The sequence below is a fragment of the Rhodococcus sp. PAE-6 genome (genome assembly GCF_025290685.1).
In the GTDB taxonomy this organism is placed as follows: Bacteria; Actinomycetota; Actinomycetes; order Mycobacteriales; family Mycobacteriaceae; genus Rhodococcus; species Rhodococcus pyridinivorans.
Map to the genome: position 1 here is coordinate 343,007 of NZ_JAOCLZ010000002.1, position 224,359 is coordinate 567,365.

A 224,359-nucleotide genomic window follows, 5' to 3' on the forward strand; every position below is an offset into this window, starting at 1 on the left:
CGGTGGGTTTGACGAGGCGTTCGAGGACGACGGTGCGCGCCGGCATGTTCACGCCCACGGCGAGGGTCTCGGTGGCGAACACGACCCGCACGAGACCGCGGGCGAACAACTCCTCGACGGTGTGACGGAAGGCCGGGATCAGACCGGCGTGGTGTGCGGCGAAACCGCGTTCGAGTCCTTCGAGCCACTCTGTGTGACCGACGGCGTCGAGATCGGCGGGCGGCAGGGCGGCGGTGTGCCGGTCGGCGACCGCGCGGATCTCGGCGACGTCGGCCGCCTCGGTGAGACGGACCGACGATTCGAGGCATTCGGCGACGGCGTCGTCGCAGCCGTTGCGGCTGAACCGGAACAAGATGGCCGGCAACAGTTGTTCGGCCTCGAGCCGGGCGACGACCTCGGGCAGGTCGGCACCGGCCGGTCCGGGTGCTCCGCGCGCGCGTCGCCGTCGTCGTCCACGGCCGGTCGCGGGGCCGGGCGCGGCCTCGACGAGCTGACGGTGGGCGATGTACCGCTCGAGGGTCTCGTCGACGGTGCCGGACGGGGACAGCAGGTCGAACAGCCGACCGCCGGCGAGCATGTGCTGGGTGAGCGGGACGGGCCGGGTCTCCTCGACGACGACCGCGAGGTCGCCGCGGACGCCGCGCAGCCAGCCGCCGAACTCCTCGGCGTTGCTGACCGTGGCCGACAGGCTGGTCAGTCGCACGTCGTCGGGGAGCGAGAGGATCGCTTCCTCCCATACCGCGCCGCGTTCGCGGTCGGCGAGATAGTGCACCTCGTCCATGACGACGTGGGTGAGTCCGTGCAGGAGCGGGGAGCCGCCGTGCAGCATGCTGCGCAGCACTTCGGTGGTCATGACGACCACGGGCGCATGGGGGTCCAGCGAGATGTCGCCGGTGAGCAGTCCGACACGGTCGTCGCCGAACCGGCGCGACAGGTCGAGATACTTCTGGTTGCTCAGCGCCTTGATGGGGGTGGTGTAGAAGCAGCGTCCGCCCGCTGCGAGCGCGAGACGGGCGGCGAATTCACCGACGACGGTCTTGCCCGCCCCGGTGGGGGCGCACACCAGCACGTCGCGGTCGTACTCGAGGGCGCGGCAGGCCTCGACCTGGAAGTCGTCGAGGGGGAAATCGAGTTCGGTCGCGAACAGCGAGAGCTGCGACCGGTCCTGCGTGCGCACATGTCCACGCTACGGGTCGGCGTGGACACGTGCGCAGCGCAGGGGCACGTCAGTCGCTCGTCACCCCTCGGGGGGTGACTCAGTCGTCGGTGACCTCGAGGGTGACGTCGATGTTGCCGCGGGTCGCGTTGGAGTACGGGCACACCTGGTGGGCCTTCTCGGTGAGCTCGAGCGCCTGCTCGCGGGGGAGGTTCGGCAGGGTCACCTCGAGGGTGACGGCGAGACCGAATCCGCCGCCGTCGGTCGGGCCGATGCCGACGCGGGCGCCGACCGCGGAGTCGCTGACGTCCGCCTTCTCCTGCCGGGCGATCATCTGCAGTGCCGAGTGGAAGCACGCGGCGTATCCGGCGGCGAAGAGCTGTTCGGGGTTGGTGCCCTTGCCGCTGCCGCCCATCTCGGTGGGGATGGACAGGTCGACGTCGAGCTTGCCGTCGCTGGTGCGGGCGTGGCCGTCGCGGCCTGCTCCGGTGGCGAGTGCTTCGGCGGTGTAGATGATGTTCACGATGTCCTGCCTTTCTTCGAGAGTGCGCCGGGTGCTTCCTGCAACGCGGCGGTCAGGCGGTGGAGCGTCTCGCGCAGCGCGACCAGTTCGTCGACGTCGAACCGGCTGTCCCGCGTCACGCAGCCGGGGATGTCCGCGGCCTCTGTCCGGAGTGCATCTCCCGCTTCGGTGAGGTGGACGACGACACGACGTTCGTCGGTCTGCTGCCGGCGTCGTTCGACGTATCCGGCGGCCTCGAGCCGTTTGAGCAGGGGGGACAGTGTGCCCGTGTCGAGATCGAGCGAGTCGCACAGATCCTGCACGCCTCGCGCATCGCGTTCCCACAGCGCCAGGAGCACCAGGTACTGCGGGTAGGTGATGCCCAGCCGATCGAGATGCGGCCGGTAGGCGGCCGTGATGGTGCGGGAGGCGCGGTAGAGCGCGAAGCACACCTGCTGGTCGAGTTCGAGTGGAGACGGCACGGGAATGAATGTAGCGCCCCGTTTTGTTGTGCACAACATTAATGGCCACAACTCGATACGTGTTCCGGATCACTTCAATGTGGGAATTGAGAGCACTCTGGGCACGTTAGTTGAGTGAGAATGGCTCAAGTTCGACAGAAAGGCTTCGGAATGCCGGCATTCTTCGGACCTGGTGGCCCCGGCCGAATCGACATCACACGTTTCATGAGCCGCGGTACCCAGGATCTCCTCGCCCACGCAGCGCGCTACGCCACCGACCGTGGTGACGCGGAACTCGACGTGCTGCACCTCCTCCGCGCGATGGCGGAGCAGGATCCCTCCCGCACGGTCATGATGCGCGCCGGAGCCGACCCCGCCGACGTCGCTGCCGCCGTCGACCAGCGGCTGCCGCAGAGCCGCCCCGGTGAGGCCGTCTCCGCACCCGCACTGACCGGTGCCGTGAAGACCGCGCTCCTCGAAGCGCACCAGCTCTCGCGTGCGCTCGGCTCCACCTACATCGACCCCGAGCACCTGTTCTTCACGCTCGCGGCCGACCAGACCCGCGCTCCCGGACGCCTGCTGGCGTCGCTGGGCGTGACGCCGCAGTCGTTGCAGACCGCGTTGCAACCCACCCCCGCAGCTCCCGTCGCCGAGGAGACCCCGACGCCGACGCTCGACAAGTTCGGCGTCGACCTCACCGAGCGGGCTCGCGGCGGCGGCATCGACCCCGTCATCGGCCGTGCCGACGAGATCGAGCAGACGATCGAGATCCTCGCCCGACGCACCAAGAACAACCCGGTGCTCGTCGGTGAGGCCGGCGTCGGCAAGACCGCCATCGTCGAAGGACTCGCCCAGCGCATCGTCGACGGCGACGTCCCGGACATCCTGCAGGACAAGCGGATCGTCCAGCTCGACCTGACGGCGATGGTCGCCGGAACCCGCTACCGGGGCGACTTCGAGGAACGCCTCACCGCGGCGCTCGACGAGATCACCGCCCAGCAGGGCAAGCTCATCGTCTTCATCGACGAGATCCACACCGTCGTCGGCGCGGGCGCCGGCAACGAGGGCGCGATGGACGCGGCGAACATCCTCAAGCCGAAGCTCGCCCGCGGTGAACTGCACGTCGTCGGTGCGACCACCCTCGACGAGTACCGCAAGCACATCGAGAAGGATCCTGCGCTCGAACGTCGTTTCCAGCCGGTCACGGTCGACGAGCCCGCCCGCGACGACGCCGTCGCGATCCTGAAGGGTCTCGCCGATCGGTACGCCGAGTTCCACAAGGTCCGGTACACCGACGAAGCGCTCGAAGCGGCCGTCGACCTGTCGATGCGGTACCTGCCCGACCGGCACCTGCCGGACAAGGCGATCGACCTCGTCGACCAGGCCGGTGCACGACTGCGCCTGCGGGTGCCGCGCACCGACGTGACCGAACTGCGTTCGCGGCTGGACGAACTCGAAGCCGAGAAGGACCGCGCGGTCGAGGCCGAACAGTACGAGGAAGCCTCGCGCATCCGCGACGAGATCCTGCGCATCCAGGCGCGGATCGATGGTGGTGAGGGCGACGGCGAGGGAACTCCCACCGTCGACCCCGAGCTGATCGCCGAGATCGTCTCGCGGGCCACCGGGGTCCCCGCCTCGCAGATGACCCGTGCCGAGAAGGAGAGGCTGCGCACTCTCGAGGACGAGCTGCACAAGCGCGTCGTCGGGCAGGACGAAGCCGTCCACGCCGTGGCACGCGCCGTGCGGCGCAGCCGCTCCGGCATGAGCGACCCGCGTCGTCCGGTGGGCAGCTTCCTGTTCCTCGGTCCCACCGGCGTCGGCAAGACCGAGCTCGCGAAGGCACTCGCCGAGGTCCTCTTCGGCGACGAGCGCACCATGCTGCGCGTCGACATGAGCGAGTTCGGCGAACGCCACACCGTGAGCCGTCTCGTCGGTGCCCCTCCCGGTTACGTCGGTTACGGCGAGGCCGGGCAGCTCACCGAACAGGTGCGTCGTCATCCCTACTCGGTGGTGCTGCTCGACGAGATCGAGAAGGCGCACCCGGACGTGTTCAACACGCTGCTGCAGGTCCTCGACGACGGTCGCCTCACCGACGGTGAGGGACGCACGGTGGACTTCACCAACACCGTCGTCATCATGACCAGCAACCTCGGTTCGGACATCATCTCGAGCCGCGGAGGCGCGCTCGGCTTCACCACCGGTGACGCCGAGGCGGCCGAGAAGCCGCTGCGCGACCGGGTCATGGGACGGCTGCGCGAATCGATGCGGCCGGAGTTCCTCAACCGCATCGACGAGATCGTGATGTTCCGCAAGCTCGACGACGACCAGCTGCACCGGATCACCGAGCTGCTGCTCGACGACAGCCGGAAGCGGCTGCAGAGCAAGGGGATCGATCTCGAGTTCACCGCCGACGCGGTGGCGTGGATCGCCCGCAACGGTCACCAGCCCGAGTTCGGTGCCCGTCCGTTGCGCCGCTCGATCTCCCGGGTGGTCGACGATCGCATCGCCGACATGCTGCTCGACGACGCGCTCGCCGAGGGCAACCGGGTCACGGCGGACGTCGTCGACGACGAACTGCTGCTCCAGGTCGGCTGACCCGCACGACGAGGAAGGGGAGAGATGCTACGGCATCTCTCCCCTTCCCGCGTTCGGGCGGTGGTCAGCGGGCGGTGAGACGACGGATCGCCTCGAGCGGCAGATGCAGCCACGAGGGACGGTGCCGTGCCTCGTAGACCACCTCGTAGACCGCCTTGTCGAGCTCGTAACCGCGCAGCAGGACGTCGGAGTTCCGCGGATCCGTGCCCGAGGCGGCCGCGTAGCCGTCGCAGAAGGCGGCACAGTTGCGTTCGGCCCACTCCCGGGCACGGAACTCCCGCTGCGACTCCACCGCCGTGCCCTGTTCGGATTCGCGGATCGAGTGGTGCGCGGCGTAGTCGAACGACCGCAGCATTCCCGCCACGTCCCGGAACGGACTGTCGGGTTTGCGGCGCTCCTCGAGGGACTTCGCGGGTTCGCCCTCGAAGTCGATGAGCAACCAGCGCTCTGGGGTGCGCAGCACCTGCCCGAGATGCAGGTCGCCGTGGATGCGGTGCACCGGAACCTGACCCAGCGCCGCGACCTCCTCGAACCGGGCCCGGACCGCGTCGGTGAGTTCGGCGAGCTCGGGGACCTCGGCCGCTGCACCCTCGAGCCGACGGATCATGCCCTCGGCCAGTTCGGCGGCGGCGCGCTCGTCGGTGCCGAGCGCGGAGCCGAGATGGGCGTGCACATCCGCCACGGCCGCACCGATGCGATGGGATTCCCCGGCGAAGTCGGTGCCCACCTCGTCGGCGCGCAGGTCTCCTTCGAGGAGCAGGTCCCGGACACTGCCGAGCGCCATCGACCAGCCGTCGGCCGAGTTCGCCGCGAAGTCCTGCACCATCGCCAGCGTGGTGCGGACCCCGTCGACCTCCGCTTCGATCCACGCGCGGATCGGGGCGATCGACCGGCATCCGTCCTCACCGAGTGCGAGCGGCAGCTCGACGTCCGGATTGATGCCGAGCGTGAGCCGACGGAACATCTTGAGCAGCAACTTCTCTCCGAGGACCACCGAGGTGTTGGACTGCTCCGCGCTCAGCGCGCGCCCACGCAGGCCCGGTTCGATGACCGCGCCCGGCACGGTGTGGAGATCCACCGGGCCGGCGGGGGTGCCGCTCGCCAGATTGCGCGAGTACCGGTCGAGGATCTCCTGATCGCGGAGGCCGTCGTAGACGTGCAGGCCGTGGTCGTGGGAGTCGTCGGGGCCGACCACGCTCCACGACTGCAGTTCCTCGGGGAGATGGGAACGGAAACCGAGGGGCACCTGATAGATCTGGTCCGCGGTCGAGTCGAACGAGACCTTCACGATCAGGTGGTCGGCCCCGAAACCGGGCTCTTCCACGAGCGGATGACGCAGGACGACACCGATCCCGGTGATGGTGTGGCCCTTGGCCGCGAACCATCGCTGGTGCGGCATCCATTCGCGCAGGTCCTCGACGAGCCGTTCGTCCGGGTAGAGCTCGTTGTTGGTCGTCACGGCTGCACCGCCGCTTCCGCTTCGCTGCTCACCGGGTGTTCGCCCGGTCCCTCCTTCGACGGATCGGGTTGCAGGGCGAACCAGAAGAATCCGTGACCGGGCAGGGTGATCATGTAACCCTCCTCCGTGATCGTCGGGAACGGGACGGACCCGGTCAGCTCCACCGGGATCCACCCGGCGAAACGCGACAGATCGAGGACGACCGCCTGCGGATAGCGCGACAGGTTGTTCACGCACAGGATGACGTCGCTGTAGTTGCGTTCCGGGCCGGGCGACATCTCGCGCAGATAGGACAGGATCGCGGGATTCGCGCTGCCGAGTTCGGTGAACGAGGCCTTGCCGAAGGCCGGATGCTGCTTGCGGACCTGGATCATGCGACGCGTCCAGTGCAGCAGCGAGTTCGTCGAGTTCATCTGCGATTCGACGTTGACCGCCTGGTACCCGTAGGTGGGATCCATGATCACCGGCAGGTACAGCCGGCCCGGGTCGGCGCGGGAGAAGCCCGCGTTGCGGTCGGGGGTCCACTGCATCGGGGTCCGCACCGCGTCGCGGTCGCCGAGCCAGATGTTGTCGCCCATGCCGATCTCGTCGCCGTAGTACAGGACGGGGGAGCCCGGCAGGCTCAGCAACAGAGCGGTGAAGAGCTCGAGCTGGTTGCGGTCGTTCTCCAGCAACGGCGCCAGACGACGGCGGATGCCGATGTTGGCGCGCATCCGCGGGTCGGTGACGTACTCGGCGTACATGTAGTCGCGTTCCTCGTCCGTCACCATCTCGAGGGTCAGCTCGTCGTGGTTGCGGAGGAAGATGCCCCACTGGGCGGTCTTCGGGATCGGCGGGGTCTGGGCGAGGATCTCCGAGATCGGGAAACGGTTCTGTCGCCGCACCGCCATGAAGATGCGCGGCATCAGCGGGAAGTGGAAGGCCATGTGGCACTCGTCGCCGATCTCGGGTTCGCCGAAGTACTCGACGACGTCGGTGGGCCACTGGTTCGCCTCCGCCAGCATTACCCGGCCGGGATATTCGGCATCCATCACCGCACGGCACTTCTTGAGGAAGGCGTGCGTCTCGGGGAGGTTCTCGCAGTTGGTCCCCTCGCGCTCGAACAGATAGGGGACCGCGTCGAGGCGGAACCCGTCGATGCCGAGATCGAGCCAGAAGCGCAGGACGTCGAGCATCGCGTCCTGTACTTCGGGGTTGTCGTAGTTCAGGTCGGGCTGGTGCGAGAAGAACCGGTGCCAGTAGTACTGCTTGCGCACCGGATCCCACGTCCAGTTGGACGTCTCGGTGTCGACGAAGATGATGCGGGCTTCCTGGTATCGGTCGTCGACATCCGACCACACGTAGAAGTCGCCGTACGGCCCGTCGGGGTCGCTCCGGGATTCCTGGAACCACGCGTGCGTGTCGGACGTGTGGTTCATGACGAGGTCGGTGATGACGCGGATACCGCGTTTGTGCGCCTCGTCGAGGAAGGTGACGAAGTCCTCGACCGTGCCGAATTCCGGTAGCACCGCCCGGAAGTCGCGGATGTCGTAGCCGCCGTCGCGGAGCGGTGAATCGTAGAAGGGCGGCAGCCAGATGCAGTCGGCGCCGAGCCATGCGATGTAGTCGAGTTTCTCGGTCAGCCCCCGTAGGTCGCCGGTGCCGTCGTTGTTCGAGTCGTTGAAAGCGCGGGCGAGAACCTCGTAGAACACCGCGGTCTTGAACCAGTCCGGGTCGACGGGCAGGCTGCGCGCATGGGCGAAGTCCTCCGCCCGGCTCTCGACGAGATGACCGTCTTCGGTGTGTTCGTATTCGGGTACTCGGTCGGACGGATCCGGCATGGCACCTCCGTGCTCGTCGCGTCGCAGGATGGACTCGCCCCAGAATGCCCCGGCGGACGGATTTCCACACCCGGACCGGACGGAACGCTATGTGAGTGCACGTGTGCGCCGATAGATTGGCGGGCATGACTGCGAACCGGCCCGAAGGGCGGGTGGCCGAGCTGTGCACCCGCATGCGTTGGTTCATCGACGACGAGGTGATTCCTCTCGAACCCGTCCTGAGCCGTCACGACGACAAGGCCGCCGAGGCGCTCGTCGGGCTGAAGGCCAGGGCGAAGGAACTCGGGCTGTGGGCCCTGGGGCATCCCGAGGAGATGGGAGGGGGCGGGGTTCCCTTCCTCGACTTCGTCTACCTCAACGAGATCATCGGCCGCTCCGAGTACGGTCAGCTCGCGGTGGGATCGGTGTCCATGCAGGACGCCCTGATGATCCAGCGGCACGGCACCGCCGAACAACGCGAGCGCTGGATCCCAGGGCTCGTCTCCGGCGACATCCTGCCCTCTGTCGGCATGACCGAGCCGGAGGTGGCGGGATCCGACCCCGTGCTCGTGCAGACCACCGCCCGGCTCGAGAACGGCGAATGGGTGATCGACGGGCACAAGTGGTTCACCACCGGCGCCGCGCAGGCCGGCTACTGCACGGTCTTCGCCCGGACCGAACCCGAGTCGACTCCGCTGCACCGCAGCATCAGCGCGATCATCGTGCCCATCGACACCCCCGGACTCGAGATCGTGCGGGCGATCCCCACGATGGGGCACGACCCGAGCGATCACTACGAGGTGCGGTACGACGGTGCGCGCGTTCCCGAGGAGAACGTGCTCGGTGAACGCGGCAACGGCTTCGTCGTCGCGCAGGACCGGCTCGGGCCGGGACGGATCTTCCACTGCATGCGGTGGCTCGGCCAGGCCCAACGGGCCTTCGAACTCATGTGTGCGCGCGCCAACTCCCGCTTCGCCCACGGATCGCTGCTCGCCGAGAAGGGTGAGATCCAGCGCTACATCGCCGAATCCGCCGCCGACATCCAGGCCGCCCGTCTGATGACGCTGGACGCCGCGCGGGTGATGGATGCGGGGGAGGACGTCCGGGTCCGGATCGGGCTCATCAAGTTCCGCGGCGCGCAGATGCTGCACGATGTCGTCGACCGTGCGATCCAGGTGTACGGGGCGCTCGGTCTCACCGCCGACACGCCGCTCGAGGGGATGTACCGGCGGGCGCGCTACGCCCGTATCTACGACGGCCCCGACGAGGTGCACCGGATGTCCACGGCACGGCGGATGCTGCGCGACCCGGAACGCGTGCCGTGGCGGTAGACCGCCGGCCGCTCGTGACCAATGCGACCTGCTCTTCGCACTAGGATTCTTCGGCACGCCGGGAGGTCGATGCAAGTATGTGGCGTGGCATCGGGGGAGGTCGGCAACAGGGAGCGGTCGAGCGGCGCACGGCCCGAAGGGTGATCTCATGGAACGCTTCGCGGTGGGTGCCGACGATGCGTTCGTCCTGCTCCGGAAGTTGTCCGAGGAACGCAACGTGCCCCTGCGACGGATCGCGGGGCACGTGGTCGACGCGGGCGGTGAGGTATCTATGCCAGTTCGGGTGGGAAGCCTCCCGTGGCCACCGGGCTCCAGCGGGTCGGGGTGATCCGGATCAGCGACTTGCCCTGATCGCGCATGGCCTGCCGGTACTCGTCCCAGTCCGAATGTTCCCCGGCGATGTTGCGGAAGTACTCGACGAGCGGTTCGACGTCGTCGTGGGCATCGATCACCTCCGCGGTTCCGTCGACCTGCACCCACGCGTCGTTCCAGTCGTCGGACAGCACGACGACACCGACCTCGGGCCGGCTGCGGGCGTTGCGGGTCTTGGCGCGCCGGGGATAGGTCGCGATCACGATGCGTCCGCGGTCGTCGACGCCGCCGGTGACGGGGGAGGCCTGCGGTGTGCCGTCGTCGCGTTGCGTCATGAGGATCATTCGGTGCCGGGGCCGGACGAAGTCCAGCAGTTCCTGCAGGCCGACTGCGGTGTTGGTGGCGATCTTGCGGGCCATTCACGTTCTCCTGTTCCGAAGGGTCACGACTCGAGGAGCGCCGCGAGTCGCGCGAGGTCCTCTTCCACCATGCGCGTGTCGCGGTCGAACTCGTCGTCGGTCAGTTCGATCTGCCGGACGGTGAGGACGACTTCGGCACCGTCCGGATGGGGGAGTACCCGCATCGGGTTGTGCACCGTCGTACCCGACGGCAGTGTCACCTCGTGGTCGAGCACCCCGTAATCGTTGGCGCCGACGAACCGCACGGTGACCTCGCCCATCGGGGAGTCCGCGACGAGGGCGTCGCCGATCCGCCGCACCTCGCTTTGTGCCAGACCGGCCGCCCACTTCGGCAGGTTGTCGGGATCCGCGGCGAACTCGTAGACCCGGCGCGGTGGGCATCGGACGACCCGAGCGACATGGCGGCTGCGGACGACGTGCGTGCTCATGCTCGCCACATTAGAAGTTCGGGAGGTCGATCGCCGCCGGAATGTGGGAGTTCCTGAAGCACAACGTCTTCGGAGCGACGGCGTTCAGCCGGTACCCGGATCGGCGCGGCCCTCTTCGTCACCTTCTCGGTACTCCTCGCCGTCTTCGTCTTCGTCTTCGTCTTCGTCTTCCTCGCCCTCGGAGCGCTACTGGAGCAGACCGGTCCGACGAGGGTCGGGGGTTATTTCGGGCTCGCCGCTGCCGCCGGCGCCTGGTACACCTCCGCTGCCGGGGTGCTGAGCACGACCTTCGGGCGTGTCGTCCTGCCCACGGGCCCACGCTGACGGGGCACCTCTTCGTTCCCGTGCGGGGGCGGTTTGACAGGCGCATCGGCCGTCCTGGTACAGTCCGTGGCTATGCAGCGTGCATATTTCTGGTTTAGCAGGCCGGCCCGGGGTGGGTCGGTCGGCGTGACCGCGCGCTGACTTCTTCACCTACGAGCCGGATCCAGACCGGCTCGTCGGAATCTCAGGTTCTCTCGGGTCGGAATCCGAACCACCGAGAACAGGAATCATCGATGAGCCCCAGCACCGGAACCGCGACCACCGGAATCTCCACGTCGAATCTCGACGAACAGCGCACCGTCAAGGTCAGCCCTCTCGTCGCACCCTCCGAGATCCGTGCCGAGTACGCACCCGACGCCGTCGTCGCAGCGACCGTCCGTTCGGGCCGCGCCGGCACCGTCGACATCCTGAACGGCACCGACGACCGTCTCGTCGTCGTGGTCGGCCCCTGCTCCGTGCACGACCCCGCCGCCGCGATGGACTACGCGCGCCGTCTGGCCGCCAAGGCCGAGGAGCTGCGCGACGACCTGCACGTCGTGATGCGTGTGTACTTCGAGAAGCCGCGCACCACGCTCGGGTGGAAGGGCCTGCTCAACGACCCGCACCTCGACGGCACCTTCGATATCAACACCGGCCTGCGCATCGGCCGCAAGCTGCTGCTCGACGTCTCCGGTCTCGGCCTGCCCGTCGGCTGCGAGTTCCTCGACCCGATCCTTCCGCAGTACTACGCCGACCTGGTCACCTACGGAGCCATCGGCGCCCGCACCGCCGCGAGTCAGGTTCACCGCCAGCTGTGCAGCGCGCTGTCCATGCCCGTCGGCATCAAGAACTCCACCGAAGGTGACGTGCAGGTCGCGGTCGACGGCACCCGTGCCGCAGCGGCCAGCCACGTCTTCCCCGGCACCGACCTCGACGGTCAGGCCGCGCTGATCGAGACCGTAGGCAACCCGGACTGCCACGTCATCCTGCGCGGTGGCAGCGCGGGACCGAACTACGACGCCGAGACCGTGGCCGACACGATGGCCCGCCTGCGCAAGGCCGGTCTGCCCGAGCGTGTCGTCATCGACGCAAGCCACGGCAACAGCCGCAAGGACCACAACAAGCAGGTCGACGTCGTCACCGATGTCGCCGAGCGCATCGAGGCCGGCGAGAAGGGCATAGTCGGACTGATGCTCGAGAGCTTCATCGAGGCGGGACGTCAGGACCTCACCCTCGGCGAGGCCGACAAGCTCGACTACGGCAAGTCGATCACCGACGCGTGCATCGACTGGGACACCACCGCCGCGCAGCTCGACCGCCTCGCGCAGGCCGTGCGCACCCGTCGCGGCTGAACAGTCTGCGGCGCGAAGGGCCGGCGGAGTCGTCAGCGATGACGAACCGCCGGCTCTCGTCGGTCCGGTAGCGTCGTTTCCATGACTACGAACAGGTTGTCGATCGTCGTGCCGGCCCACAACGAGGAGCGTTACATCGCGAAATGCCTTGCGGCGCTGCTCGCCCAGAAGTCGGAGCTCCACGAAATCCTGGTCGTTGACAACAATTCGACCGATCGCACCGCGCAGATCGTCGAAGCCATCGCCGCCGGCGAGCCCCTCGTGCGACGGGTCGTCGAGCCAAGACCGGGTGTCGCATTCGCGCGCAATGCCGGATACGACGCGGCCACAGGAGATCTCATCGGACGGATCGATGCGGACACGCGGGTTCGTCCCGATTGGGCGCACACCGTCCGCAGTTTTTTCGCCCGCGACGACACCGCCGAGGTGGGAGCGATCAGCGGACTCAGCAACTCCTACGATTCCCCCTACCGCAGGCTCAAACAGTGGTACATCGACAAACGGGTCGCGCAAGGAACATTCGGCGGGGAACGGCGGATCGACAATCTGCACGGCGCGAACATGGCGCTGCGACGCTCGGCGTGGGAGCGTGTCCGGGAGGTCGTCAGTACGGACCCGAGAATCCACGAGGATCTGGACCTGGCACTGTGTCTGCGCGAGGCGGACATCGAGATCGCCCAGCTGACCGATCTGTACGCCGACCTGTCGCCGCGTCGGGCCTACACCCCGCCCCGTGAGTACGCGGCCTATATCCAGTCGGGAATCGACACCTTCGAACTGCACGGCCGCCTGACGCCGGAGATCCTCAGGCTCATCCGTCTACAGTCACGTCTCCACGTCCTCGTGTATGCGGCATACCGGTCCTACAACCCCGACCTGGGCAGATTCACCCTCCGGCGAGCGATCTTCGGCTCCGGCGGACGTGCGATGCCGATCGACACGAAGGGCCGCACGCCGTCCCCCTGACGACGGGTGGCCGGGACGCCGCAGGACCGTCCCGGCCACCATCGTGGGATCTTCTCGCCTCAGGTCACCTCAGCGGCGTGAAATCGCGGCTGCCGAGATAGGGCGGACGCGGCCTCGAGGCGGCGAACGGCTCGACGAGCGTGTTCTCGACGCTGTTGAACACGACGAACAGATTCGAGCGCGGGAACGGCGTGATGTTCCCGTTGGAACCGTGCATGCAGTTCGAATCGAAGACCGTCGCCGACCCCGCCGGGCCGGTGAAGGTCGCGATACCGTGCTCGGCGGCCAAACGGGTGAGGGTGTCCTCGTCGGGCGAACCTGTCGGCGGAACGTGGGTGACCAGCGACTCCCGGTAGTAGTCGTCGGGCGTCTCACCGGCACACGAAACATACGTCTTGTGCGAACCCGGCATGATCATCAGACCGCCGTTGTAGCCGTAATTCTCGGTGAGGGCGATCGAGATGCTCAGAGCACGCGGCTTGGGCATGCCGTCCTCTGCGTGCCACGTCTCGAAGTCCGAATGCCAGTAGAACGGTCCACCGCGGAAGCCGGGCTTGACGTTGAGCCGCGACTGGTGGACGTACACCTCGGATCCCAACAGTTGCCGTGCGATTCCGGCGATTTCGGGCCTGCGGACGATCGCGTCCACAAGATCGCTGAGCCGGTGCACGTCGAAGACCGAGCGGACGTCGCCGCTGCCCTTTTCGCGGACCACACGGTCGTCGTCGCCGAGTTCCCGGCCGAGTCGTGAGGTCTCCTCCAGAAGGTTCCCGACGTCGTGGGCGGCGAGAAGTCCTTCGGCGGTGTGGAACCCGCGGCGGTCGTACTCGATCACGGCCTCGGCGTCGAGCGGCCCGCCGGCAGCCGAACCCCAGACGACGGGATCCTTCCTCTCGACGGACTCGCAGGCGGTGCGACCGCGGGTCGGATAGTCGTCGCGAACGGTCGTGCGCATAGCTCGTAGATCACCCTCTCGAAAGTCGATGACGGTTCGCTTCCGACGTTCCCACTGAAAATGCAGGAATGCAAGCCGGGCCCCGACATGTCCGCGTACCGACTCCTCGCCCATAACTCCTGGTCGAATCGAGTTTCGTTCCGGAACCGGCCGGGTATCCGGCGGCGTCGCGACGGTCGGCAGCCGGCGCGCGTCAGCGGTGCTCTCGGTATGCGCGAGGGGTGTTTCCGGTCCACCTCTTGAACGCACGGCGGAAAGCGCTCGGCTCGGAGAAACCGAGCCGGGACGACAGATCGTCGACCGCTTCACCGCGTCTCAGGCCCGCGATCGCGAGGTCGCGGAGGACCTCCTCGCGCAACTGCCCCAGCGACGTGCCCTCCTGGCGGAGCAGGCGTCGCAGATGGGGAGGGCTCACCGCGAGCCTGCCGGCGATGTCCTCGGCGGTCGCCGTCCGGCCGTCGATGCCCGATTCGAAGATCCGCCGCACCTGGGACGACACCGTCGACTCGTATTCACGTTCGGAGAGAATGAGATTCGGAGAATCCCGCAGGTACTCCTCGAGTGATTCCTCGGTCTGCACGAGTGGCGACTTCAGTGCAGCATTGTCGATCTCGAGCGCGGCCCGTCCCGCACCGAAGGTCACCGGCACGCCGAAGATTGCGTCGTAACTGCGGGCCAGGACGGGATCGGGTTCGGTGTACGGCAGGAACACCGACCCGAGGGGGACACGCCCACCCACCAGCCACGCGGCGAAGCGGTGCAGCAGCATGAGAAGGAAATCCACCACCACGCGGGTCTTGTCGTCCACGACCTCCGGCAGTTCCACGTCCAGGAAGGTGGTGGACGCACCCGGGGTCAGGCTCAACTGCGGCAGGGACCGGATGACATGGTTCACCTCGATCATCCGTTGCAGAGCGTGGTCGAGATCGGGTCGGTGGATGAGGGTCAGGCACATAACCCGGAAGGTGCCGCGGGGCACGGGAGCCGCTGCGATGCCGAAGAGTTCGTCGTCGGTGATCTGCCAGACCACCTGCGTGAAACGACTGACCTGGGCGGGCGTGAGCCGGGCATGGGGATGGGTGAGCACCGCGCGGCTGATGCGTGCTGCCTCGAGGGCCGGTTGCAGATCGATGCCCTCCTCGGCTCCCACCTGTACCGCTCGCGACACGAAGTCCGACGGGATGGTCGGTCGCAACATCTAGCGCGCCTCCTGCAATCCGTTCAGACGTGCCACCGCTTCGGTGAGCACCTCGTCCCGTTTGCAGAACGCGAAGCGCACCAGATGGTTCCATGACGCGGTGTCGTCCACGAAGACGCTCACCGGTACCGCGGCCACCCCGATGCGGCCCGGAAGTTCCCGGCAGAAGGCCACCGCGTCGGTCCGGCCGAGGGGTGTCAGATCGGCGCACACGAAATACGTTCCGGCGGAGTCGAGCACTTTCAGGCCGGCCTCGGAGAGTGCGTGGGACAGGAACGTTCGCTTGCGCTCGAGGTCGGCGCGCATCGACGCGATCCATTCCTGTTCGTGCGTCAACGCATGTGCGACCGCCGGTTGGAAGGGCGCCCCACCGACGAACGTCATGAACTGTTTCGCGGCGCGCACCCCGTCGATCAGCTCGCGCGGGCCCATCGCCCACCCGATCTTCCATCCGGTGACGTTGAAGGTCTTGGCGGCACTCGAGACCGTGATCGTCCGTTCGGCCATGCCGGGCAACGATGCGAGCGGGATGTGCGTGCGGCCGTCGAAGACCAGATGCTCGTACACCTCGTCGGACAGCACCAGCAGTTCGCGTTCGCAGGCGAGCTCGGCCAGGGCGGTCAGCGCTTCACGGTCGTGGACGGTGCCGGTGGGATTGTGCGGGCTGTTGACGACCAGCATCCGTGTCCGGTCGGTGACGGCGGCGCGCAGGGCGTCGACGTCGAGCACGAAACCGTTCCCGGAACGGGTCAGCGGCACGGTCCGTCGCGTCGCGCCGGCGAGCGCCACCGAGGCCGCATACGAGTCGTAGTACGGCTCCGTGAGGAGCACCTCCTCTCCGGGTTCGACGAGCCCGAGGATGGCGGCGCTGATCGCCTCGGTGGCACCGACGGTGACGAGCACCTCGGATTCGGGGTCGTGGCGCAGGCCGTACCGTGCGGCGCGGTCGGCGGCGATCGCCTCGCGCAGGACCGGCATGCCGGACCCGGGCGGGTACTGGTTGACCCCCTCGGTGATGGCGCGGCGGGCGATCTCGAGCATTGCGGGCGGGCCGTCGACGTCGGGAAATCCCTGCCCGAGGTTGATCGCGCCGTGCCGGACGGCGAGTTCGGTCATCTCGGCGAAGATCGTCGATGCGAACGGTCGTAACCGGGAGACCGTACGAACTCGTCCCGAAGTCGTCGAATCAGCCATTCCTGCAGCGTAGCGCCCGCGGTGTCACATCCGTGAGGTCTGCCTCGTCTCCATGATGTAGGCCACCTCGAACCGGCGGAGTATCCGTCGGTCGCACCGGAAGGACACCGTCATGGCACGACTCGAAGCCGTCGCTCCCGACCGCACCGGTCCGATGACCCGTGCGATGTATGCGCTCGCCCGCCGCAGGTTCGGTTCGGTCCCCGAACCCTTCGCGGTGGCCGCGCACCATCCGCGGTTGATGCGTACGAGCGGAGTCCACGAGATGCTCGCCCAACGCGCCTCCACCGTCCTGCCCGCCGCGGTCCGGGAGATCGCCGTCTACCGCGTGGCGTGGACCGTCGGATGCTCGTGGTGCATCGACTTCGGGACGATGCTGCAGCGACTGGACGGACTCGACACCGAACGACTCGCCCACATCGCCGAGTACGAGACCTCCGATCTCTACAGCGACGACGAGAAAGCCGCGATCGCCTATGCCGATGCGATGACCGGCGACGTGGCGAAGGAGGTCACCGACGAACAGGTCGCCGACCTCGAGCGTCGTTTCGGGCCGGCGGGCGTCGTCGAACTCACCTATCAGATCGCGCTCGAGAACATGCGTGCGCGCATGAACTCGGCGCTGGGAATCCACGATCAGGGATTCAGCACGGACGCCTGCCGGGTACCCTGGGCCGACGAAGCCGGGAACGCATGACGACTAGTCGAAGATGCTGTCGGGCAGGAGCACTCCGCGTCCGAGCTTCTCTGGGTTCGCGATGTCGTAGGCCGCCCAGATCCGTCCGTCCCGCACGGTCCACGCCGTCACGCGCGGAGGGAAGCCCGGCCGACCGTCCTCGGCCGGGCGACCGCGGTTCAACAGACCCATCTCGCCGTTGACGAGGACCGGTTCGAAGGCCGTCAACGCCTCGGCTCCGTAGAGCCGCAGCAGTCCGAGGATGAACCGCGCGACCTTCTCGGCTCCGACCACGACGTTCAGCGCCGTACGGGTCGTGCCGCCGGCGTCGCCGATCATGCGGGCGTCGGGATGGAGCGCGGCGACGACGGCGTCGAGGTCGGCGCCCGCGAAGGCCGCGACGAGCCGCCCGACGGCCTCCTCGTGTTCGGCCGGTGAACTCGGCGGTGGAACGGCCGAGACCGTACGGCGGGCGCGGGAGGCCAGCTGGCGGGCGGTCGGGGTGGCGACGCCGAGGATGCGGGCGATGTCGTCGAACGAGATGTCGAACGCGTCGTGGAGCACGAACGCCACGCGCTGTGCCGGTGTCAGGCTGTCGAGGACGACGAGCGCGGCCAGGCGGTTGTCCTCGTCGCGCACGATCTCGTCGAGCGGGTCCGGGGGAGCGAGGGAGCCGAGGGGCGCCACGACGGGTTCGGGCAGCCACTGGCCCACGTAGGTCTCGCGGCGCACCGCGGCCGAGCGCAGTCTGTCGAGGCACAACCGTCCTACGACTGTCGTCAGCCAGGCACGCAGGTCGCGCACCTCGGAGACATCCGCGCCCACGAGTCGCAGCCATGCGTCCTGCACGGCGTCCTCGGCGTCGGCGATGCTGCCGGTGAGGCGGTACGCCACCGACAGCAGGTGGGTGCGGTTCTCCTCGAATGTCTTCTGGGTGCTCTCGTCGAGCATGGGGACGATGCTAGACGCGATCGGCTGCGGGGCGAAGGGGTGTCGATCGCGCGTACGGATGCTGTCGGGCGCCTATTCTCGTCCTCGAACGGAAGGGGCGCCGTGGACAAATACGACATCAAGCGTGAGCACCGCGAGCTGTACTCGTGCTCGGCCGAGGATTTCGCCGAGGTGCACGCTCCCGAGTTCGACTACCTCGCCGTGGACGGCAAGGGTGATCCGAACGGTTCCGAGGAGTACGCCGATGCCGTCGAGGCCCTCTACTCGGTGGCGTACACCCTGAAGTTCACCTCCAAGAAGGAACTCGGGCGGGATTTCGTCGTCGGACCTCTCGAAGGCCTGTGGTGGAGTGAGGACATGACCACCTTCCTCACTCGGGACAAGGACTCCTGGTCGTGGCGCATGCTCATCGCGCAGCCGCCCTGGATCACCGACGACATGATGAACGACGCGATCGAGACGGCGGGCGACAAGGCCAGGGCGAAGAAGAACCCGCTCCCGTCGCTGCCGCGTGTGCGGCCGTTCCGGCTGGCGGAGGGCAGGGCGCTGCAGATCCTGCACGTCGGGCCGTACGACGACGAAGGCCCCGTCCTGCAGTGCCTGCACACGCAGGTGATGCCCGAACGAGGGGTGACGTTCGCCGGCGACCACCACGAGATCTATCTGTCCGACCCTCGCCGCACGGCCCCCGAGAAGCTGAAAACCATTCTCCGTCAACCTGTCGCAGGCATACAGGAGCAATGATGGCCGTCACCAGCGCAGGTCTGATGTTCTACCGCGTCGACGACACCGGTCTGCTCAGCGTGTGGCTCGTCCACCCCGGCGGCCCGTTCTGGAAGGGGAAGGACGAAGCGGCCTGGTCGGTGCCGAAGGGGGAGTACGGGCCGGAGGAGGACCCCCGGGAGGTCGCCCTGCGCGAGTTCACCGAGGAGTGCGGGGTCGAACCGCCGGACGTGCCGCTGTCGTTGCTCGGTCGCTACCGGCAGTCGTCCGGCAAGATCGTCAGCATCTACGCGGGAGAGACGACGGACGAGCTGGAATTCGTCGAGAGCAACACGTGCGAGGTCGAATGGCCGCCGAAGTCCGGTAAGCGGATCACGATCCCGGAGGTCGACGATGCGCGCTGGATCGTCGCGGCGGACGCCGAGACGAAACTGCACAAGGGGCAGCGGCCGGTGCTGGAAGCGCTGCGTACGCGATTGGACGAAGAAGGCCGGTACTACCGCGTCGAGCCGTAGTCCGGCAGCACCATCGGAACGAGGAACTGCCGGCGATCGAGGCGAGCGCCTCGTCGTCGTCGACCTCCGCAGCGCGTCTGTCAGTCCGCCACCGTGTCCGCTTTCAGTGAATCGATGGCGGCCTGCAGGGCGGTGGTGGCGTCATCGGCCACATCTGCGAGTCCCGGACTGTCCGCGATCTGCACCATCATCTGCGGGTTCATCGCGTCGACCACCACGGTGTCGGGGTCCTCGGGGTCGGTGCGGACCACGACGTTGCAGGGGAGCAGGAGCCCGATCTGCCGATCGACCGTCACCGCACGGTGGGCGAGCGGCGGATTGCACGCACCGAGGATCACGTAATCCTCCATGTCCTCACCGAGTTTCGCTTTCAGGGTGGCCTTCATGTCGATCTCGGTGAGAATCCCGAACCCTTGCTCGGACAGTGCTTTACGGGTGCGTTCGACCGCATCGCCGAACGATGTGCGCAGGGTGGCCGTCAGTGCGAGTGCCATGAATTTCTGCCTTCCTCTCGAAGCGCCGGTCAGGCCAGGGCGAGGAAGAGCTTCTCGAGCTCGGCCTCGGTCATCGGCTCCTTGCCCTCCTCGGCGTTGCCGCTCATGCACTCCTTCAGGCCGGTTGCCACGATCTTGAATCCGGCGCGGTCCAACGCGCGCGACACGGCTGCGAGCTGCGTGACGACGTCCTTGCAGTCGCGGCCCTGTTCGATCATCGAGATCACTCCGGCGAGCTGGCCCTGGGCTCTGCGCAACCGGTTGAGTACCAGTGCGATGCTGTCTTCGTCGCCGACCATGGAAATGTCCTTTCGTAGACCTGCCGTCAGTGTACCCCCGGGGGTATGTTGCGGGCTATTGTCGCAGGAAGACGGCATCGACGAGCACGTAGGTAGCCACCGCGAACACGAGCAATGCGAACCAGCGTTGTAGTCGACCCGTGTCGATACGGGAACCCAACCGGCTCGCGACCAGCGAGCCGACGATCGCCACCCCTGCGAAGGCGGCCGTGATCGACCAGTCGATGCTCGTGCCGCTCAGGTGCGAGACGAGTCCGGAAGCCGAGTTGGCGACGATGACCACCAGCGAGGTGCCCACCGCGACCGGCATCGTCACGCCGAGAAGCAGGACCAGGGCCGGGATGATGAGGAATCCGCCGCCGACACCGAACAGGCCGGTGAGGAAACCCACTGTCAGGCCTGCCGACGCCGAGCGCGGAACGCATCGGCGCCAGTCGATCCCGGAACCGCCCGTCGAGCACGCGGTCCCGGTGTTCCCACGCTCGGCGAGCATCCGCGCTCCCGCCACCACCATCACCACCGCGAATCCGACGAGCAGTACGCGCTCCGGGAGCAACCGTCCCACCGCGCTGCCGACGAAGGTGGCGGGCAGACCGGTGAGAGCGAAGATGCCGGCCAGCCGCCACTGGACCTGACGGGCCCGCACCTTCGGCAGCGCACCTACCGTCGAAGCTGCGCCGACGACGATCAACGAGATCGGGATGGCCTCCTCGATGCTCAGCCCCATGCCGAAGACCAGTGCCGGCACTGCGAGAATCGAGCCGCCACCGCCGAGCAGGCCCAGTAGTACGCCGATCGCGGCACCGAAACCGAATGCGAGTGTCATGGTCGTCTCCACGTCGGGCGCGCTCACTCCCGGTAGTCGGATGGAGTCGGCTGCTTCGATGCGATCAGTTGTGTGACGACGGCCTGCGCGTCGCACGCGGCGCTGCGGTTGTACGGAAGCCTGGCGAGCAGCAGGCCCATTGCGCACGTGTTCGACAGGGCCGCGAGAGCCAGCCCGCCACCGATTCCCGCCGCGAGCCACTTCAGTCTCGGGGCTGCGACGCTGCCGAGAATCGACGACAGCACGAGCGAACCGGCGACCAGCCGGACCTGGCGTTCGAGATCCCACCGTTCGAAACCGCGGTTGACGGGGAGATCGGCTGATTCCCACGCCAGAATGCCGCCGTCGAGGATGCGGATGTGGGAAAGGCCGGCTGCCCGCAAGGTCTGCTCGGCCTGCCCTGCGCGCTGTCCGGATCTGCATACCAGCACGATGCCCTCGTCGAGATGTGCGCAGAATTCGTCGCGGTGCTCCCGCAGCAGGTCGAGCGGCACGTTGTAGGAGCCGGGGATGTGCACCGACTCGAACTCGCCCGGTGTACGGACGTCGACGATGCGCACGTGGCCGGCGGCATTCAGCGATTCGCGCAGGGTGTTCGGGTCGATGGTGGTCGTCGAGGACTCGGTCATGGGTGCCTTTCGGTGGGATGGGGATCGGGAGGGGAGACGGGAACGGTCGCTGCGCGAAGGCCGTGCCTCTATCTCGATACCCCCGGGGGTACTTGACATACCCTAGGGGGTATATGACAGGCTTGTCCACAACGAGGTCGAATCGACTCATTCGGAGGAATCCATGATTCTCGAGCAGTACTACATCGAGTGCCTCTCCCACGCGTCCTACCTCATCGGCGACGAGAACACGGGAAAGGCCGTCGTGGTCGACCCCCGCCGCGACATCGACGAATATCTTTCCGACGCAGCGAAGTACGGACTGGGGATCGAAGGTGTGATCAACACCCACTTCCACGCCGACTTCGTCTCGGGTCACCTCGAACTGGGCGACGCCACAGGTGCGTGGATCGGGTTCGGTGAATCCGCCGAGACGGATTACCCGATCCGGCGGTTGCGCGACGGCGAGAAGATCTCCCTCGGTGAGGTCGAACTCGAGATCCTCTCCACCCCGGGCCACACCTGGGAATCGATATCGGTGCTGGTGCGCGAACACCCCGGCGCCGTTCCGGCCGCAGTTCTGACCGGCGACTCGCTGTTCATCGGCGACGTCGGACGCCCGGACCTGGTCAACCTCGGCGACGGCTCGACCGGCGATCTGGCCCGGGCGATGTACCGCACCGTGCACGACAAGCTTCTGACGTTGCCCGACGAGGTCGTCGTCATGCCTGCTCACGGTGCCGGTTCGTCGTGCGGAAAGAACCTGTCGAGCGAACTGACCTCGACCATCGGCGAGCAGCGCGCCACCAACCCGTCCGTGCAGCCCATGAGCGAGGACGACTTCGTCAGCCTGGTCACCGAAGGTCAGCCGGCAGCTCCGTCGTACTTCTCGGTCGACGCGGCGATGAACAAGCGGATGCACCCGCTCCTGGTGCAGGACCGCGCGATTCCCGAGTTGACGCCGGAACAGGTGAAAGACGAACTCGTCGCCGGCACACGTGTTCTCGATGCGCGTGGTGTCGACGACTTCGCCGCCGGGCACCTGCGCGGCTCGGTGAACGTCGGATTCGACGGCCGTTTCGCGGAGACGGGCGGCATGGTCGCCGAGGTCGGTGAGAGGATCGTGCTGATCACCTATCCCGGTGAAGAACAGAATGCCGCGGTGCGTCTCGCCCGCATCGGATCCGACGGTGCGGCAGGTTATCTGAACGTCGATCGCGACGGTGTCTTCCCCGCCGAACTCACCGGCCTGATCGAGACCGCCCGACGGACGACGGTCGAAGAACTCGACCGGTTGCTCTCCGACGATGCGGTCACCCTCGTCGACATCCGCAATCCCGGTGAACGCGAATCCGGTGTGATTCCCGGATCGGTTCCGATTCCGTTGGCACAGTTGCGCGCCCGTCTGGAACAGGTACCGGTCGGTAAACCGATCGTGGTGCACTGTGCAGGTGGGTGGCGTTCGAGCGTGGCGGCATCACTGCTGCGTGCGCAGGGTTTCGAGAACGTCACCGACCTGCTCGGCGGTTACAACGCCTGGGTCGCTTCCCGCCTGTCCGCCTGACCCCCATACGACAATCGATACGAGGAGATTCTCATGTGTTTTCCCGTGACGTGCCCGACCTGCGGTAGCACCGGCTGGGGAGGGTGTGGGCAGCATGTCGACGCCGTGATGGCGTCCGTTCCCGCAGCCGATCGCTGCACGTGCAGTTCCGGCAACGCGGACGGCGGACGGCGCCGGCGGAGCCTGTTCTCGCTCTTCCGCTCCTGACCCTGCTGCATCGTCCCTACTGCAACGAAGGCCGGCACAGTCGATGTGTCGGCCTTCGCCGTGCGCGGGGCAGGAATCGGCCACTTCCGATCACGCTGCGCACAATCGTTGCGATCCTGCACGCGGGTCGGGGATGCTGTCACGGTCGCAGAACTTCGAAGGGGGACGGACCGTGTCCGAGTGTCGGTTGTGTTGTCGCTGAGAGACAACCACATCTCTTGCCGCTGACGAACAGCAGCGCCCATCACCGCACCGCCGGTGCGTAGTTCGCTGTGCCCGGCATGCTCGGGCATCACATCACCGTGCCCGGCATGCTCGGGCATCACATCACCGTGCCCGCACCACGGGCCGACACGAGGACTCGAATCCTGATGCCCGCATCCGCCCTGCGCAGAAATCTGCTGCGCGTCGTCGCTGCGACTGCAGCCTTCCTCACCCTCGCCTCCGTCGCCACGGCCTGCTCGGGTTCCGAGGCCACCACCACTGCGGACGGCAAGACCGTTCTCCGCTACGAGGGCTCGGCCGGACAGGTCGGGTTCCCTGAACTCGCCGAAGCGCTCGGATACTTCGAGAACGTCGGGCTCGAATGGATCGGCGACAACGGCAACGGCCCCCAGTCGCTCCAGAACACCGCGACGAACCAGGTCGACTTCGGCGGCGCGTTCAACGGTGCCGTGATCAAGGCGCAGGCCGGCAACTCACCGCTGACCTCCGTGCTCGCCTACTACGGGTCCGACGAGCAGACCTTCAACGGCTACTTCGTCCTCGAGGACAGCCCGATCCGCACCGCGCGCGATCTGATCGGCAAGAAGGTCGGGATGAACACCCTCGGTGCTCACCACGAATTCCTGGTGCGGGAGTGGCTCGCTCAGCAGGGCCTGACCCCCGAGGAGATCGCGCAGGTAGAGCTCATCGTGGTCCCGCCCGTCAACACCGAGCAGGCTCTGCGCGAAGGACAGATCGACGTCGGGACGCTCGGCAGCGTGTTCCGCGAGACCGCGGTGGAACGGGGCGGCATCCGGCCGCTGTTCACCGACGAGTCCCTCTTCGGGTCGTTCTCCTACGGGACACTCGTGTTCCGCAACGACTTCATCGAGCGGAACCGCGATGTCGTCGCCGACCTGGTGCAGGGCACGGCCCGTGCCATCCGCTGGACCCAGGTGACCCCGCGCGACGAGGTGATTGCGAAGTTCGAGGAGATCATCGACGGTCGCGGACGCAACGAGTCGACGAGCCTCGTCGCGTACTGGCGCAGCCCCGGCGTCGCCGGCCCCGGTGGGGTGATCACCGACCAGGAGATCCGGACGTGGATCGACTGGCTCACGCGCAACGGCGAGCTCGACGAAGGGCAGATCGAACTCGACGACGTCTACACGAACGAATTCAACCCCTACGCCAACGGCACCTACGAGCCCACCAGCGGCCCGAACGGCGAACCCCTCGAGGAGGCGAAGTGAGCGAGCCCAAACTTCGGATCGACCACGTCACCAAGAAGTTCCCGGTGCGCGGCACGAACGACACCTTCACCGCGCTCGACGACATCAGTCTCGACCTCGCCGACGGGGAGTTCCTCGTCCTGGTCGGACCGAGCGGTTGCGGAAAGTCCACCCTGCTCGACCTTCTCGGTGGTCTCACCACACCGACCTCGGGGCAGATCCTGCTCGACGGCCGGCCCATCTCTGGCCCCGGCCTGGATCGTGGAATCGTTTTCCAGCAGTACGCACTGCTCCCGTGGCGCACGGCCCGTAGCAACATCGAATTCGGTCTGGAGGCGAAGGGTCTGCCCAAGCGGGAGCGTCGCGATCTCGCCGGGCACTACCTCGATCTCGTAGGCCTGCACGGATTCGGCGACCGCTACCCGCACGAGTTGTCGGGAGGCATGAAGCAGCGCGTCGCCATCGCACGCAGCCTCGCCTTCGATCCCGAAGTGTTGCTCATGGACGAGCCGTTCGCGGCACTCGACGCCCAGACCCGCGAATCCTTGCAGGACGAACTGCTCCGCATCCGGCGCGAGACCGGCAAGACGATCCTGTTCATCACCCACGGCATCGACGAAGCCGTCTATCTGGGACAGCGCGTCGCGATCCTCACATCCCGACCGGGTCGGATCAAGACCGTCGTCGACGTCGACATCGACCGGAACGTCGACGACGTCCGCTCGAGCGAAGCATTCCGGGCACTGCGGCACGACATCTGGTCGCTGCTGCACTCGGAGGTGGCCCGCGCGCACGACCTCGAACTCGCCACAGCAACGGAAGAGGCCCAGCATGTCCAGCACTAGTGCCGTTCTGACGAAGCCCGAGCTCGACGACCGCATCACACCCGCAGTCACGCCGGCCGGATCCCCGGTGCGCAGCGTCGGGCGGCGTACCGGTGCCCTGGTGTGGCGTTTCGTCAAGCCGGCCGTCGCGATCGTCGCCTTCCTGGCGCTGTGGGAGATCGCTCCCCGGGTCGGGCTCGTCGACGAGGTGTTCCTGCCGCCGTTCACCACCGTGGTCGGAGCGTTCCTCGACCTGATCGGCAACGGTCAGCTCGCCGACCATCTGGCGGCGAGCCTGTCCCGCGCGCTCGTAGGGTTCTTCGTCGCCGTCGCGATCGCGGTGCCGCTCGGGGTGGCGATCGGTTGGTACAAGCCGGTCGCGGATCTGCTGAACCCGATCCTGGAGGTCTTCCGCAACACGGCCGCCCTCGCGCTGCTCCCGGTGTTCATCCTGATCCTGGGTATCGGGGAGACCTCGAAGGTCGCGCTGGTGATCTATGCGTGCACCTTCCCGATCCTCCTCAACACCATCTCCGGTGTGCGCACGGTGGATCCGCTGCTGGTGAAGTCCGCGCGATCGCTGGGTCTTCCGGCGCACCGCCTGTTCCAGAAGGTCGTGCTGCCCGCGGCCGTGCCGACGATCTTCACCGGTGTCCGGATGGCGGCGGCATCGTCGATCCTGGTGCTCATCGCCGCCGAGATGGTCGGCGCGAAGGCCGGTCTCGGCTACCTGATCACCGCGTCGCAGCTGAACTTCCGGATCCCCGACATGTACGCGGGCATCATCGCGATCTCGCTCGTCGGGCTCGTCTTCAACGGCGTCCTCGTCGCGATCGAACGCCGCCTGTCGCGGTGGCGCGCCGACCAGTGATCCCCGCCGAACCGTCCGAGCCCCGAGTCGTGGCCGCATGACGGAGGGATTCGACCCGAAATCGCTGATCACCACGGTCTTCGTGCCGTCGGCGATCTTCGGGATCGGCCAGGGTGCCGGTGCCCCCGTCGTGGCACTGCTCGCGCGCGAACTCGGCGCGTCGGTGCCCGTGGCGGGGGTGGTCGTCGCACTCGTCGCGCTCGGCGCCGTGATCGGCGACCTGCCGGCGGGAAGCATCGTCGCGCGGTTGGGGGAGCGTCGCGCGATCCTCGCAGGTACCGCCCTGGGAACCGTCGGTGTCCTGGTCTCCCTCACGGCCTGGACACCGGCGGTTCTCGCCGCGGGCGCGGTGCTCACCGGGTTCGCCAACGCGGTGTGGGGTCTGGCGCGACAGAGCTATCTCGCCGAGGCCGTGCCGATCGAGCGACGAGCACGGGCCATGGCGGCCTTCGCCACGATGTGGCGACTCGGTTTCTTCCTCGGTCCGTTCCTCGGCGCCGGTGTCATCCACCTTGTGGGAGTTCGGGGCGGCCTCGCGGTACAGGCCGTGGGTGTGGTGCTGTCGGGCGTCCTCATGGCGCGGGCGCCGGACCCCGGGCGACGAACGGACGCCGGAACCGGCGAGCGCACGCACACCTCGCTCGGCACGATCCTGCGACGGCACCGCCGACTGCTCGGCACACTCGGCGTCGCGTCGCTGCTGATGGGTGCGGCCAGGGCATCGCGCGAAGCGGTGCTGCCGCTGTGGGCGAGTCATATCGGACTCGACGCGGCCACCGTCTCGATCGTCTTCGGGATCGGCGGTGCCGTCGACCTGCTCTGTTCGTATCCGGCCGGGCAACTGATGGACCGGTACGGGCGACGGGCCGTCGCGGTGCCGTCGCTGCTCGTGATCGGGGTGGCCTTCCTGATCCTGCCGGTCGCCGACGACCTGGCGTCTCTCGCGGCGGTCGCGGTGGTGCTCGGCATCGGCAACGGTCTGGGCAACGGGGTGATCATGACGCTCGGTGCCGACACGGCACCACCTGCGACCCGGGCAGAGTTCCTGGCGGCCTGGCGGCTCACCCACGACACCGGCATGTTCGTCGGTCCGTTCGCCGTCGGAGCCGTCGCCACCCTGTCCCTGGCCGCCGGTGCCCTGACCGTGGGCGGTCTGGCTCTGCTCGGAGCGGCCTGCATGTTCCGCTTCGTTCCGCGATACTCGCCATGGCCGCGGCGCACACTGGAACAGGTGGCGCCGGCCGAACCGGCACTGCACAACGTCACTTCGACCCTAGGACACGTATGCGTTTCGGATTGTTCGTCCCCCAAGGTTGGCGACTGGACCTCGTCGGCATCGACCCCTCCGACCAGTGGCAGGTGATGCGCGATCTCGCGCTCCGCGCCGATCGCGGACCGTGGGAATCGATCTGGGTGTACGACCACTTCCACACCGTCCCTGCGCCCACCGACGAGGCCACCCACGAGGCATGGAGCCTCGTGTCGGCTTTCGCCGCCGTCACCGAGCGTGTGCGCATCGGCCAGATGTGTACCGCCATGGCCTATCGCAACCCCGCCTATCTCGCGAAGGTCGCGGCCACCGCCGACATCATCTCCGGTGGGCGCATCGAGATGGGGATCGGTGGCGGATGGTACGAACACGAATGGCGCGCATACGGTTACGGATTCCCGTCGCCGGGTGAGCGGCTGCGCCGACTCGACGAGGGCGTGCAGATCTTCCGACAGGCGTGGACCACGGGTTCCGCGACGTTCTCAGGTAGGCATTACACCGTCGACGGAGCCATCGTCCGCCCGCTTCCGCTGCAGGAGGGCGGTATTCCGCTGTGGATCGCCGGCGGCGGCGAGAAGGTGACCTTGAAGATCGCCGCGAAGTACGCGCAGTACACCAACTTCGACGGCACACCCGCAGGGTTCGCGCGCAAGTCGGAGATCCTGCGCGAGCACTGCGCCGAGGTCGGCACCGACTTCGACGCCATCGTGCGATCGGCCAACTACAACGTGGCGATCGGCCGCACCGAAGCCGAGGTGCAGGACCGGCTCGAGGCACTGCGGGCCCGTCTCGAACCGATCGTCGGAGCGGAGAAGGCCGACGGGGCGCTCGACGCCTTCCGGGGGATGCCCGCCGTCGGCACCCCCGAGCAGATCGTCGAGAACCTCACCGCGCTGAAGAAGCAGGGGCTCGAGTACGCGATCTTCTACGTTCCCGAGGCCGCCTACGACACCTCGGGGCTGGAACTGCTCGAGAAGGAAGTGCTCCCGCACCTCGCGTGATGCCCACTGCCCCTGAGAGCTGGAGGGGCCAGCCGTTCACGGGCCGTGTGGGTCGTCGGCCGACAATCCGGCGACCCACAACGTCCCGGGGCACGCCCCCGTCACCGCAGTTCGGGCGGCAGTTCCTTGCTCGCCAGTTCGAGGCGACGCTCGTCGGTGGCATCGACCTGGTCCACCATCTTCAGCTTGTCCTTCAGCACGCGCCACTCCACCTCGGGGATCTGCGCGACCGCGTCGGCGATGACCTTCTGATCACGGGTACCCCAGGCGATCGGCATGGGGCCGACCATCTGCCACACCCCCGAGTCGTTGCGGGTCGTGCGGTCGGAAAGGACCGCGGCACACGGCACGCGCTCACCGATCGCGATCCGGTGACCCGGCACCGCCTCCACGTTGCGGGTGACCAGGGCGAAGTGCCGGCCGGACGTCTCGGGCTTGGCGATGTCGACGAGCGCGAGCAGCGTCAACCCGCGGGCACGCTCGGCGGCGACGACGGCCGGGACGAGAGGGCTGTCGCGGTAGAGCTGTTCGATGGTCCCCACCTTGCGCGGCGCCCACAGCGCCACCCACACCGACGTCGCGGCCGCGACCGCCAGCACGGCGGCGACGATGTACGCCCAGGCTTCGCCGAGCAGGAACAGACCCACCGCACCCGCGACGCACACCAGGCCGACGAATATCGCCGACCACCGCAGACGACGGACATCCGCGAGGGTCTGGTTCACGGCCTTGGCATGGGGCAGGTCCACAGGGAAGTCGAAGCGGCGCACGCCACCAGCTTATTGGAGCCCTTGGGCCGACCACTGTCGGCCTCCGGCGGCGAGCCCGACCACGACGGGCTCGAGCAGAATGCGCACAACGGCGCTTTCGCGCGCAACGGTGACTCGGTGAGGGACGTGGCCACACACTCTGCTGTAGCAGAGATCACACAACCCTCACGGCTTCGAGCCGGACCCCCACACCGAACCTCCGGTCGCGCCCGCGACCCGTGGTCGACGTGTGCCCGGACCGGCCCCGATCACGTCAGAAAGTGGGCACCGCCATGCTCGTCGTCCTCGGCTTCCTGATGGTCGCCACGTTCATGTACCTGATCATGTCGAAACGGGCCACCCCGGTCGTCGGCCTGATCCTGATCCCGGTCGCGTTCGGCCTGATCGCCGGAGCCGGCACCGACATCGGCGACATGATCGTCGACGGCGTCGAAAGTCTCGCCCCCACAGCGGCGCTGCTGTTCTTCGCGATCATCTTCTTCGGCATCATGATCGACGTCGGCCTGTTCGACCCCCTCGTGCGGCTCATCCTGCGGCTCGTGCGCGACGACCCGGCACGACTGGTGATCGGAACCGCTGTGCTGGCGATGGTCGTCTCCCTCGACGGGGACGGGTCCACGACGTTCATCATCACCACCTCCGCACTGTTGCCGCTCTACCTGAAACTGAAGGTCAGCCCGGTCGTCCTCACCGTCGTCGCGGGCCTGGCGAACGCCACGATGAACATCATCCCGTGGGGCGGGCCGACGGTCCGTGCAGCCAGCGCGCTCGGGTTGTCCCCGTCCGACGTGTTCGTCCCGATGATCCCGTCGCTCGTCGTCGGACTCGTGGTCGTGCTGGGCTTCGCTGCTCACCTGGGCTTCGTCGAACGTCGCCGTCTCGGAAAGCTCACGTGGAAGCCCGACCTGATGCCGCTCGGCGCTGGTCCGTCCGGAGTGGGTACGACGGTCGGAAAGGGCACCGATACGACCGACGGGGAGGTCGGTCGGTTGGCTGCCGGACTCGACCCCGACCGTCCGACCCTACGTCCGCGTCTGCTGCCCTTCAACGCGATCCTCACGGTGGCGCTGCTCGTCGTCCTCGGCCTCGACATCCTGCCGATCCCCGTGCTGTTCATGATCGCGGCCGGTATCGCGCTGGCCGTGAATTTCCCTCGCGTCGTCGATCAGTCCGCCGCGATCGCACGCCATTCGTCGAGCATCGTGTCGGTCGTCGCGATGGTGTTCGCCGCCGCCGTCCTGACCGGCGTGTTCCAAGGCACCGGCATGGTCGAATCGATGGCGTTGTGGCTCACCGGCGTCGTCCCCGACGCACTCGGCCCGTTCCTCGCCGTCATCACCGGCCTGCTCAGCATCCCGATGACCTTCTTCATGACCAACGACGCCTTCTACTTCGGGGTGCTCCCGGTGCTGGCGGAGACGGCAGCGCAGTACGGCATCGAACCGGTCGAGATGGCGCGCGCATCGATCACCGGACAGCCCGTCCACATGCAGAGCCCGCTGGTCCCGGCGATTCTGCTGCTGGTGACCCTCGCCGGGGTGCCACTGGCCGACCATCACCGCAAGGTGCTGTGGCGCGCCGGAGTGGTGTCGGTCGTGATGCTCGTCGTCGGGGTGGTACTCGGGCAGATTCCGTTCGGATGAGATCGGCCCCGGGCCACACTGGACGGATGGGACGAACGGGAGCGACGCCGTGAAACTTCGCACCCAGGTACTTCTGCTCCAGTCCGCGGTGGTGGCGGTGGCACTCGGCATCGGATTCACGGTGTTCGCCACCACCACCGAGGACCGAGTCACCGACGAGCACGGTCAGCGGGCGCTCGCGATCGCACGGTCGGTGTCCGCGGACCCGACCGTGCGGGACGAGGTCGCACGCTATTCGGCCGCCGACGACGGGGTGGTTTCCCCGGACAACCCGGAACTCGCATCCGGTGCGGTGCAGGAGGCCGCCGAGGCCGTCCGCACCGCCACCGGAGCGTTGTTCGTCGTGGTCACCGACGACCAGGGACTCCGGCTCGCGCATCCCGATCCGGAGCAGCTCGGCCGGAGGGTGAGCACCGACCCCACCGAGGCACTCGCCGGACGGGAGGTCGTGACCAGCGAGTCGGGCACGCTCGGCGATTCGGTCCGGGCCAAGGTGCCGGTGAGCGATCCCGTCTCGGGCAGGGTGGTCGGGGAGGTGAGCGTCGGCATCGCCACCGACCGGGTGCGCGCCGACCTGCGCAGCGACCTCGCCGATGCCGTCCTGATCGCGCTCGCAGCACTCGTGTGCGGTGCTGTCGGATCGTTGCTGCTCGCCAACCGCTGGAAGCGGCTCACTCTGGGACTCGAACCCGAGCAGCTCACCGAGCTGGTCCGCGAACAGGAGGTCGTGCTGCACGGGATCTCCGACGGGGTCGTCGGCACCGACGCCCGCGGCAACGTCACCGTCGTCAACGCCGAGGCGCGTCGTCTGCTCGATCTCGACGACGGAATCGGTCGCAGTGTCGACACCCTCGGAATGACCCCGCGGTTGCTCGACGTGCTGCGCTCCGCGGAGGGCATCCCGGTCGCGGCGACCACCGGCGACCGGGTCGTCGTCGCCGTCTCGCGGCGTGTGGTGCGCGACGGCCGGGATCTCGGCACGGTGATGTCGGTGCGGGACCGGACCGACATCGAGACGCTCACGCGCGAACTCGACGCGGTCAAGGCGATGAGTACGGCACTGCGGGCCCAACGGCACGAGTTCGCGAACCGGCTCCACCTGCTCGACGGACTGCTCCGCCGGGGGCATGCGGAGCAGGCGCTCGAGTACATCGAACAGATCCTCGGTTCGGGTCCGCTCGGTGAGCAGCTCGAGGGCATCGACGCGATCACCGACCCGTACCTGCACGCCTTCCTCGTCGCGAAGGCCGCGCATGCGCGCGAGCAGGGAGTCACGCTCGTGCTCGGCGAGAACACGTGGGCGCACGCCACCGTGCGGGCACCCGTCGACGTCACGACGGTGCTCGGCAACCTGCTCGACAACGCGATCGAGGCGGCACGCACGAGCGGGCGCGCTCCGGCCGAGGTCGAGGTGGAACTGATGGAGGACGGTGCCGACCTGCACGTGAGTGTCGCGGACACCGGCGACGGCGTCGATCCCGCGCTGCCCGACGTCTTCGCCGAGGGCGCAACGACCCGCAGCGATCCGACGGTGCCCGGTGGCCGGGGAATGGGGCTGGCGCTGGCACGGCGCATCGCGCGGCTGCACGGCGGCGACGTCGTGCTGGCGGACCGTGGCGGGCAGCGCACGCCGGAGAATCCGACCGGGGGTGCGGTCTTCCTGGCGACGCTGCCCGGGATGCTCGACGAAAGGGACACGGGATGGGCGGAACGGATCTGAAGGTCCTCGTCGTCGACGACGACTTCCGGGTCGCCGAACTCCACGCCTCCGTGGTCTCGGGTGTGGCGGGATTCGAGGTCTGCGCGGTCGCCGGGAGCATCGCGGCGGCCCGGGACGCCGTTCGGGCCGGTCCCGTCGATCTCGCCCTCGTGGACGTGTACCTACCGGACGGCTCCGGGATCGACCTGATCCGGAGCCTCGAATGCGACAGTTTCGTGCTCGGTGCCGCCGGCGAGGGCACGACGGTGCGCGCGGCACTCACCGCCGGTGCGCTGGTGTATCTGGTCAAGCCGTTCGCAAGCACCGAACTGGCCCGGCGGCTGGCGGCCTACGCGCAGTACCGCAGGGTCGTCGCGGGGGAGGAGCTCACCCAGACCGAGATCGACACGGCGCTGGCCGCACTGCGGCCGGTGTTGCCGGCCGCCCGCCCGGCACCCTCGCGTTCGATGACCGAAGAGCTCGTGATGCAGGCGCTCCGGGAATCACCGGAACCGATGTCGGCTGGGGAGGTAGCCGTGACGATCGGGGTGTCGCGCGCGACCGCACAGCGCTATCTCGCGGCGCTCGTCGCGAAGAAACGCCTGCGGATGCAGTTGCGCTACGGCACCACCGGCCGTCCCGAACAGGAATACCGGCCGCAGTGACACGAAGTCCCTGTGACGCGTCGCGCAGGGACGCTCCGCGTCAGCCGATCTGAGGTCCGAGCAGGTCGTCGGCGTCGGTGATCCGGTACGCGTAACCCTGCTCGGCGAGGAACCGCTGGCGATGCGCGGCGTATTCGGCGTCGAGGGTGTCGCGCGAGACCACGGAGTAGAAGTGGGCCTGCCCGCCGTCGTGCTTCGGACGCAGCAGCCGCCCGAGACGCTGGGCCTCCTCCTGACGCGAACCGAAGGTGCCCGACACCTGGATCGCGACCGAGGCCTCCGGCAGGTCGATGGAGAAGTTCGCGACCTTCGACACGACGAGCACCTTCAGCTCGCCCGACCGGAACCGGTCGAACAGCGCCTCGCGTTCCTTCGTCTTCGTCGAACCCTTGATGACCGGGGCGTCGAGCGCTTCACCGAGCTCGTCGAGCTGATCGATGTAGGCACCGATGATCAGTGTCGGGGCGTCCTGGTGCTGCTCGAGGATCGACTTCACGACCGGGATCTTGGTGCGCGCGGTCGAGCACAGCTTGTACCGTTCCTCGGGCTCGGCGACCGCGTACGCCATGCGCTCGGCGTCGGTGAGGGTCACGCGGACCTCCACGCAGTCGGCGGGGGCGATCCAGCCCTGGGCTTCGATGTCCTTCCACGGCGCGTCGAACCGCTTCGGGCCGATGAGCGAGAAGACGTCGCCTTCGCGTCCGTCCTCGCGCACGAGGGTCGCGGTGAGACCGAGGCGGCGGCGGGACTGCAGGTCTGCGGTCATACGGAAGACCGGCGCCGGCAGCAGGTGCACCTCGTCGTAGATCATCAGCCCCCAGTCGCGGGAGTCGAACAACTCGAGATTGCGGTATTCACCCTTCGACTTGCGGGTGATCACCTGGTAGGTGGCGATGGTGACCGGGCGGATCTCCTTCTTCTCGCCCGAGTACTCGCCGATCTCGTCCTCGGTGAGGGAGGTACGGGCGATCAGCTCGCGCTTCCACTGGCGCCCGGCGACCGTGTTCGTCACGAGGATGAGCGTCGTCGCGCCGGCCTTCGCCATCGCGGCCGCGCCGACCATCGTCTTACCGGCGCCGCACGGCAGCACCACGACACCCGAGCCGCCCGACCAGAACGAGTCGGCGGCCAGTTCCTGGTAGTCGCGCAGGTGCCAGGGGTTCGTCTCGAAGTCCAGCGAGATCGAATGGGCCTCGCCGTCGACGTACCCCGCGAGGTCCTCGGCCGGCCAGCCGATCTTCAGCAGCATCTGCTTGACGCGTCCGCGCTCGCTCGGATGCACGATCACGGTGTCGTCGTCGATGCGCGCACCGAGCATCGGGGCGATCTTCTTGTTTCTCAGGACCTCGGCGAGCACCGCCCGGTCGAGGCTGACCAGGGTCAGGCCGTGGGCGGGGTTCTTGACCAGCTGGAGGCGCCCGTAACGGCTCATGGTGTCGACGATGTCGACGAGCAGCGCCTGCGGGACGGCGAACCGGGAATGCGAGACCAGCGCGTCGACGACCTGCTCGGCGTCGTGACCGGCGGCACGGGCGTTCCACAATGCCAGCGGCGTCACCCGGTAGGTGTGGATGTGCTCGGGGGCGCGTTCGAGCTCGGCGAACGGTGCGATCGCCTGCCGCGCCTCGTTCGCCCGGTCGTGATCGACCTCGAGGAGCACGGTCTTGTCGGACTGGACGATGAGCGGTCCGTCGGCCACGAGTGCCTCCTGTGGATGGAAAGTAGAACTTTCCCATTCTCCAGGTTCGGGCCGTACCGCGCCACCACGACGGTGTACGGCCGTGCGTTCCCCCGTGGCGGGAACGCACGGCCGACCGGTTTCACGGCGTACTCACCGTGCGAGCGACTGCCGCACCTCCATCACGCACACCAGCGCCTCGGAGATACCGGACCGGTAGCCGGCGTCTTTCTCGGAGGTGGGAGGTCTCGAATCCAGTTCCGATTCGAGTCGTTCCTGGATCTTGTCCAGGGCATGCAGCGTCCGCTTCATTCCAGTACCGATTTTCTCTTTTCTCAGGCCGGCTGTTTCATCGCGCCGGCACGCTCGTCGAGAACGAACACCCGTGCACGCGCCAAGGCGGCGCGATATCCGTGCCGCTGTGCGTCGGTGCCCGTTTCCCGACCGGACAATCCACTTATCTTGTCGTACAGCGCTTCGAGCGCTGCGATTTCGAGATCCATGGCCTGCAACCGGATTCAGCTCCGCTTCCGCTTACGAATGAACTCGCCGGCTTCGGCGGCCTTCTGCCGCTTCTCCTGACGACGTTCCTTCAGGGACTTCGCTGGCTTCTTCGAATTCTTGCCCTTGTCGGCCATTGTCACTCCATCTTCGATGAACAACCACTCGACAAGACCACACCATACGTCATTTCCCGGAAAAAGCCAGTCGCTCGAATTATTCTGTGCGCCATCCGAACACGGCGCTGAAATGTTCCGTACTCCGGTGTCCGGAGTTGATTTCACCGTGCGCTGATCCCTGTCGGGAAGTTCCGCGCGGCCGATACCGTCACCGGCGATGCTGTGCAGACAGAGGACGTCCACAGCCCGGGCGGACGGGGGAGAGCGATGGGCCGGACCGTGATCGCAGGCCGCAGTGCCTCGCGTCGCGAACACCGTGCGTGTCGTGTCGTCCACCGATCGCGGTTCCGTGGCTGTCCGCACTGTCGCTGTTCTCCGTACCGTGACCGCTGATTTCGGGACTGCGGTTTCCGGGACTGCTGTCGTCGCGGTCGGGCCCGCGCTCGGGTTCCCGCTCGTCTTCCGGTGGCGCACGTCGGCGTATTCGCGCGATGTCGCGCCCCTCACCTTCGTAAGGAGTTCTCATGATCGTGTCCTCACTCGTGCGCTCTCGAAGATCGCGCGCTCCGATCGTCGTCGCGGCCGCACTGAGCGTCGTGCTCACCGGGTGCGCCGGCGGTTCGACCGGGGGATTGTCCGCCGACGCCGAAATCCCCGAGGAGATTCCACCGGGGACGTCGTTGAGCATTGCCGTCAAGCCCACCCGTATCCAGCTCGAAGCGACCGATCGTATCGACGAGTTGCCGTTCACGGTGTCGGACTGGCCCGACGTCTCGGCCGGTCCCGACGTCATCCAGGCGTTCCGCGGCGACGCCGTCGACCTCGCGGTCAATGCGGCGATTCCTCCCATCCAGGCCCGTGCCACCGGGCTCGACGCCAGGATCGTCGCCGTACGCGAGAAGGATTCGCCGCAGTACTCGCTCGCGACGGCACCCGGTACAGACATCGATTCGTTGGACGACCTGCGCGGCAGGAAGATCGCGTTGTCGCCGGGGCAGGCCCAGGGTGTCGTCGTGCTCCGGACGCTGAAGTCGGCCGGAATCGGTCTCGACGAGGTGGAATTCGTCGAACTACCGAGCACGCAGTTCCTCACGGCGCTCCAGGCGAAACAGGTCGACGTCGCACCGCTGGCGGAACCTACCCTCACGAAGTACCTGAACCAGTACGAAACCGAGGGCGCGCGAGGGGTGTTCACGCCCGAGGTCGACGCGTTGAGTGTTCTGTGGGCTCCGGTGTCCGTGCTCGAGGATCCTGCGAAGGTCGCGGCGATCAAGGAATTCATCCCGTTGTGGGCACAGGGTGACGTCTGGGCGTGGGAGAACCGGGACGAGTGGATCCGGAAGTACTACGTCGAGAGCGAGGGGGTGTCGTACGAGGACGGCAGGCGGATCGTCGAAACCGTCGGCCAGAAACCGGCATATCCCATCGACTGGGACTCCGCGATCGAATGGACGCAGGAGACCTCGGAACTGCTCGACGAGGCCGGATGGTTCGACGAGTTCGACGTCGAGCAGATCTTCGATCGCAGATTCGAAACTATTGCCGCGGAGTCGGTTCCGCAGGAGTACCGGAAGGGGTCGGATTCGTGACCGGCACACTGACACGGCCGGTGGAGGTCGGCGCCCGCCCACCGGACCCCACCGATCAGCCACCGACGGAGGGGATCAGGCCGCTCCGGCGGCTCGGTCTCCGCAAGGCCGTCCCGTTCTCGCGCATGACCGGCGTGGTTCTGCTGCTCGTCGTGTGGGCGATCGGGTCGGGTGCCGGATGGATCGACGACCGCAAGCTCTCCGCTCCCTGGACAGTGGTGACCAGCGCGGTCGAACTCGTCGCGGAAGGAACTCTGCAACAACACATCCTGGCATCGTTGAGCCGTGCCGTGCTGGGCTTCGTGATCGGATGTGTCATCGGCACCGCGCTCGCGCTCGCATCCGGCCTGACGCGCACCGGTGAAGCACTGATCGACGGCCCCGTGCAGTTCAAGCGTGCGATCCCGACGCTGGGTCTCATCCCGCTGCTGATCCTGTGGCTCGGCATCGGCGAGACCTTCAAGATCACGGTGATCGCACTCGGGACGGTCGTGACCATCTACATCCAGACGCACAACGCTCTCACGGCCCTCGAACAGCGCTACGTCGAACTCGCCGAGGTCCTCGCTCTCACTCGCGCACAGTTCGTGTGGAAGGTGGTGCTGCGAGGAGCGCTGCCCGGATTCTTCCTCGGTCTGCGCCTGGCGGTGACCGGTGCGTGGCTCACCCTGATCGTGGTCGAGAGCATCAACGCCGTGAGCGGCCTGGGCAAGATGATGTTCAACGCCCAGAACTACGGTCAGCCGGACGTCATCCTCGTCGGATTGCTCGTCTACGGCATCTTCGGTCTGGCATCCGACGCCGGTCTCCGGTTGGTCGAGCGTCGGGCGCTCGCCTGGCGGAAGACGCTGGGCGGATGAGCGCCGTACGCATCCGCGGCCTGATCCGCGGCTTCGGCGACCGGAACGTGCTCGACGGGCTCGACCTCGAGATCCCCGACGGACAGTTCGTCGCCCTGCTCGGCAGGAGCGGATCCGGGAAGTCCACCCTGCTGCGTGCGCTCGCCGGCCTCGACTACGACGTGGAGATCCGCGGCGGCGCCCTCGCGGTACCGGAGAAGGTCTCCGTCGCCTTCCAGGACTCCCGCCTGCTGCCCTGGCTGCGCGTGCTCGACAACGTCACGCTCGGGCTCGACAGGCAGGGCAGGAGCCGGGGATCCGAGATGCTGGCCGAGGTCGGCCTGGCCGGGCGCGAGGACGCCTGGCCGCTCGAACTCTCCGGCGGGGAGCAACAGCGTGTCGCGCTGGCCCGGGCCCTGGTGCGGGAGCCGCAGTTGCTGCTCGCCGACGAGCCGTTCGGCGCGCTCGACGCCCTGACCCGCATCAGGATGCACGGACTGCTCGACGATCTCGTCCGCGCGCACCGTCCCACCGTGCTGCTCGTGACTCACGACGTCGACGAGGCGATAGTGCTCGCCGACCGGATCGTCGTGCTGGACGAAGGGTGCATCGCCGTCGACTGCCACGTGGATCTCGACAAGCCCCGTTCCATCACGGATCCCGGTTTCCGGGACATCCGTGAAGACCTCCTCACCGCCCTCGGTGTCATCACGCAACTGTGACGAAAGACCTTTCACGACAGGAGAAGACATGACCGATCGTCGATTGCACTCAACGCCTTCCTCATGCCCGTCGGCCATCACGAAGCGGCCTGGCGTCTGCCGGAGAGCGACCCGAACGCGAATCTCGACATCCAGCACTACATCTCGCTCGCCCGCACCGCCGAGCGTGGCAGGTTCGATTCGGTGTTCCTCGCCGACAGCCCCGTGCTGTTCGCGAATCCCGAACGGCGTCCGAGCGGCAAGCTCGAACCCACGATCATCCTCACCGCGATCGCGACGGCCACCGAGCGGATCGGTCTCATCGGGACCGCGTCGACGACCTACAACGAGCCCTACAACCTCGCGCGTCGATTCGCATCGCTGGACTTCGTCAGCGGGGGACGGGCCGGCTGGAACATCGTCACTACCGCCGGTGACGACGCCGCTCGCAATTTCGGTCTCGACGGCGTGCCGGCGCACAAGAGCCGCTACGCGCGGGCCGCCGAGTTCGTCGAGGTGTCGACCAAGCTGTGGGACAGCTGGGAGGACGACGCGATCGTCGCCGACAAGGAGGCGGCGATCCACGCCGACTCCGCGAAGGTCCACACCTTCGAACACGAGGGAGAGTTCTTCTCGGTGGCCGGGCCGCTCAACGTGCCGCGGTCGCCGCAGGGCTATCCGCTGCTCGTGCAGGCGGGCTCGTCGGAGAACGGCAAGGACTTCGCCGCGCTGTACGCCGAGGCGATCTTCACTGCTCAGCCCACCTTCGAGGAGGGCAAGGCGTTCTACGACGACGCGAAGGATCGGGTCGGCAAGGTCGGCCGCGACCCGCGGCAGGTGCTGATCCTCCCGGGCATCGTGCCCGTCATCGGCGATACGGAGAATGAGGCACGCGAACTCGACGCCGAACTGGCCCGGCTGATCTCGCCCGAGTACGCGCGCCACCAGCTTGCCGAACGGTTCGGGTTGCGGCCGGAGCAGCTTCCGCTCGACGAGCCGCTGCCGGAGAACCTGCCGTCCGAGGACGAGATCGAGGGAGCCAAGAGCCGGTACACGCTCATCGTGCAGCTCGCGCGACGGGAGAACCTCACGGTGCGGCAGCTCATCGAACGACTCGGCGGCGGTCGCGGCCATCGAACCTTCGCGGGCACGGCCGAGCAGGTGGCCGACACGATCGAGCACTGGTTCCACAGCGGCGCGGCCGACGGCTTCAACATCATGCCCGCCGTGCTGCCGTCGGGGCTCGAGAAGTTCGTCGACGGTGTGGTGCCGATCCTGCAGGAGCGCGGTCTGTTCCGCACCGAGTACACCGAATCCACCCTGCGTGGGCACTACGGGCTCCCACGGCCGGAGAACCAGTTCACCGTCGGCGGGGCGTTCGTGGGGTTCGCGACGCAACGCTGAGCCTCTCCGCCCACGGGCCGGTGGTGGGCGGTTCCAGGCGATGCTCGATCAACCGCACCCGGGTCCGTCGTCAGTCGACCAGCGCCACCGACGTGACGCGGTGCAGGACGAAGCTGCGCACCGAGCCGGTCGCCGGGTCGAAGGCCTGCACCTGCCCGCCGCCCACCGACACCGGATCGACGATGCGGCGCGTCGCCACACCCTGAGCGTCGACGTAGCCGAGGGTGACGCTGCGCTTGCCGTGCACGGCCAGTTGCAGCAGCGCGAGCGTCGCCGCACCGCCGGACCGGCTGCCGTCACCACGTGCCGAGGCCGTCGGTGTCGCGGACTCCGCACGGTCGCCGGCGCGCAGCGTGCGCACGAGGGTGTCGAGCTGCTCGTCGCTCGGCGAGGTGGGCCCGGCATAGCGGGCCCGGGCACGCGGCATCGCGACGCGGGCACCCCGGGGCCGTAGATCCACGATCGCTCCCGATGCGTCCTCCCCGGCGGGAGCGAAACCAGCGGCGCGCAGCTCGGTGAGCACCTCGGCGAGAGGAGCCTGCGAGATCGCGACGGTCGGGGCGACCGCGCGCAGGGCGAGCGTGGCGGCGACCGGGGCGGACAGTACCTCGGTGAGCAGAGCCGGATCGTCAGCGCGGACGAAGGACGTCGCCACACCGGCCCGCAGGCGTCCGTGGCGACGCGCGACGTCGTCGATCAGGTAGGTGAGCGACTGCGGCACCGGGGTGCGCGAATGCGTCGCGAACAGGCCGTGCAGGTCGCTCGCGCCGAGCCCGGCGTCGAGCGCGCGCCGGATACTGCTCTCGCCGATCCGGTAGACGGTCGCGGCACCGGCCGATTCGACGTCGGCGACGAGCGCGATCCGCTCGCCGAGTTCGGGGACGAGCGGTCCGGGGGCGACGACCGTGAGGTCGGCCTGGACGAGCACGTAGTCGACGGGTTCGGGGAGCACCGCTGCCATCTCGGCCTCGGCGTCGCCGCCGTGCAGCAGCGCCTTGCCCGGCGACGCGAGCATTCCGTGCGCGACGAGACCGAGTGTCGTCGCCTCGCGCACGGTCTCCACGACGCTCGTCGTGTCGAAGCGACTCGCCCAGCGAGGACGACGCCACGCCGCAGCGGTACGCAGGTCGGCGACGTCCGTGCCCGCCGCCGGCACGTCGGAGAGGGCGTCGAGCAGCAACCGCCGGTCGCGGGCGGCAGTAGGGGACTTCACCTCGTCGGACAGCGCGGCGACCGGCTTGTCGTTCTGGTCGCGCCGGCCGATCAGCCAGGGCCGGCGCGGCAGATCGAGCCAGGCACCGGCGAGCACGGCCCAGCGGTAGGCGGGGGAGGACGTGAGCCACGCGTCGGTGGCGGTGGTCGGTGCCCAGTGATCGTCGTCCCCGGGTGTCGGCGGATCGGGGAGGCCCCGCGCGATCAGACCGGCACCTGCGAGGACCTCGACGACGAGCGCCGTCTCGTCGTCGTCGAGTCCGACCGCCTTCCCGATGCGATGCAGTTCGCGGACACCGAGCCCACCGGCCTTGAGGACGGGGGCGGCTTGCGCACCGAGGGTGTCGAGAACGTCTTCGCAGTGCCGCAGCAGTTCGAGGGCGGCGCCGCCGGCGGTCGCATTGACGTCGGCGGTCGATCGGGTGGGTTTCGGTGCGCGCGGGGGAGCGAGCGCCGCCGGATCGAAGGGAGCGTCGTCGCGCAGTGCCTGGCCCACCCGGTGGGGGAGTTCGACGGTCTCGTCGTCGATGCGGAAGAGCAGTCCGGCGGCGAGCAGTTTCTGCACGGGCCGGTCGGCGGGGGTGTCCGGTGCAGCGTCGCGGGTCCGACCGATCGGGGACGTACGCGACAGGGTGTCGAGGATGCTGCGCTGCTCGGGCGGAAGAGCCGCGAGGAGGTCGTCGAGCTCCTGCCGGGACGGTCCGGTGACGTCGCCGGTGCGTCCGACGCGCCACGGAACGGCGTCCACGGCGGCGGCGACGAGACGCAGTTCGTCGGTGGACCCCCACACGAGCAGCAGCGAGCGCAGGGTGGACAGGATCCGGTCGAGATTCCTCGCGCTGATGCGGCCGGAGACCTCGTCGAGCACGGCGGCGCGGGAGACGGGGGTGTCCACCGCTCCGAGACGGGCCAGCACCTCGATGATCCCGAAGGCGGCGGTGTCGAGTTCGTTGGCCGCACGGAACACCGAGGCGCGTTGCTGAGCCCGGCTCGCGAGCACGTTCATGCTCGCCGGTGGCGGCACTACGAGATCCGGACGGGCGCGCAGCGTGGCGGCCAGATCCGTGTCGCGTCGACCTGCCAGCCAGCGGGCGAGGGAGTCCGAGGCGGTGTCGGGAGCGGGCGTGGTCGGGGACATCCCCTCCAGATTAGAGACCTGCGGTAGCAGGCCCCGAACTCGCCTGCCAAAATGAGCGCATGGCTACCTCTTCGAAAAAGCATTACGTCGACCACGGATGGCCCGAGCTGGCCGACGGTGAGCACGCTGTCACCGAACTGTCGTCCACGCGTTCCGGTCCGCTCTCCCCGTACGGTGAGGACACCGTGTTCCCGTTGCCGGTCGAGGACCTGCCCTACACGCATCCGAAGACGGTGATCAACCGCTGATCCGATCGCGGATCACCGAACAGACTCTTCCGTACGGCGCCCGGTCCCTTCGTGGGGGCCGGGCGTCGTCGTGTGTGAGGGATGAACGAAGGTCGTCCGCATATGCGGAAGGGCCTCGCACCGTGAACGGTGCGAGGCCCTTCCGGGATGTTCGGGGTGTTACTGCGGGAGCACCGCGCGAACGGCGTCCAGGATGTTCGGGTCGAGCTCGACACCGGCGTCCTGGAGTGCGGTGACGCCCTGCTCGAAGCCGGCCAGGATGCCCTGGACCTCGGCGGGGACAGCGGGGGTCTCCGGAAGCTGCGGGACAGCGTTCTGGATGGCCGGCGCAGGGGTCTCGGCGGGCGCTGCGTCGACGGAGCGCTGCGTGGGCGCGCTCGACAGGCCGAGGCTCGACGAGCAGGAGGGCCATGCGCCCCAGCCCTGGCCGGCGAGGACACGCTCGGCGACGGCGATCTGCTGCTCGCGGCTGGCCTGGCTGGCCGAGGCGGCGTATTCCTGGCCGCCGTAGGCGTTCCAGGTGCTCGGCGAGAACTGCAGGCCACCGTGGTAGCCGTTGCCGGTGTTGATTCCCCAGTTGCCGCCGGACTCGCACTGTGCGAGGCGGTCCCAGTCGGAGTCGGGGGCGGCAGCGGCCGTGCCGCTGAACGCGACACCCGTGACGCCGAGGACTGCGCCCGTCAGCGCGAACTTCGCGACGGTACGACCGGTATTGGTGGGCTTGCGATGGCGTCCGCTCATGTCGGTTCCGTGTTCCTCTCCGTACGCACCTACGAGGTCAGCTGTCGGGTTCGGGCTGAAGAGGTCGCCCGGCCGTGTCGCTCCGTTGGGAGCGCCTTCGGCTTCACCCCGAGGACCGTCGCGCTTGCGTCGGCCCGGGCCTCCTGGACACCGTCCGGCTGTGGGCCGATCGGTTCCTGGGAGACCGGTGGGTCCCCCGTTTCCTGTCCCCTGTGGATCGTTCGTCGGGACTTCCGGAACCACGGGACAGGAATTTGGCGCGGCGGTTCCGGACCGGTCGAGCCAGGCGGTTCGACCGGACATGACGGTAACGGTTCCGAGGGCGAAGTGTCACCAATTGATAACGCGCCGATTCGTGTGGCGACAGACGTGTGTGGCGCGGACCAGGGAATGAAGTCCCAGGTAGTGGGGTTCGGGTACCCGAAATTTCGTTTCGAGTCCTGCTCGTTATCGGCTCGTTATGTGAGAAAGATCACATGTAACTCGGGCGGGCATCCACAGGAACGATCTCCTTCCCCAGGGGCATCAGGGAGATCGGGATCATCTTCAGGTTGGCGACGGCGAGCGGGATGCCGATGATCGTGACGGCCATGGCGAGCGCGGTGGCGATGTGGCCGAGGGCCAGCCAGATACCGGCCACCAGGATCCAGATGACGTTGCCGATCAGCGACATGGTGCCGGCCGTCGGCTTGTCGACCGTCGTCTTGCCGAACGGCCAGAGCGCGTAGATACCGATCCGGAACGACGCGATGCCGAACGGGATGGTGATGATGAGGATGCAGCAGATCAGACCTGCCGCGAAGTAGCCGAGCGCGAGCCACAGCCCGCCGAAGATCAACCAGATGATGTTGAGCAGGATCCTCATGTCCGGTCTCCGTTCCGAGCGCGCCGGCCCGAGCGCAGCGCGAAGGCGATGGCGAGGGCGAAACCCAACGGCCATGCGAGGGTCAACAGATACAGCGCGAGTCCGGGCGTGCCGTCGGTGACCGCCGGAATGAGGAAGATGGCGACGACCGCCACCACACCGACGACGAAGCAGGCGATCGCGGCCTTCAGGAGGCCGTTACGCGGGGCGGCAGACGAATCCGAAGATGAAGTACCCACGTGACCACGGTAGTCGCCGCAAGGACGGACGGTGACGTCCGGGAGCGGGAAGACGATTCGGGGGCGGACCCACCTCTGCGGGTACACTGACAGGTGTCTACGCGTCCCGCTCGACCGAGCCGGGGCGCGTTGTTTTGCATGGTAAACGGGTTGCCCCGCTGTGGGGCACAGCTTTCGAGGAGCAGGTGAGCGCGGTGCCGACCGGCAAGGTGAAGTGGTACGACGTCGAGAAGGGCTTCGGCTTCCTGTCCCAGGACGAGGGTGAGGACGTCTACGTCCGCGCCTCGGCACTGCCGGAGGGAGTGGAAGCGCTCAAGCCCGGTCAGCGCGTCGAGTTCGGTATGGCGGTGGGCCGTCGGGGTCCGCAGGCGCTGAAGGTCGAGCTCCTCGAGCAGCCCACGTTGCGGCAGGGTCGCCGCGAGGCTCCCGCCCAGCAGAAGCGCCGCGCGCCTGACGAACTGCACGGCATGGTCGAGGACATGATCAAGTTGCTCGAAGCAGCGGTCCAGCCCGATCTGCGGCGCGGGCGTTACCCCGACCGCAAGACCGGGCAGCGCATCTCCGAGGTCATGCGGGCGATCGCGCGCGAGCTCGATCACTAGGGACGAACCACGACGGGCCGTCCTCGCCGTGTGCGAGGACGGCCCGTCGTCGTATGCGGGGTCGGGACTCAGAACGTCTTGACGGCCCACACGGCGTGCGCGATCGGTTCACCGGCCTCGTCGACGACGGCCGACGGCAGCTGGATCTCCACTCCGAGCAACTGCAGCTCCGGGGAGCTCTCCACGGTGAGGGTGCGGCGTGCACCGGCCTCGAACATCGCGCCGTCGATGTAGGTCTGCCCGGTCTGCGTGTCGCCGTAGACGGTGAGGATGCGCCACGGAGCATCGGCGATCTCGTTCGGAAGCGACAGCTGCAGCGGGTAGCCGGCCGGCACGTCGAGCTGACCGATCGGGTTCTCCACGCAGTCCTCGAGATAGAGATTGCAGTGCTGCGCGGGATCGACCGTCACGGTCTTTCCCCGTGCGTACGCGGTGATGGTGGGGAGCGTGGGCTCGGCCGAATCGACCAGTTTCCACACCGTGGCGGCGACTCCCGCTACCACGACCACCAGGGCCACCAGCAGCAGCGCGAGAGTCTTCTTCGTCCGGGCCTGCAACTCAACTGTTCCAATCTTCGGTGGGGGATCCACCGGCGCGCCTCCGCCCGGCAGCCGTCTCGGTGGAGACGCGTTCGGGTCGACGGCCGCCGAATCCCGGCAGCAATGTCCCCCCACGGTATGTCAGCACCGTCTGCGCGAATCCGAGAACCAGCACGACGGAGACCACAGCGAACCCGAGCCACAGTTCGGTCGGCAACAGCACACCCATCGCTCCGCCGAACACCCAGCTGAGCTGGAGAACCGTCTCGGACCTGCCGAATCCGGACGCGATGGACTCCTCGGGAAGGTCCTGCTGGAGCGATGCGTCGAGCGAGACCTTGGCCAGCGCGCTGGCGCACGCCGCCACGAGCGCCGCCAGCGCGGCGGCCAGGACGTTGCCGGTCGCAGCGACGACGGCGGACACGACGACGACCGCGGCGGTGCACCGCACGACGATGAGAGCGGGCCGTCCGAGCGCGAGTCGCGCTCCGGTCGCGTTGCCCGCGAAGTTGCCGACCGCGGCGGCGGCACCGACACCACCGAGCATCGCGGCCTGCATGAGCGGATCCTGTCCGGTGGTGTTCTTCGCGACGAACGCCATGAACAAGGTCAGGAAGCCGGTGAGGATGCGGATCGTGCCGTTGCCCCACAGTCCGGTCACCACCGCCCGTCCCAGCGGCTGCTTCCGTTTCCCGGACTTGGTGACGATCACCTCGGTCACGGTGTCGGCGTTCAGCACCTCGGTGCGCGCGTCGGAGCGGTGGTACGACAGCGTCGCCGGCACCTCACCCTCGGTGACCTCGACCCAGGCGGGGATACGCATGCTCAGATAGGCGCCGAATGCGGTAATCCCGGCGCACAGCCACAGTGCGCCCGACGAACCGAATGCCCATGCCGCGGCCGCCGCGATCGCGCCGGCACCGATCGTGCCGCCGACCAGGCCGAAGACCGTCAACCGGGAGTTCACCCGCACCAGATCGATCTCCGGTGGCAGGACTCTGGGTGTCACCGCGGATTTGAGCACCGCGAACGATTTGCTCAGCACCATCATGCCGAGCGCCGCCGGATACAACAGCCAGCTGTCGAAGTTGAACACCAGCACTACCGCGAGCACCGTGCGCAGCGCGAAGGACGTCGCCAGCGCGACGCGACGACCGTGCTGCAACCTGTCGAGCAGCGGCCCGATGAGCGGGGCGATGATCGCGAACGGCGCGATCGTGATGAGCAGATACAGCGCGACCTTCGTCCTGTCCTCACCGGTGGCCGCCGAGAAGAACAGGGTGTTCGCGAGCGCGACGGCGATGGCCGCGTCGGAGGCGAAGTTCGCCATCGTCGCGTAGGTGAGCGCCGTCAGGCCCGACTTGTCGGCGCCGTCGGCCGTGGCCGCTCGGCGGAAGGTCGCGATGCCCTTCGAGGTGAGTTCGCGGCTGCGCAGGGCCGCGACCCGCGTCACCGTCAGTTTCCGCGGCATGCGCGGAGCGCGCGGTGAGTCGGTCTCGGACGAGGACTCCGCCCGACCGGCCGCCGACGCACCCGGCGGTCGGCGCGGATGGTCGACGGGATGCAGGGGCGGCAGGGGAGTGCGACGGCCCGAGACGCGGCGCGGAGGCGGATAGTTGCTGTACCCCGGATGCTGCGAACCCGGGACACGGCCGTCCGCTCCCTCGGGGGCGGGTCGCTCGTCCGGTTCGGTCACGTCTTCGATTCTTCCCCACGCGATAGCGGCTGTAACACAAGGGCGGCACGTGGCCCGAGTGACGCGTGCCGCGATCGGTATGCCACCCGGATCACTCCACGAAACGCACTTCGAACAGCGTCGGCCAGTACTTGCCCGTCACCAGGAACCGATCGGTCCCGGGGATCCGTGCGATGCCGTTGAGGACGTCCACATCGGCTCCCGCGGGCAGCCGATCACGCAGCGGAGCCGCGTCGACCCGGGCCTCCACACGGCCCGAGGCCGGATCGATCAGCACGATCTCGTCCGTCTGCCACACGTTCGCCCAGACCCTGCCGTCCTCGGCGCACTCGAGTTCGTTGAGCTTCGACACGGCACGTCCGTCCCGGTGCACGGTTACGCGCCCGAGTTCGTCGAAGGTGACGGGGTCGCGGAAGATCAGCTCGGCCGAGCCGTCGCTCATCACCAGACGGCCGGGTTGCGCGCACAGCCCCCAGCCCTCGCCGTCGTAGTCGACCCGGCGCTTCTCGAGCAGGGTGTCGCGATCGCGGAGGACGGCCGTGCCGTCCTTCCAGGTCAGCTGCCACACCTCGTCGCCGACCACGGTGATGCCCTCACCGAAGAGGTCGTCGAGGACGGGTTCGCGGGTGCGCTCGGTCTCGGCGAGGGTGACGGTCCCGCCGTCGAGGTCGACCTCTCGGGCCGACACCCACGAGCGCCCGGCCCGGCCGGTGCCTTCGAGTAGTTCGCCCTCGTCGATCTCGAGGCCCTGGGTGAACGCCTCCGGATCGTGGGGGTGCGTGGCGACGACTTCCACACCGAGTTCGGTGGCGGGTGGACCGGGTTCGGCGACGAGATCGTCGCCGCATCCGGCGGTGGTGACGCAGACGACCGTCGCGACCGCGGCCGAGAGGAGAAGACGGGGCACGCGCCCATCCTGCACCTCGCGTGTGAACGGTGCCTGTACGACCTTCCGCGACCCGCAGGCGCCGGAGCAGACAGGTCAGGCAGAATGGGGGTCGTGAGTGTTGCCTCTGCTTCCACTTCCCGAGGAACGAACCCCGTGGTCGATCCGGCGGTGCGTTCCGTGCTCGCCGACGCCGTCGACCTCGCTCGGGCCGCACTCGACGAACTCGGAGACGGTGGAGTCGGCGCCTATCTGGGCGTGACGCGCGAGGACGAGTGCTCGGCCACCCATCGTTTCGCCTCGGAGCTGCCGGGTTACCGCGGTTGGCAGTGGGCCGTCGTCGTGGCCGCCGCCCCGGATTCGGATCGGGTGACTGTGAGCGAACTCGTGCTCCTGCCCGGTCCCGACGCGCTCGTCGCCCCCGCGTGGGTGCCGTGGAGCGAGCGGATCCGTCCCGGCGATCTGGGTCCCGGCGACCTGCTGGCTCCCGCTCCTGACGACGTGCGCCTGGTTCCCGGCTACATGCTGTCCGGCGACCCCGAGGTCGATGAGACCGCCCTCGAGATCGGGCTGGGCCGCAAGCAGGTCATGAGTCTGGAAGGTCGCCTCGAGGCAGCGCAGCGCTGGTTCGACAGCGAATACGGTCCCGACTCGGAGATGGCGAAGGCCGCTCCGTCCTCGTGCCGCCTGTGTGGTTTCTATCTTCCGCTCGCCGGATCGCTGCGTGCGGCCTTCGGCGTCTGCGGCAACGAGTTCGCCGCCGACGGTCACGTCGTGCACGCCGAGTACGGATGCGGCGCGCATTCCGACACGACCCTGCCCACCGGCGCCGGTTCGCCGATCTACGAGGCGTTCGACGATTCGGCAGTGGAGGTCGTCGAGGTCGGACCGGCCGGCTCGGCGCCTGCGGAGTCCGCGACCACCGAGGTCGTGAGCACCGAGGTCGTGAGCACCGAGGTCGTGAGCACCGAGTCCACGCCGACCGATTCCACGGACGAGCTCGCCCCCGAGTCGTCAGCCCCCGAGTCGTCCGAGCCGTCCCCGTCCGAGTCGGAACAGACCGACTGACGTGACCCGGCCGGACCCCGCGGATCCGTTCGGGACCGCGGCGTTACGCGAAGGGATCCTCGCGGCCTGGTCGTCGTCGCCCACCCGTCTGCGCGAGGACGCGGCGACCGAGGCCGATCATGTCCGCGCGGGTTACCGCGACCGCGTGTTGACCGAGCTCGCCCAGAACGCCGCCGACGCCGCCGCGCGTGCCGATGTACCGGGTGAGCTGCGTGTCTGGTTCGCCGACGGCCGTCTCCACGTCGCGAACATCGGTGAGCCGCTCCACGAGGGCGGTGTCCACGCGCTGACCGCACTGCGCTCGTCGAACAAGACCGGCGCCGGATCCACCGTGGGGCGGTTCGGTGTCGGCTTCACGGCGGTGCTGTCGGTCTCCGACGACATCGAGGTGCGTTCGCGCACCGGTTCGCTCCACTTCTCGGCCGAGCGCACCCGCGCGGTGCTGGCCGAGCGGAACCTGCCCGAGCCGGAGTCGGGTGTCCCGGCGCTGCGCCTCGTGTGGCCGACGGAGGCCCCGCCGGCGACCGGCAGCGACACCGAGGTCGTGCTGACCCTGCGCCCCGGGGTGGACCCGGTCGCACTGCTCGACGCCTTCCGATCCGAGGCCCACGACATCCTGCTCGAACTCCCGGGCTTGCACACCGTCCTCGTCGCCGACGACGAATTCACCCGTCACCGGCGCGAACTCGACAGCGGCCTGTGGGAGGTGCGGATCGGCGATCGCACCTGGTGGGAGTTCACCGGAGCGTCGGCGCGATGGCTGGTGCCCGTCGTCGACGGGCGGGTCGACCCGGTCCGCAGCGATGTCCTGCGTGCCCCCACCCGCTCCGACGAGGAGCTGTCACTTCCCGCGATCGTCGTCGCCGACGTCGCCATGCAACCCGACCGGAGGCGCGTGCTTCCCGGAGCCCACGTCGAGAACGTCGCCCGCGGATACGCGCGGTTCGTCGCGGCTCTGCCCGCCGAGCAGCGACTCGACCTCGTGCCCCTGCCGGGTTTCGCGCGCAGCGAGGTCGACGAACGCATCCGCGAGGCGATCCTCGACGAGTTGGCTGCCGGCGCGTGGCTTCCCGCCGCCGACCGCAGCGCCGATCTGGTGCCCGACCGGGCCGTCGCACTTCCCGGTCTCACCGACGACCTCGCCGACGTCCTCGGCGAGGTGGTCCCGGGGCTCGTGATCCCCGAGTTGTGCGGGCCGCGACATGCGTCCGCGCTGTCCGCCGTCGGCGTGCACCGGCTCGGTCTCGCGCGACTGGCCGAACTGCTCTCCGGGCACGAACGCGATCCGAAGTGGTGGAACCGCCTGTACGAGGCGCTCACTCCGCTCGTCGTCGACGCGGTCGCGGCCGAGGAACTCGCATCGCTGCCGGTTCCGCTGTCGGACGGACGGACCGTGACCGGCCCGCGTACGGCCGTTCTCGCAACGCAACTGCAGGATATCGGCCCGGTGTCCATGCCGTGGGTGCGTCTCGTCCATCCCGACGCCGCGCATCCGCTGCTCGCCCGGCTCGGAGCCGGCACCGTGACGGTCGAGGACCTGCTCGCCGACCCGGCGCTCGTCGCGGCCGTCGAGGACACCGATCCCGACGACCTCCACCCGGAGGGCGACCTCCCGGCCGGTGAGCTCGCCGACGTCGTGCTGCGACTGGTGCCGCTCGTGTCGCCCGCGGCCGTGCCCCGCGAACTCGGGGCACTGCTGCTGCCCGACACCCACGGCGACCTCGTCCCCGCCGACGAACTCCTGCTTCCCGGTGCACCGCTCGCAGAAGTACTCGTCGAGGACGCGCCCTTCGGCACCGTCGACGCGTCCGTCGTCGACCGGTACGGGGCCGACGCCCTGCGGGCGATCGGTGTGGGCTGGGGATTCACGGTCCTGCGTGCGGAACTGCCGACCGGCCCCGACCACGATCTGCCCGACGAACACCTGTGGTGGGAGCGGCTCGACGACGATCCCGAGGTGCTCGTCGCGGTGCGCGACCTCGATCTCGTCGACGATCGCCGCTGGTCGCGGGCGTTGACCCTGCTGGCCGCCGAGCCCACGACGGCCGAAGCGATCGCCGACCCCGCCGGATATACGGCGTGGTATCTGCGCACCCGCGCGTCGCTCGACGGCCGGCCTCTGGGCCACTACCGGTTCGCCGACGACACCCTCTTCGAAGGTCTGCTCGATCCCTGTACCCACCCCGACGCATCGGCCTTCCGCAGCGCCCTCGCCGGAACGCGGATCGACGACATCGAACTGGCACAGACACTGCTCGACCGGCTCGCGGACGACAGCAGGTCGCCGGGGCCGGCCGCGATCGTCGCCGCGCACGACGCGCTCGCCGCGGCGTTCTCGTCGGGTGGTCTCGATCCCGAGTCGGTCACTCTGCCCGACGGGGTGCGCAGCCTGTCGGGTGTCGTCGTCGACGCAGCCGACGCTCTCGTACCCGACCGTCCGTGGTTCGCGGCCGCGATCCCACACGACCGCCTCGTCACCGGCGGCAGGGGAACCGCCCACGCGCTCGCGGACGTGCTCGACATCGCCGTGGCGTCCGCGGTGGTCGACGCCGAACCCGTCGAGCAGGGGAGGAGTTCGACGTGGGAGCGCGAACCGGCCGCGGTCCTGGCCGGAATCGTCGCCGGGGTGCCGCTTCCGCGCGGCGTACTCGCGCTGCACGACCGACTCGTCCTCCGCTGCTCCGGAGCCCTGACCGGTGAGGTCGAGGTCCCGTGGTGGGTCGACGCGGCCGGCACCGTCCACAGCACACCGATCGGCCTGGCCGCGGCACTCACCGCGCTCACGGCTCCGGACGTGAGAACCGAACCGTGACGCTCGATGCCGCGGTGCTCGACTGGATGGTGTCGCTCCGCGAGCCGTGGCTGACCACCGCGGTGACCGCACTCACCCACACGGGCGGGGGAGTCGCGACGAGCCTGATCGCCGCGGCGACGACGCTGCTGCTGGTGCGGGCCGATCGTCTGTCCGACGCCGTCCTCGTCGCCGGAGCGGTCCTCACGGGCTGGCCGTTGATGGTGTTGCTCAAGAATCTGTTCGGCCGTGTCCGGCCACCGGAACCCGAACGGCTCCTGGCCCTGCGCACCGAGTCGTTCCCGTCCGGACACGCGATGACCAGCGCAGTTCTGGCCACGGTGCTCGTCGCGGTCGTCGTGCGCACGTGGCCGCGCGGCGATCGCCGCCGGACCGCCGCGACGATCGCGCTCGCCGGTTACACCCTCGTGATCGGGCTCTCTCGCGTCTACCTCGCGGCGCACTGGTTCACCGATGTCGTCGCAGGCTGGATCTTCGGGATCACATGGGCCCTGCTGTGGGTGTGGTTGATCACTCGGGTGCGGATCCGTCGCTGACACCGCTGTGGGCTTGTCGCGGACGGCCGTGGGCGAGGGTCAGTCCAGCCCCGCCTGGGCACCCCGGTCACCGCGTCGGGCGGCGCGACGCTGCAACAGGAAGAGCGCAGTTCCCAGCAGCCCCACCACGATTCCCGCCACGCAGACCGGAAGCACATCGTCCCGGAGTTCGCCGCCCACCACCGCCACGACGACGGTCGCCACCACCCACAGACCGGTTCCCACGGCAAGCGCGGGGCGAGGGTCGGCAAGGCGTCGGATGCGGGCTGCGACGAGCTGGGCGGGTTCCACGGTTTGCAGATTAGTTCCTTCGCGCTGCAATAATCGGTTCCCGTTGCGACGCCCCGTACTCGACGAGCGGATTTGTGGACATGGCCGTAGGCACCGACTCCAAGCGAACGTCCTTCCTGGACACCTATTTCAAGATCACCGAACGCGGTTCCACCGTGTCCCGAGAGGTGCGTGGCGGCATCGTCACGTTCTTCGCGATGTCGTACATCGTGGTCCTCAACCCGCTGATCCTCGGTAGCTTCTCCGCCGAGGACGCGAGCGCGAAGATCGACGTGATGGGCAACATCCTGCCCATCAACCAGGTCGCCGCCGTCACCGCGCTGGTCGCCGGCTTCATGAGCATCGTCTTCGGTGTGGTCGCCAACTATCCGTTCGCCATCGCCGCCGGCCTCGGCATCAACAGCCTGCTGGCGGTGACCATCGCGCCGCAGGTCACCTGGCCCGAAGCGATGGGCCTGGTGGTCATCGACGGCATCATCATCGTCGTGCTGGCCCTGACCGGTTTCCGCACCGCGGTCTTCAACGCGATCCCGGCAGAACTCAAGGCCGCCATCGCTGCCGGTATCGGCGCCTTCATCGCCATGATCGGCCTCGTCGACGCCGGCTTCGTCCGCCGCATCCCCGACGCCGCCGGCACCACCGTCCCTGTCGGCCTGGGCATCGACGGCTCCATCGCGTCGTGGCCGACCTTCGTCTTCGTCGTCGGTGTGCTGCTCATGGGTGTGCTCGTCGCACGCAAGGTGCGCGGCGGACTGCTGATCGGCATCGTCGCCACGACGATCCTGTCGATGATCATCGAGGCCATCGCCGACGTCGGCCCGTCGCTGGGCACCAACCCCAAGGGCTGGAACCTCAGCACCCCCGACGCCCCCGACTCCTTCTTCGGCATCCCGAACCTGAGCCTCGTCGGCAACGTCGACCTGTTCGGCGCGTTCACCCGCATCGGCGTGATCGCCGCGACCCTGCTCGTGTTCACGCTCGTCCTCGCGAACTTCTTCGACGCCATGGGCACCATGACCGGCCTCGGCAAGGAAGCCGGCCTGGCCGACAAGAACGGCACCCTGCCCGGCATCGGCAAGGCCCTCGTCGTCGAGGGCACCGGCGCCATCGTCGGTGGTGGCGCTTCCGCCTCGTCGAACACGGTGTTCGTCGAATCGGCCTCGGGTATCGCGGAAGGAGCCCGCACGGGCCTGGCCAACGTGGTCACCGGTGTGATGTTCCTGCTCGCGATGTTCCTGACCCCGCTGTACGAGGTGGTCCCGATCGAAGCGGCCGCTCCGGCTCTCGTCGTGGTCGGTGCCCTGATGATCGGCCAGGTCCGCGACATCGACTTCTCGGTGTTCGCTGTGGCGCTGCCGGCCTTCCTGACCATCATGGTCATGCCGTTCACCTACTCGATCGCCAACGGCATCGGCGTCGGCTTCATCACCTGGGTGATCCTGCACGCCGCGAGCGGCAAAATCCGCACCATCCATCCGCTGATGTGGATCGTCGCAGTGCTGTTCGCCCTGTACTTCTCGGTCGATCCGCTCACGGAACTGCTCACCTAGGCAGCCGACGCGTGTTTCGGGCGATGTGACGTATTCTGCACGCCATGATCTCGGATACACGCGCACTCGCCGGTGACCTCTCACTCGCCGTTGTGCGTCTGACGCGTCATCTGCGGGGGAGACGCACCGATTCCCGAGTTTCTCTGACCCAGATCTCGGCAATGGCCACCCTCGCGCAGGAAGGTGCGATGACCCCGGGGGCACTGGCAGCGCGCGAACGCGTCCAACCACCCTCGATGACCAGGGTCATCGCGTCTCTGCACGAACTCGGTCTCGTCGAGCGGACGCCGCACCCGACGGACGGACGACAGATCATCGTGACGCTGTCCGAAGCCGGGAGGGAATTGCTCGCCGACGAGGCGCAGGCACGCGAAGTGTGGCTGACCGAACGGCTCGACAAACTCGATCCCGACTCGCTCGCCACGTTGCGCGACGCCGTCGGAATCCTTACGGCGCTCGTCGCTGAAGACGACTGACCGCACCGCGGTCGATGACGACCGACCGCACCGCGGTCGTGACGACCGACCGCACCGCGGTCGATGACGACTGACCGCACCGCGGTCGTGACGACCGACCGCACCGCGGTCGTGACGACCGACCCGGTGCGGGAGGGTGCAGGGCCGCTGGGAGAATGACCCGGTGGTTCACGTCATCGACATCGACGATCCTTCCGACCCCCGGGTGGACGACTTCCGCGATCTCAACTCCGCGGACCGTCGGCCCGACCTTCCCGGTGGCAAGGGTCTGGTGATCGCAGAGGGTGTGCTGGTGGTCCAGCGCATGCTCGACTCCCGGTTCGCTGCGACGAGCCTGCTCGGGGTGAGTCGGCGGCTGGACGAACTCGCCGACGACCTGCGTGACGTCGACGTGCCGTTCTACCGCACCGATGCGGCGACCATGGCGGAGGTCGTCGGCTTCCACCTCAACCGCGGGGTGCTCGCCGTCGCGCACCGGCCCGAACCGCTCTCGCTCGACGACGTCCTCGACAAGGCGACCACGGTCGCGGTGCTCGAAGGGGTCAACGACCACGAGAACGTCGGCTCGATGTTCCGCAACGCCGCCGGACTCGGCGTCGACGGTGTGCTCTTCGGGAAAGGATGCGCCGACGCTCTGTACCGGCGTGCGGTGCGCGTGTCGATGGGGCACGTCCTCCGGGTCCCCTTCGCGCACGTCGACCGGTGGCCGTACGACCTGGATCTGTTGCGCAGCAGAGGATTCCAGCTGATCTCCCTGACCCCGGACCCACGGGCGATCCCGCTCGCCGAAGCGATGACGGGGGAAAAAGTCGCGCTCCTGCTCGGCGCCGAGGGGCCGGGCCTGACCGAACATGCGATGCGGGCGACCGACGTGCGTGCCCGGATTCCCATGGCTGTCGGCACGGATTCGCTGAACGTGGCCACCGCGGCTGCGATGGCGTTCTACGAGCGGGTGCGGCTTCCGCGATGAGCCAGGCTCGCGGTCCCGCGCCCACTCCCTGGGCGACGGGGCTCACGCTGACGGCTTTATCCTTCGTCGCCACCGTCATCACCGTCGTCGCCTGCGGGCAGGTGCTCGGCCGGATCCATCCGGCCCTCGCCGTCGTCGTCAATGTCGTGACGGTCGCGGGAGTCGCGCCGACCGTGTGGTCGTGGCTCCGGGTGCAGGTACTGCGCTGGCTCGCCGCCGGTTTCCTGGCCGGTGTGCCGTTCGGCTGGCTCGCGCTGCTCGTGTCCTGAACGAGTTCTGGGTGCGATTGCCGGCGGAAAACCCCCAACCTCCATTGGAGAATTCCGACGAAGCGCACACTCGAGATGTCGGGTCATCCGGAAGGAGCATCATGTCACGCAATGTGCATGCCGAGCGGGAGGAAATGTCGGTCAAGCAGGGTCTCGCCGCGGGAACGTCGGTCGGTGCCGCAATCATCATGACCTTGATCGGTGCTCTGCAACTGTTGCAGGGAATTGCTGCGGTCGCCGAGGACGAAGTCTTCGTCGCCGGCCAGGAGTATCTGTTCACGTTCGATCTCACCACGTGGGGGTGGGTCCACATCGTTGTCGGTGTCGTGATGGTGATCGTGGGCATCGCGTTGATTTCCGGGGCGACATGGGCGCGCGTCTCCGCAATGGTCATCGCCGCGCTGTCGATCCTGGTGAATTTCATGTGGCTTCCCTACTACCCAGGGTGGGCGCTTGCGATCATCGCCCTCGATGTAGTGGTCATCTGGGCGATCGCGACCTGGAACCCCCGCGCGGTGTACTCCTGACCGACTCGAGCCGGTACCGAATCGCGCCGATTGCGCAAACCGATGTCCTCCACCCATGAACGGGCGTATGGTATATCCGGCCCTCCCCGATCAGAGGGACGGAGGTCGTCATGACTGAAGATGGACCTGCCGAAGCCCGAATCGGACAGTCGTCACGATTCGACGCCGGTATCGATGAGTGGACCGGGGGCCGCGAGTAGTGGCAGTGCCGTAGCGGCACACCGCAGGGGGAAACAGGATTCGAGATCTTCATTCTCCGGTGGTTTCATGGGGGCATCGTCCCGCCATCGGTTCGGCCGAGGAGGTTCGGCTATGGATTCATTCTGGGACTACGTGTGGTACACCGTCGTCGTATTCGCCTTCGTGGCATACCTGATCGTCCTGTTCCAAATCATCGTCGACCTCTTCCGGGATCACTCCGTGTCCGGTTGGGTCAAAGCGATGTGGGTCATCGGTCTGGTGCTCCTTCCGTACCTGACAGCGCTGGTCTACCTGATCGTTCGCGGTCGGGGAATGGCTCTGCGGGCACAACAGGCCCAGGCCGAGGCGAAGCAGGCCACCGACGAATACATCCGGACCGTGGCGGTCGGGAAATCTCCGGCTCAGCAGATTGCCGACGCCAAAGGCCTGCTCGATTCCGGCGCGATCACGCCTGCCGAGTTCGAACACCTCAAGGCTCAGGCACTCGGCACCGTCGCGCCCGGACGTGACGGCGTGCCCATCGCGTGAACCATCGTTGCGGGGAGGGCATCTGAGGCCGGTGCCCTTCCGTGGTCGGCTCGTGCGTTCGACGCGTCGCGTCGAGTAGCCGGCGGGTGAAAGTGTGAGGGTGGCGGCGCAACTCGGCGGCACCCTTGTTCCTCCGAATCGGGTCGCGGCCGTTCCTCGCGAGGACCGGCGCACGACCGGTGTTTCCTTCGTACACGAGAGGATCGTCATGTCGCACGACGTACGTCCCGACAGGGAGAGTATGAGTGTCAAACAGGGCATCGCCGCAGGTACCTCGATAGGGGCGGCGATCATCCTGGCAACGGTCGGTGTCGTCCAACTCCTCCAGGGCATCGCGGCGGTCGCCGAGGACGAAGTCTTCGTGCGGGGTGTGGAATACACCTACAAGTTCGACTTCACCACGTGGGGATGGATCCACATCGTCCTCGGCGTCGTGATGCTGGTCGCCGGTCTCGCGTTGATGAGCGGTGCCACGTGGGCTCGCGTCACGGCCATCATCATCGCCGCGTTGTCGATCATCGCGAACTTCCTGTGGTTGCCGTACTACCCGTGGTGGTCGATCCTGATCATCGCGTTGGACGCGGTCGTGATCTGGGCGATCTCGACCTGGCAGCCACGCTCCGACTACTACTGACGCGACCGTGCAAGAAAACGGCCGCAACGTCCGGGGTGATCCGGGCGCGAACGTCGCGACCGAAGTTCCCCGATCGCGGGCACGGCGGTGGGCACTGCACCTCACACTTCCCGGGTGTTGGGGTGCAGTGCTTTTCGCGTGCCTGTCGTTCACCCCGTCGTTGCTTCCGCGCGGCGGGATCCTGCAGGGGATGATCTGCGGGATCACTGCCGCGATCGGATACGGCCTCGGCGTGCTCCTCGCGTTCGTGTGGCGCGCCTTCGCCGACCGGCCTCCTCGGTCTCCCAAGGCTGCGTCGTGGTGGATCTTCGGCACCTGCGGGGCGGTCCTCTTCGCGGTCTTCTTCGGGCTCGGCCAGTACTGGCAGCACGAGATCCGTACTCTGATGGGGGTTTCCGAGTACAACCTGGCACTTGCGGTTCTCTCCCCGCTCGTCGCGGTCGTGATGTTCGCTGTGCTGCTGGCGATCGGACGTGGTATCCGCGCCCTGTATCACTGGGCGGCACGGACACTCGACCGGTGGATCGGGCAGCGGGCCGCGAACGTCGTGGGGTGGGTTCTCGTCGCGGGACTCGTGTACGCGATCGTCTCCGGAGTGCTCCTCGCCGGCTTCATCGACGCCGCCAATGCGGCGTTCTCGGCGCGGGACACGAGAACCGAGGAAGGTGTGCAGCAACCGACGACCGCACTCCGCTCCGGTGGACCGGATTCGGTCGTTCCGTGGGATTCTCTCGGGTGGCAGGGGCGGATCTTCGTCGGGCAGGGGCCGACCACCGAACAACTCGGTGAGTTCACCGAAGGTCCTGCCCTCGAACCGATCCGGATCTACGCCGGCCTGGCATCGGCGGACGACACCGAGGATCGCGCGTCCCTCGCTGTCGAGGACCTCACCCGGGCAGGAGGATTCGAGCGGAGCAACCTGGTCGTCGTGACGACGACGGGGAGCGGCTGGGTGGACCCGGCCCTGGTGGACTCCGTCGAGTACCTCACCGGCGGCGACGTCGCGACGGTCGCGATCCAGTACTCCTATCTGCCCTCGTGGATCTCCTATCTCGTCGATCAGTCGAAGGCGCGGGAAGCCGGACGCGACCTGTTCGACGCCGTCTACGACGTCTGGTCGAAGCTTCCCCAGGACGCCCGCCCCCGACTGCTCGTGGCTGGGGAGAGCCTCGGTTCGTTCGGCGGGGAGACCGCCTTCAGCGGCGAGTACGACCTGCGCAATCGCACGTCGGGCACGGTCTTCGCCGGACCTCCGAACTTCAACGTCCTCTTCCGGGAGTTCAGCGATCGCCGGGAGGCCGGCAGCCCCGAGATCGAACCGGTCTTCCGGGACGGCCGCACGGTGCGGTTCACGAACGACCCACAGGCGGAGATCCCGCCGACGGACGAGCCGTGGGAGGGGAGTCGGGTGCTGTATCTGATGCACCCGTCGGACCCGATCGTCTGGTGGAGTCCGCACCTGATCACGAGTGAGCCGGACTGGATCGGCGAAGCCCCCGGCCGCGACGTGCTCGAGGACATGGTGTGGATCCCGTTCGTGACCTTCTGGCAGGTCACGGCCGATCTGCCCTTCTCCACGGGTGTCCCGGCCGGGCACGGCCACAAGTACAGCACCGAGTACGTCGACGCCTGGGCTCTCGTCCTGCAATCCCCGGAGATCACACCCGACGACATCGACGAGGTGAAATTCATTGTCGGAGCAGAGGAGTGACGAGTCCGACCGGGAGCGTCGCTCGACGGCACGTCAGTGCGCCGCGAGTCGCCGCCACCAGGAGGTCTTCGGTGCGGGGACGGAGATCTGCGGGACCGGGGTGCGCAGCGTGAAACTCCAGGTGTCGATGTTCCGCGGGTCGAGTTCGTCGTCGCGGCGCCCGACATAGCGGAACCCGAGCCACGCCCCGTGGGCCTCCTCGACGAGCTTGCGAGGGTGGAAGGGCAGGGACTCCGGGGGAGGGGGTACGTTCGGCGGCCAGCGGAGCGGATGCTCGCCCGCCCAGAACGGCCGCTCCCATACGAACGGGATTCCCTGGTCCTCGAAGAACTCGACGGTGTTCGCTCCGAAGCCGCGGCGCAGCCGGCCGCACTCCCACACGGCGAACGATCCCCACGCACCGGCCGGATCGGATGCCAGCAGGCACGTGCGTTCGGCGGCGGGCGTGCGCAACCACATCGTGGGCAGCTCCGAGGGGTGGCGTAGTGCGAATCGGGGGCTCGACACCACCGTCACACCGGGATAGCTACCGACCCGGAACTGTTCGGCGTCATCGTCCTCGCCGGTGCCCCCGGCGTCGGCGAGCGGTACCCGCGCGCCGGGATCGACCTGGAACTCCGGGAACAGACGCGACAGAAGTGCTCGCGCCGCATCGCGGTCCGGAGAGAACTCGCGCAGCACCGCTACGGGATCGGGTGCGTCGACGTACCAGAGCGTCGACACCGTCGCCGACATCGTCGACGACTTCCTCAGACGCGTCCGTTACTGCGCACACCGAGCAGCACGTCGTCCCACGAGGGGAGCGCGGGCTTGCCGCGCTTGTCCTTCGCGGGAGCCTGCGACGCGCGCGATGCATCGGCGTCGTCGGGCACCGTGACGGCGACGGTGGTCTCCTCGTCGGCGACCGGCTCCGGAGCCGGTTCGTCGGAAGCGGGAGCCTCCAGCGCGATCGGGGCGTGACGGTCGGCGTTCTCCACCTCAGTGGAATCGTCGACGTCGCGCGCCGAGTAGACCGGGGTCAGGTAGCGCAGGGGACGGCCGCAATCGGGATCGACGAGATCGGCGGCAATGTCGTCGAGCGCGGTGATCGTGCCGCCGTGAGCGTCGGGCTGGTAGCGCCAGTGCGCGCGGTTCGTGGAACGACCGGCGTGCCACCGCAACTGCGCGACCCAGAAGCCCTCGTCGTCGCGCCAGGCGTCCCACTCGGCTTCGTCGAGGCTGTGCCCGCGAGCACGGAAGGCCTGCGTGACGATCTCGTGGAGGGTCTCGACGGCGGGACCGTCGGGGCGGACGGGATGGCCCTTCTTGGCCATGTCGGCGGCCCGGGACCGCTCGAGCAGGACGGGATAGGCGAACCGTTCGACCTTGGCGACCGGGACGCCGGCCTCGTCGGCCACCTGTTCGACCGAGGCGCCGCCGCGGATGCGGGCCTGGATCTCGCGAGGGCGGAGCTGGCTGGTCGTCTCGATCTGGATCTGGCCGAGACGGGCCAGATCTCCGCGAGCGGCCGCGCGCAGGGTGTCGTCGACGGGAATGCGGAACTTGTCCCCCGTCGTGGGATCGGCGAGCACCACATGCTTAGCATCGGGCTCGAGACCGACCACTCGAAGCTCTCGCACCTTGACCTCCTCGCGCCGATCGCGATTGACCCGCCCGACTGTAACCGACCTGGATATTTTTCGTGGCCGGACACGCCGCGCCACGCCGAGCGACATCGCAAGAAATCCGACGCGGCGCGTTATCGTCCAGGGTTCGCCGAAATGTCTCGATGCGAGGTCGAGACTATGACGACAACGGGGCCGGATCCGACATCGGACCCGGCCCCGCTGTGCGGCGTACTCAGAGCTGGGAGACGACCCAGTCGATGCACTTGGTCAGCTGCGTGACGTCCTCGGGATCGATGGCCGGGAACATACCGATGCGCAGCTGGTTGCGGCCGAGCTTGCGGTACGGCTCGGTGTCGACGATGCCGTTGGCCCGCAGGATCTTCGCGACTTTCGCCGCGTCGACGGAGTCGGCGAAGTCCACGGTGCCGACGACCTGCGAACGCAGCGACGGATCGGCGACGAACGGCGTCGCGTACTCGGAGGCTTCGGCCCACTCGTACAGGCGCGAGGACGAATCCTTCGTGCGCGCCACGGCCCAGTCGAGACCGCCGTTGCCGTTGAGCCACTCGATCTGGTTGGCGAACATCAGCAGGGTGGCCAGTGCCGGGGTGTTGTAGGTCTGGTCCTTGCTGCTGTTGTCGACGGCGATCGGCAGCGACAGGAACTCGGGGGTGAAGCGACCCGACTCCTTGATCTCGGCGACACGCTCGAGCGCGGCCGGGCTCATCAGCGCGATCCACAGGCCACCGTCGGCGGCGAAGCACTTCTGCGGGGCGAAGTAGTACACGTCGGTGTCGGAGATGTTCACCGGCAGGCCGCCGGCACCCGAGGTCGCGTCGATCGCGATCAGGGTGTTGTCGGAACCGGCGGGACGCTGCACCGGAACCGCGACACCCGTGGAGGTCTCGTTGTGCGCCCAGCCGATGAGGTCGGCCGACGCGTCGGCGACGATCTCCGGAGCCGAGCCCGGCTCCGAACCCACGACGATCGGATCGCCGATGAACGGGTTCTTCTTCGCGACCGTCGCGAACTTCGACGAGAACTCGCCGTAGGTGAAGTGCTGCGAGCGCTCCCGGATCAGACCGAAGGCCGCAGCGTCCCAGAAGGCGGTGGTGCCGCCGTTGCCGAGGACGACCTCGTAGCCCTCGGGCAGGGAGAACAGGTCGCGCAGACCCGAGCGGACACGGGCGACGACGTCCTTGACCGGCTTCTGCCGGTGGCTGGTGCCGAACACCGAAGCGCCGACATCGACCAGCGACTGCAGCTGCTCGGGACGAACCTTGGACGGGCCGCAGCCGAAGCGGCCGTCTGCGGGCTTGAGGTCGGCGGGAATGATCGGTGACGCGTCTGCCATCGGAATGCGTGTCCTAAGAGTCGAGGGACATGGTGCACAGGCAGTCTAGACCGCCCCCTCGGAGCCTCCGCCGGGCGCTGGTCGGCCCGGCCGAGGAAGAGGCATCAGCGATGCGTGATCGAATCCCAGCCCGTGACCTCGGAGGCAGGGCGCGGATCGGGGCCGGTGTAGATCGCCGCGGGACGCACGAGCTTGCCCAGACGCTTCTGCTCGAGGATGTGGGCGCACCAGCCGGCGGTCCGTCCGCAGGTGAACATCGCGGGCATCATCGCGGCGGGGACCTCGGCGAAATCGAGGATCACCGCAGCCCAGAACTCGACGTTGGTCTCGATCGCCCGGTCGGGACGACGCTCGCGCAGCTCGGTGAGGGCGGCCTGCTCGAGCGCGGCCGCCGCCTCGAAGCGCGGAGCGTCGAGTCGCTTCGCGGTGCTGCGCAGCACCCGGGCGCGGGGGTCCTCGGCGCGGTAGACGCGGTGACCGAAGCCCATGAGCTTCTCCTTGCGGTCGAGGATGCCCTTGACCAGACCGCGCGGATCGCCGGTGCGTTCGGTCTCCTCGATCATCGGCAGCACGCGGGCCGGGGCACCGCCGTGCAGCGGGCCGGACATCGCGCCGACCGCGCCGGAAAGCGAGGCGGCCGCGTCCGCGCCGGTCGAGGCGATGACCCGGGCAGTGAACGTCGAGGCGTTCATGCCGTGCTCGGCCGCCGAGACCCAGTAGGCGTCGATCGCCTCGACGTGCTTGGGATCCGGGTCGCCCTTCCACCGCACCATGAAGCGCTCGGTGACGGTGCTCGCCTCGTCGATGCGCTGCTGCGGCACGGCGGGCTGGTAGATGCCGCGGGCGGACTGCGCCACATAGGACAGGGCCATCACCGCGGCGCGGGCGAGATTGTCGCGGGCCGTGGCGTCGTCGATGTCGAGCAGCGGACGGAAGCCCCAGATGGGTGCGAGCATCGCCAGACCGGCCTGGACGTCGACACGCACGTCGCCGGTGTGGATCGGCAGGGGGAACGGCTCGGCCGGGTACAGGCCGCGACCGAACTCGCCGTCGACGAGCAGGGCCCACACGTCGCCGAAGGTCACTCCCTTCTCGACGAGCTCTTCGATGTCGACGCCGCGATAGCGCAGTGCGCCACCGTCCTTGTCGGGCTCGGCGATGTCGCTCGTGAAGGCGACCACGCCTTCGAGTCCTGCGACGAAATCCTCGGGAACTGACGCGCGCGCTGCCATGACGGTTGGGCTCTCCTCGTTCGAGCACGGCCCGGTCCGAGCCGCGCTGCCGGTGGAATGAGGTCACCGTCAGGTGTGATCGGCGCCCCACTCGGGTCGTCGTGAAAACTGTAGCGCCCGTGGTCCGAGCGTCGCTGCCCGGATGCCGGGAGTACCGTCGTCGTTCGTGCCGTCCGATTTCCCGTTGCCGCGCCCCGAGGGTGACGACCTCGCGCGTATGCGTGTCGACTACAGCCCGTCCGGGCCGACCGACGAGTCCTCGGCCGACCGCGATCTCACCCCCGGCGATGTCGCCGAGGGCTGGCTTCCGCTGGTGCGTACGTGGTTTGCGAACGCGGTCGCCACCGCGGTGCCCGAGCCGAACGCGATGGTGCTCGCGACCGTCGACGAGCGCGGCCACCCGGCGACCCGCACCGTGCTGTGCAAGAAGATCGACGCCGACGGCCTGACCTTCTTCACCAACTTCGAGTCCGACAAGGGCCGCCATCTGGCCGGGCACCCCTATGCGTCGGCGACCTTCCTCTGGCTACCGGTCTACCGGCAGGTGACCGTCCGCGGACCGGTCGTGCGCGTGCCAGACGAGGAGACCCTCGCGTACTGGCAGACGCGGCCACGCGGATCCCGCCTGGGCGCATGGGCGTCGCAGCAGTCGCGTCCCGTGGCCGAACGCGCCGATCTCGAGCACGCCCTCGTCGAGGCCGCCGAGCGCTACGAGGTCGACGACGACATCCCGGTGCCGCCGTTCTGGGGTGGATTCCGCATCGTGCCCGAGTCCGTCGAGTTCTGGCAGGGCCGGCCCAACCGGTTGCACAACCGGATCCGGACCCGCCTGGTGGACGGTCGCTGGATCGCCGAGCGTCTGCAACCGTGAGGCGCCTGCTCGCCGACACCACACCGCTGCGCAACAAGGACTACGCCCGGCTGTGGTGGGCCGGGATCGTCACCGTCATCGGTGCGCAGATGGCGGTCGTCGCCGTACCCCAGCAGATCTACGAGATCACCCGGAACTCCGCTTATGTGGGGTTGACCGGCGTGTTCGGGCTCGTGCCGCTCGTGGTGTTCGGCCTGTGGGGTGGAGCGCTCGCCGATGCGATGGACCGCCGGAAACTGCTCATCGTCACCTCCACCGGTCTCGGTGTCACGTCGCTGTTGTTGTGGGCGCAGGCCGCGATCGGTCTGAACAACGTGTGGGTACTGCTCTGTCTCTTCTCGGTGCAGCAGGCGTTCTTCGCCGTCAACCAGCCCACCCGGGCGGCGGTGATCCCGCGGTTGCTGCCGGTCGGGCAGATCGCGGCGGCCACCTCGCTGAACATGACGGTCGTGCAGTTCGGGGCGATCGCCGGTCCGTTGTTCGCCGGCGCTCTCATTCCCGTCGTGGGTCTGTCCACCCTCTACCTGCTGGACGCGATCTTCCTGCTCGCCACGCTGTGGGCGGTGGTCCGACTCCCGGCGATTCCGCCGCTCGGTGAGGTCACCAAGGCCGGATTGCGCGCGGTCTTCGACGGTTTCCGGTACCTGTCGGGCCAGAAGATCCTGCTGGCGTCGTTCGTCGTCGACATCGTCGCCATGGTGTTCGGGATGCCGCGCGCCCTGTTCCCGCAGATCGCCCACGAGTCGTTCGGCGATCCGGCGCAGGGCGGCTTCGCCCTCGGTCTGCTGTTCGCGGCCATGTCGGTCGGCGCGGTGATCGGCGGCGTCTTCTCCGGATGGCTGCCGCGGGTGCAGCGCCAGGGTCTCGCCGTGATCGTGTGCATCGTCCTGTGGGGCGTGGCGATGGTCGGCTTCGGTGTCGCGGTGTGGTGGGCCGAGCCCGACGGCAGCGGTCTGCTGCTGTGGGTCGCCCTGTTCTTCCTGGCGTTCGGCGGGGCGGTCGACATGGTGTCCGCGGCCTTCCGCTCGACGATGCTGCAGACCGTCGCCACCGACGAGATGCGTGGCCGCTTGCAGGGCGTGTTCATCGTCGTCGTCGCGGGCGGACCGCGCATCGGCGACGTGCTCCACGGCGCCGCCGCAGCGGCCGCAGGCACGGCCGTCGCGGCTGCCGGTGGCGGCGTCCTCGTCATCGTCGGCACGCTCGTGTGCGTCGTCGCCTTCCCGGCCTTCGTCCGGTACCGGGTCACCCGCACCCTCGATTGAGGGTGCGGGTAGCGCGGATCAGTAACGCAGGAGCGCTGCGATCCCGTCGGCGGGGCTCAGACGCTCGTCGATCCGCACCAGGCGGTCGGCTCCCGTCACCGCCGCTGCGACCGGCAGGGCTTCGTCCGCCCGGCACACCCGTTCGTTCTCCGATCCCATCGCCGAGAGCGCGTCGGAGTCCTGGGCGACGACGGACGGATCGTCCCCGACCAGTACGGTCGCGTCCCCGAGATCGCCGATGATCAACGACTCGACCCGACGTTCGCGCAGGGCCGCGGTGACCTCGGCCAGACCCTCGACGGCCAGCCCCGTGCCGGCCCCGGCGCGGAACCGTTCGGCGGCCTCGTCCATCTCGGCGAGCCGCTGCTGGGCGAGCCCTTCGTCGAGGGCGGCCCGGGTCTGCGCAGGATCGGACCCCTCCGCGCGAGAACCGGTCTCCACCTGCACCGCCACGTCCGCCGTGCGGGAAACGAGAGCATCGGCCAGGTCGTTCCGGGAGCGGACCTCACCGATCAGGAAGACCGGGTCCGTGCCGTACTCGTCGGCGAGTTCGGTGACACGCTCCGCCACTTTCGCGATGTTCCGCCGGCGCTGCTCCTCCACCGCAGGTTCCGGATCGCCGTAACCGGGAGTCTGTGCCCCGGAGGCCTTGTGCACGGGGTGGTCGTCTCCTTCGACCGTCTCCTCGTGCACGACGGCGCCGTTGCGGTCGTGAACCGTCAGATCTGCGCCCACGTGGTCGACCCTGACCACGAGATGCGGACGTCCTCGGCTGCCGTGTTCGACGAGCGGAATCAGGTAGGGACCGTCCGACCATCGCACCTCGGTCTGCAGCGGAGGGCGGACCAACCGCTCGTCGACCCATACGCGGTCTGCGTTCGCCACCACCGCGCGGCCGCTCGTCCCGACCGGTGTGGGCCCCTCGGTCACCGCGTGTTCGACGTGAGCGCGCACCTCCTCGGACACCCCCAGTTCCTCGAGCTTCTCGGAGATCGCGCGCCAGGTGAGTTCGGCGACCTTCGCAGCATCCTCGGTCGTGTGCGTGTCCTCGAAGTACACCGAGGCGAACGGACCGGCAGCGGAAGCGAGTTCCTGGAATCGATCGGCCTTCACTGTTGCTCCTTCGTCGTCGATTCACTGTTCCTGTTTCGGGTGCCCGACCCGGTGCGCGGGCAAACGACGACGGCGACGGAGCATCACGTCTCGGGCGGGAACGCTGTCACACCTCGGGCGGGAACGCTGTCACACCTCGGGCGGGAACGCTCGGGGATCGGCGAGCGGCGCCCGTAGTTCGGTGACGGCGATGCGCGCGGCCTCACCGATCGCTGCATCGACGACCGGCAGTACGGGATCCGCGCGGGCGGCGCGGGTGAACACCGCGACGGCGATCGGATACTCGCCGGGGAACTCGACGACCGCCACCTCGTTGCGGATGATGCCGATCGTGCCGGTCTTGCCGGCGATCGCGACCCCGCGATGCGGGAAGCCCGACGCGATGCGGTGCGGCCAGACCTGGGCGCGCATCACCTGCTGCGCGAAGGCGGTGCTCTCGGGCGAGAGCACCGAGCCCGACCACACGGCCTCGAGCAGCCGGGTCATCTCCTCCGGGATGGTCGCGCTCGTGTAGGCCGGGTCGTACGCCGAGACCGTCCAGGCCGCATCGATGTCGGTGAGCGCCCGGAACGCCTCGACGGTGGTGCGGGTGTCCGTCTCCTCGACGAGGCGCTGATAGACGTCCGCCGTGCCACCGATGATCCGGGTCCGCGTGAGTCCGAGGCGCGCGAGGAGTTTCTCGACGGTGGTCGTGCCGATCTCGCCGAGCAGCACATCGGCCGCCGCGTTGTCGGACACCGTCATCATCGATGCGGCCACGTCGCGTCGGCTCATCGTCACCGGATCCCGGAAGCTCGCGATCCCGGTCGGGCCGGGGGTGCAGTCCGACGGCACGATCCGCAGCTGCCCGGATGCGTCGAGTCGGCCGGCGTCCACCTCCGCGCAGAACGCGAGGAACAGCGGAAGCTTGTACACCGACGCGAGGACCACGCGTTCGTCCCCGCGCACCGACAGCGTCGCCGCACGTGGATCCGAACACCGGCGGGCGTGCAGCCATCCCGTGCACCCGGCATCCGCGAACACCGCGCGGATCCGGTCGACCGCCGTGTCTCGCCGTTCCCCGCCTTTCACCGGACGCGTTCCTTGAACAGCACGCGGTCGAGGGCGTCGACGTGCGCACCGACGTCGGCGTCGGCACGTCGCACGATGCGCACCCGCAGGGCCAGCGCGGACGGAGCCCAGTCCAGCCAGGCCACGCCGGGCACCGAGCCGGGCGGTGAGGTCGACATCCCGAAGTGGGTACCGGCGGCCACGGCGGCGAGCACCGCGCGGTCGTCCGCCGCCGGGGTGGTCTCGACATCGAGTCCGCGTTCGCGCAGCAGATCCTGCGCCGCGTCGAAGGCCGCCGGGTTCCCCGTCCGCGGCGGCGCGGCGAACGTCAGGTCGGAGAGCATCGGCAGACGGGGCCGGTCGGAGCGGGCGCTGCGGTGGTCGGCCGGCACGACCAGCCATCGCCGGAGTTTGACCACCGGGCCGGCCTCGAGTCCTTCGGTCAGAGCCGGATGCTCGACGACGGCGAGATCGCACATGCCCGAGCGGACGGCGTCGACGAGTTCGACCGTGCTCGCGGAACGCGTCGCCACCGTCGCCTCACCGCGTCTGCTCAGAACGGTGACGCACAGGGTGACCAGGCGATCGGGTAGTACGCGGGTGGCACCCCAGTGCAGAAGACCCCGGGCGCGGGCGACGCGCCCGGCCTCGGCGAGGAAACGATCGGCGTCGTCGACGAGGAGACGAGCGCGGGGGAGCAGCTCCGCTCCGGCGGGCGTGAGGACCGCTCCCTGCCTGGTGCGATGCACGAGTTCGGAACCGAGATGCTGCTCGAGTTTCCGAAGTCCTTGTGACAGAGGAGGTTGCGTCATGTCGAGCACCGCCGCGGCCCGGCCGAAGTGTCCTTCCTCCGCGACGGTGACGAAGAACCGGAGGTGGCGGATCAGGTCCATGGCAGGGGATTCAATCAGCACGGGCGGACGATTCACCGACCCGGCGTGTCGCGCGGCCGGATCCCGTCCGTCGTCCCCGCCTCCAACAGCGGCGATAGTTCTTCCGACTCGTGCGGACGGCGGGTGGGTATTGGCGGGGCGACTCCCGTCGGTGGTGTCCTGTCGGCATGACTTCCACCGATTCACTTCTCCGGAAAAGATTGTCGCGCAGGGGTTTTCTCCACTCCACCCTCGCCCTGTCCTCCGTCGCCGCCGCGGCGGCCTGCGGGTCGCCGGACGGTCCGGTCGCCAGGGGGCCGTCGACGACGGCCGATTCGGTACCCGGCACACATCTGCTCGCCGCCGGTGTCGACGAGCGTCTCCGGGAGATCGAGGACCGCTACGCCGTGCGGCTCGGTGTGGTCGCGCAGTCGCCGGTGACCGGGCGCGTCCACACCTATCGGGCCGACGAACGGTTCGCGATCTGTTCTCCGTTCAAGGTTTACGCCGCCGCCGCGATCCTGCGACTCGAGGCGGAAGGATCCCTCCGTCTCGACGAGACCCTCCCGATCGACCCGGAGGACATCGTCGTCAATTCGCCGGTGACCTCGGAACATCAGGGGCGCGTACTGCCGATCGACCGGCTGTGCGAGGCCGCGCTCACCCGCAGCGACAACACTGCCGGAAACCTGATGCTCCAACGGATCGGCGGACCCGGGGCCGTCACCGCCTTCGCCCGTTCCGTCGGGGACGAGACCACCCGGCTCGACCGCTGGGAACCCGAACTCAACGAGGCGGCACGGGGCGACGAGCGCGACACCACCACCGCTGCCGGACTCGCTCGCGGCTTCCGGGAGGTGCTCCTCGGCGCGGGGTTGCCCGCGCCGCAACAGCGGACACTGCTCGGCTGGATGCGCGCCACCACCACCTCGGACACCCGGATCCGCGGGGGATTGCCGCCGGGATGGACGTCGGCGGACAAGACGGGCGGGGGTAATCATGGGACGGTGAACGACGCCGGGGTGGTGTGGTCGCCGGACGGGCAACCGCTGCTGCTGGCGATCCTGTCGGACTCGACCACCGGCGACCCCGACGCACCCCTCGAGGGCGCGCCCGTCGCGGAGACCACCGCCGTGCTGGTCGACGCACTCTTCGCCGTGCCGTGAGTACAGTGGCCGGCGTGGGGCGCCGGATACGCGCAGATCCCCGCGTAACGACCTTGGTGAGACCCGGGTAGTATTGCCGCAGGTTATCGGCGTGTGCCGGCCTTGCGGCGCAGTCGCGGAGGGTGCGGGCGAGCGTTCGGAACCCACATGGACGACATACCGATCGGGGACTTTCGGCGGACCCTGCCGCAGCGCATACCCCGCGCTACGGCTAGGTTCTACGTGAATGTCCGGAAGTTTCTCGTAGGTCTGAGCTTGAGAGGGATCCTTCGTGCCCGCTGAGAATGACACCAACCCCACCCTCAGCTACCCCGGTGGCGAACACACGATGTCGATCGCCAAGGCGACGGAAGGCAATGACGGTATCGAGCTGGGCAAGCTCCTCGCGGCGACCGGGTACACCACCCTCGACCCGGGTTTCGTCAACACCGCCTCCACGAAGTCGGCGATCACGTACATCGACGGCGAGAAGGGCATTCTGCGGTACCGCGGATACCCGATCGAGCAGCTCGCCGAGAAGTCGACGTTCATCGAGGTCAGCTACCTGCTGATCTACGGTGAGCTGCCGACTGCGGAGCAGCTCGAGGTCTTCACCGACAAGATCCGCCGCCACACCCTCCTGCACGAGGATCTCAAGCGGTTCTTCGACGGCTTCCCGCGCAACGCGCACCCGATGCCCGTCGTGTCGAGCGCGGTCAACGCCCTGTCGGCGTACTACCCCGACTCCCTCGATCCGGACGACTCCGAGCAGGTCGAGCTGTCGACGATCCGTCTGCTCGCCAAGCTGCCGACCATCGCGGCCTACGCCTACAAGAAGTCGGTCGGTCAGCCCTTCCTCTACCCCGACAACTCGCTGTCGCTGGTCGAGAACTTCCTGCGCATGACCTTCGGCTTCCCGGCCGAGCCCTACGAGATCGATCCCGAGATCGCTCAGGCGCTCGACATGCTGCTCATCCTGCACGCCGATCACGAGCAGAACTGCTCGACGTCGACGGTGCGCCTCGTCGGTTCCTCGGACGCCAATCTCTTCACGTCCATCTCGGGCGGCATCAACGCACTGTGGGGCCCGCTGCACGGCGGCGCCAACCAGGCCGTGCTCGAGATGCTCGACGGCATCCACAAGTCCGACGGCGACGTCAAGGACTTCGTCCGCAAGGTCAAGAACAAGGAAGACGGCGTGAAGCTCATGGGCTTCGGGCACCGCGTCTACCGCAACTACGACCCGCGGGCCGCGATCGTCAAGAAGACCGCCGACCGCATCCTCAAGAAGCTCGGTGCGGGCGACGAACTGCTCGAGATCGCCATGAAGCTCGAAGAGGCCGCCCTCACGGACGACTACTTCATCGAGCGCAAGCTGTACCCGAACGTCGACTTCTACACGGGCCTGATCTACCGTGCGATGGGCTTCCCGGACCGCATGTTCACCGTGCTGTTCGCCCTGGGTCGCCTGCCCGGCTGGATCGCGCACTGGCGTGAGATGCACTCGGACCCGACCCTGAAGATCGGCCGTCCGCGTCAGATCTACACCGGTTACACCGAGCGCCCGTACACGTCCCTCGAGGAGCGCTGAACCCTCGGAGCGACCGGAAAGATCGACCGAATCCCGACGAGGAGACACGCATGACAAAGCCTGAAATCGAGTTCCAGGAGGGTCCCGCCCCCACCCAGTTGGTCATCAAGGACCTGGTGGTCGGCGAAGGTGCCGAAGCGGAGCCCGGATCGAAGGTCGAAGTCCACTACGTCGGGGTCGAGTTCGATACCGGTGAAGAGTTCGACTCGTCGTGGAGCCGTGGTGAGTCCATCACCTTCCCGCTGTCCGGTCTGATCGCCGGCTGGCAGGAGGGCATCCCGGGTATGAAGGTCGGCGGCCGTCGCCAGCTGACCATCCCGCCGGAGCTCGCCTACGGTCCCGCCGGGTCGGGCCACCGCCTGTCGGGCAAGACGCTCGTGTTCATCATCGACCTGCTCGCCGTGCAGGTGCCGCCGGAGGTTCCGACGGTCGAGCCGGCGACCGGCCCGGCGCCCGCCGATCTCGTCATCGAGGACATCACCATCGGTGACGGCGACGAAGCGCAGCCCGGCGGCGTGGTCGACGTGCACTACCACGGCGTGGAGTACGACACCAACGATGTGTTCGACTCGTCGTTCGCTCGCGGCGACTCCGTCCGCTTCCCGCTCGGACGACTGATCCCGGGCTGGCAGGAAGGCATTCCGGGCATGCGCGTCGGTGGACGCCGCAAGCTCACGGTGCCCCCGCAGCTCGCGTACGGACCGGCCGGTTCCGGGCATCCGCTCGGAGGCAAGACGCTGGTCTTCGTAATCGATCTGCTCGGCGTCGGATAGCCGGACCCGCAACGACATCCGAGGCCCGCAACACCGGTGAGACCACCGGGGTTGCGGGCCTCGTCTTCGTTCAGCTACGGGGCGCCCCGAGCATCGACAATGCGAGGCCGACGTAGTTGCGGGCCAGATCGTCGACGTCCACGCGGCCGGGCCGGTACCAGCGGGCGACGTCGATCCCCAGCGACAGGATCGCCAGTGCTGCGGTGGGCACGTCGCCGACCCGGAACGCGCCGATGTCGACCCCCGAGGAGATGACCTCACGGACCACCGCGTCGGTGCGCCTGCGGATCTCCGCGATCTCGCGGTAGTGCTCCTCCGACAGCGCATGCAGTTCGTACTGCGCGACCCGGCAGGTGGTGTGGTGCACGGCGTGGATCCGCACGAAACGGTCGACGATGGCGCGGATCCGCTCGATCGGGTCGGTGGAACTCGTGGCGGCGCTCTCGACCTCCTCGAGGACGTGGAGGTGCCCGTTGCGGCCGGCCTCGAAGAGCACGGCCTCCTTGGACGGGAAGTGCACATAGAGCGCTGCGGGGCTCAATCCTGCGCCGACGGAGATGTCTCGGGTGGTGGTCGCGTGGTAGCCGCGGCGTGCGAAGGACTCCACCGCGGAGGCGACCAGCCGGCGCGCGACCTCGGATCCACCGCTCGGGAGCGCTGCGACAAGAGAGGCGTCGGGGGTCTGCTCGGGTGTGTCGGTCACGGGGTCCGTCCTGCGGGTCGCGGAGAAGGCGTCGTTGACATCATGCACCGTCGTTGGTCTACTGAGTGAGCGCTTAGTTCGTTCTGCTGAGTTCGTTCCTGCTGAGTTCGCTCCTGCTACGGCCGATATCCGAGTCGCCCGAAAGGATCCTCGATGCCTTCTCCAGTCCTGTCCCGCCGCGACCTGGACTTCCTCCTGTACGACTGGCTCGACATCGAGTCCCTCACCGCTCGCGACCGCTTCGCCGAGCATTCACGGGAGACCTTCGACGCCGTACTCGACCTGAGCGCCGACATCGCCACCAAGCACTTCGCTACCCACAACAAGAAGGGCGACGCTCAGGAGCCTCGCATCGGCGAGGACGGTCGCGTCGAGATCATCCCCGAGGTCAAGGACGCGCTCGACCTGTTCTGCAAGGCGGGACTACTCGCCGGCGGGTTCGACGAGGAGCACGGCGGCATGCAACTGCCGGTCGCCGTGCAACGTGCCTCGATGGCGTGGTTCCAGGCCGCGAACGCCGGCACCTCGGCGTATCCCTTCCTCACCGCAGCCAACGCGAACCTGCTGGTCACCCACGGCAGCGACGAGCAGATCGAGACGTTCGTGCCGCCGATGCTCGAGGGCCGCTTCTTCGGCACCATGTGCCTGTCCGAACCGCAGGCCGGTTCGTCGCTCGCCGACATCACCACCAGGGCCGTGCCCGCCGCCGACGGCACCTACCGGCTGACCGGCACCAAGATGTGGATCTCCGGCGGCGACCACGAACTCACCGAGAACATCGTCCACCTCGTCCTCGCCAAGATCCCCGGCGGGCCGGACGGGGTGAAGGGCATCTCGCTGTTCATCGTCCCGAAATTCCTCGTCGAGGCCGACGGCACGCTCGGCGAACGCAACGACGTCGCGCTCGTCGGCCTCAACCACAAGATGGGCAACCGCGGCACCACCAACACCCTGCTCAACTTCGGCGAGGGCGTCCACACCCCCGGCGGCGAGGCCGGTGCGGTCGGCTACCTGCTCGGTGAGCCGCACGAGGGCCTGTCGTACATGTTCCACATGATGAACGAGGCCCGGATCGGCGTCGGCTTCCTCGCCACCTCCCTCGGCTACGCCGGGTACCTGCAGTCGCTCGACTACGCCCGTACCCGCACGCAGGGCCGGCCGCTCGGCGCCAAGGATCCGGCCTCGCCGCAGGTGCCGCTCGTCGAACACGCCGATGTGCGACGAATGTTGTTGGCGCAGAAGTCCTATGTCGAAGGAGCTCTCGCGCTGGGGTTGTACTGCTCGAAGCTCGTCGACGTGCAGCGCACCGCCGAGAGCGACGACGAGCGCACCCGCGCCGGTCTGCTGCTGGACCTGCTCACACCCATCGCGAAGTCCTGGCCGTCGCAGTGGTGCCTCGAAGCCAACAGCCTCGCGATCCAGGTGCTCGGCGGCTACGGCTACACCCGCGAGTTCGACGTCGAGCAGTTCTACCGCGACAACCGACTCAACCCCATTCACGAAGGCACGCACGGCATCCAGGGCCTCGACCTACTCGGCCGCAAGGTGATCATGCAGGGCGGTGCCGCTCTCGCGCTGCTCGGCGAAGCGGTGGGCGAGACGATCGCGCGGGCGACGCAGGCCGGGGGCGACGCCGCCGCCTACGCCCAGCAGTTGGGCGCGGCGGTGGCGCGCGTCGCGGAGACGACCGCGACGCTGTGGTCCACCGGCGATCCCGCTGTGGCCCTGGCCAACTCGTCGGTCTACCTCGAAGCCGTCGGGCACGTGGTGGTGGCATGGATGTGGCTCGAGCAGCTTCTCGCGGTGGGCGACCGCGAGGGCGACTTCTTCGACGGGAAGCGCGCCGCCGCACGGTATTTCTTCCGTTTCGAACTGCCCAGGACCGGTCCGCAGTTCGATCTGCTCGCAAGCCTCGACCGCACGACCCTCGACGTGTCACCGTCGGTTCTGTAACGACACCTTCCAGGTGACCGTCACCGACCCGCCGACCGGTAGCGCATGCCACCGGTCGGCGTAGTCGTCGAAGGTGTCGACGATCCGGTCGACCACCGGGGTGACATCGTGCGCGGACACATATGCCGGAAGGCTCGACGCCAGGCCGCGGCGCGCCTCCCAGACGGGAACGGCGATGCGCGCCAGTGTCTCCGACCTGATCATGTCGGCCTCCGCGCGCGGCGGCATCGCATGCTTCTTCGAGCGCCGACGCCGACCCGCTCTGGTCCGCTCCGCATTGTCGACGGGCCAGAACATGCCGTTGTCGCCCGCGGCCAACTGCCCGAAGACACCGAGTTCGATACCCGCCTCGTTCTCGACCAGCAGGTGCACGAGGTCGTGGGGGAGATAGGGGTGACCGCCCGGGCCGTTGCGCGGAGCGAGCTCCGGACCGATGTCGCGGTGCACCGCGATCTCGTACCCGATCCCGGGACCCTTCGTGAAGACGACGCGCATGTTCGTCACGTTAGGCCCCGCGGGTGGAAGATCGCATCCGATTTTCAGGCGGATGCGCGCTCGACGAGCAACGACAGGGCGTGACGCACCGTCCTCGCGAGCACGTCCTGGGGATCACCGTCGAAGCGCTGCTCCTCGCTGCGGGTGCCGTCCGGACCGGTCGTCGCGAAGCACACCGTGCCCGGCGGGCGGCCGTCCTGCGGGTCGGGCCCACCGGCTCCGCTCACGGCGACGACGATGTCCGCGCCCAGGAGGCGGGAGGTGCTCTCCGCCATCGTGCGGGCCGCGCTCTCGGACACGACGGGGCCCTCCGGAACCTCGAGCAGGCCGTACTTGACCTCGCGCGAGTACGCGACGATGCCGCCGCGGAACCAGTCGGAGCTGCCCTTCGCGGCACCCAGGCGGGCTGCGAGCGTGCCCGCGGTGAGCGACTCCGCGCAGCCGAGCGTCAGCTCCTTGTCGGAGGCGAGCTGTGCCAGCTGCTCGATCAACTCGTCGGAGGTGTCCGTCCCCTCCACCACGTCGTCATCGGCCATGCGTGTCTCCTTCCAGAGCATCGGGTCGCACCCAGCGGGTGAGCAGGGTGCCGTCGTCGTCGCACACCAGGTGCGCACGTTGCAGGGGTGTCAGAGCGGCCGTCGGCGAATGCGCGATACGCGCGGCGCTGCCGGCGGCCAGGACCGGAGCCCAGGTCAGGCACAGCTCGTCGACGACGCCGTCCTCGATCATGCGGCCGAACAGATTCGGTCCGCCCTCGCACAGCACCCGGAGCCATCCCGCCTCGCCGATCGCCGCGAGCAGGGAGGGGCCGTCGATCACTGCGTCGGCGATGACGCGGACGTCGCCTCCGGCGGCCTCCACCGCGCGCCGGGCGGTCTCGGGGGCCCGTGCGGTCGTGAAGACCACGGGCGGGATCGTCGTGTCGGTGAACAGACGCAGGTCGGGCGGCAGGTCGCACGAGGCGGTCACCACCGCGACCGGCGGTATCGGAGCGAGTCCGGCCTCCTCGCGGCGCACGCGCAGGGCCTCGCTGGTCCTCGCGCCGCCGTAGTTCTCGGCCCGCACGGTGCCTGCGCCCACGAGGATCACATCGGCGAGTTCGCGCAGCAGCCCGAAGACCTTCTTGTCGGCGGGCGAGCCGAGGGCGCCCGATCGTCCCTCGACCGCCACGGCTCCGTCGAGGGAGGACACGAAGTTGATCCGCATCCACGGCCGGGACAGGTCGTCGGGATAGGCGTAGAGAGCGCGCAGCGCCGTGTCGTCCACGTGCTGCGTCGCATCGGTGCCGTCGAGTCGTCGCATGACGCCGATCAGACCACTCCCGCCCGCCGGATGCACGTCACGCGCCGTGCCCGGCGTCGAGATCACCCACGGACTTGAAGGTCATGAGGCGGTCCAGGTCGCCACGGAGCTCACCGCGTTCGGGTTCGAGGAGGAAACCGCCGTGGTCGCCGGTCGTGAAGGTCTCGAGGATCCGGCCGACGAACCACGCGCGCGGGCCGTCCAGCACGGGTAGTGCGTGGGGTCCCTCGTGCCACGAGCAGCGGTCGAACTTGTCGATGTCGTCGCCGGTGTGCTCGCCGAACAGCGCTGCCAGTTCGCGGTCTGCCGGGGTCAGGACGTGCACGGCGAGGTGCTTCGCCTTCGACGCCACCCGGTAGGTCCGGTTCTTGTTCGACAGCGCCACCAGGAAGCGGGCCGGATCGATCGCGGACTGGGTCGCGAAACCGATCAGGCAACCGCTGCGTTCCTCGCCGTCGAATGCGGTGACGATGAACATCGGGTAGTCGAGCTGCGAGGCGATGTCCGCGAAACCGTCGGCGAATCCTTCGAGTGGGGTGTCGGCCATGAGCGGAATCGTACGGCCGTCACACCGATGCGGCGGTGGTTCGGCCGCGGTGCGGCTGTGAGTTTGGTCGGTGTGCGAGGTGGGGTACCCGCCGCAGTATGGACGCCGAGCACAGAGGTGATGGATCGTCGGGTGCCACCCTCGCCCCCGATGACCCGCGCAAACCCGACTCACCGACCGATCTGTCCACGCCGTCGTGGAAATATGTGCTGCGCAGGACGATTCGGGAGTTCAGTCGGGACCAGTGCACCGATCTCGCAGCCGCACTGACGTACTACGCCGTCCTGTCGCTGTTCCCTGCGCTGCTCGTCGTGGTCTCGTTGCTCGGCGTGTTCGGCCAGGGACAGACGACGGTCGACACCGTGCTCGGCATGGTCGAGGACCTCGGCCCGTCCTCCGCCGTCGACACCCTGCGAGGGCCGATCGAACAGCTCGTGTCCGCACCGACAGCCGGATTCGCCCTGATCGTCGGTATTCTCGGCGCGCTGTGGTCGGCCTCGGGATATGTCGGCGCCTTCGGCCGCGCCATGAACCGGATCTACGAGATCGAAGAGGGCCGGCCCGTCTGGAAGCTGCGTCCGCTGATGCTGCTGATCACCGCTGTGGCCCTGGTGGCCGCCGGGACGACCGCCCTGATGCTTGTGATCAGCGGCCCGGTCGCACGCACGATCGGCGACGTCATCGGCCTCGGCGACACCGCCGTGACGGTGTGGAACATCGTCAAGTGGCCCGTGATGCTTGCGCTGGTGGTCATGATCGTCGCGGTGCTGTACTACGCGACGCCCAACGTGTCCCAGCCGAAGTTCCGCTGGGTCAGCCTCGGATCGCTCATCGCGATCGTCGTGTGGATCGTGGCTTCGGTGGCATTCGCCTTCTATGTCTCGAATTTCGGCAGCTACAACAAGACCTACGGCTCACTCGCCGGTGCGGTGATCTTCCTGTTGTGGTTGTGGATCACCAATCTGGCCTTGTTGTTCGGTGCCGAGTTCGACGCCGAGATGGAACGTGGCCGCCAGCTGCAGGCCGGTATGCCTGCCGAGAAGACATTGCAACTGCCCGAACGTGATTCGCGCGCGAGCGAGAAGAACGCCGCCAAGCTGGAGGAACTCGTCGAGCACGGGCGGAAGCTGCGCGAAGCCCACAGCGCCGACGGCTCCTCCGGAGAGGCGGCCGACCCCGTGGGCCCTACCGGGCCCACGACGGAAAGGAATCCGCGATGACGACACCCGGCAATGCGCGCCCCGTAGCCGAGCAACCGAAGAACCTGTCCACTGTCGAACTCACCGAGCGGCTCACCGAACAGGTCTCGACCCTGGTGCGGACCGAGGTCTCGCACGCGCTCGAGGAAGTCAAGTCCAAAGGCACCCGCATCGGTGTGGGCGTGGGGATCTCGGGTGCGGGAGCGATCCTGTTGTTCCTCGGTCTGGCGACCCTGATCGCGACGGCCGTACTCGGCCTCGCCACCGCCGTCGAACCGTGGCTCGCGGCCCTCATCGTCGCGCTCGTGGTGCTCGCGGTCGGTGGCATCCTCGCCGCGGTCGGTGCCTCGAAGGCGAAGAACGCCGCACCGCCCGTGCCGGAACGCACGGTCGCCAGTGTCCGCGCCGACATCGACGCCGCGAAGGGAGCAACGAAGTGACCGCATCCGACAACGGTGGTCGTCCGGACGAGGTGGCCGACATCGAACGTCAACGGGCCGAACTCGCCGCGACCGTCGGCGAACTCACCGACAGACTCGACGTGCCCACCCGGGTCAAGCAGTCCGCGGCCGAACGGGCCCAGGAGGTCCGCAACCGGCCCGATCTGATCGCGGTGGCCGGCGGGGTCATCGCGGCCGTGCTCGTGCTGGTGCTTGTGAGACGCAGACGGAAGAAGTGACGTAGGCGTACTCGAGCGGACGGATACTCGTGTTCTGCACCGAGTATCCGTCCGCTGCTGTGTGCAGGCTCAGCGGGGCGTGCCGTCAGCCGCCGAGCTGTTCCTTCAGCGCGTCGAGCACGGCCGGGTCCTCGATCGTCGACGGCACGGTGTACTCCTCGTGGTCGGCAATCTGCCGCATGGTCTTGCGGAGGATCTTGCCGGAGCGCGTCTTCGGCAGGGCCTGGACCACGGTCACGTCGCGGAAGGTCGCGACCGCACCGATCTGGTCGCGGACCATCGTGACGAGTTCCTGACGCAGGGTCTCGGGCTCGATCTCCACACCGGCCTTGAGCACCACGTAACCCGAGGGGCGCTGGCCCTTCAATTCGTCGCGGATGCCCACCACGGCGCATTCGGCGACAGCGGGATGCGAGGCCACCACGGCCTCCATGCTGCCGGTCGAGAGCCGGTGCCCGGCAACGTTGATCACGTCGTCGGACCGGCCGAGGACGAAGACGTAGCCGTCCTCGTCGACATAGCCCGAGTCGCCGGTGAGGTAGTAACCGGGGAAGGTGTCGAGGTACGACCGACGGTACCGGTCGTCGTCCTGCCACAGGCCGGCCAGTGTGCCCGGCGGCAACGGCAGGCGGATGACGATGTTGCCCTCGGTGTTCGGATCGACGGGCTTGCCCTCTCCGTCGACGATCTCGACCCGGTAGCCCGGCACGGGGACGGTGGGGGAGCCGGCCTTGAGCGGCATCGCCTCGAGGCCGCGCAGATTCGCCGCGATCGCCCAGCCCGTCTCGGTCTGCCACCAGTGGTCGACCACCGGGCGGTCGAGCACCTTCGTCGCCCAGTGGTAGGTGTCGGGGTCGAGGCGCTCACCGGCGGCGAAGAGCGTCTGCAGCGAGTCGATGGGGTACTTCTTCAGTTCCTCGGCGTTCGGATCCGCCTTGCGCACAGCGCGAATCGCCGTGGGAGCGGTGAACAGTGCCTTGACGCCGTTCTCGGCGATGATCCGCCAGAACGCACCCGCATCGGGGGTGCCGACGGGCTTTCCCTCGTACATCACCGTCGTTGCTCCGACCAGCAGCGGGCCGTAGACGATGTAGGAGTGGCCGACCACCCAGCCCACATCGGACGCGGTCCACCACACGTCGCCCGGATCGATGTCGTAGATGTTGCGCATCGACCACGTCAGGGCCACGGCGTGCCCACCGTTGTCGCGGACCACGCCCTTGGGCTTCCCGGTGGTGCCGGAGGTGTAGAGGATGTAGAGCGGGTCGGTCGCCGCGACCGTCACGGGCTCCGCAGGGGACGCGTCGGCGCACAGCTCGTCCCAGTCGAACCACGCCGCCGAGGACGTCTGGTAGTCGGCCGCCGATCCGGGGATCTGCTCGCGGTTCTTCACGATCACGGTGTGCGGCGGGGTCGGCGACAGGCCGATCGCCTGCTCGACGATCGGCAGGTACTCGACGGTGCGGCCGGGTTCGAGACCACCGGAGGCGGTGACGAGCACGACCGGCGTGGCGTCGTCGATGCGGGTCGCGAGTTCCTTCGCGGCGAACCCGCCGAACACCACCGAGTGCACCGCCCCGATGCGGGCGCAGGCGAGCATCGCGATGGCGGCCTCGGGGATCATCGGCATGTAGACGATGACGCGGTCGCCGGCGGCGACACCCTGGTCGCGCAGCACACCGGCGAACTTCGCGACCTCGTCGAGCAGTTCGGCGTAGGTGTAGGTGCGCTTGGCCGGAACCATCGCCGAATCCCAGATCAGGGCCGGGCGGTCGCCGTTGCCGGCGTCCACGTGCCGGTCGAGTGCGTTGACGCTGGTGTTCAGGGTGCCGTCCGGGAACCACTTGTACGACGGTGCCGCCGAGTCGTCGAGAGCTCGCGTCGGCGCGCTCTCCCACTCGACCGCGCGGGCGGCCTCGAGCCAGAATCCCTCCGGATCCTCGGTGCTCCGACGGAACGCCTCCTCGTACGAGCCCATCGTTCGTGTCCTTCCTCGACGGCGGTTGTGGCCCGAACCACTCTATGTGACCTGCAAGGGGGTGGCTGCAGGTCTGCGTCGGACGGACACGACCAGGCGACGAACGGACGAAGTGCCTACCCTGAGCCGCATGACCTCGATCGCGGAAGACCTGCTGCTCCTGCTTCTGGACGACGAATCGGGAAAGCCTCTCGTCGACGGAGTGAAACTGCCCCGCGTTCTCGCGGGTGCGGTGCTCCTCGAACTCGCCCTCGACGACGTGGTGGCGGTCGACACCGAGGGGGAGCAGGTGAAGAAGGGGCGGATCGCGATACGCACCGAGGCACGACCCGCCGATCCGATCCTTGCCGAGGCAGTCGAGCGTCTCGGCTCGGGCAGGCCGCTGAAGCCGACGTCGGCCATCGAGAAACTGCAGAAGGACCTGCAGGAGAAGCTTCTCGCGCGGGTCGTCGAGCAGGGCTGGGTCTCGGAGGAGCGCGGGAGGATCCTCGGCGTGTTCCCGACGAAGAAGTGGCCCACGATCGATTCCACCCACGAGCAGCGCGTCCGCGACCTGATCCGCGCGGCGTTGATCGACGGCCTGACCCCGGAGCCGCGCACCACGGCGCTGATCGCGCTGCTGTCGGCGGCGGATGCGGCGCCGAAGGTGTTCCCGGACGCCGACAAGCGGGCAGTGAAGAAACGAGCGAAGGAGATCGCGCAGGGCGAGTGGGCGGCCGAGGCGGTGCGCGACGCCGTCGCATCCGTCAACGCGGCCATGATGGCCGCCGTCGCGGCCGGCGGGGCGGTGGCGGGTTCGAGCTGATCCGGATCGCGCCGGGTCAGGAGTGCACGCCGAGCTTGCGGTACCGCTCGATCCGTCGCCGGTAGCGGTCCTCCGCGGGCTCGTCGGTGAGGATCGCGAGTTCGCGGGCGACCGCAGCACCGACCCGCTTGACGAACGAGACGGGTTCCTCGGTGGCATCGGGGTGCTCGGGGACGATCGCGTCGACGACACCGTTGCGCAGCAGGTCGCGGGAGCGGATCCCCTGATCCTGCGCCATGGCCGGTGCGTGGGTGGTGTCGCGGTGCACGATCGCACTCGCGCCTTCGGGCGGGAGCGGGGCGAGCCAGCCGTGCTGCGCGCACAACACGCGGTCTGCGGGCAGCAGGGCGAGCGCGCCGCCTCCGGTTCCCTGACCGAGCAGCACCGACACCGTCGGGGTGGGCAGAGTGACGAGATCGGCGAGGCAGCGGGCGATCTCGGGTGCGAGCCCGCGTTCCTCTGCCTCCTTCGACAGCGACGCGCCGAGGGTGTCGATGACGAGCACGAGCGGCAGGCGCAGTTCGTCGGCGAGACGCATCGCGCGGCGGGCCTCGCGCAGTGCTCCCGGCCCCATCGTGCGTTCGGGTGACTGTCCCGCACGGTCCTGGCCGAACATCACACACGACACGCCGCGGAACCGGGCGAGGGAGAGCAGGACGGTGCGATCGGATTCGCCCTCACCGGTCCCGGACAGGGGGACCTGCGCGGAGGCGGCGTGACGCAGCAACTGCCGGATACCGGGCCGTTCGGGCCGTCGGCTGAGCATTACCGAATGCCAGGCCGGGATGTCGGGCACGTCGTCGACGGTGGTGATCGCCGGACTCGACGTCACCTCGGGCCGGTTGCCCTCGACGAGTACGCGCAGCAGCCGGTGCACGACCTGACGCACACCGCCGAGGGGCACGACCCCGTCGATCACGCCCTTGCGGTACAGGTTCTCCGCGGTCTGGACGTCCTCGGGGAAGTTCTCCTGGTAGAGCGCCTTGTAGACGCGCGGACCGAGGAACCCGACGAGCGCGCCCGGTTCGGCGGCAGTGACGTGCCCGAGCGACCCCCACGACGCGAACACCCCGCCCGTCGTCGGATTGCGCAGGTACACGAGATAACCGAGATGTGCGGCCTTGTGCGCAGCGACGGCGGCGGCGATCTTCACCATCTGCACGAAGGCGAGGGTGCCCTCCTGCATGCGGGTGCCACCCGAGGTGGGCGACGCGAGCAGGGGCAGTCCCTCGGCGGTCGCGCGTTCGACGGCGGTGACGATGCGTTCGGCGGCGGCGACACCGATCGAGCCTGCGAGGAAGGAGAATTCGCACACGATCAGAGCGACCCGGCGGCCGTGGACGGTGCCCGAACCGGTGAGCACGGATTCGTCGACCCCGGACTTATCGGCGGCCCTGTCCAGATCGGCGAGGTACTTCTCGCCGGCCCCGACATCGATCGGCGGAACGTCCCAGGAGACGAAGCTTCCCGGGTCGAGCACCTTGTCGATGAACTCCTGCGCCGAGATCCTGCTACCGGCCACGTCGCCTCCACCTGTCCTCGTCCGTCGCGGTCAACCTATACCGGCGCGAACGAGGGGGAGGACATGTGCGTGTTCTTGCGACACACCGCATATATCCTCCCCCTCGTTGTGGGATCGGCTATCGGCCGAGCGCTTCCTTCCACGTGACCGTCCGGCCGATGCGCAGGATCGACCGCTGGTAGATGCGCGCGGCAATCACACTGAGCACCGCGATCGCGGCGACCATCAGCACGATGGTGCCGACGATCTGCACCGGGGTGGCAACTCCCGCGGCGATGCGCAGCGGCATGAGGATCGCGGAGAACGGCGGGATCCAGCTCAGCGTGGTGCTCCATCCGGCCTCGGGGTCGTCGACCGACGAGAACGCCGCGAAGAACATCGCGAGGATCAGCATCACCAGCGGACCCGAGGTGGAATTGACGTCCTCCTGCCGCGACACCATCGACCCTGCCGCCGCGTAGAGGACGGCGAAGAACGCGAAGCCGAGGACGAACCAGCCGAGGGTGCCGGCGAGCACGCCGAGGGCGGTGCCGGTGATCGTGAGGGTGTCGGTGGCGAGCGCCGTGCCGACACCGACCGCGCCGTAGGCGGTGAGTTGCAGGAGCCCGACCGCGCCGATGCCGAGGATCTTGCCCCACAGCAGTTGCAGTGGACGCAGCGTGGACAGCAGCAGTTCGACGACACGCGAGGACTTCTCCTCGACGACACCCATCGCGACGTACATGCCGAACATCAGGATCTGCATGTACAGCAGGATCACCGCGATGATCGAGAGGATGATGCGTTGTCCCTGTTCGGGGTCCGGCGGGTCGAGGGCGTCGACGGTCACGGTCGCCGCCGAGACGTCGGCCGCGACCGCGGCGGGATCGACGCCGCGGTCGGTCAGCGCGGCGACCTGGGCCTGCTGCACGACAGCGGCCTCGACGACCGCGCGGACGTCGGTGTCGAGTTCCGATTCGGTGATCGCTGTGACGGATGCGCCGTCGCCGGGGACGAGCGCGACGTCGAGATCGCCGGAGGACACCTGCTCGCGGGCGGTGGCGGCGTCGGGAACGTCGGAGACCTCGAGCGGAGTGCCGACGGTCTCACCGAGCGACTCGATCGTCGTCTGCAGCGCGGGCGCCCCCACGACTCCGACGGTGGGCCGGTCGTCGTCGCCGCCGGACAGGATCGAGGTGGCGACGATGCCGACGACGATCGCGACGAGGATGATCGCGTTGCTGATCAGGAAGCTCTTCTTCTGAACCTGCGTGACGAACTCGCGCGACGCGACGAGACCGACCGCGCGGGCGTTGCTCAACGGGGCGCTCATGCGGAAACCACCTCTCGGAACAGCTCGGTCAGGGATGGGCGTCGGAGCGAGAACTCGTGGACCGGGCCGGTGGCCAGGGCCGCCTTGAGGATCAGCTGGTCGTCGGCGCCGGGGGTGACGGTGAGCACGGTGCGCTCGTCCTCGTCCTCGTACTCGGCGTGCGTGACGCCCGGCAGACCGTGCGCCCAGCCTCGGGGTGCCTGCGGCGCGTGGACGACGAGGAGCGCGTCGCCCTTGGACCGCAGGTCGTCGACGGTGCCCACGGCGCGCATCCGACCTGCGCCGATGATGCCCACGCGGTCGCACAGGCGCTGGACGAGGTCGAGCTGGTGGCTCGAGAACACCACCGGCACGCCATCTTTCGCCTTCTCGAGCAGGACGTCGCTCATGACGTCGACGGCTACCGGGTCGAGGCCGGAGAACGGCTCGTCGAGGACGAGGACCTTCGGGTCGTGCACGAGAGCCGCGGCGAGCTGCACGCGCTGCTGGTTGCCGAGCGACAGGGCGTCGACGGTGTCGCCGAGACGTTCTGCGATGCCGAGCCGTTCGGTCCACCGTTGCACCGCCTCCGACGCCTCCGACTTCGAAAGGCCGTGCAGCCGAGCGAGATAGGACAGTTGCTTGCCGACCTTCATCTTCGGATACAGGCCGCGTTCCTCGGGCATGTACCCGATGTTGCGGCGCATCTCGAGGTCGACCGGCTTCCCGTCGATGCGGACCTCGCCGGAGTCGGCGGCCAGGACGCCGAGGGTGATCCGCATGGTGGTGGTCTTGCCGGCGCCGTTGCTGCCGACGAATCCGAACAGCTCGCCGGGGCGGACTTCGAAACTCACGCCGTCGAGGGCGACCGTGTCGCCGTAGCGCTTCGAGAGATTGTCGATCGTCAGTGTCACAGCAGGTCCTCCGGATCGTCGTCGGGGCGGGTCCAGGCGAGCAGAACGGCGGGCAGGCAACCGCTGAACAGTATCGAGGCGAGAGCGAATCCGCCTGCGGAATAGGCGAGTGCCCGATGGTCGATCGAGTCGATCGCCGGGCTCCACAGCAACGCGAAGATCGGGATCATCAGCAGGCCCTGCGCCACGGACAGACCGATCGAGCGGGCGCTGTTGCGCTCGGCGATCTCGCGTTCATCGAGGGCGCGACGGGGTGCATCGGACTGCCTTCCCGACACGATCTGCAGACACGTCCAAGTGGGCAGGAACACCAGCGTCACCGGCAGCCAGGCGATCGCCGCCGCCATTGTGAAGTACGACGCGATCGACGCGACGAACATCAGCGCGATCAGCACCATGACGGCGACGGCGAGGATGCGGCGGCGACGGCGGGTACGCCAGTTCGGCATCCACCCCCTGGTGATCTCCTCGTTCTTCAGGAACCTGCGGGTGCGGTACTCCTCGTAGCGATCGAGCAGGGATTCTGTGGTCATCTCAGGCCTCCTTCCGGGGCTTGTACAGCTCGGTCGACAACGGCGTGAACTCGGTACGGGAGAAGACGGCTTCGACCGGTAGTCCGAAGACATCGCAGATGCGGAAGGCGAGATCGAGGCTCGGATAGTGGTCGCCGCGTTCGAGTGCTCCGACGGTCTGCGGGTTCACATCGATGAGCGCGGCCAGTTGTGCGCGGCTCATGCCACGCTCCGCGCGCAGGACGCGGATGCGGTTGTAGATGGGGAGAGCTTCCCCACGACGTACCGGACTCATAGAACAAAGTGTTGTGAAAACCCAACGCTTTGTCAATGGGTGAGGATGGATCGATATGTCGTAGTGTTGTCAGTCGTCGTCGGCGAAACCGCGGAGACGGTCGAGTTCGCGGCGTTCCTTCTTCGTCGGACGGCCCGCCCCGCGGTCGCGGCGGGGGAGCGCCGCGAGGATCTCCTTCGGTGGAGGCGGGGGACTGTGATCGATGTAGGCGGTCGCGGCGATCGGTGCACCCACGCGCTTGTTCACGAGCTGGGTGACCTCGACGATCTTCTCCGTTCCGTGCGCGCGTACGCGGACCTCGGCTCCGATCGTCACCGGCGTCGACGGCTTGGCCGTCACACCGTCGACGCGGACGTGCCCGGCGCGGCACGCGCTCGCCGCGGCGGACCGGGTCTTGAACAGCCGGACCGACCACGTCCAGCTGTCCACGCGCACGCTTCCACCCATCTACATCAACTCCTCGCTCAGCTTCCCGTCGTCGAGCATCCATCGACGTGTCGTCCGTGTGGTCTCCAGCATGCGGCGATCGTGCGTGATCAGCAGTAGGGTTCCCTCGAAACTGTCGACGGCCTGCTCGAGTTGCTCGATCGCCGGCAGATCCAGGTGGTTGGTGGGTTCGTCGAGCACCAGCAGATTGACGCCGCGTGCCTGAAGCAGTGCGAGTCCCGCGCGGGTGCGTTCGCCCGGCGACAGAGACGACGCCGTCCGCAGGACGTGGTGCCCTTTGAGGGCGAACTTCGCCAGCAGGGTCCGCACGTCGGCGTCCGGCCAGTCGGGCACGTTGCGCCCGAACGCCTCGACCAGCGGTTCGTCCCCCTCGAACAGGCTGCGGGCCTGATCGATCTCGCCGACGAGAACACCCGACCCCAGCGACGCGCGACCGGTATCCGGTTCGATCGTGCCGAGCAGCAACCGGAGCAGCGTAGACTTCCCGGCGCCGTTCGGGCCGGTGACGACGATGCGGTCGCCCCACTCGACCTGCGTGGTGATCGGCCCGAGGACGAAGTCGCCCCGCTGGACGACGGCCTCGCCGAGGGTCGCGACCACCGTGCCGCTGCGCGGGGCGGCGGCGATGCACATGCGCAGTTCCCATTCCTTGCGCGGCTCCTCGACGACGTCGAGCCGCTCGATGCGCCGCTGCGTCTGACGCGCCTTCGCCGCCTGCTTCTCGGTGGCCTCCGCGCGGTGCTTGCGTCCGATCTTGTCGTTGTCCTTGGACTTGCGGCGCGCGTTGCGGACGCCGTGTTCGAGCCAGTTGCGTTGCATCCGGGCGCGTTCCTCGAGCTGCGACTTGGTGTCGGCGAACTCCTCGTACTGTTCGCGCGCGTGTCGGCGCGCCACCTCGCGCTCGACGAGATACGCCTCGTACCCGCCCTCGTAGACCGAGATCTGCTGCTGCACGGGATCGAGTTCGACGATGCCCGTCACCGTGCGCGCGAGGAATTCGCGGTCGTGGCTGACGACCACCAATGCCGTGCGTGTCTCGTCCACGAAGCGTTCGAGTCGTTCGAGGCCGGCCAGATCCAGGTCGTTCGTCGGTTCGTCGAGCAGGAGCACGTCGTAGCGCGACAGCAGCAGTGCCGCCAGCCCGGCGCGGGCGGCCTGGCCACCGGAGAGCGCCGTCATCGGAGCGTCGAGGCCCGCTTCCAGGCCGAGGTCGTCGATCACCTTCTCGGCGCGCTCGGCGAGGTCGGCCCCGCCGAGCGCCAGCCACCGTTCGAGCGCCGGGGTGTACTCGTCCTCGTCGGAGTCGCCGAGTCGCTCGGCAGTGGCGTTCATGACGTGTTCTGCCGCCGCGACACCCGTGCGACGTGCGAGGAAACCGAGGATCGTCTCGCCCGGCACCCGTTCGGGTTCCTGGGCGAGATAGCCGATGGTGGCGTCGGGCGGGCTGAGGACCACCGAGCCGGTGACATCGGCGTCACCGATCCCTGCGAGGGTCGTGAGCAGCGTCGATTTCCCGGCGCCGTTGGCCCCCACGAGGCCGATCACATCGCCGGGTGCGACGGTGAGATCGAGTCCGTCGAACAGGACACGTTCCCCGCGGGAGGCCGACAGGCCGTTGATACGAAGTGTTGCGCTCACGCTCCGAGTATCCCGGGTGCGACGAATCCGAGGTCCGGCGCGGGTCGGTACCGGCCACGAGCGGCCCCTCAGCCACCGCACTCCGCGGGCACGATCCCATCGTCGCCCACCGGGACGGCGTCGAGTGGATTGTCGATCTCGTCGCGCCGCGTCCGGGCCGCGACGATCACGATCACCGCGGCGACGGCCGGCACCAACCCGGCGATCGCGAAGGTCGGCGCGAGCCCGACCGTGAGGGCCAGCGGCCCGGCCACGGCCATGGACAGCGGCATGAACACGATCGAGACGAAGAAGTCGAGACTCGAGACCCGACCGAGCAGGTGCGCGGGCACCCGCCGTTGCAGCAGCGTTCCCCACACGACGGATCCGGCGTTGAACAGCGCGCCGACGACGAACACCGCGGCGATCATGATCGGTACCGACCCGGAGACCCCGATGACGGCGAGGGGGACGCAGCCCAGCCCCCACATCAGAAGCGGGACGGTGAGATAGCGCCTCGGCAGCCGCAGCGACGCCACGAGCATCGACCCGACTGCCCCACCGACACCGAAACCGGCCATCACCATCGCGTGCTGCAACGGCCCGCCCCCGGTCGCCTCGCGGATCGCGAACGGGATCAGCACCTCGATCGGTCCCAGCACGCAGAAGACCGCGACGGACCCGAACAGGAGCGTTCCGAGCAACCACCGCGTGCGCACGGTGAACCGCACACCCTCCGCGAGGTCGTCGAGCACGGAACGGAATCCGCTCGACCCTCCGGTCCGCGTGTCGTCGCAGCGGACCACGGTCGGGTGCATCGCGAGGATGCACAATGCCCCGACCACCTCGAGGAGCGCGACGGTGCACATGGCGACGGCGGGGGACGAGGCCGCCACGACGGCGCTCGCCGCCGCCGGACCGGCCGCCTGCACGAGCGTCGGCCGGAGCACACCCTCGACACCGTTGGCGGCGAGCAGGTCCTGCGGCGGGACGATGGACGGCAACAGTGCCGAATAGGCCGGGAACTGGACACCGTTGGCGAGCCCGAGTGCGAAACCCACGACGGTGAGATGCCAGAAGGCGATCGATCCGTTCACGGCGAGCGCAGCCGTCACCGCGACCAGCACCGCCCGGACGATGTACGTCGCGAGGAGCAGGGTGCGCTGCGGGATCCGATCGGCGAGCACACCCCCGAGAAGTGCGACGAGGAGCATGCCCACGGCAGGCCCCACTGCGACCGAGGACAGTTCGGCCGGACCGCCACCCATCTCGACGACCTGCCACACCACCGCGATGAGCCAGGTGCCCACGGACAGCAGTCCCGCGGCGAGCGCCAGGATCAGCAGGCGGTACTGCGGATGAGCGAACGGCCGCACGGGTCCGCGCGCCAGGCGCGGACGCCGGTGCGTCGGTGATGCGGTGTGGTTGCTCATCGCGTTCCCCCGGTCGTCGGACGGTCCGATGAGATCTTGCGACCTCGAGGCGACTCGAGGTCAAGTGTCTTCGCCCCCCGGGTGACCGATCAACCGATTTTTCCGTGAGCGTCGCCGTCAGCGTGCGGGTCCGACTTCGAGAACGATGTCTGCGGAACGCCTTTCGTCGTTCTCGGTGGTCCACTCGATCGACACGACGTCGCCGGGACGGTGACGGAGCAGACGTTCCTCGAGTTCTCCGGTCGACGAGACGCGCTCCCCGTCGAACGACACCACGACGTCGCCGGCGTCGAGACCGGCGTGATAGGCGGGACTGTCGTAGGACACCCACAGCACCTCGGCCCCGAGATCCTGCCCGTCCTTGCGGGCGGTGGTGACGCTCGCGCCCAGCCGGGGCGTCGGGCCCACGTGCACCGACCCTTCGCTCACTCCCGTCCGCACCTGCTCGACGACGGTGATCGCCTCGGTGATGGGCACGGCGTACGCCTCGGGGGTCGTATCGGGCGAGGTGTCGATGTTCCGCTGCACCGCACCCGCGGTGTTGATCCCCACGACCGTTCCGTACTCGTCGACGAGCGGCCCGCCGGAATCACCCGGCCGGATCGGGGCATCGGTGCGGATCATCCCGGTGAGGCGGTGACGTGAACCGTCCGTGGCGTCGCGCACCACCACATTGCGGTCGAACTCGACGATGGTGCCGGGGGTCGCCACGACGACCCCACCGCCCTGGGAATTGCCGAAGGCCGTGACCCGGCTGCCCACCGGCGGCAGGTCCTCGGCGATCGCGGCGGCCGGAAGATCGCTCGCGGTGCCGAGCCGCAGGACGGCGAGATCGCGCTCGCGGTCGTAGCCGAGGACCTCCGCGTCGTAGATCAGACCGTCCGCGCCGCTCACCGCGCTGATATCGGTGGCTCCGCTCACCACATGATGGTTCGTGACGACCGTGCCGTCTGGGGTGATCACGATCCCGGTGCCCGTCATGCCCGTCCATCCCGCGCTCGCGTCGATCGTCACGACGACCGGCAGGGTGCGCGCGGTGAGTTCGTCGGCGGTCAGCGGTGTCGGGGAAGGAGCGACCGGCGCCGGCGGTGGGGGAGGGAGTGCGACGTCGACCAGGGCCGGTGCCGATGCGACGAGACTGGCGGTGGTCGCGAGCGCGACCAGCAGCACCGATCCACCCCGCCCGCTCACTGCTGCGGCACCTCGCCGGTGAGATGGTCGACCAGTTCCCGGGCCGCGGCGCGACCGGCGCGGTTCGCTCCGATCGTGGACGCCGACGGGCCGTAGCCGACGAGGTGGATGCGCGGATCCTTCGCGACGCGGGTCGCGAGCCGGCCGTCCATCGTGATGCCGCCACCGGCGTTGCGCAACGACAGCGGTGCGAGATGGTCGAGGGAACTCCGGAATCCGGTGCACCACAGGATGACATCGACGTCGAGTGTCCGGCCGTCGCTCCAGCGGACGCCGGTCTCGGTGATCTCGGAGAACATCGGGGACCGCTCCAGCGCGCCGCGTTCGCGCGCGGCCCGAAGCGGCGGGGTGAGCGGGAGCGCGGTGACGGAGACGACCGATCCGGGTGGCAGTCCGCGTCGTACCCGATCCTCCACGAGAGCGACGGCGGCGTGACCGCGCTCGGCCGTGAAAGGTTCCTCGCTCCAAGCAGGTTCGCGTCGCGTCACCCAGGTGGTCTCGGTGACGCGGGAGATCTCGTCGAGGAGCTGGACCGCGGAGATGCCGCCACCGACGACGAGCACGTGCTGCCCGGTGAACTCCTCGGCCGTTCGGTAGTCCTTGGTGTGCAGCTGCCGTCCGGTGAACCGCGCGGCGCCGGGATACCAGGGGACGAAGGGGCGCTCCCAGGTGCCGGTCGCGTTGATGATGCCGCGTGCCGCGTAGACGGCCGATTCGGTCTCGACCCGCAGTCGCTCGCCGCGGTCGCACACGACCCGCACGGTGGTGGGGCGGTGGACGGGAAGGTCGAACTCCTTCTCGTAGGCGGCGTAGTACTGCGGTACCGCAGAGGCTGCCGGAACCTCGCCCGCGGAGGTGTCGACGACGTCCGCGAACGCGAGGCCGGGCAGGTCGTGGACGCCGTTGACGGTGCTCAGTGTCAGTGATGGCCAGCGGTCCTGCCATGCCCCGCCGGGGCCGAACGAGCGGTCGAGGACGACGAATCCTGTTTCGGGTGCGACTCCGAAGCGGGTGAGGAAGTAGGCGGTCGACAGGCCGGCCTGCCCGGCGCCGATCACGACGATGTCGACCGGCGCCGCATCGGCGGTCTGTACCTCGGCCGCATCGAGTGCCTCGTCGGCGAGCATCGCGAGCCTCCCTCTCGGATCGTTGTCCTTCATCATGCCGCGATCGCGGCCGGTGCGCGGAGGGAACGCTGTCCGCAGCCGTAGAAATGTGATATCACTTTAATATCGCTTTGATCCTGGGAGGTAGGAACATGGATGTCGTGCAGTCGCCCGTGACCGTCGAGCGGCCGGGTGCCTCGTTCAACGGCTGGTCGGTGCTGATCGCCGCTCTGGTCGCAATCGCCGTCGGCGCCGGTCTGATCGGCTGGGGAGCAGTGGATGTCACCGTTCCGCTGATCGTCGCCGGCGCCGTCATCGTGGTGCTCGCCCTCGTGTCGCTCGCCGGACTCGTCCTCGTCGAACCGAACGAGGCCCGTGTCCTCCAACTCCTCGGCAGCTCGTACACCGGCACCCTGCGCGAACCCGGTCTGCGCTGGATGAACCCGCTCAACACCCGCCGCAAGATCTCCACCCGCATCCGCAACCACGAGACGGGCAGAGCCAAGGTCAACGACGCCGACGGCAACCCCATCGAGATCTCGGCGGTCATCGTGTGGCAGGTCGAGGACACCGCGCGCGCCGTCTTCGACGTCGACGACTTCGAGGAGTTCGTCGCCGTGCAAACCGAGGCCGCGGTCCGCCACATCGCCGGTTCGTACCCATACGACGCTGCGCCGGAAGTGATGTCGCTGCGTCAGAATGCCGACGAGATCACCACCAAGCTCTCGGCCGAGGTCCACGACCGCGTGCAGTCCGCCGGTATCCGCGTCATCGAGACCCGCATCAACCAGCTCGCCTACGCACCCGAGATCGCCCAGGCGATGCTGCGACGTCAGCAGGCCGGCGCTGTCATCGCCGCCCGCGAACAGATCGTCAAAGGTGCCGTCTCGATGGTCGGCACCGCCCTGGCCCGCCTCGAGGCCGAACACACCGTCGAACTCGACGAGGAACGCAAGGCCGCGATGGTCTCGAATCTCCTCGTCGTGTTGTGTGGAGACCAGAGTGCTCAGCCCGTCCTCAACACGGGATCGCTGTACCAGTAGGGATCATGCGGCATGGTCGAACGTAAGAAGGTGCTGCTGCGCCTCGACCCGGCAGTCCACGACGCGCTCGCGCGGTGGGCTGCCGACGAGTTGCGCAGCACCAACGCCCAGATCGAGTTCCTGCTCCGGCGGGCCCTCACCGAGGCCGGCCGGATGCCGCGCGAGGTGGGGCGCATACGCGGACCGGGCCGTCCGCGTGCCGATGCCCACGACGAGGAGTGAGCAGACATGGCCGGCACGGCACGACGGGGAGGCACCACCGACGAGACGGGTCGCTACGCGGTGCTCTATCCCGCGCTCGCCGAGGCGGCCCACCGCGTAGGCGCGACCGCGATCGGTCTGATCGACGTGGGACGCCCCGCTGCGCTGAACCTGTGCGTCGACCGCGTGGGCATCACCTACAGCGACGGGGTGTTCCTGGGCGACCCGGATTCTCCTGTGCAGGAGAGTTGTTCGATCGTCCACGGCGGGGCGGTTCCCGACCGGACGATGCCTCCGGTGGTCAGGCGCGTCGCCGTGACACGGCACCGCCCCGACGTCGAGGACGCCCTGCTCGCCGAGGACCCACCCGTCCGGTTCTACGGCGACGTCGTGGAACTGCTGTCCGAGGCGATCGCGGCGGTACCCGAGGATGCCCTGGTCGTCGTGACGACTACCAGGGCTCTGTCACGTCTGCCGATCCCGCGGCGCCCGTCGTTCGTCGACCGCCTTCGTGAGGCGGCCACGGGACGAACGGTCGCGTGGGTGTCGGCCGAGGGTGTAGGTGTCGCGCCGTCGGTCCCGACGCTCGGTGATCGTCCGGCCTCCGGCCACAGCATCGTCGGCATCGCGTTGTACGAGGGCGCCGAGCATCGGGTGGACGCGGTGGCGCGCTGCTGGTCGCGAGGCCGAATTCTCGACTGGTTCCACTGATCTCGATTCCACTGTTTTGGTGGTTCCACCCCCGCTCGGCGGGGTCGGATCCACCGAAATCGGATCAGGCGGCGAAGGTCGGTAGCAGGGTTCGCGTGATGCGAGCGGGCCAGTCCTCGTCCACCTCGCCGCGACGCGCCTGCTCGGCGAAGTAGGCTCCGACCACGCAGTCCAGGAAGGTCTCCACATCGAGATCGGCGCAGACGGTTCCGTCGTCGCAGTGGCGTCGGATGGCCTCGGCGAGCATCTGCCGGTGGCGCATCAACAGAGATCGCATCAGCTCGGTGAACCACGGTTCCTGTTCGGTGACGAGCGCCGCGAGCCCACCGAGCCCGATGCCCTCGTCGACGGAGAGACGGGACTGCTCCACCACCCACCGCAGGAGCTCTTCGGCCGTGGCCTCCGGTTCCGGGGGTGCCGATCGGGTGAGGGGTTCCATCACCGCCTCAGCATCTCGCTGCGATCCCGGTACCGGCGGTAGATCGTCGTCCGGGCCATGCCGGCGACGTTCGCGACCGCTTCGATCGTGACGGCCTTCGGCCCCTTCGTGCGCAACAGCAGGAGCACCGTGTCGGCGATCCGCTGTTCGGGTGAGGGTGTCGTCGCGGCGTCCATCGGCCTTCGGCCTCTTCTTTCGGGTGTCGGGTCGGCCGCTCTGGCGAGCATCTTCGCGCCGTGGTCGTTGGTCGATCCGGCGCCTCGCCCACACTCGCGGGGAGGGTGGAATGATGCGGGGTGTTCGGTGACGAAGGGATGGGGCGACACATGATCGGGATCAGCCGCGACGGCGACGTCGTGACCGTGGAACTGCAACGCGAAGAGCGTCGTAACGCGCTCAACACGCAGCTGTGCGTGGAGATCCGCGAAGCGGTGGACAAGGCCGTGGCGGACGACGCGCGTGTCGTGGTGATCACCGGGCGGGGCACGAGCTTCTGCGCCGGGGCCGATCTCTCCGGCGACGTCTACGCCGAAGGGTTCACCGACAGCCTCGCCGAGATGCTGTGCACCATCGTCGAGGCTCCGATCCCGGTGATCGCGGCCGTCAACGGCCCGGCCATCGGTGCCGGCACCCAACTGACGCTCGCGGCGGATCTGAGGGTCGTGGCGCCCACTGCACGATTCTCGGTTCCTGCTGCGCGCCTGGGCATCTCGGTGGATCGATGGACGGTCCGGCGACTCGCCTCGCTCATCGGCGGCGGGCCGGCACGCGCAGTCTTCCTCGCCGCCGAACCCGTCCACGCCGAGGAAGCCCTCGCGCGTGGACTCGCCAATCGCATCGGCGACCTCGCCGACGCGCAGGCATGGGCGCACGAGATCGCGAAGCTCGCGCCGCTGTCGCTGAACGCGATGAAGTTGTTCCTCAACGACGACGGCACCCGCGACGAGGCCACGCCCGAGCAGACCGCCGCACTCGCCGCGGCGTGGCTCAGCGAGGACGCCCAGGAGGCCAGGCTCGCTCGTGCCGAGCGCCGCGACCCGACCTTCCGCGGACGATGAACATCCGGTCCGCCGTCTCGGCAGCGCTCGCCGGAGCAGGCACGCTGTGGGTCGCGCGCGCCGTGAACGGCCTGCCCGGTTCCATCGGCGCCTCGGTCTCCGACATCCGTCCCTACGCCGCCGCGTCGCCCCGCTACCGCGACGGTCGTTTCCACAACACCGACCCTGCGTCCGTGCTCGGCGCCGAGGCGGCGGGCGGTTTCGCGAAAGACCTGCTCACCCGCGGGTCGCGGGGGAGACCTCGCACCGAGGTGCCGTTGTCGACCTATCTCGCGCCGGTCGACGCGGCGGAACTCGCCGTGACGTGGTTCGGGCACTCGACCGCCCTCGTCGAGGTCGACGGCTACCGGGTGCTGTGCGACCCGGTGTGGAGCGAGCGCGTGTCACCCTCACCGACTGTCGGCCCGGCACGTCTGCATCCGGCGCCGGTCGAACTGCAGACCCTGCCGCGCCTCGACACGGTGGTGATCTCGCACGACCACTACGACCATCTCGACCGATTCACGGTCGAGAGCCTCGCCGTGCTGCAGCCGACCGTCCGGTTCGTCGTGCCGCTCGGGGTGGGCGCGCACCTGCGCCGCTGGCGGATCGCCGAGGAACGCATCGTCGAACTCGACTGGGACGAACACGTCGAGGTGGACGGCCTGCGCATCACGTGCACCGAGGCCCGGCACTTCTCCGGGCGCGGCCTGCAGCGCAACATCACGTTGTGGTCGTCGTGGGTGTTCACCGGGCCGACGCGCCGGGTGTTCTTCGGCGGCGACAGCGGGTATACCCCGCGGTTCGCCGACGTCGGCGAGGCCTACGGCCCGTTCGACCTGACATTGCTGCCCGTGGGCGCCTACGACAAGCGATGGCCCGACGTGCACATGAACCCCGAGGAGGCGGTGCGCACGCATCTCGACCTCGGTGGCGTCGACCGTCACGACAGTCTGTTGGTCCCCGTGCACTGGGGAACCTTCGACCTCGCCTTCCACGCCTGGTCGGAGCCCATCACCCGGCTGCTGCCCGCCGCGCGGGAGTCGGAGGTGACCACCGCGGTGCCGATGCCGGGTCAGCGGATCGACGTGTCGAAGTCCGATGCGTCGAAGTCCGTCGCGGTCGATCCGTGGTGGCTCACGTCGAGCTGATCCCCCTGCCACGGCACCGGTTGTTCGCTTTCGTGCCCTAATCTGGTTCGTCATGGCAGTAGAAGAGCCCACGACGGTGGTGGGAACGGGCGAGGCACCGGTCCTCGCATCCGACCATGCAGCCACGGGGCTGTCCACCGAGCAGGTCGCCGAGCGTGTGGCACGTGGCCTCACCAACGATGTCCCCGACCGCGCGTCCCGATCGGTCAAGGACATCGTCCGGGCCAACGTGTTCACCCGGATCAACGCGATCCTCGGGGTGCTGCTGCTGATCGTGCTGGCCACCGGCTCGATCATCGACGGCATGTTCGGTCTGCTGATCATCGCGAACAGCGGCATCGGCATCATCCAGGAGGTGCGTGCCAAGCGCACCCTCGACAAGCTGGCCATCGTCAGCCAGACGAAACCCGTCGTGCGCCGGGACGGCATCGCCGCACCGATCGCTCCGCGCGAGGTGGTGCTCGACGACATCATCGAGCTCGGCCCCGGCGACCAGCTGGTCGTCGACGGCGAGGTGGTCGAGGCCCAGGGTCTCGAACTCGACGAGTCGCTGCTGACGGGTGAGTCGGATGCCGTGCACAAGGTGCCCGGCTCGACGGTGATGTCGGGCAGCTTCGTCGCCTCCGGCTCCGGCTCCTACCGTGCGACGAAGGTCGGCCGCGACGCCTACGCGGCGCGACTCGCGGAAGAGGCGAGCAAGTTCACGCTCGTGAAGTCGGAGCTGAACGCGGGCATCAACAAGATCCTGCGTTTCATCACCTACCTGATGATCCCCGCAGGTCTGCTCATCATCTACAACCAGCTCTTCTCCAGCGGCGAGTCGCTCGGCCCCGCGCTGAGCGGCATGGTCGCCGCCCTCGTGCCGATGGTGCCCGAGGGTCTCGTGCTCATGACGTCCATCGCGTTCGCGGTCGGAGTCGTCCGCCTCGGACGTCGTCAGTGCCTCGTGCAGGAGCTGCCGGCGATCGAAGGCCTCGCGCGCGTCGACGTGGTGTGTGCCGACAAGACCGGCACGCTCACCGAGAACGGCATGCGCCTGTCCGATCTCGAGTCCCTCGACGGCAGCGGCCTCGACGAGGCCCGCGCCGCCCTGGCCGCGCTCGCGGCCGACGACCCGCGTCCGAACGCCAGCGTCCTCGCGATCGCCGAGGCGTTCCCCACCGCCCCCGGCTGGGGCGAGCCGACGGCGGTCGCGCCGTTCTCGTCGGCGAAGAAGTGGAGCGGCCAGTCGTACGGCACCCACGGCAACTGGCTGCTCGGCGCACCCGACGTGCTGCTCGACCCCGGCACCGAGGCGGCGCGACGCGCCGAGGAACTCGGCTCGAGCGGGCTGCGGGTGCTGCTCCTCGCATGCAGCGACCGCCCGGTCGACGACGAACTCGCCCCCGGCACGGTCACGCCCGTCGCGCTCGTCGTCCTCGAACAGCGGGTGCGCCCGGACGCGAAGCCGACCCTCGAGTACTTCGCCGGCCAGCAGGTCGACGTCAAGGTCATCTCCGGCGACAACGCGATCGCCGTCGGTGCGGTCGCCTCGTCGCTCGGCCTGCCGGGTAGCGCGTCTCCCATCGACGCGCGTTCCCTGCCGGAGGGCGAGAACGAACTCGCCGACGTCGTCGAAGGCTCGACGACCTTCGGCCGGGTCCGTCCCGATCAGAAGCGCTCGATGGTCGGCGCGCTGCAGTCGCGCGGTCACACCGTCGCGATGACCGGCGACGGCGTCAACGACGTGCTCGCCCTCAAGGACGCCGACATCGGAGTCGCGATGGGGTCGGGCAGTCCCGCGACCCGCGCGGTCGCACAGATCGTCCTTCTCGACAACAAGTTCGCGACGCTGCCCTACGTGGTGGCCGAGGGTCGCCGGGTCATCGGCAACATCGAACGCGTCTCCAACCTGTTCCTCACCAAGACGGTGTACTCGGTGCTGCTCGCCTTCCTGGTGGGCGTGTCGGGTGTGCTGTCGCAGGTGTTCGACTTCGAGCCGTTGCCCTATCCGTTCCTGCCCCGGCACGTGACGATCGCGGCGTGGTTCACCATCGGCATCCCCGCCTTCCTGCTGTCGCTGGCACCGAACAACGAGCGGGCACGCTCGGGCTTCGTCTCCCGCGTGATGCGACTGGCGATCCCCTCGGGCGTGGTCGTCGGTGTGGCGACCTTCGTCTGTTACGTGCTCGTCTACGGCGGCCCGGAGCAGACCGAGCAGCAGAAGATCCAGGCCGGCACCTCGGCCCTGATCACCCTGCTGATCATCGCGCTGTGGGTGCTCGCCGTGGTCGCCCGCCCGTACCAGTGGTGGAAGATCGTGCTGCTCGCCGGTTCGGTGCTCGGTTACGTGATCCTGTTCTCCGTGCCGTTCACCCGGGAGTTCTTCGCGCTCGATCCGTCGAACGTCGCGTACTCGACGATCGCGGTGACGTGTGGGCTGATCGGAGTCGTCCTCGTCGAGGCCCTGTGGTGGGTGTCGGGACGTCTCCACGGGGAGCATCGCCGCCTGTTCGCCGCCTCCGGCGATCTGCTCCCGGGCGTACACTGACCCGCAGCGCACGGATCGGTGCGCCCGAACCTCACAGCGATCCGACGAGGGAAGGACCGAACGATGGGTTTCATGGATTCGGTGAAGGGCCTTGTGAACAAGGGCAAGGACTACGCCTCGAAGAACCCCGACAAGGCCGATCAGTTCATCGAGAAGGTCGGAGACCAGGTGGACGGACGTACCGGCGGGAAGTACACCCAGCACGTCGACAAGGCGCAGGACGCCGCCCGTCAGCATCTGGGTACCACCGACAATCCCGCACCGGGCGCGCAGCCCGGACCCGGCGGGGAGCCCGGTCCGGAGGGTGGTCCCGGACCCGAAGCGCAACCGGGTCCGCGTCAGCCCTGATCGAGGCAGGGGCGGCAGCCCCGTTCACGGCAGGTATGGCAGTACGGCGTCGCCGAAGGTGTCGATGAACGGGCGCTGATCCGGCCCCACATGGTGCAGATAGATCTCGTCGAAACCGAGTTCGGCGAATTCGCACAAGCGGTCGACGTGTTCGGCGGGATCGTCGGACACGATCACCGCGCCCTCGAGGGCGCCGTCGTCGAGTTCGGCGGCGTGGGACTCGAATTCCTCGGGCGTGGCGAGTTCTGCCATGAGTTCCGGCGGTAGGGCGTTCGTCGCCCACTGTTCCCGCGCGATCTCCCGAGCGCGCTCCCGCGTGGGCGCCCAACTCAGATGGACCTGCAGCACGGTCCGTCCGTGTCCGCCTCCGTCGCGGTAGGCGCCGAGGATCCGCCGCAGGTCCTCGAGCGGGGCGTTCACGGTGACGAGACCGTCGACCCGGTCGGCGAAACGACCGGCCGTCTCGGGAGTCAGTGCGGGCAGCAGAATGTCGGGAGGAGTCTCCGGCCGGTCCCAGACCCGTCCGCGGTCGACCTTCACGGCGCCGTCGTGGTCGACGACTTCGCCCGCGTGCAGGCGTCGCACGATGTCGAGGTTCTCGCCGAGGAGTTGCTGCCGGTCCGCCTTGGGCGGCCAGGCGACTCCGGACATGCGTTCGTTGCAGTGCTCGCCGCTGCCGAGTGCGAACCAGAAGCGCTGCGGGAACATCGATGCCAGAGTGGCGGTGGCCTGGGCGGTGACGACGGGGTGGTAGCGGAAGCCGGTCGCGGTGACGACACCGAAACGTAGGTCCGTGGTGGCCAGGGCCGCTCCGAGCCACGACCACGCGAACCCCGAGTGTCCCTGGCGGTGCGACCACGGTTCGATGTGGTCCGAGCACATGGCCGCCTCGAAGCCGGCCGCTTCTGCGAGCCGGACGTCCTCGAGCAGGCGGGATGGGGACGCCTGTTCGTGCGAGGCGTGAAAACCTATCAGCGTCATACCTGTCCGCTCCTCCGGTCGATCGGCGATCAGTACTTCTCGATAAGGGTCAGTGCAGCCGTCATGAGTGCGAGATGGCTCAGTCCCTGGGGGAGATTGCCGAGGAAGGTGCCGTCCTCGGCGATCATCTCCGAATACAGGCCCACGTCGTTGGCGAGCGGTACGAGTTCGCCCATCAGTTCGGTGGCTTCGTCGGTCCGTCCCGCCTCGGCCAGCGCCGCGACCATCCAGAACGCGCAGGCGACGAACGTCCCTTCCTCCTTGTCGGCGCCGCTGAACCGGTAGAGCAACGGCCCGCGACCGAGTTCCCGTCGCAGGGCGTCGCAGGTGGCCTGCATGCGCGGCCCCCGGTCGTACCCGCCGACGGCTCCGAGCAGGACGGACGCGTCCAGTCGATCGGTGCCGGGATAGGCGATGTAACAACCCAGTTTGTCCGACCAGCAGTTCTCCTCGATCCAGTCGCGGATGAGATCGCGTTCGCGCCGCCAGCGATCCGCCGTCCCCGGGATCTGCCCGACCTCGGCGAGATGGACGGCGCGGTCGAGCGCGTGCCAGCAGCTCATCTTCGAGTTCGTGTAGTGCTCGCGTTCGAGCAGCTCCCAAATGCCGTGATCCGCCTGCTGCCAGACATCGCAGGTGTGGTCGGCGATGCGGGCGAGCAGACGCGCGGTCGCGTTGTCGAGCACGTAACCCTCACTGCTGTAGAGGGTCACGATCTCGAACAGGTCGCCGTAGATTCCGAGCTGCAATTGGCCTGCGGCCCGGTTCCCCTCGACCACCGGGCCGATGCCGCGCCAACCCGGAACGTCCAGTCGCCGTTCGTCGTCGGGCGTTCCGCCGTCGAGCCGGGTGAACACCTCCGCGTCGGCACCCTGATCGCGCACCACGCGGAGCAACCAGCTCATCGCGGCGTGCACCTCCTCGCGATCGCCGAGACGGATCAGCGCGTGCAGGGTGTAGGCGGCGTCGCGCACCCAGGCGAAACGGTAGTCCCAGTTCTTCTCGCCGTCCGGGCTCTCCGGAACGGACGTCGTCGCCGCTGCGGCGATCGCACCCGACCGGTTCTGCAACAGTTTCAGTGCGAGCGCGCTCCGGATCACCGCATCGGCCCACGGCCCGTCGTAGTGCAGGAGCGACGACCACTGCTTCCACCGGTCGACGGTGCGGTCGATGTTGGCGTCGATCGCGTCGGCGTCGGGCAACGGCAGGGGTTCGTTCTCCGTCGACAGCACGGCGATCAGGTGCCGGGATCCGGCCCAGGTGACGAAGCCGCCGCCGATCGAGCGGTGCTCGATCACCGGTTCGCCGGTGCCGGACGTGCGCACTCCGATGCTCACGGTCCCCACCCGCAGGACGGGTCCGTGTTCGGTCCGGTCGCACCAGGGCTGGTACCGGCCCAGTCCGGTGCCGGGGGCAACCGTCCAGCGCATCGAGACCTCGCCGTCCAGGCCTTCGACGCGGCGGGCGAGCTCACCCCAGGGCAACCGCCCGGCGACACCCGTGTCGATCGAATCGGTCACCCGGACCCGGCCGTGTGCGGTGGTGAAGACGGTGCTCAGCACGTTCGTGCCCGGCACGTATGCGCGTTCGACGGTGAACTCGTCGACCGGCTGCAACTCGATGGAACCGCCCGCCGGTGCGTCGAGCAGTCGTGCGAAGACCGGGTGCGAATCGAGGAGCGGTACCGGATACCAGTCCACCGACCCGTCCTCGGCGACGAGGGCGACGGTGTCACCGTCACCCAGCGCGGCATAGGTGCGCAGGTCCGCATAGCCGTCGTCGTCGCGGGCTGGGATCACACGCACTCCTCGCTGGGCCGGGTACACGGCGGTCGATCGGTTGCATACCCCGGCCGGATCGGTGCAAACGACCTGCAGGTTCGCGACGGCCGGCCGCCGGCTGTGTCACCATCACACCGTGAACCGGACACCTGGCACGGTGCCGTCGCGATGAACGGCGCGTGGATCCTGCTGGTCGTCATCGCCGGGATCGCGGTGACCGCCGTCGCGTCGCGACGCGACCTGCAGGCCCCGCTCGTGCTCGTCACCGTCGGCGCACTGGTGTCGTTCGCGCCGGGTCTGCCGCGGCTCGAACTGGATCCGGACATCATCCTCGGGGTCGTCCTGCCGCCGCTGCTGTATTCGTCGGCCCTGCGGTTCTCGGTTCCCACCTTCCGGCAGTACCTGCCGTCGATCCTGCGGCTCGGCATCTACACCGTGCTCGTCACGGCGTTCGTCGTGGCGTGGACGGCGTCCGCGATGATGGCGACGCTGACCTTCGGTGCGGCGCTCGCTCTCGGCGCGGTCGTCGCACCGACCGACGCGGTCAGTGCCGTCGCCGTGGGACAGCGACTCGGACTGCCGAAACGGGTCATCGCGGTGCTGACCGGGGAAGGTCTGGTCAACGACGCCACCGCCCTGACCCTGTTCACCGTGGCGATCTCGGCCGTCACCGGCACACACATCCTCGCCGACTCCCCGTTCCTGTTCTTCCTCTACGAGGTCGCGGGCGGGATCGCCGTCGGCCTGGTGCTCGCGTACGCCGTCCACCTGATCCGCGCCCGGATGTACGACTCGCCTCTCGAGACCGTGCTCGGCCTGGTGCTGCCGTTCGCGGCCTATCTCGCCGCCGAGGAGATCCACGCCTCGGGAGTGCTCGCCGTCGTCGCCGCCGGACTGTTCATCGGGCACCGTGCCACCGAGGTCTCGGTGAGCACGCGACTGCAGGAACGCGCGGTGTGGAAGAGCGTCGACGTGGTGCTCGAGACTTTCGTCTTCGCCTACATGGGCCTGCAACTGCGGTTCGTCCTCGACGAGGTCCGCGACAGCGGTGCCGACCTGCGCCTCGCGTTGCTCGGTGCAGTGGTGATCCTGCTCGTCGTCATGATCGTGCGACCCGCATGGGGTCTGCTGCACTGGGGGCGACGCGCGCTCGTGCGGCGCGCCGGATCCGAACGCCTCGGCCGCGACCAACTGAACTTCCGGGAACATGTCGTGGTGTCGTGGGCGGGCATGCGTGGGGTCGTCACCCTCGCCGCAGCCGGTGGGGTGCCCGTGGTGATCGCATCGGGTGCTGCCTTCCCCGGCCGCGAGATGATCCAGATCTCCGCGCTGGTCGTCGCCATCGGCACACTCCTCATCCAGGGCGCGACGATGCCGTGGCTCATCCGCAGACTCGACGTCACCGACCCCTACGAGCGGCTGCGGACCGAGGAACAGATGACCGTGGCCCGCAGGATCTCGGCCGAGTCGAGCGACCGGGTTCTCACCGAACTCGCCGCGCATCCACCTGACGGCGTGGACCCGGAGATCTACGACAGACTTCTGGCCAAGGCACGCAAGTCACTCCGATCCCGGCAGGAGGCGGAGACCGTCGAGGACACCGCGGAGGACGCCGGAACACGACTGGCCGCGTTGTTCGACGACATCCGGCGGGCATCCCTGCAGGCGCGACGCCAGGCCCTCATCGACGCTCGCGATCGGGGTGAACTCGACGACGAGATCCTCCGCGACGTGCTCGAGAGCCTGGACATCGACGAAGCGGCGGTGGAGGAGCGCATCCGCCGCCGTCGTTGGGACGACAGTGCACAACGGTAGGACGAGACAGTGCACAACGGTAGGACGAGACAGTGCACAACGGTAGGACGACAGTGCACAACGGTGGGACAACCGGGCGCAACGGTAGACTTTCCGCAAGTGAACACCCCGCACGGCCCGGAACAGGTGCCGCACGATCCCCGCACCGACGTCTCCGTTCGGTTCGCTCTCCGGTCACCTGCTCGTCTGAAGACCGAACTTCTGGCCGGCCTGGTCGTGGCGCTCGCCCTGATCCCGGAAGCCATCGCCTTCTCCGTGATCGCCGGCGTCGACCCCCGGGTCGGGCTGTTCGCCTCGGTGACCATGGCCATCACCATCGCGATCGTCGGGGGACGGCCCGCGATGATCTCGGCGGCGACCGCGGCCGTGGCACTCGTGATCGCCCCGGTGTCCGAGCAGTACGGGGTGGACCATCTCATCGCGACGGTGATCCTCGGCGGCGTCTTCCAGGTGCTGCTCAGCTTCCTCGGCGTCGCCAAGCTCATGCGGTTCGTGCCGCGCAGCGTCATGGTCGGCTTCGTCAACTCGCTCGCGATCCTCGTCTTCGTCGCCCAGATCCCGCACCTCGTGGACGTGCCGTGGATGGTCTACCCGCTGGTGGCGGCAGGTCTGCTGGTGCTGGTGTTCCTCCCGAAGATCACCGAGGACGTGCCGGCTCCGCTCGTCACGATCGTGCTCCTCACCGCCGTGACCGTGGCCTTCTCGCTGAACGTGCCGGACGTCGCGGACCAGGGTGAACTGCCCGAGAGCCTGCCCACCCTCCTCTTCCCGGACGTGCCGCTGACCTTCGAGACCCTCCGGATCCTCGCGCCGTATGCGCTCGCGATGGCCCTCGTCGGCCTCATGGAATCGCTGATGACGGCCAAACTCGTCGACGACATCACCGACACCCGGTCGGACAAGACCCGCGAGGGCTGGGGCCAGGGCGTCGCCAACATCGTGACCGGATTCTTCGGTGGCATGGGCGGCTGCGCCGTCGTCGGCCAAACCATGATGAACGTCAAGGTCTCCGGGGCACGGACCCGTCTGTCCACCCTGGCGGCCGGCGTGTTCCTGCTGATCCTCGTGGTCGCGCTCGGCGACATCGTCGGTCTGGTTCCGATGGCCGCCCTCGTCGCCGTGATGATCATGGTGTCGATCGCGACGGTCGACTGGCACAGCGTCCACCCGCGGACGCTGCGGTTGATGCCGCTCAGCGAGACCGTCGTCATGGTCGTCACCGTCGTGGCCACGGTGAGCACCGGCAACCTCGCGATCGGGGTGTCGCTCGGAGTGCTCACCGCGATGGTGCTGTTCGCCCGCCGGGTCGCGCACATGACCACGGTCGAGAGGACCCTCACGAGCGACGACACGTGCACCTACCGGGTCACGGGGGAACTGTTCTGGGCGTCGAGCAACGATCTCGTCTTCCAGTTCGACTACATCGGCGACCCGGAGAACGTCGTCGTCGACCTCACCGCCGCCGACATCTGGGACGCGTCCACCGTCGCGACCTTCGATGCGATCCAGCAGAAGTACGCGGCCAAAGGCAAGACGGTCACCATCGTCGGACTGGACGGCGCGAGCCTAGAACGCCTCCGCCGGTTGTCCGGCCGACTCGGTGGGGAGAACTGACCGCGCATCCCGGGAGCAGACTGCCGTTGTCGAGGCGCAACTCGACGGCGATCGATTCGACGTAACGTGAGCGCATGATCGCGATCGAGCTCGCCGCGGTGGTACTGCTCCTGGTGCTGGTCGTGGTCTCGGTGGTGCTGTGGACCCGGCGGGTGGTCACCACACCCGCCGAACGCGCGGTCCACGCGACCCTGCACACGGCGTCCCTCGCGGCGCGCCCCCTGCGCGCCGGGCTCGACGCGTCGTCCGCGAAGGAGGCCGCTCCGCACCTGCGGATGCTGCTGGCCGAAGCGCGCGCGGTGGCGCTGCTGGACGAGAACGGCGCCCTGCTCGCCTGGGACGGCCCGTTCGACGAACTGACGGACGCGATGATCACCGCCGCGGGCCGTGCCGTCGCCGACAAGCGTCGCGTGCTCGTCGGGCACCACGACCTGCGACGAGACCACGGCGACCTCGCGGCCCGCGCACTGATCGCCCAGCCGCTCGTCGTGGAGGACATGGGTGTGGCGGGGGTGCTCGGCGTCGTGACGACCGTCGAACCCGGCCCGGCGCTGCTCGGCGCGATCACCGAGGTGGCGCGGTACGCGTGCAGTCAGATCGAGCTGGCCGAACTCGATGCCTCCCGCGCCCGGCTCGACCGCGCGGAGGTCCGCGCGCTGCGCGCCCAGATCAGTCCGCACTTCATCTACAACGCGCTCAACACGGTGGCGTCGTTCGTCCGGACCGACCCGGACCGGGCCCGCGAACTGCTGCTGGATTTCGCCGACTTCACCCGCTACTCGTTCCGCGCGGCCGGTGAGTACACCCTGCTCGCCGACGAACTGCGCAACATCGACCGGTACCTGACGCTCGAACGTGCCCGCTTCGGCAACGCCCTCGAGGTGCGCCTGCAGATCGCGCCCGAGGTGCTCAACGTGACGCTGCCCTTCCTCGCTCTGCAGCCGCTCGTCGAGAACGCCGTGCGACACGGGATCGCGGGCAAGGAAACTCGCACGGGCACGATCACCATCACCGCGGCGGACGAGGGCACCGACTGCGTCATCAGCGTCGAGGACGACGGGATCGGCATGGACCCGGACCTGCTGCGATCGGGCACGCTCGACGCGATCGCCGAGAGCGAGCACGGCAGCGGTGTCCGCGAGTCCGCGCACGTGGGTCTCGCCAACGTCGACGACCGGCTGCGTGCGGCTTTCGGTAACGACTACGGCCTCGTCGTCGAGACCGCGCCGGGGGCCGGCACCCGGGTGAGCATGCGCGTGCCGAAGTTCAGGGCGGGTATCCGGCCGTGAGGAACACCGGGCATGGCACGATGGATTCGCCGTGAACGAGATCACAGACAACCTGACCGTGCTGGCGGTCGACGACGAACCGCCCGCCCTCGACGAGCTGGCCTACCTGCTGCGCGCGCAGGAGGAGATCGGCGTCGTCCACACCGCGGGAGACGCGACGACCGCTCTGCGCGTGCTGCGCGACGGAGGCATCGACGCGGTTTTCCTCGACATCAACATGCCCGGACTCGACGGGCTGGAACTCGCAGGCATCCTGCGCAATTTCGCGGTGTCCCCGGCCGTGGTGTTCGTGACCGCGCACGACGATCGCGCGGTCTCGGCGTTCGACCTCGGCGCCGTCGATTACGTCCTCAAGCCGCTGCGGGAGGAACGACTCGCCGAAGCGGTCCGGCGGATCGCCGAACGCAGCCGACCCGCGGCGCAGGCCGCATCCGACACCGGCCAGAGCGACGACGTGATCCCGGTCGAGCTCGGCGGTGTCACCACGCTCGTGCCGCGCTCGTCGGTCCACTGGGTCGAAGCCGAGGGCGACTACGCGCGACTGCACACCGCGACCGGTTCGCACCTGGTGCGGATCCCGATATCGACGCTCGAGAGCCGCTGGGCCGATGCCGGCTTCCTGCGCGTGCACCGCTCCTTTCTCGTGGCGCTGCCGCTCGTCACCGGTATCCGCAGTGTGGGTTCGGGTCTCGTCGTGTGCCTGCGCAGCGACAGCAACTCCCCGCCCGTCGAACTGCCGGTCAGCCGCCGGCACACGCGGGAACTCAAGGACCGGCTCATCCGCGGTCCGATGCAGTCGTGGACGTCGCGATGAGCACCACCGGCGGATCGCCCCCGCAGCGGCAGCGTGTAGTCCTCGCCGAACGGCGCGGGGCGCGCATGGTCCGCACCCGGGTCGAGGTGCAGCAACAGACCGAGGTGGGCGACGCGATGGTCCGCGGGCTGGTCCGGGCACAGCTCGGGCTCGCCCTGCGGGTCGCGCTGTTCACCGTGTGCCTGCTGGGCGCCATTCCGGTGCTGTTCCATGTCGCTCCCGGTCTCGCCGTGGTGACGGTCCTCGGGATCCGCCTGCCGTGGGTGTTGCTCGGTGTGGTCGGTTATCCGATCCTGCTCGGTATCGCGTGGGTGTATCTGCGCCTCGCCGAACGCAACGAGCAGGATTTCACCGACCTCACCGACGATTGACGACCCCGTGAGCGGATCGATTCCCGTCGTCACCGTCGTCGGTCTCGTCGCCGCGGCGATCGCCACCGTCGCGATCGGTGTGTACGGCGTGCGGATGGCGCGCACCACCTCGGACTTCCTCGTCGCCTCCCGCAGCGTCGGGCCACGCTGGAACGCCGCAGCCATCTCCGGTGAATACCTCTCGGCGGCATCCTTTCTCGGGGTGGCCGGGCTCGTCGCGAAGTTCGGTGCCGATGCCCTGTGGTATCCCGTCGGTTTCACAGCCGGCTATCTGGGTCTGCTGCTGTTCGTCGCTGCGCCGCTGCGACGTTCGGGTGCCTACACCGTCCCGGACTTCGCGGAGTTCCGGCTGGGGGAGAAGTGGCTGCGCACGCTGTCGATGATGGTCGTGGCGATCATCTGCATCCTGTATCTGGTGCCGCAGTTCCAGGGCGCGGGACTCACGCTCAACATCCTTCTGGGAGTGCCCGACTGGGTGGGCGTCGCCGTGGTCGGGGTGATCGTCGTGGCCAACGTGGTCGGCGGTGGGATGCGCTCGATCACGTTCGTGCAGGCCTTCCAGTACTGGCTCAAGCTCACCGCGGTCGCCCTGCCCGCACTGGTCCTCACGTTGCACTTCGTCGGCGACCACCGGGCCGTCGACGAACCCGTGCCGCCCACCGTCGCGGAGATCACGACCGTCGACGTGACGATCGACGTGGTCGTGCAGGTCGCCGAGCCGTTGCCGGTCGTGGTGACCGGGGAGATCGACGGCCGATCGGTCGCAGGTGACTTCGAACTCGAGCCGGGAGAGCACGTCCTCGGGGCAAGCACCGAACTCGTCCTCGATGCCGGTTCTCCGGTGCCGGTGGTGGCCGGTGCGCCGACCGACAACGACAGCTGGGCGTCGCCGGGGGCCGGATTGGGGGCGAGCAGCGAACATCCGTTGTTCCAGGTCTACTCGCTGATGCTTGCGACCTTCCTCGGAACCATGGGTCTGCCGCACGTGCTGGTGCGCTTCTACACGAACCCGGACGGTCGCGCGGCGCGCATGACGTCCTTTGCCGTGATCGGGCTGCTCGGGCTGTTCTATCTGTTCCCGACGCTGCTCGGAGTGTTCGCGCGCCTGTACGTCCCACAGTTGCTCATCACGGGACGGTCGGACGCCGCGGTGCTCTTGCTGCCGGGATCGGTGCTGTCCGGCTGGGGAGGGCAGTTGCTCGCGGCCCTCGTAGCCTCGGGCGCGATCGCGGCCTTCCTGTCGACCTCCTCCGGGTTGCTGGTCAGTGTCGCGGGCGTGCTGTCCACGGACGTGCTGCGCGGACGGGTGCGCGACTTCCGGATCGCCGCGGTGCTCGCGGGCGTGGTGCCGCTCGTGCTGGCGCTGTCGGTGACCTCGCTCGACCTGTCGCGTTCGGTGGGGCAGGTCTTCGCGATCGCTGCGTCGACGCTGTGTCCGCTGCTGGTCCTGGGGATCTGGTGGCGTGGCCTCACCGCGATCGGTGCCGCGGCAGGGATGGTCGTCGGTGGTCTCGTTGCGGGGGGCGCCGCCCTGGCCACCGTGCTGCTGCCGATCGATCCGTCGGTGGCCGCAGGGTGGCCGACGGTGCTCTCTGCCTATCCTGCGGCGTTGAGCGTGCCGCTGGCGTTCGTCACGATGATCGCGGTGAGCGTGCTGACGCGTCGCCGGATCCCGCGCGACGTCGGCAGGACCTTCTCTCGCATGCACGTGCCCGAGCGGCTCGGCATGGGCCGCGACCGCGAACTCGGAGCGTTCGGCGACCGGGGGCGGGGACCCGGGGAGAGGCGCCGTTCGTCGCGGTGACGTGACCGTTCGTCGCACGAGGACACCCCTCGTCGTTCCATCTCTTGCATCCTCTGTTCGTGTGACAGCCGTCTCATTAGCGTTGTGATCATCCTCACCTCACACGACGACCAAGGAGTCGGTAGTGACCACAGCACCACTCAGCGAGAGTGGCGTACCCCAGCAGCGACGGATACCGACGCCGCAGGAGTTCGTCACGATGCAGGAGAGCCCGGAGTTCCAGGAACTGCGCAGCCGTCTGCGCCGTTTCGTGTTCCCGGTGACGGCGTTCTTCCTGGCCTGGTACGCCCTGTACGTCCTGCTCGCCACCTACGCGGACGAGTTCATGGCGACGAAGGTCATCGGCAACATCAACGTCGGGCTGATCCTGGGTCTCGGCCAGTTCGTCACGACCTTCGTGATCACCGCCGTCTACGTGAAGTTCGCCGGCCGTGAGCTGGATCCGCGTTCCGCCGCGATCCGCGAGGAACTGGAAGGACCGCAGCAGTGACCGTTCTCGCGCAGAGTGGGGCCGACGTCGGTAACCCGATCCTCAACATCGCCATCTTCGTCGCGTTCGTCGTCGTGACGATGGGCCTGGTCATCAAGGCCAGCCGCACGACGAAGAAGGCCTCCGACTTCTACACCGGCGGTGGCCAGTTCTCCGGGCCGCAGAACGGCTTCGCCATCGCCGGCGATTACCTGTCGGCCGCGTCGTTCCTCGGTATCGCCGGTGCGATCGCCGTCTACGGATACGACGGCTTCCTGTACTCGATCGGCTTCCTCGTCGCATGGCTCGTCGCCCTACTGCTCGTCGCCGAACTGCTCCGCAACACCGGCCGGTTCACGATGGCCGACGTGCTGAGCTTCCGGCTCAAGGAACGCCCCGTCCGCATGGCGGCGGCGCTCTCGACCCTCGCGGTGTCGCTGTTCTATCTGCTCGCACAGATGGCCGGCGCCGGCGGACTCGTCGCGCTGCTGCTCGACATCGAGGGCAAGGCCGGCCAGGCGATCGTCGTCGCGGTCGTCGGTGTGCTCATGATCGTGTACGTGCTCATCGGCGGCATGAAGGGCACGACCTACGTGCAGATGGTCAAGGCCGTGCTGCTCGTCGCCGGGGCGGGCCTGATGTTCGTGCTCGTCCTGTTCGCGGTGCGGGGCAACTTCTCGCAGCTGCTCGCCGACGCTCAGGCGATGGTGTCGAGCTCGTCGAACGAGGCCGTCGCGCAGCGTGACGTGCTCGCTCCCGGTGCCAAGTACGGCATCAGCAACATGACGCAGATCGACTTCCTCTCGCTCGGTCTCGCGCTGGTCCTCGGCACCGCGGGCCTGCCGCACGTGCTGATGCGCTTCTACACCGTGCCGACCGCCAAGGAAGCACGTCGTTCGGTCACCTGGGCCATCGCCCTCATCGGCGCCTTCTACCTGTTCACCCTGGTGCTCGGTTACGGTGCCGCGAAGATGGTCGGCCCCGACGCGATCCTCGGCGCTCCCGGCAAGGAGAACTCTGCGGCTCCGTTGCTGGCCTTCGAACTCGGCGGCACTCTGTTCCTGGCGATCATCTCGGCCGTCGCCTTCGCCACGATCCTCGCGGTCGTCGCCGGCCTGGCCATCACCGCCTCGGCATCCTTCGCCCACGACATCTACGCCAGTGTCATCAAGCGTGGCAACGCCACCGAGGACGAGCAGGTGCGGGTCTCGCGGATCACGGTCGTCGTGATCGGTCTGGTGGCGATCGTCCTCGGTATCCTCGCCATGGGACAGAACATCGCCTTCCTGGTGGCCCTGGCCTTCGCGGTCGCCGCCTCGGCGAACCTGCCCACCCTGCTGTACTCGCTGTTCTGGCGGAAGTTCAACACGACCGGCGCCCTGTTCAGCATCTACGGCGGTCTGATCAGCTGCCTCGTGCTCATCGTGTTCTCCCCGGCGGTGTCCGGTGCACCCTCGGCGATGTTCCCGAACGTGGACTTCTCCTGGTTCCCTCTGTCGAACCCGGGCATCGTGTCCATCCCGCTCGCGTTCGCGCTCGGCATCGTCGGCACCTACGTCGGACGCCGCAAGCAGGAGGACCGGTACAAGCAGGCGGAGATGGAGGTCCGCTCGCTCACCGGCGTCGGTGTGGAGAAGGCCGTCTCCCACTGATCCTCTGCGCCGCGTGGCCCGCTCCCGAGCCGGGGGCGGGCCACCGTCGTGTCGGGGCGCCCCGCCGGCGGAACGGACCGTCTACTGTTGCGGACCATGGCGAAACTCGAAGTGTCCACCGACCTTCCGCTCGACCCGCACACAGCGTGGGAGCACGCCTCCCGCCTCGAGTCGTTCGGGGAGTGGCTGAGCATCCACGACGGGTGGCGCAGCGACCTGCCGGACACCCTCGCCGAGGGCACCACCCTGCAGTCGGTGGTATCCGTCAAGGGCATGCGCAACCGCGTCACGTGGACCATCGTCGAGCTGGACGCGCCGCACCACGTGGTGTTGAAGGGGACCGGCAAGGGAGGTACGAAGTTCTCCATGCGACTCGCCGTTGCAGCTCGCGGGGACGGTTCGACGCTGTCGATGAAGATCGACCTCGGCGGTGCGCCCCTGTTCGGTCCGATCGGATCGGGGTTGCGCGCGTCCTGCACGGCGACCTGCAGTCGTCGTTCGACACCTTCGCGCGCCGTTACGGCGGGAACTGACGCCTCTGGACACGTCCCCGGGAAAGGCGTAGACCCGTAAGGACAACCGCGGCCCGCCCGCGGATCGGATCCGTCGCCGAGTGCTCGGTACTCGACGCGAATGCGAGGTCGACGCCCATGTCCGAGGATCACGACCCGGGTAGCGGCGGGCATGCCGCCGAATCGCGGTGGTGGGCGTGGGCGGCCTGTCTCGCCGTGACCGCGGCGATCGTGGTGCCGCTCGCGGAGGCGGGTCTGCGTGGCGTCGTCGCACTGCTGCTGGTCGCGGTGGTCGGCGTAGCCCTGGCCGTTGCCGGGGCCTACTGGTTCCTCACCCACCGGGGCGTGATCCGCGGGGCAGCTCTGGCCATGACCGTCCTCGCGCCGGTGGTCGTGATCGTCGTCTTCGCGGCGTCGGGTCACCTGTGGGTTGCGATCGTGTCGGTGCTGCTCGTCGCGGTGGCGGTCGCGTGTGGGCGCCGCGCTCTACGACATGCTCGACCGGCGCCGCAGCCGGTCTTTCCGGCCGTACCCGTTCGGCATCCCTTCTTCGTCATGAATCCACGCTCCGGCGGCGGCAAGGTCGTCCGTTTCGATCTGCAGCGCAAAGCCGAGGAACTCGGGGCTGAAGTGGCGTTGTTGAGTGGACCGCAGCAACTCGATGTCACCGAACTGGCGGAGAAGGCCGTCGAGCGCGGGGCGGACCTGCTCGGTGTTGCGGGTGGCGACGGAACCCAGGCTCTGGTCGCGGCGGTCGCAGCAGAACATCGACTTCCGTTCGTGGTGATCAGCGCCGGAACCCGCAACCATTTCGCTCTCGACCTCGGACTGGATCGGGAGGATCCCGCCGCGGGTCTGGACGCCCTCCGTGACGGGGTCGAACTGCGCGTCGATCTCGGCCGGATCAACGGGTGGCCGTTCGTCAACAATGCGTCCTTCGGTGTCTACGCGGAGGTGGTCCGGAGTCCGCAGTACCGTGCCGACAAGACGGCGACGGTGCTGCAGATGCTGCCCGATCTGCTCGGTGAGCAGGGTAGGCCGGGCCTGCGGGCGCACATCGACACCGAGACCGTCGAGGGACCTCAGGCGGTGTTGGTCAGCAACGGTCCGTACGCCTTCGACGACCTGGCAGGAATGGGCCGACGGCCCCGCCTGGACAGCGGCCGGCTCGGTGTCGTCGCGATCTCGGTCTCGAACGCACGCCAGGCGGTCGGCCTGTTCCGCCGCACCCACGACCGAGGACTGTTGCAGCGCACGGCGACAGAAGTGGTAGTCCATGCGGACGTACCGGAAATTCCGGTCGGAGTCGACGGCGAGTCGGTGATGCTGTCGACACCGGTACGATGCACGATCTCCACCGGAGCGCTACGAGTTCGTGTTCCCCGCAACCGTCCGGGAGTGCGTGTGCCACCCCCGCACCTCGATTCCGCCCGATTGCGGAAGATATTGTGGCCGAATTGAACTCTTCGGATCTCACATTCCGGCGTATCCCACGACTTCAATGGAGGGATGTGCAGATGGATGGCGTATACCGGTGATCCCGTCCTGATGGACGACCTGCTCTTCCGGCCGGTGCACTCCCTGATCGACCAGAGCCTGCATTCCAAGATGGGCGCAACTACCACGAACGGGGACGGCTTCGGCATCGGCTGGTACGGAGAAGGCCCGAGACCGGCATTGTTCAAGTGCATCGAACCCGCCTGGAACGAGAGCAACCTCCGCGAGCTCGCCACGCAGATCCGTACGCCGTTGATGTTCGCGCATGTCCGCGCCTCGACGGGAACTCCGGTGCAGCGCACCAATTGCCACCCCTTCCGCTACGACAACAGGTTGTGGATGCACAACGGGGCGGTGCACGGATTCCACCTCATGAAACGGGACCTGGCGATGGCCGTAGATCCGGGTCTCTACGACGCGATCCGGGGATCGACGGATTCCGAGATGCTGTTCTACCTCGCGCTCACCTTCGGCCTCGCCGACGACCCGTTCACCGGCGTGGCGAAGGCCGTCGGTTTCGTGGAGGACATCGGAGCACGCATGGGCATCGAGAATCCCATGCAGGGAACGATCGCCACCACCGACGGCAGCTGCGTCTGGGTGTTCCGGTATTCGACGGGGCGGAAGACACGCTCGTTGTTCTACTCGGCCGACATCAAGGCGATACGGGCGCAGCATCCCGAAGTGGAAGTGCTGTACAAGCTGGGGGACGACACCCGCTTCGTGGTGTCCGAACCCCTTCGGGATCTCGAAGGGGCTTGGCTGGAGGTTCCCGAGTCGAGCGCGGGTGTCGTTCGGGGGAGCGATCAGGAGTTCCGGCCGTTCGCGCCGATCTCGCCCGTGCGCTCGATGTGATCACGACGAATTCCCCGCTACAGACGTCGCTCCCGCCGAGTGCGGCAACGATCAGGTCGTCGGTTGGTTCCCAGGGTTGCGCGCGGGCCTGATCACCAGTTCCAGAGCGAGCAGTGCCAGTACCGCACCCAGCACGATGAGCGTGACCACGAGTCCGGTGGGATAACGCCAGAACATCACGAGCAGTGCGGCCGCTCCGATGATGACCGATCGGATGGCGGTGCGGGCGCGGAAAGCGGTTTTCTCGAAGGGATTCGGCGAACGGGGCTGTCGCAGTCGCTGAACGGCATCGAGGCTGCGGCCGAGCCCACGCCGAACGGTCCGGGCGGAGGACGAGCCACTGGTGAGGTAGGCACCGAGAGCGATCACCAGTCCGAGCACCGCGACCGCCCGAAGGCTGGTCCGCAGCGGCATCAGCACGGCATCGATGATGGCTGCTGCCGCCTCCGGCGACAGGACGTCGGGCGGGACATCGTCGAGATACATCGACCGGACGATGATGAGCGCGACCGCCAGAACGAACATTCCTACGACCAGTGCGAGGCCGACGAAGGCGAGTGCGCGTAGGCGACGGCCCGGCGGCGCGACAGCGACTGCGCCGGCGGGAGCGGCGAGAGTGATCCAGGGCAGCACATCCGAAACGTTGTCGAGAGTGTTCACCGCCCGCTGCGCCCGGACCAGTTCCGGTGATCGGAACAGGACCAACTGCTTGTCGACACTCGGGATCTTCTCGGCGAACGTGAAACCGCGGTCGAGAAGACGTCCCTTCACGTTGTCGATCACCGTGCCGAGCGAGATGCTCACCGTGCCCGAATCGTCGACCGTCACCGACGACGGTCCGACGTTCCCGGTCACGACCGCGACCAATGCGTTGTGGGCGGCGCGGTGGGCCTGGATCCACAGATCCTCGAACTGCTCGCTCTGCACGAGCGACAACACCGTCTCGTTGACGAAGTTTCGTGCCTGCCCGGTGATCACCGGTGCCAGTCCCTCGACGGCGCGGTCGACGCGCGGCGCGTTCTCCGTGGCCGGAACGGCATCGGTGAGAGCAACGAGAGCGTCGGTCGTCAGTCCTTCGACGTCGACGCGCGTGAAGATCTCGTCGGTAACGGAATTCGCGATCTGTGTCTGGACGGCGGGATTCGAGCCCAGTGGGGCGACGGTGGTCACGTACCGGTCGGTGTCGAGGATCTCGCTGCGCACGAACCGTGCGGTGACCGAGAGGACGGCCAGAACCGCGACCAGCACGGTGAGCAGCGCAACCGCAGCCCAGCGCCATCCGTGTCTCGCCGGGCCGCGGCTCGGGAACGGGCTCGACCCCGACAGCGGCTCGCTCCCGAAGCGTGGCGACCTCCGCACGCGACCGGTCGAGTTCGGCGCGTTCGTCGTCGTCCAGCCGGCCCGGTCGGGGCTCTTCACCGCCCGCGCCGATGTTCGTGGTCATCCCGGCATCGCCCCCTTTCGGGGCCGGATCCAGTATGCGCCGCTGCGGATCGCTCGGACAGGAATTCGAACCGTATTCGCTTCAGAAGTGGCCGTCGGGCGGTCATACTCGACGGGAGGGGGATCTGTTCTCGACGACACCGACGGAAGTCGGCTCCCGGCTTCCGTGAACGATCTTTCATCGAAACGAGGCTCCAGGTGACCGATTCGGATATAGACGAGATGGGCCCGGTCGACTACCTCGTCATCGAATTCCCTGCCGACCGACCACCGAACGGCTCTGCGCTACCGCTGCTGCTCGACCTCGTCGAGCAAGGCATCATCCGGGTGCTCGATCTCGCGTTCGTCCGCAAGGACACCGACGGTTCGGTCACCGGGATCGACATCTCCGAGGTCGGACTCGAAGGAGAAGTCGACGTGACGTTGTTCGCGGAGGCGTCGTCGGGCCTGCTCGGCGACACCGATTTCGACGAAGCGGGGGCTGCGCTCGAACCCGGCTGCTCGGCGGCCGTACTCGTCTACGAGAACACCTGGGCTGCTCCGCTGGCGCGGGCACTGCGTCGCAACGGTGCCGAACTCGTCGCGTCCGGGCGTATCCCGGTCCAGAGCATCCTGGCTTCGCTGGAGAAGCTCGACGTCGAAATGTGAGTCGAGCGAACGAAATACAGGAGGAGATCGACATGCCAGGACTACTCCGCGGGGTGGCTCGCACCGCAGTCGTAGCCGGGACGGCGACGGCAGTCTCCAACCGCGTCTCCCGTCGGCAGGGAGAGCGATGGGCATCGCAGGGGCAGGCCGTCTACGGTCGTCCGGCGCAGTACGCGCCCGAACCCGAACCCGTGCCCACGCCTCCTCCGGCCGCCCCACCTCCGGGTGGAACGGACCGCATCGCCGCGCTGAAGGACCTCGCCGAACTGAAGGCACAGGGCGTGCTCACCGAGGTCGAGTTCGAGAGGGAGAAGGCGCGAATTCTCGGATCCTGAAATACGAGTGCGGCATCCGGTGCGAGTGGCTACGACCGTTCCGACGCGACGATCGATGCGATGGGACCGGGCTCGTGGACGACTGGAGGTGCACGGTACACCGGATCGGCGAGCCGGCCGACCGTCTGGCGAGGCTGTCGTTGGTGCTCGCGGACGAACTCACCTCGGCGGAAGTACAGGATCGTGCGCGTGCGCTCGCCCGTGAGCTCTTCGGGCACGACGTGGACGTCGGGGAGGTCGAGCCGGAGAACTGGTCGTCCCAGTGGCCACCGTCCACCCGGTCACCGTCGACTCGGCCGCCGTCGACATGATGCCGTACCGAGGACGCACTGCATCGGTTGACGGAGAGCATGTTTCGTCCGGTACGTCTCCGACTTTCCTTTCCGATGCAGTCGTCACCGTGCTCCGGATGCGGAAGGCGCTGCACTCGAGCTCGAGGGAACGAGTGCGGACGCAACGAGTCCGACGAGCCCGATGTACGCCAGCACGATCATCGCGGCCGCATACGAACGGTCCGGGGTGGCGAGGCCGACGACGAGGACGGTACCTGCCACGACGGTGCCCAGGGACGAACCCAGATTGGACACGCAGCGCGACAGGCCCGAGATCTCACCCTGCTGTTCCTCCGGGAACGCCGACTGCACGACGTTGACGGAGGGAGTGAGCATCGCACCCAGTCCGACGCCGATGAGGAGCAACAGACCCGGGGCGAACGCCCATGCGCTGGTCCATGCACGCACCAGCAGGAGCAGAACCACGATGCCGGCGAGGGTGACGACGAAGCCGCTCATGATGAGGGAGCGCTGTGAATGCCGGGCGGCCAACCGTTCGGCCAGCAGCGAGGAACTGAGGATGGCCGGCGGTGGCGGCGGTGAAGATGACGCCGGTCTCGATCGCGTTGTAGCCGCGGACCACTTGCAGGAATGCCGAGACGACGAACGCGACACCCATCAGCAGCAGCCACTGGATGTTCTGGGTGACGAGCGCGAGATTCGACGTGCGATTGCGGAACAGGCCGGTCGACAGCAATGGCACTCTGCCGGACCGTTCGAAACGTCGTACGTGCAGGAGGGATTCGGGCTCGACGCTTCGCTCGAGCGGTGGAAGCGGGCCCGCGACGAGATCCACCACGAGATCTGCGAACGTGGATACGACCCCGTCCGCGGCACGTTCACGCAGTTCTACGGCTCCACGGAACTCGACGCCAGCGTGCTGCTCATACCGCTCGTCGGTTTCCTCCCGCCGACCGACGACCGGGTCACCTCCACGATCGACGCGATCCGGAACGAACTCGGTCGCGACGGCTTCGTGTCCCGGTATTCCACGACGGATACCGACCACGGGCTTCCCAGAGACGAAGGGCAGTTCCTGGCCTGCTCGCCGAGGACTACGACGTGCAGGCGGGACGACAGGTCGGTAATTTCCCTCAGGCGTTCAGCCGCCTCACTCTCGTCGGCGCGGCCTGCGCGATCACTGTGGCCGAATGGGCGCACGCCGTGGATCCGGTCGACGGAGCTCCGGCCGTCTGATCCCACTCCATCGGAATGTCGTGTTTCCGTGAGATCTTCGCTCGCAGCCGTGCGTACTGCATGTATCCAGGGGGTACGTGCAACCCGGATGCGCCCCGTGTTCGTCGGTGTCTGTACATCGAACGAACTACGTTGATGCGCTTGGAAATCGGTAGAAATCGTACGAATGTCACCGATTCGGCGGGGGTACTTCCCCGGACCCGCCGAGCACGTTTCAATGACAGGTGCAGAGGGGCTCTCGGGAGCGCAGGGGATACGCTTCCGCGTCGCTGCTCCGTCGGGACAACGCGAACGGTGGCAGGGGAGCGACAATGGAACATGGTGTTGTGCTGTGGTTCGACGCCGGTCTGGGTCACGGGTTCATCCGTGACGACGACGGTACGGAGATCCTGGTGCACTACTCACAGATAGATGGGAGCGGCTACCGCTTCCTGACCGGGGGTCAACGGGTCCGATTCGAGATCGGTTACGGGATCTTCGGACGACAGGCGGTCAACGTGCAGGTGTGCTGACATACGGGACGCTCGGATGGTGTGTGATCGAGTAATGGACACGCGGGCGAACGAGAGGGCGGAGGAGACCCACATTCATGCTGCGACTCCGACCGAGGAGCAGGTGTGGGCCTTCCGAGCCGCAATCGAGCGGGCCACGGGCGTGCTGATGGAGCGGTACGGACTCGATGCCGAGCAGGCGAAGGAGACGTTGCTCCAGGCCTCCCGTCACGCCGCCGTGTCGATGGCGCAGTTCGCGGAGGACGTGCTCACTTCGGGTCGAGCAGGTGAACCCCCCGAGATCCGAGTGGTGCTGGACGCCGCGTCCGCGCCTTCCGGTCTACGGAAGGCCGTCGCCTTCATCGAGTCCGAAGCGGCTCGTCCCATCAGGTTGGCGGACATCGTGGCTGCTGCGGGGGTCGGAGCCCGAGCTCTGCAGTACGACTTCGTGCGCCACCTCCATACGACGCCCACCCGATACCTTCGTTCGGTGCGTCTCGAGCGGGCTCATCGGGAGTTGCAGGCCGCCGACCCACAATGTGAGACGGTCGCGTCGATCGCTACGCGGTGGGGCTTCTCGTCGCCCGGACGATTCGCGACGCAGTACCGGTCCGTCTATGGCAGATCCCCTCGCATGACCCGGTCGGACGCGCGGTGGTCCGATCGAACTACTGCCGATCCTGCAGAAAACGAATAGACTGTACCGAAAGCGAACGATGTGTTCGCTGTCGACGCTGCCGGCGGGGCGCGAGACTTCCGACGCAGGGGGTTGGATCTGTCGACCTGCCCCGCCGGCAGTACTCCGAGTGCCCACATTCGGCCCTGGTGATGACATTTCGGCGTATGCTCGGAACATCGGTGATCGCCTGTCACCCCCTGCACGGACGATCACCGCCGCCGGGTGGATTCGAGGTAGGCCACCCAGGCGATGCCGAACCCTGTCGCCCATTCCCCCTGCTCGGGTGGCAGGGTTTCGGTGCTGTCAGTACGTTATATGTTGGAATCCGGCTCCGGGTCCTGTGATCTCCCGGGCTCCTCGTCGACGTCGTTTCCCGAGGCTTCCGCATCGACCTCGTCGTTCGCGCCGGGAGAATCGACTTCCCCCGAAGCGTGAGAATCGACGCCTTCAGGATCGTCCTTCCCGTGTACTCCGTTTCCTTCGGGAAGAGACACGGGGAGTTCGGCCGAATACGGTGCACGCGGTGGGGCGATCTCGTCGAGACGTTCGTTGATCGCATGGGCGATCAGATCGTGCTGCAGACAGGGAAGCGGCAACAATCCGTTCAGATACGCCTCGATCTCGACCCTTCCCACTTCGCCCCCGAGGGTGAAGTAGCGCAGCCACAACTCCTCCACACCCAGTCCGGCGACACGGAGCGCAGCGAGGAATCTGTGACGGTGTTCCCCGTCGGGGAGAAAGTGCATTGCGACCTCAAACTGTTTCGTTGTAGGTCGACGCGACTATCTCCGCTGCCACCTCCCGTACGGTGATGCGCCGCTGTGTAGACAATTCGAGCAATCGCTGCACAGCACGATCGGCATCGATGTTCTCGCGCAGCATCACGATTCCTTTGGCAGTAGCGATCAGGTCCCGGTCGCGCAGGGCCCGAAGCAACCGCTCGTTGAGTGCTTCGGCTTCGGTCAGAGTGTGCATGTTCGCCAGCAGGATCGCGGCCTGCTCGGCGAAGCGGCCGAGGATGTCCTCACTGTCTGCCGTATAGACACGCGGGCGTGTGGAATAAACCTTCAGTGCGCCCATGATCTCGCCCGCGTACTGCAGGGGAACGCTCAGCGACGACGACATTCCCATCTCTGCAGCCCACCTGGGCCATTCCGGCCAGCGCTGCTCCTCTCGGAAGTCGTCCACGCGCACCGGCACGCCGTCACGGATCGCCGCCAGACAGGGACCGTCACCGAGCTCGTACTGCAACGCGTCGAGACGTTCGACCATCTTTCCGGTCGCGGCGGAAGTGGACCGGTTGCTCTCGTCGTCGACGAGAGTGATTCCCGAGCCGTCCGTGTCGGGCAGTGTGTCCTTCGCCAGCGAGGTGATCAGCTCGAGCACGGTGGCCACGGTCTGTTCGGACAGCAACACTCCGGCCATGCGGGCGAACACCGCGGCCCATGCCTCGGGAGTCGGATCATGCGACTCCGTCATATCCCACCTCCCGCCCGAACGCACCCTCGTGCATCTTCCGATTCCTCGACGCTACCCGCTCCCGAGCATCGACGTTCGTGGACGTACCATCCCGACCGCTCGGTGCGACATCCCACCGGAACGTGCCCGGATTGGCAGAATCCGGAGTATGCCGACCCGGACGATCGATGGTCACCGCATCACCCTGACCAACCTCGACAAGGTGCTGTATCCGAGCACCGGGACGACGAAGGGCGAGGTCGTCGAGTACTACGAAGCCGTCGCCGAGGCGATGCTTCCCCACATCGTCGGCCGAGCAGCGACCCGTAATCGGTGGCCGAACGGTGTCGGCGAACAGTCCTTCTTCGAGAAGAACCTCCCCGACCACGCACCGGCCTGGCTCGACCGTCGCACCCTGCATCACAAGGACCGGCGGGTCACCTACCCGCTGTTCGATTCCGCCGCCGGGCTCGTCTGGCTCGGGCAACAGGCAGCCCTCGAACTCCACGTGCACCAGTGGCGTTTCGACGGAGAGAAGGCCGGACCCGCGACCCGCATCGTCTTCGACCTCGACCCGGGGCCCGGCGTGGGCCTGGCCGAGTGTGCGGAGGTCGCGCGCCACGTGCGCGACACCGTCGCCGAACTCGGGTGGTCGGCCTATCCGGTCACCAGCGGCAGCAAGGGCATCCACCTGTACGTCCCGCTCGATCGGATGCTGTCGTCGTCGGGGGCGTCGAAGGTCGCGAAGCAGGTCGCGCGCAATCTCGAGACCACCCTTCCCGACCTGGTGACCGCGACGATGGCGAAATCGGCGCGCGAGGGCAAGGTCTTCGTCGACTGGAGCCAGAACAACAGTTCCAAGACGACGGTCGCGCCGTACTCGCTGCGCGGTCGCGACGAGCCGTGGGTGGCGGCGCCGCGCAGCTGGGACGAACTCGACGACCCCGACCTCGCGCAACTGCAGTTCCGGGAGGTCCTCGCCCGCATCGAGGAGTTCGGGGACCTGCTCGCCGGTCTCGACCCGCCCCTCGGCAAGGCTGTGTCCGGAGACAAGGCCGTGTCCGGAGACAAGGTCGTGTCCGGAGACAAGGCCGGGTCCGGCGGCAAGACCGTGTCCGGCGGAGACGCCCTGGACACCTACCGCGGCAAGCGCGACGCGTCGCGCACCCCGGAACCGGTACCCGACCGCGTCCCCGACGACGGCCCCGGCAACAGGTTCGTCATCCAGGAGCACCACGCGCGTCGCCTGCACTACGACCTGAGGCTCGAACGCGACGGTGTGCTGGCGTCGTGGGCCGTACCGAAGAACCTGCCGGACACCTCGGGGCGCAACAATCTCGCGGTACGGACCGAGGACCACCCGATCGAGTACCTGACCTTCCACGGGACGATCCCGAAGGGCGAATACGGCGCCGGCAGCATGACCGTGTGGGACACCGGCACCTACGAGACCGAGAAGTGGCGGGACGACGAGGTGATCGTGCGGTTCCACGGCGACCGGATCGAGGGACGGTACGCGCTGATCCGCACCGAGAAGAACCAGTGGCTGGCGCACCGCATGAAGGACCAGTCGTCGCCGAGCACCGAGTCGTCCGATGCCGATCCGGCCTCCCTCGTCGGATCGTCGGGGTCCAAGTCCTTCCCGCGCGATCTCGCGCCCATGCTCGCGACCTCCGGTGACGTCTCGGGTCTCGACGCCGAAGACTGGGCGTTCGAAGGCAAATGGGACGGATACCGCGCCATCGCGGAGATCGAGGACGGCACCGTCAGGCTCCGCAGCCGATCCGGTCGCGATGTCACCGGCGACTACCGGAAGCTCGTCGAACTCGCGACGATCCTCGACGGTCACCGGGCGGTGCTCGACGGGGAGATCGTCGCCGTCGACCGCTCCGGGGTGACGAGCTTCTCGATGCTGCAGCGGGGCGTGAACTACGAGTACCGCGTGTTCGACGTGCTGTATCTCGACGGGGTGTCGCTGCTGCGCAAGACCTACGACGATCGCCGACGGGTCCTCGAGGCGCTCGCCGCTGCCACGGACGGACTGATCGTCCCGGATCTGCTCTCGGGTGACGGCTCGAAGGCTCTCGCGCGCAGCCGCGCGAAGAACTGGGAGGGCGTGGTCGCCAAACGCCGGGACTCCGTGTATCTGCCGGGCAAGCGCGGCGCCGGATGGATCAAATCGAAGAACTGGCTCACCCAGACCGTCGTGCTCGGCGGATACCGCCGTGGCAACGGCAACCGTGCCTCGACCTTCGGCTCCCTGCTGCTCGGCGTCTACGACGACGACGGTGAGTTCGTGTACGTCGGCAAGGTCGGCACCGGTTTCGACGACGAGACGCTCCTGTCGGTGGCGAAGGCTGTGAAAGGGCACACGAGCCGCACGAACCCGTTCGCGAACGAAGTGCCGGCCGCCGAACGCCGCGATGCGGTGTGGTTGCGGCCCGAACTCGTGGGGGAGGTGCGGTTCGGAGGATGGACGGAAGGAGACCGGGTGCGGCACGCGAGCTGGCGTGGTCTGCGCGACGATGTGGACGCGTCGAGTGTGGTGCGAGAAGAGGAAACAGGCGCTGACTGCTAACGTTCGTTCGAAGTCGGGTGATCGGGCATTAGGGGAGGCATCAATGGCCGAGGGCTCGCGTGGCGTCGTCCGTCGGATCGGTTTGGTCGAGGATCACGAGTCGGTCGCGCTCGGGTTCGCAGCGATGCTCGCCGATCAACCCGATCTCGAGCTCGCAGGTACCGCCACCACCGTCTCGGGTCTGCTCGAGCAGGTCACCGACCTCGACCTCGCCGTTCTCGACCTGCGCCTGTCCGACGGATCCTCCCCGAAGAGCAACGTCGAGCAGCTGCGCGCGGCGGGCCTCGAGACCCTGGTCTTCACCGGCGCCGAGAACCCGTATCTGCTGCGTTCGGCCGCCCGCGCCGGTGTGCTCGGGGTGGTGCGGAAATCCGAGCCCGCGGCCGTGGTGATCGAGGCGATCCGCGTGGCCGCCGCCGGAGGGCAGGTCGCCAGCACCGAGTGGGCCGCGGCGATCGACGGTGATCCCGAACTCGACGATGTCGGCCTGAGTCCGCGACAGCTCGAAGTGCTCGAACTGTATGCGTCGGGGGAGAAGCTCGACCGGGTCGCCCGGCTGACGGGTCTCGCTCCGCAGACCGTCAACGACTACCTGCAGCGGATCCGCCAGAAGTACGCGGAGGCAGGTCGTCCCGCACCCACGAAGACGGATCTGTACAAACGTGCCGTCGAGGACGGGTGGCTGCCGATGCCCGAACGGTCGGATGTCCGCCGTCGCTGACGAGCCGGCCGGGGACACCGGGGAGAAGTCGCACGATCGCAGCACGGCGGCTGCCGACCGACTTCTCCGGATGTTCGCGCGATTCGTCGCGATCGGATATCTCTGCTACTTCGCGTTGCTCGTGCCGGAGATCCTCGAAGTGTCGGCACTCGTCGCGTGGTGGTGGACTCCCACCGCGGCCGTCCTCATGTTCGGATCCGGGGTCGCGCTCGGCTTCGCCTCGTTCCGCGGCACGGTGTGGATGCAGCGGACCGCGACCGTCAATGCGCTCGCCTACGTCGTGATGGTCGCATTGTGGTTCGTGGCGTGGAACGGGACGCAGATCCCGCAGGACCAGTCGTTGTGGTTCACCGCCTTTCCCGGCCTCGCGTCGCTCGCGGCGGCGGTCGCGTGGAGACCCCGGCGGGCGTTCGTCCACATGATCCTCGTGGTTCTGCTCGCGCAGTGCGCGAATCACCTCGCCCGCGACGCCCCCTTCGGATACTTCCTGGCACCCGACCTGGCGTTCGCGTTCGTCTTCTGCACGGTCTTCCTCGCGGCCGCGGTGGTGGGACTCGGCACCGGCCGCACCCTCGACGAGACCATCGCTGCCACCCAGGCCACGGCGGCCGCCGCGGCCGCAGCGGAAGCACGGAACGCCGAGCGCGCACGGTTCGATGCCCTGGTCCACGACCGCGTGATGTCCACCCTGCTGGCGGTGTCACGCAACGCACCCCGAGAGTCGCTCGTCGAGCAGGCCGAACGAGCGGTCGCCGAACTCGACGAGTTGCGGCGCGGCACCGATCGGGAGTCGGCGCTCGACGCCGCCGCGGTCGTGGCGCGGCTCCGATCGGCGGCGACCGAGGCCGACGAGGATGTCGTCTTCACCGGCCGTGTCGCCCCGGGATCCGGCGACGTTGCGTTCCCACCCGAACCCGCGCGCGCGACCGCCGCTGCCCTCGCTGAGGCGGTACGCAACAGCGTGCGGCATGCCGGAAAGGACGCGTCCCGCACGGTCGAGGTCGACGTGGCACCGAGATGGATCTCCGTGCAGGTCGTGGACGACGGCAGAGGCTTCGAACCCGAGGCCGTCGACCCGCACCGGCTCGGTCTGGAAGTGAGCATCCGAGGACGTATGCGCCGGGTGTCCGGGGGCCGGGCGGTCGTGCAGTCCGCGCCGGGGGCCGGGACCCGGGTGTTGTTGTACTGGCGGGATCCGGCCGCATGAACACTGCGAACTCGACCGTCTCCGATCTGCTGCGGATGCACAGCAGGCCCGCGCGGGCCTTCGCCGTCCTGTACGCGGTGACCTGCGTGGTGCTCGCCCTGAACACCGCGCCCCATGCGGAGGTCCGCTGGCCCCTCGCGATCGCCGTGATCGTGTGTGTGGCCGCCGCCTACGCGCTCGTCGCAGTCGAGGGGGACCCACTACCGGTGCGACCCGCACTGGCGATGACGTTCTCGGGCGCGATCGCGTCGGCGTCGGTGCTGTGGGTGGTGCCCGCCGATCCGGCGCCGCACCCCATCGAGTTGTGGCCGTTCGGGATGTCCACGACGATCCTCGTGTTCATGTGCGTGCGGGGACGCACGGCGTACGCCTGGTGCGGGATGCTCCTCATGCTCGTCGTCGCCGCGCTGTGGTCGCATCTCACGGGCCCCGGGATGGGCTACGGGCTCGGCCTGACGATCACGAGTGCGGGACCGGTGCTCATGGGCACCGTCTGCGCCTACACGATCCGCCCGCTCGCGCGGTCGATCTACCTGCTGCGCGCCCGGTCGATGCAGCGGATCGCGGCGGAGTCCGCGGCTGCCGCGGCTCTGGAGGAACGTGACGTCCGCCTCGGAAGCCTCGACGCGTCGGCGCGTCCGTTGCTCGAGCGGATCGTCTCGGGCGAACCCCTCGACGAGAACGAACGGATCGAGTGCGGACTCGTCGAGGCACGACTGCGCGACGGTCTGCGTGCTCCCGTACTCCAGGTACCCGAGGTCGACCGGGCCGCCGCTACGGCCCGCCGGCGCGGCGTCGAGATCGTCATGCTCGACGACCACGCCATGGACTCGGCATCTCCCGAGGTTCGGCGCGCCGTCTACCGGGAGGTGGTGGACGCGCTCGATTCGGTGAGAGAAGGGTCGGTGACCGTGCGTGTGTTGCCGCCGGCCCGCGCGGCGATGGTGACGATGCTCGTGAAGGGCGAGGATGTGCGCCGAATCGAGATCGGACACGACGGCCGGCGCACCGGTAATTAGGCGAAACACCGATGCCCATATTTTCTTGGGCAGAGAAAAATCTGTCTGGGTAGTTGTCGGTTTCAACCGTTAAGTTGTAGGCACTCGAAACGGAGTTCGTCGGGGGACTCGGTTCGATCCCATGTATTCATCTCGGTAGGGACGCGCTATGACGACGATGCTCGAACATTCCCCGGCACAGAAGCCTGCGCCTCAGAAGCCCGCACTCTCGGCTCGCGAGATCGAGATCCTGCGGGCCTGGCTGCTCTGCGAGTCCAAGTCCGAGGCGGCTGCGAGCCTGTTCGTCACCGCAGCCACGGTCAGCACCCACATCGTCCGCATCCGTGAGAAGTACGCCCGTGTCGGGCGTACGGCGACCACGAAGACGGCACTGCTCGCCCGCGCTCTGCAGGACGGTGTGGTCTCCATCGACGAGTTGTGACCCGTCGGCCTGCCACCGCACGGGGTGGACACACGACGGATCCGATGAGCGCGGCCGACCGGATCCACCGGGTCTTCGGCCGGTTCATCAGTGCGGGCTATGTGTTCTACCTGCTGTTCGTCGTCCCCACAGCGGTGTCGCAGGCCCACCTCACGGCATGGTGGTGGTTGCCGACGGCACTGCTAGCGATCTTCGGCACCGGGATCGCGCTCGGGGTGGCAACCTTCCTGAGCGATGTCCGGTGGGTCGGACGACTCGCAGCCGCCAACGCCGTCGCCTTCCTGGTCGCGGCGGTCCTGTGGTTCCCGGCCTGGACGGGTGAGGTTTCCACGAACACGGCCTGGCAGGCGCTCTTCCCCGGAGTGGCAGGACTGTCCGCGGCGGCAGCGTGGCGGCCGCGGACGGCGCTCGCCTACCTCACGGTGGTGGTGCTCGTCGTGCAGACCACCAACTATCTGCTGGTGAACACCACGACGGGATACCGCTTCGTCCCGGAACTCGCGTTCGCGCTCATGTTCTGCGGGGTCTTCGCCGCCGCGGCGATCGTCGCCTTCCGCACGGGCGACGTCCTCGACTCCACCGTCGCGGCCACGGAGAAATCCGTCGTCGCAGCAGCGGCGGCCGCGGCCAGGACGGTCGAACGCGAGCGGTTCGACGCACTCGTCCACGACCGGGTGATGTCCACTCTGCTCGCCTCGGGTCGCGGCGCATCCGACGGTCCCGTCGCGGCCCAGGCCCGTCGTGCGCTGGAGATGTTCGACTCCCTGCGGCGCGGCGACGACACCGAGAGCAGCTTCGACGCCGACCGAGTGGCAGCCCAGTTCCGCTCGGCAGCCTCCGAGGTCGACGAGGACGTCGAGTTCACGACCACGACGAGCGCCGATGCCGGACCGCACTACCCGGCCGACGTGATCAGGGCGGTCGGAGCCGCACTGGCCGAGACCGTGCGGAACAGTGTCCGCCACGCCGGCCCGGGCACACAGCGGGCCGTGCACGTCGACCTCGGGCCCGGATCGGTCCGGGTGGTCGTCCGCGACGACGGCCACGGATTCGACCCCGCCCAGATCGACCCCTACCGGATGGGCATCCGCGCGAGCATCCACGGACGCATGCGCGGCATGGCCGGGGGCGACTCGGAGATCACCTCGGGTCCCGCGGGCACGACGGTGACGCTGCACTGGTGCGATCCGGCCGAGCGTCGCGCGCCGTGACCGCCGAACCCACCCGCGACGTGCGCGACCTGCTGGGGATGCGCACCACGGCCGCACGTGCGCTCGTGAGCCTCTACGCCCTGGTCTGCCTCGTGCTGGCGGCGTTCGGGGCCGAGCACACGTCCGCGAGCTGGCCTCCCGCCCTCGCCGTGCTCGTGTGCACGTTCGCGGCGTTCACCCTCATCACCGTTCCGGGCGACCCGCTGCCGATGCCGGCGACGATCCTGCTTGCCGCCACCGGGACGGTCTCGTCGGCGCTCGTGTTCTCGGTGCTGCCGGTGCCGTCTCCGGGAGGCATCGCGACCTGGCCGCTCGGGATGTCCACGGTCGTCTTCACCTTCATGTGCGTGCGCGGTCGCACCTTCGCGGCGTGGATCGGGTTGGCCTGCATGATCGCGACCGCGACCTTCTGGACCTACGCCACCGGACAGGGGATCGGCTCCGGCCTGTCGCTGTCGCTCGTCAACGCCGCCCCGGTCCTCATGTCCACCTTCTTCGCCTTCACCCTGCGACCTCTCGCCGGATCCATCTACCTGCTGCGTGCGATGTCGTTGCAGCGCAGCGCAGAACAGGCGGCCTCGGCTGCAGCGCTCGAGGAGCGCGACGCGCAGCTCGACCGGCTCGACTCCCTGGCCCGGCCCCTGCTCGAACGCATCGCGACCGGGGAGATGCTCGACGCGGGGGAGCGACGCGCCGGTGTGCTGCTCGAAGCACGTCTGCGGGACGGGCTTCGAGCACCGGCCCTGCAGGATCCGCAGGTCGTCGAGGCGGCCGACGCCGCGCGCCGACGAGGCGTGGACGTGGTGATGCTCGACGATCACGGCCTGGACGGGGTGCCCCCGGACGAACAGGCCCGCCTCCGCCGCGCGGTCGCCGACGAACTCGACTCGGTCTCACACGGTTCCGTCACGGTGCGGGTCCTGCCTCCGGGACGCCGGGCCCTCGTGACGATCCTCGTGCGGGGGGACTCCGTGCGCCGCATCGAGCTGGGCAAGGCGTCGCAGGGTTAGAGTCACACCTCGTGACCGTGCTGAAGTCGTTGCTGCTGTTCGCCGTTGCCGCCCTGTTCGAGATCGGCGGTGCGTGGCTGGTGTGGCAGGGCGTGCGTGAGCACCGCGGCTGGATCTGGATGGGCCTGGGCGTGATCGCTCTCGGCGCTTACGGTTTCGTCGCCACGCTCCAGCCCGACGCGAACTTCGGTCGCATCCTCGCGGCGTACGGCGGTGTGTTCGTGGCGGGTTCCCTGGTGTGGGGCATGGTGATGGACGGCTTCCGGCCGGATCGGTGGGATGTCGCGGGCGCGCTCGTGTGCCTTGCCGGCGTTGCCATCATCATGTATTCACCCAGGTGACGACGCATCCGGCACCACCTCGGTGACGAGGCATACGGCACAACTCGGCCGGATGCCTCGTCCGGGCGTCACGGCACCACGACGCTGCCGACTGCGGGGGTCGAGTTGCACAGCGGTCCACTGCCGAGATTCACCGAACCGAAGACCGTCGCCACGACCTCGCCCGGACCGGTGTCGACCAGGGTCGACAGGTTCGGGTACGTACCGACCAGATCGACGATTCCGGTGCGGCCGTTGTTGCGGTTGAGCCATGCGACGCTGACCTGCCCCGCTGCCGGGACCGGCCACAGGGCCTCCCGTGTGGAGAACAGGACGTGGCCGCCGGGGATGCCCTCGTCCGGTCCGGGTTGCGCCGTGACCGAGGTGAACGACGCCAGGCTGCCCTGGTTGATGCAGCCGATGGTGATCGCCGTGCCCAGAGGCTGAGGGGGTGCAGCGGTGGCCACACCGGTGAATGCGATTGCGGCGGCGACGGGTGCCGCCAGGGCGAGAACTCGACGTGGAATTCGCAGTGCAGGCATGGTGCTGCTCCTCGGAAAGGGAAGGTCACGTCCGGGAGCCGACCGCAGCGAGGAATACCGCGGCGCGTCCCGCGCACCGATGACGTGCGTGAGTCTATCGAGACACCGAAGACCCAGGAGCGGTTTCGGTCTCGATCCGATACAGCTCGGAAGCATTGCGGCGCAGTACCGCGTCGGAGAGCTCGTCGCCGAACACGTCCTCGACGAGGGTGATGTCGCTGTCCCGGAACGGTCGCGGTGCGCGGGTCGACGGCAGGTCGGTGCCGAACACGAGTGCCCCGGGATTCACATCGGCAACGGCGCGAAGCGCGTCGGCCACCGGGAGATCGACGCGCCCGAACCCTGTTGCCTTCACGTGGATACCGCTCTCCACCAGCCGCAACAGTGACGGCAAGCCGTCCTGCGACAGTCCCAGGTGGTCGACGGAGACGGCGGGTAGTGCCGCGATCGTGGTGTGCAGCTCGGCCAGATCGCGCGAATCGATGTACAACTCGGCGTGCCAGCCGACGAGATCGCGGACCCGCCGGGCGAGCCGGTCGAGGTCGGACAGCGTGGCCGATCCGCCACGGCGGACGTTGAATCGCACGGCCCGCACTCCCGCCGCGTCGAGCCGGGTGATCTCGTCGTCCGAGGCGGTGGCCGGAAGTTGTACGACGCCGACGAAAGTGGGCCCGAGCCGGTCGAGCGCATCGAGGAGATAGCCGTGGTCGAAAGCCTGGAACGACCCTGACACCACCGCGCCACCGGTGACACCCAGATGCGCGACCCGCGCGAGATAGTCGTCGACGGTGAACGGTTCGGGCAGATAGCCGTCGTTCTCGACGAGGGGGAAACGCGGATCGATGATGTGCAGGTGGGCGTCGAACATCTCCCCACGATAGGAAGCCCGGTCCGAGCGGAACAGGGTTCGGATCAGCGGGAGTTCACTCGCGGCGGCGATGCGCGGTGTGACGGCGGAGGAGGGATTCGGCCAGTTCCGCCACGAGGTTCCGTGCCTCGGGTGGCCCGACGATCTCGATGTGCTCACCGAACTGCAGCAGTTGCCGCACACCGTCGATCGAGTCGTAGGCCACCGTGAGCCGCGAGACGTCCGGTCGCGGCCCTGCGGTGCTCCCGCGCAGGCGGGCACCGAGGATGCGCCGGGCGAGATCGAGGCGGTTCGCCGCGAGATCGGCGGTGACGACGACGTCCTCGCGTCGTTCGAGTGCGTCGCCGAGTTCGCGTGCCAGGGCGGGCAGGGTGCGGCCGGGGGACAGGCGGCGCGGCCGGTCGAGCACTGTCCACGCACTCAGGCGGGTCAGTGCGAACAGTCGTGGTCGCCCCTCGTCGTCCGCCACGAGATACCAACGGCCGGCGCGGGAGAGCACACCGTAGGGATCGACGACGATCTCGCGTTCGCCGCGGTGCCCGCTCGACCGGTACGTGATGGCGAGTTGCCGTCCGCGCCGCAGGTCGCGGGTGAGTGCCGCAACGTCGGCCCGGTCCTCGGTGGCGAACCATCCCCGGTTGTCGACGGTGACCACCTCGGTCAGTGGCAGCAGGTCGTTCTCGCGTGCGGTGGCGGGCGTGCGCCGGGCACGTGCGGTGAGTTTGTGGACGGCGTCCCGGGCGGCGGCGTCGACACCGAGTTGCCGGGCCCGGCCCATGTCGACACCCAGGGCGCGCAGGACGTCCACCTCGGACGCGTTGAGCCGGTTCAGGTCGGTCTGCCGGCCGGGGAGCATCACGATGCCGCCGTATCTGCCGCGTTCGGCGACCACCGGAAGGTCCGCAGCAGCAAGCGTTTCCACATCGCGTAGCACGGTGCGCTCGGAGACGCCGAACTCCTCCGCGAGTTCGGCGGCCGTGACCCGTCTGCGGGCCTGCAGGACGACGAGCATGCTCAGCAACCGCTGCGGCCGGTTCATCGAATGGCGGATCTCCTTTCGAAAACACGACAGGAACTGTCGGGTTTCGGTGTCACGGTAGTTCCCGAAGCCCTTCACATCCACACATGATCCGAGGAGATGTCGATGACCGTGTCGTCGCCCAACCTGTTCCTGATCTACGTGACCGACGTCGAACGCGCGACCCGCTTCTACAGCGACCTGTTCGACATGACCCCGCAGATGACGACCCCGCGCTACGTCCCCTTCGAAGTGGCGCCGGGAGTGCTGTTCGCACTGTGGTCGGGTCGCGCGGAGACCGTGGACGCGAACACGCCGCGGTTCTCCGAGGTGGGCCTGATGGTGCCGGGCTCGACCGCCGCCGTCGATGCGATCCACGACGAGTGGGCCGGTAAGGGGGTGACGGTCGTGGAGGCGCCCCACGACGAGGTGTTCGGGCGGACGTTCGTGGTCTCGGACCCGGACGGGAACCTCATCCGCGTCTCCCCGCTGGACTGAGTCCCCGCTCGACCGACCGGCCTACGACGCCTCGCGCATCGTGAGCCCACCGAGTTCGACCGTGTACGTCTGCGACGCCTCGTCCCACCACACGGAGTAGGTGGTGGGGTAGAGGCCCTCGCGCTGGTACGCCTCGGGCAGACGGAGTTCCTCGTGGTGCGCCGGCCGCGTCGCGAGCCACTCCCGGCTCAGCATGGGTTCGATGAACGCCTGCCGTCCGTCCCACGTGCCGTAGAGCACGGTCTCGGTGAGGTGGTGTCCCGCCGCCGGATCGTGCTCCGCCTCGGTGGTGTCCACCCAGTGCAGTCCCATGCCCGCGACGGTCGACGTCAGCGGATCCCCGGACGGTGCGTACCCCTCCGGCACGTAACGCGGGTCGGGCACGCGGGCCGCGGCCGGGATGTAGCCGGGGGCGAAGGGATGGATCGACTCCACCGTGGGCCGATCCAGGAGATAGAAGTGGACGTCGAAGTGCGGGACGTCGAAGCCGTGCTGGGGGTCGTGGCCGTGCGAGTTCCAGTCGACGGTGACGTGGTCGAACGCGGTGGCGGACGCCTCCTCGGGCAACTCGAGCACGTACGCCTCGGTGACCGGCAGCAGCGCACTGGGCAGGTCGTCGAGTGCGGCCGCGTCGAGTCGCACCCCGATGGTGGCCGGCGTGCCCTCCTCGTCGACGGTGACGTACGTGCGGGCGTTGCCCGCCCCGACGGGATGAGCGGGTCCTTCGACCAGGCCGGAGACGCCCCCGGCGACCGCGGGTGCAGGAGTGACGAACAATCCGAGGACCGCCGCCGAGACGATCACGGCGAGATGTCGGGCACGAGGCCGAATGTCCATGTGGGGTCCTCGAATTCCGTCGTCGTCGAGCGGCGTCGTTGTGGATGCTAACTGTCGCGCGGACGGTGGATGGCTGACTAGATCGAACCGTGATGCGTGGGCAGGACGATGCCTGTGCTGTTCGAGGGAGTGGGTCCGCCAGTGCTTGCGGATGCGAGCGGAACCCGATGTGTGCCCCCGGCAGGATTCGAACCTGCGACACCCGCTTTAGGAGAGCGGTGCTCTATCCCCTGAGCTACGGAGGCGTCCGGCCGGGCGGAGCCGACCTTGGCGCGTTGTGAGTGTAGCCGCCGGGCATGCGCCGTAACCAAGCGCCCGCTCCCGAGGCTCTCGAGGTGGCGCGTATGACCTGCAGGTTCCCGCCGATTGAGATCAAGGAAAGGTAACACTGGCCTTTCCCTATACCGTTTTGTTACCTTGGGTCGCCAGGTGCGGCCGGGGATACCCGGTCGAAGTCGGGACGAAACAAGGGACATACTGTGGGACGCCATCAGCGCACGCGCGAAGACGCAGCATTCGACCTCGAGACGATTGGCGCGCCCTTCTCCGGCAAGGGCCGTCACCGCGTCGAGCCCACCGGTACGTCCGCTCCGGTCAAGGCCGCCACCGTCGCCGCTGCCACGGGTGCCTTCTTCGCTGTCGGCTCGCAGATCGGCGCCGGCACCGCTGCCGCGCATCCCGGCCACGACCACGTCCAGGCCGAGGCCCCCGCGCCCAGCCTGCCCTTCGAGCTCCCCGCGGGCCTGCTGCCCGAGGGTGTCGAGATCCCGGCCATCCCCGGCATCACCACCCCGGCCGAGCAGGGCGCACCCGAGCTTCCGGCCGAGGTCACCGGCTTCCTCGATCAGTTCTCGGGTCCCAGCTGGCTCGACCAGCTCAACCCGGCTTCTCCCTCCGCCGTCCAGCCCGTCTCCGGCACCCTCACCTCCGACTGGGGTCCGCGCTGGGGCGCCCACCACGGCGGCATCGACATCGCCGCTCCGATCGGCACGCCCATCAAGTCCGCGGCCAACGGCACGGTCCTCGACGCCGGACCGGCTTCCGGCTTCGGCCAGTGGGTCCGCGTCCTCAACGACGACGGCACCACCGCCGTCTACGGTCACGTGAGCACCTACCAGGTCTCGGCCGGTCAGCGTGTCAACGCCGGCCAGCAGATTGCCACCGTCGGCAACGAGGGCTGGTCCACCGGACCGCACCTGCACTTCGAGGTCTGGGACACCGAAGGAACCAAGATCAACCCCAACGCGTGGCTGAGCGATCGCGGCGTCGTCACCGACTGGGGCGGCTACCGCGCCGTCTGATCCCACCGCAGTGTTCGATCCCACCCGACGGCGCGCCGTCGATCCCACCGCAGTGTTCGATCCCACCCGACGGCACGCCGTCGATCCCACCGCCAGCATGAGCGCGCGCTAGGCTTGGCTCGACAGACCGCGCGCCGACCCGGGGGTTCCATTGGGAGCTGAGATATCCGCTCGTTCGTTCACCGGGGAAGACCGGCGGATGTTCCGGAGCAAGGTTCGCGACTGCATGAAGGCGCTCGAGCGGATGCTTCGAGAGGACGTCTTCGTCGACGTGCACTCGTCACCCGAACCGCATCTCGGCATGGAGATCGAGTTCAACCTCGTCCGCGACGACATGTCGCCCGCGATGTCGAACCTCGAGGTACTCCAGGCGATCGACGATCACGCGGTCTTCCAGACCGAACTCGGCCAGTTCAACGTCGAGATGAACGTCGAGCCACGACGTCTCACCGGCGACGAACCCTTCGAACTCGAAGAGTCGCTGCGGTCGTCGCTGCGGCGCGCCGACGAGCGGATGCACCTGCACGACGCGCAGCTGGTCATGATCGGCATGCTGCCCACGCTCGAACTCGACGATCTCGAACGGGGCCGGATCACCGCCAATCCCCGCTACGAAGCGCTCAACGAGCAGATCTTCGCGGCGCGCGGCGAGGACATCGAACTCGATCTCGACGGTGTGCCGTTGCCCGGCACTGATGTCGTGGAAACCCTTCGTGCAGACATGAATTCGGTGGTCCCCGAGGCTGCCTGCACGTCCCTGCAGCTGCACCTGCGGATCGCCCCCGAAGATTTCGCGACGCACTGGAACGCCGCCCAGTGCCTGGCCGGAGCGCAGGTCGCGCTCGCGGCGAACTCGCCCTTCCTCGCCGGCAAGGCGCTGTGGCACGAGAGCCGGATCCCGTTGTTCGCGCAGGCCACCGACACACGCCCGCTCGAACTGCGGAACCAGGGCGTCCGTCCCCGCGTGTGGTTCGGTGAGCGATGGATCGACTCCGTCCTCGACCTGTTCGAGGAGAACTCCCGCTACTTCACAGCGCTCCTGCCGGAGGTCTCGGACGTCGATCCGATGTCCGAACTCGACGCCGGGCAGGTTCCCGAACTGCGCGAACTGCAGATGCACAATGGCACCATCTACCGGTGGAACCGGCCCGTCTACGACATCAGCGACGGCCATCCGCACCTGCGCGTCGAGAACCGTGTGCTCCCGGCAGGACCGACCGTCCTCGACACCATGGCCAACGCCGCCTTCTACTACGGGACGCTGCGCGCCCTCACCGACGCCGACGAGCCGCTCTGGCGCGACCTCAGCTTCGACGCCGCCGAGCGGAACCTCGTGCTCGGTGCGAAGTTCGGTCTCGACGCGAAGCTGTACTGGCCGCGCACCGGATGGGTCGGCGCCGACGAACTCGTGCTGCGGTGCCTGTTGCCGCTTGCGCACCAGGGCCTCGAGGCATACGGACTGTCGGCGGCGGTCCGCGACCGCTATCTCGGCATCGTCGAGGGGCGTGCACTGACTCGGCAGACCGGGGCGGCGTGGCAACGACGGCAGGTGGCCCGACGCGAGGCTGCCGGCGAGAACCGTCGCACCGCCCTGCTCGGGATGATGAAGGACTACGTGCAGAACATGGCCTCGGGTACTCCCGCTCACGAGTGGGAGTGACGGCCCTACAGTTGCAGGGTCCGCGTCACGGCCACCGTCGGCTGGACGACGACGCGATCCGCGGGTGGCTCGAAGCCGGCTACTTCGCCGAGATCGTCACCGAGATCGGCGACGCGGACGCCTAGGCGGCTCTCGAGCATGCTCAACGTCAGCTCGACCTCGATCCCGTCGGCGCCGGGAGCCCAGAACAGGAAACCGAAGTCGTCGGACGGTTCGGCGCGGAAGCCGTCCACCGTCGCGCCGTGGACGTGGGCGGTGGTGTTGTCGATCCACAACCCGACAGCCTGGGCGTTCCTCGGTGAGCTCAACCGCAGTCGTATCTTCCGGGCGCTTCCGCCGGTCGTGTCCTCGAGGATCTCGACCTCGGGCGCCTCGAGGTCGGCGACCGGAGCGGGCCCGTGGTACATCGGCCGGTACTCCCGCCACGGGAAGGCGGTGGGGAGCGATTCGGGACCGGTGGTGAGCAGCCCTTCGCTCCAGTCGGATCTCGGGCCGTCCGGCGATCCCCACACCGCGGCACCCCGATCGGCGTCGAGCGAGTACCAAAGGTATTCCTGCCGGGGATCGGTCGCCCCGTCCCGGTTGAAGTAGCCGGCGAGCAGCGTGCCCACCACGACGATCGCGATCGTGCCGGTCGCGGAGACGACGAGCCCGCGGGTGGTCGACGCGAACGGCTCGCACAGCGGGAGTACCGCGGCGAACGTGAATGCGACGAACAGACCGGCCACCGGTGCCCCGTAGAGGAGTCCGGCGTCGAACGACACCAACACGGCGGGCAGGCCGAAGATCAGCGACCCGAGCGCGCCCAGCGTGATCGCGACGAGCGGCCACACCGTGTCGCGTTGCGGAAGGAGCAGCGCCACCAGCAGACCCAGCGCCGCCGGCAGGATGAGTACGAGCATTGTCAGAGGCACACCGGCGAAGGGGATGCCGGCGAGCGCGAGCAGCGCGACGAGCGTGAACGCTCCGCACGTGAGCGCGGCGGCCGGACGGCCGCGACCCCACCACGATCGCGCGACCAGCAGGACGCCGAGGGCCGCGACGACCGCCGCGAACTGGAAGACACCCGGCCGGTAGGGCTCGTCGGCGACCGGCGCGGCCATGCCCGGATCGACGGTCTGCACGATCCACCACGGCAGCCACGCCGCGCCCGCCGCGAGCACGGCGGCGAGCAGGGCCACGGCCACGGCCGCGCCGACCTGCCAGGCAGACGTCTCGCCGCGGCGCACCTGCAGTACGACGATCGCCCCCACGATTCCGGCCAGCGTGATCGCCCCGACGATCTCGGCCCAGCGCGGAATGTGGAGAAGTCCCCAGGGCGCGGTCGTCACGACCTGGTCGCCGCCGTCGTCGACGGTCGTGAGATCGGATCCGGCGAGCGTGCGGGCGGTCGTGAGGGAGGTGTCGCCCATGTGTTGCAGCGACGTCCGGCTGAGACGGTCGGGGGTGTCGAGAGGGCTGTGGTAGTACGCCGAGCCCGCGGAGATCGCGGTGTCGAGGGCGTGGTGGCCGTGTTCGGCGAAGCGTCGGAAATCGGTGTCGTTCGGCAGTGCCTCGAAGATCAGTTCGGTGAGGGAGTCGGCGTTCGCTCCCGGCGCTCCCGCAAGGCTGTCGATCAGGACGCCGTTCGGTGAGGTGATCCGGAAGGTCGTCGGAGTACCGGCGTTTCCGCGCGCCTCGTGGTTGAGCACGACGACGGGACCGGCCCGCACCGACTCCGTGCCCACGAACCGGTGGGCGCCGAGCAGACCGTTCTCCTCACCGTCGGTGAGCAGGACGACGACGTCGTTCCGCGAGGGAGGACCGGACTCGATGGCACGGGCGACCTCGAGGACCGTGCCGACGCCGATCCCGTCGTCGCTCGCGCCGGGGGAGCCCCGGACCGTGTCGTAGTGCGCGGCGAGCACGACGGTGCCGGTGGGATCGGTACCGGCTCGGGTCGCCACGATGTTCTGCACGCGGGCGCCGCGCTGGGTCGCCTCACCGGACCGCGCCATCCATCCCACGCCGGAGTCGACGCGGGTGGACCACCCGAGATCCTCGAGGACGGCGACGAGATGGTCGCGGGCGGCGGCGTGGGCGGTCGACCCGGGCGGTCGTGGGCCGGTGGCGATCGCGTCGATGTGTTCACCGGCGCGGGCGGCGCTGAAGACGTCGGCGGGTGCATCGGTTCCGAGCGGCTCGTCGGACCCGGGGAACAGCGCAACGAGGCCCGCCATGAGAAGGACTCCGATCAGCGCGAGGACACTGCTACCCAGTGCCTGGAATCGGCTACGCGGGGACGGGGCCGGGTGGCGAACAGCCGCGGCGGAGTCCATGGGTGCAGCCTAGCCGCGAATGCAGCGGTGCCCCGGCAGACTCGGCCGGGGCACCGCGATCGGATCGGGTCGGATCAGGAGGCAGGCGCCCAGCTGTCGGGTCCGAACACCTCGTAGTGGATGTTCTCGGCCGGGACGTTGCGCTCGATCAGGGCCTCGCGCAGCGAGAGCATGAACGGCAGCGGGCCGCACAGGTAGGCCTGGGTCTTCGGATCGAGCGGCAGATCGGAGATGTCGGCACGTCCGACGCGGACCGTCTCGAGCGGCCGGCGGTTGCCGAGGTCCTCGTACCAGCGGTACAGCTGGGCCGACGGGATCTTCTCGGCGAGCGTCTCGAGCTCGCGGCGGTGGGCGTGGCTCGCGACCGAGCGGTCGGCGTGCAGGACCGCGACGGGACGCTCGTCGCCGACGCCGGCGAGATGATCGAGCATGCCGATCATCGGGGTGCATCCGATGCCGGCGGACGCCAACAGGATCGGGGTGTCGTCCTCGGTGAGTACGAGATCGCCGAAGGGAGTGGTGACTTCCAGCTCGTCGCCCTCGAAGACGTTGTTGTACAGGAAGTTCGACACCTCACCGGCGGGAAGCACGGTGCCGTCGGGTGCGGTGGTCTCCAGGACCCGCTTGACGGTGATACGCCAGTCGCCCTTCGCGGGTGCGCTCGACAGGCTGTACTGACGGATCTGGCGGGCGCCGTCGGGGAGGCGGACGCCGACCGAGAGATACTGGCCCGGACGGAAGGTGGGCAGCGGGGAACCGTCGAGCGAGGTGAGCACGAACGAGACGGTGTCGGCGGACTGGTGGACGCGGTCGGCGACGCGGACGGTGCGCCAGACGTCGCCGGCCTCGACACCTGCGGCCCGGTACAGATCGGCCTCCATCGAGATGAGGGTATTGGCCATCAGCCAGTACAGCTCGTCCCACGCCTTCGCGACTTCCGGAGTCACTGCCTCTCCGAGGATTTCGACGATCGCCTCGAAGAGGTGCTTGTGGACGATCCAGTACTCGTCGGGCTTGATGCCGAGCGAGGCGTGCTTGTGGGCGATGCGGGACAGGATCGCCTCGACACGGGCGGGATCGGGATCGAGCTGGAGCGTCGCGAAGGCCGCGATCGATCCGGCGAGTGCCTTCTGCTGCTCACCCTGCTTCTGGTTGCCGCGGTTGAACAGATCGCGTTCGAGCTCGGGATGGGCGGCGAACATCTTGCTATAGAACAACGGGGTGATGTCGCCGATGGCGGCTCCCACCGCCGGGAGGGTCGCGGCGATGACGTCCTTGGATTCGGGTGAGAGCGGCATGGTGTGTCTCCTCGTGTGTGTCGTGACGGGCTGCACCGGCAGCCTCGCCGTGGGTCAGCGGCCGGTGGGTGGTTCGAGGGTGAGCAGGACCGGACCGGCGTCAGGGGTCGCCAGGTCGGCGATCGTGACGTCGTCGAGAGCGGCGTAGAAGGCGTCCTGTGCGGTACGCAGCTTCGAGCGCAGGTTGCAGCCGTGACGCAGGGGGCACGGCTTCGCTCCTTCGCACTCGACGACTTCTTCTTCACCTTCGAGGGCTCGGGTGAGCCATCCGAGGCTCGCCGTGCGGCCGAGTTCGGTGATGGTCAGGCCTCCGCCGCGTCCGCGGCGGGTGGCCACCACCCCGAGCTCGCCGAGTCGGGCGACGACCTTCGTCGTATGTGCGTACGACAGATCGAGCTGGTTTGCAATCGTTCTGGTACCGGGCATACTCCCCGCCGGGCCGGCGACGAGATGCATCACAACTCTCAGTCCGAGATCGGTGAACCGGGTGAGTTGCATGGCCCTACGCTAGTAAATTCGCATTCGCGATGACAATTTTATGTGACGCACATCGCTGTCGATGGAATGCATTGCCACCGAAGGAATCCCGATGTGATGACCAAAGTCCGTATCCGGACGTACCGGATCCGACTAGCCTCACGGACGTGAAACCTCTCGGTGAAGCACCCCGCGACCACAACCACATAACCGTCGGTGCCGACGGTTCCCCGGCCTCCGAGCGGGCGGTGAGGTGGGCTGCCGCCACCGCGGCCGGCCGGAAGATCCCACTGCATCTCGTCCACGCGGTGGACTTCGCACCCTCGGGTTGGGCGAAACTTCCCTTCTTCCGCCCCTCGCAGGTCTTCGAATGGAGCGAGGCCGAGGCTCAGGCACTCCTGAAGGAGGCTGCAGAGACCGCCGAGGCGGTGGCGCCGGACCTCGAGATCACCGCCGAGCTCGCCCTCACCGGAAGCGCCAAGTGGCTCGTCGAACTGTCCCGCACGTCGCGCATGATCGTCCTCGGGGCCACCGGCAGCACCAAGATGGGGGAGGCCTTCCTCGGTTCCACCCCGGTCTCCGTCGCCGGTCATGCCGAATGCCCGGTCGTCGTGGTGCGGGGACCGGAAGGGCCCGTCCCCGACGAGCGACCCGTCGTCGTCGGCATGGACGGCAGCCCCGCGAGCCGCCAAGCGGTCGATCTGGCGTTCGAGGAGGCATCCTGGCGCAGGGTCGACCTCGTCGCCGTCCACGTCTGGAGCGACCTGAAAGTCGGGGAGATCGACGAGTCGCCCCTCGACTTCGATCCCCGCGCGTTCGAGGAGTACGAGCACTCCCTGCTGTCCGAGTGCCTCGCGGGCTACGGCGAGCGCTATCCGGACGTGACGGTCCATCGGAAGGTCTACGTCGACGGCCCCCGCGCCCATCTGCAGTCCTGGAGCGAGAAAGCCCAGCTCGTCGTGGTAGGGACTCGCGGCAGGGGAGGCTTCAAGGGGATGGTGCTCGGTTCTACCGGAAACGCGCTCATGCGCGAGGCGCGCTGCCCGGTGATGGTGGTGCGACCGGTCACCTCCTGACGGCGGTAGTGTGCGGGGCACATGGACGATCGCGCCCCCGAACGGGGGTGTGCAGCAGGGACGAAGGTGGCGCATGCGCATCGGGATGGGACTGAACTACAGCGGAGGTTTCGCGGAGACCGCGGCGGAGGTGGCCGACCTGGAGAAGGCCGGCCTCGACATCGTGTTCGTACCCGAGGCCTATTCGTTCGATGCGGTGAGTCAGCTCGGCTATCTGGCGGCGAAGACCTCCCGGGTCGAACTCGCCTCCGGCATCCTCCAGTTGTTCACCCGGACACCGACGCTCACCGCCATGACGGCGGCCGGTCTGGACTTCGTCTCCGACGGCCGATTCGTGCTCGGTGTCGGCGCGTCGGGCCCTCAGGTCATCGAAGGTTTCCACGGCGTTCCCTACAACGCGCCGCTGGGTCGCACCCGCGAGATCGTCGACATCTGCCGGCAGGTGTGGCGCCGCGAGAAGGTGGACCACCAGGGCAAGTACTACCAGATCCCGCTGCCCGAAGACCGCGGCACCGGACTCGGCAAGCCGCTGAAGATCATCAACAAGCCTGTGCGCGAACGTATCCCGATCATCATCGCGTCGCTCGGCCCGAAGAACGTCGAGATGACCGCCGAGATCGCCGAGGGCTGGCAGCCGCTGTTCTATTACCCGGAGAAGGCCGCCGACGTGTGGGGCGAATCGATCGCGAAGGGCAAGGCCAAGCGCGATCCCGCACTCGGCGACCTGCAGATCTACGCGCAGACCCCGCTCGCCATCGGCGACGACGTCGACCACATGCTCGACTGGGTCCGGCCCATGGTCGCGCTGTACGTCGGCGGCATGGGTGCCAAGGGCAAGAACTTCTACAACGACCTCGCGATCCGCTACGGCTACGCGAAGGAAGCCGAGACCATCCAGGAGCTCTACCTGGCCGGCAAGAAGGAGGAGGCGGCCGCGGCGGTGCCCGTCGAACTGCTCCGCTCGATCTCCCTGATCGGTTCGGAGGGCTTCGTGCGGGAGCGAGTCGCTGCCTTCGCGGAGGCCGGGGTCACCACCCTCAACGTCACCCCCTTCGCGGCCGACACCGCAGGTCGTGTGCGACTGATCGAACAGCTGCGGCAGATCTGCGGCTGACCCACCGAGAAAGGTTCCGCGTGCGATGACCGAGAACAAGCCGATCGTCGTGGCCGTCGACGGATCCGACGCGTCCACGACCGCGGTGCACTGGGCGGCACGGACGGCTGCGATCCGCGGCCTGCCGTTGCGCATCGTCACCGTCGTGCACATCCCCGCCTTCTATTACTCCGAGCCCTACCTCGCGCAGAGCTTCCACGAGGAGATGAAGGCGACGGCCCGCGACCGGCTCGACAACGCGGCCGTGCTCGCCCGGCAGATCATCGACGAGAACCGTCACGGGAACGTCGAGATCACCACCGAACAGCTCGAAGGCAAGGTCGTTCCCACGCTCATCGCGCAGGCCGAGCACGCCGACCGGCTCGTCGTCGGCTCGCGCGGCCTCGGCGAGGTGAAGGGCCTGCTCGCCGGTTCGGTCTCCACGGCGGTCGTCTCGCACGCGATGGCGCCCGTCGTCGTGGTGCGGGGCCGCACCTTCGACGGTGCGCCGCCGACAAAGGGGCCCGTCGTCGTCGGTGTCGACGGCTCGGTCTCGTGTCGCGACGCGGTGGAGGTCGCGTTCGAGGAGGCATCCGCACGCGGCGCGACGCTCGTCGCGGTGAACGTGTGGAGCGACGTGAGCGTCCAGCCCTCGCTCGGCGCCGTCCCGGAGGACCCGCACTGGAGCCGGATCCAGACCGGTGAGGAGATCGTGCTCGCCGAACGTCTCGCCGGATACCAGGAGCGGTACCCGGACGTCACCGTCGAACGTGTCGTCGCCCGCGACCGGCCGGTGCGGGTGCTCAGCGAGTACGCAGAGACCGCACAGCTTCTCGTGGTCGGAACCCGCGGACGTGGCGGATTCAAGGGACTGCTGCTCGGATCCACGAGCAACGCGCTGATCCAGACCGCGGACTGCCCGGTCCTCGTCGTCCGATCGAAGGAGACCGAGGACTGATCTCGGACGAGGGAGCGATGCGGGGCGTCACCCGAAGTCGTCGACGCCCCGCTCGCGCAGTTCCCTCCACGCGTCGGCCGGATGCACGCCGCGGCTGATCGCGCCGTTCTCGATGAGCACCCCGAGCATCTGCGAGAGTACGAACGCGACGTCCTCGACGCGCCCGCACTCGTAACGGGCGGACAGCCACCCGGAGACGTTGCCGGCCTTGGCGGCCTGCGCCATGTCCAGGGCCGTGCGGAACAACTCGCGGGTCGGATCGTCGATCGGATCCTCGGTCGGTGCGCTCATCGTCACCTCGATCTCTCTTCTCGTCAGAAACCCACGCGCAGGATCACCAGCGGCACGACCGGCAGGTCGAGCATCTCGGCCAGGCGCGAACCGGCGTCCTCGACCCGCAGCGGATGCGTCACGACCGACGCCGACAATCGCGCATCGATGGCCGCGAGCCAGCACCGCTCCACCGCCGCGCCCACCCGGACCAGATCCGCCGGCGAGGTGGACGGGGCGGAGAACAGCAGCACCGATTCGCGCGCGATCGCCGCCGCCAGCGCATCGACGTCGGGGATCCCCGACGTGACCATGGCCTCGCCGGCCGCGCCGTGTTCGTCGAGGGTCGCGCTCCAGGTGGTGACCACCTCGGCGTTGCCGCGCGGCTGCCAGTGGGAGGTCCACGAGAACATCTCCCGCTGGTAGTGCGGGTGACGCCGGCGGGCCTCCGCCGCATAGGCGAGCACCTGCGCCAGGGCGACGGCCTCGTCGGCGGCGAGCAGACGCACGTCGACGTCGGGTATCTCCACGGCCGCGGCGACGACGTCGGCGAGCGTCGCCGTCGGCACCGGGATGTCGGTGAACGATTCGCGATGGCTGCGCCGATGCGAGATGGCGGCGTACAACCGCAGGTCGCGGCTGCTCGGGGTACCCGAGCCGAGCGTCTCGATCCGGGCGATGAGCTCCGGACGTTGCGGATCGGGCAGCACGGAGGTGCGCGATCGGTTGCCGAGGACCCGGATCGCGAGCTCGAGATTCGCGAGGGCCGTGCCACACGAGATCAACCGGTCGACGCGCAGCGGGTCCGGTCCCGGCTCGGCGAACTCGAGGCGTTCCTCCAGTTCGGCGCTGTGATCGGGCAGTCGCAGATTCCACGGTTGCGTGTCGTGTACCGAGGGTGCCTCCACCACCGCACGCGCAATGATCTCGGTGTCACCGAGCGACCAGGTTCCGGCATCGACAGTCACGACATCCTCCGCGTCGGCTCGTTCGTCCCCACATGTCCACCTCTGCTCCTCCAGCGTCTCCCGGGCGGTGCCCGCGGGGCAGGGGGAGAAGGTCCCCAGATGGGTGTCGAACGGCCCCGAGGACGTGGGTATCGCGGTACACCTGGGACAATGACGGGACAGCATGTCAACGAAAGGTGCCCGAGATGACCCGCGTGTTCCTCGTCGACGATCACGAGATCGTGCGGCGCGGCCTGGTGGATCTGCTGAGCAGCGTGCCCGACTTCACCGTCGTCGGTGAGGCCGCCTCGGTGGGGGAGGCCCTGGCCCGTGTGCCCGAGAGCGGTGCCGACGTCGCGGTGCTCGACGTGCGGCTTCCCGACGGCAACGGTGTCGAACTGTGCCGCGAGCTGCGTACCCGCATGCCGGGTCTGCGCGCCCTGATGCTCACCTCCTACGCCGACGACGAGGCGCTCCTCGACGCGATCATGGCGGGTGCCTCGGGGTTCGTGCTCAAGCAGATCCTCGGCACCGACCTCGTCTCGGCGATCCGCACCGTCGGCGAGGGAGGCTCGTTGCTGGACAGCCGCGCCACCGCCGCCCTCATGGAGCGGATCCGGGCGTCGCGCACGGCCGATCCGCTGGCCGAGCTGTCGGAGCAGGAACGCGCCGTCTTCGAACTCATCGGTGAGGGCCTGACCAACCGGGAAATCGCCGAACGGCTGTTCCTCGCGGAGAAGACCGTGAAGAACTACGTCTCGCGGCTGCTGGCGAAGCTCGGCATGCAGCGCCGCACGCAGGCCGCGGTGCTCGCCACCGAGCTGCGCAACGAGCGCGGCAAGCCGACGTCCTAGTCCGATGCGGGCGGGACCCGTTCCGTCAGAGCGGGACCGCCCACAGCACCCGGGTGCCGCGCGGGTGGGCCGGACCGATCTCGCACGACCCGCCGCACTGCACGGCGCGCCGCTCGAGGTTCGCCAGCCCGCTGCGGCGAGGCATGTCGGGCAGACCCGTGCCGTCGTCGAGGATCTCGATCCGGAAGTCGTCCTGAACCGAGACCGACACCGAGATGTTGTCGGACTGGGAATGGCGCAGCGCGTTGCTCAGCCCTTCGCGGAGCACGGCTTCCGCGTGTGGGTGGATGCGCATCGGCACCAGCGTGTCGATGGGTCCGACGAACTGCACGTTGGGCGCCACCGAGGAGTGGATGCTCAGGTCGCCCACCACGTCCAGCAGTCTCCGGCGCAGGCTGTTCGACGCCGCCGCGCCGGTGGTGTGCAGATCGAAGATGGTCGTGCGGATCTCGCGCACCGTCCGGTCGAGCTGTTCGATCGCGTGGCGGATCACCTCCACGATGCGTTCGTTGTTCGCTCCGTCCGCGGTCGCGCTCTGCAAGCTCATTCCCGTGGCGAACAGGCGCTGGATGACGTTGTCGTGCAGGTCCTGTGCGATGCGATCGCGATCGGCCAGCACGTCGAGCAACCGCTTCTTGCGTTGCTGTTCGGCGAATTCGAGGGCCACGGCCGCGAGGTTCGCCATGGATTCGAAGCGGGCCACGTCCTCGTCGTCCCACGGTTCGGTACCGGCCTCGCGGGTCGCGACGAGCACACCCGTGACCGTCGACGTCGCCGACAGCGGCAGCACCACCGCGTGTCCTTCGTCGCCCTGCTCCATCGGTGGCAGTCCCTCGAGGGTATCGAGGTGCATCGGCTGCCTGCTCTTGAGCGCTTTCAGCACAGGCGATCCGGTGAGATCGAAACGCTTGTCCTTCCCGCACGGCGCCGCGGGGGACGCGGCCTGCAGGCGGCCGTGGTGGCCGTCGACGAGCATCACATAGGCGCCCGCACACCGGGCGAGTTCGCGGACCTGGCCGGTGAGCATCGACAGCGTCTCGTCCACCGACCCGCCCATCAAAAGCCGGGAGTTGATGGATGCCATTGCGGTAAGCCATCTCTCGCGGTCGAGGGAGCCCTCGAACAGGCGCGCGTTCTCGACGGCCACACCGGCGGACATCGCGAGCACCTTGAGGATCACCTCGTCCTCTTCGGTGAACTCGGGTGCGCCCAGTTTCTCGGTGAGGTAGATGCTGCCGAAAACCTTGCCGCGCACCATGATCGGAGTTCCGAGGAAGCTCTTCATGGGCGGATGGTTGGGCGGGAAACCGATGGAGGCGGAATGCTTCGACAGGTCGCCGAGACGGACCGGCCGGGGATCGTTGATGAGCAGACCGAGGATGCCCCGGCCCTCGGGCAGATGGCCCATCACCTCGCGCTGCGTCGGATTGATCCCGACGTACACGAACTCCGACAGGCCACCGTCGGCGGCGCGCACGCCGAGCGCGCCGTAGCGGGCGTCGAGAAGGGCGGTCGCAGCGGAGACGATGCGCTGGAGCATGGAGTCGAGTTCGAGACCCGATCCCACGACGAGCACCGCTTCGAGCAGTCCGCGCAGGGTCGTCGGGGCGTCGACGGAATCGTCGAGCCGGTCGCGGAGCTCGGCGAGCAGCGTGTCGATGGCGACGTCGGTGGGTTCGATCATGACTTCTTCTCTTCCAGCAGGTGCAGCGCCGCGGACACGGCGGATTCCGAAGGATCCGTCTTCGCGCGGCTCAGGTCGTGTGCGGCCCCGGTGACCTCGATGACAGTCGTGGCCGCGGGCAGGAGATCGAGTGCCTCCCGCAGTTCGTCGAAGGTACCGAAGGGGTCGCGGTCGCCGTGGACGAACACCGTGGGCACCGAGATCTTCGGCAGGTGCTCGGTGCGCAGCTTCTCCGGCTTGCCCGGGGGATGGAGGGGATAGGACAGCAGGACGAGGGCGTCGGCGATGCCGGGTTCGTCGGCCGCGAGCATCGACGTCTGCCGGCCGCCGTAGGAGACGCCGCCGAGCAGTAAGGACCCGGACACGCGGTCGCGCAGCTCCGCGGCCGCGGCGGACACACCCTCGCGGTCCTCCGCGGCGCGGGACGGCTGCGGGGGTCCCTTGGGCTTGCGACGGCGAAACGGCAGGTCGTAGCGCAGGGCGAGGAAGCCGGCATCGGCGAACCGGGAGCACATCAGCTGCAGGATCCGGGCGTCGCAGTTGCCGCTGGCGCCGTGCGTCAACGCGACGGCACCCCGCGGATTGCCCTCGGGAAGATGCAGGTGACCGGCCACGGTGCCGGTGTCCAGCGGTTCGACATTCACACCGATACGGTAACCGCCGCGTCGGCGACGGCACCGGTGACGAAGCCGTAGACGCTCTTGTGGAGGACGTCGATCGCCAGCTCGGAACGGGGCCACGTTTGCGGGGGTGCTCCCACGCCGGTCGCGTTCTCGAGGATCTGGTCGTTGGTCAGACGGACGACGGTGAACTTCGACGATGCGAGCGGCCCCCGCAGGCCCACCTCGGCCATGACCGAACGCAGGACGCCGAGGGCGATATCCTGCCCGAAGTGCATCGCCCAGTTCAGGGCGGTCGAGTGCTGTCCGGCCGATTCCGAGGCGCCCGTCAACCGTGCAAGTACGCGGCCCGGCACGTGGGAGTTCGGTCGCCCGGTGACGGCCTGCTCGATCTTCTCCCCGACGGTCATGGCGGCCACGCCGGCCGCACCGGCGACCAGGCCTTCCCACAGTGCGTTTCTCAGCACGGTCGCTCGGGTACCCGCCGCAGGATCGGAACAACCCGTATTCCCTGACGGAGTCCTTCGGACGACAGGGTGAAGGAGCGATGACCGGAGCGACACGACCCGGAGACACACGCGGCGGAATCTCGGTGCGGCACTCCGCGATCAGCGGTGCCCTCCTCGGCGCGGCGCTCATGGCTGCGATCGACGAGATCGTCTTCCACCAGATTCTCGGCTGGCACCATTTCTACGATCGCTCCACACCCGCGGTCGGTCTCGCCTCCGACGGCCTGCTGCACACGGCCGAGTTGCTCGTTCTCGTAGCGGGATTCGCGTTGCTCGCGGATGTGCGCCGCAGGCATGCCCTGGCGGTACGACACTTCTGGGCCGCGCTGCTCATGGGAGCCGGTGCATTCCAGTTGTTCGACGGGCTGGTGAACCACAAGGTGTTCCGCGTTCACCAGATCCGCTACGACGTCGACGTGTGGCCCTACGACCTGGCCTGGATCGCAGGGGCTCTCGTCTTCCTCGTCGCCGGTGCGCTCCTGTGGTGGTCGGCGCGGCGGAGCGTGCGCACCACCGGGCTCTCGGACGAATAGGAGCCCTCGGTGCACGATCATCCGACGCACACGGGACCGGGAGCACTCGCACTCGTCGTCCTGCTGGTGGCGGTTCTGGGGGTCGCGCTGTACATCGGGGCGGCCGTGCGGTTGCGTCGACGTGGCGACGCGTGGCCGTGGTGGCGTGACGCGAGTGTCGCCGCGGGCGCCGGTGCTGTCGCTGCCGCGGCAGTGCTTCCTCTGCCCGGTGGTCCGTTCACCGCGCACATGGCCGGACATCTGCTCGTCGGGATGGTCGGACCCCTGCTGATCGTGCTGGGGCGGCCGGTGACGCTGCTGCTGAGGACCGTCCCGGTGGGAGGTGCACGCGCGGGTCTGCTCACCGTGCTGCATTCGCGACCGGCCGCACTGCTCACGGCGCCGGCGGTCGCGGCCGTGCTGGACATGGGTGGGCTGTGGGTGCTCTACCGGACGCCGCTGTTCGCTGCGATGCACGACGACACGCTCGTCGCGACCGTGGTCCACGTGCACGTCTTCGCCGCCGGGATGCTGTTCACCGTCGCGATCTGCCGCCTCGATCCGCTCCGCCGCCGATACGGTCTCCCGCATCTCGCGGTGGTGTTGCTCGTGGCCGGCGCGGTCCATGCGGTGCTGGCGAAGACGCTGTACGCGCAGTCACCTCCCGGCACGATGTTCGCCGCGTCCGATCTGCAGGCGGGTGCCCAGCTGATGTACTACGGCGGCGACGCGGTCGGTGTGGCCCTGGCCGTAGTGCTCGCCGTCCGCTGGTACGGCGAGATGGGGCGTGCCCGCGCGCGGGCGGTCACGGTCGGTCGCGCTCGACCGGCCGCGTGAGCCGGACCCACATGCGGTGCAGCATCGCGGCGAACACCACGACCCAGGCCGCCACCGCGACCCACAATTCGGCGGCACCGATCGCCCCGACCAGCGGCAGATCGTCGGCGCGACCCAGATACATCCCCGCGACCGCGTACATGCCGAGCGGGAAGACGATCGACCACAGGGACGAGTCGTAGGTCAGCGGCACCCGATGGACGCGGTGACGCCACCAACCGGCCGCGACGAGAGGCGGCAACAGCCACGTCGCGAAGGCCCAGATGACGACGGCGAGGCCCGCGATCAGTCCGCGGGTCGCGTCCACCATCGGGGCGTCGTCCATCTCGACGATGCGTGAGCCCGCCACGACGATGATCGAGCACGCTCCCATCGACACCCAGTACGGTGCGGTCAGATCGGTGGGACGCAGCGGGTACTGCAACATCCGCGCCGCGACGAAGATGCCCGCCGCCGCGTACAGGAACAGGCCCACACCCCAGGTGAACACCGCGACGGCGGCGAGGAGTCGGTCCAGTTCCCGGTAGACGGGCTGGAGCGTGGCCGCGGCGATGGCCACCGATTCGCTGGCGACGACCCAGATGAACCACGTCCCGTTGGCCTTCGCGAGGACGGGACGCTCCGCCGTGCCGAGCACGGCGGTCCATGGGACGACATATCCCAGTACCAGCCAGGTCGCCGCCGCGCCGGCGAGCAGCACCGCCGCGGTGGAATGCCGGCCGTCCATCATCAGCCGTACGCCGAGCACGTTGCTGCCCGCGACGAAGGTGAAGAAGCCGAACGCCCGTCCGGAATCGGCGAGATCGGCGCGGACCTCGTCGCGGAACGCGAGGAACCGCCACACCGACATGGCCACGAGCGTCGCGTATCCGATCACGGACACGATCAGCAGCGCGGCCGATGCGAAGTGGAAACCCCGGAGATGGAGGCCGATGGAGACGATGCCGCCGGCCATGACGAAGGCGAAGTAACCCGGTGCGAGGGTGCGGACTTCTTCGCGGAGACGGGGACGGGCCTGCACGGCGCGCACGCTACTTCAGCAGGCGGGACATCCGCCGGTCGGCGAGGACCTTCCCTCCGGTCTGGCAGGTGGGGCAGTACTGGAACGAACGGTCGGTGTAGGAGACCTCGCGGACGGTGTCGCCGCACACCGGGCACGGCTCGTCGGTACGCCCGTGCACGCGCAGCCCCGACCGTTTCTCTCCCTTGAGGCGCGCCGCGTCCTGCCCGACCGAGCGGGTGACGGCGTCGGTGAGCACCGACCGCATCGCCCCGTACAGCGCGGTCACCTCGTCGTCGGTGAGCTTGCCGGCGGTCGCGAACGGCGACTGCTGCGCGACGTGCAGGATCTCGTCGGAGTAGGCGTTGCCGATGCCCGCGAGAACCTTCTGGTCGGTGAGCAGCGTCTTGAGACGCGACGTGCTGTCGGTCAGGAGCTCGGCGAACTCGTCGCGGGTGAGGGCGAGCGCGTCGGGGCCGAGACGGGCGATGCCCGGCACCTGCTGCGGATCGTCGACGACCCAGACCGCGAGGCGCTTCTTCGTGCCGGCCTCGGTGAGATCGAAGGCCGGTGTCGTCGCGTCGGGGGCGAACAGGTGCACGCGGAGGGCGAGCGGACCGCGACCGAGTTTCGGGGGAGTCTGCGACGGTTCGTCGAGCCAGCGCAACCAGCCGCCGCGCGACAGGTGCGTGATCAGATGCAGCCCGGAGCACTCGATCGCGAGGAACTTGCCGAAGCGCGCCGCTCCGGCGATGTCGCGTCCCTGCAGTGCCGTGATCGGCGGGTCGGCCGTCTGCAGCACGCTCAGCGCCGCGACGTCGATGCGTCCGACGACGCTGCCGACCGCGTGCTCGCGCAGGAACACCGCAAGTGCTTCCACCTCGGGGAGCTCGGGCATGGGAACAGGCTACGGTCGCCGGGCCGTTCGCGGGTGGCGACGGACACCATCACGTCACCGATAGACTGCGCTCGTGACTGTGTCGACGCCCTACGAAGACCTGCTGCGCCTGATCCTCGAGACCGGCGCGGAGAAGGCCGACCGTACCGGAACCGGCACGCGGAGCCTGTTCGGCCACCAGATGCGCTTCGATCTGTCCGAGGGCTTCCCGCTGATCACCACGAAGAAGGTGCACCTGAAGTCCATCGTCTACGAACTGCTGTGGTTCCTGCGCGGCGACTCCAACGTCAAGTGGCTGCAGGAGCACGGCGTGACGATCTGGGACGAGTGGGCCGCACCCGACGGCGATCTCGGCCCGGTCTACGGCGTGCAGTGGCGCTCGTGGCCGACCCCCGACGGGCAGCACATCGACCAGATCAGCCAGGTGATCGAGACCCTCCGCAGCAACCCCGACTCGCGGCGCATCCTCGTCTCGGCGTGGAACGTGGCCGAGCTCGACCGGATGGCACTGATGCCGTGCCACGCCTTCTTCCAGTTCTACGTGGCCGACGGCAAGCTCAGCTGCCAGCTCTACCAGCGCAGCGCCGACATGTTCCTCGGCGTGCCGTTCAACATCGCCAGCTACGCGCTGCTCACCCACATGGTCGCGCAGCAGACCGGACTCGAGCCGGGAGAGTTCATCTGGACCGGCGGCGACTGCCACATCTACTCGAACCATATCGAGCAGGTCACCGAACAGCTCACCCGCGAGCCGTATCCCTACCCGACGCTGAAGCTGCACCCGCGCGACTCGATCTTCGACTACCGCTACGAGGACGTCGAGGTCGTCGGCTACCGGCACCACCCGGCGATCAAGGCGCCGGTGGCCGTCTGATGGGGGATGTCACCCTCGTCTGGGCTCAGGCACGCGGCGGTGTGATCGGCCGGGAGAACACCATCCCATGGCACATCCCCGAGGACATGGCGTTCTTCAAGGACGCCACGATGGGCAAGCCGGTGATCATGGGCCGGCTCACCTGGGACTCGCTCCCGGTCGGATTCCGGCCGCTGCCGGGACGCCGGAACATCGTCGTCACCCGAAACGTCGAGTGGTCGGCCGAGGACGCCGAGACCGCGATGAGCCTCGAGGACGCGTTGACGCTCGCCGGTGAGGACGAGGTCGTCGTGATGGGCGGGGGTCAGATCTACGCGCAGGCGATGCCGTTCGCGACTCGGCTGCTCGTGACCGAGGTCGACCTCGACGTCGTAGGAGATGCGACCGCACCTCCGATCGGGCCCGAGTGGGTGGCGGAACCCGGGGAATGGATGACGTCCACCAAGGGAATCAGGTTCCGCTGGATCCGGTACGCGCGAAGCTGAGTTCTCGCGGCGGCATCTGAGCGATACTGCGGTACATGGACAAGCTCTCGTTGACCGCCCTGGCACGGCAGCAGCTCAAACTCGCAGCTACGTCCAGCAGCGGACGCAGCTCCCAGACGGTTTTCGGTGGGCATACCAAGCACCTGCGGCAGACCGTCGTCGCGTTGCTCGCCGGCCACGAACTCGGCGAGCACGACAGCCCCGGCGAGGCGACCCTGCAGGTGCTGTCGGGTCAGCTCCAGCTCGTCGCCGGCAACGACGTGTGGAAGGGTTCGGCGGGCGACATGATCATCATCCCGCCGGCCCGGCACAGCGTCAGCGCCATCGAGGACGTCGCCTTCCTGCTCACCGTCGCCAAGTAGCGTTGCTCACTGCACGCGCCGAGTAGCGACGCTCATTGCGCGCGTCGAGAAGCGGCGCTTACTGAACAGGTGCCGGAGCGGCGTACCCGCGGTAGCCCTCCCACGCGAGGCGGCGCTCGCGACGCGGATCGTGCTCGATGCGCGTGACCTCGTCGAAAATCACTGTCGCGCGGTCCTTCTCGTCGTAGGGTGGCCACGACGGCAGTGGTTCACCGTGCCGGGCCACGTTCAGCCACTGGCGCTGCATCGCCCCGGCGGCCGTCCGCAGGCCGCGTCGCCCACCGAGTGCCGTGAGCGCCCGGCCGAGCGGTTCGTCGGTCTGGTCGAAGACCGCGAGCAACTCCACCGCGTGCGTCGCATCGAAGCCCGTCCAGCGCAGCACTCGCGGCGCGAGATCGAAGCGGTACATGAAGGTCGGCGCGAAACGCGAATGTGCCTGCGCGAACTGCACGGACGGATACCAGAAGGTGAGGTCGCCGCCGAGATCGATCGCGGCACGCTCGTCCGGATATCCCGGATAGATCCCCGTGATGCGATCCTTCGCCTCGGGATCGGTCGCGGCGAACAGTGCGTCGATCCGCCGAGGGTTCGTCGGCAGCGCGTCGAGGAACTTCGGGAACAGTGCACCTTCGCGGTCGTTCGTCCCGAGCACGAGCGGAACGGGATGCGCCGCGCCCGTCTCGTACGCCTCGAGCGGTTGGAGCGGAACGAAATCGCCGTCGACGACCGGGCCGAAGGGATGCAGACCGGGAGTCGCGCGCAGTACCTGCGCCCTGAGGCGCGATCCCACCCGCCCGAGTTCGACGGGGGAGGTGTCGAGCAGCGCCTGCGCGGCGGTATCCGGGTCGGCACCGAGCAGTTCGACGAACTTCCGGCCCCATTCGGCCGAGCGGTCGGAGGTGACGACGAGATTCGGCGCCGGGCTCTGTGCGATCGCGGCGGAGAACAGTCCGCGCGCGGCGGGCGTCGCGAGCAGGGTCGTCACCGAGGTGCCGCCGGCGGACTCGCCGAAGATCGTCACGTTGTCGGGGTCGCCGCCGAAGGCCGCGATGTTGCGCTGGACCCATTCGAGTGCCGCCACCTGGTCGCGCAGACCGAGATTGGAATCGAATCGGACCGAATCGGTGGAGAAGGACCCGAAGTCGAGATAGCCGAGCGCTCCGAGGCGGTAGTTGATCGACACGTAGACTACGTCGCCGCGTCGGACCAGCGACTCGCCGCCGTAGACCGACAGGGCACTCGTGCCGAGGGTGAAGGCGCCGCCGTGGATGAACACCATGACCGGTCGCGGCGCATGGACCCGACCGGCGGGGGCGAGCACGTTGAGGGTCAGACAGTCCTCGTCGGGACGCACTCGCACCCCGCGACGACCGGTCTCGGCGTAGCGCGGACGCTGCGGGGCGGCGTTTCCGAACTGCGTCGCATCGCGCACTCCCGTCCAGGGCTCGACCGGTTGCGGCGCCCGCAGCCGCAGCGGGCCCACCGGGGGAGCGGCGTAGGGAATGCCGCGCCAGGCGAGGAGGTCGCCGAGCCGGGTGCCGCGGACGGTTCCGTCGGCGAATGTGACGTGGGTCTCGGGCGTCATGCTCCGCACTGTACGTGACGGGGCGTCACGGTAGCCGCCGTGTCCACCGTCGACGTCACCAGAAGTGGGGCTCGAGGCCTCGGCCCGCGAGCTCTGCCCGTACGTAGGTGCGCAGCGTCGCGGTGTCGGGGAAGCGCTCCTCGTCGAGGGCGACGAACGCGAGTGTGTACCGCTCGTCGGTGTGGCAGGCGTAGACCGACAGGCGGGTCGTGGTGCGGGCCGGCCGGGTGTCGAGTCCCGGGTGCATAGCGCGCATCGCGATCCCGGTGGTGCGGTACGGGCCCAGCGTGGTGAGCTCGCGGGGCACCGCGCCGATGTTGGAACACAACAGGTCCCGCTCACCGGCACCGCGCGCGACGCGGGCGGCGATCCGGTCGGGGAGGAGTTGCAGGATCTCGGCCGGCATGTTGTGCGGCGCGCCCTCCCGCGGCTGCGAATAGGCGTGCGCGGCGCGGGCCCGGATGGAGGCGAGCGTGTCGCCGTCGTCGACGGTGATCCCCACCATCGACACGCCGTTGGAGACGGTTCCCTCCTTCCGGTCGTCGACCGGAACGGAGATGCGCACGGGGAACGGGATGCGGGCGCGCCGGGCGACACCGGCGGACACGGCGAGCAGCAGGGCGTTCGGGCTGCCGTCCTCCGCGGCCGCGACGGCCTTCCACTGCGCCGCGTCGACGTCGACGAGCGCGGTGCGCGGTCGCGAGTGCACCGTCTGCGGCGCGGGCGGTTTCTCCGTGCGAGGTGTGTACTTCACGCGGCGCAGCCCGCTGCCGACCTTCCGGAACAACTGCATCGCATCGCGTAGGTCGGATTGGCGACCGGGGTCGGGTCGTCGCGGCCGGTCGGCGAGCGCGTCGGCGACCGCGCGGACGAATCCCCGCGCGTCGGTCAGGACGTGCGAGCACACGATCGACAGTGCGGTGCCGCCGCTCGTGAGTCGGGTCGCGGCGACCGCCCAGCCGGGACCGAGCTCGGGATCGACGTCCACGTTCGCGTGCTCGTCGGCCCAGGCGAGGAGCTCGTCGTCGGGGATGGGGGTCGCGGGATAGCGCAGTGGATGGACGTGCGTGTTGGGTTCGAAGCGGGGGCGTGCACCGGGAACCCGGGGACGGACCACACGGCGACCGAGCGGGCCTTCGGACAGCACGTCGTGCAGGGACAGCAACAGGGTCGCGTCCACGGTCTCGTCGGTGCGCCACAGACCCTGCATCACCGACGGCAGGCCGGTTCCTTTGTGGCGGTGGAGGAACATCTCGTCCACGACGCTCAGGCGATTCACAATCCCGACCGTAGCGCCGACCGTTGACCGAAGCACTGAACCGAGGTTCAATCCTTGGTGTGGCGTACCGGCGGACACCCGCAGTGCAGGAGCGACTCGACGCGCAGCGCGAGGCGATCGCCGCTGCCGCCGTGACTCTGCTCAGCGAACGCGGATACAGCGGACTGTCCGTCTCGGCGGTCGCCGAACGGGCCGGCGTCGCCACCGGCAGCGTCTACCGGCACTACGTCGACAAGTCCGATCTCATGGTGCGGATCTTCCGGGAACTGTGCGAGCGGGAGGTCGAGGCCGTGACGTCCGCGGCCGCAACCGGATCCGGTGCCGACCGGGTGACCGCGGTGGTCGACACCTTCTCCCGCCGTGCGCTGCGCAATCCCACCCTCGCCTACGCCCTGCTCGCCGAACCGGTCGACGCCGCGGTCGACGCCGAACGACTCGTGTTGCGCCGCGCCTTCGCAGCGGCCTTCGCGAACGCCGTGCGCCACGGCGTCGAGACCGGTGAATTCCCCGAACAGGACGTCGAGCTCACCGCCGCGGCGCTCGTCGGGGCTGTCGGTGAGGTGCTCACCGGTCGCCTCCCCGGCGCGGCCGACGGTCGCCTTCGAGACAGTGCGGCCGACGGTCGCCTTCGAGACAGTGCGGCCGACGGTCGCCTTCGAGACAGCGCGGCCGGATCCACCGTCCCCGACCTCGTCGTCCTCGTACTGCGAGCGGCGGGGCATCTGCCTTCCGGAACGACTCAGGAGTGAAGCCGTGAATTTCCCCGCCACCCACGAAGTGTTCAACCAGGTACCGGACCTCGAGCCCTACGGGGCCGCCGACGACCCCGCCCTCCTCGAAGGACTGCGCCGCGAAGGGGCGAGTTGGGCCGAGGACGAGGTCCGCGAACTCGGCGCCCTCGCCGGCACCGCCCGTGCCCAGGACTGGGGGCGGCTCGTCAACGAGTATCCGCCCGTGCTGCACACCCACGACCGCTACGGCCACCGCGTCGACGAGGTCGAGTTCCATCCGCACTGGCACGACCTGATGACCGTCGCCGTCGAGAACGGCCTGCACGCGGCACCCTGGCGCGACCCGCGTCCCGGCGCGCACGTTGCCCGTGCCGCGAAGTTCTACGTGTGGGGCCATACCGATGCCGGGCACATGTGCCCGATCTCGATGACCTACGCCGCGATCCCGGCGCTGCGCCACAACGCCGAACTCGCCGAGCGCTACGAGCCGCTGCTGGCCGCGCCGCACTACGACTTCGGGCTGCGCGAACCCTCCACGAAACGTGGCCTGATCGCCGGGATGTCGATGACCGAGAAGCAGGGCGGTTCCGACGTCCGCGCCAACACCACCACCGCGACCCCCAACGCCGACGGTTCGTACACGATCGTCGGGCACAAGTGGTTCACGTCCGCGCCGATGTCCGACCTGTTCCTCACGCTCGCGCAGACCGAGCACGGACCGTCGTGCTTCCTGCTCCCGCGCGTCCTGCCCGACGGCACCCGCAACGCCATCCGCATCCAGCGGCTGAAGGACAAGCTCGGCAACAAGTCGAACGCCTCCTCCGAGATCGAGTACGAGAACGCGATCGGCTGGCTCGTCGGCCCGGAAGGTCGCGGCATCAACACCATCATCGAGATGGTGAACATGACGCGACTCGACTGTGTCATCGGCTCGGCCGTGAACATGCGGATCGCGACGTTGCGCGCGGTTCACCATGCCCGTCACCGGAAGGCGTTCGGCGCGTTGCTCGTCGACCAGCCGCTCATGCGCAACGTCCTCTCCGATCTCGTCGTCGAGTCCGATGCCGCGACGACGATGATGATGCGTCTGGCCGGGGCCACCGACCGCGCCGCCGGGGACGAGCAGGAGGCCGCCCTGCGCCGCATCGCGCTGGCCGTCACCAAGTACTGGGTGTGCAAGCGGGCACCCGCGGTCGCCGCCGAAGCCCTCGAATGCCTCGGCGGCAACGGCTACGCCGAGGAATCGGGCATGCCGCGGCTCTATCGCGAGTCGCCGCTCATGTCGATCTGGGAAGGATCCGGCAACGTCGCGGCACTCGACGCGCTGCGTGCAATGGCGCGGCAACCCGACACCGTCGAGGCGTTCTTCACCGAGGTCAGGCTTGCGGAAGGTGCCGATCCGCGGCTCGATTCGGCCATCGCTCGGATCGGCAAGGAACTCGCCGACCTCGAGGACGCCGAGTACCGGGCACGGCGGGTCGTGGAGCTCATGGCCCTGGCCCTGCAGGGCGCGCAGCTCGTCCGGCACGGACATCCCGCCGTCGCGGAGGCGTTCTGCCGCAGTCGGCTCGACGACGACTGGGGCATCGCGATGGGCACACTGCCGACCGGCGTGGACACCGCCGCGATCCTCGACCGGGTCTGACGAGGGCGGGTCCGATCCTGCGGCGCTGTCACCCGTCTCAGGTCGAGGGCATACTGGAGTACGTCCTGCGAGGAATCGACTACGGGTGGAGCCCGTCATGATCGGCAGCAACGAATGGTGGGAGTGGGGTCGGCAGATCGCACTCGCGGTGACCGAGCCGCATGCACTGCACCGTGCCCGCATGATCGTGCGCGGCGTCGTCGCCGAATCCGAGGCGGTGAGCGACAGCCGCCGGGGCGACGCCGAGATCCACTCCGTCAACCTCGCGCAGGGCACTCCGGTCACGATGAGCCCCCGACTGGCATCGATGGTGCGGTCGGCGCTGTGGGCGGCCCGCATGACGGGCGGGACCATCACCCCGGTCGACTCCGACGACGCCTCCGTCGATGCCGGAGCCATCCCGCCGATCCATCCCATCCCCACCTACCGCGACGTGCAGATCGACGGAGACATCGTGCTCGCTCCTTTCGGGGTGAGTCTCGAACTCGGCGCGACGGCCGTGGCCGACACCGTCGACTACTCCGCGGCGCTCGTCGCGAATCTGCTCGAATGCGGGGCGCTCGTGCGCATCGGCGACGTGATGGCCACCGCGGGGCACGCGCCTGCCGGGGGATGGCAGGTGCCGCTCCCGGACCGGGGCTCGGTCGAACTGCCTGCCGGATCGGCGATGGCGTCGCACACCAGCGACGTCGTCGACCCCGAGCGGTGGCGTCTCGTCAGCGTCATCGCTCCCGACGCGGTGTGGGCTCATGCGGCCGCGGCGACGGCGTTGCAGCGGGGCATCGGAGCCCTGTCGTGGCTCGAACAGTACGACCTGCCGGCGCGTCTCGTCGACACGCACGGACGGGTCCGGACCACCACGGCCTGGTCCGATCCGAAGGCTGCTTGATCTCTCGAGCAGGATGCGGTCAGGCTCCGTCGCGCAGGGTGCGGTAGACCTCGATCAGGTGGTCGGTGGACGCGTCGCCGGTGTCGGGGATCTCGTCGCCGGCGAGCACCGTCTGCAGGGCGGTGGCCTGGGTCTTGCCGAGTTCGACGCCCCACTGGTCGAACGAGTCGATCCCCCACACGACGCCTTGGACGAAGGTCTGATGTTCGTAGAAGGCGATGATCTGCCCGACCACCGACGGGGTCAGTTCCGGGGCGAGGATCGTCGTCGACGGCCGATCCCCGGGCATCACCTTGTGCGCCACCAACGCCTCGTCGACGCCGTCGGCACGGACCTCGTCGGCATCACGCCCGAAGGCCAACACTTTGGCCTGGGCGAACATGTTCGCCAGCAACAACACCTGCATGCTGGTCTGCCCGTCGCGGGCGGGCAGGTCGTCGCCGCTACGGGCCAGGCCGAGGAAGTCGACGGGGACGATCTCGGTGCCCTGGTGCAGCAGCTGGAAGAAGGCGTGCTGACCGTTGGTGCCGGGCTCACCCCAGAACACCTCCCCGGTCGGACACACCACCGGTGTGCCGTCGGCGCGCACGGATTTGCCGTTCGATTCCATGGTCAGCTGCTGCAGATAGGCCGGCAGCCGCGCCAGATCCTGCGCATAGGGCACCACCGCGCGCGACCGATAACCGAGGATGCTCGCATTCCACACCCCGATCACCCCCGCCAGCAACGGTGCGTTCTGTGCCGGGGCGGTGGTGGCGAAGTGGGTGTCGATGGTGTGCATGCCGGTGAGGAACTCGGCGAACCGCTCGCGTCCGATGGCGCACATCACCGCCAGCCCGATCGCCGAGCCGACCGAATAACGGCCGCCGACCCAGTCCCAGAACTCGAACATGTTCGCCGGGTCGATACCGAACTCGACCACCCGCTCGGTGTGCGTCGACACCGCGACGAAATGCTTCGCCACGGCGTCTTCACCGAGGGCGTCGACGAGCCAGCGGCGGGCGGCGGTGGCGTTGGAGAGGGTTTCGAGGGTGGAAAACGTCTTCGACGCGACGATGAACACGGTCGTCGCCGGGTCCAGGTCGGCCAGCGCCGCGGTCAGATCGGCGGGGTCGACGTTGGAGACGAACCGCGTCGCCGGCCCGTCGTGGAAGCGCCGCAGTGCGCGGGTGACCATCGCCGGGCCGAGATCGGAGCCGCCGATGCCGATGTTGACCACCGTGGTGATCTGCTGCCCGGTGGCGCCGCGCCAGTCGCCGCTGCGGAGGCGGTCGGTGAACTCGCCCATCCGGTCGAGCACGGCATGGACATCGGCGACGACATCGACCCCGTCGACGATCAACTGCGCATCGCGGGGCAGACGCAGGGCGGTGTGCAGCACCGCCCGATCCTCGGTGACGTTGATGTGCGCACCCGAGAGCATCGCCTCCCGAGCCGCGGCGATCCCCGCGGTGTCGGCGAGCTCGAGCAGGGCCTGCACGACCGGGGTGTCGAGGCGTTGCTTGCTGAAATCGATCACCAGATCCCCGGCAGGGACCGTCAACGCCGAGACCCTGTCGGGTTCGGTGGTGAACAACTGCCGCAGCGACACCGATTCGAGCCGGTCGCGATGGTCTTCCAGAGCTTTCCACGGTGCCGTTGCGGTTACGTCGCTCATGTCGTCGACAGTAGTGCGCCCCGACACGGTGCGCCCGGTGTGCAACTGGGCCCCGGTGTGTGACGAAGAGATCCCTCGGTTTCCCACAGCGAGCGACCGCGACGCGCATGATGGGGCATATGGATGCTGCAGAACTGATTCGGTCCGTCCCCACCGACCTGTTCCTCGGCGGTGAGTGGGTGGCGGCCGAGAACGGAGCCACCTTCGGAGTCCACGATCCCGCGACCGGCGACGAACTCACCCGTGTCGCCGATGCCGCGCCCGGTGATGCCTTGCGGGCCCTCGACGCGGCCGTCGCAGCCGGTCCGGAATGGGCTGCGACCCCGCCGCGAGAACGCGCCGAACTGTTGCGGACGGTGTGGCGGAAGATCACCGAACGCGCCGACGACTTCGCGCTGCTCATGACACTCGAGATGGGTAAGGCACTACCGGAGAGCCGATCGGAGGTGACCTACGGCGCCGAATTTCTGCGATGGTTCTCCGAGGAGGCGGTCCGCATCGCCGGTCGCTACACGCCCGCCCCTGCCGGCACCGGTCGCGTTCTCGTGACGAAACAACCCGTCGGTCCCTGCCTGGCCATCACACCGTGGAACTTCCCGCTCGCGATGGGAACCCGCAAGATCGGTCCCGCCCTCGCGGCGGGATGCACGATCATCGTCAAGCCCGCGTCCGAGACGCCCCTCACGATCCAGCTGCTCGCGCAGCTCTTCGACGAGGCAGGACTACCCAAGGGTGTCCTGTCGGTGCTCCCGTCCTCACATGCCGGTGAGGTCACCGGGCCGCTCCTCGAGGATCCCCGGCTGCGCAAGCTCACCTTCACCGGCTCCACCGAGGTCGGGCGCATGCTCGCCGAGAAGGCCGGTCGTTCGCTGCTGCGCACCTCGCTCGAGCTCGGAGGCAACGCGCCGTTCGTCGTCTTCGAGGACGCCGACCTCGACGCCGCGGTCGAGGGCGCGGTGGCAGCCAAGCTGCGCAACGGGGGAGAGGCCTGCACGGCCGCGAACCGCTTCCACGTCCACAACTCGGTGCGCGACGCCTTCGTCGCCAAGCTCACCGAACGCATGGCGTCGTACAAGCTCGGGCCGGGAACGGACCCCGACGCGACGCTGGGCCCCCTGGTCAACGAGAACCAGAAGAAGACCGTGATCGAACTCGTGCAGGACGCGGTGTCGGCGGGTGCCTCGGTGCGCCTGGGCGGTGAACCCGCGGACGGACCGGGATGGTTCTACCCGGCCACCGTGCTCGACGACGTGCCGAAGCAGGCCCGCATCCTGCAGGAAGAGGTCTTCGGGCCGGTCGCGGCCGTCACCGGCTTCGACACCGAGGAGGAAGCCCTCGCGGCGGCGAACGACACCCGCTACGGGCTCGCTGCCTACATCTTCACGCGCGACCTCGACCGGGCCCTGCGCGTGTCGCATGCGCTCGAAACGGGCATCGTCGGTGTGAACCGCGGTGTCGTCTCGGATGTCGCGGCCCCCTTCGGCGGAATCAAGGATTCCGGGCTGGGACGCGAGGGCGGTACCGAAGGCATCGAGGAATTCCTCGAAACCAAGTACATCGCCCTGCAGTAGGGAACTCGGCGATGGCCGGGACGACCTCGCCGTCAGTGACGCGGACGGCCTCGCCGTCAGTGGCCCAGGCGGCCACGCCCGAGGCGGAGCAGCAGCATCGCCAGGGTGTGGCCTTCCTGGCCCAACTCGCTGAACCGCTCGAGGACCTTCATCTCGCGGCTGTGCACGAGACGGGTACCGCCGGACGCCATGCGGGTACGCCCGATCATGCGGGAGACCTCGGTGCGGCGCTTGACCGCGGCCAGGATCTCGGCGTCGAGACGATCGATCTCCTTGCGGAGCTCCTCGATCTCGGCCTCGGTGGGCACTGCGGTGTCGTCGGTCGCGGCCGGTGTTCCGGCGTTCGCCTGGTCCGGCTCGCCGGAAAGGGAAGAATCGATGTGCGTGCTCATGTCGTCTCCTCGCATCTGCTCTGAAGGATCGCCCGTATGGGAGCGGCTGTTACCGGTATCGGGTCGGGCCGGCAGTCGGGAATCGACAGCGACAACCGGAACTCGATCCGAGCCTGCAAAGGACAGAAGACATGGTCTCCAGTTTGCCACTCACCATGTAGGCCCTGCCACTCGGCTTGATCGACTGTGCGGTCCGGATCCGTTGTCCGAACGGTCCGGTAGTTTGGTGAAACGATGAACACTCCCGTCGCGCTCGCAAACTCCCGCCCCGGATCCGATGCTCTTCTCGAAGGGCTCAATCCGCAGCAGCGGGAAGCGGTCACGCACGAAGGAGCCCCGCTGCTGATCGTCGCGGGCGCGGGCTCCGGCAAGACTGCGGTGCTCACGCGTCGCATCGCCTATCTGCTGGCCGAGCGCGGCGTCGTCCCTGGTCAGGTGCTCGCCATCACGTTCACCAACAAGGCCGCCGCCGAGATGCGCGAGCGGGTGGCGGCTCTGGTGGGGCCGCGCGCGAATGCGATGTGGGTCTCGACCTTCCACTCGAGCTGCGTCCGGATCCTGCGCGCGCAGGCGGGTCTGCTGCAGGGCATGAATTCGAATTTCACGATCTACGACGCCGACGATTCCCGTCGTCTGCTCACGATGATCGCGAAGGATCTCGAACTCGACAGCAAGAAGTACTCCGCCCGGCTGCTGTCCACACAGATCTCGAACCTGAAGAACGAACTGATCGGGCCGGAAGAAGCCGCCCACGAGGCGGAGACCGATTCGGCGGCCACCGAACTCACCCGCGTCGTCGCTCGGGTCTACGCGCACTACCAGCAGCGCCTGCGCACGGCGAACGCCTTCGACTTCGACGACCTCATCGGCGAGACGGTGGCGCTGCTGCAGGCTCATCCGCAGGTCGCCGAGTACTACCGGCGCCGGTTCCGTCACGTCCTGGTCGACGAGTACCAGGACACCAACCACGCGCAGTACGTGCTGGTGCGCACCCTCGTGGGCGATCCGGAGGAGGAATCCGCCGTCCCCCCGAGCGAACTGTGCGTGGTGGGCGACGCCGACCAGTCGATCTACGCCTTCCGCGGCGCCACGATCCGCAACATCGAGGAGTTCGAGCGCGACTATCCGCAGGCGCGCACGATCCTGCTCGAACAGAATTACCGCTCCACCCAGAACATCTTGTCGGCAGCCAATTCCGTCATCTCCAAGAACACGGGTCGCCGCGAGAAGCGGCTGTGGACCGATTCGGGTGAGGGCGAACTCATCACCGGCTACGTCGCCGACAACGAGCACGACGAGGCGCGGTTCGTCGCCGCCGAGATCGACCGGCTCGTCGACGGCGGCGACACCACCTACTCCGACATCGCGGTGTTCTACCGCACCAACAATGCCTCCCGCGCGTTCGAGGACGTCTTCATCCGGCACGGTGTGCCCTACAAGGTCGTCGGCGGTGTGCGGTTCTACGAGCGCAAGGAGGTGCGCGACGTCGTTGCGTACCTGAAGGTGCTCGACAACCCCGACGACACGGTGAGCCTGCGCCGCATCCTCAACACCCCTCGCCGCGGTATCGGCGATCGTGCCGAGGCGTGCGTGGCGGTGCACGCCGAGCGGCTCGGTGTGAGCTTCGGGCAGGCCCTCGCCGACGCCGCGGCCGGCAAGGTCGCGCTGCTGAACACGCGGGCGCAGAAGGCGATCGCCGGTTTCGTCGAGATGATGGACGGCCTGCGGGCGATGCTCGTCGCGAGCGACGCCGACGGCAACGACATGGTGGACATCGGCGACGTCGTCGAGGCGATCCTCGATCGCACCGGATACAGCGCCGAGTTGTCGGCGAGCGACGACCCGCAGGACGGCGCCCGTCTCGACAACCTCCACGAACTCGTCAGCGTGGCAAGGGAATTCAGTGCCGACGTCCGTAACGCGGCCGGGATTGTCGACGACGAACGTGAAGAGGGGGATCCCGAACCGGGATCGCTCGCGGCGTTCCTCGAGAAGGTCTCGCTCGTCGCCGACGCCGACCAGATCCCGGAGAACGAGGCCGGTGTGGTCACGCTGATGACGTTGCACACCGCGAAGGGCCTCGAGTTCCCGGTTGTGTTCGTCACCGGTTGGGAGGACGGCCAGTTCCCGCACATGCGTGCCCTCGGCGATCCGGCCGAGCTGTCCGAGGAACGGCGACTCGCGTATGTCGGCATCACGCGCGCCCGGCGTCGTCTCTACCTCACGCGGGCCGTACTGCGTTCGTCCTGGGGGCAGCCGCTCACCAATCCGGAATCTCGTTTCCTGCAAGAGATTCCGCAGCACCTCATCGACTGGCGACGCCTCGAGCCCACGCCCGCCCGTGGTCAGGCGATCGGCTCGGGCACCGGTTCACGGTTCGGTGCGGGCGAGCGGCGCGGATCCTCGGGAACACCGAGTTTCGGTGCGGCGCGCGGACGCAACAACCACTTGGTGCTCGACGTCGGCGACCGCGTCAGCCACGACAAGTACGGTCTCGGAACGGTTCTCGAAACTCGGGGCTCGGGCCCCACGGCCACCGTCGTGATCGACTTCGGCAGTGCCGGCAAGGTGCGGTTGATGCTCGTCGGCGGTGTGCCGATGATCAAACTGTGATGCCCTGAAAGCCTGTGTCAGGCGCGGATTCGCACGAAAGAACGGGTCCGCACCGAAGCGGGAAAGAGGGCGGAACGGGACGCACGCCGAACGTACGGCGGCGAGGTCGGTCAGTCGCGCTGGATGCCGAGGGCGATACCCCGGGTGGCGAGCCACGGGACGGGATCGATCTTGTCGACGCCGTTGAGGTGCACCTCGAAGTGCAGGTGCGGGCCGGTGGAGAAGCCGCGGTTGCCCATGGTGGCGATCTGGTCGCCGGCCATGACGTGTTGACCCACGGTCACCAGGGACTGGTCGATGTGCCCGTACACGGTGATGGTGCCGTCGGCGTGGAGGAGGCGGACCCACATGCCGAAGCCGGAAGCCGGGCCGGAATCGATGACCTCACCGTCGGCGACCGCGAGGATCGGGGTGCCGATGGGGCCTGCGATGTCGACGCCGGCGTGGAGGGTGCCCCAGCGTGCGCCGAAGTTCGAGGTGAACGACCCCGCGGCGGGGAGGACGAACAGCGGGCGACGGGCCGCGGCCTCGCGCGCAGCGCGTTCCTCGCTGAATCGCTGGCCCTTGGCCAGGAGATTCGAGAACTGCGACAGGTCGTTCGGGTCGGCGATGTTGAGCACCTGCGGGGCCTGCGACGGCTCGGCGTCGGCGCTCGGCGCGAACTGCGCGGCCTGCGGCACTGCGGTGGCCGTGATGATCGAGGAATCGGCTTCGCCGGCGGCGAGAGCGACCTCGGAGTGCTCGGTGTTCTGTCCCGGACCACCATTGGCTGCGGCCTGGCCCGCGGCGACCACGGCGCCTGCGGCGACCGCGAAGACTGCGGCGCGGCCCTTGAGGGCAGTGGGGGGAGTGGGAAGTCGATGGGCTCCACCGCGGGATGCGGGAGCGGTGACGTCGGTGCTCTCGTCGCGACGATCCTGCGCGAAGCGGTCGTCGCGGACGGCGTGGCCGAAGGAGTCGGAGTAGTAGGTGGGCTCGGAACCGGGGCCGGTGTTACGGAAGTCCATCGTGGCGGCTTCCCAGGCATTCCAGTCTTCGGGTGCCGATTCGGGACGGCGGGTTCGGCTCTCGGCACTCGGGTTACCAGAGCGCATCGCCATCCTCCGTTCGTGACCTCATCGTTACTTCGACCAGGCGACGGTAACGAAGTGATCGCGGGGGTGGCAAGCCGTAGTTCGTCCGGCGGACGTTATGTGAGTGGCATCACAGTGCAAACCGGGGCAAATTGGGACATGCCCCAGCGGCCGGAGTTCCAAACACTGTTTTCCGACACGTCACGAGCCTGTTGCATCGCGGCAGCGTGGGATCCGGTGTCGGGGAGCGAGTGGGTACCTGTCATTCTGAACCGAGTGCTCCGCTCGAACGTGGCGCCCGCCACGTCCCGGGAGGGGAACTGCGAAGTCGTTCCCGGACCTACGCGCGCGTGACCTGTGCCACATGGGACTGCCGCGCGTGATCCGCGGCCCGGCCGAGAAACTAGAGTCCGAAACGACCCGCTCGATACCCCGGAGCGGGCGTGAACGCAGACGAGACGGTGAGCAGATGGATCTCTTCGAATATCAGGCGAAGGAACTCTTCGCCAAGCATGACGTGCCGACGTCGGCCGGCCGTGTTACCGACACTGTCGCCGGTGCCCGCGAGATCGCGGAGGAAATCGGCAAGCCGGTCATGGTCAAGGCCCAGGTCAAGGTCGGCGGCCGCGGCAAGGCCGGTGGCGTGAAGTACGCCGCCACCGCAGACGACGCGCAGACCCACGCCGAGAACATCCTCGGGCTCGACATCAAGGGTCACATCGTCAAGAAGCTCCTGGTCGCCGAGGCCAGCGACATCGCGGAGGAGTACTACATCTCCTTCCTGCTCGACCGCACCAACCGCACCTACCTGGCCATGTGCTCGGTCGAGGGCGGCATGGAGATCGAAGAGGTCGCCGCCACCAAGCCGGAGCGCCTCGCCAAGGTCCCCGTCGACGCCGTCAAGGGTGTCGACCTCGCGTTCGCGCGCGAGATTGCCGAGAAGGGCCACCTGCCCGCCGAGGTCCTCGACGCCGCAGCCGTGACCATCCAGAAGCTGTGGGAGGTCTTCGTCAAGGAAGACGCTCTTCTCGTGGAGGTCAACCCCCTCGTCCGTACCCCGGACGACCAGATCCTCGCCCTCGACGGCAAGGTCACCCTGGATGCGAACGCCGACTTCCGTCAGCCCGGCCACGCCGAGTTCGAGGACAAGGACGCCACGGATCCCCTCGAGCTCAAGGCCAAGGAGAACGACCTCAACTACGTCAAGCTCGACGGCGAGGTCGGAATCATCGGTAACGGCGCCGGCCTGGTCATGTCGACCCTCGACGTCGTCGCCTACGCAGGCGAGAAGCACGGCGGCGTCAAGCCCGCCAACTTCCTCGATATCGGTGGCGGCGCCTCCGCGGCCGTCATGGCTGCCGGTCTCGACGTCATCCTGAACGACGCTCAGGTCAAGAGCGTGTTCGTCAACGTCTTCGGTGGCATCACCGCGTGCGACGCCGTTGCGAACGGCATCGTCAAGGCCCTCGAGATCCTCGGCGACGAGGCCAACAAGCCGCTGGTCGTCCGCCTCGACGGTAACAACGTCGACGAGGGTCGCCGCATCCTCGCCGAGGCCAACCACCCGCTGGTCACGGTCGTCGCCACCATGGACGAGGCTGCCGACAAGGCGGCCGAACTCGCCTTCGCAGCGAAGTAAAGGGACACACAGAACAATGGCAATCTTCCTTACCAAGGATTCCAAGGTCATCGTCCAGGGCATCACCGGCGGCGAGGGCACCAAGCACACCGCGCTCATGCTCAAGGCCGGCACCCAGGTCGTCGGCGGCGTGAACGCCCGCAAGGCCGGCACGACGGTCTCGCACACCGACAAGGACGGCAACCCGGTCGAGCTCCCCGTCTTCGGCTCCGTCGCCGAGGCCATGAAGGAGACCGGCGCCGACGTCTCGATCGCGTTCGTTCCCCCGGCCTTCTCGAAGGACGCCATCGTCGAGGCCATCGACGCGGAGATCCCGCTGCTCGTGGTCATCACCGAGGGCATCCCGGTGCAGGACTCCGCCTACGCTTGGGCGTACAACGTCCAGAAGGGCAACAAGACCCGCATCATCGGCCCCAACTGCCCCGGCATCATCACCCCGGGTGAGGCGCTCGTCGGCATCACCCCGGCGAACATCGCCGGCAAGGGTCCGGTCGGCCTCGTCTCGAAGTCGGGCACCCTGACCTACCAGATGATGTTCGAGCTGCGTGAGTACGGCTTCTCGACCGCCATCGGCATCGGCGGCGACCCGGTCATCGGCACCACCCACATCGACGCCATCGAGGCGTTCGAGAAGGACCCGGAGACCAAGGTCATCGTCATGATCGGCGAGATCGGCGGCGACGCCGAGGAGCGCGCGGCCGATTACATCAAGGCCAACGTGACCAAGCCCGTCGTCGGCTACGTCGCAGGCTTCACCGCTCCCGAGGGCAAGACCATGGGCCACGCCGGCGCCATCGTCTCGGGCTCCTCGGGCACCGCTCAGGCCAAGAAGGACGCTCTCGAGGCGGCCGGCGTGAAGGTCGGCAAGACGCCGTCCGAGACCGCTGCGCTCGCTCGCGAGATCCTGCAGTCGCTCTGAAACAGCGTCGCCTTCCGTGCGCGCCTTCCGGTGGCGTTCCGCCATCGGAAGGCGCGCACGCGCCGTTTCAGGAGTCGATCCAGTCGACTCCCGCGGGTTCGAGTTCGCCCGCCCCGGACGTCAGTGACGCCACCCAGCCCTCCAGTTCGCTCCGCTCGCGCCCCGCGACGGTGAGGACCACCCGGTCCGCATAGGCCACGTCGAGCACCGCGACCCCGCGCCCGCGCAGTTCCGCCTCCACGCGACCCGCTTCGCCGTGATCGATCGCGAGGGTGAACTTCTCCTGCTGCCTGCGCTCGACGATGGGCGCCTCGTCCAAGGCCGTCGCGACCGCACCCGAGTACGCGCGCACCAGCCCGCCCGCGCCGAGCTTGATCCCTCCGAACCATCGGGTCACCACCACCGCGACGTTCACCAGATCCCGGTGGTGCAGGACCTGCAGCATCGGGATGCCGGCCGTGCCGCCCGGCTCCCCGTCGTCGCTCGACCGCTCGGCACGCGCCGACGGGTCGTCACCCACCACGAATGCCCAGCAGTGATGTCGGGCATCGGGATACAGTCGGCGTTGTTCGTCGACGAAGGCGAGCGCGGCGTCGGCCGTGTCGACACGACGAACCGCGGCGAGGAAACGCGAGTGCTTCACCTCCGTCTCGACCACGACGTCGGGGCCCGGGGCGAGAGTGTGCGGCATGGACCCCATTCTCTCGGGTAGTCCCTAGGCTGTTGACTGCAGGACGAGTGACCGACACACACCGATCGACGGCAGGAGAATCGATGACATTCCCCGCAGGCGCATCCGCCCAGAGCAAGGTGGTGCCGTTGTTGCTGCCACTCGCGGTGGCCGTGCTCGGTGCAGTGAACTTCCTCCTCGGCCTCACGCCCTTCGTGAACATCACCTTCGGCTCGCAGGTGGCGCTCACGTCCTTCGATTTCGGCTTCGCCGTCGTGCCGCTGGCCTTCCTGCTCTTCGGCGGTGTGAGCGCGGCACTGTCGCTGCTCCCCGGCCAGGACCTGCGTGCGGTGGCCGTCGCGGCGTCGGGCGTCGGTTTCGTGACATCCCTGTTCCAGCTCTTCCATCTGCCCGAGGACACCGGGATCGCGTGGGGCGGCGTGACGATCCTCGTCCTCGGTTTCCTGCAGTTCGCGCTGGCGCTCGTCGCATTGCTGTTCGGCCTCGGCATCCTCGTGTCCGGCCGGTCGGGTGAGCGGAGTTCCTTCGGGTCGCCGCAGAGCGCCGGGCAGTACCAGGGATTCGGGCCCGGTGCGGGAACCGGTGAGCCCCAGGGCTCCGGTTCGCCGCAGGGTTACGGCCCGCAGGGATACGGCCAGCCCTACGGCTCGCAGCAGGGAGCCGTCGGCGGGCAGTCCCAGTTCGGTGCGCCGCATCCCGGACACCAGGCGTATCCCGGACAGCAGACGTCGGGGGAGTACTCCGGCGCGCAGCAGTATTCGGGGTCGCAGCAGTACGGCGGGTCCCAGCAGTATCCGGGCGCCCAGCAGTACGGCGGGCAGCAGTACAGCGGAGCCCAGCAGTTCCCCGGTTCCCAGCAGTTCCCGGGCGCTCAGCAGTTCCCGGGCGCTCAGCAGTACGGCGGGGGAGCACAGTATTCCGGTGCCCAGCAGTACGGCGCCGGCCAGCAGTACACGGGTGCGCAGCCGACCCAGCAGTACCCGGTCCAGGAACCGCACGGCGCTCAGGACTCGACGGACCACACCGACACCCGGGCGGACGGCACAGCCACCCGGGCGGAGGGCACAGCCACCCGGGCGGACGGCACAGTGTCCGATGACGACACGACGGGCACGGAACGTCGCGAGGAGACCGGGACCACTGCGACCGGCGACCAGGACGCCACGCAGGCCTTCCGCGCACCGGACGACCAGCGGTGATCGGCGCGCCTGACACCACGATCGCCGTGTCGGTGACACTCTCGAACCGATGACTTCGACGCTCGGCCGGTCCACCCGGCACGTTCCAACCGACGACGACAGCCTGGACCCGGAGCGGTTTCGCATCCTGCTCGGCACCGCCGCCCGCGTTCCGGCGGTGACGCTCGCCGTCGTGGCCACCATCGTGGTGACGACGATGGTCGTCGCCAACAGCGACCTCACCGGCATCTACGCCGCGATCGCCGGCACGTGGCTCGCACTGCACCAGGTGACGCTCACGATCGACGGCACGTCGCTCGGTGTGCTGCCGCTGCTGCCCACCGCGGTCCTGGTGTGGCAGGCGGCGCGCGGGTGCGCGTCCGCGGCCGACGCGCTCGTCGAGAACAGTGGGTACGCCCTCGACCGTCAGGATGTCTCGCGCATCACCGTCGCCGTCCTCGCCGGCCCGCTACTGGTGACCGCGGCGTCGCTGATCGTGTTGCAGGATGCGGCGAGCGTGCTGCCGGTGACGCCTCCGAATGCAGCTGCCGCGCTCGCGTGGGTCACCGGCATCTACCTGGTCGCGGCTCTCATCGGTATCGGCTCCCGTGTGTGGAAGCCGCTGGTGCGCTACTACTCGGCTCCCGATTGGCTCGTGCTCGCCTTCCGTCCGGCACTGCGGGTGCTGCTGGGGATGTTCGCCCTCGGTGGGGTGGCGGTCGTCGCCGGACTGTTGTGGTCGTGGAACGTCGTCGGTGAACTGCTCGCGCGCGGGGATCACTGGACCGGCGTGCTGGGGCTGACGGTGATGTCGATCCTGTACCTGCCCAACGTCATCATCGGTGCCGCGGCCGTTCTGGCGGGCAGCACCGTGCACTTCGGCGACATCCACCTGAGCCTGTTCGAGGCGACGGGCGGTGACCTCCCGGCGCTGCCGGTGCTCGCGGCGGTCCCCTCGGGTCCGGCCGCAGCGTTCTGGCCGGTGCTGCTGGCCGTTCCGGCGACGGTCGGTGCGCTGCTCGGACGTTTCGCCGCGCAGCGAACCCTGCAGGCGAAGGCCGACGGTGCCCCGGTGGGCAGCGCCGACGCTTCATGGACGGTGCTCGCTGCCGCAGCGGGCGCCGGACTCGTCACGGCGCTGGCGACCTGGGTCGCGGGCGGCCCGCTCGGCGTCTTCGGCACGGTCGGCGCCAACTGGTGGCTCGCCGGCATCCTCGTCTTCGCCTGGTCGGGCCTGCTCGGCATCATCACGGCGCAGCTGCTCGTGTGGCGCGAAGGACGATTGGCCGCGGTGGCACTGCGCGCCGACACGGAGGTGGACGAGGAGACCTCGGAGGATGCGGCGGACGCGGCCGAGGCCGACAACGCCGCTGATGCAGGAGCCGACGGAGAACTCGAGGCGGCCGAGAGCGAGACCTCGGCACTCGAAGCTCCTGTGGCAGAGGACACCACCGCCGCCGAGCGCGAGGTGGCAGAAGTCGACGAGGACGAAGCCGCCGCAGTCGACGAGGACGAGGCTGCCGAGGACGACGCGGAGAGCCTCGAAGAGGATGCGGACGCCGACGACGTCATCGACGCCGAGGTGGTCGAGGTCGTCGCCGAGGATGACGCCGAGGACGACGACGAGCCCGACAAGGAGGTCGCGAACGAGGCCGAGAAGGGCGCCGACTAGGCTCTCCTACGGCCGGTCGATCGGCCGACCCGCCTCGACTTCACAGGAGTGGACCCTGACTGCCTCGCGTGACCAGCTGCCGCCCACCGCGCCGGCGAGGCTCGTCGTCCTCGCTTCGGGCACGGGCAGCCTCTTGCGTTCGCTGCTCGACGCCACCCGGACCGACGGATATCCCGCGACAGTCGTCGCTGTCGGTGTCGACCGCGAATGCCCCGCCGAAGGGCACGCCGCCGACGAGGGGATCCCCTCGTTCCGCGTCGCGTTGCGCGACTTCGAGGACCGTACCGCGTGGGACCGCGCGCTGACCGACGCGGTCGCCGCCCACGAACCCGACCTCGTGGTGTCCGCAGGCTTCATGAAGATCCTGGGTTCGGCGTTCCTGGAACGGTTCGCCGGCCGCATCATCAACACTCATCCCGCGCTGCTGCCGTCGTTCCCCGGCGCGCACGCCGTCGCCGACGCCCTGGCCTACGGCGTCAAGGTCACCGGTTCGACGGTGCATCTCGTCGACGGGGGAGTCGACACCGGACCGATCCTCGCGCAGGAAGCCGTGCAGGTGCTCGACGACGACGACGAGGACACCCTGCACGAGCGCATCAAGGTTGTGGAGCGGCGGCTGCTGGCCGAGATGGTCGCCGCCGTCGCCACCCGTGGAGTTGTTTCCGATGGACGAAAGGCCGTGATCCCCGGTGACCGAACGTAAGACTGTGCGCCGCGCGCTGGTCAGCGTGTACGACAAGAGCGGGCTGGTGGAGCTGGCGACAGGGCTCCACGCGGCAGGTGTCGAGCTGGTCTCGACCGGCTCCACGGCCAAGACCATCGCCGACGCAGGCGTGCCGGTGACGAAGGTCGAGGAACTGACCGGCTTCCCCGAGTGCCTCGAGGGCCGGGTGAAGACCCTGCACCCGCGCGTGCACGCCGGCATCCTCGCCGACACCCGCAAGCAGGACCACCTCGATCAGATCGCCGATCTGGGCATCGAGGCGTTCGAACTCGTCGTCGTGAACCTCTACCCGTTCACGCAGACGGTCGCCTCGGGTGCGAGCCCCGACGAGTGCGTCGAGCAGATCGACATCGGTGGCCCGTCGATGGTGCGTGCCGCGGCGAAGAACCACCCGTCGGTCGCGGTCGTCGTCGACCCGGCCGCCTACGGTGACGTGCTCGCCGCCGTCGAGGGTGGCGGTTTCACCCTCGAGCAGCGAAAGCGTCTTGCCGCGCAGGCGTTCCAGCACACCGCCGCCTACGACGTCGCGGTGGCGAGCTGGATGAACAGCGGTTACGCGGCGCCCGAGGGCGACGAGTCGCAGTTCCCGGCGTGGACCGGCGCTACCTGGACCCGCGCGAATGTCCTTCGCTACGGCGAGAACCCGCACCAGGCCGCGGCCCTGTACGTGAACGAGGCCGGTGAGCCGGGGCTCGCGCAGGCCGAGCAGTTCCACGGCAAGGAGATGTCCTACAACAACTACCAGGACGCCGACGCCGCCTGGCGCGCCGCGCACGACCACAGCGAGCCGTGCGTCGCGATCATCAAGCACGCCAATCCGTGTGGCATCGCGATCGCCGACGACATCGCCACCGCGCACCGCAACGCGCACGAGTGCGATCCGGTCTCGGCCTTCGGTGGCGTCATCGCCGCCAACCGTGAGGTGAGCGTCGAGATGGCGGAGCAGGTCGCCGAGATCTTCACCGAGGTGATCATCGCCCCGTCGTACGCCGACGGGGCTGTCGACGTGCTCTCCCGCAAGAAGAACATCCGCATCCTGCGCGCCGATTCGCCGAAGTCGGCTCCGGTCGAGATCCGTCAGATCTCCGGCGGGCTGCTCCTGCAGGAGCGCGACGTGCTCACCGCGGACGGCGACTCCACCACCAACTGGCAGCTCGCGTGCGGCGAGGCAGCCGACGAGGCCACGCTGCGCGATCTCGAATTCGCCTGGCGCGCATGCCGTGCAGTGAAGTCCAACGCGATCCTGCTGGCCTCGGGCGGCGCGACCGTCGGTGTCGGCATGGGTCAGGTCAACCGCGTCGACTCGGCGCGACTCGCCGTCACCCGTGCGGGTGATCGTGTCGCCGGGTCGGTGGCCGCGTCGGATGCCTTCTTCCCGTTCGCCGACGGTCTGCAGGTGCTGACCGAGGCCGGCGTGAAGGCGATCGTGCAGCCGGGTGGCTCGGTGCGCGACAACGAGGTCATCGAGGCCGCTCGCGAGGCCGGCGTGACGCTGTACCTCACCGGCGCGCGGCACTTCGCGCACTAGTCACGAACACACACGCGCGGCACCCACGCGCATCGTCGCTCAGGCGGCGTGCGCGTGGGTGCCGTTGTCGTGTGCGGTGGGTTCGACGGTGCGCTTGCCGCGCCCCTCGGAGATGACGAGCTTGGCAGCGCCGCGGTCGAGCAGCTCGCGGATGAGATCCGCGGAGGCGGCGCCGCTCTCGGTACCGCCGACCCGGCTCAGGTCGATGGTGATGGCGTGACCGGTGAGGTCGTCGGGCAGTTCGGTCGACACGGTGCCGCCGGATTCGATTCTCAGTTTCATGGTGTTTCTCCTGTCGAGGTGATCTTGTACGGGTCGCGGTCGGGGATAGAGAAAGGGCACCCGGGGCGTATGTGCCCCGAGTGCCCGAGAACGAGTCGTCGTGTGACTTCTATTCTCGGGATCGCTCCGCCGCGAAGTGGAAGAAGAAGTGAGAAAACGGTACGGAACAACCGGCTACGTACATGTGCTTGTATCGCATCGGACCGTACCTTTCTCATGTGAACCAGTTGGTTAACGGATGACCATACACGAACAACGCGGAATGGACATTTGTTATTTCCGCGTCGTCCGTGCGTGGAGGTGGGCCGATCAGCCCCTCAGCTTGTCGAGCCACGCCTCGAAACCGGACGTGAACTCGTCGGAGAAGGGCAGGTCGGCGACGTAGTCGGCGCCCGTCGACTGCTGGTCGCCGATGTCCTTGAGCACGTGGTTGGTGTGCGTCATGCGCAGCGACGTCAGACGGGTGTGGACGAGTGCCGCGTCGAGCGCGTCGACGTCCTCGACCCGCACCTGGATGTCCTTGGACGAGACCGCGGTGAGCACCGGCAGGTCGCCGGCGACCTGTGCGGCGAGCATCCGCGGATCGAGCGCGTCCTCCTCGGCGAGTGCCTTCGCGTTGGTGGGGACGAGCCCGGCGTTGCGCAGCGGCTCGGGGAGAGTGTCGCTGAGGGTGCCGTCGGCGCGGAGCGACTCGACCGCGCCGGTGAGCGCGACCCGCAGTTCGTCGGCGATCTGGACGGGAAGTTGTCCCGCGGCGACGACGGCGTCGAGCTGTGCGTCGATCTGGGCGGTCAGCAGGTCGAGCAGGCGCACGGCGAGCGGTTCGAGCAGGCCGAGTCCGGCGATCGAGTCGTTGTCCTGGGCGAGCGACAGCGCGATCAGCGCGCCCTCGCTGTGCCCGACGACGTAGAGCCGCTTCGGGTCGACCCCGCGCTGCGAACCGAGGAAGGCGAGCGCGTCGGCGGCGCCGTCGATGAATGTCGAGAAACCGAGATCGGCGACGTCCTCGACGCTGTACGGGCCGAGCGCGGTCACACCGCTGCCGAGCTTGTCGTAGCGCAGACTCGCGAATCCCTTGCGTTCGAGCACGTCGGCGAGATGCCGCAGGGTGCCGATCGATCCGGGGAGCAGTGCGCTGTCGCCGTTGCGGTCGGTGGGACCGCTGCCGGCGAGCAGCAGCACGGCGGGCACCGGACCCCTCATGGAGACGGGTACCCGCAGGCTGCCGTGCAGGGTCACGTCGCCGCTGGAAAAGGTGATCTCGGTGTCCGACATGTCATGTGTCTATCAGAAGTCGCCGGACCGGCCCGTGTCGAGGGCGCCGCGGTGTGGCGTCGGTTTCGTGCGTGACGAACGGGCCCGGCGTACCCGACGGTAGCCCCGTACGCCGAGCCATCCGAACAGCGCCAGCAGCGGGACGACGAGCAGGGGAGCGAGCAGCGCGATCAGCGACGTGACGAACGAGGCGACGCTCTCGACGATCGACAGCACCGGGTTGCCGAAACCGGCGGTGGTCGCGGTACTCGCGACCCGCGTGCCCGTCTGCGCCGTGCTCACCGCCAGGGCGGTCGGGGCGCCGATGACGATGCCCGCGAGTGCCGCCATCGCGGGATCGAGACTCGCGAAGGCCGCCCACGCCGCAAGCGCACCCGCGACCGGCCGGGTCACCGTGCCGAGGGCGGACAGTGCGTTGTCCACGAGCGGCACGAGGTCGGCGACGACCTCCACGGCGGTGGCGATCGTCAGGGCGACGAGCGCCGAGGTGGACCCGAGCCACTGCATCGATTCGTTGAGGACGACCCCGAAGAGTTCGAAGTGGACCGCGGCCGACAGGAGCAGCAGCGGCAGGAAGGTGCGCAGCCCGGTGGCGGCCGCGAGCCCCAGCCCGAGCAGGGCCGCCAGGATCCAGGTGTCCATGCGGCGAGTGTAGGCGGACCGGTCGCGGGATCGCGGATGCCGAAACGGCGGTTCGGTCGTACCTTGGGTGAGGTGACGTCACCCACACCGCGCCCCTCCACGGTCGGCGAGCTCCGCGCCTCCGGCCACGTGCAACGGTCCGTCAAGGACGAGATCCGGCACAACCTGCTCGCTGCGCTGCGCGACGGTACCGATCCGTGGCCCGGCATCCTCGGTTTCGAGGACACCGTCGTCCCGCAGCTCGAACGCGCCCTCATCGCCGGTCACGACGTGGTCCTGCTCGGCGAACGCGGTCAGGGCAAGACCCGCCTGCTACGTACCCTGCCGCTGCTGCTCGACGAATGGACCCCGGTCATCGCCGGTTCGGAGCTCGGCGAGCATCCCTACGAGCCCATCACCCCGGCGTCGATCCGCCGGGCCGCCGAACTCGGCGACGACCTGCCCGTCGCGTGGCGGCACCGCAGCGAGCGGTACGCCGAGAAGCTCGCGACGCCCGACACTTCGGTTGCCGACCTCGTCGGCGACGTCGACCCCGTGAAGGTCGCCGAGGGCCGCAGCCTCGGTGATCCGGAGACGATCCACTTCGGTCTCGTGCCCCGCGCGCACCGCGGCATCGTCGCCGTCAACGAACTGCCCGACCTGGCCGAACGCATCCAGGTGTCGCTGCTCAACGTCATGGAGGAACGCGACATCCAGGTGCGCGGTTACACGTTGCGCCTGCCCCTCGACGTGTTGCTCGTGGCGAGTGCGAACCCCGAGGACTACACGAATCGCGGCCGCATCATCACTCCGCTCAAGGACCGCTTCGGAGCGGAGATCCGCACGCACTACCCGACGCGACTCGAGGACGAGATCGCCGTCATCGAGCAGGAGGCGCATCTGCAGGCCCGCGTCCCCGACTATCTGCTCGAGATCCTGGCACGGTTCACCCGGCTGCTGCGCGAATCGACGTCCGTCGACCAGCGTTCGGGTGTCTCTGCACGGTTCGCCGTCGCCGGCGCCGAGACCGTCTCGGCCGCGGCCCTGCATCGCGGTGCGGTCCTCGGCGAGGACGATCCGGTCGCGCGTCCCGTCGATCTCGGCACCGTCGTGGAGGTGCTCCGAGGCAAGGTCGAGTTCGAATCCGGCGAGGAGGGAAGGGAATTCGAGATCCTCGATCATCTCCTCCGGCGCGCGACGGCCGAAACGGCCCGCTCGCGACTCGCGGGCGTCGATCTCGGGCCGCTCGTCTCCGCCGTCGAGCAGGGCGAGCCGGTGGTCACCGGTGAGCGGATCACCGCGAAGGTGCTGCTCGACGAACTCCCCGAACTGCCTGTGCTCGATGCCGTCGCCGAACGGCTCGGTGCCACCGACACCGGAAGTCGCGCTGCGGCAGTGGAACTCGCCCTCGAAGGTCTGTATCTGGCACGGCGCATCGCCAAGGACACCGGCGACGACGGCTCGGCGGTGTACTCCCGATGAGCAGGTCCGCCCGCTACGGTCCGTATACCGGGGGCGATCCGCTCGCCCCACCGGTGGACCTGCGCGACGCGCTCGCCGCGATCGGCGACGACGTCATGGCCGGCGCCTCACCCAAGCGCGCCCTGCGGGAGTTGCTGCGCCGCGGGCAGGACGGCATGCGGGGTCTCGACAAGCTTGCCGCGCAGGCGAATCGGCGTCGACGGCAGCTGCTCGACCGCACCAACCTCGACGGCACCCTCCAGGAGGTGCGCGAGCTTCTCGATCGCGCCGTGCTCGAGGAACGCAAAGAACTGGCCAGGGCCCTCGACGACGACGCGCGGTTCGCCGAGATGCGGATCGAGGAACTGCCGCCGTCGACGGCGCAGGCCGTGCAGGAACTCGCCGACTACGACTGGCGCAGCGCGCAGGCCCGACAGGATTACGAGAAGATCCGCGACCTGCTCGGCCGGGAGATGCTCGACCAGCGCTTCTCCGGGATGAAGCAGGCGCTCGAGGGGGCCACCGACGAGGACCGGCAACGCATCTCGGAGATGCTCGAGGACCTCAACGACCTGCTCGACAAGCACTCCCACGGTGAGGACACCGAGGAGGACTTCGAGCAGTTCATGGCCCAGCACGGCGAGTTCTTCCCGGAGAACCCGCAGAACGTCGAGGAACTGCTCGACTCCCTCGCACAGCGGGCCGCGGCGGCGCAGCGGCTGCGCAACTCCCTCACCCCCGAGCAGCGCGACGAACTCGACGCTCTCGCACAGCAGGCGTTCGGATCCCCGGATCTGATGAGCCAGCTCGACCGTCTCGACGGCCACCTGCGGGCCGCGCGTCCCGGCGAGGACTGGACCGGCTCCGAGCAGGTGCGCGGCGAACAGGGCATGGGTCTCGGCGAGGCCACCTCGGCGCTGCAGGAGTTGTCCGAACTCGACCAGCTCGCCGAGCAGCTGTCGCAGCAGTACGCCGGGGCGTCCCTCGACGACATCGACCTCGACGCGCTCGCCCGTCATCTCGGACCCGAGGCCGCGGCCGATGCACGCACCCTCGCCGAACTCGAGAAAGAACTGCAGCGACAGGGCTTCTTCGACCGTGGTGCCGACGGGCAGTGGCGACTGTCGCCCAAGGCCATGCGCCGGCTCGGCGAAGCGGCGCTGCGCGACGTCGTCAACCGCATCTCGTCGCGCACCGGGCAACGCGAGTCGCGGCGGGTGGGTGTGCTCGGCGAACCGACCGGCGCGTCGAAAGCATGGGAGTTCGGCGACACCGAACCGTGGGACGTCGTACGGACCCTCACCAACGCGACCCTGCGCAGTCCCGGTCTGCCGGTGCGGATGTCGGTGCAGGACGTCGAGGTGATCGAGACCGAGCAGCGGACGCAGGCGGCGGTCGCGCTGCTCGTCGACACGTCGTTCTCGATGGTCATGGACGGTCGCTGGGTGCCGATGAAACGCACGGCCCTCGCGCTCAACCATCTCGTGTCCACGCGCTTCCGCGGGGATGCGTTGCAGCTCATCGCGTTCGGCCGGCACGCCCGGGTGGTGTCGGCGCCCGAACTCGCCGGGCTCGACGGCGTCTACGAGCAGGGCACCAATCTGCACCACGCCCTGATGCTCGCGGGTCGTCACCTGCGTCGACATCCCAACGCGCAGCCGGTGGTCTTCGTCGTCACCGACGGTGAACCCACCGCTCACCTCGAACCGGACGGCTTCGCGGCCTTCGACTACCCGCCGAGCGCACGCACTCTGGGGCTGACGGTGCGCGAACTCGACCACATCGCGCGGCTCGGCGCCCAGGTCACGATCTTCCGGCTCGGCAGCGATCCGGGGCTCGCGCGGGTCGTCGACGTGCTGGCGCGTCGCGTCGGGGGACGAGTGGTCGCGCCCGATGTCGACGGTCTCGGGGCGGCGGTCGTCGCCGACTACGTGCGGGCCCGTCGGCGGTCGTAGGAACTCGGCGCGAGGCGCCCCGGGAACTCAGTGGCGCACCGACCGCCACGTGGTCGTCGCTGCGGCGGACAGCAGGGCGGCGGTCACCCAGAAAATCGACGCGACACCGGCGGCCCCGGCGATCGCGCCGGCCACCATGGGCACCGCGACCTGCCCGAGACGGTTGCCGGTCAATCGCACCGCCAGCGCCGACGCGCGGTCGGCCGGTGCGACGAGTTCGACCACCCACGTCATCGTCAGGGGTTGGCCGACGCCCCAGAACATTCCGCACACGGCGAGCAACGCGCCGATGACCCAGGGATTCGGCACGAGCGGCAGCAGCGCGACCGGCACGATGGTCCCGGCGGTCGCGGAGACGAGCAGCCACCTGCGCGGAATCCGGCGCAACGCCCACGGCAGCAGAGCACGCGAGACGATCGACGTCACGGTGCGGGCGGTGAGCAGGATCGACACCAGGAGCACACCGAACCCGAACTGCTCACCGAGCAACGGCAGGTAGGCCACGACCAGGTCGACCGAGGCGAGGACCACCAGGCTCGACAGCATTGCGGGCTTCATGCCCTTCGTCGCGAGCATCGACAGGATCGACTGCGGCGCGCCGTCCTCCGCGGTGCGACCGGAGCCGGGCGGCTCGTGGAGCCCCAGCACCAGCGGCAGGGAGAGCAGCGAAAACACCGTCATGACCAGCAACGCCCCAGTGGTCTCGACGGAGCCGTTGCCGTCGCCGGTGGTCGCGGCGATCACGCCGGCGACGGGCACACCGACGGCCTGACCGACCGACACACCCAGCGTGAGACCGGCGAAGCCGCGATCCAGTTGCCCCGGCGGCGACAGGATCGACACGAATGCCTGCCCCGACACCGTGACGAGCAACTGTCCGAGACCGAGCACGACGTTGCCGGCGGCGAGCACGAACAATCCCGAACTGAGAGCGATCAACCCGGCACCGACCGTGGTGACGACGATGCCCGAACGCAGAATGGCGGTCGTGTGCCCGCGGTCCACGACACGTCCCATCCGCACCGCCGCGATCAGCGGAACGATGGCGTAGAGCGCGGTGACGGCACCGATGGTCGTCGCGTCACCGCCCAGCGCGAGGATCCGGTAGGAGACCAGGACACGGATCGACTGGAATGCCGCGTGCAACAGGGCCGTGGACAAGCACAGATACAGCAGCCAGTGACGCGGAGGATGCGGCATATGTCAGGCGCCGGCGGTCACGACCCGGTCGCCGAGTGGCGACTGCAAGGAGACCTCGAGGGCGCCGACGACGGCGACCATGATGCACATGCGGTCCTGCATCTCCGGCAGCGTGCCGCCGAGGAGCGTCACCGTCACCGTGTCGTCCGTTTCGGTGACGGTCGCGTCGACGCCGAAGCACTCGGGGGTGCCCGTCTCGAAGTGCAGGGCGATCCGGTCGTCGCTCACTCGCGACCACGACAGGATCGTCAGCGGATGCGCATCGACGATGTCGGGTCGCGCCGAGAACGCCGTCGCCCCTGCCGGAACCGGTTCCTCGGGCAGCGCGGGGACGTCCGGTGTACCCGAACTCGATCCGCAGGCCGCGATGAGCAGGCACATCGCGAGGACGGTGATTCCCCGGCAAGCACGGACGACGGAACGCATGGTTCCCACGGTATTCCCGTGTCGCGTGTTCATCACGCCAGCAGGGCGGCGGTCACGCCGATCGCAGGGATGGAGGCGAGGGTGGTGACGAGGGCGGCGTCGCGGGCGAGCACCGTGCCGCGACCGTAAGCGCTCGCGTAGACGAACACGTTCTGCGCGGTGGGTAGCGCGGCGACCACCACGACGGCGAACAGCGCATGGCCGTCGAGGCCGAACACGAAACGCCCCATCAGATACGCGAGCACCGGCTGGGCGAGGATCTTGAGCACCGAGGCGAGCGCGATGTCGCGGCGCGGGCTCGTCCCCTTCTCGAGCACCCGGACGCCCTGCAGCGACAATCCGAACGCGAGCAGCGCACCGGGCACCGACGCGCCGCCGAGCAGATGGAACGGCTGCAGCAACGCCTCGGGAGGCGTCCACTCGCTGATCGCGATGGCGAGTCCGGCCGCGGCGGCCAGGACGATGGGGTTCTTGAACGGCGCGAGCAGGGTGTCGAGGAGCGAGACCCCGGCGCGCATCGTCGACAGGTCGAGCATCGTCAGCGCGATGGGGGAGAGCACGACGATCTGGAACAACAACAGGGGCGCGACGAACGACGCGTCGCCGAGCACGAAGACCGCAATGGGGATGCCGAGGTTCGCGGAGTTGACGTAGCCGGCGCACAGCGCGCCGATGGTCGCCTCGGGAACCGCACGTCGCAGCCAGAGCTTCGCGACGACGAAGTGCACGATCGCGACGGCGAACGCCGTGGCCGCTGCGATGTAGAGATTGGGCGAGAAGATCACCGACAGGTCGGACGTCGCGAGCACGTCGAACAGCAGCGCGGGGGTGGCGACGAAGAAGACGAGCCGGCTGAGCACCGTCTGCGCCTCGTGCCCGAGGGTGCCCAGGCGCCCCAGCGTGAAGCCGATGGCGATGATCACGAAGATGACACTGAACCCCGCGATCACACCCGACACGGTTGCCTAGTCTAAGGACCCCGGAGTGTCGTCCCGCCATCGGACCGCAGCGAGCGTCGAGACCGGTGTTATTTGTGATTCTCGGCCGATCTTCGAAAACAACACCGGTCTCGGGTGCACATACGACGACGCCGCCCCTCCCGATGGGGAGAGGCGGCGTCGGAAGCTACGACCTACTTGCTGCTGACGTAGGGGAGCAAGGCCATCTCACGGGCGTTCTTCACCGCGACGGCCACCTGACGCTGCTGCTGCGGGGTCAGGCCCGTGACGCGACGGCTGCGGATCTTGCCGCGGTCGGAGATGAAGGTGCGGAGCAGATTGACGTCCTTGTAGTCGACGTACTCGATCTTCGCCGCGAAGAGGGGGTTCTTCTTGGGCTTGCGTCCCTCTACGGCACGCGACTTCTTCGACGGTCCTCGCTTGACTGCCATATCTCGCTCCTCACCAGCTCGACTTGTGGACGCCGGGTAGTTCCCCGCGGTGGGCGAGTTCACGCACACGCACTCGTGAGAGCCCGAACTTTCGCAGGTGGCCGCGCGGGCGGCCGTCCGCAGCGTCTCGATTGCGCAATCGTACCGGACTGGCGTCGCGGGGTAGACGCTGCAGTGCCCGCTGGGCTTCGTTGCGCTCTTCGGGCGAGGACGACGGTCGGCGCACGACCTCCTTCAGTTCCTCGCGGCGCTCGGCGTACCGGGCCACGATCGCCTTCCGTTGCTCGTTGCGTGCGATCTTCGATTTCTTCGCCACGACTACTTCTCCTCGCGGAAGTCGACGTGTCTGCGCAGCACGGGGTCGTACTTGCGCAGGACGAGACGGTCGGGATCGTTCCGGCGGTTCTTCCGGGTGACGTAGGTGTAGCCGGTCCCGGCGGTCGAGCGAAGCTTGACGACGGGACGGATCTCGCTGCGTGCTGCCATCAGAACTTCTCCCCGCGGGCACGCAGACGGGCGACAACGCTCTCGATGCCGTCGCGGTCGACGATCTTGATGCCCTTGGTGGACAGGTTCAGCGCGACCCGGCGTCCGAGCGAGGGTACGAAATAGGTTCTGCGCTGGATGTTCGGGTTCCACCGCCGGCTGGTGCGGACATGGGAGTGCGATACGGATCTCCCGAAACCGGGTCGCCGTCCGGTGAGTTGGCACGTGGCCGACACGTCGGCTCCTTTCGTAGGTAACGACAATCATTTTCGACAAAGTGCGCCGCCAACTGTACGCTTCGACATCGTTAATGACAATCGTTATCGAAAGGAATGCTGTGGACATCAGGACGCCGCTCGTCATCGTCTGCGGATGGCGCGGACGGACTGCGCAGGCCGCGCGGTCACTACTGCGTCCGGGCACCGCGGTCGTCCACCATGACCTGTCCGGTCTCGACCAGGGCGTACTCCGCCGCTCCGTGCTCACCGTCGAGGATGAACGCACCGAGATCCTCGAACTCGCGCACGGGTGCGTCTCCTGCACACTGCGCGAGGATCTGCTGCCGCTTCTGCGCCGCATGCGCGACTACAGCAGCGTCGACCGGATCGTGCTGCACCTCGACCCGCAACTCGAACCCGAGGCATTGTGCTGGGCAGTCGAACATGTCGTGGTGAGCGGGATCGTCGGTCGTGTCGACGGACCCGCGTCCCTCGATGTCCGGGTGGACGGCGTCGTGACCTGCCTCGACGCCGCAACCTGGCTTGAGGACGCGACGGGCGACGACGAACTGAACGAGCGTGTCGACGACGACCGCACCCTGGCGCAGGTCGTCGTCGGCCAGGTCGAGTTCGCCGATGCGCTGGTGGTGCTCCCCGGAGCGGACGGCTGGCAGCAGGCGCGCCTGCACGCGGTGCTCACCCGACTCGCCCCGGACGCGCCGATCGCGTGGGCGGGGGAACCGGACGTCGAGCGGCTCCTCCGGGAGATACCCGCCACCGCCCGTCGGGGGGCGATCGACGGAGCGCACTCGCCTCTCCTACGAGGTCAACCGCCTCTCGACGACGACTGCGGAATCCGCCTCGTCGAGTTCTCCGCCGACCGGCCGTTCCATCCGGAACGTCTCCACCACGCGATCGACGTGCTGCTCGACGGCGTCGTGCGCGCCCGCGGGCGACTGTGGGTCGCCACCCAACCCGACAATGCGCTGCTCGTCGAATCAGCCGGTGGAGGACTGCGGGTCGCTCACGCGGGGCCATGGCTCGCGTCGATGGCTCCCGATCAGCAGCGCGAGATCCCGGCGGAACGCCGCGCGATGGCGTCGCTGCGCTGGGACGAACGCTACGGCGACCGGGACACGAGCATCGTCGTCCTCGTCCACGACGCCGACTCGGAACTCATCGACCGCACGCTGCGCGCGGCGGTCGTGACAGACGACGAGTTCGCCCGCCCCGATCTGTGGCCGACCTGGCGCGACCCCTTCGGCCGATTCCACGAAGACCCTTGTGACGACCTCCCGGCAGACCGCCGCGACAACGAGAGAGAAGGACACCGATGAAATCAGGCCTGCATCCCGACTACCACCCCGTGGTCTTCCAGGACGCCAACACCGGCGCCACCTTCCTGACCCGCTCCACCGCGACATCCGAACGCACGACCGTCTGGTCGGACGGCCTTACCTACCCGCTGATCGTCGTCGACGTCACGAGCGACTCGCATCCGTTCTGGACGGGCGCCGCCCGCCTGCTCGACACCGCCGGTCGCGTCGAGAAGTTCGAACGCAAGTACGGCCGGCGCCGACCCTGATCCCGCACGTCCCGACATCGAAGGAGAACGACATGGCAGTCCCCAAACGCAGGAAGTCCCGCTCCAACACCCGTCACCGCCGGTCGCAGTGGACGGCGAAGGTCCCCGATCTCGTGCCGATCACGGTCGACGGAACGACCGTGAAGGTGCCCCGCAGGCTCGTCGAGGCCGTGCACAGGGGTGAGGTCGACCCGCGGACCGACTGAGTCGTAGAGCCCGCCGGCCACCGCGGGTTCTCAGCGCGCTCTCAGTAGGCGCAGGCCACAATGGTGATCATGCGCATTCTGGTGGTCGACGACGACCGTGCAGTGCGGGAGTCGCTGCGCCGGTCACTGAGCTTCAACGGATACACGGTCGACCTCGCGACGGACGGGCAGGACGCCCTCGAACAGGTCGCGACGTCGCGTCCGGATGCGATGGTGCTCGACGTCATGATGCCGCGCGTCGACGGCCTCGAAGTGTGCCGCCGGCTCCGCAGCACCGGCGACGACCTGCCGATCCTCGTCCTCACGGCGCGCGACTCCGTCTCGGAGCGGGTCGCGGGTCTCGACGCGGGGGCCGACGACTACCTGCCGAAACCGTTCGCGCTCGAGGAACTGCTCGCGCGACTGCGGGCGCTGCTGCGTCGTGCCGCGCCCGACCCGGACTCGTCCGCCGACGAGGTGCTGCGGTTCGCCGACCTCAGCCTCGACCCTGCGACCCGCGAGGTCACTCGCGGCGACCGGCCGATCAGCCTCACCCGCACCGAGTTCTCCCTGATGGAGATGCTCATGGCAAACCCGAGGAGGGTCCTCACGCGCAGCCGCATCCTCGAGGAGGTGTGGGGTTACGACTTCCCGACCTCCGGCAACGCCCTCGAGGTCTACGTGGGGTATCTGCGACGCAAGACCGAGGCCGGTGGGGAACCGCGCCTGATCCACACGGTGCGCGGCGTCGGGTACGTGCTGCGCGAGACCCCGCCGTGAGCGACCTGATGCGACCACCTCTTCTCCTGACCCGCTCGGTGCCGCTGCGCATCCGCGTCACGCTTCTCGCGGCCGGCGCAGTGGCGCTCGCCGTCGCCGTCACCTCCATCGCGGCCTACGCCGTGGTCTCGCGGGCGTTGTACTCGGAGGTCGACACCCAGTTGCGGGCGCGGGCCGCCGCGCTCGTCGAGTCGAGCACCCTCATCACCTACGACCCGCGCTACATCGGTGGGGCCCAGCTCTACAGCTCCGACATCAGCGTTGCCCTGATCTACCCGGATCTCGGCAGGTACGTGCCGCCGGGCTCGTCGGTGCCCATCGGCGAACCCGAACTGGCGGTGGCCGAGGGCGACCGGGAGTCGTCGCTGCGCACCGTCGCCCAGCAGCGCGTACTGGCCCAGCGCATGCCCGACGGCAGCACGGTCGTGATCGCGCAGCGACTGCGTCCCACCGTCGAGATCCTCAACCGCCTGGCGAGTGTGCTGTTCATCGTCGGCGGGTGCGGGGTGGTGCTCGCCGCCGCCGTCGGCGCGACCGTCGGCCGCACCGGTCTGCGTCCCGTCGCCCGGCTCACCGCCGCCGCCGAGCGGGTCGCGCGCACCGACGACCTGCGGCCCATCCGGGTGACCGGGCACGACGAGCTCGCCCGCCTCACCGAGAGCTTCAACATGATGCTGCGTGCGCTCGCCGAGTCGCGAGAACGGCAGAGCCGGCTGGTCGCCGACGCCGGCCACGAACTGAAGACACCGCTGACCTCGCTGCGCACCAACATGGAACTGCTCATCGCCGCGAGCCGTCCCGGTGCACCGAGCCTGCCCGACGAGGACATGGCCGAGCTGCGGGCCGACGTCATCGGCCAGATCGAGGAGTTGTCGACGCTCGTCGGCGATCTCGTCGACCTCGCTCGTGAGGATGCACCGGAGACGGTCTTCGAGGTCGTCGACGTCGCCGAGGTGGTGGACCGCAGTCTCGAACGTGCGCGTCGACGGCGTACCGACATCGAGTTCCGGGCCACCACCGAGCAGTGGTTCGTCTTCGGCGACCAGGCCGGGCTCACCCGCGCCGTGGTCAACGTCCTCGACAATGCGGCCAAGTGGAGCCCGGCGGGGGAAGACGTCGTCGTGAACATGCGGCAGATCGCCAGCGGTCTGATGGAGCTGACCGTCGACGACGCCGGCCCGGGGATCCCGGAGGAGGAACGCGAACTGGTGTTCGAACGGTTCTACCGGGCGACGACCGCGCGGTCGATGCCGGGATCCGGTCTGGGACTGGCCATCGTGCGACAGATGGTCACGAAGCACGGCGGGACGATCGCCGTCGAACGGTCGGATCGGGGCGGCGCGCTGATCCGCATCGTGCTGCCCGGCACACCGGCCCTCGACGGAGAGACACACCCCACCGAGATCGAATGAATTCGACAGCAGAATCGCGGGTACTTCTGAGGCGACTCTCAGCTGCCCGGTCCATGCTGGACGAAGAAGCGCGGAGGTGCTCGACGCACCCCGCATCATCGGCCACCGCACGCCGACGTCGACCCGTATGCGTCCGGTGGCCCCGGCGGACGAAGGTGAAGTGACGAATGAGTGAGGACCCCACCCGCGGCGCGGGAGCACCGCAACCGCAACCCCATCCGTACGGCCCCGGCGGATACACCGGCCCCTACCCGCACACACCCCAGCAGTCGGCACCTCCGCCACCGACCGCAGGATCCGGCCGGGTGCCGGGTCGCTCCGCCCTCGCCGTGGGGGCCATCGCGCTCGCGCTGGTGAGCGGCGGCATCGGTGGCGCGGTCGGCGCGTGGTCGGTGCGCGATTCGTCCGGACCGGTCGTCAACTCCCTCGACGCTCCGAAGCCCGAGACCCAGTCGGTCGCCGCTGCCCCCGAGGGCAGCGTGCAGGCCGTCGCCGACAAGGTCGTGCCGAGCGTCGTGCGGATCGAGGTCGCAGGACGCACCGGCGCGGGTGAAGGGTCGGGCGTGGTCCTGTCGTCGGACGGATTGATCCTCACCAACAACCACGTCGTGGCGGGTGGAGGTCAGGGGGCGCAACTGACGGTCTTCTTCTCGGACGGGTCCACCGCGCCGGCGACGGTCGTCGGTGCGGATGCGGTGTCGGACATCGCTGTCATCCGGACCGAAGGGCGCACCGATCTCACTCCCATCGAACTCGGTAGTTCGGAGAATCTCGCGGTAGGCCAGGAGGTCGTGGCCGTCGGGTCACCGCTCGGACTGCAGAGCACCGTGACGGCGGGCATCGTGTCCGCACTCAACCGGCCCGTGTCCACGAGCGGGGACAACGCCAATCAGGCGTCGGTCATCGACGCGATCCAGACCGACGCGGCGATCAACCCCGGCAACTCCGGCGGTGCGCTGGTCGACATGGAAGGCCGCCTCGTCGGCATCAACACCGCGATCGCCACGGCCGGCGGACAGTCGGGTTCGATCGGCCTCGGTTTCGCGATCCCCGTCGAACAGGCCCGGCGTGTCGCGCAGGAACTCGTCGACACGGGTAAGGCGACGCACGCGATCATCGGTGTCCAGGTTCCGTCCCGGGACGACGCCTACGGTGCGCGCGTCGTGGAGGTCGTGCCCGACGGGCCGGCCGACCGAGCCGGAATCCCCGACAACGCGATCATCGTCCGGGTCGACGATCGGGTCGTGACCGACGGCGACTCGCTCATCGCCGCGATCCGCTCCCGCGCGCCGGGGGACACCGTGAAGATCACCTACAAGACGCCCGACGGCAACGAGACCACAGTCGACGTGGTGACTGCGTCGGATTCGGCCGGACGATGAGGAACGACATGGACATAGCTCACATTCCGGTACAAGAGCCGCATGCTTTCGAGCCGCAAACTACCGTGGACCTCATGGAACTCGAAGCTCCCAGAAAAGGCCGCGCACTCGTCGTCGTCGTCGACGATCGCGTCTCCCACGGCGACAGTCCGGACTCCGCGGGTCCGCTCGTCACGGAGCTTCTCGTCGAAGGTGGCTTCGCTGTCGACGGTGTCGTGACGGTCGCTGCCGACGAGGTCGAGATCCGAAATGCACTCAATACCGCAGTGATCGGCGGCGTCGACCTGGTGATCTCCGTCGGTGGCACCGGTGTCACCCCGCGCGATGTGACTCCCGACGCGACCGAGGACGTACTCGATCATGAGATCCGCGGCATCGCCGAGGCGCTGCGTTCGTCGGGCCTGGCGTCGGGCGCCGTCGACGCCGGCCTCTCCCGCGGTCTCGTGGGAGTCTCCGGATCGACGCTCGTGGTGAACCTCGCGTCGTCGCGTCCCGCCATCCGCGACGGGATGGCGACGTTGTTGCCTCTCGCTGCACACGTCATCGAAGAGTTGTCCTGGATGGAGGAGTGACGACGCCGTGTCCGACGACCGTGATCCCTCGCACGACGAGGTGACCGGCGAGCAGCAGCAGAGCCGTGCCCGGATCGACCGGGCACGGCTGGCGCGCATCTTCGGGGATGTACTTCCCGAGACGACACGCGACGAACGGGGCGAGAACGACTCCGGCGGTGGCGACTCGGATGAATGGCTGTGCAGGCAGGTGCCTCCGCACCATTCCGGTGGGTGATCTGTATCACTGATGTCGAGTTGCGCTCAACCGGATTACAACCCGTTGTCGACCGCAACGAAACGTCGCCGCAACGGTCCGTTCATCTCCATCTGGCCCGCGCGATCTTTTGGATCTGTGTTTCCAGTCACAGAAGGCATTTCGTCCTGCACTCCGGGTGCACTAAATATGTGGCTTCTACCTGCGCCGATGTGGCGGTGGGCGGGTCATGTACGTGTAATCCCGGGTTGCATATTCCACCCCGAAAAGTGTCCGATTTGCCCGCTTCGGTGAATCGCTGGGCGCGTGGCCTGCACCGCGCCTATACCGGAGCGTTACGAAAGCTAGGCGTTGCTCCAGGAATGGTCACGGTCTAATCTCCCTCTCAGGTTCAAACCGGTCGAGCCCAGGCTTCACGGCCTGGGCTCGGTCACGAATCGGTAAAGCAAAACCGTGCGGACGATGGACGTACCGACACACCGACGGGTGATCCGCCGGTGTGTTCGCTGTGGACAGCGGCCCGCGGGCGACAGGGCGACCACTTGTTGTCGGACGCGGTGCGCAACCCGGCACGCAGAGAACGGATGAGGCATTCATGAAGATTCAGACGCGACGTGGCTTCCGGGCCACCCGCAACGCCACGGTGGCAGCAGCTGCTGTGGCCGGTCTGGTTCTCGGATCGGCCGGCGCCGCAGGTGCCGAGGTCAACGACCAGAACCGGATCGTCTCCAACGGCCACGAGGTCATCGTCACGCAGGAGGACACCTTCATCAACGGTGTGCCCCCGATCGGCGGCAGCCCGCTGAGCCGTGAGTGGTTCCACAACGGCCGCGGCATCGCGAACATCGTCGGCCCCGAGGCGGCGGACTTCGAGGGTTCGACCTTCCAGTTCGGCTACCAGGTCGCGTGGTCGGCCGCCATCGACGGTTCAATTGGGTTTAACTGGACCAGTCCCGACGCGTCTCTGAAATCTGCGGAGAAGCTGGTACCTCAGTACAAGATGATCCCGAATCGCTCCGAGCAGGACGGCGAGTACGTGGACGCTAACGGCAAGGTCGTCAAGAAGGGCGATTTGGTCGACTACGACGGAAACAAGATCGAAGACGCTTCGAAGGCGGTGCCGAAGAAGGACGCCGAAGGCAAGGAGTTGTACACGCCTACGGGTGAATCCAGCCCGGAGGTTGTGGACACGTTGACGGTCAAAAGCATCCTTCCCCAATTGACTGCGGGTATCGAACTGACACCTGCTCCTGGCATCGAGGAACTTGTTGTCGCCGAGGGGCAGTTCGACGGCGACTACAAGGAAGTCCAGATCGCCAACGTCCACGGTGCCGCCACCGGCGTGGTCGGTCCTGTCTCCGTCCGCCCGTTCGTCCGTGTGATCACCGAGAACGGCGACAACGTCACCACCTACGGTCAGGTCTGGACCCTCTAGTCCTGCTCCGCGCCATCCCGCAAGAAATCCCCACCACCACAAACGGAGTAATCATGGGAATCAAGTCGCGTGGCTTCAAGGCCGCTCGTAACGCCACCGTCGCCGGTGCCGCCGTCCTCGGTCTGGTGCTCGGTGCCTCGGGCGCCGCTTCGGCCGAGGTCAACGACCAGAACCGCATCGTCTCCGACGGCCTCGAGGTCGTCGTGACCCAGGAGGACACCTTCATCCAGGGTGTTCCGGCCCTCGGTGGCAGCCCGTTCAACCGCGAGTTCTTCCACAACGGCCGCGGCACCGTGAACCTCCTCGGCGAGGACGCAGCCGACGCCGAGGGCACCACCTTCCAGTTCGGCTACCAGTTCGCGTGGGCCGGCAGCATCGACGGCGCCATCGGCGTCACCTACTCCACCCCGGGTCTCGAGCTGAGCATCAGCGACTCGGTCGAAGCCACTGTCACCGACATCCTCCCGCAGGCCTACGCCGAGCTCGAGCTGACCCCGGCTCCGGGCATCGAGGAGCTCGTCGTCGCCGAGGGCGAGTTCGACGGTGATTTCAAGACCGTTCAGTTCTCCAACGTCCACGGCACGGCCTCCGGCGTCCTCGGCGCCGTCCAGGTCCGTCCGTTCGTCCGCGCCATCACGGCCAACGGCGACAACGTCACCACCTACGGTGCTCCCTGGACCGTCTAAGTAGACGTCCGGCTCAGGCCGAACACAGCACGACAAGACCGGGCTCGCTCGAATCTCGAGCGGGCCCGGTCTTTTCGTCGTCGACCACCTACTCGATGCCCGGGTTGGGTTTGGCGTGAGCGCCCTGAGTAGCCTGGCCGGCCTGTGCCTCGAGGATGTCGCGGATCTGGATGAGCAGGTCCTCGGCGCTGGCCTGCTTGTCCTCCGGTTCGGTGACGAACTTCTTCTTCGCCGCGTTGGCGGGGACGATGAGCACGAAGTACACGACCGCGGCGATGATGATGAAGTTGATGATCGCGGAGATCACCGCGCCGATGTTCACGAAGGTCTCCGGGTTGCCGCTCACGATCTCGAAGCCCCAGCCCATCTCGTTGTCGCCGCCCACCGCGCTGATGAGCGGCTCGATGATGTTCGCGGTGAAGGCGGTGACGATAGCGGTGAATGCCGCACCGACCACGACCGCGACGGCGAGATCGAGGACGTTGCCCCTGAGTATGAAGTCCTTGAAGCCCTTCAGCATGGTGTGCTCCTTTTCGCGGCCTGTCCGCCGGAGCCGCGCACATGAGGTAGGTCACACGGACGTTCACACGATAAACCGCGAGGTCGGTTCCGGGTGGCGATTGCGCTGGGGAAACGAGCGGATGCTCAGTGCAGTGTGACGGTCAGAGCGCTGACGAGTGACGCCGCCGCGACCGCCGTGGCAGGTTCGGGCTCCAGCGCGACCAGCACGACCCGCTCGTTCCGATCCCGCGCCGGCCTGTCGGATTCGGCCAGCACCACCACCGCACCCCGGGCGAGGACGTGCGCACCGGGTAGGAGGCCGTCGGGGCTGTCCGCGACAGTGAGGACGTCGACGCGGTCGCCCTCACGGAGCAGTTCGCTCACCCCGGCATCGGCGAGCCGGATGGGCACTACGCGGGCCTCGGTGGAGCCGGTGGCGACTGCGGCGAGACGAGGACCGAGAAGGCGGGTGTCCACGAGGGGTTCACCGGCCGGCACAGGGCCGGCGAGAGTGTGGCCCACGGCGTCGTCGACGTCGTGCAGGGTCCCGGCGACCACAATGGACCGATCGCGCTCCACGTGCGCGACATCGTCGGCCGTGAGGGTGTGCCCGGGCGCGAGATCGTGAGCCGCGACGACGACACCCACACGATCGGTGTCGGGGTCACCGCGCAGCGCGAGGATCACCGCGAGGACGGCAAGGAGTCCGGCCGCGATCCGGCGCGCCCGGACGATGCGCGACCAGCCGGGGCGGAGGAGTTCGACGAACCGGTCGGGGAGGGTGGGCTGCAGCGAGGCACCCGCAGAGGAGCGCGAGTGGTGCGGATGCGCGCGCGCACGCTGGAGGAACGAGAAAGGGCCGACGGGCATGCCCCGAACCTAGAAGGTGGGGATGCCCTGTCGGCCCCGATGAGTCCTCGGAAGCGGCGGTCTGTGGATGACTCGACCACCTGTGGACAAAGAAAGTCCCGGAAAGTCAGCTCGCGGCGGCAGCGGGTGCAGAAGAGGCGCTGCTCGACGACGAACTGCTCGACGACGAACTGCTCGACGACGAACTGCTCGACGACGAGCTGGTGTCGCTCGACGAGGAGCTGCTCGAGTTCGTCGCCGCGGATTCGCTCGCGGTGCTGCCGCTGCGGGAGTCGGTGCGGTAGAAGCCGCTGCCCTTGAACACGATGCCGACCGAGTTGAAGAGCTTGCGCAGCTTGCCCTCGCACTGCGGGCATTCGGTCAGGGAGTCGTCACTGAAGGACTGCACGATGTCGAACTTGTTGTCGCAGGCCGTGCAGGCATATGAGTAGGTGGGCACCGGTTGATCCTCCGCCAGTTCGTCGAACCGCAGTATTCGTCGTACTGCAGTTTTGGCACTCTACCGCCGACAGTGCCAACAGCGCTAGGGAGTGTGTTGTTCCGCACGGTCGCCGCTACCGAGCCGGACCAGCCCTTTCCCGGGTGTCAGCGCCCATCCCATACGGATGTCGTGGGGGTCCTCGGGGAGTTCGTCGACGAGCTCTTCATCGCGGACCACCGCGATGATCACGGCCTCGGGTGAGGCGAGGTGCAAGGTGCGGTCGTAGAAGCCGGCGCCGCGGCCGAGCCGCACGCCCCGCGCGTCCACCGCCAGGGCCGGGACGAGCACCGTGTGAGCCTTCGCCACCGCCTCGGGCGGGAGGATCTCACCACCCGGCTCGCGCAGCCCGAAATCCGCCGCCATCAGCGTCTTCTCGCCCATGTAGCGGGCCCATGACAACGGTTCGCCGGTGCGCGTGACCGGGACGAGCACCGTCGTTCCGGCCTCGGTCAGAGCGTCGAGGAGCGCGATCGATCCGGGCTCCGAACCCACGGGCACATATGCGCACACCATCGACCCCACCGGGGCCAGCGTCGAGGCCACCGTGGCGAGCGCGGTGTCCTCGATTCTGCGCCTCGCAGCACTCAGCTCGCGCCGAGCTGTAAGAATGCGGTCACGCCAGACCGCTTTCGGGGGTGGGGGCATGTCTGCGCCTTACGATCGCCGAACCACCGTCCTCGGTGGCCGAAGTTTAGGGTGGGAGTCTATGACGAACAGTACGACCGGAGGCACGCGGCATTTCAAGACCGCGGTTGTCCCCGCAGCAGGTATGGGGACGCGGTTCCTTCCCGCAACCAAGACGGTTCCGAAGGAACTCCTGCCGGTGGTCGACACGCCCGGCATCGAGCTCGTGGCGGGTGAAGCCGCGGAGTCGGGCGCCGAACGCCTTCTCATCGTGACGGCGCCGGGCAAGGACGGCGTGGTCGCGCACTTCGTCGAGGACCTCGTCCTCGAGTCCAAGCTCGAGGAGAAGGGCAAGTACGAGCTCCTCGCCAAGGTCCGCAAGGCCCAGGGGCTGCTCGAGGTCGAGTCCGTGGTCCAGGAGAAGCCGCTCGGCCTCGGTCACGCCGTGGCGTGCGCCGAAGAGGCGCTCGATCCCGACGAGGACGCGATCGCCGTGCTGCTGCCCGACGACCTCGTGCTGCCGGTCGGCGTGCTCGAGACGATGCAGCGCGTCCGCGCCAAGCGTGGCGGTTCTGTGCTGTGCGCGATCGACGTGCCCAAGGAACAGGCCAGCGCGTACGGCGTCTTCGACGTCGAGGTCGTGCCGGACGCCGCCAACCCCGACGTGCTCAAGGTACTCGGCATGGTCGAGAAGCCGGCCGTGGAGGACGCACCGTCGACCTTCGCCGCCGCCGGCCGATACCTGCTCGACCGGGCGATCTTCGACGCACTGCGTCGCATCGAGCCCGGAGCCGGGGGAGAGTTGCAGCTCACCGACGCGATCGCCCTGCTCATCTCCGAGGGCCACCCCGTTCACGTGGTGGTGCACCGCGGCACCCGACACGACCTCGGAAATCCCGGGGGCTATCTGCGCGCTGCGGTTGACTCGGCGTTGAACACGGAAGAGTACGGGCCTTCGCTGCGCGAGTGGCTCATCGAGCGCTTGAAGCGCTGACTGCAGGACGGGCTGGAGGACGAGAAGCGGTATGCGGTCGGTTGAGGATCAGCAGGCCAGGGTCACGGCGGCGGCAGTCGCACCCCGGCCGGTCCGGGTGGCCATTTCCGAGGCGCAGGGTCTGCTGTGCGCGGAGGAAGTGGTCACCGAGCGACCCCTACCCGGATTCGACCAGGCGGCGATCGATGGCTACGCCGTGCGCAGCGTCGACCTCCAAGCCCCGGCCGAGACCGACGGCGGGTCCGCGCCCGCCGAGGTGACGCTGCCGGTCGTGGGCGAGGTGCGTGCCGGTTCGCGTCAGCCGATCCGCCTCCAGCCCCGTCAGGCGGTGCGCGTCGACACCGGTGCGCCGCTGCCGACGCTCGCCGACGCGGTGCTGCCGCTCGACAACACCGACGGCGGTGCCGCGCGCATCAAGGTGCTCGAACCGGTGCGGTCCGGCGACTACGTGCGCCGCACCGGCGACGACGTCCAGCCCGGCGACATCGCAGTGCGGGCCGGGACGATCATCGGGGCCGCCCAGGTAGGTCTGCTCGCCGCGGTCGGCCGCGACAAGGTGCTCGTCCATCCGCGCCCGCGACTGTCGGTCATCTCCGTCGGCGGCGAACTCGTCGACGTCGACCGCACCCCGGGGCCGGGACAGGTCTACGACGTCAACTCCTACGCGCTGGCCGCGGCCGCGCGTGACGCCGGAGCCGACGTCAACCGGGTCGGGATCGCCAGTACCGACCCGAAGCGGCTGCGCGAGGTCGTCGAGGGTCAGCTGATCCGCGCCGAGATCGTCGTGATCGCCGGGGCCGTGGGCGGCGGCGCGCTCGAGGAGGTCCGCGAGGCGCTGTCCGATCTCGGCGAGATGGGCGTCGAGCGGATCGCGATGCATCCGGGCTCGGTCCAGGGCTTCGGACGTCTCGGCCGCGACGAGGTGCCGACCTTCCTGCTGCCCGCCAATCCGGTGAGCGCGCTCGTCGTCTTCGAGGTGATGGTCCGGCCGCTGATCCGCATCGCGCTCGGCCGTCGCCAGCCGATGCGCCGCGTGGTCTCGGCACGCACGGTCGCCCCCATCACCTCGATCCCCGATCGCAAGGGTTTCCTGCGCGGCCAGCTCATGCGCGACGAAACGACGGGCGACTATCTCGTGCAGGCGCTCGGCGGCGCCGCGGGTTCGTCGTCGCATCTGCTCGCCACCCTCGCCGAGGCGAACTGTCTCGTCATCGTCGATCCCGAGGTCTCCGAAATCCGCACGGGAGACCCGGTGGACGTGGCGTTCCTCGGGCAGCGTGGTTGATGTCCCGTCATCCCGGCTGGCCGGCGGAGCTCGGGCCGCTGCGGGTGGCAGGGGGCGTGGTGACCGTCCGATCGATCCGACTGCGCGACGCCGCGGCGTGGAGCCGTCTGCGTCTGCGAGATCGCGCGCATCTCGAGCCGTGGGAGCCGACCGGTGAGGCGCCGTGGGACATGCGGCACCACATCTCGGTGTGGCCGGGGCTCTACCGGAGTCTGCGCTCGGAGGCCCACAAGGGCCTGATGCTGCCGATGGCCATCGAGCTGGACGGCAGATTCTGCGGGCAGCTGACGGTGGGCAACATCGTGCGCGGAGCGTTGCGCTCGGCCTGGATCGGCTATTGGGTGGAGAAGGAGGTCAACGGCCTCGGTGTCGCGACCGCCGCCGTCGCCCTGGGCCTCGACCACTGCTTCGGCCCGGTCGGGCTGCACCGCGTCGAGGCCACCGTGCGCCCGGAGAACGAGGCCAGTCGCGCGGTGCTGCGCAAGGTCGGCTTCCGCGAGGAAGGTCTGCTGAAGCGCTACCTCGACGTCCAGGGCCGGTTCCGCGACCATCTGCTGGTCGCGATGACGGTCGAGGAGGTGCCGGGCTCGGTCTCGGATCGCCTCGTCCGTGCCGGTCGCGCGACCTGGTCCTGATCGCTTTCCGTCTCGAGTCGGGTTCGTCCGCTATGTAACGCAGGTTACTCGCAACTCGAGTAACAATCCCCAGCGCGTGTGGGATCTCTGTGATTAGAGTGAAGAAAGTGTCAATTGGTTTCGCGTGACTCGAGTGACGTCTGTTGTCGATCGAGTCGGCGTTTCTGTACAGGTAAACGCGGTGATGCCGTTAGCCTCATGTAGGTCGGTGGCGTCGACGGGCTGGTAGGGCGACGACTGGAGGGAGGACCACCGGATGCCGAACTCGCTTCTGTGGATCGGGCTCGTTGCCGTGTGGTTGTTCGTTCTGGTTCCCATGCTGGTCACGAAGCGTCCTCGAATCCGGCAGACGACCGACGCCGCGCTCGCAACTCGAGTTCTGCACCGCGGAGACGACGAGCCGATCACCCCTCGAGGGCCGGCCGCCGGGCACCGCAGCGATCCTCATTGGCGTCCGAGTCGTGACCGCACGCACCGCACCCCCGCGGAGGACCGCATGAACACTGAACTCGACGACAGGCCGGAGATCGATTCCGACGAGGCCGACGTCCACCACGAAGCAGCACCCGATCGTGAGCCCGTGCGCGCACACGCACCGCAACGCCGGGGCCGCGGCGGATTCGACCCGCACGCCGATGCGGTCGCCAGCGCCGCACGATACGAATTCCGGCAGCGGGCCGTCCTCGGCCTGCTGATCGCCGCGATCATGACCTCGGCGCTCGCCCTGATCGTCTCGTCGGTCATGTGGTGGCTCGCCGGTCTCGCGGCCGTGGCCCTCGTCGCCTATCTGTTCTACCTGCGGCGCCAGGTGCATCTCGAGCAGGAGATCCGGCGGCGTCGCCTCGCGCGACTGCAACGGTCCCGCGCGGGGGCCCGCGGCGGCCACGACGACGTTCCGCAGCGCCTGCGTCGCCCGGGGGCCGTGGTCCTCGAGGTCGACGACGAGGATCCGGAGTTCGAGCACCTCGATCGCTACGAGGACGACTACGGCATCGACCACGGCTACGACGTCCGAGCGAGCGACGGCGACGACGAGTCCGGCGACTACGTCGTTCCCCGCGCAGTGGGGGAATGATCGTCCTGCGACGCTTACGGCGGGGCCCGCACCGAATCTGTGCGGGCCCCGACCCGGCTTCGGAGCAGGCCGTGAAATCGCCCGTCACCTGCGCCGACACTCCGATTTCGTGATGGACGGGGTGGTTTGCTAGAGTTTGCGAGTCGGTTCCCTCGGAACCTACGGGGCTGTGGCGCAGTTGGTAGCGCGCTTCGTTCGCATCGAAGAGGTCAGGGGTTCGATTCCCCTCAGCTCCACCCCTGAAAGCCCCGCCCTCGGCGGGGCTTTCGTCGTATGCAGGGCCATTCGCTGGCGGGTCCACGCCGAACCCGGCAGACTGTGTGGCATGGACCACAGGATGAGTGACGACGAGTTGCGTCGGGCGATCCGGGTACTGCGCGAGCGCGCCGACCTCGCGCGCAGCGAGAATCGCCACGACGATGTCGAGATGATCGAGCGCACGATTCGGCAATACCAGGAGGAGATGGCCCAGCGGCTCTGAGTTTCCATCCGCCGGAGCCCAACACTCCGGCTCACAGGTCGCTTCGCTCGGACACACAAGTCGCTTCGCTCGGACACACAAGTCGCTTCGCTCGGACACACAAGTCGCTTCGCTCCGGCGCATCCGGTTCGTCCGTGGCGCGCCGGAGCGTCGAGTCGTCACGGCGAGGCTAGGGTGTCGCCATGGCGATCACCGACCTGCGCGGAACCAAATTCCTTGTGACCGGCGCGGCCAGCGGAATCGGCCGCGCCCTGGCCCATGCGGCCTCCGATCGCGGGGCCCGGCTGGTGCTCACCGACCTGCAGGAGGAGGCCCTCGACGAGGTCGTCCGCAGCGTTCGTGAACGCGGCGGCACCGTGCTGCACTCGGCCGCCCTCGACATCTCCGACTACGAGGCCGTCACCGCCTTCGCCCGCGACGTGCACGAGGCGTGCGGGTCGCTCGACATCGTCGCCAACGTCGCCGGAGTGTCGGTGTGGGGCACCGTCGACCGGCTGCAGCACGAGCACTGGAAGCTCATGGTGGACGTCAACCTCATGGGGCCCATCCACGTCATCGAGAACTTCGTGCCGGCCATGATCGAGGCCGGTCGCGGCGGGCACATCGTCAACGTCTCCTCGGCCGCCGGGCTGCTCGCCCTGCCGTGGCACGCCGCCTACAGCGCAAGCAAGTTCGGTCTGCGGGGAGTGTCGGAGGTGCTGCGGTTCGACCTCAAGCGCGACGGCATCGGTGTCTCGCTGGTCGTCCCGGGGGCCGTGCGTACACCGCTCGTCGACACCGTGCAGATCGTCGGCGTCGACCGTGATCGTCCCGAGGTCCGCAAACTCACCCAACGGTTCGTCCGCCACGCCGCGACTCCCGAGAAGGTGGCCGAGCGCATCGTCACCGGCATCCTGAAGAACCGCTTCATGGTCTACACGTCCTTCGACACCCGGTTCGGTTACTGGTGGGCGCGTAAGTTCGCGCCGCCCTACAACCTTGTCATGCAGGCCGCCAACGACTACTTCCGTCGCGTCGTCGGCACCAAATGAAATTCGGCGCGACATGATTCAGTGGATCCGACACCGCTCGGCGGGGCCGGAACCACCTGAATCATTCCGGCGCGCGGTGCAGCTCGGCGTGCAGATGATGCGTCAGAGGGGTGTCGGCGTGGGCCATCCAGAAGTCGTAGACCAGCACGTCGCCGTCGACCTCGAAACGCCGCCGGACCTCGTGTACGGGCTTGGCGTCGGGTGAGCGCTCCAGGGTGAGGGTGGTGAAGTCCAGCACGCCGCCCTCCGGCCGGGCCCGCTGGATCTCGACGAACCCGGTGGGCTGCGAGACGAGCAGTTCGACGTCGTCGCCGCTGCGGCGCAGGTAGCCGTTCTCGGTGTGCAACGGGCGTCCCTCCGTGCGGTGCCGCGTACGGCTGACGTACATCAGGAAGGGCTTTCCGGGAATGGTGGCGAACTCGATCGTCTCGTCGTACGCGAAGTCGTCGATGGTGCGGTAGTGGCCGTCGCCACCTCCGGTCCAGCGCCCGGCGAACGGTGCCAGGCACCCGAGCGGGTCGTCGGCCATGAAATCTCCCTCGTGTTCTCGGTGTGTTCTTCGCAATCGTTGCCGCCGTACTCGACGCGCCTGACCCGGATGCCGCCGTCCTGCGCGATACCGTGAGCATATGAGTCATCGCTGGGGTGTCGAGTCCGAAGTCGGTGAACTCCGCGCCGTGATGCTGCACCGGCCCGGTGCCGAACTCGAACGCCTCACGCCCCGCAACAACGACCAGCTGCTCTTCGACGCCCTGCCGTGGGTGGCGCGCGCCCAGGAGGAACACGACGCCTTCGTCGAGCTGCTGCGCAGCCGCGGGGTGGAGGTGTTCCTGCTGGCCGACCTGCTCACCGAGACACTCGAGGCCAGTGGCGCCGCGCGGGTGCAAAGCGTGTCGTCGGCCGTCGACGCACAGCGTCTCGGTTATGCGCTCGCGGAGGAGCTGACGGGCCATCTGCGTGCCCTGCCCGCTGCCGAGCTCGCCCGGATCCTCATCGCGGGCATGACCTTCGACGAACTGCCCGCGGTGGGCAACGGCGCTGCCCCGTCCCTCGTGCGGCTGATGCACCACGGTTCCGATTTCGCGATCGCACCGCTGCCGAACCTGCTCTTCACGCGCGATTCGTCCTTCTGGATCGGCTCGCGCGTGGCGATCCCCAATCTGGCGCTGCCCGCGCGCCGGCGCGAGACCAGCCTCACCGACCTCATCTACGCCTTTCACCCGCAATTCCTCCACGTGCGACGCGCGTACGAATCGCACACCGCGCCCGTCGAGGGTGGCGACGTGTTGCTCCTCGCGCCCGGCGTCGTCGCCGTGGGGGTGGGGGAGAGGACGAGTCCGGCCGGTGCGGAAGCGTTGGCGCGCAGTGTCTTCGATGACGAGCTCGCGCACACCGTGTTGGCGGTCCCGATCGAGCAGCGCCGGGCGTCGATGCACCTCGACACCGTGTGCACGATGGTCGACGTCGACGCGGTGGTGATGTACCCGGCGATCCGGGACAGCCTCCAGGCGTTCGCCATCCACCGCGAGAACGGCGCGGTGCAGATCTCGGGGCCGCGCCCCTTCCTCGAGGCCGCCGCCGACGCGATGGGGATCGAGAAACTGCGTGTCATCGACACCGGTCTGGATTCCGTTGTCGCCGAGCGTGAGCAGTGGGACGACGGGAACAACACGCTGGCCGTGGCGCCCGGCGTCGTCGTCGCCTACGAACGCAATGTCGAGACGAACACCCGCCTCGAGGATTCGGGGATCGAGGTACTGCGGATCGCCGGGTCGGAACTCGGTTCCGGCCGCGGCGGTCCACGATGCATGTCGTGCCCGCTCTCGCGGGCGGTCCTGTAACTCCTCGTCAGAGGATCTCGCGCACCTTGTCGACCGGACGCGCGAGCACGGTGCCCTTGTCGGTGACGACCAGCGGACGCTCGATGAGGATCGGATTCGCGACCATCGCATCGAGCAGTTCGTCCTCGGACACCTCGGCCAGGTTCAGCTCCTTGTAGAGCGATTCCTTCTTCCGGATCGCTCGACTCGGTGTGAGACCTGCCGCATCGAGCAGCGCCTGCAGTTCGTCTCGGGAGGGCGGAGTCTCGAGATATTTGATGACCGTGGGTTCGAGTCCGTTCTCCTTCAGCAACGCCAAAGTGTTGCGTGACGTGCTGCAGCGCGGGTTGTGATAGATCGTCGCCGTGATTGCCATGGCCCGATTCTGCCCCGGCGCAATCCGTAACCCACTGCCACCCGCCGCCGTGTTGCCCGATTCGTCCCTGTTGAAGCCGGTGGGCAGCGTTACTACGATCTCCGCGCACTGAAGTTTTTCGAATTCTCACCAGAAAAGGCACGGAGCACGATGCTCAAAGGTTTCAAGGATTTCCTGCTGCGCGGAAATGTCGTCGAACTCGCCGTCGCAGTGGTCGTCGGCGCAGCGTTCACGTCCATCGTCACGGCGTTCACCGATCACATCGTGAACCCGCTGGTCGCTGCCGTGGGTGGCGACAATGAGATGGGCTTCGGCTTCCGCCTGCTCTCGTCGAACGACGCGACCTTCGTCAACCTGGGCGCCGTCATCTCCGCGGCGATCAACTTCTTGATCATCGCGGCCGTCGTCTACTTCGTGCTCATCGTGCCGGTCAACGCGGCCAAGGCCCGCTTCGCGCCGGAGAAGGAGCCCGAGGACGAGCCGCTGAGCGAGACCGATCTGCTCATCCAGATCCGCGACCTGCTCGAGACCGGGAGTTACAATCACGCCCCTGCCGAGGTGCCCTCGGCCGAAGCGCCCGTCAAGGTCACCGAGCGCTGATAACCTGCGAGAATGCTCGACCTCGCCATCGATCCAGACTCGCCTGTCCCGCCGTTCGAGCAACTGCGGCGACGCATCGTCGACCTGGTCCACGATGGTGAGCTGATCGCTGGTACCAAGCTGCCCACCGTCCGGGGCCTCGCCGACACCCTCGGCATCGCTCCGAACACGGTCGCCAAGACCTACCGGGAACTCGAGAAGGTGGGTGTGCTCGAGGCCCGGGGGCGGGCGGGGACGTTCGTCGCCGACACGGGCGATCCCACCCGCACGCGGGCCCAGCGATCCACCAACGAGTACGTCACCGAGGTGAGGGCACTCGGGATGTCCGACGAGGAGATCCTCGAGTTCGTCTCGGCCGCCCTGCGCGCGGGTTGACTTGCCGATCTTCGGGTTCGTGCAGAGAATGCACGGCGCGTCCGGAATGTGATGATTTTCTCGGGTTCGACGATTCCGCTCCGCAGGCGCCCGAAACTTGCAAGGTTTGTTCGCATGAATGTCCCTGGTGATCGGCCCGGGTCCGAGGAGATCGACGAGGTCTCGGGCGCCCGTGCTTCTGAAGTAGCCGCGTCCGCGGCGCATCCGCCGCAGACCGACAAAGTGGTCTTCGGAGTCGCTGCCGCGCTGGTCGCGGCGATCGTGGTGTGGGGCCTGGCCGCCACCGACAATTTCGGGACCGTTACCGGGAACATCCTCGACTGGATCGTCGTCGAGTTCGGTTGGTTGTTCGTGCTCACGGCGAGCGGATTCGTATTCTTCGCGCTCTGGCTGGCGGTGAGCCGATACGGCCGCATTCCGCTCGGCAAGGACGACGAGAAGCCGGAGTTCCGCACCGTCAGCTGGATCTCGATGATGTTCGCCGCCGGCATGGGCATCGGCTTGATGTTCTTCGGTGTCGCCGAACCGCTCTCGCACTTCGTCGAGCCGCCACCGGGCAGCACCGGCGGCACCGGCGTCGCGATGGCGACCTCGATGTTCCACTGGAGCCTGCATCCCTGGGCGATCTACGCCGTGGTGGGTCTGGCCATCGCCTACGGCACCTTCCGCAGGGGTCGCAAGCAGCTCATCAGCTCGGCGTTCATCCCGCTGCTGGGACGCCGGGCCGAAGGTCCGCTCGGCAAGGTCATCGACATCCTCGCCCTGTTCGCGACCCTGTTCGGCACCGCGGCGTCGCTCGGCCTGGGCGCGCTGCAGATCGGCTCGGGCTTCGAGGTCACCGGCTGGCTCGAGACGGCCGGAGTGATGCTGCTCGTCGCGATCGTCGCACTGCTCACGCTCGCGTTCATCGCCTCCGCGGTCACGGGTGTCGCCAAGGGCATCCAATATCTGTCGAACATCAACATGGTGCTCGCCGCGATCCTGGCGATCTTCGTGTTCGTGCTCGGACCCACCGTCTTCATCCTCAACCTCGTGCCCACCACCCTCGGTGCCTACGCCGCGGAGTTCGCCCGCATGTCGGCGCGCACGGCCGCCTCCAACGAGGCCGCAGGTGAGTGGCTGTCGAGCTGGACGATCTTCTACTGGGCGTGGTGGGTCTCGTGGGCGCCCTTCGTCGGCATGTTCCTCGCCCGCATCAGCCGCGGGCGCACCATCCGCGAGTTCATCGTCGGTGTCATCCTCGTCCCGAGCCTCGTCAGCCTCATCTGGTTCTCGGTGTTCGGCGGCGCCGGTATCGGACAGCAGCTGGACGGCCTGGACATCGCGGGTGCCGACAGCGTCGAAGGACAGCTGTTCGGGGTGCTCGGCAACCTCCCGCTCACCGGCATCGCCACGGTCGTCGCGATGCTCCTCATCGCCATCTTCTTCATCTCCGGAGCGGACTCCGCGTCGATGGTGATGGGCAGCCTCAGTCAACGCGGCACCCTCGCGCCGAATCGCGGCGTCGTGGTCTTCTGGGGCGGACTCACCGGCGGTGTCGCGGCCCTGCTGCTGTGGAGCGGCGGCGAGGAAGCCCTCAACGCCCTGCAGACGATGACGATCATCGCGGCAGCTCCCTTCCTCCTCGTGATGATCGGTCTGTGCGTGTCGCTGTACCGGGATCTGCAGCGCGACCCCCTGATCACGGGCGGGCGCAGGAAACGGACACTGCGCAAGGTCGAATGACCGAGCGGTCCCACATCGAGGACGTCGAGTTCCTGCTCGACGTCCTCGATGCGCGTCCGGGCACGTCCGTCCTCGCGATCGAAGCCGGGCCCGCCTCCGCCGTGGTCGCCGAGAACGTCGGTCCCCACGGCCGCGTGCGCGTGGCACCCTCGGTGACCCGCGCCCACGAGTTCGCGCAGTGGGAGAAGTTCGACCGCATCTACGCACTCGACATCCCCGACCTCCGCGAGGACACCGCCGCCGCGGCCGCCCTCGCGCCGCTGCTGACCGACGACGGACAACTGTGGGTGATCGACGGGGCAGGACCGGGGGAGGACACCGGAACCGTCTCGATGACCGTGAGCACCGTTCTCGCACGCGCAGGATTCGCGATCGTCGACATCCTCGAACGCGGATCGCGAGTCGCGGTGTGGGCGGCGGTCGGACGACGGCATCACGGGTGACACACGACGCCGCGTGCCTGCGGTGAGTTGTCGCCCACCCCGAGTACGGTGTCGCCTGCCCGGCAGTTGCTCTTCGAGAGGAGTGCGCGTGACCGACACCGACCGATTCGACGAGGCCCTCGACCGCGATTGGTCCCGTTACGCCTCGCAACTGGCCCGGCGCATCTCCGAACTCGCCGGACCCGACGCCTTCGAACTGCACGCCGAGACCGCCTCGGGGCCCGCGGCCTGCGTGCGGGTGCTCGCGAGCGCCGGGGGACACGCCACGATCGAGGTCACCGGATCCGAGCCGGTCACCAGGCCCGTGTCCGAGGCCGACACGCTCGCCCGGCACATCGTGTCGGTGCTGCGCGGTCGCGGGAAGGTGCCGCATCCGGCCTTCTTGCAGGCACACCCGCCCTCAGCCCTCGGCGACCTCCGCGAACGCGTGAGCGATGCGCTCGCGCACGCCCTCGGCCGCCCTGTGCCGGTCGACGCCGATGGCGACTTCGTCGTCGTCCTCGACTCCCATGTGGTCTTCGTCGTGATCGACGACGACGGCAGCATCCGGCTGTGGGCACCGCTGCTGCACGCGATCCCCGAGGACGACACCCCGGGAGCCGCGCCCACCGGCGGTCGCACCCACGCGCTCGCCGAGCTCACCGAACTGAACCGGACGTGGCCGCACATCAAGGTGGTGCTCGTCGAGGACCGGCTTGTCGCCACCGTCGACCTGCTCGGCGATCCGTTCGTGCCCCGCCACCTGTCCGAGCTGCTCCAACGACTCAAAGTCTTCCTCACGGTCGTCGACGAGCGATTCGCGCGCCGCTTCGACGGCATCCGCTACGGCTCCGACAGGGACCGCGACGTCGAGCTGGCCGAGGGCAGCGTGCTCGACGAACCCAACTGAGCTCTCCTCGGGACGAGCGACTGCGCTCCGCTCAGCGCCAGCTGGGGAGCCACAGCTGGTCGTTCCAGTGCTCCGGGGTGATCGGCAGCGCCGTGAGAATCGGCCACAACCACACGAAGTTCGCGATGACGAGCCCGACATACAGGCACACCACGAGCAGCCCGGTCGTCCGTCGTTCCGTCGAGGCATGCGGCGACCCGAGGATGTCGCCGAGCACCAGCGCGACACCCATCACCAGGAACGGCGCCATCGGCACCGCGTAGAAGTAGTACATCTGCCGGTCGAGGCTCGCGAACCACGGGAGGATCCCCGCGCCGTATCCGGTGAGCACCGCGGCCCACCGCCAGTCGCGGCGGACGAGCAGCTGCCACAGTCCCCATCCGAGCACCGGCACCGACACCCACCACAGCGCCGGCGTTCCGATCAACATCACGGCCTTGACGCACTGCTCGGCGTCGCATCCGCTGATCCGCTCGCCGTCGGCGAAGTAGTACAGCATCGGCCGCAGGCCCATCGGCCACGTCCACGGCTTCGACTCCCAGGGATGCTGGTTGCCGGCCGAGTTCGTCAGGCCGGAGTGGAACTCCAGGACGCTCGCGCTGTAGTACCAGAGTGACCGCAGCGCGTCGGGCACGAACGAGAACATCCCGTCGTGGCCGATCCGCGAGCCGACCGCGTGACGGTAGACGCCGGTCTCGCTCGTGAACCACGCCCAGTAGGTCGACAGGTACACCCCGAGCGGGACGAGCACGAGGGCGTACAACGCCGGACCGATGTCGCGCAGGGCCGTCCCGATCCACGGTCGCTGCACCCGGTACGCGCGACGCGTCGCGAGGTCGAAGGCCACGGACATCAGCCCGAAGAACGCGATGAAGTACAGACCCGACCACTTGGTGCCCACCGCGAGACCCAGCAGGATGCCCGCACCGAAGCGCCACCAGCGCACCCCGAAACGCGGACCCCACACACTGTCGAGGACACGGCCCTCGGCGTGCACCTTCGCCATGCGGGAACGCACATCGTCGCGATCGACGATCAGGCATCCGAACGCCGCGACGACGAAGACCGCCTGGAAGATGTCGAGCATGCCGAGGCGGGACGACACGAAGGTCACCCCGTCGACGACGAGCAGCAGACCGGCGATCGCGCCGAGCATCGTCGAGCGGGTCAGCCGCCGCACGATCCGCACGACCAGCAGGACGAGCACGACGCCGGCCGCAGCGGCCGAGAAACGCCAACCCCACGCGGTGTATCCGAACAGTGCCTCGCCGAGCGCGATCATCTGTTTGCCGACGGGCGGATGCACGACGAGCCCGTAGCCGGGATTGTCCTCGATCCAGCCGCCGGTGAGCACCTGCCAGCCCTGCGGTGCGTAGTGCTTCTCGTCGAACACCGGTGTCTTCGCATCGGTGGGGTAGTTGAGCATCGTGAACCGCGTGATCGCGGCGAGCGCCGTGACGAAGGCGGTGACGATCCAGCCGCGCGCCCGATCTCCCGGAAGGGGCTCGGGTCCGGGCACCAACGGGCCGGGACCGATGAGGCGACGATCCTGCGCTGCCGACGGACCACGGCCGGGGGCCTGTGAAGGGCTGCGGTCCGTCACGGTCACGTTCCGATCGTAGGCTGAGCCGTATGCAGGCAGCCAAACCGGTCCACGGCGCGAATCCGGGAGAGGGCCGGCTCGTGCTGGCCGCCACTCCGATGGGAGATATCGGTGACGCCTCGGCGCGTCTCCGCGACGCTCTCGGCACCGCCGACGTCATCGCCGCCGAGGACACCCGGCGCACCAAGGCACTCGCCGCGGCGCTCGGCGTCACCATCACCGGGCGGGTCGTGAGTTTCTACGATCAGGTCGAGGTGTCGCGACTGCCGGGCCTGATCACCGACATCGAGGAGGGCCGCACCGTCCTGCTCGTCACCGACGCGGGCATGCCGTCGGTGAGCGATCCCGGCTATCGGCTCGTCGCGGCGTGCGTCGAGGCCGGTCTGCCGGTGACCTGCCTGCCCGGTCCGTCCGCCGTGACCACCGCCCTCGCCCTGTCGGGCCTGCCGGTCGAGCGGTTCTGCTTCGACGGGTTCCCACCCCGCAAGCCGGGCCAGCGACGCGCGTATTTCGGCACGCTCGTCCAGGAGCCTCGCGCCGTGGTGTTCTTCGAGGCACCGCACCGGCTCGCGGCCTGTCTGGCCGACGCCGTCGACGTGCTCGGCGGTGACCGTCGCGCCGCCGTCTGCCGCGAACTCACCAAGACCTACGAGGAAGTGCGCCGCGGCACGCTCGCCGAACTCGCCGAGTGGGCCGTCGAGGGCGCGCGCGGTGAGATCACCGTGGTGCTCGAAGGGGCGGTTGCCGTGGCCACCGACCCCGTCGACCTCGTCGACGAGGTGGAACGGAAGGTCGAGGACGGGATGCGGCTGAAGGACGCCTGCGCCGTCGTCGCCGAAGCGGCGTCGACGTCGTCCGGTGCGACGGTCTCGAAGCGCGAACTGTACGACGCGGTGCTGGAAGCGCGTCGCGACTGACGCGGTGCTGGAAGCGCGTCGCGACTGCCGCGGCCTGCCGCCCACCGATCGAGAAGAACGCATATCGGACGCGCCGCGGGGTCCGGGGACACTGCGTGCCACGGAAGCCTAGACTCTGCCGGGTCCCGAGCGCAGACGTCACCGGCACCGGCCGGTCGGACGCTGTCGGGGACTTCGGACGATCAGGAGGACGCGGATGGATTCGGTGAACGATTTCCTCGTCGAGGTGGGCGGGGTGGTGTGGGGGCCGTACCTGCTCATCCCGCTGCTGTTGGGCACGGGCCTCGTGCTCACGATTCGGCTGAAGGGCATCCAGTTCCGCAAGCTGTGGCCCGCACTGCGGCTGGGTCTGATCACCCGCCACGACGAAGGCGCCACCGAAGGCGACATATCCCAGTACCAGGCACTGACCACCGCGCTCGCCGCGACGGTGGGCGTGGGCAACATCGCCGGTGTCGGCACCGCGATCTACTTCGGTGGGCCCGGCGCGCTGTTCTGGATGTGGGTCACCGGCCTGGTCGGCATGGCCAGCAAGTACTCCGAGGCGTTCCTCGGCGTGAAGTACCGCACGACCGACGCCAAGGGTGAGCAGAGCGGTGGTCCGCAGTACTACCTCGCCCGCGCCATCCCCAACAAGGCCGGTCTCGTCCTGAGTCTGCTGTTCGCGGTGTTCGCCGTGCTCGCCAGCTTCGGCATCGGCAACATGACCCAGGCCAACACCGTCGCTACCCAGCTCGACGGCACCTTCGGTGTGCCGACCTGGCTCAGTGGCATCGTGATGACCGTGCTCGCCGCGGCAGTCCTGCTCGGCGGCATCAAGTCCATCGGCAGGGTCACCGCCGGCTTCGTGCCCGCGATGATCCTCCTCTACGTCGGCGCCGGCATCATCGTCCTCGCGGTCAACTTCACGCAGATCCCCGATGCCTTCGCGCTCATCTTCACCGATGCTTTCACCGGCACGGCGGCCACCGGTGGCTTCATCGGATCGGTCTTCATGATCGCTCTGCGTTACGGCGTGGCGCGCGGCATCTTCTCGAACGAGTCGGGCATGGGCAGCGCGGCAATCGCCGCCGCGGCCGCCCAGACCACCCACCCGGTGCGTCAGGGCCTGGTGTCGATGACCCAGACGTTCATCGACACGATCATCGTCGTCACCTTCACCGGTCTGGTCATCGTCACGACCGGAGCCTGGGAGTCCGGCGAGCAGGGCGCCGCGATGACATCGGCCGGCTTCGCCGACGGCCTCGGTGGGGACTGGGGTCACTGGATCGTTGCCATCTCGGTCGTCTTCTTCGCCTTCTCGACGATCCTCGGCTGGTCGTACTACGGCGAGCGGTGCGTCGAGCGTCTCGTCGGTCGCCGCGGCGTGGTGCCCTACCGCGCGATCTTCGTGATCGTGGTGTTCATCGGTGCCACCACCCAGCTCGAGGTGGTCTGGAACTTCTCGGACGTGATGAACGGCCTCATGGCCCTGCCGAACCTGATCGGTCTGCTGGTGCTGTCGGGACTGATCGCGCGGGAGACGAAGGCCTACCTGGATCGCGATCCGTATCTGTTGAACGGCCCCGTCGCGACGGACGATCCCGACGTCGTGAAGTAGGCCGGGGATACGCGAAGAGCCCCGCGTGATGCGGGGCCGAACGTATGTGGAGCATGCCTCCACGCCGACCCGGAACTACCCCTCGTCAGTCCCTATCGGCGTGGAGGCCCCCGCCCCACACTGCAAGGCCGAACCTTGCGTGGTCACCACTCTTCCCCGTCTTTGATGGGGACGAAGAATACCGACCGGCGCGGAACCGGTATCATCCCTGCTCAGACGTGGTGAGGAATTTTTCCGCAGCGGATGTTTGCAGGCGGGGAACGGGAGCACGAAGGGCGCGGAACGGATGTCAGAGACCGGCGGAAAGCCTGGTTCGGCGCAGCGTCAGTTCTTCGCCGACCAGTTGCGCATGCTGTTCGCCGCAGCCGGTCGTCCCGCCCTCAAGAAGGTCGTCTCGGATGCCGCGACCGTCGCCCGGGCGGTGGGCAGCGACCGGACCGTCTCCGTACAGCGGGTCAGCGACTGGCGCAGCGGCAACCGGATGCCGGCCAACTTCGAGTCGGTGCATCCGGTGCTCGTGGTCCTCATCCGCGCGGCGCGGGAGCTCAACGCCGAACCGCCGGCCCCCGGTCTGTACTCCCTGAAGCAGTGGGAGAACTGGTGGAAGGCCGCGCGCGGCCAGGCGAACGCTCCGCGCACCAAGGAATCGGCATCGGTATCGGTGCCGCCCGGGATCCGCCCTTACAAGGGACTCGCCTCCTACCGTCAGAACGACGCCCGGTTGTTCTTCGGGCGCGCCCAGAGTGTGCGGACCCTCGCCGACGTGGTGACGGCCTCCCACGGGCAGGGCCCGGTCGTGGTGACCGGTGCCTCCGGCGTCGGCAAGTCCTCGCTCGTACAGGCCGGTCTCATTCCCCAGCTGTGTTCCGCGCCGGACTGCCACCCGGTGGTCCTCACCCCCGGCACCGACCCGGTGGCACGACTCGTCGACGCGCTCCCCGAACTGACCGACGTCGGCGACCCCGCCGACCACACCGCCGTCCACGCGGCCCTGCGTGCCGCGACCTCCCGTACGTCGTCGTCCTTGCTGCTGATCGTCGTCGACCAGATCGAGGAACTGTTCACCCAGTGCAGCGACGTCGCTCTGCGCACCGAGTTCCTCACCCTGATCGAGACGGCGTCGACCGGTTCGGACGGCGACGCGCCCGCACTCGTCGTCGCGACGATGAGGTCGGACTTCTACGACCAGGCAGTGGCCACTCCCGTGCTCGCCCGGGCCCTCGAACGGCGGACCAAGACCGTCCAGCCCCTCGACCGCGACGATCTCGTCGAGGTCATCACCGCGCCCGCCAAACTCGTGGGTGTCCGCCTCGAACCAGGTCTCGTCGACCTCATCCTCCACGACCTCACCGGACTGGCCGACGGTGAGATCAGCGGCACCGAGCTTCCCCTGCTGTCCCACCTGCTCGACTCCCTGTGGGACAAGCGCAGCGGGGGCACGCTCACCGTCGCCGCCTACCGCGCGACCGGCGGGGTCCGCGGATCCGTCGCCGCCGGCGCCGAACGAGCGTGGGAGAGTCTCGCCGACGATTCCGACCGTGCCCGTGCCCGCTCGATGCTCGTCCACCTGGTGTACGTCACCACGACCGGCACGGACGTCAAGATCGCGCGGTCGCTGAACGAACTGCTCGCGGTCGGCGGGGAGGATCGCGACGCGTCGAAGCGCGTCCTCGACCATTTCGTGTCGGCACGTGTGCTCGTCGTCGACGCCGACTATGTCGAACTCATCCACGATGCGGTGATCGACGCGTGGCCCCGACTCAAGTCCTGGATCCAGCAGGACCGCGCCGGTGCCGCCCTGCGACAGCAGATCGAGGCCGACGCGTCGACCTGGCTCGGCTCCGGACGCAACCGCGAGCTGCTCTACCAGCGCGGACGCATGGACGTCGTGTCCGAGCAGAATCCGCACCTCGCCATGGCGGGCACTCCCGAGGGCCGGCGCGGGCCGGTCGCGCTCAGCCCCACCGCGGTGGCCTTCCTCGACGCCTCCCGCCGGCAGATCGCCCGCGAGACCCGGACCCGGCGGGTCGGCATCACCGCGATGGCGCTGTCCACGATCATCGCGTTCGTTATGACCGGACTGGCCTGGGACGCGAAGAGCCGGGCCGAGACGGCACGGAGCACCGCGCAGTTCCAGCAGATCGTCGCGCTGTCCGACTCCCTGCGGGACAAGGACTCCACGATCTCGGCGAACCTGGCGCTCGTCGCGGCCGAACTCCAGCCCGACAGCCCGGTCGCGTACTCGAGGCTCATCGCCAGCCAGGCCGTGCCCCTCGCCTACACACTGAGCGGACACACCGGGCCGGTCTACGGCGTCGTCGTCTCCCCCGACGGGGCCACCCTCGCGTCGGCGAGCGATGACGGCACCGTCCGCCTGTGGGCACTCGACGGCGACGAACCGTCCGCCGTGGGCGAGCCGTTGCGGTTGTCGTCGAAGTACATGGCGTCCGTCTCGTTCAGCCCCGACGGCCGTTTCCTCGCGATCGGGGCAGGTGACGGCGGTGTGTGGATCTACGACGCGTCCGATCGTGCCGCGCCGCGCGTGGTGCTCGACCGGCAGGTCTACGCCGACGGCGCCGTGCACAACGTGCGGTACTCACCCAACGGGCGGGTGCTCGCCGTGCCCTACGACGACGGGCACGTCGCACTCGTCGACACCTCGGATCCCGGATCGGGCCGGTTCCCCGTCACCTTGGTCGACGAGCACGACGGTGGTGTGCGGACGGTGGCCTTCCGTCCCGGTGGGCAGGTCCTCGCCACGTCGAGCGACGACCGCACCGTCCGGCTATGGGACGTGAGCACGCCCTCGCGGCCGGTGCCGCTCGGTGAGCCGCTCACCGGTTTCGGCGACGTGGCCCATTCGGTGAGCTTCAACGGCGACGGCACGATCCTCGCGGCGAGCAGCGACGACGGTGTGCTGCACCTGTTCGACACCACCGATCCGCGCGCGGCCCGCCCGCTGGGGGTGCCGACGAACGCCCACACCGGCGGTGTCTGGAACATCGCGTTCCTCCCCGACGGACGCACACTGGCGAGCGCGTCCTGGGACGGCACCGCGAAACTGTGGGACGTCGACCCGTCGACACGAACCCTCGACGAGATCGGCCCGCCGCTGACCGGGCACGGAGGCGGTGTCCCGACGCTCGCGGTGAGCCCGACCGGGACCACCGTCGTCACCGGCGGACAGGATTCCAACGTCCGGGTGTGGACGATGCCGCAGACCCGGATGGCGGTCGCCGACGGAGCGCTGACCAGGCCGGCGATCGATCGTGCCGGAGCCCTCGTCGCGACCGGCAGCTACGGACCGGATGTCACGCTCTGGCGGGTCGGTCAGGGCGGCGACTGGAACCGCGCCGGTGGGATCGCGTTGCCGCGCCCGCTCGGCGGTGCGTACGTGTGCGCGCTCTCGCCCTCGGGCACGATCCTGGCCACGGCACCGACCTCCGGCGGCAGCGTGCAATTGTGGGACGTGCGCGATCCGGCAACACCGAAGCCGTTCGGCGATCCGGTGCCGCTCGACACGAGGTTCACCTCCGCCCTGGCGTTCGGACCCGACGGCACGACCCTCGTGACCGGCGCCGACGACTCCACGGTGCAGTTGTGGGACATCGCGGATCCCGCCGAACCGGTGCCGTGGGGCCAGCCGCTGACGGGACCGAAGAATCTCGTGCGCAGTGCTGCCATCAGCCCCGACGGCCGAAGTCTCGTGGTCACGAGCGCCGACAGCGAGATCTACGCCTGGAACGTGACCGATCCGCGCTCCCCGACACGGGTGAACGTCTCCGACGGGCACGCAACCGGCGTGAACACCGTGGCCTTCGACGGGTCGAGCGACGTGCTGGTGACCGGCGGGGACGACCACGACGTGGTGGTCTGGGACCGCACCGAGTCCGGTGACTTCGTCGCCCGCGAGACCCGGTTGAGCGGCCACACCGGCACGGTCTACTCCGTCTCCATCACCCTCGACGGCACCCGCGCGGTCAGCGGCAGCGACGACGGCACTGTCCGTCTGTGGGACGTCGCCGACCCGGGCGGCATGCACGAGATCGGTGGCCCGGTCACCGACATGGGAACGGGACGATGGCAGGTGACCTTCGCGCCCGACAGCACCATCGTCGCCGCCGGTGGCGACGGTCTGCTCCGCACATGGGGGCTCGACGCCGATGCCGTCGTAGCCCGCATCTGCCGTTCCACCTCGGTGCGACTCGAAGAGGTCCTCGACCGTTACGAGTTGCCGTCGCCTCCCGACGAGGTGTGCTGAACGGCTGCCCGCGCGTCGCCGAGCGCGAGGATGCTGGCAGCCTTGTCGAGGCATTCCTGCCATTCCGCGTCGGGATCGGAGTCGATGGTGATGCCGCCTCCCACACCGAGTGCGCACACGCCATTGCCGCTGTCGTCGTGCCCGAACTCGACGGTGCGGATCGCGACGTTCAGTTCGGTGCCGGCGATCGGACTCGACATGCCGACGGTGCCGCAGTAGACACCTCGCGCGGAACCCTCCCACCTGGTGAGCAGCGTCCGGGCGCGGAGTTTCGGGCAGCCCGTCACCGATGCGGGCGGGAACGCCGCGTCGAGCACAGCGGCGACCGTCACACCCGGTCGCCGCTCCGCCGCGACGGTGGACACCAGATGCCACACGCCGGGTGCGGGACGCACGGTCAGAAGATCCTCGACCCGCACCGAACCGGTCTCGGCGACGCGGCCGAGATCGTTGCGGACGAGATCGACGATCATCACGTTCTCGGCGACGTCCTTGACCGATGCCCGTAGCCCGGCGGGGTCGGCGGAGAGGGGGAGGGTGCCCTTGATCGGACTCGACCGCAGCGTGTCGCCGTGGAGGGAGACGAACAGTTCGGGCGAGAGCGACGCGACCGCACCCCACGATCCCTGCAGGTAGGCGGCGCGCGGAGGGTCAGTCCGGGAGATCCCGTCGGCGAAGAACGCCAGCGGATCGCCGTCCCATCTGCCCGTGAACCGCGTGCACACGCACGCCTGGTACACCTCGCCGGCGCGGATCGCGTCGAGACAGTGTTCGACGCCGCGGCGGTGCTCGTCGCGAGGCGGTGGTGTCCAGTCGATGTGCCAGTCCGTGGCGTTCGTCGACTCTGTGGCGTTCGTCGGCGGGGCGGCGGTCGACGGTGAATCGAGGACTGCCGCGGCGAGATCGTCGGGGCAGGGTGCGGTACCGAGGGTCTCGTACCACCAGCACCCGTCGGCGTCGAGACGCAGGACAGTGTCGGTCCACCCGCTCGCGGCGAGGGGCAGCGCGGGTCGGTCCGGGATGCGATCCGGGTAGGCGAGATAACCGATGCGCCCGCCTCCGATGAGCGGCCGGTCGTCACTGCGCTGGAAGCGCCGATCGGCACCGCCGGGCCCGGGAGCGTCCGCGGGGAGGGAGAAGACCTCTGCCGGTGGGACGGATTCGACGGACACGGACGGGACGAGCACGGCCGCCGCCCCGAACCATTCACCCGACAGTGCCGCCGGGGCGGGGATCGCGAGGATCCTGGCGCGTTCTGCGAGTGCACCGAGCACGCGATCGACGGTGCCGCCGCGGCCGAGTCGTTCCATCCGCATGGCGTCAGCTTGTCATGTCTGGTCGGAAGCATCGGGACGAGCCCGGAGATGCGTTAGCTTGTCGGGATTGCGGACCACGTAAACGCCGGTGATCAGGTGGTCGTCGATCTCGAGGTGCAGCACCATGTCGAGGACACCTGCCGAGTAGACGAGGAAACCGGGCATCGAGTTCACCACGGCCGGCTCGATGGTCATGTCGGGCAGCGGATGCCGGACCAGTCCGAGGAACAGGCCGGCGACCTTCGCGGAGCCGAAGACCGGAACTCGGGCCGCAGTGACCTTGCCGCCACCGTCGGCGAGGTACCGCACGTCGGGAGCCAGCAGCGACAGCAGTCCGTCGAGGTCGCCGGTGGTGGCCGCGGTGAGGAACGCCGCGACCACCCGGTCGGTCTCGTCGCCCGCGGGAGTGAAGCGTCGCTGCCGGGCATGGACGTGCTCGCGGGCGCGGTGCGCGATCTGCCGGACGGCACTCTCGGTACGGTCGACCGTCTCGGCGATGCGCCCGTACTCGAAACCGAACACCTCGCGCATCACGAAAACCGCGCGTTCGACGGGCGTCAATGTCTCGAGCACCAACAGCATCGCGGTCGACACCGACTCGGCGAGTTCGACCTCGGCGGCTGCGTCGGGGGCGGTGAGCATCGGCTCGGGCAACCACGGCCCGACGTAGTCCTCCCGGCGGCGTTGCGCCGAGCGCAGCGAGTTCAGCGCCTGACGCGTCACGATCTGCGCCGCGTAGGCCCGCGGATTGTCGACGCTGCCGGTGTCGGTGCGGGCCCAGCGGATGTAACTCTCCTGCAGGACGTCCTCGCTGTCGGCGACACTGCCGGTGATCTCGTAGGCGATCGAGAACAGCAGTCCCCGATGCTCGGTGAAGACGTCGTCGCCGGTCATACGTGAGCCTTCTCGCGTGCGGCGGTGTCCGGTCCGCGTCGGGACGGCAGGGCACGTCCGCGCGCCTGGAGTTGCATGGTGTGGATGGTCCCACGAACGACGGCTTCCTTCACCGGTGCTGCGAGCCGACCGCGCAGGGCCCACCTCGACGGGGTGTCGTCGCGTGCCGACAACTGCACGACGCCGCGATCGCGGCCGAGAGAGATGCAGGTCGTGACGAAACCGAGCGAGAGCGGTGCCGGCTCGCGTCCCTGCAACAACTGCCACACCGTGTCGGCGCCGTGGATGCCGAGCGGCATCGCCGCCTGGCAGCTCATGCGCAGGTGGTCGTTGCCGTCCACCACCACTGCGTCGCCCACGCCGACGACCGGCATGCCGTCACCCACGCCGACGATCGGCGAGCCGTCGACCGCCTGCAGGGTGTCGCGCACCCGGAGACGACCGTCGTCGTCGACCGGCAGGCCGCTGCGACGGGCCAGGTCGGGCACGGAGAAACCGGCCGTGCGGACCACGAGGGTCGCGGGGATCTCGGAGCCGTCGTCGAGGACGACCGAGCCGTCGTCGATGCGGGCGACCCGCGTTCCCGACCGGACCTGAACGCCCAGTTCGTCGAGCCGGTGGCGGATGTAACGCTGCGTGTTCACAGGAAGGGCCGCTCCCGGATCGCCGACGAGGACGAGGGTGTGCCGCGGATGCGACTGTGCGAGTTCGGTGACGGTCTCGAGACCGGTGAGCCCGCCACCGATCACGACGACGGAGGCGTGATCGTCCGCCTCGAGGAGCGCGTCGCGCAGGGCAGTGGCGGAGTCGAGGTCGGCGACGGAGAACGCCTTCTCCGCACCGGGGATCGCGCCGGAGCCCGTGGTGCTGCCGACGGCGTAGACCACCGCGTCGCATGGCAGGACCGTGCCGTCGGCGAGGGACACCGCGTAGGGCTCGATCCGTACGGCCGTGCCGACGTGCAGCGTCACCCGCGGGTGCAGGAGATCGGACAGTTCGTGTGTGGCGGTTCCGGATCCGGCCGCCACCTGGTGGAGCCGGACGCGTTCGACGAAGACCGGTCGCGGGTTCACGACGGTGACCGCCACCTCGGGGTGTTCGGCGAGCAAGCGGTTCGCAGCCATCACTCCGGCGTAGCCCGCCCCTACGACCACCACATGGAATTGCGTCGTCATCGCTCTGTTCCCTTCGCTTGTCGGAAGTGGTGTCACCGATAGGACACCGCTCGTGGCAGGGATGTGACACGGCGCCACCGCGAATTCCTGTGACGCCCGTCTCCTGCTGTCGACCTCGTCGGTGATCGATCCGGTCAGCGACCGACCGTGCGGAATTCCGTTGTCAGCGAGGCAGTCTCGGCCGCATCCCGACCGGCGTGGAAGCCGTCGGCGTCGACCCCGCGGCTACGCGAGTCGCGGGTGACGGGGAACAACCGCCGGAACTCGGTGTCGACGGCGTCGGAGCGTCTGGCGAGGATGGGTGCGAGTTTCGTGATGGGCATCTGCGCGTCGGCGGCGGCGTGGGCGGTGGCCCGGACGTCCGCCTCGCGGAGACGTTCGCCGATCCGGTGCGCGTAGCCGGTGAGGAAGGCGCGGCGGAAGGAGGTCGCGGACGATCCGCGCCGCCCCGCCGTTCCGGCCGCCTGCACGGCCCGTCCGGCCTGCACGAGCAGCGAGGTGTACAGCATCTCGGCCTGCTGCAGGTCGGTGGCGGTACCGACGATCGTCGCGATCTGCACCCGGGTGAACCACACCGTGCGCACGCGGTTCGCGTCGCCGATGGCGGTGAGGAGCAGGACCTTCTCGCGGATGTACGGGCTGTCGAGGTGGATGCGCCGGCCGACGACCGGGTCTGTGCCGGAGTCGGGTCCGGCCAGCAGCGCCGCACCCACGGCGTGACGCGAGACGAGTTCCTGCGCCTTCGCGGTGAGCGCTTCGGCCTCGTCGGGGAAGTCGGTGGACTCGGCCTTCGACAGCAGTGCCCGGATGCGTTCGAGGATCCGGGTGTCGGGCGGGGCGGGCGCAGACGGGTCGCCGGACCGGACGGACGGCCATCGCGACGGCGGGGGTGTGAGGATCGCGAAGGACGGCAGGTACTTCCAGGTGAAGGCGAGCCCTTCGATCTCGAAGCGGGTGACGTCGGGGAACGCGCGGAACAGACCGTCGGCCAGGGTCGGGGCTCCGGCGGCGTGGGCCGGACGCGGGTGCCGGCGGGTGATCTCGTCGAGCTGCCGTACCCACTCGACGGGGGCGCGTTCGGCCGCGCGCCGGATCTGCGCGTCGAACAGCATCGTGGCCGCCGTCAGTGCGACATCGGAGGGACCACTCGAGCGGGCCGTCACGTGGAGCACGTCGGCGGGCTGCCATCCCCGCTCGTAGGCACCGCCCAGCTCGGCGAGCAGGGAGTGCTCGTTCAGGCCATCGGATCGAACATGTGTTCTATCGCTGCGCATGCGCCGCAGTGTGGCGCACGGCACCGACAGGTTTGCGCGGCGACGGAGAACACGCAGGTGAAAGCTCTCCGTCGCCGGATCGGACGCTCAGTCCTCGTCGACGTAGCGCGGGAACACCGGTGCCGGGGCGGGCAGGGTCGTGCCCGGAGCCAGGCGGGTCGCGACGGCGTCGAACTGCCGTGCCTCGGGTGTCTGACCGAGGAGATCGAGGATGTTCGCGGCGGCATCGGGCATCACCGGCTGGACGAGCAGACCCACGATCCGAACGACCTCGAGCGTGACGTACAGGACCGTCGCCATCCGCTCGGGATCGGTCTTGCGCAGCACCCACGGCTGCTGCGCCGAGAAGTAACGGTTGGTCTCGCCGAGGACGTGCCAGATCGCTTCGAGACCGAGGTGCAGGGCCTGCGCGTCGAACTCGGCGCGCACCTTCGCGAGCAGCGCGTCGGCCTGGGCGAGCATCGCCTCGTCGTCGGCGGTGAACTCGCCCGGCGTGGGCACGGTGCCCTCGAGATTCTTCGCGACCATCGTCAGGGAGCGCTGCGCGAGGTTGCCGAGGTCGTTGGCGAGATCGGCGTTGATGCGGGTGACGATCGCCTCGTGGCTGTAGCTGCCGTCCTGGCCGTAGGAGATCTCGCGGAGCAGGAAGAAGCGCAGCTGGTCGAGGCCGTACCGGTCGACCATCTCGAGCGGGTCGACGACGTTGCCGACCGACTTCGACATCTTCTCGCCCTTGTTGAACAGGAAGCCGTGGACGAAGACCCGCTTCGGCAGTTCGAGCCCCGCCGACATGAGGAAGGCCGGCCAGTAGACGGTGTGGAACCGCGTGATGTCCTTGCCGATGATGTGCAGGTCGGCGGGCCAGTAGCGGCGGTAGGACTCCGATTCGGTGTCGGGGAAGCCGGCGCCGGTGAGGTAGTTGGTCAGCGCGTCGACCCACACGTACATGACGTGATCGGGGTGATCGGGGACCGGCACACCCCAGTCGAAGGTGGTGCGGGAGATCGACAGGTCCTTCAGGCCGCCGGAGACGAAGCTGACGATCTCGTTGCGGCGGGTGGCCGGGGCGATGAAGTCGGGCTGCTTCTCGTAGAGCTCGAGCAGCTTGTCCTGATAAGCCGACAGCCGGAAGAAGTAGGTGGACTCCTCGGTCCACTCCACGGGGGTGCCGGTGTCGGTGGAGATCCGCGAGCCGTCTTCGAGCAGGGTGGTCTCGCCGTCGGTGTAGAACGCCTCGTCGCGGACCGAGTACCACCCCGCGTAGGTGTCGAGGTAGATGTCGCCCGAGTCGACCATGCGCTGCCAGATCGCCTTGCTCGCCTCGAGGTGATCGGCGTCCGTGGTGCGGATGAACCGGTCGTACGAGATGTTCAGCCGCTTGTCCATGGCCTCGAACACGTCCGAGTTGCGGGACGCGAGTTCGGTGACCGGGATGCCTTCCTTCGCGGCGGTCTGCTGCATCTTCAGGCCGTGCTCGTCGGTGCCGGTCAGGAAGCGCACGTCGAAGCCGTCGAGACGCTTGAACCGCGCGATCGCGTCGGTCGAGATGTACTCGTAGGCGTGCCCGATGTGCGGGGCGCCGTTCGGGTACGCGATCGCGGTCGTGACGTAGAACGGCGGGCGGGTGGGATCGCCGGCAGCCGGGCGGGAGGAATCAGGCGCAGTCATGGTGGCCAGTAGTTTATAGGGCGTGAGCGCAGCCCGTCCCGCCCCCGAAGCCCCGCAGCCGTTGAGTCCCCTCGTCGACGCCCACACGCACCTCGACGCGTGCGGTGCCGAGGACGCCGCGACGACCTCCGCGATCGTCGATCGTGCCGCCGCGGTGGGGGTCGGACGCATCGTCACCGTCGCCGACGATCTCGAGGCGGCGCGTTTCGCCGTGCGGGCTGCGCACTGGGACGACCGCGTCCACGCGGCCGTCGCCATCCATCCCACCCGCGCGAACAGTCTCGACGACGCTACCCGCGCCGAGATCGAGAAACTCGCCGCCGACCCGCGCTGCGTCGCGGTAGGGGAGACCGGCCTCGACCTCTACTGGCCCGGCAAGCTCGACGGGTGCGCCGAACCGGCCGAGCAGGAGGAGGGCTTCCGCTGGCACATCGACCTCGCGAAGCGACTCGGCAAGCCGCTGATGATCCACAACCGCGAGGCCGACGCCGACCTGCTGCGTGTCCTGCACGACGAGGGCGCACCCGAGAAGGTGATCTTCCACTGCTTCTCGTCGGATGCCGACATGGCCCGCCGCTGCGTCGACGCCGGATACCTGCTGAGCTTCTCGGGCACCGTGAGTTTCAAGAACGCGAAGGCCCTGCGTGAAGCGGCGCCGCTCGTGCCCCGTGAGTTGGTGCTGGTGGAGACCGACGCGCCGTTCCTGACCCCGCATCCCTTCCGGGGCGCGCCGAACGAGTCGTACTGCCTGCCGTACACCGTGCGCGCGCTCGCCGAGGTGCGGGGCGAGGACGCCGAGGAACTGGCGGCGGCCACCACCGCGAACGCCGAGCGGGTGTACGGACTTTCGTAAAGGGCACGCGCGTCCCCACTCCCGTCGTGAGAATACGGGCATGCGCTCCTTCGTCTACAACTCTCATCCGGTACGTGTGATCTTCGGCCCCGGTACCGCCTCGCGGGTCGCGGACGAAGTACGTCGACTCGATCGTTCCCGCGTTTTGCTGCTCGCCGGCGAGCACGTGCGGCACCAGGCGGAACTGGTCGAGAAGTATCTCGGCGATCTGCAGGTCGCGCGTTTCGACGGCGCGGTGATGCACACGCCGGTCGAGGTGACCGAACGGGTCCTCGGCCGGGTCACCGAGCACGACGTCGATGCGGTCGTCGTGGTGGGTGGCGGCTCCACCACAGGACTGGCCAAGGCACTGGCACTCCGCACGGGGATCGATCAGGTGATCCTCCCGACGACCTACGCCGGGTCGGAGGTGACGCCCGTTCTCGGTGAGACCGCCGACGGGGTGAAGACCACGCGTTCGTCGCCCGACATCCTTCCCGAGACCGTGATCTACGACGTCGAGTTCACCACCTCGATGCCCATTCCGTTGGCGGTGACCAGCGCGATCAACGCGATGGCCCACGCGGTCGAGGCCCT

Annotated in this window: 228 protein-coding genes, 2 tRNA genes, 3 pseudogenes and 1 riboswitch (2 of these 234 cut by a window edge); of the genes and pseudogenes, 131 read left to right on the top strand and 102 right to left on the bottom strand. The window is 68.4% G+C overall.

Annotated features, from left to right (window positions below):
* The 3 genes from NVV99_RS06140 to NVV99_RS06150 all read right to left on the bottom strand — a co-directional run.
* On the bottom strand, positions 1-1,177 hold the 5' portion of the coding sequence (locus NVV99_RS06140; protein ID WP_024103051.1) for an RNA helicase. It extends 1,124 nt beyond the left edge of the window; only the first 1,177 of its 2,301 coding nucleotides appear in the window; the start codon lies at positions 1,175-1,177; its stop codon lies off the left edge, out of view.
* Positions 1,178-1,256: 79 nt separating this feature from the next.
* On the bottom strand, positions 1,257-1,679 hold the full coding sequence (locus NVV99_RS06145; protein WP_024103052.1) for an organic hydroperoxide resistance protein: 423 nt from the start codon (positions 1,677-1,679) through the stop codon (positions 1,257-1,259).
* On the bottom strand, positions 1,676-2,140 hold the full coding sequence (locus NVV99_RS06150) for a MarR family winged helix-turn-helix transcriptional regulator (RefSeq protein WP_024103053.1): 465 nt from the start codon (positions 2,138-2,140) through the stop codon (positions 1,676-1,678). Before NVV99_RS06150 ends, NVV99_RS06145 begins: the two co-directional genes overlap by 4 nt.
* A gap of 150 nt (positions 2,141-2,290) precedes the next feature.
* Between NVV99_RS06150 and NVV99_RS06155 the strand changes: the two genes are divergently transcribed.
* Positions 2,291-4,714, top strand: a complete 2,424-nt coding sequence (locus NVV99_RS06155) for an ATP-dependent Clp protease ATP-binding subunit (protein ID WP_024103054.1) — start codon at positions 2,291-2,293, stop codon at positions 4,712-4,714.
* A gap of 64 nt (positions 4,715-4,778) precedes the next feature.
* Here NVV99_RS06155 and NVV99_RS06160 read toward each other — a convergent pair whose 3' ends face one another.
* Complete coding sequence (locus NVV99_RS06160; RefSeq protein ID WP_242411759.1) at positions 4,779-6,113, bottom strand: phosphotransferase; 1,335 nt, start codon at positions 6,111-6,113, stop codon at positions 4,779-4,781.
* Between the two features lie 56 nt (positions 6,114-6,169).
* On the bottom strand, positions 6,170-7,993 hold the full coding sequence (gene treS / locus NVV99_RS06165) for a maltose alpha-D-glucosyltransferase (protein WP_024103056.1): 1,824 nt from the start codon (positions 7,991-7,993) through the stop codon (positions 6,170-6,172).
* Between the two features lie 125 nt (positions 7,994-8,118).
* Between treS and NVV99_RS06170 the strand changes: the two genes are divergently transcribed.
* Both NVV99_RS06170 and NVV99_RS06175 read left to right on the top strand, forming a co-directional pair.
* Positions 8,119-9,303, top strand: a complete 1,185-nt coding sequence (locus NVV99_RS06170; protein ID WP_024103057.1) for an acyl-CoA dehydrogenase family protein — start codon at positions 8,119-8,121, stop codon at positions 9,301-9,303.
* A 148-nt stretch (positions 9,304-9,451) separates the two neighbouring features.
* On the top strand, positions 9,452-9,631 hold the full coding sequence (locus tag NVV99_RS06175; protein WP_228044897.1) for an ANTAR domain-containing protein: 180 nt from the start codon (positions 9,452-9,454) through the stop codon (positions 9,629-9,631).
* On the opposite strand, the gene NVV99_RS06180 is transcribed toward NVV99_RS06175, so the two are convergent.
* Entirely contained in the window at positions 9,573-10,034 is a 462-nt protein-coding gene (locus NVV99_RS06180) for a PPOX class F420-dependent oxidoreductase (protein ID WP_024103058.1), read from the bottom strand. The genes NVV99_RS06175 and NVV99_RS06180 overlap by 59 nt on opposite strands.
* A 23-nt stretch (positions 10,035-10,057) precedes the next feature.
* A complete protein-coding gene (locus NVV99_RS06185; protein ID WP_024103059.1) occupies positions 10,058-10,462 on the bottom strand; it encodes an SRPBCC family protein in 405 nt (134 codons plus the stop codon).
* A gap of 99 nt (positions 10,463-10,561) precedes the next feature.
* Here NVV99_RS06185 and NVV99_RS27250 point away from each other — a divergent pair, with 99 nt between their 5' ends.
* The 3 genes from NVV99_RS27250 to NVV99_RS06195 all read left to right on the top strand — a co-directional run bounded on the left by NVV99_RS27250 (position 10,562) and on the right by NVV99_RS06195 (position 13,083).
* On the top strand, positions 10,562-10,786 hold the full coding sequence (locus NVV99_RS27250; RefSeq protein WP_080678596.1) for a GPR1/FUN34/YaaH family transporter: 225 nt from the start codon (positions 10,562-10,564) through the stop codon (positions 10,784-10,786).
* Positions 10,787-11,019: 233 nt separating this feature from the next.
* Entirely contained in the window at positions 11,020-12,117 is a 1,098-nt protein-coding gene (locus tag NVV99_RS06190; RefSeq protein ID WP_006551720.1) for a 3-deoxy-7-phosphoheptulonate synthase, read from the top strand.
* Positions 12,118-12,198: 81 nt separating this feature from the next.
* Positions 12,199-13,083 (top strand): glycosyltransferase family 2 protein, encoded by an 885-nt coding sequence (locus NVV99_RS06195; RefSeq protein WP_024103060.1) that lies wholly within the window; start codon positions 12,199-12,201, stop codon positions 13,081-13,083.
* A gap of 64 nt (positions 13,084-13,147) precedes the next feature.
* Here NVV99_RS06195 and thpD read toward each other — a convergent pair whose 3' ends face one another.
* The 3 genes from thpD to NVV99_RS06210 all read right to left on the bottom strand — a co-directional run bounded on the left by thpD (position 13,148) and on the right by NVV99_RS06210 (position 16,430).
* On the bottom strand, positions 13,148-14,038 hold the full coding sequence (thpD, locus tag NVV99_RS06200; RefSeq protein WP_024103061.1) for an ectoine hydroxylase: 891 nt from the start codon (positions 14,036-14,038) through the stop codon (positions 13,148-13,150).
* A gap of 193 nt (positions 14,039-14,231) precedes the next feature.
* Positions 14,232-15,236 carry an AraC family transcriptional regulator gene (locus NVV99_RS06205; protein WP_006551717.1) on the bottom strand — a complete coding sequence of 335 codons (1,005 nt, stop codon included), beginning with the start codon at positions 15,234-15,236 and terminating at the stop codon, positions 14,232-14,234.
* Positions 15,237-16,430 (bottom strand): pyridoxal phosphate-dependent aminotransferase, encoded by a 1,194-nt coding sequence (locus NVV99_RS06210; RefSeq protein ID WP_024103062.1) that lies wholly within the window; start codon positions 16,428-16,430, stop codon positions 15,237-15,239.
* A 112-nt stretch (positions 16,431-16,542) separates the two neighbouring features.
* Here NVV99_RS06210 and NVV99_RS06215 point away from each other — a divergent pair, with 112 nt between their 5' ends.
* On the top strand, positions 16,543-17,127 hold the full coding sequence (locus tag NVV99_RS06215) for a carboxymuconolactone decarboxylase family protein (RefSeq protein WP_006551714.1): 585 nt from the start codon (positions 16,543-16,545) through the stop codon (positions 17,125-17,127).
* A gap of 3 nt (positions 17,128-17,130) precedes the next feature.
* Here the strand turns inward: NVV99_RS06215 and NVV99_RS06220 are convergent, their stop codons facing one another.
* Positions 17,131-18,057, bottom strand: coding sequence for a sigma-70 family RNA polymerase sigma factor (locus tag NVV99_RS06220; RefSeq protein ID WP_024103063.1), 927 nt, complete (start codon positions 18,055-18,057; stop codon positions 17,131-17,133).
* Between the two features lie 102 nt (positions 18,058-18,159).
* Between NVV99_RS06220 and NVV99_RS06225 the strand changes: the two genes are divergently transcribed.
* Both NVV99_RS06225 and NVV99_RS06230 read left to right on the top strand, forming a co-directional pair.
* On the top strand, positions 18,160-18,801 hold the full coding sequence (locus NVV99_RS06225; protein WP_006551712.1) for a GyrI-like domain-containing protein: 642 nt from the start codon (positions 18,160-18,162) through the stop codon (positions 18,799-18,801).
* Complete coding sequence (locus NVV99_RS06230; protein WP_024103064.1) at positions 18,801-19,295, top strand: NUDIX domain-containing protein; 495 nt, start codon at positions 18,801-18,803, stop codon at positions 19,293-19,295. Before NVV99_RS06225 ends, NVV99_RS06230 begins: the two co-directional genes overlap by 1 nt.
* 80 nt (positions 19,296-19,375) lie before the next feature.
* On the opposite strand, the gene NVV99_RS06235 is transcribed toward NVV99_RS06230, so the two are convergent.
* From NVV99_RS06235 to NVV99_RS06250, 4 genes are read right to left on the bottom strand one after another with little or no spacing between them, the layout of a single operon-like run.
* Positions 19,376-19,789: a DUF302 domain-containing protein gene (locus NVV99_RS06235; protein WP_024103065.1), complete on the bottom strand. Its 414-nt coding sequence runs from the start codon at positions 19,787-19,789 to the stop codon at positions 19,376-19,378.
* Positions 19,790-19,818: 29 nt separating this feature from the next.
* Entirely contained in the window at positions 19,819-20,088 is a 270-nt protein-coding gene (locus NVV99_RS06240; RefSeq protein ID WP_024103066.1) for a metal-sensitive transcriptional regulator, read from the bottom strand.
* A 55-nt stretch (positions 20,089-20,143) separates the two neighbouring features.
* Positions 20,144-20,914 (bottom strand): sulfite exporter TauE/SafE family protein, encoded by a 771-nt coding sequence (locus NVV99_RS06245; protein WP_260782768.1) that lies wholly within the window; start codon positions 20,912-20,914, stop codon positions 20,144-20,146.
* 23 nt (positions 20,915-20,937) lie between these two features.
* Positions 20,938-21,543: a rhodanese-like domain-containing protein gene (locus NVV99_RS06250; RefSeq protein ID WP_024103068.1), complete on the bottom strand. Its 606-nt coding sequence runs from the start codon at positions 21,541-21,543 to the stop codon at positions 20,938-20,940.
* A 163-nt stretch (positions 21,544-21,706) separates the two neighbouring features.
* On the opposite strand from NVV99_RS06250, the gene NVV99_RS06255 reads away from it, so the two are divergent.
* The 6 genes from NVV99_RS06255 to NVV99_RS06280 all read left to right on the top strand — a co-directional run bounded on the left by NVV99_RS06255 (position 21,707) and on the right by NVV99_RS06280 (position 28,695).
* Positions 21,707-23,086: a rhodanese-like domain-containing protein gene (locus NVV99_RS06255; protein WP_024103069.1), complete on the top strand. Its 1,380-nt coding sequence runs from the start codon at positions 21,707-21,709 to the stop codon at positions 23,084-23,086.
* A 578-nt stretch (positions 23,087-23,664) separates the two neighbouring features.
* Entirely contained in the window at positions 23,665-24,750 is a 1,086-nt protein-coding gene (locus NVV99_RS06260) for an ABC transporter substrate-binding protein (RefSeq protein ID WP_024103070.1), read from the top strand.
* The gene (locus NVV99_RS06265) at positions 24,747-25,574 is read left to right on the top strand and encodes an ABC transporter ATP-binding protein (RefSeq protein WP_024103071.1); all 828 of its coding nucleotides are present in this window, start codon (positions 24,747-24,749) and stop codon (positions 25,572-25,574) included. Before NVV99_RS06260 ends, NVV99_RS06265 begins: the two co-directional genes overlap by 4 nt.
* Positions 25,561-26,424, top strand: coding sequence for an ABC transporter permease (locus tag NVV99_RS06270; protein WP_024103072.1), 864 nt, complete (start codon positions 25,561-25,563; stop codon positions 26,422-26,424). The genes NVV99_RS06265 and NVV99_RS06270 overlap by 14 nt, the downstream gene beginning before the upstream one ends.
* Before the next feature lie 37 nt (positions 26,425-26,461).
* Entirely contained in the window at positions 26,462-27,787 is a 1,326-nt protein-coding gene (locus tag NVV99_RS06275) for an MFS transporter (RefSeq protein WP_024103073.1), read from the top strand.
* Positions 27,709-28,695 (top strand): LLM class F420-dependent oxidoreductase, encoded by a 987-nt coding sequence (locus tag NVV99_RS06280; RefSeq protein WP_024103074.1) that lies wholly within the window; start codon positions 27,709-27,711, stop codon positions 28,693-28,695. The genes NVV99_RS06275 and NVV99_RS06280 overlap by 79 nt, the downstream gene beginning before the upstream one ends.
* Positions 28,696-28,796: 101 nt before the next feature.
* Here NVV99_RS06280 and NVV99_RS06285 read toward each other — a convergent pair whose 3' ends face one another.
* Complete coding sequence (locus NVV99_RS06285) at positions 28,797-29,465, bottom strand: DUF3239 domain-containing protein (protein ID WP_024103075.1); 669 nt, start codon at positions 29,463-29,465, stop codon at positions 28,797-28,799.
* A gap of 272 nt (positions 29,466-29,737) precedes the next feature.
* On the opposite strand from NVV99_RS06285, the gene NVV99_RS06290 reads away from it, so the two are divergent.
* From NVV99_RS06290 to NVV99_RS06300, 3 genes are read left to right on the top strand one after another with little or no spacing between them, the layout of a single operon-like run.
* Positions 29,738-31,108 carry a CitMHS family transporter gene (locus tag NVV99_RS06290; protein WP_024103076.1) on the top strand — a complete coding sequence of 457 codons (1,371 nt, stop codon included), beginning with the start codon at positions 29,738-29,740 and terminating at the stop codon, positions 31,106-31,108.
* Between the two features lie 49 nt (positions 31,109-31,157).
* Positions 31,158-32,828, top strand: coding sequence for a sensor histidine kinase (locus tag NVV99_RS06295; protein ID WP_024103077.1), 1,671 nt, complete (start codon positions 31,158-31,160; stop codon positions 32,826-32,828).
* Positions 32,810-33,472, top strand: a complete 663-nt coding sequence (locus NVV99_RS06300) for a response regulator (protein WP_006551688.1) — start codon at positions 32,810-32,812, stop codon at positions 33,470-33,472. Before NVV99_RS06295 ends, NVV99_RS06300 begins: the two co-directional genes overlap by 19 nt.
* A gap of 40 nt (positions 33,473-33,512) precedes the next feature.
* Here the strand turns inward: NVV99_RS06300 and NVV99_RS06305 are convergent, their stop codons facing one another.
* The 4 genes from NVV99_RS06305 to NVV99_RS06320 form a co-directional block, all read right to left on the bottom strand.
* Complete coding sequence (locus tag NVV99_RS06305; RefSeq protein ID WP_006551687.1) at positions 33,513-35,171, bottom strand: DNA repair helicase XPB; 1,659 nt, start codon at positions 35,169-35,171, stop codon at positions 33,513-33,515.
* A 132-nt stretch (positions 35,172-35,303) separates the two neighbouring features.
* Complete coding sequence (locus tag NVV99_RS06310; protein ID WP_019289943.1) at positions 35,304-35,462, bottom strand: hypothetical protein; 159 nt, start codon at positions 35,460-35,462, stop codon at positions 35,304-35,306.
* A gap of 23 nt (positions 35,463-35,485) precedes the next feature.
* Complete coding sequence (locus NVV99_RS06315; protein WP_183079270.1) at positions 35,486-35,662, bottom strand: hypothetical protein; 177 nt, start codon at positions 35,660-35,662, stop codon at positions 35,486-35,488.
* A gap of 6 nt (positions 35,663-35,668) precedes the next feature.
* Entirely contained in the window at positions 35,669-36,106 is a 438-nt protein-coding gene (locus NVV99_RS06320; protein ID WP_144376970.1) for a hypothetical protein, read from the bottom strand.
* 188 nt (positions 36,107-36,294) lie between these two features.
* Here NVV99_RS06320 and NVV99_RS06325 point away from each other — a divergent pair, with 188 nt between their 5' ends.
* Genes NVV99_RS06325 through NVV99_RS06340 form a run of 4 tightly spaced genes read left to right on the top strand, consistent with a single transcriptional unit; the run spans position 36,295 to position 40,303 of the window.
* Complete coding sequence (locus tag NVV99_RS06325) at positions 36,295-37,359, top strand: ABC transporter substrate-binding protein (protein ID WP_024103078.1); 1,065 nt, start codon at positions 36,295-36,297, stop codon at positions 37,357-37,359.
* Positions 37,356-38,219 (top strand): ABC transporter permease, encoded by an 864-nt coding sequence (locus NVV99_RS06330; protein WP_024103079.1) that lies wholly within the window; start codon positions 37,356-37,358, stop codon positions 38,217-38,219. The genes NVV99_RS06325 and NVV99_RS06330 overlap by 4 nt, the downstream gene beginning before the upstream one ends.
* Positions 38,195-38,920 (top strand): ABC transporter ATP-binding protein, encoded by a 726-nt coding sequence (locus NVV99_RS06335; RefSeq protein ID WP_024103080.1) that lies wholly within the window; start codon positions 38,195-38,197, stop codon positions 38,918-38,920. The genes NVV99_RS06330 and NVV99_RS06335 overlap by 25 nt, the downstream gene beginning before the upstream one ends.
* Before the next feature lie 42 nt (positions 38,921-38,962).
* On the top strand, positions 38,963-40,303 hold the full coding sequence (locus NVV99_RS06340; RefSeq protein ID WP_024103081.1) for an LLM class flavin-dependent oxidoreductase: 1,341 nt from the start codon (positions 38,963-38,965) through the stop codon (positions 40,301-40,303).
* Between the two features lie 70 nt (positions 40,304-40,373).
* Here the strand turns inward: NVV99_RS06340 and NVV99_RS06345 are convergent, their stop codons facing one another.
* Entirely contained in the window at positions 40,374-42,653 is a 2,280-nt protein-coding gene (locus NVV99_RS06345) for a helicase-associated domain-containing protein (RefSeq protein ID WP_024103082.1), read from the bottom strand.
* Between the two features lie 59 nt (positions 42,654-42,712).
* Between NVV99_RS06345 and NVV99_RS06350 the strand changes: the two genes are divergently transcribed.
* Positions 42,713-42,901 carry a hypothetical protein gene (locus NVV99_RS06350; RefSeq protein ID WP_006551681.1) on the top strand — a complete coding sequence of 63 codons (189 nt, stop codon included), beginning with the start codon at positions 42,713-42,715 and terminating at the stop codon, positions 42,899-42,901.
* Positions 42,902-43,060: 159 nt separating this feature from the next.
* On the opposite strand, the gene NVV99_RS06355 is transcribed toward NVV99_RS06350, so the two are convergent.
* From NVV99_RS06355 to NVV99_RS06365, 3 genes are all read right to left on the bottom strand, one after another.
* Positions 43,061-43,642 (bottom strand): transglycosylase family protein, encoded by a 582-nt coding sequence (locus NVV99_RS06355; protein WP_006551680.1) that lies wholly within the window; start codon positions 43,640-43,642, stop codon positions 43,061-43,063.
* A gap of 10 nt (positions 43,643-43,652) precedes the next feature.
* A riboswitch (cyclic di-AMP (ydaO/yuaA leader) is annotated at positions 43,653-43,787 on the bottom strand.
* A gap of 327 nt (positions 43,788-44,114) precedes the next feature.
* Positions 44,115-44,507, bottom strand: a complete 393-nt coding sequence (locus NVV99_RS06360) for a YccF domain-containing protein (protein ID WP_024103083.1) — start codon at positions 44,505-44,507, stop codon at positions 44,115-44,117.
* Entirely contained in the window at positions 44,504-44,746 is a 243-nt protein-coding gene (locus NVV99_RS06365) for a hypothetical protein (protein WP_024103084.1), read from the bottom strand. The genes NVV99_RS06360 and NVV99_RS06365 overlap by 4 nt, the downstream gene beginning before the upstream one ends.
* Before the next feature lie 194 nt (positions 44,747-44,940).
* On the opposite strand from NVV99_RS06365, the gene NVV99_RS06370 reads away from it, so the two are divergent.
* Positions 44,941-45,348: a cold-shock protein gene (locus NVV99_RS06370; RefSeq protein WP_006551677.1), complete on the top strand. Its 408-nt coding sequence runs from the start codon at positions 44,941-44,943 to the stop codon at positions 45,346-45,348.
* Positions 45,349-45,416: 68 nt separating this feature from the next.
* On the opposite strand, the gene NVV99_RS06375 is transcribed toward NVV99_RS06370, so the two are convergent.
* The 3 genes from NVV99_RS06375 to NVV99_RS06385 all read right to left on the bottom strand — a co-directional run bounded on the left by NVV99_RS06375 (position 45,417) and on the right by NVV99_RS06385 (position 48,490).
* Positions 45,417-45,905: a DUF2771 domain-containing protein gene (locus NVV99_RS06375; RefSeq protein WP_006551676.1), complete on the bottom strand. Its 489-nt coding sequence runs from the start codon at positions 45,903-45,905 to the stop codon at positions 45,417-45,419.
* A gap of 1 nt (position 45,906) precedes the next feature.
* On the bottom strand, positions 45,907-47,583 hold the full coding sequence (locus tag NVV99_RS06380; protein WP_006551675.1) for an MFS transporter: 1,677 nt from the start codon (positions 47,581-47,583) through the stop codon (positions 45,907-45,909).
* Positions 47,584-47,674: 91 nt separating this feature from the next.
* The gene (locus tag NVV99_RS06385; RefSeq protein ID WP_006551674.1) at positions 47,675-48,490 is read right to left on the bottom strand and encodes a glutaminyl-peptide cyclotransferase; all 816 of its coding nucleotides are present in this window, start codon (positions 48,488-48,490) and stop codon (positions 47,675-47,677) included.
* A gap of 135 nt (positions 48,491-48,625) precedes the next feature.
* Between NVV99_RS06385 and NVV99_RS06390 the strand changes: the two genes are divergently transcribed.
* The 3 genes from NVV99_RS06390 to NVV99_RS06400 are packed head-to-tail and all read left to right on the top strand — an operon-like array spanning position 48,626 to position 52,885.
* Positions 48,626-49,537, top strand: a complete 912-nt coding sequence (locus tag NVV99_RS06390; RefSeq protein WP_024103085.1) for a DUF3027 domain-containing protein — start codon at positions 48,626-48,628, stop codon at positions 49,535-49,537.
* Between the two features lies 1 nt (position 49,538).
* Positions 49,539-52,349, top strand: a complete 2,811-nt coding sequence (locus tag NVV99_RS06395; RefSeq protein WP_024103086.1) for a sacsin N-terminal ATP-binding-like domain-containing protein — start codon at positions 49,539-49,541, stop codon at positions 52,347-52,349.
* On the top strand, positions 52,346-52,885 hold the full coding sequence (locus NVV99_RS06400) for a phosphatase PAP2 family protein (RefSeq protein WP_019289931.1): 540 nt from the start codon (positions 52,346-52,348) through the stop codon (positions 52,883-52,885). Before NVV99_RS06395 ends, NVV99_RS06400 begins: the two co-directional genes overlap by 4 nt.
* Before the next feature lie 39 nt (positions 52,886-52,924).
* Here NVV99_RS06400 and NVV99_RS06405 read toward each other — a convergent pair whose 3' ends face one another.
* Positions 52,925-53,176 (bottom strand): DUF2530 domain-containing protein, encoded by a 252-nt coding sequence (locus tag NVV99_RS06405; RefSeq protein ID WP_006551670.1) that lies wholly within the window; start codon positions 53,174-53,176, stop codon positions 52,925-52,927.
* An 80-nt stretch (positions 53,177-53,256) separates the two neighbouring features.
* On the opposite strand from NVV99_RS06405, the gene NVV99_RS06410 reads away from it, so the two are divergent.
* The 8 genes from NVV99_RS06410 to NVV99_RS06445 all read left to right on the top strand — a co-directional run bounded on the left by NVV99_RS06410 (position 53,257) and on the right by NVV99_RS06445 (position 60,042).
* Complete coding sequence (locus NVV99_RS06410; protein WP_033096781.1) at positions 53,257-54,726, top strand: NCS2 family permease; 1,470 nt, start codon at positions 53,257-53,259, stop codon at positions 54,724-54,726.
* Positions 54,727-54,770: 44 nt separating this feature from the next.
* Positions 54,771-55,202, top strand: coding sequence for a MarR family winged helix-turn-helix transcriptional regulator (locus NVV99_RS06415; RefSeq protein WP_006551668.1), 432 nt, complete (start codon positions 54,771-54,773; stop codon positions 55,200-55,202).
* Positions 55,203-55,365: 163 nt separating this feature from the next.
* Positions 55,366-56,172, top strand: a complete 807-nt coding sequence (locus NVV99_RS06420; RefSeq protein ID WP_024103089.1) for an RNA methyltransferase — start codon at positions 55,366-55,368, stop codon at positions 56,170-56,172.
* Positions 56,169-56,441 (top strand): DUF2537 domain-containing protein, encoded by a 273-nt coding sequence (locus NVV99_RS06425; RefSeq protein ID WP_019289927.1) that lies wholly within the window; start codon positions 56,169-56,171, stop codon positions 56,439-56,441. Before NVV99_RS06420 ends, NVV99_RS06425 begins: the two co-directional genes overlap by 4 nt.
* 101 nt (positions 56,442-56,542) lie before the next feature.
* A complete protein-coding gene (locus NVV99_RS06430; protein WP_019289926.1) occupies positions 56,543-56,968 on the top strand; it encodes a hypothetical protein in 426 nt (141 codons plus the stop codon).
* A 312-nt stretch (positions 56,969-57,280) separates the two neighbouring features.
* Positions 57,281-57,697, top strand: a complete 417-nt coding sequence (locus NVV99_RS06435) for an SHOCT domain-containing protein (protein WP_024103090.1) — start codon at positions 57,281-57,283, stop codon at positions 57,695-57,697.
* 208 nt (positions 57,698-57,905) lie between these two features.
* Entirely contained in the window at positions 57,906-58,331 is a 426-nt protein-coding gene (locus NVV99_RS06440; protein WP_024103091.1) for a hypothetical protein, read from the top strand.
* A 127-nt stretch (positions 58,332-58,458) separates the two neighbouring features.
* Positions 58,459-60,042 carry an alpha/beta-hydrolase family protein gene (locus tag NVV99_RS06445; RefSeq protein WP_041803552.1) on the top strand — a complete coding sequence of 528 codons (1,584 nt, stop codon included), beginning with the start codon at positions 58,459-58,461 and terminating at the stop codon, positions 60,040-60,042.
* Positions 60,043-60,075: 33 nt separating this feature from the next.
* On the opposite strand, the gene NVV99_RS06450 is transcribed toward NVV99_RS06445, so the two are convergent.
* The 4 genes from NVV99_RS06450 to NVV99_RS06465 form a co-directional block, all read right to left on the bottom strand.
* Positions 60,076-60,777: a hypothetical protein gene (locus NVV99_RS06450; protein ID WP_024103093.1), complete on the bottom strand. Its 702-nt coding sequence runs from the start codon at positions 60,775-60,777 to the stop codon at positions 60,076-60,078.
* A gap of 14 nt (positions 60,778-60,791) precedes the next feature.
* Positions 60,792-61,661: a septation protein SepH gene (gene sepH, locus NVV99_RS06455; protein WP_024103094.1), complete on the bottom strand. Its 870-nt coding sequence runs from the start codon at positions 61,659-61,661 to the stop codon at positions 60,792-60,794.
* 220 nt (positions 61,662-61,881) lie between these two features.
* Complete coding sequence (serC, locus tag NVV99_RS06460; RefSeq protein ID WP_006551659.1) at positions 61,882-63,003, bottom strand: phosphoserine transaminase; 1,122 nt, start codon at positions 63,001-63,003, stop codon at positions 61,882-61,884.
* Positions 63,004-63,107: 104 nt separating this feature from the next.
* Complete coding sequence (locus NVV99_RS06465) at positions 63,108-64,235, bottom strand: citrate synthase 2 (RefSeq protein WP_006551658.1); 1,128 nt, start codon at positions 64,233-64,235, stop codon at positions 63,108-63,110.
* Positions 64,236-64,419: 184 nt separating this feature from the next.
* On the opposite strand from NVV99_RS06465, the gene pdxH reads away from it, so the two are divergent.
* Entirely contained in the window at positions 64,420-65,106 is a 687-nt protein-coding gene (gene pdxH / locus NVV99_RS06470; RefSeq protein ID WP_197481817.1) for a pyridoxamine 5'-phosphate oxidase, read from the top strand.
* Positions 65,103-66,371 carry an MFS transporter gene (locus NVV99_RS06475; protein ID WP_024103096.1) on the top strand — a complete coding sequence of 423 codons (1,269 nt, stop codon included), beginning with the start codon at positions 65,103-65,105 and terminating at the stop codon, positions 66,369-66,371. Before pdxH ends, NVV99_RS06475 begins: the two co-directional genes overlap by 4 nt.
* A gap of 18 nt (positions 66,372-66,389) precedes the next feature.
* On the opposite strand, the gene NVV99_RS06480 is transcribed toward NVV99_RS06475, so the two are convergent.
* The 3 genes from NVV99_RS06480 to NVV99_RS06490 form a co-directional block, all read right to left on the bottom strand.
* Positions 66,390-67,484: a hypothetical protein gene (locus tag NVV99_RS06480; protein WP_041803553.1), complete on the bottom strand. Its 1,095-nt coding sequence runs from the start codon at positions 67,482-67,484 to the stop codon at positions 66,390-66,392.
* A gap of 129 nt (positions 67,485-67,613) precedes the next feature.
* Positions 67,614-68,555 carry a serine hydrolase gene (locus tag NVV99_RS06485; RefSeq protein ID WP_024103097.1) on the bottom strand — a complete coding sequence of 314 codons (942 nt, stop codon included), beginning with the start codon at positions 68,553-68,555 and terminating at the stop codon, positions 67,614-67,616.
* Positions 68,552-69,427, bottom strand: a complete 876-nt coding sequence (locus tag NVV99_RS06490) for a LysR family transcriptional regulator (RefSeq protein WP_006551653.1) — start codon at positions 69,425-69,427, stop codon at positions 68,552-68,554. Before NVV99_RS06490 ends, NVV99_RS06485 begins: the two co-directional genes overlap by 4 nt.
* Before the next feature lie 167 nt (positions 69,428-69,594).
* Between NVV99_RS06490 and bla the strand changes: the two genes are divergently transcribed.
* The 4 genes and pseudogenes from bla (at position 69,595) to NVV99_RS06510 (ending at position 72,915) form a co-directional block, all read left to right on the top strand.
* A complete protein-coding gene (gene bla, locus NVV99_RS06495) occupies positions 69,595-70,572 on the top strand; it encodes a class A beta-lactamase (RefSeq protein ID WP_242411684.1) in 978 nt (325 codons plus the stop codon).
* 271 nt (positions 70,573-70,843) lie between these two features.
* Positions 70,844-72,142 (top strand): citrate synthase, encoded by a 1,299-nt coding sequence (locus NVV99_RS06500; protein ID WP_006551650.1) that lies wholly within the window; start codon positions 70,844-70,846, stop codon positions 72,140-72,142.
* A gap of 50 nt (positions 72,143-72,192) precedes the next feature.
* A pseudogene (locus NVV99_RS06505) lies at positions 72,193-72,543 on the top strand (FKBP-type peptidyl-prolyl cis-trans isomerase); the annotation flags it as partial.
* 6 nt (positions 72,544-72,549) lie between these two features.
* Positions 72,550-72,915, top strand: coding sequence for an FKBP-type peptidyl-prolyl cis-trans isomerase (locus tag NVV99_RS06510; protein WP_039958015.1), 366 nt, complete (start codon positions 72,550-72,552; stop codon positions 72,913-72,915).
* Between the two features lie 70 nt (positions 72,916-72,985).
* Here the strand turns inward: NVV99_RS06510 and NVV99_RS06515 are convergent, their stop codons facing one another.
* Entirely contained in the window at positions 72,986-73,666 is a 681-nt protein-coding gene (locus tag NVV99_RS06515) for a TetR/AcrR family transcriptional regulator (protein WP_024103099.1), read from the bottom strand.
* 105 nt (positions 73,667-73,771) lie between these two features.
* Between NVV99_RS06515 and NVV99_RS06520 the strand changes: the two genes are divergently transcribed.
* Positions 73,772-75,571 (top strand): acyl-CoA dehydrogenase, encoded by a 1,800-nt coding sequence (locus tag NVV99_RS06520; RefSeq protein WP_019289914.1) that lies wholly within the window; start codon positions 73,772-73,774, stop codon positions 75,569-75,571.
* Here the strand turns inward: NVV99_RS06520 and NVV99_RS06525 are convergent.
* From NVV99_RS06525 to NVV99_RS06540, 4 genes are read right to left on the bottom strand one after another with little or no spacing between them, the layout of a single operon-like run.
* The gene (locus NVV99_RS06525; RefSeq protein ID WP_024103100.1) at positions 75,554-76,066 is read right to left on the bottom strand and encodes a hypothetical protein; all 513 of its coding nucleotides are present in this window, start codon (positions 76,064-76,066) and stop codon (positions 75,554-75,556) included. The two genes, NVV99_RS06520 and NVV99_RS06525, sit on opposite strands and share 18 nt — an antisense overlap.
* A 44-nt stretch (positions 76,067-76,110) precedes the next feature.
* Positions 76,111-76,602, bottom strand: coding sequence for a CinA family protein (locus NVV99_RS06530; RefSeq protein WP_006551643.1), 492 nt, complete (start codon positions 76,600-76,602; stop codon positions 76,111-76,113).
* Positions 76,592-77,368: a pyrimidine reductase family protein gene (locus NVV99_RS06535; RefSeq protein ID WP_024103101.1), complete on the bottom strand. Its 777-nt coding sequence runs from the start codon at positions 77,366-77,368 to the stop codon at positions 76,592-76,594. The genes NVV99_RS06530 and NVV99_RS06535 overlap by 11 nt, the downstream gene beginning before the upstream one ends.
* 37 nt (positions 77,369-77,405) lie before the next feature.
* A complete protein-coding gene (locus NVV99_RS06540; protein WP_024103102.1) occupies positions 77,406-77,915 on the bottom strand; it encodes a flavin reductase family protein in 510 nt (169 codons plus the stop codon).
* 98 nt (positions 77,916-78,013) lie between these two features.
* On the opposite strand from NVV99_RS06540, the gene NVV99_RS06545 reads away from it, so the two are divergent.
* The 3 genes from NVV99_RS06545 to NVV99_RS06555 are packed head-to-tail and all read left to right on the top strand — an operon-like array spanning position 78,014 to position 79,793.
* The gene (locus NVV99_RS06545) at positions 78,014-79,135 is read left to right on the top strand and encodes a YihY/virulence factor BrkB family protein (RefSeq protein WP_024103103.1); all 1,122 of its coding nucleotides are present in this window, start codon (positions 78,014-78,016) and stop codon (positions 79,133-79,135) included.
* Positions 79,132-79,554: a phage holin family protein gene (locus NVV99_RS06550; RefSeq protein WP_006551639.1), complete on the top strand. Its 423-nt coding sequence runs from the start codon at positions 79,132-79,134 to the stop codon at positions 79,552-79,554. The genes NVV99_RS06545 and NVV99_RS06550 overlap by 4 nt, the downstream gene beginning before the upstream one ends.
* Positions 79,551-79,793: a DUF3618 domain-containing protein gene (locus NVV99_RS06555; RefSeq protein ID WP_006551638.1), complete on the top strand. Its 243-nt coding sequence runs from the start codon at positions 79,551-79,553 to the stop codon at positions 79,791-79,793. Before NVV99_RS06550 ends, NVV99_RS06555 begins: the two co-directional genes overlap by 4 nt.
* An 85-nt stretch (positions 79,794-79,878) precedes the next feature.
* On the opposite strand, the gene NVV99_RS06560 is transcribed toward NVV99_RS06555, so the two are convergent.
* Entirely contained in the window at positions 79,879-81,771 is a 1,893-nt protein-coding gene (locus tag NVV99_RS06560; RefSeq protein ID WP_016694977.1) for a propionyl-CoA synthetase, read from the bottom strand.
* Positions 81,772-81,901: 130 nt separating this feature from the next.
* Here NVV99_RS06560 and NVV99_RS06565 point away from each other — a divergent pair, with 130 nt between their 5' ends.
* The gene (locus NVV99_RS06565; protein WP_024103105.1) at positions 81,902-82,576 is read left to right on the top strand and encodes a GPP34 family phosphoprotein; all 675 of its coding nucleotides are present in this window, start codon (positions 81,902-81,904) and stop codon (positions 82,574-82,576) included.
* A 16-nt stretch (positions 82,577-82,592) separates the two neighbouring features.
* Here the strand turns inward: NVV99_RS06565 and NVV99_RS06570 are convergent, their stop codons facing one another.
* The 10 genes from NVV99_RS06570 to NVV99_RS06615 all read right to left on the bottom strand — a co-directional run bounded on the left by NVV99_RS06570 (position 82,593) and on the right by NVV99_RS06615 (position 92,925).
* Positions 82,593-84,098 (bottom strand): carboxyl transferase domain-containing protein, encoded by a 1,506-nt coding sequence (locus NVV99_RS06570; RefSeq protein ID WP_024103106.1) that lies wholly within the window; start codon positions 84,096-84,098, stop codon positions 82,593-82,595.
* A gap of 118 nt (positions 84,099-84,216) precedes the next feature.
* Entirely contained in the window at positions 84,217-85,410 is a 1,194-nt protein-coding gene (locus NVV99_RS06575) for an ABC transporter permease (RefSeq protein ID WP_024103107.1), read from the bottom strand.
* The gene (locus NVV99_RS06580; protein WP_024103108.1) at positions 85,407-86,303 is read right to left on the bottom strand and encodes an ABC transporter ATP-binding protein; all 897 of its coding nucleotides are present in this window, start codon (positions 86,301-86,303) and stop codon (positions 85,407-85,409) included. The genes NVV99_RS06575 and NVV99_RS06580 overlap by 4 nt, the downstream gene beginning before the upstream one ends.
* Complete coding sequence (locus tag NVV99_RS06585; protein WP_024103109.1) at positions 86,300-86,836, bottom strand: hypothetical protein; 537 nt, start codon at positions 86,834-86,836, stop codon at positions 86,300-86,302. The genes NVV99_RS06580 and NVV99_RS06585 overlap by 4 nt, the downstream gene beginning before the upstream one ends.
* Before the next feature lies 1 nt (position 86,837).
* The gene (locus NVV99_RS06590) at positions 86,838-87,110 is read right to left on the bottom strand and encodes a helix-turn-helix transcriptional regulator (RefSeq protein ID WP_033096769.1); all 273 of its coding nucleotides are present in this window, start codon (positions 87,108-87,110) and stop codon (positions 86,838-86,840) included.
* 69 nt (positions 87,111-87,179) lie between these two features.
* On the bottom strand, positions 87,180-87,557 hold the full coding sequence (locus NVV99_RS06595) for an RNA-binding S4 domain-containing protein (protein ID WP_006551630.1): 378 nt from the start codon (positions 87,555-87,557) through the stop codon (positions 87,180-87,182).
* Positions 87,558-89,195, bottom strand: coding sequence for an ABC-F family ATP-binding cassette domain-containing protein (locus NVV99_RS06600; RefSeq protein ID WP_024103110.1), 1,638 nt, complete (start codon positions 89,193-89,195; stop codon positions 87,558-87,560). It abuts the gene before it with no gap.
* A gap of 68 nt (positions 89,196-89,263) precedes the next feature.
* A complete protein-coding gene (locus tag NVV99_RS06605) occupies positions 89,264-90,607 on the bottom strand; it encodes an MFS transporter (protein ID WP_024103111.1) in 1,344 nt (447 codons plus the stop codon).
* Between the two features lie 117 nt (positions 90,608-90,724).
* Positions 90,725-91,798 (bottom strand): S1C family serine protease, encoded by a 1,074-nt coding sequence (locus NVV99_RS06610; RefSeq protein WP_033096767.1) that lies wholly within the window; start codon positions 91,796-91,798, stop codon positions 90,725-90,727.
* Positions 91,795-92,925, bottom strand: a complete 1,131-nt coding sequence (locus NVV99_RS06615; RefSeq protein ID WP_024103112.1) for an NAD(P)-binding domain-containing protein — start codon at positions 92,923-92,925, stop codon at positions 91,795-91,797. Before NVV99_RS06615 ends, NVV99_RS06610 begins: the two co-directional genes overlap by 4 nt.
* Before the next feature lie 131 nt (positions 92,926-93,056).
* Between NVV99_RS06615 and NVV99_RS06620 the strand changes: the two genes are divergently transcribed.
* The 3 genes from NVV99_RS06620 to NVV99_RS06630 are packed head-to-tail and all read left to right on the top strand — an operon-like array spanning position 93,057 to position 94,859.
* Positions 93,057-93,947: an SPFH domain-containing protein gene (locus NVV99_RS06620; RefSeq protein WP_024103113.1), complete on the top strand. Its 891-nt coding sequence runs from the start codon at positions 93,057-93,059 to the stop codon at positions 93,945-93,947.
* Positions 93,948-93,959: 12 nt separating this feature from the next.
* Positions 93,960-94,169: a hypothetical protein gene (locus NVV99_RS06625; RefSeq protein WP_006551624.1), complete on the top strand. Its 210-nt coding sequence runs from the start codon at positions 93,960-93,962 to the stop codon at positions 94,167-94,169.
* A gap of 6 nt (positions 94,170-94,175) precedes the next feature.
* On the top strand, positions 94,176-94,859 hold the full coding sequence (locus tag NVV99_RS06630; RefSeq protein ID WP_006551623.1) for a DUF2332 family protein: 684 nt from the start codon (positions 94,176-94,178) through the stop codon (positions 94,857-94,859).
* A gap of 64 nt (positions 94,860-94,923) precedes the next feature.
* On the opposite strand, the gene NVV99_RS06635 is transcribed toward NVV99_RS06630, so the two are convergent.
* Positions 94,924-95,301 carry a TetR/AcrR family transcriptional regulator C-terminal ligand-binding domain-containing protein gene (locus NVV99_RS06635; RefSeq protein WP_242411685.1) on the bottom strand — a complete coding sequence of 126 codons (378 nt, stop codon included), beginning with the start codon at positions 95,299-95,301 and terminating at the stop codon, positions 94,924-94,926.
* The gene (locus NVV99_RS06640; protein ID WP_232333440.1) at positions 95,298-95,474 is read right to left on the bottom strand and encodes a TetR/AcrR family transcriptional regulator; all 177 of its coding nucleotides are present in this window, start codon (positions 95,472-95,474) and stop codon (positions 95,298-95,300) included. The genes NVV99_RS06635 and NVV99_RS06640 overlap by 4 nt, the downstream gene beginning before the upstream one ends.
* Positions 95,475-95,624: 150 nt before the next feature.
* On the opposite strand from NVV99_RS06640, the gene NVV99_RS06645 reads away from it, so the two are divergent.
* The 4 genes from NVV99_RS06645 (at position 95,625) to NVV99_RS06660 (ending at position 100,364) form a co-directional block, all read left to right on the top strand.
* Positions 95,625-96,356 carry an enoyl-CoA hydratase gene (locus tag NVV99_RS06645; RefSeq protein ID WP_024103114.1) on the top strand — a complete coding sequence of 244 codons (732 nt, stop codon included), beginning with the start codon at positions 95,625-95,627 and terminating at the stop codon, positions 96,354-96,356.
* Positions 96,353-97,486 (top strand): MBL fold metallo-hydrolase, encoded by a 1,134-nt coding sequence (locus NVV99_RS06650; RefSeq protein ID WP_024103115.1) that lies wholly within the window; start codon positions 96,353-96,355, stop codon positions 97,484-97,486. The genes NVV99_RS06645 and NVV99_RS06650 overlap by 4 nt, the downstream gene beginning before the upstream one ends.
* 52 nt (positions 97,487-97,538) lie before the next feature.
* Positions 97,539-100,016, top strand: coding sequence for an HAD-IC family P-type ATPase (locus NVV99_RS06655; protein ID WP_024103116.1), 2,478 nt, complete (start codon positions 97,539-97,541; stop codon positions 100,014-100,016).
* A gap of 63 nt (positions 100,017-100,079) precedes the next feature.
* Positions 100,080-100,364, top strand: a complete 285-nt coding sequence (locus NVV99_RS06660; protein ID WP_006551618.1) for an antitoxin — start codon at positions 100,080-100,082, stop codon at positions 100,362-100,364.
* A 24-nt stretch (positions 100,365-100,388) separates the two neighbouring features.
* On the opposite strand, the gene NVV99_RS06665 is transcribed toward NVV99_RS06660, so the two are convergent.
* Both NVV99_RS06665 and NVV99_RS06670 read right to left on the bottom strand, forming a co-directional pair.
* Positions 100,389-101,345 (bottom strand): TIGR03885 family FMN-dependent LLM class oxidoreductase, encoded by a 957-nt coding sequence (locus NVV99_RS06665; RefSeq protein ID WP_024103117.1) that lies wholly within the window; start codon positions 101,343-101,345, stop codon positions 100,389-100,391.
* A 29-nt stretch (positions 101,346-101,374) separates the two neighbouring features.
* The gene (locus tag NVV99_RS06670) at positions 101,375-103,144 is read right to left on the bottom strand and encodes a glycoside hydrolase family 15 protein (protein ID WP_242411686.1); all 1,770 of its coding nucleotides are present in this window, start codon (positions 103,142-103,144) and stop codon (positions 101,375-101,377) included.
* A gap of 150 nt (positions 103,145-103,294) precedes the next feature.
* Here NVV99_RS06670 and NVV99_RS06675 point away from each other — a divergent pair, with 150 nt between their 5' ends.
* The 11 genes and pseudogenes from NVV99_RS06675 to NVV99_RS06725 all read left to right on the top strand — a co-directional run bounded on the left by NVV99_RS06675 (position 103,295) and on the right by NVV99_RS06725 (position 115,818).
* Positions 103,295-104,941 (top strand): Na+/H+ antiporter, encoded by a 1,647-nt coding sequence (locus NVV99_RS06675; RefSeq protein ID WP_024103119.1) that lies wholly within the window; start codon positions 103,295-103,297, stop codon positions 104,939-104,941.
* A 99-nt stretch (positions 104,942-105,040) separates the two neighbouring features.
* Positions 105,041-106,555 (top strand): SulP family inorganic anion transporter, encoded by a 1,515-nt coding sequence (locus NVV99_RS06680; protein ID WP_024103120.1) that lies wholly within the window; start codon positions 105,041-105,043, stop codon positions 106,553-106,555.
* Between the two features lie 74 nt (positions 106,556-106,629).
* Positions 106,630-107,844: a sensor histidine kinase gene (locus NVV99_RS06685; protein WP_024103121.1), complete on the top strand. Its 1,215-nt coding sequence runs from the start codon at positions 106,630-106,632 to the stop codon at positions 107,842-107,844.
* Between the two features lie 31 nt (positions 107,845-107,875).
* On the top strand, positions 107,876-108,658 hold the full coding sequence (locus NVV99_RS06690) for a LytTR family DNA-binding domain-containing protein (RefSeq protein ID WP_006551612.1): 783 nt from the start codon (positions 107,876-107,878) through the stop codon (positions 108,656-108,658).
* Positions 108,655-109,029 (top strand): hypothetical protein, encoded by a 375-nt coding sequence (locus tag NVV99_RS06695; protein ID WP_024103122.1) that lies wholly within the window; start codon positions 108,655-108,657, stop codon positions 109,027-109,029. The genes NVV99_RS06690 and NVV99_RS06695 overlap by 4 nt, the downstream gene beginning before the upstream one ends.
* Positions 109,030-109,036: 7 nt before the next feature.
* Positions 109,037-110,833, top strand: coding sequence for a cation acetate symporter (locus NVV99_RS06700; protein ID WP_024103123.1), 1,797 nt, complete (start codon positions 109,037-109,039; stop codon positions 110,831-110,833).
* Between the two features lie 124 nt (positions 110,834-110,957).
* Positions 110,958-111,323, top strand: coding sequence for a DUF485 domain-containing protein (locus NVV99_RS06705; RefSeq protein ID WP_019289889.1), 366 nt, complete (start codon positions 110,958-110,960; stop codon positions 111,321-111,323).
* Positions 111,320-112,954 (top strand): cation acetate symporter, encoded by a 1,635-nt coding sequence (locus tag NVV99_RS06710; protein ID WP_019289888.1) that lies wholly within the window; start codon positions 111,320-111,322, stop codon positions 112,952-112,954. Before NVV99_RS06705 ends, NVV99_RS06710 begins: the two co-directional genes overlap by 4 nt.
* Positions 112,955-113,050: 96 nt before the next feature.
* Positions 113,051-113,487, top strand: a pseudogene (locus tag NVV99_RS06715) (SRPBCC family protein).
* Positions 113,488-113,604: 117 nt separating this feature from the next.
* Positions 113,605-114,927 carry a diacylglycerol kinase family protein gene (locus NVV99_RS06720; RefSeq protein ID WP_041803555.1) on the top strand — a complete coding sequence of 441 codons (1,323 nt, stop codon included), beginning with the start codon at positions 113,605-113,607 and terminating at the stop codon, positions 114,925-114,927.
* Positions 114,928-114,987: 60 nt separating this feature from the next.
* A complete protein-coding gene (locus NVV99_RS06725; RefSeq protein WP_041803556.1) occupies positions 114,988-115,818 on the top strand; it encodes a class II glutamine amidotransferase in 831 nt (276 codons plus the stop codon).
* 51 nt (positions 115,819-115,869) lie between these two features.
* On the opposite strand, the pseudogene NVV99_RS06730 reads toward NVV99_RS06725, so the two are convergent.
* Positions 115,870-117,262 (bottom strand): annotated as a pseudogene (locus tag NVV99_RS06730) (hypothetical protein).
* Positions 117,263-117,459: 197 nt separating this feature from the next.
* Here NVV99_RS06730 and NVV99_RS06735 point away from each other — a divergent pair.
* From NVV99_RS06735 to NVV99_RS06745, 3 genes are all read left to right on the top strand, one after another.
* Positions 117,460-117,909, top strand: coding sequence for a DUF6325 family protein (locus NVV99_RS06735; RefSeq protein ID WP_024103124.1), 450 nt, complete (start codon positions 117,460-117,462; stop codon positions 117,907-117,909).
* A gap of 32 nt (positions 117,910-117,941) precedes the next feature.
* A complete protein-coding gene (locus NVV99_RS06740; RefSeq protein ID WP_024103125.1) occupies positions 117,942-118,244 on the top strand; it encodes an SHOCT domain-containing protein in 303 nt (100 codons plus the stop codon).
* A 74-nt stretch (positions 118,245-118,318) separates the two neighbouring features.
* Positions 118,319-118,555: a hypothetical protein gene (locus tag NVV99_RS06745; protein WP_080678540.1), complete on the top strand. Its 237-nt coding sequence runs from the start codon at positions 118,319-118,321 to the stop codon at positions 118,553-118,555.
* A gap of 84 nt (positions 118,556-118,639) precedes the next feature.
* On the opposite strand, the gene NVV99_RS06750 is transcribed toward NVV99_RS06745, so the two are convergent.
* Positions 118,640-119,035, bottom strand: coding sequence for a hypothetical protein (locus NVV99_RS06750; RefSeq protein WP_024103127.1), 396 nt, complete (start codon positions 119,033-119,035; stop codon positions 118,640-118,642).
* Between NVV99_RS06750 and NVV99_RS06755 the strand changes: the two genes are divergently transcribed.
* The 3 genes from NVV99_RS06755 to NVV99_RS06765 all read left to right on the top strand — a co-directional run bounded on the left by NVV99_RS06755 (position 119,016) and on the right by NVV99_RS06765 (position 120,961).
* On the top strand, positions 119,016-119,909 hold the full coding sequence (locus NVV99_RS06755) for a glycoside hydrolase family 15 protein (protein WP_260782769.1): 894 nt from the start codon (positions 119,016-119,018) through the stop codon (positions 119,907-119,909). The two genes, NVV99_RS06750 and NVV99_RS06755, sit on opposite strands and share 20 nt — an antisense overlap.
* Positions 119,910-120,084: 175 nt before the next feature.
* Entirely contained in the window at positions 120,085-120,285 is a 201-nt protein-coding gene (locus tag NVV99_RS06760; RefSeq protein ID WP_016695737.1) for a cold-shock protein, read from the top strand.
* 103 nt (positions 120,286-120,388) lie between these two features.
* On the top strand, positions 120,389-120,961 hold the full coding sequence (locus tag NVV99_RS06765; RefSeq protein ID WP_242411687.1) for a helix-turn-helix domain-containing protein: 573 nt from the start codon (positions 120,389-120,391) through the stop codon (positions 120,959-120,961).
* A gap of 293 nt (positions 120,962-121,254) precedes the next feature.
* Here the strand turns inward: NVV99_RS06765 and NVV99_RS06770 are convergent, their stop codons facing one another.
* Positions 121,255-121,689, bottom strand: a complete 435-nt coding sequence (locus tag NVV99_RS06770) for a hypothetical protein (RefSeq protein WP_024103130.1) — start codon at positions 121,687-121,689, stop codon at positions 121,255-121,257.
* 7 nt (positions 121,690-121,696) lie between these two features.
* Positions 121,697-122,422, bottom strand: a complete 726-nt coding sequence (locus NVV99_RS06775) for a GAF and ANTAR domain-containing protein (RefSeq protein ID WP_024103131.1) — start codon at positions 122,420-122,422, stop codon at positions 121,697-121,699.
* A gap of 148 nt (positions 122,423-122,570) precedes the next feature.
* On the opposite strand from NVV99_RS06775, the gene NVV99_RS06780 reads away from it, so the two are divergent.
* From NVV99_RS06780 to NVV99_RS06815, 8 genes are all read left to right on the top strand, one after another.
* A complete protein-coding gene (locus tag NVV99_RS06780; protein ID WP_024103132.1) occupies positions 122,571-124,979 on the top strand; it encodes an ATP-dependent DNA ligase in 2,409 nt (802 codons plus the stop codon).
* A gap of 43 nt (positions 124,980-125,022) precedes the next feature.
* The gene (locus tag NVV99_RS06785) at positions 125,023-125,700 is read left to right on the top strand and encodes a response regulator transcription factor (protein ID WP_006551596.1); all 678 of its coding nucleotides are present in this window, start codon (positions 125,023-125,025) and stop codon (positions 125,698-125,700) included.
* Positions 125,684-126,907 (top strand): sensor histidine kinase, encoded by a 1,224-nt coding sequence (locus tag NVV99_RS06790; protein WP_024103133.1) that lies wholly within the window; start codon positions 125,684-125,686, stop codon positions 126,905-126,907. Before NVV99_RS06785 ends, NVV99_RS06790 begins: the two co-directional genes overlap by 17 nt.
* Positions 126,904-127,926 carry a hypothetical protein gene (locus tag NVV99_RS06795; RefSeq protein WP_024103134.1) on the top strand — a complete coding sequence of 341 codons (1,023 nt, stop codon included), beginning with the start codon at positions 126,904-126,906 and terminating at the stop codon, positions 127,924-127,926. Before NVV99_RS06790 ends, NVV99_RS06795 begins: the two co-directional genes overlap by 4 nt.
* A 148-nt stretch (positions 127,927-128,074) precedes the next feature.
* Positions 128,075-128,347 (top strand): LuxR C-terminal-related transcriptional regulator, encoded by a 273-nt coding sequence (locus NVV99_RS06800; RefSeq protein ID WP_016692216.1) that lies wholly within the window; start codon positions 128,075-128,077, stop codon positions 128,345-128,347.
* A gap of 44 nt (positions 128,348-128,391) precedes the next feature.
* Positions 128,392-129,558 (top strand): sensor histidine kinase, encoded by a 1,167-nt coding sequence (locus NVV99_RS06805; protein WP_242411688.1) that lies wholly within the window; start codon positions 128,392-128,394, stop codon positions 129,556-129,558.
* Positions 129,555-130,568 carry a hypothetical protein gene (locus NVV99_RS06810; RefSeq protein WP_041803989.1) on the top strand — a complete coding sequence of 338 codons (1,014 nt, stop codon included), beginning with the start codon at positions 129,555-129,557 and terminating at the stop codon, positions 130,566-130,568. The genes NVV99_RS06805 and NVV99_RS06810 overlap by 4 nt, the downstream gene beginning before the upstream one ends.
* Before the next feature lie 11 nt (positions 130,569-130,579).
* Positions 130,580-130,909, top strand: a complete 330-nt coding sequence (locus tag NVV99_RS06815) for a YnfA family protein (protein WP_006551592.1) — start codon at positions 130,580-130,582, stop codon at positions 130,907-130,909.
* Positions 130,910-130,977: 68 nt separating this feature from the next.
* On the opposite strand, the gene NVV99_RS06820 is transcribed toward NVV99_RS06815, so the two are convergent.
* The 3 genes from NVV99_RS06820 to NVV99_RS06830 all read right to left on the bottom strand — a co-directional run bounded on the left by NVV99_RS06820 (position 130,978) and on the right by NVV99_RS06830 (position 133,337).
* Positions 130,978-131,430, bottom strand: coding sequence for a hypothetical protein (locus NVV99_RS06820; RefSeq protein WP_024103137.1), 453 nt, complete (start codon positions 131,428-131,430; stop codon positions 130,978-130,980).
* 94 nt (positions 131,431-131,524) lie between these two features.
* Positions 131,525-132,298 carry an amidohydrolase family protein gene (locus tag NVV99_RS06825; protein ID WP_024103138.1) on the bottom strand — a complete coding sequence of 258 codons (774 nt, stop codon included), beginning with the start codon at positions 132,296-132,298 and terminating at the stop codon, positions 131,525-131,527.
* 55 nt (positions 132,299-132,353) lie between these two features.
* Positions 132,354-133,337 (bottom strand): YafY family protein, encoded by a 984-nt coding sequence (locus NVV99_RS06830; RefSeq protein ID WP_041803991.1) that lies wholly within the window; start codon positions 133,335-133,337, stop codon positions 132,354-132,356.
* Between the two features lie 105 nt (positions 133,338-133,442).
* Between NVV99_RS06830 and NVV99_RS06835 the strand changes: the two genes are divergently transcribed.
* Positions 133,443-133,814 carry a VOC family protein gene (locus NVV99_RS06835; protein ID WP_242411689.1) on the top strand — a complete coding sequence of 124 codons (372 nt, stop codon included), beginning with the start codon at positions 133,443-133,445 and terminating at the stop codon, positions 133,812-133,814.
* A 21-nt stretch (positions 133,815-133,835) separates the two neighbouring features.
* Here NVV99_RS06835 and NVV99_RS06840 read toward each other — a convergent pair whose 3' ends face one another.
* Positions 133,836-134,651, bottom strand: coding sequence for a DUF5602 domain-containing protein (locus tag NVV99_RS06840; protein ID WP_024103141.1), 816 nt, complete (start codon positions 134,649-134,651; stop codon positions 133,836-133,838).
* A gap of 172 nt (positions 134,652-134,823) precedes the next feature.
* Positions 134,824-134,896 (bottom strand) — tRNA-Arg (locus NVV99_RS06845).
* Positions 134,897-135,130: 234 nt separating this feature from the next.
* Between NVV99_RS06845 and NVV99_RS06850 the strand changes: the two genes are divergently transcribed.
* A complete protein-coding gene (locus NVV99_RS06850) occupies positions 135,131-135,952 on the top strand; it encodes a M23 family metallopeptidase (RefSeq protein ID WP_024103142.1) in 822 nt (273 codons plus the stop codon).
* A gap of 151 nt (positions 135,953-136,103) precedes the next feature.
* Entirely contained in the window at positions 136,104-137,612 is a 1,509-nt protein-coding gene (locus NVV99_RS06855) for a glutamate-cysteine ligase family protein (RefSeq protein WP_024103144.1), read from the top strand.
* Between the two features lie 5 nt (positions 137,613-137,617).
* Here NVV99_RS06855 and NVV99_RS06860 read toward each other — a convergent pair whose 3' ends face one another.
* From NVV99_RS06860 to NVV99_RS06875, 3 genes are all read right to left on the bottom strand, one after another.
* Positions 137,618-139,930, bottom strand: coding sequence for a M28 family peptidase (locus tag NVV99_RS06860; RefSeq protein ID WP_041803557.1), 2,313 nt, complete (start codon positions 139,928-139,930; stop codon positions 137,618-137,620).
* A gap of 74 nt (positions 139,931-140,004) precedes the next feature.
* Complete coding sequence (locus tag NVV99_RS06870) at positions 140,005-141,228, bottom strand: globin domain-containing protein (protein ID WP_019289865.1); 1,224 nt, start codon at positions 141,226-141,228, stop codon at positions 140,005-140,007.
* Positions 141,229-141,282: 54 nt separating this feature from the next.
* Entirely contained in the window at positions 141,283-141,726 is a 444-nt protein-coding gene (locus NVV99_RS06875; RefSeq protein ID WP_024103147.1) for an Rrf2 family transcriptional regulator, read from the bottom strand.
* Between the two features lie 146 nt (positions 141,727-141,872).
* On the opposite strand from NVV99_RS06875, the gene NVV99_RS06880 reads away from it, so the two are divergent.
* The 3 genes from NVV99_RS06880 (at position 141,873) to NVV99_RS06890 (ending at position 144,832) form a co-directional block, all read left to right on the top strand.
* Positions 141,873-142,781: a universal stress protein gene (locus tag NVV99_RS06880; protein ID WP_260782770.1), complete on the top strand. Its 909-nt coding sequence runs from the start codon at positions 141,873-141,875 to the stop codon at positions 142,779-142,781.
* Between the two features lie 73 nt (positions 142,782-142,854).
* Positions 142,855-143,895, top strand: a complete 1,041-nt coding sequence (locus NVV99_RS06885) for an LLM class F420-dependent oxidoreductase (protein ID WP_006551568.1) — start codon at positions 142,855-142,857, stop codon at positions 143,893-143,895.
* Between the two features lie 25 nt (positions 143,896-143,920).
* Complete coding sequence (locus NVV99_RS06890; protein WP_024103149.1) at positions 143,921-144,832, top strand: universal stress protein; 912 nt, start codon at positions 143,921-143,923, stop codon at positions 144,830-144,832.
* Between the two features lie 27 nt (positions 144,833-144,859).
* Here the strand turns inward: NVV99_RS06890 and NVV99_RS06895 are convergent, their stop codons facing one another.
* Positions 144,860-145,129: a hypothetical protein gene (locus NVV99_RS06895; protein ID WP_006551566.1), complete on the bottom strand. Its 270-nt coding sequence runs from the start codon at positions 145,127-145,129 to the stop codon at positions 144,860-144,862.
* A 17-nt stretch (positions 145,130-145,146) separates the two neighbouring features.
* Positions 145,147-146,070, bottom strand: coding sequence for a nitroreductase family protein (locus tag NVV99_RS06900; protein ID WP_024103151.1), 924 nt, complete (start codon positions 146,068-146,070; stop codon positions 145,147-145,149).
* Between the two features lie 185 nt (positions 146,071-146,255).
* On the opposite strand from NVV99_RS06900, the gene NVV99_RS06905 reads away from it, so the two are divergent.
* Entirely contained in the window at positions 146,256-146,903 is a 648-nt protein-coding gene (locus tag NVV99_RS06905) for a response regulator transcription factor (protein WP_024103152.1), read from the top strand.
* A 25-nt stretch (positions 146,904-146,928) separates the two neighbouring features.
* On the opposite strand, the gene NVV99_RS06910 is transcribed toward NVV99_RS06905, so the two are convergent.
* The 3 genes from NVV99_RS06910 to NVV99_RS06920 are packed head-to-tail and all read right to left on the bottom strand — an operon-like array spanning position 146,929 to position 149,674.
* The gene (locus tag NVV99_RS06910) at positions 146,929-148,587 is read right to left on the bottom strand and encodes a GAF domain-containing sensor histidine kinase (RefSeq protein WP_064256939.1); all 1,659 of its coding nucleotides are present in this window, start codon (positions 148,585-148,587) and stop codon (positions 146,929-146,931) included.
* On the bottom strand, positions 148,584-149,231 hold the full coding sequence (locus tag NVV99_RS06915; protein ID WP_024103154.1) for an alpha/beta family hydrolase: 648 nt from the start codon (positions 149,229-149,231) through the stop codon (positions 148,584-148,586). Before NVV99_RS06915 ends, NVV99_RS06910 begins: the two co-directional genes overlap by 4 nt.
* Positions 149,228-149,674: a hypothetical protein gene (locus NVV99_RS06920; protein ID WP_024103155.1), complete on the bottom strand. Its 447-nt coding sequence runs from the start codon at positions 149,672-149,674 to the stop codon at positions 149,228-149,230. Before NVV99_RS06920 ends, NVV99_RS06915 begins: the two co-directional genes overlap by 4 nt.
* Before the next feature lie 80 nt (positions 149,675-149,754).
* Between NVV99_RS06920 and NVV99_RS06925 the strand changes: the two genes are divergently transcribed.
* Complete coding sequence (locus NVV99_RS06925) at positions 149,755-150,249, top strand: DUF2243 domain-containing protein (RefSeq protein WP_024103156.1); 495 nt, start codon at positions 149,755-149,757, stop codon at positions 150,247-150,249.
* A 9-nt stretch (positions 150,250-150,258) separates the two neighbouring features.
* The gene (locus NVV99_RS06930; RefSeq protein ID WP_260782771.1) at positions 150,259-151,065 is read left to right on the top strand and encodes a cytochrome c oxidase assembly protein; all 807 of its coding nucleotides are present in this window, start codon (positions 150,259-150,261) and stop codon (positions 151,063-151,065) included.
* Here NVV99_RS06930 and NVV99_RS06935 read toward each other — a convergent pair.
* Together NVV99_RS06935 and NVV99_RS06940 are read right to left on the bottom strand one after the other, a co-directional pair.
* Positions 151,034-152,095 carry a tellurite resistance/C4-dicarboxylate transporter family protein gene (locus tag NVV99_RS06935; protein ID WP_260782772.1) on the bottom strand — a complete coding sequence of 354 codons (1,062 nt, stop codon included), beginning with the start codon at positions 152,093-152,095 and terminating at the stop codon, positions 151,034-151,036. The genes NVV99_RS06930 and NVV99_RS06935 overlap by 32 nt on opposite strands.
* Position 152,096: 1 nt before the next feature.
* On the bottom strand, positions 152,097-152,963 hold the full coding sequence (locus tag NVV99_RS06940; protein WP_260782773.1) for an Fpg/Nei family DNA glycosylase: 867 nt from the start codon (positions 152,961-152,963) through the stop codon (positions 152,097-152,099).
* 73 nt (positions 152,964-153,036) lie between these two features.
* Between NVV99_RS06940 and NVV99_RS06945 the strand changes: the two genes are divergently transcribed.
* Genes NVV99_RS06945 through NVV99_RS06955 form a run of 3 tightly spaced genes read left to right on the top strand, consistent with a single transcriptional unit; the run spans position 153,037 to position 154,684 of the window.
* Positions 153,037-153,837: a thymidylate synthase gene (locus NVV99_RS06945; RefSeq protein ID WP_160873843.1), complete on the top strand. Its 801-nt coding sequence runs from the start codon at positions 153,037-153,039 to the stop codon at positions 153,835-153,837.
* Positions 153,837-154,322, top strand: coding sequence for a dihydrofolate reductase (locus NVV99_RS06950; RefSeq protein WP_064257676.1), 486 nt, complete (start codon positions 153,837-153,839; stop codon positions 154,320-154,322). The genes NVV99_RS06945 and NVV99_RS06950 overlap by 1 nt, the downstream gene beginning before the upstream one ends.
* Positions 154,323-154,357: 35 nt before the next feature.
* Entirely contained in the window at positions 154,358-154,684 is a 327-nt protein-coding gene (locus NVV99_RS06955; protein WP_024103161.1) for a cupin domain-containing protein, read from the top strand.
* Positions 154,685-154,742: 58 nt separating this feature from the next.
* On the opposite strand, the gene NVV99_RS06960 is transcribed toward NVV99_RS06955, so the two are convergent.
* Together NVV99_RS06960 and NVV99_RS06965 are read right to left on the bottom strand one after the other, a co-directional pair.
* Positions 154,743-156,269: a carboxylesterase/lipase family protein gene (locus tag NVV99_RS06960; RefSeq protein WP_260782774.1), complete on the bottom strand. Its 1,527-nt coding sequence runs from the start codon at positions 156,267-156,269 to the stop codon at positions 154,743-154,745.
* Positions 156,270-156,324: 55 nt separating this feature from the next.
* Entirely contained in the window at positions 156,325-157,548 is a 1,224-nt protein-coding gene (locus NVV99_RS06965; protein WP_255027856.1) for a hypothetical protein, read from the bottom strand.
* A 59-nt stretch (positions 157,549-157,607) separates the two neighbouring features.
* Between NVV99_RS06965 and NVV99_RS06970 the strand changes: the two genes are divergently transcribed.
* The 3 genes from NVV99_RS06970 (at position 157,608) to NVV99_RS06980 (ending at position 160,813) form a co-directional block, all read left to right on the top strand.
* Entirely contained in the window at positions 157,608-158,297 is a 690-nt protein-coding gene (locus NVV99_RS06970) for a TetR/AcrR family transcriptional regulator (RefSeq protein WP_248689632.1), read from the top strand.
* Between the two features lie 4 nt (positions 158,298-158,301).
* Positions 158,302-159,924 carry an acyl-CoA dehydrogenase family protein gene (locus tag NVV99_RS06975; protein WP_024103165.1) on the top strand — a complete coding sequence of 541 codons (1,623 nt, stop codon included), beginning with the start codon at positions 158,302-158,304 and terminating at the stop codon, positions 159,922-159,924.
* 97 nt (positions 159,925-160,021) lie between these two features.
* On the top strand, positions 160,022-160,813 hold the full coding sequence (locus NVV99_RS06980; protein ID WP_024103166.1) for an FAD:protein FMN transferase: 792 nt from the start codon (positions 160,022-160,024) through the stop codon (positions 160,811-160,813).
* 19 nt (positions 160,814-160,832) lie between these two features.
* Here NVV99_RS06980 and pgi read toward each other — a convergent pair whose 3' ends face one another.
* Complete coding sequence (gene pgi / locus NVV99_RS06985) at positions 160,833-162,470, bottom strand: glucose-6-phosphate isomerase (protein ID WP_024103167.1); 1,638 nt, start codon at positions 162,468-162,470, stop codon at positions 160,833-160,835.
* A 119-nt stretch (positions 162,471-162,589) separates the two neighbouring features.
* Here pgi and NVV99_RS06990 point away from each other — a divergent pair, with 119 nt between their 5' ends.
* Positions 162,590-164,041 (top strand): NAD-dependent succinate-semialdehyde dehydrogenase, encoded by a 1,452-nt coding sequence (locus tag NVV99_RS06990; RefSeq protein WP_006553757.1) that lies wholly within the window; start codon positions 162,590-162,592, stop codon positions 164,039-164,041.
* 56 nt (positions 164,042-164,097) lie between these two features.
* Here the strand turns inward: NVV99_RS06990 and NVV99_RS06995 are convergent, their stop codons facing one another.
* Complete coding sequence (locus NVV99_RS06995; protein ID WP_006553758.1) at positions 164,098-164,433, bottom strand: chorismate mutase; 336 nt, start codon at positions 164,431-164,433, stop codon at positions 164,098-164,100.
* A gap of 234 nt (positions 164,434-164,667) precedes the next feature.
* Here NVV99_RS06995 and pcrA point away from each other — a divergent pair, with 234 nt between their 5' ends.
* Positions 164,668-167,046: a DNA helicase PcrA gene (gene pcrA / locus NVV99_RS07000; RefSeq protein ID WP_024103168.1), complete on the top strand. Its 2,379-nt coding sequence runs from the start codon at positions 164,668-164,670 to the stop codon at positions 167,044-167,046.
* Positions 167,047-167,156: 110 nt separating this feature from the next.
* Here pcrA and NVV99_RS07005 read toward each other — a convergent pair whose 3' ends face one another.
* On the bottom strand, positions 167,157-168,140 hold the full coding sequence (locus tag NVV99_RS07005; protein WP_071936318.1) for a M23 family metallopeptidase: 984 nt from the start codon (positions 168,138-168,140) through the stop codon (positions 167,157-167,159).
* A 448-nt stretch (positions 168,141-168,588) separates the two neighbouring features.
* Between NVV99_RS07005 and sucC the strand changes: the two genes are divergently transcribed.
* Positions 168,589-169,758 (top strand): ADP-forming succinate--CoA ligase subunit beta, encoded by a 1,170-nt coding sequence (gene sucC / locus NVV99_RS07010; protein WP_006553761.1) that lies wholly within the window; start codon positions 168,589-168,591, stop codon positions 169,756-169,758.
* Positions 169,759-169,774: 16 nt separating this feature from the next.
* On the top strand, positions 169,775-170,677 hold the full coding sequence (sucD, locus tag NVV99_RS07015) for a succinate--CoA ligase subunit alpha (protein WP_006553762.1): 903 nt from the start codon (positions 169,775-169,777) through the stop codon (positions 170,675-170,677).
* Positions 170,678-170,744: 67 nt separating this feature from the next.
* Here sucD and NVV99_RS07020 read toward each other — a convergent pair whose 3' ends face one another.
* On the bottom strand, positions 170,745-171,368 hold the full coding sequence (locus tag NVV99_RS07020; RefSeq protein WP_024103169.1) for a YigZ family protein: 624 nt from the start codon (positions 171,366-171,368) through the stop codon (positions 170,745-170,747).
* Between the two features lie 83 nt (positions 171,369-171,451).
* On the opposite strand from NVV99_RS07020, the gene NVV99_RS07025 reads away from it, so the two are divergent.
* The 4 genes from NVV99_RS07025 to purH are packed head-to-tail and all read left to right on the top strand — an operon-like array spanning position 171,452 to position 176,470.
* Positions 171,452-172,567, top strand: coding sequence for a DUF5336 domain-containing protein (locus NVV99_RS07025; RefSeq protein ID WP_024103170.1), 1,116 nt, complete (start codon positions 171,452-171,454; stop codon positions 172,565-172,567).
* Positions 172,568-172,616: 49 nt separating this feature from the next.
* Positions 172,617-174,218 (top strand): DUF6350 family protein, encoded by a 1,602-nt coding sequence (locus NVV99_RS07030; RefSeq protein WP_260782775.1) that lies wholly within the window; start codon positions 172,617-172,619, stop codon positions 174,216-174,218.
* Positions 174,219-174,273: 55 nt separating this feature from the next.
* Positions 174,274-174,921 carry a phosphoribosylglycinamide formyltransferase gene (gene purN, locus NVV99_RS07035; protein ID WP_024103172.1) on the top strand — a complete coding sequence of 216 codons (648 nt, stop codon included), beginning with the start codon at positions 174,274-174,276 and terminating at the stop codon, positions 174,919-174,921.
* On the top strand, positions 174,908-176,470 hold the full coding sequence (gene purH, locus NVV99_RS07040) for a bifunctional phosphoribosylaminoimidazolecarboxamide formyltransferase/IMP cyclohydrolase (RefSeq protein ID WP_094980888.1): 1,563 nt from the start codon (positions 174,908-174,910) through the stop codon (positions 176,468-176,470). Before purN ends, purH begins: the two co-directional genes overlap by 14 nt.
* A 39-nt stretch (positions 176,471-176,509) precedes the next feature.
* Here the strand turns inward: purH and NVV99_RS07045 are convergent, their stop codons facing one another.
* The 3 genes from NVV99_RS07045 to NVV99_RS07055 all read right to left on the bottom strand — a co-directional run bounded on the left by NVV99_RS07045 (position 176,510) and on the right by NVV99_RS07055 (position 178,669).
* Positions 176,510-176,752, bottom strand: coding sequence for a hypothetical protein (locus tag NVV99_RS07045; RefSeq protein ID WP_006553768.1), 243 nt, complete (start codon positions 176,750-176,752; stop codon positions 176,510-176,512).
* A gap of 309 nt (positions 176,753-177,061) precedes the next feature.
* Complete coding sequence (locus NVV99_RS07050; protein ID WP_260782776.1) at positions 177,062-178,027, bottom strand: alpha/beta hydrolase; 966 nt, start codon at positions 178,025-178,027, stop codon at positions 177,062-177,064.
* Between the two features lie 12 nt (positions 178,028-178,039).
* Positions 178,040-178,669, bottom strand: a complete 630-nt coding sequence (locus tag NVV99_RS07055; protein ID WP_006553770.1) for a DUF4126 domain-containing protein — start codon at positions 178,667-178,669, stop codon at positions 178,040-178,042.
* A 72-nt stretch (positions 178,670-178,741) separates the two neighbouring features.
* Here NVV99_RS07055 and NVV99_RS07060 point away from each other — a divergent pair, with 72 nt between their 5' ends.
* Positions 178,742-180,130: an ATP-binding protein gene (locus NVV99_RS07060; RefSeq protein WP_024103175.1), complete on the top strand. Its 1,389-nt coding sequence runs from the start codon at positions 178,742-178,744 to the stop codon at positions 180,128-180,130.
* Positions 180,127-182,064 carry a VWA domain-containing protein gene (locus tag NVV99_RS07065; protein WP_024103176.1) on the top strand — a complete coding sequence of 646 codons (1,938 nt, stop codon included), beginning with the start codon at positions 180,127-180,129 and terminating at the stop codon, positions 182,062-182,064. The genes NVV99_RS07060 and NVV99_RS07065 overlap by 4 nt, the downstream gene beginning before the upstream one ends.
* A gap of 27 nt (positions 182,065-182,091) precedes the next feature.
* Here the strand turns inward: NVV99_RS07065 and NVV99_RS07070 are convergent, their stop codons facing one another.
* The 7 genes from NVV99_RS07070 to rpmB all read right to left on the bottom strand — a co-directional run bounded on the left by NVV99_RS07070 (position 182,092) and on the right by rpmB (position 185,802).
* The gene (locus NVV99_RS07070) at positions 182,092-183,264 is read right to left on the bottom strand and encodes an MFS transporter (protein ID WP_024103177.1); all 1,173 of its coding nucleotides are present in this window, start codon (positions 183,262-183,264) and stop codon (positions 182,092-182,094) included.
* Positions 183,265-183,267: 3 nt separating this feature from the next.
* Positions 183,268-183,690 (bottom strand): hypothetical protein, encoded by a 423-nt coding sequence (locus NVV99_RS07075; protein ID WP_019288797.1) that lies wholly within the window; start codon positions 183,688-183,690, stop codon positions 183,268-183,270.
* A 32-nt stretch (positions 183,691-183,722) separates the two neighbouring features.
* Positions 183,723-184,649, bottom strand: coding sequence for an AEC family transporter (locus NVV99_RS07080; RefSeq protein WP_024103179.1), 927 nt, complete (start codon positions 184,647-184,649; stop codon positions 183,723-183,725).
* Positions 184,650-184,822: 173 nt separating this feature from the next.
* Positions 184,823-185,080, bottom strand: coding sequence for a 30S ribosomal protein S18 (rpsR, locus tag NVV99_RS07085; protein ID WP_006553776.1), 258 nt, complete (start codon positions 185,078-185,080; stop codon positions 184,823-184,825).
* A 10-nt stretch (positions 185,081-185,090) separates the two neighbouring features.
* Entirely contained in the window at positions 185,091-185,396 is a 306-nt protein-coding gene (rpsN, locus tag NVV99_RS07090; protein WP_024103180.1) for a 30S ribosomal protein S14, read from the bottom strand.
* 2 nt (positions 185,397-185,398) lie between these two features.
* Positions 185,399-185,566 carry a 50S ribosomal protein L33 gene (gene rpmG, locus NVV99_RS07095; protein ID WP_006553778.1) on the bottom strand — a complete coding sequence of 56 codons (168 nt, stop codon included), beginning with the start codon at positions 185,564-185,566 and terminating at the stop codon, positions 185,399-185,401.
* On the bottom strand, positions 185,566-185,802 hold the full coding sequence (gene rpmB / locus NVV99_RS07100) for a 50S ribosomal protein L28 (protein WP_006553779.1): 237 nt from the start codon (positions 185,800-185,802) through the stop codon (positions 185,566-185,568). Before rpmB ends, rpmG begins: the two co-directional genes overlap by 1 nt.
* Before the next feature lie 101 nt (positions 185,803-185,903).
* On the opposite strand from rpmB, the gene NVV99_RS07105 reads away from it, so the two are divergent.
* The 10 genes from NVV99_RS07105 to NVV99_RS07150 all read left to right on the top strand — a co-directional run bounded on the left by NVV99_RS07105 (position 185,904) and on the right by NVV99_RS07150 (position 194,017).
* The gene (locus NVV99_RS07105) at positions 185,904-187,121 is read left to right on the top strand and encodes a GTP-binding protein (RefSeq protein WP_024103181.1); all 1,218 of its coding nucleotides are present in this window, start codon (positions 185,904-185,906) and stop codon (positions 187,119-187,121) included.
* On the top strand, positions 187,118-187,369 hold the full coding sequence (locus NVV99_RS07110; protein WP_006553781.1) for a type B 50S ribosomal protein L31: 252 nt from the start codon (positions 187,118-187,120) through the stop codon (positions 187,367-187,369). The genes NVV99_RS07105 and NVV99_RS07110 overlap by 4 nt, the downstream gene beginning before the upstream one ends.
* Positions 187,370-187,401: 32 nt before the next feature.
* Positions 187,402-187,575, top strand: coding sequence for a 50S ribosomal protein L32 (rpmF, locus tag NVV99_RS07115; protein WP_006553782.1), 174 nt, complete (start codon positions 187,402-187,404; stop codon positions 187,573-187,575).
* 63 nt (positions 187,576-187,638) lie between these two features.
* Entirely contained in the window at positions 187,639-188,334 is a 696-nt protein-coding gene (locus tag NVV99_RS07120) for a response regulator transcription factor (RefSeq protein WP_170318560.1), read from the top strand.
* A gap of 8 nt (positions 188,335-188,342) precedes the next feature.
* Positions 188,343-189,746: a HAMP domain-containing sensor histidine kinase gene (locus NVV99_RS07125; protein ID WP_064255798.1), complete on the top strand. Its 1,404-nt coding sequence runs from the start codon at positions 188,343-188,345 to the stop codon at positions 189,744-189,746.
* 167 nt (positions 189,747-189,913) lie between these two features.
* Complete coding sequence (locus NVV99_RS07130; protein ID WP_260782777.1) at positions 189,914-191,128, top strand: S1C family serine protease; 1,215 nt, start codon at positions 189,914-189,916, stop codon at positions 191,126-191,128.
* 74 nt (positions 191,129-191,202) lie between these two features.
* Positions 191,203-191,700, top strand: coding sequence for a molybdenum cofactor biosynthesis protein B (locus NVV99_RS07135; protein ID WP_006553786.1), 498 nt, complete (start codon positions 191,203-191,205; stop codon positions 191,698-191,700).
* Between the two features lie 7 nt (positions 191,701-191,707).
* Positions 191,708-191,917, top strand: coding sequence for a hypothetical protein (locus NVV99_RS07140; protein ID WP_260782778.1), 210 nt, complete (start codon positions 191,708-191,710; stop codon positions 191,915-191,917).
* Between the two features lie 574 nt (positions 191,918-192,491).
* On the top strand, positions 192,492-193,331 hold the full coding sequence (locus NVV99_RS07145; RefSeq protein WP_064255725.1) for an MspA family porin: 840 nt from the start codon (positions 192,492-192,494) through the stop codon (positions 193,329-193,331).
* Between the two features lie 53 nt (positions 193,332-193,384).
* Positions 193,385-194,017: an MspA family porin gene (locus NVV99_RS07150; RefSeq protein ID WP_064255726.1), complete on the top strand. Its 633-nt coding sequence runs from the start codon at positions 193,385-193,387 to the stop codon at positions 194,015-194,017.
* A gap of 88 nt (positions 194,018-194,105) precedes the next feature.
* Here NVV99_RS07150 and mscL (NVV99_RS07155) read toward each other — a convergent pair whose 3' ends face one another.
* The 4 genes from mscL (NVV99_RS07155) to NVV99_RS07170 form a co-directional block, all read right to left on the bottom strand.
* Positions 194,106-194,537 (bottom strand): large-conductance mechanosensitive channel protein MscL, encoded by a 432-nt coding sequence (mscL, locus tag NVV99_RS07155; RefSeq protein ID WP_006553790.1) that lies wholly within the window; start codon positions 194,535-194,537, stop codon positions 194,106-194,108.
* 125 nt (positions 194,538-194,662) lie between these two features.
* Positions 194,663-195,388, bottom strand: a complete 726-nt coding sequence (locus NVV99_RS07160; RefSeq protein ID WP_064255727.1) for an SAF domain-containing protein — start codon at positions 195,386-195,388, stop codon at positions 194,663-194,665.
* A 106-nt stretch (positions 195,389-195,494) separates the two neighbouring features.
* Complete coding sequence (locus NVV99_RS07165; protein WP_260782779.1) at positions 195,495-195,827, bottom strand: FmdB family zinc ribbon protein; 333 nt, start codon at positions 195,825-195,827, stop codon at positions 195,495-195,497.
* 84 nt (positions 195,828-195,911) lie between these two features.
* Positions 195,912-196,514, bottom strand: coding sequence for a 5-formyltetrahydrofolate cyclo-ligase (locus NVV99_RS07170; protein ID WP_260782780.1), 603 nt, complete (start codon positions 196,512-196,514; stop codon positions 195,912-195,914).
* 61 nt (positions 196,515-196,575) lie between these two features.
* Between NVV99_RS07170 and NVV99_RS07175 the strand changes: the two genes are divergently transcribed.
* From NVV99_RS07175 to NVV99_RS07205, 7 genes are all read left to right on the top strand, one after another.
* Positions 196,576-197,487: a UTP--glucose-1-phosphate uridylyltransferase gene (locus NVV99_RS07175; protein ID WP_260782781.1), complete on the top strand. Its 912-nt coding sequence runs from the start codon at positions 196,576-196,578 to the stop codon at positions 197,485-197,487.
* Between the two features lie 31 nt (positions 197,488-197,518).
* Positions 197,519-198,772, top strand: coding sequence for a gephyrin-like molybdotransferase Glp (glp, locus tag NVV99_RS07180; protein WP_024103192.1), 1,254 nt, complete (start codon positions 197,519-197,521; stop codon positions 198,770-198,772).
* Positions 198,772-199,407, top strand: a complete 636-nt coding sequence (locus NVV99_RS07185) for a GNAT family N-acetyltransferase (RefSeq protein WP_019288787.1) — start codon at positions 198,772-198,774, stop codon at positions 199,405-199,407. Before glp ends, NVV99_RS07185 begins: the two co-directional genes overlap by 1 nt.
* Before the next feature lie 256 nt (positions 199,408-199,663).
* Positions 199,664-200,482: a gephyrin-like molybdotransferase receptor GlpR gene (glpR, locus tag NVV99_RS07190; RefSeq protein ID WP_024103194.1), complete on the top strand. Its 819-nt coding sequence runs from the start codon at positions 199,664-199,666 to the stop codon at positions 200,480-200,482.
* Between the two features lie 163 nt (positions 200,483-200,645).
* Positions 200,646-200,718 (top strand) — tRNA-Ala (locus NVV99_RS07195).
* A gap of 101 nt (positions 200,719-200,819) precedes the next feature.
* Positions 200,820-200,963, top strand: coding sequence for a hypothetical protein (locus NVV99_RS07200; protein WP_153811617.1), 144 nt, complete (start codon positions 200,820-200,822; stop codon positions 200,961-200,963).
* Between the two features lie 182 nt (positions 200,964-201,145).
* Entirely contained in the window at positions 201,146-201,994 is an 849-nt protein-coding gene (locus NVV99_RS07205; RefSeq protein ID WP_024103196.1) for an SDR family oxidoreductase, read from the top strand.
* Positions 201,995-202,055: 61 nt separating this feature from the next.
* Here NVV99_RS07205 and NVV99_RS07210 read toward each other — a convergent pair whose 3' ends face one another.
* Complete coding sequence (locus tag NVV99_RS07210) at positions 202,056-202,523, bottom strand: FABP family protein (RefSeq protein WP_006553798.1); 468 nt, start codon at positions 202,521-202,523, stop codon at positions 202,056-202,058.
* 100 nt (positions 202,524-202,623) lie between these two features.
* Here NVV99_RS07210 and arcA point away from each other — a divergent pair, with 100 nt between their 5' ends.
* Positions 202,624-203,835, top strand: a complete 1,212-nt coding sequence (arcA, locus tag NVV99_RS07215; RefSeq protein ID WP_006553799.1) for an arginine deiminase — start codon at positions 202,624-202,626, stop codon at positions 203,833-203,835.
* 7 nt (positions 203,836-203,842) lie between these two features.
* Here arcA and arsC read toward each other — a convergent pair whose 3' ends face one another.
* On the bottom strand, positions 203,843-204,190 hold the full coding sequence (gene arsC, locus NVV99_RS07220; protein WP_024103198.1) for an arsenate reductase (glutaredoxin): 348 nt from the start codon (positions 204,188-204,190) through the stop codon (positions 203,843-203,845).
* 150 nt (positions 204,191-204,340) lie between these two features.
* On the opposite strand from arsC, the gene mscL (NVV99_RS07225) reads away from it, so the two are divergent.
* The 5 genes from mscL (NVV99_RS07225) to NVV99_RS07245 all read left to right on the top strand — a co-directional run bounded on the left by mscL (NVV99_RS07225) (position 204,341) and on the right by NVV99_RS07245 (position 208,222).
* Positions 204,341-204,790 carry a large conductance mechanosensitive channel protein MscL gene (gene mscL, locus NVV99_RS07225; RefSeq protein WP_006553801.1) on the top strand — a complete coding sequence of 150 codons (450 nt, stop codon included), beginning with the start codon at positions 204,341-204,343 and terminating at the stop codon, positions 204,788-204,790.
* A 12-nt stretch (positions 204,791-204,802) separates the two neighbouring features.
* A complete protein-coding gene (locus NVV99_RS07230; RefSeq protein WP_039583790.1) occupies positions 204,803-205,165 on the top strand; it encodes a GntR family transcriptional regulator in 363 nt (120 codons plus the stop codon).
* Positions 205,166-205,279: 114 nt separating this feature from the next.
* Positions 205,280-206,890 (top strand): BCCT family transporter, encoded by a 1,611-nt coding sequence (locus NVV99_RS07235; RefSeq protein WP_006553803.1) that lies wholly within the window; start codon positions 205,280-205,282, stop codon positions 206,888-206,890.
* On the top strand, positions 206,887-207,333 hold the full coding sequence (locus NVV99_RS07240; protein ID WP_193903275.1) for a hypothetical protein: 447 nt from the start codon (positions 206,887-206,889) through the stop codon (positions 207,331-207,333). The genes NVV99_RS07235 and NVV99_RS07240 overlap by 4 nt, the downstream gene beginning before the upstream one ends.
* An 88-nt stretch (positions 207,334-207,421) precedes the next feature.
* The gene (locus NVV99_RS07245) at positions 207,422-208,222 is read left to right on the top strand and encodes a hypothetical protein (protein WP_064255735.1); all 801 of its coding nucleotides are present in this window, start codon (positions 207,422-207,424) and stop codon (positions 208,220-208,222) included.
* Positions 208,223-208,253: 31 nt separating this feature from the next.
* Here NVV99_RS07245 and NVV99_RS07250 read toward each other — a convergent pair whose 3' ends face one another.
* On the bottom strand, positions 208,254-209,759 hold the full coding sequence (locus tag NVV99_RS07250; RefSeq protein ID WP_197481803.1) for a dolichyl-phosphate-mannose--protein mannosyltransferase: 1,506 nt from the start codon (positions 209,757-209,759) through the stop codon (positions 208,254-208,256).
* Positions 209,760-209,854: 95 nt separating this feature from the next.
* Between NVV99_RS07250 and rsmI the strand changes: the two genes are divergently transcribed.
* The 3 genes from rsmI (at position 209,855) to NVV99_RS07265 (ending at position 216,603) form a co-directional block, all read left to right on the top strand.
* Complete coding sequence (gene rsmI / locus NVV99_RS07255; protein WP_260782782.1) at positions 209,855-210,742, top strand: 16S rRNA (cytidine(1402)-2'-O)-methyltransferase; 888 nt, start codon at positions 209,855-209,857, stop codon at positions 210,740-210,742.
* Positions 210,743-210,938: 196 nt separating this feature from the next.
* Positions 210,939-212,342 (top strand): sodium:alanine symporter family protein, encoded by a 1,404-nt coding sequence (locus NVV99_RS07260; RefSeq protein ID WP_041803560.1) that lies wholly within the window; start codon positions 210,939-210,941, stop codon positions 212,340-212,342.
* A gap of 286 nt (positions 212,343-212,628) precedes the next feature.
* Positions 212,629-216,603 carry a WD40 repeat domain-containing protein gene (locus NVV99_RS07265; RefSeq protein ID WP_260782783.1) on the top strand — a complete coding sequence of 1,325 codons (3,975 nt, stop codon included), beginning with the start codon at positions 212,629-212,631 and terminating at the stop codon, positions 216,601-216,603.
* Here the strand turns inward: NVV99_RS07265 and NVV99_RS07270 are convergent.
* From NVV99_RS07270 to metG, 5 genes are all read right to left on the bottom strand, one after another.
* On the bottom strand, positions 216,567-217,919 hold the full coding sequence (locus tag NVV99_RS07270) for an aminodeoxychorismate synthase component I (protein WP_260782784.1): 1,353 nt from the start codon (positions 217,917-217,919) through the stop codon (positions 216,567-216,569). The genes NVV99_RS07265 and NVV99_RS07270 overlap by 37 nt on opposite strands.
* Before the next feature lie 12 nt (positions 217,920-217,931).
* The gene (locus tag NVV99_RS07275) at positions 217,932-218,813 is read right to left on the bottom strand and encodes an RNA polymerase sigma-70 factor (protein ID WP_024103206.1); all 882 of its coding nucleotides are present in this window, start codon (positions 218,811-218,813) and stop codon (positions 217,932-217,934) included.
* Positions 218,810-219,988, bottom strand: coding sequence for an NAD(P)/FAD-dependent oxidoreductase (locus NVV99_RS07280; protein ID WP_080678543.1), 1,179 nt, complete (start codon positions 219,986-219,988; stop codon positions 218,810-218,812). Before NVV99_RS07280 ends, NVV99_RS07275 begins: the two co-directional genes overlap by 4 nt.
* A gap of 134 nt (positions 219,989-220,122) precedes the next feature.
* Positions 220,123-221,262 (bottom strand): DUF2786 domain-containing protein, encoded by a 1,140-nt coding sequence (locus tag NVV99_RS07285; RefSeq protein ID WP_193903279.1) that lies wholly within the window; start codon positions 221,260-221,262, stop codon positions 220,123-220,125.
* Positions 221,263-221,349: 87 nt separating this feature from the next.
* The gene (metG, locus tag NVV99_RS07290) at positions 221,350-222,930 is read right to left on the bottom strand and encodes a methionine--tRNA ligase (RefSeq protein ID WP_006553813.1); all 1,581 of its coding nucleotides are present in this window, start codon (positions 222,928-222,930) and stop codon (positions 221,350-221,352) included.
* A gap of 22 nt (positions 222,931-222,952) precedes the next feature.
* On the opposite strand from metG, the gene NVV99_RS07295 reads away from it, so the two are divergent.
* Both NVV99_RS07295 and NVV99_RS07300 read left to right on the top strand, forming a co-directional pair.
* A complete protein-coding gene (locus tag NVV99_RS07295; RefSeq protein WP_060652139.1) occupies positions 222,953-223,783 on the top strand; it encodes a TatD family hydrolase in 831 nt (276 codons plus the stop codon).
* Between the two features lie 40 nt (positions 223,784-223,823).
* Positions 223,824-224,359: the start of a maleylacetate reductase gene (locus NVV99_RS07300; protein ID WP_254583883.1), read on the top strand. Its footprint extends 541 nt past the window's final position; the window shows 536 of its 1,077 coding nt (coding positions 1-536); its start codon is at positions 223,824-223,826; its stop codon lies beyond the right edge, outside the window.

What these genes read in the sequence shown, in the direction of transcription:
- NVV99_RS06155 (WP_024103054.1), top strand. Translation starts at nt 2,291, where the DNA reads ATGCCGGCATTCTTCGGACCTGGTGGCCCCGGCCGAATCGACATCACA.
- NVV99_RS06160 (WP_242411759.1), bottom strand. Translation starts at nt 6,113, where the DNA reads ATGCCGCACCAGCGATGGTTCGCGGCCAAGGGCCACACCATCACCGGG.
- treS (WP_024103056.1), bottom strand. Translation starts at nt 7,993, where the DNA reads ATGCCGGATCCGTCCGACCGAGTACCCGAATACGAACACACCGAAGAC.
- NVV99_RS06170 (WP_024103057.1), top strand. Translation starts at nt 8,119, where the DNA reads ATGACTGCGAACCGGCCCGAAGGGCGGGTGGCCGAGCTGTGCACCCGC.
- NVV99_RS06175 (WP_228044897.1), top strand. Translation starts at nt 9,452, where the DNA reads ATGGAACGCTTCGCGGTGGGTGCCGACGATGCGTTCGTCCTGCTCCGG.
- NVV99_RS06180 (WP_024103058.1), bottom strand. Translation starts at nt 10,034, where the DNA reads ATGGCCCGCAAGATCGCCACCAACACCGCAGTCGGCCTGCAGGAACTG.
- NVV99_RS06185 (WP_024103059.1), bottom strand. Translation starts at nt 10,462, where the DNA reads ATGAGCACGCACGTCGTCCGCAGCCGCCATGTCGCTCGGGTCGTCCGA.
- NVV99_RS06190 (WP_006551720.1), top strand. Translation starts at nt 11,020, where the DNA reads ATGAGCCCCAGCACCGGAACCGCGACCACCGGAATCTCCACGTCGAAT.
- NVV99_RS06195 (WP_024103060.1), top strand. Translation starts at nt 12,199, where the DNA reads ATGACTACGAACAGGTTGTCGATCGTCGTGCCGGCCCACAACGAGGAG.
- thpD (WP_024103061.1), bottom strand. Translation starts at nt 14,038, where the DNA reads ATGCGCACGACCGTTCGCGACGACTATCCGACCCGCGGTCGCACCGCC.
- NVV99_RS06205 (WP_006551717.1), bottom strand. Translation starts at nt 15,236, where the DNA reads ATGTTGCGACCGACCATCCCGTCGGACTTCGTGTCGCGAGCGGTACAG.
- NVV99_RS06210 (WP_024103062.1), bottom strand. Translation starts at nt 16,430, where the DNA reads ATGGCTGATTCGACGACTTCGGGACGAGTTCGTACGGTCTCCCGGTTA.
- NVV99_RS06215 (WP_006551714.1), top strand. Translation starts at nt 16,543, where the DNA reads ATGGCACGACTCGAAGCCGTCGCTCCCGACCGCACCGGTCCGATGACC.
- NVV99_RS06220 (WP_024103063.1), bottom strand. Translation starts at nt 18,057, where the DNA reads ATGCTCGACGAGAGCACCCAGAAGACATTCGAGGAGAACCGCACCCAC.
- NVV99_RS06230 (WP_024103064.1), top strand. Translation starts at nt 18,801, where the DNA reads ATGGCCGTCACCAGCGCAGGTCTGATGTTCTACCGCGTCGACGACACC.
- NVV99_RS06235 (WP_024103065.1), bottom strand. Translation starts at nt 19,789, where the DNA reads ATGGCACTCGCACTGACGGCCACCCTGCGCACATCGTTCGGCGATGCG.
- NVV99_RS06240 (WP_024103066.1), bottom strand. Translation starts at nt 20,088, where the DNA reads ATGGTCGGCGACGAAGACAGCATCGCACTGGTACTCAACCGGTTGCGC.
- NVV99_RS06245 (WP_260782768.1), bottom strand. Translation starts at nt 20,914, where the DNA reads ATGACACTCGCATTCGGTTTCGGTGCCGCGATCGGCGTACTACTGGGC.
- NVV99_RS06250 (WP_024103068.1), bottom strand. Translation starts at nt 21,543, where the DNA reads ATGACCGAGTCCTCGACGACCACCATCGACCCGAACACCCTGCGCGAA.
- NVV99_RS06255 (WP_024103069.1), top strand. Translation starts at nt 21,707, where the DNA reads ATGATTCTCGAGCAGTACTACATCGAGTGCCTCTCCCACGCGTCCTAC.
- NVV99_RS06260 (WP_024103070.1), top strand. Translation starts at nt 23,665, where the DNA reads ATGCCCGCATCCGCCCTGCGCAGAAATCTGCTGCGCGTCGTCGCTGCG.
- NVV99_RS06270 (WP_024103072.1), top strand. Translation starts at nt 25,561, where the DNA reads ATGTCCAGCACTAGTGCCGTTCTGACGAAGCCCGAGCTCGACGACCGC.
- NVV99_RS06275 (WP_024103073.1), top strand. Translation starts at nt 26,462, where the DNA reads ATGACGGAGGGATTCGACCCGAAATCGCTGATCACCACGGTCTTCGTG.
- NVV99_RS06280 (WP_024103074.1), top strand. Translation starts at nt 27,709, where the DNA reads ATGCGTTTCGGATTGTTCGTCCCCCAAGGTTGGCGACTGGACCTCGTC.
- NVV99_RS06290 (WP_024103076.1), top strand. Translation starts at nt 29,738, where the DNA reads ATGCTCGTCGTCCTCGGCTTCCTGATGGTCGCCACGTTCATGTACCTG.
- NVV99_RS06300 (WP_006551688.1), top strand. Translation starts at nt 32,810, where the DNA reads ATGGGCGGAACGGATCTGAAGGTCCTCGTCGTCGACGACGACTTCCGG.
- NVV99_RS06310 (WP_019289943.1), bottom strand. Translation starts at nt 35,462, where the DNA reads ATGAAGCGGACGCTGCATGCCCTGGACAAGATCCAGGAACGACTCGAA.
- NVV99_RS06325 (WP_024103078.1), top strand. Translation starts at nt 36,295, where the DNA reads ATGATCGTGTCCTCACTCGTGCGCTCTCGAAGATCGCGCGCTCCGATC.
- NVV99_RS06345 (WP_024103082.1), bottom strand. Translation starts at nt 42,653, where the DNA reads ATGTCCCCGACCACGCCCGCTCCCGACACCGCCTCGGACTCCCTCGCC.
- NVV99_RS06350 (WP_006551681.1), top strand. Translation starts at nt 42,713, where the DNA reads ATGGCTACCTCTTCGAAAAAGCATTACGTCGACCACGGATGGCCCGAG.
- NVV99_RS06355 (WP_006551680.1), bottom strand. Translation starts at nt 43,642, where the DNA reads ATGAGCGGACGCCATCGCAAGCCCACCAATACCGGTCGTACCGTCGCG.
- NVV99_RS06360 (WP_024103083.1), bottom strand. Translation starts at nt 44,507, where the DNA reads ATGAGGATCCTGCTCAACATCATCTGGTTGATCTTCGGCGGGCTGTGG.
- NVV99_RS06410 (WP_033096781.1), top strand. Translation starts at nt 53,257, where the DNA reads ATGGCCGTAGGCACCGACTCCAAGCGAACGTCCTTCCTGGACACCTAT.
- NVV99_RS06415 (WP_006551668.1), top strand. Translation starts at nt 54,771, where the DNA reads ATGATCTCGGATACACGCGCACTCGCCGGTGACCTCTCACTCGCCGTT.
- NVV99_RS06425 (WP_019289927.1), top strand. Translation starts at nt 56,169, where the DNA reads ATGAGCCAGGCTCGCGGTCCCGCGCCCACTCCCTGGGCGACGGGGCTC.
- NVV99_RS06430 (WP_019289926.1), top strand. Translation starts at nt 56,543, where the DNA reads ATGTCACGCAATGTGCATGCCGAGCGGGAGGAAATGTCGGTCAAGCAG.
- NVV99_RS06435 (WP_024103090.1), top strand. Translation starts at nt 57,281, where the DNA reads ATGGATTCATTCTGGGACTACGTGTGGTACACCGTCGTCGTATTCGCC.
- NVV99_RS06440 (WP_024103091.1), top strand. Translation starts at nt 57,906, where the DNA reads ATGTCGCACGACGTACGTCCCGACAGGGAGAGTATGAGTGTCAAACAG.
- NVV99_RS06450 (WP_024103093.1), bottom strand. Translation starts at nt 60,777, where the DNA reads ATGTCGGCGACGGTGTCGACGCTCTGGTACGTCGACGCACCCGATCCC.
- serC (WP_006551659.1), bottom strand. Translation starts at nt 63,003, where the DNA reads ATGGCAGACGCGTCACCGATCATTCCCGCCGACCTCAAGCCCGCAGAC.
- NVV99_RS06465 (WP_006551658.1), bottom strand. Translation starts at nt 64,235, where the DNA reads ATGGCAGCGCGCGCGTCAGTTCCCGAGGATTTCGTCGCAGGACTCGAA.
- NVV99_RS06490 (WP_006551653.1), bottom strand. Translation starts at nt 69,427, where the DNA reads ATGGACCTGATCCGCCACCTCCGGTTCTTCGTCACCGTCGCGGAGGAA.
- bla (WP_242411684.1), top strand. Translation starts at nt 69,595, where the DNA reads ATGACTTCCACCGATTCACTTCTCCGGAAAAGATTGTCGCGCAGGGGT.
- NVV99_RS06520 (WP_019289914.1), top strand. Translation starts at nt 73,772, where the DNA reads ATGCCTTCTCCAGTCCTGTCCCGCCGCGACCTGGACTTCCTCCTGTAC.
- NVV99_RS06525 (WP_024103100.1), bottom strand. Translation starts at nt 76,066, where the DNA reads ATGCGCGTCGTCTTCACGAAGGGTCCCGGGATCGGGTACGAGATCGCG.
- NVV99_RS06530 (WP_006551643.1), bottom strand. Translation starts at nt 76,602, where the DNA reads ATGGCCGATGACGACGTGGTGGAGGGGACGGACACCTCCGACGAGTTG.
- NVV99_RS06535 (WP_024103101.1), bottom strand. Translation starts at nt 77,368, where the DNA reads ATGCGACGACTCGACGGCACCGATGCGACGCAGCACGTGGACGACACG.
- NVV99_RS06540 (WP_024103102.1), bottom strand. Translation starts at nt 77,915, where the DNA reads ATGGCCGACACCCCACTCGAAGGATTCGCCGACGGTTTCGCGGACATC.
- NVV99_RS06545 (WP_024103103.1), top strand. Translation starts at nt 78,014, where the DNA reads ATGGACGCCGAGCACAGAGGTGATGGATCGTCGGGTGCCACCCTCGCC.
- NVV99_RS06550 (WP_006551639.1), top strand. Translation starts at nt 79,132, where the DNA reads ATGACGACACCCGGCAATGCGCGCCCCGTAGCCGAGCAACCGAAGAAC.
- NVV99_RS06560 (WP_016694977.1), bottom strand. Translation starts at nt 81,771, where the DNA reads ATGGGCTCGTACGAGGAGGCGTTCCGTCGGAGCACCGAGGATCCGGAG.
- NVV99_RS06565 (WP_024103105.1), top strand. Translation starts at nt 81,902, where the DNA reads ATGACCTCGATCGCGGAAGACCTGCTGCTCCTGCTTCTGGACGACGAA.
- NVV99_RS06575 (WP_024103107.1), bottom strand. Translation starts at nt 85,410, where the DNA reads ATGAGCGCCCCGTTGAGCAACGCCCGCGCGGTCGGTCTCGTCGCGTCG.
- NVV99_RS06585 (WP_024103109.1), bottom strand. Translation starts at nt 86,836, where the DNA reads ATGACCACAGAATCCCTGCTCGATCGCTACGAGGAGTACCGCACCCGC.
- NVV99_RS06590 (WP_033096769.1), bottom strand. Translation starts at nt 87,110, where the DNA reads ATGAGTCCGGTACGTCGTGGGGAAGCTCTCCCCATCTACAACCGCATC.
- NVV99_RS06595 (WP_006551630.1), bottom strand. Translation starts at nt 87,557, where the DNA reads ATGGGTGGAAGCGTGCGCGTGGACAGCTGGACGTGGTCGGTCCGGCTG.
- NVV99_RS06605 (WP_024103111.1), bottom strand. Translation starts at nt 90,607, where the DNA reads ATGAGCAACCACACCGCATCACCGACGCACCGGCGTCCGCGCCTGGCG.
- NVV99_RS06615 (WP_024103112.1), bottom strand. Translation starts at nt 92,925, where the DNA reads ATGCTCGCCGACGAGGCACTCGATGCGGCCGAGGTACAGACCGCCGAT.
- NVV99_RS06620 (WP_024103113.1), top strand. Translation starts at nt 93,057, where the DNA reads ATGGATGTCGTGCAGTCGCCCGTGACCGTCGAGCGGCCGGGTGCCTCG.
- NVV99_RS06625 (WP_006551624.1), top strand. Translation starts at nt 93,960, where the DNA reads ATGGTCGAACGTAAGAAGGTGCTGCTGCGCCTCGACCCGGCAGTCCAC.
- NVV99_RS06630 (WP_006551623.1), top strand. Translation starts at nt 94,176, where the DNA reads ATGGCCGGCACGGCACGACGGGGAGGCACCACCGACGAGACGGGTCGC.
- NVV99_RS06640 (WP_232333440.1), bottom strand. Translation starts at nt 95,474, where the DNA reads ATGGACGCCGCGACGACACCCTCACCCGAACAGCGGATCGCCGACACG.
- NVV99_RS06645 (WP_024103114.1), top strand. Translation starts at nt 95,625, where the DNA reads ATGATCGGGATCAGCCGCGACGGCGACGTCGTGACCGTGGAACTGCAA.
- NVV99_RS06650 (WP_024103115.1), top strand. Translation starts at nt 96,353, where the DNA reads ATGAACATCCGGTCCGCCGTCTCGGCAGCGCTCGCCGGAGCAGGCACG.
- NVV99_RS06655 (WP_024103116.1), top strand. Translation starts at nt 97,539, where the DNA reads ATGGCAGTAGAAGAGCCCACGACGGTGGTGGGAACGGGCGAGGCACCG.
- NVV99_RS06660 (WP_006551618.1), top strand. Translation starts at nt 100,080, where the DNA reads ATGGGTTTCATGGATTCGGTGAAGGGCCTTGTGAACAAGGGCAAGGAC.
- NVV99_RS06665 (WP_024103117.1), bottom strand. Translation starts at nt 101,345, where the DNA reads ATGACGCTGATAGGTTTTCACGCCTCGCACGAACAGGCGTCCCCATCC.
- NVV99_RS06675 (WP_024103119.1), top strand. Translation starts at nt 103,295, where the DNA reads ATGAACGGCGCGTGGATCCTGCTGGTCGTCATCGCCGGGATCGCGGTG.
- NVV99_RS06685 (WP_024103121.1), top strand. Translation starts at nt 106,630, where the DNA reads ATGATCGCGATCGAGCTCGCCGCGGTGGTACTGCTCCTGGTGCTGGTC.
- NVV99_RS06695 (WP_024103122.1), top strand. Translation starts at nt 108,655, where the DNA reads ATGAGCACCACCGGCGGATCGCCCCCGCAGCGGCAGCGTGTAGTCCTC.
- NVV99_RS06720 (WP_041803555.1), top strand. Translation starts at nt 113,605, where the DNA reads ATGTCCGAGGATCACGACCCGGGTAGCGGCGGGCATGCCGCCGAATCG.
- NVV99_RS06725 (WP_041803556.1), top strand. Translation starts at nt 114,988, where the DNA reads ATGGCGTATACCGGTGATCCCGTCCTGATGGACGACCTGCTCTTCCGG.
- NVV99_RS06740 (WP_024103125.1), top strand. Translation starts at nt 117,942, where the DNA reads ATGCCAGGACTACTCCGCGGGGTGGCTCGCACCGCAGTCGTAGCCGGG.
- NVV99_RS06750 (WP_024103127.1), bottom strand. Translation starts at nt 119,035, where the DNA reads ATGAGCGGCTTCGTCGTCACCCTCGCCGGCATCGTGGTTCTGCTCCTG.
- NVV99_RS06760 (WP_016695737.1), top strand. Translation starts at nt 120,085, where the DNA reads ATGGAACATGGTGTTGTGCTGTGGTTCGACGCCGGTCTGGGTCACGGG.
- NVV99_RS06770 (WP_024103130.1), bottom strand. Translation starts at nt 121,689, where the DNA reads ATGCACTTTCTCCCCGACGGGGAACACCGTCACAGATTCCTCGCTGCG.
- NVV99_RS06775 (WP_024103131.1), bottom strand. Translation starts at nt 122,422, where the DNA reads ATGACGGAGTCGCATGATCCGACTCCCGAGGCATGGGCCGCGGTGTTC.
- NVV99_RS06780 (WP_024103132.1), top strand. Translation starts at nt 122,571, where the DNA reads ATGCCGACCCGGACGATCGATGGTCACCGCATCACCCTGACCAACCTC.
- NVV99_RS06785 (WP_006551596.1), top strand. Translation starts at nt 125,023, where the DNA reads ATGGCCGAGGGCTCGCGTGGCGTCGTCCGTCGGATCGGTTTGGTCGAG.
- NVV99_RS06790 (WP_024103133.1), top strand. Translation starts at nt 125,684, where the DNA reads ATGTCCGCCGTCGCTGACGAGCCGGCCGGGGACACCGGGGAGAAGTCG.
- NVV99_RS06795 (WP_024103134.1), top strand. Translation starts at nt 126,904, where the DNA reads ATGAACACTGCGAACTCGACCGTCTCCGATCTGCTGCGGATGCACAGC.
- NVV99_RS06800 (WP_016692216.1), top strand. Translation starts at nt 128,075, where the DNA reads ATGACGACGATGCTCGAACATTCCCCGGCACAGAAGCCTGCGCCTCAG.
- NVV99_RS06805 (WP_242411688.1), top strand. Translation starts at nt 128,392, where the DNA reads ATGAGCGCGGCCGACCGGATCCACCGGGTCTTCGGCCGGTTCATCAGT.
- NVV99_RS06820 (WP_024103137.1), bottom strand. Translation starts at nt 131,430, where the DNA reads ATGCCTGCACTGCGAATTCCACGTCGAGTTCTCGCCCTGGCGGCACCC.
- NVV99_RS06825 (WP_024103138.1), bottom strand. Translation starts at nt 132,298, where the DNA reads ATGTTCGACGCCCACCTGCACATCATCGATCCGCGTTTCCCCCTCGTC.
- NVV99_RS06830 (WP_041803991.1), bottom strand. Translation starts at nt 133,337, where the DNA reads ATGAACCGGCCGCAGCGGTTGCTGAGCATGCTCGTCGTCCTGCAGGCC.
- NVV99_RS06835 (WP_242411689.1), top strand. Translation starts at nt 133,443, where the DNA reads ATGACCGTGTCGTCGCCCAACCTGTTCCTGATCTACGTGACCGACGTC.
- NVV99_RS06840 (WP_024103141.1), bottom strand. Translation starts at nt 134,651, where the DNA reads ATGGACATTCGGCCTCGTGCCCGACATCTCGCCGTGATCGTCTCGGCG.
- NVV99_RS06860 (WP_041803557.1), bottom strand. Translation starts at nt 139,930, where the DNA reads ATGGACTCCGCCGCGGCTGTTCGCCACCCGGCCCCGTCCCCGCGTAGC.
- NVV99_RS06870 (WP_019289865.1), bottom strand. Translation starts at nt 141,228, where the DNA reads ATGCCGCTCTCACCCGAATCCAAGGACGTCATCGCCGCGACCCTCCCG.
- NVV99_RS06875 (WP_024103147.1), bottom strand. Translation starts at nt 141,726, where the DNA reads ATGCAACTCACCCGGTTCACCGATCTCGGACTGAGAGTTGTGATGCAT.
- NVV99_RS06885 (WP_006551568.1), top strand. Translation starts at nt 142,855, where the DNA reads ATGCGCATCGGGATGGGACTGAACTACAGCGGAGGTTTCGCGGAGACC.
- NVV99_RS06890 (WP_024103149.1), top strand. Translation starts at nt 143,921, where the DNA reads ATGACCGAGAACAAGCCGATCGTCGTGGCCGTCGACGGATCCGACGCG.
- NVV99_RS06905 (WP_024103152.1), top strand. Translation starts at nt 146,256, where the DNA reads ATGACCCGCGTGTTCCTCGTCGACGATCACGAGATCGTGCGGCGCGGC.
- NVV99_RS06910 (WP_064256939.1), bottom strand. Translation starts at nt 148,587, where the DNA reads ATGATCGAACCCACCGACGTCGCCATCGACACGCTGCTCGCCGAGCTC.
- NVV99_RS06925 (WP_024103156.1), top strand. Translation starts at nt 149,755, where the DNA reads ATGACCGGAGCGACACGACCCGGAGACACACGCGGCGGAATCTCGGTG.
- NVV99_RS06940 (WP_260782773.1), bottom strand. Translation starts at nt 152,963, where the DNA reads ATGCCCGAGCTCCCCGAGGTGGAAGCACTTGCGGTGTTCCTGCGCGAG.
- NVV99_RS06950 (WP_064257676.1), top strand. Translation starts at nt 153,837, where the DNA reads ATGGGGGATGTCACCCTCGTCTGGGCTCAGGCACGCGGCGGTGTGATC.
- NVV99_RS06955 (WP_024103161.1), top strand. Translation starts at nt 154,358, where the DNA reads ATGGACAAGCTCTCGTTGACCGCCCTGGCACGGCAGCAGCTCAAACTC.
- NVV99_RS06960 (WP_260782774.1), bottom strand. Translation starts at nt 156,269, where the DNA reads ATGACGCCCGAGACCCACGTCACATTCGCCGACGGAACCGTCCGCGGC.
- NVV99_RS06980 (WP_024103166.1), top strand. Translation starts at nt 160,022, where the DNA reads ATGATCGGCAGCAACGAATGGTGGGAGTGGGGTCGGCAGATCGCACTC.
- pgi (WP_024103167.1), bottom strand. Translation starts at nt 162,470, where the DNA reads ATGAGCGACGTAACCGCAACGGCACCGTGGAAAGCTCTGGAAGACCAT.
- NVV99_RS06990 (WP_006553757.1), top strand. Translation starts at nt 162,590, where the DNA reads ATGGATGCTGCAGAACTGATTCGGTCCGTCCCCACCGACCTGTTCCTC.
- NVV99_RS06995 (WP_006553758.1), bottom strand. Translation starts at nt 164,433, where the DNA reads ATGAGCACGCACATCGATTCTTCCCTTTCCGGCGAGCCGGACCAGGCG.
- pcrA (WP_024103168.1), top strand. Translation starts at nt 164,668, where the DNA reads ATGAACACTCCCGTCGCGCTCGCAAACTCCCGCCCCGGATCCGATGCT.
- NVV99_RS07005 (WP_071936318.1), bottom strand. Translation starts at nt 168,140, where the DNA reads ATGCGCTCTGGTAACCCGAGTGCCGAGAGCCGAACCCGCCGTCCCGAA.
- sucC (WP_006553761.1), top strand. Translation starts at nt 168,589, where the DNA reads ATGGATCTCTTCGAATATCAGGCGAAGGAACTCTTCGCCAAGCATGAC.
- sucD (WP_006553762.1), top strand. Translation starts at nt 169,775, where the DNA reads ATGGCAATCTTCCTTACCAAGGATTCCAAGGTCATCGTCCAGGGCATC.
- NVV99_RS07020 (WP_024103169.1), bottom strand. Translation starts at nt 171,368, where the DNA reads ATGCCGCACACTCTCGCCCCGGGCCCCGACGTCGTGGTCGAGACGGAG.
- NVV99_RS07025 (WP_024103170.1), top strand. Translation starts at nt 171,452, where the DNA reads ATGACATTCCCCGCAGGCGCATCCGCCCAGAGCAAGGTGGTGCCGTTG.
- NVV99_RS07030 (WP_260782775.1), top strand. Translation starts at nt 172,617, where the DNA reads ATGACTTCGACGCTCGGCCGGTCCACCCGGCACGTTCCAACCGACGAC.
- NVV99_RS07045 (WP_006553768.1), bottom strand. Translation starts at nt 176,752, where the DNA reads ATGAAACTGAGAATCGAATCCGGCGGCACCGTGTCGACCGAACTGCCC.
- NVV99_RS07050 (WP_260782776.1), bottom strand. Translation starts at nt 178,027, where the DNA reads ATGTCGGACACCGAGATCACCTTTTCCAGCGGCGACGTGACCCTGCAC.
- NVV99_RS07055 (WP_006553770.1), bottom strand. Translation starts at nt 178,669, where the DNA reads ATGGACACCTGGATCCTGGCGGCCCTGCTCGGGCTGGGGCTCGCGGCC.
- NVV99_RS07065 (WP_024103176.1), top strand. Translation starts at nt 180,127, where the DNA reads ATGAGCAGGTCCGCCCGCTACGGTCCGTATACCGGGGGCGATCCGCTC.
- NVV99_RS07070 (WP_024103177.1), bottom strand. Translation starts at nt 183,264, where the DNA reads ATGCCGCATCCTCCGCGTCACTGGCTGCTGTATCTGTGCTTGTCCACG.
- NVV99_RS07075 (WP_019288797.1), bottom strand. Translation starts at nt 183,690, where the DNA reads ATGCGTTCCGTCGTCCGTGCTTGCCGGGGAATCACCGTCCTCGCGATG.
- rpsR (WP_006553776.1), bottom strand. Translation starts at nt 185,080, where the DNA reads ATGGCAGTCAAGCGAGGACCGTCGAAGAAGTCGCGTGCCGTAGAGGGA.
- rpmG (WP_006553778.1), bottom strand. Translation starts at nt 185,566, where the DNA reads ATGGCAGCACGCAGCGAGATCCGTCCCGTCGTCAAGCTTCGCTCGACC.
- NVV99_RS07110 (WP_006553781.1), top strand. Translation starts at nt 187,118, where the DNA reads ATGAAATCAGGCCTGCATCCCGACTACCACCCCGTGGTCTTCCAGGAC.
- rpmF (WP_006553782.1), top strand. Translation starts at nt 187,402, where the DNA reads ATGGCAGTCCCCAAACGCAGGAAGTCCCGCTCCAACACCCGTCACCGC.
- NVV99_RS07125 (WP_064255798.1), top strand. Translation starts at nt 188,343, where the DNA reads ATGCGACCACCTCTTCTCCTGACCCGCTCGGTGCCGCTGCGCATCCGC.
- NVV99_RS07130 (WP_260782777.1), top strand. Translation starts at nt 189,914, where the DNA reads ATGAGTGAGGACCCCACCCGCGGCGCGGGAGCACCGCAACCGCAACCC.
- NVV99_RS07135 (WP_006553786.1), top strand. Translation starts at nt 191,203, where the DNA reads ATGGAACTCGAAGCTCCCAGAAAAGGCCGCGCACTCGTCGTCGTCGTC.
- NVV99_RS07145 (WP_064255725.1), top strand. Translation starts at nt 192,492, where the DNA reads ATGAAGATTCAGACGCGACGTGGCTTCCGGGCCACCCGCAACGCCACG.
- NVV99_RS07150 (WP_064255726.1), top strand. Translation starts at nt 193,385, where the DNA reads ATGGGAATCAAGTCGCGTGGCTTCAAGGCCGCTCGTAACGCCACCGTC.
- mscL (WP_006553790.1), bottom strand. Translation starts at nt 194,537, where the DNA reads ATGCTGAAGGGCTTCAAGGACTTCATACTCAGGGGCAACGTCCTCGAT.
- NVV99_RS07160 (WP_064255727.1), bottom strand. Translation starts at nt 195,388, where the DNA reads ATGCCCGTCGGCCCTTTCTCGTTCCTCCAGCGTGCGCGCGCGCATCCG.
- NVV99_RS07170 (WP_260782780.1), bottom strand. Translation starts at nt 196,514, where the DNA reads ATGCCCCCACCCCCGAAAGCGGTCTGGCGTGACCGCATTCTTACAGCT.
- NVV99_RS07175 (WP_260782781.1), top strand. Translation starts at nt 196,576, where the DNA reads ATGACGAACAGTACGACCGGAGGCACGCGGCATTTCAAGACCGCGGTT.
- glp (WP_024103192.1), top strand. Translation starts at nt 197,519, where the DNA reads ATGCGGTCGGTTGAGGATCAGCAGGCCAGGGTCACGGCGGCGGCAGTC.
- NVV99_RS07185 (WP_019288787.1), top strand. Translation starts at nt 198,772, where the DNA reads ATGTCCCGTCATCCCGGCTGGCCGGCGGAGCTCGGGCCGCTGCGGGTG.
- glpR (WP_024103194.1), top strand. Translation starts at nt 199,664, where the DNA reads ATGCCGAACTCGCTTCTGTGGATCGGGCTCGTTGCCGTGTGGTTGTTC.
- NVV99_RS07200 (WP_153811617.1), top strand. Translation starts at nt 200,820, where the DNA reads ATGAGTGACGACGAGTTGCGTCGGGCGATCCGGGTACTGCGCGAGCGC.
- NVV99_RS07205 (WP_024103196.1), top strand. Translation starts at nt 201,146, where the DNA reads ATGGCGATCACCGACCTGCGCGGAACCAAATTCCTTGTGACCGGCGCG.
- NVV99_RS07210 (WP_006553798.1), bottom strand. Translation starts at nt 202,523, where the DNA reads ATGGCCGACGACCCGCTCGGGTGCCTGGCACCGTTCGCCGGGCGCTGG.
- arcA (WP_006553799.1), top strand. Translation starts at nt 202,624, where the DNA reads ATGAGTCATCGCTGGGGTGTCGAGTCCGAAGTCGGTGAACTCCGCGCC.
- arsC (WP_024103198.1), bottom strand. Translation starts at nt 204,190, where the DNA reads ATGGCAATCACGGCGACGATCTATCACAACCCGCGCTGCAGCACGTCA.
- mscL (WP_006553801.1), top strand. Translation starts at nt 204,341, where the DNA reads ATGCTCAAAGGTTTCAAGGATTTCCTGCTGCGCGGAAATGTCGTCGAA.
- NVV99_RS07230 (WP_039583790.1), top strand. Translation starts at nt 204,803, where the DNA reads ATGCTCGACCTCGCCATCGATCCAGACTCGCCTGTCCCGCCGTTCGAG.
- NVV99_RS07235 (WP_006553803.1), top strand. Translation starts at nt 205,280, where the DNA reads ATGAATGTCCCTGGTGATCGGCCCGGGTCCGAGGAGATCGACGAGGTC.
- NVV99_RS07240 (WP_193903275.1), top strand. Translation starts at nt 206,887, where the DNA reads ATGACCGAGCGGTCCCACATCGAGGACGTCGAGTTCCTGCTCGACGTC.
- rsmI (WP_260782782.1), top strand. Translation starts at nt 209,855, where the DNA reads ATGCAGGCAGCCAAACCGGTCCACGGCGCGAATCCGGGAGAGGGCCGG.
- NVV99_RS07260 (WP_041803560.1), top strand. Translation starts at nt 210,939, where the DNA reads ATGGATTCGGTGAACGATTTCCTCGTCGAGGTGGGCGGGGTGGTGTGG.
- NVV99_RS07265 (WP_260782783.1), top strand. Translation starts at nt 212,629, where the DNA reads ATGTCAGAGACCGGCGGAAAGCCTGGTTCGGCGCAGCGTCAGTTCTTC.
- NVV99_RS07270 (WP_260782784.1), bottom strand. Translation starts at nt 217,919, where the DNA reads ATGCGGATGGAACGACTCGGCCGCGGCGGCACCGTCGATCGCGTGCTC.
- NVV99_RS07275 (WP_024103206.1), bottom strand. Translation starts at nt 218,813, where the DNA reads ATGACCGGCGACGACGTCTTCACCGAGCATCGGGGACTGCTGTTCTCG.
- NVV99_RS07280 (WP_080678543.1), bottom strand. Translation starts at nt 219,988, where the DNA reads ATGACGACGCAATTCCATGTGGTGGTCGTAGGGGCGGGCTACGCCGGA.
- NVV99_RS07285 (WP_193903279.1), bottom strand. Translation starts at nt 221,262, where the DNA reads ATGCGCAGCGATAGAACACATGTTCGATCCGATGGCCTGAACGAGCAC.
- metG (WP_006553813.1), bottom strand. Translation starts at nt 222,930, where the DNA reads ATGACTGCGCCTGATTCCTCCCGCCCGGCTGCCGGCGATCCCACCCGC.